The organism is Streptomyces lienomycini (genome assembly GCF_027947595.1).
Lineage (GTDB): Bacteria > Actinomycetota > Actinomycetes > Streptomycetales > Streptomycetaceae > Streptomyces > Streptomyces lienomycini.
The window spans coordinates 4383215-4609742 of sequence record NZ_CP116257.1 but is presented as its reverse complement, the minus strand read 5'-3'; the positions used below and the strand labels follow the sequence as shown (position 1 = coordinate 4609742).

General features: G+C 73.3%; 207 protein-coding genes and 4 pseudogenes (2 of these 211 cut by a window edge). 96 read left to right on the top strand and 115 right to left on the bottom strand.

The window, feature by feature from the left end:
* Nucleotides 1-100: the final stretch of an ATP-binding protein gene (locus BJ961_RS20870; protein ID WP_271414312.1), read on the top strand. Its footprint begins 365 nt before the window's first position; only the last 100 of its 465 coding nucleotides appear in the window; its start codon lies off the left edge, out of view; the stop codon is at nt 98-100.
* 9 nt (nt 101-109) lie between these two features.
* Here BJ961_RS20870 and BJ961_RS20865 read toward each other — a convergent pair whose 3' ends face one another.
* Complete coding sequence (locus BJ961_RS20865) at nt 110-544, bottom strand: ATP-binding protein (protein ID WP_271414311.1); 435 nt, start codon at nt 542-544, stop codon at nt 110-112.
* Between the two features lie 129 nt (nt 545-673).
* Nucleotides 674-2584, bottom strand: coding sequence for an AMP-dependent synthetase/ligase (locus tag BJ961_RS20860; protein ID WP_271414310.1), 1911 nt, complete (start codon nt 2582-2584; stop codon nt 674-676).
* A 156-nt stretch (nt 2585-2740) separates the two neighbouring features.
* Between BJ961_RS20860 and BJ961_RS20855 the strand changes: the two genes are divergently transcribed.
* Entirely contained in the window at nt 2741-2977 is a 237-nt protein-coding gene (locus BJ961_RS20855) for a DUF6480 family protein (protein WP_271414309.1), read from the top strand.
* An 8-nt stretch (nt 2978-2985) separates the two neighbouring features.
* On the opposite strand, the gene BJ961_RS20850 is transcribed toward BJ961_RS20855, so the two are convergent.
* The 6 genes from BJ961_RS20850 to BJ961_RS20825 all read right to left on the bottom strand — a co-directional run bounded on the left by BJ961_RS20850 (nt 2986) and on the right by BJ961_RS20825 (nt 11838).
* On the bottom strand, nt 2986-4077 hold the full coding sequence (locus BJ961_RS20850; protein WP_271414308.1) for a glutamate--cysteine ligase: 1092 nt from the start codon (nt 4075-4077) through the stop codon (nt 2986-2988).
* A 72-nt stretch (nt 4078-4149) separates the two neighbouring features.
* Nucleotides 4150-6375 carry a 1,4-alpha-glucan branching enzyme gene (gene glgB / locus BJ961_RS20845; RefSeq protein ID WP_271414307.1) on the bottom strand — a complete coding sequence of 742 codons (2226 nt, stop codon included), beginning with the start codon at nt 6373-6375 and terminating at the stop codon, nt 4150-4152.
* A gap of 3 nt (nt 6376-6378) precedes the next feature.
* Nucleotides 6379-7740 carry a maltokinase N-terminal cap-like domain-containing protein gene (locus BJ961_RS20840; protein WP_271414306.1) on the bottom strand — a complete coding sequence of 454 codons (1362 nt, stop codon included), beginning with the start codon at nt 7738-7740 and terminating at the stop codon, nt 6379-6381.
* Nucleotides 7741-7768: 28 nt separating this feature from the next.
* Nucleotides 7769-9505 (bottom strand): maltose alpha-D-glucosyltransferase, encoded by a 1737-nt coding sequence (gene treS / locus BJ961_RS20835; protein ID WP_271414305.1) that lies wholly within the window; start codon nt 9503-9505, stop codon nt 7769-7771.
* Nucleotides 9502-11508, bottom strand: coding sequence for an alpha-1,4-glucan--maltose-1-phosphate maltosyltransferase (locus tag BJ961_RS20830; RefSeq protein WP_271414304.1), 2007 nt, complete (start codon nt 11506-11508; stop codon nt 9502-9504). The genes treS and BJ961_RS20830 overlap by 4 nt, the downstream gene beginning before the upstream one ends.
* A 48-nt stretch (nt 11509-11556) precedes the next feature.
* Nucleotides 11557-11838, bottom strand: a complete 282-nt coding sequence (locus BJ961_RS20825; protein ID WP_271414303.1) for a DUF5133 domain-containing protein — start codon at nt 11836-11838, stop codon at nt 11557-11559.
* 277 nt (nt 11839-12115) lie between these two features.
* Between BJ961_RS20825 and BJ961_RS20820 the strand changes: the two genes are divergently transcribed.
* Complete coding sequence (locus BJ961_RS20820; RefSeq protein ID WP_271414302.1) at nt 12116-12631, top strand: pep a2; 516 nt, start codon at nt 12116-12118, stop codon at nt 12629-12631.
* Nucleotides 12628-14775: a glycogen debranching protein GlgX gene (gene glgX, locus BJ961_RS20815; RefSeq protein WP_271414301.1), complete on the top strand. Its 2148-nt coding sequence runs from the start codon at nt 12628-12630 to the stop codon at nt 14773-14775. The genes BJ961_RS20820 and glgX overlap by 4 nt, the downstream gene beginning before the upstream one ends.
* 10 nt (nt 14776-14785) lie before the next feature.
* Here glgX and BJ961_RS20810 read toward each other — a convergent pair whose 3' ends face one another.
* A complete protein-coding gene (locus BJ961_RS20810) occupies nt 14786-15589 on the bottom strand; it encodes a VOC family protein (protein WP_271414300.1) in 804 nt (267 codons plus the stop codon).
* 182 nt (nt 15590-15771) lie between these two features.
* Here BJ961_RS20810 and BJ961_RS20805 point away from each other — a divergent pair, with 182 nt between their 5' ends.
* A complete protein-coding gene (locus BJ961_RS20805) occupies nt 15772-16188 on the top strand; it encodes an ANTAR domain-containing protein (protein ID WP_271417118.1) in 417 nt (138 codons plus the stop codon).
* Here the strand turns inward: BJ961_RS20805 and BJ961_RS20800 are convergent.
* The gene (locus BJ961_RS20800) at nt 16136-16927 is read right to left on the bottom strand and encodes a SigB/SigF/SigG family RNA polymerase sigma factor (protein WP_271417117.1); all 792 of its coding nucleotides are present in this window, start codon (nt 16925-16927) and stop codon (nt 16136-16138) included. The genes BJ961_RS20805 and BJ961_RS20800 overlap by 53 nt on opposite strands.
* Before the next feature lie 300 nt (nt 16928-17227).
* Between BJ961_RS20800 and BJ961_RS20795 the strand changes: the two genes are divergently transcribed.
* A complete protein-coding gene (locus BJ961_RS20795; protein ID WP_271414299.1) occupies nt 17228-17752 on the top strand; it encodes a hypothetical protein in 525 nt (174 codons plus the stop codon).
* Nucleotides 17753-17770: 18 nt separating this feature from the next.
* Here the strand turns inward: BJ961_RS20795 and hemC are convergent, their stop codons facing one another.
* From hemC to BJ961_RS20775, 4 genes are all read right to left on the bottom strand, one after another.
* Nucleotides 17771-18706 carry a hydroxymethylbilane synthase gene (hemC, locus tag BJ961_RS20790; RefSeq protein ID WP_271414298.1) on the bottom strand — a complete coding sequence of 312 codons (936 nt, stop codon included), beginning with the start codon at nt 18704-18706 and terminating at the stop codon, nt 17771-17773.
* A 76-nt stretch (nt 18707-18782) separates the two neighbouring features.
* Entirely contained in the window at nt 18783-19559 is a 777-nt protein-coding gene (locus BJ961_RS20785) for an NPP1 family protein (protein ID WP_271414297.1), read from the bottom strand.
* Nucleotides 19560-19692: 133 nt separating this feature from the next.
* Nucleotides 19693-20673 (bottom strand): ATP-dependent DNA ligase, encoded by a 981-nt coding sequence (locus tag BJ961_RS20780; RefSeq protein WP_271414296.1) that lies wholly within the window; start codon nt 20671-20673, stop codon nt 19693-19695.
* A gap of 99 nt (nt 20674-20772) precedes the next feature.
* Nucleotides 20773-22227, bottom strand: coding sequence for an MFS transporter (locus tag BJ961_RS20775; RefSeq protein ID WP_271414295.1), 1455 nt, complete (start codon nt 22225-22227; stop codon nt 20773-20775).
* A 233-nt stretch (nt 22228-22460) separates the two neighbouring features.
* Between BJ961_RS20775 and BJ961_RS20770 the strand changes: the two genes are divergently transcribed.
* From BJ961_RS20770 to BJ961_RS20755, 4 genes are all read left to right on the top strand, one after another.
* On the top strand, nt 22461-23117 hold the full coding sequence (locus BJ961_RS20770; protein WP_271414294.1) for a TetR/AcrR family transcriptional regulator: 657 nt from the start codon (nt 22461-22463) through the stop codon (nt 23115-23117).
* A 154-nt stretch (nt 23118-23271) separates the two neighbouring features.
* Complete coding sequence (locus tag BJ961_RS20765) at nt 23272-23652, top strand: DoxX family protein (RefSeq protein WP_271414293.1); 381 nt, start codon at nt 23272-23274, stop codon at nt 23650-23652.
* Nucleotides 23649-24119, top strand: a complete 471-nt coding sequence (locus BJ961_RS20760; RefSeq protein WP_271414292.1) for a peroxiredoxin — start codon at nt 23649-23651, stop codon at nt 24117-24119. The genes BJ961_RS20765 and BJ961_RS20760 overlap by 4 nt, the downstream gene beginning before the upstream one ends.
* A gap of 61 nt (nt 24120-24180) precedes the next feature.
* The gene (locus tag BJ961_RS20755) at nt 24181-26532 is read left to right on the top strand and encodes a SpoIIE family protein phosphatase (protein ID WP_271417116.1); all 2352 of its coding nucleotides are present in this window, start codon (nt 24181-24183) and stop codon (nt 26530-26532) included.
* A 30-nt stretch (nt 26533-26562) separates the two neighbouring features.
* Here the strand turns inward: BJ961_RS20755 and BJ961_RS20750 are convergent, their stop codons facing one another.
* Both BJ961_RS20750 and BJ961_RS20745 read right to left on the bottom strand, forming a co-directional pair.
* A complete protein-coding gene (locus tag BJ961_RS20750; RefSeq protein WP_271414291.1) occupies nt 26563-27186 on the bottom strand; it encodes a DNA polymerase ligase N-terminal domain-containing protein in 624 nt (207 codons plus the stop codon).
* A gap of 55 nt (nt 27187-27241) precedes the next feature.
* Entirely contained in the window at nt 27242-28072 is an 831-nt protein-coding gene (locus BJ961_RS20745; protein ID WP_271414290.1) for an aldo/keto reductase, read from the bottom strand.
* A 112-nt stretch (nt 28073-28184) separates the two neighbouring features.
* Between BJ961_RS20745 and BJ961_RS20740 the strand changes: the two genes are divergently transcribed.
* Nucleotides 28185-29171 (top strand): TauD/TfdA dioxygenase family protein, encoded by a 987-nt coding sequence (locus BJ961_RS20740; protein ID WP_271414289.1) that lies wholly within the window; start codon nt 28185-28187, stop codon nt 29169-29171.
* Between the two features lie 25 nt (nt 29172-29196).
* Here BJ961_RS20740 and BJ961_RS20735 read toward each other — a convergent pair whose 3' ends face one another.
* The 3 genes from BJ961_RS20735 to BJ961_RS20725 all read right to left on the bottom strand — a co-directional run bounded on the left by BJ961_RS20735 (nt 29197) and on the right by BJ961_RS20725 (nt 32219).
* Entirely contained in the window at nt 29197-30699 is a 1503-nt protein-coding gene (locus BJ961_RS20735; RefSeq protein WP_271414288.1) for a metallophosphoesterase family protein, read from the bottom strand.
* Nucleotides 30700-30796: 97 nt separating this feature from the next.
* On the bottom strand, nt 30797-31552 hold the full coding sequence (locus BJ961_RS20730; RefSeq protein ID WP_271414287.1) for a dienelactone hydrolase family protein: 756 nt from the start codon (nt 31550-31552) through the stop codon (nt 30797-30799).
* A 46-nt stretch (nt 31553-31598) separates the two neighbouring features.
* Nucleotides 31599-32219, bottom strand: a complete 621-nt coding sequence (locus BJ961_RS20725; RefSeq protein WP_271414286.1) for an L-threonylcarbamoyladenylate synthase — start codon at nt 32217-32219, stop codon at nt 31599-31601.
* A gap of 114 nt (nt 32220-32333) precedes the next feature.
* Between BJ961_RS20725 and BJ961_RS20720 the strand changes: the two genes are divergently transcribed.
* The gene (locus BJ961_RS20720) at nt 32334-33860 is read left to right on the top strand and encodes a helix-turn-helix domain-containing protein (RefSeq protein WP_271414285.1); all 1527 of its coding nucleotides are present in this window, start codon (nt 32334-32336) and stop codon (nt 33858-33860) included.
* 118 nt (nt 33861-33978) lie between these two features.
* On the opposite strand, the gene BJ961_RS20715 is transcribed toward BJ961_RS20720, so the two are convergent.
* The 4 genes from BJ961_RS20715 to BJ961_RS20700 form a co-directional block, all read right to left on the bottom strand.
* The gene (locus BJ961_RS20715; protein ID WP_271414284.1) at nt 33979-35019 is read right to left on the bottom strand and encodes an NAD(P)-dependent alcohol dehydrogenase; all 1041 of its coding nucleotides are present in this window, start codon (nt 35017-35019) and stop codon (nt 33979-33981) included.
* Between the two features lie 46 nt (nt 35020-35065).
* Nucleotides 35066-35851, bottom strand: coding sequence for an SDR family NAD(P)-dependent oxidoreductase (locus BJ961_RS20710; protein ID WP_271414283.1), 786 nt, complete (start codon nt 35849-35851; stop codon nt 35066-35068).
* A 10-nt stretch (nt 35852-35861) separates the two neighbouring features.
* Nucleotides 35862-36527 carry a TetR/AcrR family transcriptional regulator gene (locus BJ961_RS20705; RefSeq protein ID WP_271414282.1) on the bottom strand — a complete coding sequence of 222 codons (666 nt, stop codon included), beginning with the start codon at nt 36525-36527 and terminating at the stop codon, nt 35862-35864.
* Between the two features lie 87 nt (nt 36528-36614).
* Nucleotides 36615-37484, bottom strand: a complete 870-nt coding sequence (locus BJ961_RS20700; protein ID WP_271414281.1) for a fructosamine kinase family protein — start codon at nt 37482-37484, stop codon at nt 36615-36617.
* 744 nt (nt 37485-38228) lie between these two features.
* Here BJ961_RS20700 and BJ961_RS20695 point away from each other — a divergent pair.
* Both BJ961_RS20695 and BJ961_RS20690 read left to right on the top strand, forming a co-directional pair.
* Nucleotides 38229-38552 carry a hypothetical protein gene (locus tag BJ961_RS20695; protein WP_271414280.1) on the top strand — a complete coding sequence of 108 codons (324 nt, stop codon included), beginning with the start codon at nt 38229-38231 and terminating at the stop codon, nt 38550-38552.
* Nucleotides 38553-38615: 63 nt separating this feature from the next.
* Nucleotides 38616-39383: a maleylpyruvate isomerase family mycothiol-dependent enzyme gene (locus BJ961_RS20690; RefSeq protein WP_271414279.1), complete on the top strand. Its 768-nt coding sequence runs from the start codon at nt 38616-38618 to the stop codon at nt 39381-39383.
* A 21-nt stretch (nt 39384-39404) separates the two neighbouring features.
* On the opposite strand, the gene BJ961_RS20685 is transcribed toward BJ961_RS20690, so the two are convergent.
* On the bottom strand, nt 39405-40673 hold the full coding sequence (locus BJ961_RS20685) for an SLC13 family permease (protein WP_271417115.1): 1269 nt from the start codon (nt 40671-40673) through the stop codon (nt 39405-39407).
* A 250-nt stretch (nt 40674-40923) separates the two neighbouring features.
* On the opposite strand from BJ961_RS20685, the gene BJ961_RS20680 reads away from it, so the two are divergent.
* Nucleotides 40924-41451: a hypothetical protein gene (locus tag BJ961_RS20680; protein WP_271414278.1), complete on the top strand. Its 528-nt coding sequence runs from the start codon at nt 40924-40926 to the stop codon at nt 41449-41451.
* A gap of 41 nt (nt 41452-41492) precedes the next feature.
* Here BJ961_RS20680 and BJ961_RS20675 read toward each other — a convergent pair whose 3' ends face one another.
* Nucleotides 41493-42713 carry an MFS transporter gene (locus tag BJ961_RS20675; RefSeq protein ID WP_381161378.1) on the bottom strand — a complete coding sequence of 407 codons (1221 nt, stop codon included), beginning with the start codon at nt 42711-42713 and terminating at the stop codon, nt 41493-41495.
* 509 nt (nt 42714-43222) lie between these two features.
* Here BJ961_RS20675 and BJ961_RS20670 point away from each other — a divergent pair.
* Nucleotides 43223-44260, top strand: a complete 1038-nt coding sequence (locus tag BJ961_RS20670) for an NAD-dependent epimerase/dehydratase family protein (RefSeq protein ID WP_271414276.1) — start codon at nt 43223-43225, stop codon at nt 44258-44260.
* Nucleotides 44261-44349: 89 nt separating this feature from the next.
* Here BJ961_RS20670 and BJ961_RS20665 read toward each other — a convergent pair whose 3' ends face one another.
* From BJ961_RS20665 to BJ961_RS20650, 4 genes are all read right to left on the bottom strand, one after another.
* Nucleotides 44350-44913: a hemerythrin domain-containing protein gene (locus tag BJ961_RS20665; protein ID WP_271414275.1), complete on the bottom strand. Its 564-nt coding sequence runs from the start codon at nt 44911-44913 to the stop codon at nt 44350-44352.
* A 97-nt stretch (nt 44914-45010) separates the two neighbouring features.
* Nucleotides 45011-45544, bottom strand: a complete 534-nt coding sequence (locus BJ961_RS20660; protein ID WP_271414274.1) for a DoxX family protein — start codon at nt 45542-45544, stop codon at nt 45011-45013.
* Between the two features lie 143 nt (nt 45545-45687).
* On the bottom strand, nt 45688-46179 hold the full coding sequence (locus tag BJ961_RS20655) for a hypothetical protein (RefSeq protein WP_271414273.1): 492 nt from the start codon (nt 46177-46179) through the stop codon (nt 45688-45690).
* A complete protein-coding gene (locus BJ961_RS20650) occupies nt 46176-48668 on the bottom strand; it encodes a molybdopterin-dependent oxidoreductase (RefSeq protein ID WP_271414272.1) in 2493 nt (830 codons plus the stop codon). The genes BJ961_RS20655 and BJ961_RS20650 overlap by 4 nt, the downstream gene beginning before the upstream one ends.
* A 141-nt stretch (nt 48669-48809) precedes the next feature.
* On the opposite strand from BJ961_RS20650, the gene BJ961_RS20645 reads away from it, so the two are divergent.
* Nucleotides 48810-49454, top strand: coding sequence for a GNAT family N-acetyltransferase (locus tag BJ961_RS20645; protein ID WP_271414271.1), 645 nt, complete (start codon nt 48810-48812; stop codon nt 49452-49454).
* Nucleotides 49455-49493: 39 nt separating this feature from the next.
* On the opposite strand, the gene BJ961_RS20640 is transcribed toward BJ961_RS20645, so the two are convergent.
* From BJ961_RS20640 to BJ961_RS20630, 3 genes are read right to left on the bottom strand one after another with little or no spacing between them, the layout of a single operon-like run.
* Nucleotides 49494-50216: a metallophosphoesterase family protein gene (locus tag BJ961_RS20640; RefSeq protein WP_271414270.1), complete on the bottom strand. Its 723-nt coding sequence runs from the start codon at nt 50214-50216 to the stop codon at nt 49494-49496.
* A 2-nt stretch (nt 50217-50218) separates the two neighbouring features.
* Nucleotides 50219-50524 carry a BON domain-containing protein gene (locus tag BJ961_RS20635; protein ID WP_271414269.1) on the bottom strand — a complete coding sequence of 102 codons (306 nt, stop codon included), beginning with the start codon at nt 50522-50524 and terminating at the stop codon, nt 50219-50221.
* Nucleotides 50521-51231 (bottom strand): nucleotidyltransferase domain-containing protein, encoded by a 711-nt coding sequence (locus tag BJ961_RS20630; protein ID WP_271414268.1) that lies wholly within the window; start codon nt 51229-51231, stop codon nt 50521-50523. The genes BJ961_RS20635 and BJ961_RS20630 overlap by 4 nt, the downstream gene beginning before the upstream one ends.
* A 148-nt stretch (nt 51232-51379) precedes the next feature.
* On the opposite strand from BJ961_RS20630, the gene BJ961_RS20625 reads away from it, so the two are divergent.
* The gene (locus BJ961_RS20625; protein WP_271414267.1) at nt 51380-51691 is read left to right on the top strand and encodes a hypothetical protein; all 312 of its coding nucleotides are present in this window, start codon (nt 51380-51382) and stop codon (nt 51689-51691) included.
* A 70-nt stretch (nt 51692-51761) separates the two neighbouring features.
* Here the strand turns inward: BJ961_RS20625 and BJ961_RS20620 are convergent, their stop codons facing one another.
* Nucleotides 51762-52943 carry a PP2C family protein-serine/threonine phosphatase gene (locus BJ961_RS20620; protein WP_271414266.1) on the bottom strand — a complete coding sequence of 394 codons (1182 nt, stop codon included), beginning with the start codon at nt 52941-52943 and terminating at the stop codon, nt 51762-51764.
* Between the two features lie 166 nt (nt 52944-53109).
* On the opposite strand from BJ961_RS20620, the gene BJ961_RS20615 reads away from it, so the two are divergent.
* From BJ961_RS20615 to BJ961_RS20600, 4 genes are all read left to right on the top strand, one after another.
* The gene (locus tag BJ961_RS20615; protein WP_271414265.1) at nt 53110-53523 is read left to right on the top strand and encodes an SRPBCC family protein; all 414 of its coding nucleotides are present in this window, start codon (nt 53110-53112) and stop codon (nt 53521-53523) included.
* 117 nt (nt 53524-53640) lie between these two features.
* A complete protein-coding gene (locus tag BJ961_RS20610; RefSeq protein ID WP_271414264.1) occupies nt 53641-54882 on the top strand; it encodes a cytochrome P450 in 1242 nt (413 codons plus the stop codon).
* Between the two features lie 1151 nt (nt 54883-56033).
* Entirely contained in the window at nt 56034-57368 is a 1335-nt protein-coding gene (locus tag BJ961_RS20605; protein WP_271414263.1) for a cation:proton antiporter, read from the top strand.
* Between the two features lie 164 nt (nt 57369-57532).
* Nucleotides 57533-57970: a hypothetical protein gene (locus BJ961_RS20600; protein WP_271414262.1), complete on the top strand. Its 438-nt coding sequence runs from the start codon at nt 57533-57535 to the stop codon at nt 57968-57970.
* Between the two features lie 96 nt (nt 57971-58066).
* Here BJ961_RS20600 and BJ961_RS20595 read toward each other — a convergent pair whose 3' ends face one another.
* Nucleotides 58067-59236, bottom strand: a complete 1170-nt coding sequence (locus BJ961_RS20595) for a S1 family peptidase (protein ID WP_271414261.1) — start codon at nt 59234-59236, stop codon at nt 58067-58069.
* Nucleotides 59237-59498: 262 nt separating this feature from the next.
* Here BJ961_RS20595 and BJ961_RS20590 point away from each other — a divergent pair, with 262 nt between their 5' ends.
* Genes BJ961_RS20590 through BJ961_RS20580 form a run of 3 tightly spaced genes read left to right on the top strand, consistent with a single transcriptional unit; the run spans nt 59499 to nt 62548 of the window.
* A complete protein-coding gene (locus BJ961_RS20590; protein WP_271414260.1) occupies nt 59499-60005 on the top strand; it encodes an SRPBCC family protein in 507 nt (168 codons plus the stop codon).
* Nucleotides 59998-61617, top strand: a complete 1620-nt coding sequence (locus BJ961_RS20585) for a phytoene desaturase family protein (RefSeq protein ID WP_271414259.1) — start codon at nt 59998-60000, stop codon at nt 61615-61617. Before BJ961_RS20590 ends, BJ961_RS20585 begins: the two co-directional genes overlap by 8 nt.
* Nucleotides 61618-61669: 52 nt before the next feature.
* Entirely contained in the window at nt 61670-62548 is an 879-nt protein-coding gene (locus BJ961_RS20580) for an SDR family oxidoreductase (RefSeq protein WP_271414258.1), read from the top strand.
* A gap of 220 nt (nt 62549-62768) precedes the next feature.
* Here the strand turns inward: BJ961_RS20580 and BJ961_RS20575 are convergent, their stop codons facing one another.
* The 3 genes and pseudogenes from BJ961_RS20575 to BJ961_RS20570 all read right to left on the bottom strand — a co-directional run.
* The gene (locus tag BJ961_RS20575) at nt 62769-64271 is read right to left on the bottom strand and encodes an NAD(P)/FAD-dependent oxidoreductase (protein ID WP_271414257.1); all 1503 of its coding nucleotides are present in this window, start codon (nt 64269-64271) and stop codon (nt 62769-62771) included.
* A 271-nt stretch (nt 64272-64542) separates the two neighbouring features.
* Nucleotides 64543-64770, bottom strand: a complete 228-nt coding sequence (locus BJ961_RS36190; protein ID WP_408648756.1) for a lycopene cyclase family protein — start codon at nt 64768-64770, stop codon at nt 64543-64545.
* Nucleotides 64771-64877: 107 nt separating this feature from the next.
* Nucleotides 64878-65726: pseudogene (locus tag BJ961_RS20570) on the bottom strand (lycopene cyclase family protein); the annotation flags it as partial.
* Between the two features lie 466 nt (nt 65727-66192).
* On the opposite strand from BJ961_RS20570, the gene crtI reads away from it, so the two are divergent.
* Genes crtI through BJ961_RS20550 form a run of 4 tightly spaced genes read left to right on the top strand, consistent with a single transcriptional unit; the run spans nt 66193 to nt 70213 of the window.
* On the top strand, nt 66193-67710 hold the full coding sequence (gene crtI, locus BJ961_RS20565) for a phytoene desaturase family protein (protein WP_271414256.1): 1518 nt from the start codon (nt 66193-66195) through the stop codon (nt 67708-67710).
* On the top strand, nt 67707-68702 hold the full coding sequence (locus tag BJ961_RS20560; RefSeq protein WP_271414255.1) for a phytoene/squalene synthase family protein: 996 nt from the start codon (nt 67707-67709) through the stop codon (nt 68700-68702). The genes crtI and BJ961_RS20560 overlap by 4 nt, the downstream gene beginning before the upstream one ends.
* A gap of 34 nt (nt 68703-68736) precedes the next feature.
* Nucleotides 68737-69720 carry a DUF5914 domain-containing protein gene (locus BJ961_RS20555; protein WP_271417114.1) on the top strand — a complete coding sequence of 328 codons (984 nt, stop codon included), beginning with the start codon at nt 68737-68739 and terminating at the stop codon, nt 69718-69720.
* A 16-nt stretch (nt 69721-69736) separates the two neighbouring features.
* Nucleotides 69737-70213: an MSMEG_6728 family protein gene (locus BJ961_RS20550; protein WP_271414254.1), complete on the top strand. Its 477-nt coding sequence runs from the start codon at nt 69737-69739 to the stop codon at nt 70211-70213.
* Nucleotides 70214-70232: 19 nt separating this feature from the next.
* Here BJ961_RS20550 and BJ961_RS20545 read toward each other — a convergent pair whose 3' ends face one another.
* On the bottom strand, nt 70233-70955 hold the full coding sequence (locus BJ961_RS20545; RefSeq protein ID WP_271414253.1) for a hypothetical protein: 723 nt from the start codon (nt 70953-70955) through the stop codon (nt 70233-70235).
* Nucleotides 70956-71197: 242 nt separating this feature from the next.
* Between BJ961_RS20545 and BJ961_RS20540 the strand changes: the two genes are divergently transcribed.
* On the top strand, nt 71198-72139 hold the full coding sequence (locus tag BJ961_RS20540) for a DMT family transporter (protein ID WP_271414252.1): 942 nt from the start codon (nt 71198-71200) through the stop codon (nt 72137-72139).
* Here the strand turns inward: BJ961_RS20540 and proP are convergent.
* The 8 genes from proP to BJ961_RS20500 form a co-directional block, all read right to left on the bottom strand.
* Nucleotides 72103-73590: a glycine betaine/L-proline transporter ProP gene (proP, locus tag BJ961_RS20535; protein WP_271417113.1), complete on the bottom strand. Its 1488-nt coding sequence runs from the start codon at nt 73588-73590 to the stop codon at nt 72103-72105. The two genes, BJ961_RS20540 and proP, sit on opposite strands and share 37 nt — an antisense overlap.
* Nucleotides 73591-73771: 181 nt before the next feature.
* Nucleotides 73772-75109: a lipase family protein gene (locus tag BJ961_RS20530; RefSeq protein ID WP_271414251.1), complete on the bottom strand. Its 1338-nt coding sequence runs from the start codon at nt 75107-75109 to the stop codon at nt 73772-73774.
* Between the two features lie 157 nt (nt 75110-75266).
* Nucleotides 75267-75863: a 3'-5' exonuclease gene (locus BJ961_RS20525; protein ID WP_271414250.1), complete on the bottom strand. Its 597-nt coding sequence runs from the start codon at nt 75861-75863 to the stop codon at nt 75267-75269.
* A 59-nt stretch (nt 75864-75922) separates the two neighbouring features.
* Entirely contained in the window at nt 75923-78004 is a 2082-nt protein-coding gene (locus tag BJ961_RS20520; protein WP_271414249.1) for an iron ABC transporter permease, read from the bottom strand.
* 7 nt (nt 78005-78011) lie between these two features.
* Nucleotides 78012-78995, bottom strand: coding sequence for an iron-siderophore ABC transporter substrate-binding protein (locus BJ961_RS20515; protein ID WP_271414248.1), 984 nt, complete (start codon nt 78993-78995; stop codon nt 78012-78014).
* Nucleotides 78992-79855, bottom strand: a complete 864-nt coding sequence (locus BJ961_RS20510) for an ABC transporter ATP-binding protein (protein ID WP_271414247.1) — start codon at nt 79853-79855, stop codon at nt 78992-78994. Before BJ961_RS20510 ends, BJ961_RS20515 begins: the two co-directional genes overlap by 4 nt.
* Nucleotides 79856-79957: 102 nt before the next feature.
* Nucleotides 79958-80521, bottom strand: coding sequence for an MSMEG_1061 family FMN-dependent PPOX-type flavoprotein (locus BJ961_RS20505; RefSeq protein WP_271414246.1), 564 nt, complete (start codon nt 80519-80521; stop codon nt 79958-79960).
* 119 nt (nt 80522-80640) lie between these two features.
* Entirely contained in the window at nt 80641-81822 is a 1182-nt protein-coding gene (locus tag BJ961_RS20500; protein WP_271414245.1) for a spore photoproduct lyase family protein, read from the bottom strand.
* A 157-nt stretch (nt 81823-81979) separates the two neighbouring features.
* On the opposite strand from BJ961_RS20500, the gene BJ961_RS20495 reads away from it, so the two are divergent.
* Nucleotides 81980-82165, top strand: a complete 186-nt coding sequence (locus BJ961_RS20495) for a hypothetical protein (protein ID WP_271414244.1) — start codon at nt 81980-81982, stop codon at nt 82163-82165.
* Between the two features lie 18 nt (nt 82166-82183).
* On the opposite strand, the gene BJ961_RS20490 is transcribed toward BJ961_RS20495, so the two are convergent.
* From BJ961_RS20490 to BJ961_RS20470, 5 genes are all read right to left on the bottom strand, one after another.
* A complete protein-coding gene (locus BJ961_RS20490) occupies nt 82184-82975 on the bottom strand; it encodes an SAM-dependent methyltransferase (protein ID WP_271414243.1) in 792 nt (263 codons plus the stop codon).
* A 162-nt stretch (nt 82976-83137) separates the two neighbouring features.
* The gene (locus BJ961_RS20485) at nt 83138-85183 is read right to left on the bottom strand and encodes a beta-galactosidase (protein ID WP_271414242.1); all 2046 of its coding nucleotides are present in this window, start codon (nt 85181-85183) and stop codon (nt 83138-83140) included.
* 26 nt (nt 85184-85209) lie between these two features.
* Entirely contained in the window at nt 85210-86565 is a 1356-nt protein-coding gene (locus BJ961_RS20480; protein ID WP_271414241.1) for an ABC transporter substrate-binding protein, read from the bottom strand.
* A 76-nt stretch (nt 86566-86641) separates the two neighbouring features.
* Nucleotides 86642-87592 (bottom strand): carbohydrate ABC transporter permease, encoded by a 951-nt coding sequence (locus BJ961_RS20475; RefSeq protein ID WP_271414240.1) that lies wholly within the window; start codon nt 87590-87592, stop codon nt 86642-86644.
* Nucleotides 87593-87599: 7 nt separating this feature from the next.
* Entirely contained in the window at nt 87600-88526 is a 927-nt protein-coding gene (locus tag BJ961_RS20470) for a carbohydrate ABC transporter permease (RefSeq protein ID WP_271414239.1), read from the bottom strand.
* A 210-nt stretch (nt 88527-88736) separates the two neighbouring features.
* Between BJ961_RS20470 and BJ961_RS20465 the strand changes: the two genes are divergently transcribed.
* The 3 genes from BJ961_RS20465 (at nt 88737) to BJ961_RS20455 (ending at nt 92752) form a co-directional block, all read left to right on the top strand.
* On the top strand, nt 88737-89804 hold the full coding sequence (locus BJ961_RS20465; RefSeq protein ID WP_381160749.1) for a LacI family DNA-binding transcriptional regulator: 1068 nt from the start codon (nt 88737-88739) through the stop codon (nt 89802-89804).
* Nucleotides 89805-89921: 117 nt separating this feature from the next.
* Complete coding sequence (locus BJ961_RS20460) at nt 89922-91724, top strand: thiamine pyrophosphate-requiring protein (RefSeq protein WP_271414238.1); 1803 nt, start codon at nt 89922-89924, stop codon at nt 91722-91724.
* Nucleotides 91721-92752: an SDR family oxidoreductase gene (locus tag BJ961_RS20455; RefSeq protein ID WP_271414237.1), complete on the top strand. Its 1032-nt coding sequence runs from the start codon at nt 91721-91723 to the stop codon at nt 92750-92752. Before BJ961_RS20460 ends, BJ961_RS20455 begins: the two co-directional genes overlap by 4 nt.
* A gap of 15 nt (nt 92753-92767) precedes the next feature.
* Here the strand turns inward: BJ961_RS20455 and BJ961_RS20450 are convergent, their stop codons facing one another.
* The 9 genes from BJ961_RS20450 to BJ961_RS20410 all read right to left on the bottom strand — a co-directional run bounded on the left by BJ961_RS20450 (nt 92768) and on the right by BJ961_RS20410 (nt 100557).
* Nucleotides 92768-93571 carry a ribonuclease BN gene (locus BJ961_RS20450; RefSeq protein WP_271414236.1) on the bottom strand — a complete coding sequence of 268 codons (804 nt, stop codon included), beginning with the start codon at nt 93569-93571 and terminating at the stop codon, nt 92768-92770.
* A gap of 110 nt (nt 93572-93681) precedes the next feature.
* Entirely contained in the window at nt 93682-94083 is a 402-nt protein-coding gene (locus BJ961_RS20445) for a hypothetical protein (RefSeq protein WP_271414235.1), read from the bottom strand.
* 98 nt (nt 94084-94181) lie between these two features.
* Nucleotides 94182-95405 (bottom strand): cytochrome P450 family protein, encoded by a 1224-nt coding sequence (locus BJ961_RS20440; protein ID WP_271414234.1) that lies wholly within the window; start codon nt 95403-95405, stop codon nt 94182-94184.
* The gene (locus BJ961_RS20435) at nt 95402-96643 is read right to left on the bottom strand and encodes a cytochrome P450 (RefSeq protein WP_271414233.1); all 1242 of its coding nucleotides are present in this window, start codon (nt 96641-96643) and stop codon (nt 95402-95404) included. The genes BJ961_RS20440 and BJ961_RS20435 overlap by 4 nt, the downstream gene beginning before the upstream one ends.
* Nucleotides 96640-97281, bottom strand: coding sequence for a GTP-binding protein (locus BJ961_RS20430; RefSeq protein ID WP_381160757.1), 642 nt, complete (start codon nt 97279-97281; stop codon nt 96640-96642). The genes BJ961_RS20435 and BJ961_RS20430 overlap by 4 nt, the downstream gene beginning before the upstream one ends.
* The gene (locus BJ961_RS20425) at nt 97262-97609 is read right to left on the bottom strand and encodes a DUF742 domain-containing protein (RefSeq protein WP_271414232.1); all 348 of its coding nucleotides are present in this window, start codon (nt 97607-97609) and stop codon (nt 97262-97264) included. Before BJ961_RS20425 ends, BJ961_RS20430 begins: the two co-directional genes overlap by 20 nt.
* Nucleotides 97606-98013: a roadblock/LC7 domain-containing protein gene (locus tag BJ961_RS20420; RefSeq protein ID WP_271414231.1), complete on the bottom strand. Its 408-nt coding sequence runs from the start codon at nt 98011-98013 to the stop codon at nt 97606-97608. The genes BJ961_RS20425 and BJ961_RS20420 overlap by 4 nt, the downstream gene beginning before the upstream one ends.
* A complete protein-coding gene (locus BJ961_RS20415) occupies nt 98010-99707 on the bottom strand; it encodes an ATP-binding protein (protein WP_271414230.1) in 1698 nt (565 codons plus the stop codon). Before BJ961_RS20415 ends, BJ961_RS20420 begins: the two co-directional genes overlap by 4 nt.
* Before the next feature lie 145 nt (nt 99708-99852).
* The gene (locus tag BJ961_RS20410) at nt 99853-100557 is read right to left on the bottom strand and encodes a GAF and ANTAR domain-containing protein (protein ID WP_271414229.1); all 705 of its coding nucleotides are present in this window, start codon (nt 100555-100557) and stop codon (nt 99853-99855) included.
* Nucleotides 100558-100652: 95 nt separating this feature from the next.
* Between BJ961_RS20410 and BJ961_RS20405 the strand changes: the two genes are divergently transcribed.
* Both BJ961_RS20405 and BJ961_RS20400 read left to right on the top strand, forming a co-directional pair.
* Nucleotides 100653-101126, top strand: coding sequence for a MarR family winged helix-turn-helix transcriptional regulator (locus tag BJ961_RS20405; RefSeq protein WP_271414228.1), 474 nt, complete (start codon nt 100653-100655; stop codon nt 101124-101126).
* On the top strand, nt 101123-102904 hold the full coding sequence (locus BJ961_RS20400; RefSeq protein ID WP_271414227.1) for an MFS transporter: 1782 nt from the start codon (nt 101123-101125) through the stop codon (nt 102902-102904). The genes BJ961_RS20405 and BJ961_RS20400 overlap by 4 nt, the downstream gene beginning before the upstream one ends.
* Before the next feature lie 8 nt (nt 102905-102912).
* On the opposite strand, the gene BJ961_RS20395 is transcribed toward BJ961_RS20400, so the two are convergent.
* Nucleotides 102913-103557: a response regulator gene (locus BJ961_RS20395; RefSeq protein ID WP_271414226.1), complete on the bottom strand. Its 645-nt coding sequence runs from the start codon at nt 103555-103557 to the stop codon at nt 102913-102915.
* A complete protein-coding gene (locus tag BJ961_RS20390; protein ID WP_271414225.1) occupies nt 103554-104759 on the bottom strand; it encodes a sensor histidine kinase in 1206 nt (401 codons plus the stop codon). The genes BJ961_RS20395 and BJ961_RS20390 overlap by 4 nt, the downstream gene beginning before the upstream one ends.
* 202 nt (nt 104760-104961) lie before the next feature.
* Here BJ961_RS20390 and BJ961_RS20385 point away from each other — a divergent pair, with 202 nt between their 5' ends.
* Together BJ961_RS20385 and BJ961_RS20380 are read left to right on the top strand one after the other, a co-directional pair.
* Entirely contained in the window at nt 104962-106050 is a 1089-nt protein-coding gene (locus BJ961_RS20385; RefSeq protein WP_271414224.1) for an ABC transporter permease, read from the top strand.
* On the top strand, nt 106047-106748 hold the full coding sequence (locus BJ961_RS20380) for an ABC transporter ATP-binding protein (RefSeq protein WP_271414223.1): 702 nt from the start codon (nt 106047-106049) through the stop codon (nt 106746-106748). Before BJ961_RS20385 ends, BJ961_RS20380 begins: the two co-directional genes overlap by 4 nt.
* A 56-nt stretch (nt 106749-106804) precedes the next feature.
* Here the strand turns inward: BJ961_RS20380 and BJ961_RS20375 are convergent, their stop codons facing one another.
* Nucleotides 106805-107248: a hypothetical protein gene (locus BJ961_RS20375; protein ID WP_271414222.1), complete on the bottom strand. Its 444-nt coding sequence runs from the start codon at nt 107246-107248 to the stop codon at nt 106805-106807.
* 162 nt (nt 107249-107410) lie between these two features.
* On the opposite strand from BJ961_RS20375, the gene nsrR reads away from it, so the two are divergent.
* A complete protein-coding gene (gene nsrR, locus BJ961_RS20370; protein ID WP_271414221.1) occupies nt 107411-107857 on the top strand; it encodes a nitric oxide-sensing transcriptional repressor NsrR in 447 nt (148 codons plus the stop codon).
* A gap of 72 nt (nt 107858-107929) precedes the next feature.
* On the top strand, nt 107930-109126 hold the full coding sequence (locus BJ961_RS20365) for a globin domain-containing protein (RefSeq protein WP_271414220.1): 1197 nt from the start codon (nt 107930-107932) through the stop codon (nt 109124-109126).
* 61 nt (nt 109127-109187) lie between these two features.
* On the opposite strand, the gene BJ961_RS20360 is transcribed toward BJ961_RS20365, so the two are convergent.
* Complete coding sequence (locus tag BJ961_RS20360) at nt 109188-109538, bottom strand: hypothetical protein (protein WP_271414219.1); 351 nt, start codon at nt 109536-109538, stop codon at nt 109188-109190.
* A gap of 172 nt (nt 109539-109710) precedes the next feature.
* On the opposite strand from BJ961_RS20360, the gene BJ961_RS20355 reads away from it, so the two are divergent.
* Nucleotides 109711-110397 (top strand): adenosylcobinamide amidohydrolase, encoded by a 687-nt coding sequence (locus BJ961_RS20355; protein WP_271414218.1) that lies wholly within the window; start codon nt 109711-109713, stop codon nt 110395-110397.
* 12 nt (nt 110398-110409) lie between these two features.
* Here BJ961_RS20355 and BJ961_RS20350 read toward each other — a convergent pair whose 3' ends face one another.
* Nucleotides 110410-110670 (bottom strand): hypothetical protein, encoded by a 261-nt coding sequence (locus BJ961_RS20350; RefSeq protein ID WP_271414217.1) that lies wholly within the window; start codon nt 110668-110670, stop codon nt 110410-110412.
* A 136-nt stretch (nt 110671-110806) separates the two neighbouring features.
* On the bottom strand, nt 110807-111493 hold the full coding sequence (snpA, locus tag BJ961_RS20345) for a snapalysin (RefSeq protein ID WP_271414216.1): 687 nt from the start codon (nt 111491-111493) through the stop codon (nt 110807-110809).
* A 215-nt stretch (nt 111494-111708) separates the two neighbouring features.
* On the opposite strand from snpA, the gene BJ961_RS20340 reads away from it, so the two are divergent.
* Entirely contained in the window at nt 111709-112695 is a 987-nt protein-coding gene (locus tag BJ961_RS20340; RefSeq protein WP_271414215.1) for a LysR family transcriptional regulator, read from the top strand.
* 85 nt (nt 112696-112780) lie between these two features.
* The gene (locus BJ961_RS20335) at nt 112781-113545 is read left to right on the top strand and encodes a PepSY domain-containing protein (RefSeq protein WP_271414214.1); all 765 of its coding nucleotides are present in this window, start codon (nt 112781-112783) and stop codon (nt 113543-113545) included.
* Nucleotides 113546-113636: 91 nt separating this feature from the next.
* Here BJ961_RS20335 and BJ961_RS20330 read toward each other — a convergent pair whose 3' ends face one another.
* From BJ961_RS20330 to mdlC, 3 genes are all read right to left on the bottom strand, one after another.
* Nucleotides 113637-114899 (bottom strand): MFS transporter, encoded by a 1263-nt coding sequence (locus tag BJ961_RS20330; protein ID WP_271414213.1) that lies wholly within the window; start codon nt 114897-114899, stop codon nt 113637-113639.
* Nucleotides 114900-114989: 90 nt separating this feature from the next.
* On the bottom strand, nt 114990-116444 hold the full coding sequence (locus BJ961_RS20325; protein WP_271414212.1) for a benzaldehyde dehydrogenase: 1455 nt from the start codon (nt 116442-116444) through the stop codon (nt 114990-114992).
* Nucleotides 116445-116527: 83 nt separating this feature from the next.
* Entirely contained in the window at nt 116528-118108 is a 1581-nt protein-coding gene (gene mdlC, locus BJ961_RS20320; protein ID WP_333782091.1) for a benzoylformate decarboxylase, read from the bottom strand.
* Between the two features lie 94 nt (nt 118109-118202).
* On the opposite strand from mdlC, the gene BJ961_RS20315 reads away from it, so the two are divergent.
* The 3 genes from BJ961_RS20315 to pgm all read left to right on the top strand — a co-directional run bounded on the left by BJ961_RS20315 (nt 118203) and on the right by pgm (nt 121655).
* Nucleotides 118203-119138 carry a LysR family transcriptional regulator gene (locus tag BJ961_RS20315; RefSeq protein ID WP_271414210.1) on the top strand — a complete coding sequence of 312 codons (936 nt, stop codon included), beginning with the start codon at nt 118203-118205 and terminating at the stop codon, nt 119136-119138.
* 289 nt (nt 119139-119427) lie between these two features.
* A complete protein-coding gene (locus tag BJ961_RS20310) occupies nt 119428-119856 on the top strand; it encodes a hypothetical protein (protein ID WP_271414209.1) in 429 nt (142 codons plus the stop codon).
* A gap of 158 nt (nt 119857-120014) precedes the next feature.
* Nucleotides 120015-121655: a phosphoglucomutase (alpha-D-glucose-1,6-bisphosphate-dependent) gene (pgm, locus tag BJ961_RS20305; RefSeq protein ID WP_271414208.1), complete on the top strand. Its 1641-nt coding sequence runs from the start codon at nt 120015-120017 to the stop codon at nt 121653-121655.
* A gap of 39 nt (nt 121656-121694) precedes the next feature.
* Here the strand turns inward: pgm and BJ961_RS20300 are convergent, their stop codons facing one another.
* Nucleotides 121695-122891: a cytochrome P450 gene (locus tag BJ961_RS20300; protein ID WP_271414207.1), complete on the bottom strand. Its 1197-nt coding sequence runs from the start codon at nt 122889-122891 to the stop codon at nt 121695-121697.
* Between the two features lie 180 nt (nt 122892-123071).
* Here BJ961_RS20300 and BJ961_RS20295 point away from each other — a divergent pair, with 180 nt between their 5' ends.
* From BJ961_RS20295 to BJ961_RS20270, 6 genes are all read left to right on the top strand, one after another.
* Nucleotides 123072-123809, top strand: a complete 738-nt coding sequence (locus tag BJ961_RS20295; protein ID WP_271414206.1) for an SAM-dependent methyltransferase — start codon at nt 123072-123074, stop codon at nt 123807-123809.
* Between the two features lie 102 nt (nt 123810-123911).
* Complete coding sequence (locus BJ961_RS20290; RefSeq protein WP_271414205.1) at nt 123912-124385, top strand: ATP-binding protein; 474 nt, start codon at nt 123912-123914, stop codon at nt 124383-124385.
* A gap of 227 nt (nt 124386-124612) precedes the next feature.
* Nucleotides 124613-126517: a SpoIIE family protein phosphatase gene (locus BJ961_RS20285; protein WP_271414204.1), complete on the top strand. Its 1905-nt coding sequence runs from the start codon at nt 124613-124615 to the stop codon at nt 126515-126517.
* Nucleotides 126518-126760: 243 nt separating this feature from the next.
* A complete protein-coding gene (locus BJ961_RS20280) occupies nt 126761-127318 on the top strand; it encodes a hypothetical protein (RefSeq protein WP_271414203.1) in 558 nt (185 codons plus the stop codon).
* 113 nt (nt 127319-127431) lie between these two features.
* A complete protein-coding gene (locus BJ961_RS20275; protein ID WP_271414202.1) occupies nt 127432-128115 on the top strand; it encodes a class F sortase in 684 nt (227 codons plus the stop codon).
* Nucleotides 128116-128262: 147 nt separating this feature from the next.
* Entirely contained in the window at nt 128263-129429 is a 1167-nt protein-coding gene (locus BJ961_RS20270; protein WP_271414201.1) for a SchA/CurD-like domain-containing protein, read from the top strand.
* 77 nt (nt 129430-129506) lie between these two features.
* Here BJ961_RS20270 and BJ961_RS20265 read toward each other — a convergent pair whose 3' ends face one another.
* Nucleotides 129507-130535, bottom strand: coding sequence for a methyltransferase (locus BJ961_RS20265; protein ID WP_271414200.1), 1029 nt, complete (start codon nt 130533-130535; stop codon nt 129507-129509).
* Nucleotides 130536-130599: 64 nt separating this feature from the next.
* Entirely contained in the window at nt 130600-131673 is a 1074-nt protein-coding gene (locus tag BJ961_RS20260) for a right-handed parallel beta-helix repeat-containing protein (protein ID WP_271414199.1), read from the bottom strand.
* A gap of 143 nt (nt 131674-131816) precedes the next feature.
* Here BJ961_RS20260 and BJ961_RS20255 point away from each other — a divergent pair, with 143 nt between their 5' ends.
* The gene (locus BJ961_RS20255) at nt 131817-132611 is read left to right on the top strand and encodes a restriction endonuclease (protein WP_271414198.1); all 795 of its coding nucleotides are present in this window, start codon (nt 131817-131819) and stop codon (nt 132609-132611) included.
* Between the two features lie 74 nt (nt 132612-132685).
* Complete coding sequence (locus BJ961_RS20250; RefSeq protein WP_271414197.1) at nt 132686-133222, top strand: cysteine hydrolase family protein; 537 nt, start codon at nt 132686-132688, stop codon at nt 133220-133222.
* Between the two features lie 39 nt (nt 133223-133261).
* On the opposite strand, the gene BJ961_RS20245 is transcribed toward BJ961_RS20250, so the two are convergent.
* Nucleotides 133262-133753 carry a DUF5949 family protein gene (locus tag BJ961_RS20245; protein WP_271414196.1) on the bottom strand — a complete coding sequence of 164 codons (492 nt, stop codon included), beginning with the start codon at nt 133751-133753 and terminating at the stop codon, nt 133262-133264.
* Between the two features lie 292 nt (nt 133754-134045).
* Between BJ961_RS20245 and BJ961_RS20240 the strand changes: the two genes are divergently transcribed.
* Together BJ961_RS20240 and BJ961_RS20235 are read left to right on the top strand one after the other, a co-directional pair.
* Nucleotides 134046-135518, top strand: a complete 1473-nt coding sequence (locus tag BJ961_RS20240) for a sialate:H+ symport family MFS transporter (protein ID WP_271414195.1) — start codon at nt 134046-134048, stop codon at nt 135516-135518.
* A gap of 98 nt (nt 135519-135616) precedes the next feature.
* Nucleotides 135617-135982, top strand: coding sequence for a transglycosylase family protein (locus BJ961_RS20235; protein ID WP_271414194.1), 366 nt, complete (start codon nt 135617-135619; stop codon nt 135980-135982).
* A 198-nt stretch (nt 135983-136180) separates the two neighbouring features.
* Here BJ961_RS20235 and BJ961_RS20230 read toward each other — a convergent pair whose 3' ends face one another.
* The 9 genes from BJ961_RS20230 to BJ961_RS20195 all read right to left on the bottom strand — a co-directional run bounded on the left by BJ961_RS20230 (nt 136181) and on the right by BJ961_RS20195 (nt 144610).
* A complete protein-coding gene (locus tag BJ961_RS20230) occupies nt 136181-137503 on the bottom strand; it encodes an LLM class flavin-dependent oxidoreductase (protein WP_271414193.1) in 1323 nt (440 codons plus the stop codon).
* A complete protein-coding gene (locus BJ961_RS20225) occupies nt 137500-138285 on the bottom strand; it encodes an ABC transporter ATP-binding protein (RefSeq protein ID WP_271414192.1) in 786 nt (261 codons plus the stop codon). Before BJ961_RS20225 ends, BJ961_RS20230 begins: the two co-directional genes overlap by 4 nt.
* Nucleotides 138261-139115: an ABC transporter permease gene (locus BJ961_RS20220; protein WP_271414191.1), complete on the bottom strand. Its 855-nt coding sequence runs from the start codon at nt 139113-139115 to the stop codon at nt 138261-138263. Before BJ961_RS20220 ends, BJ961_RS20225 begins: the two co-directional genes overlap by 25 nt.
* Nucleotides 139112-140188: an ABC transporter substrate-binding protein gene (locus BJ961_RS20215; protein WP_271414190.1), complete on the bottom strand. Its 1077-nt coding sequence runs from the start codon at nt 140186-140188 to the stop codon at nt 139112-139114. The genes BJ961_RS20220 and BJ961_RS20215 overlap by 4 nt, the downstream gene beginning before the upstream one ends.
* Before the next feature lie 49 nt (nt 140189-140237).
* Nucleotides 140238-140312, bottom strand: a complete 75-nt coding sequence (locus BJ961_RS36185; RefSeq protein WP_356626429.1) for a putative leader peptide — start codon at nt 140310-140312, stop codon at nt 140238-140240.
* 86 nt (nt 140313-140398) lie between these two features.
* A complete protein-coding gene (locus tag BJ961_RS20210; RefSeq protein ID WP_271414189.1) occupies nt 140399-141238 on the bottom strand; it encodes an ABC transporter ATP-binding protein in 840 nt (279 codons plus the stop codon).
* Between the two features lie 154 nt (nt 141239-141392).
* Nucleotides 141393-142121: a S1 family peptidase gene (locus BJ961_RS20205; RefSeq protein ID WP_271414188.1), complete on the bottom strand. Its 729-nt coding sequence runs from the start codon at nt 142119-142121 to the stop codon at nt 141393-141395.
* Nucleotides 142122-142286: 165 nt separating this feature from the next.
* Complete coding sequence (locus BJ961_RS20200) at nt 142287-143684, bottom strand: cytochrome P450 (protein ID WP_271414187.1); 1398 nt, start codon at nt 143682-143684, stop codon at nt 142287-142289.
* A 173-nt stretch (nt 143685-143857) separates the two neighbouring features.
* Nucleotides 143858-144610 (bottom strand): sulfite exporter TauE/SafE family protein, encoded by a 753-nt coding sequence (locus BJ961_RS20195; RefSeq protein ID WP_271417110.1) that lies wholly within the window; start codon nt 144608-144610, stop codon nt 143858-143860.
* A 340-nt stretch (nt 144611-144950) separates the two neighbouring features.
* Here BJ961_RS20195 and BJ961_RS20190 point away from each other — a divergent pair, with 340 nt between their 5' ends.
* From BJ961_RS20190 to BJ961_RS20165, 6 genes are all read left to right on the top strand, one after another.
* Nucleotides 144951-146141 carry a sensor histidine kinase gene (locus tag BJ961_RS20190; protein WP_271414186.1) on the top strand — a complete coding sequence of 397 codons (1191 nt, stop codon included), beginning with the start codon at nt 144951-144953 and terminating at the stop codon, nt 146139-146141.
* Nucleotides 146138-146539 carry a roadblock/LC7 domain-containing protein gene (locus BJ961_RS20185; RefSeq protein ID WP_271414185.1) on the top strand — a complete coding sequence of 134 codons (402 nt, stop codon included), beginning with the start codon at nt 146138-146140 and terminating at the stop codon, nt 146537-146539. Before BJ961_RS20190 ends, BJ961_RS20185 begins: the two co-directional genes overlap by 4 nt.
* Nucleotides 146536-146913 carry a DUF742 domain-containing protein gene (locus BJ961_RS20180; protein WP_271414184.1) on the top strand — a complete coding sequence of 126 codons (378 nt, stop codon included), beginning with the start codon at nt 146536-146538 and terminating at the stop codon, nt 146911-146913. The genes BJ961_RS20185 and BJ961_RS20180 overlap by 4 nt, the downstream gene beginning before the upstream one ends.
* On the top strand, nt 146888-147481 hold the full coding sequence (locus tag BJ961_RS20175) for a GTP-binding protein (protein WP_271414183.1): 594 nt from the start codon (nt 146888-146890) through the stop codon (nt 147479-147481). The genes BJ961_RS20180 and BJ961_RS20175 overlap by 26 nt, the downstream gene beginning before the upstream one ends.
* 15 nt (nt 147482-147496) lie before the next feature.
* Entirely contained in the window at nt 147497-148846 is a 1350-nt protein-coding gene (locus tag BJ961_RS20170) for a cytochrome P450 (RefSeq protein ID WP_271414182.1), read from the top strand.
* 207 nt (nt 148847-149053) lie between these two features.
* Entirely contained in the window at nt 149054-150181 is a 1128-nt protein-coding gene (locus tag BJ961_RS20165; RefSeq protein ID WP_271414181.1) for a tryptophan dimethylallyltransferase family protein, read from the top strand.
* A gap of 107 nt (nt 150182-150288) precedes the next feature.
* On the opposite strand, the gene BJ961_RS20160 is transcribed toward BJ961_RS20165, so the two are convergent.
* From BJ961_RS20160 to paaI, 3 genes are all read right to left on the bottom strand, one after another.
* Nucleotides 150289-151587: a flavin-containing monooxygenase gene (locus BJ961_RS20160; RefSeq protein WP_271414180.1), complete on the bottom strand. Its 1299-nt coding sequence runs from the start codon at nt 151585-151587 to the stop codon at nt 150289-150291.
* A 111-nt stretch (nt 151588-151698) separates the two neighbouring features.
* Nucleotides 151699-153045, bottom strand: a complete 1347-nt coding sequence (paaK, locus tag BJ961_RS20155; RefSeq protein WP_271414179.1) for a phenylacetate--CoA ligase PaaK — start codon at nt 153043-153045, stop codon at nt 151699-151701.
* The gene (gene paaI, locus BJ961_RS20150) at nt 153042-153491 is read right to left on the bottom strand and encodes a hydroxyphenylacetyl-CoA thioesterase PaaI (RefSeq protein ID WP_271414178.1); all 450 of its coding nucleotides are present in this window, start codon (nt 153489-153491) and stop codon (nt 153042-153044) included. The genes paaK and paaI overlap by 4 nt, the downstream gene beginning before the upstream one ends.
* A gap of 176 nt (nt 153492-153667) precedes the next feature.
* Here paaI and paaA point away from each other — a divergent pair, with 176 nt between their 5' ends.
* From paaA to BJ961_RS20120, 6 genes are all read left to right on the top strand, one after another.
* Nucleotides 153668-154654 carry a 1,2-phenylacetyl-CoA epoxidase subunit PaaA gene (gene paaA, locus BJ961_RS20145; protein ID WP_164386001.1) on the top strand — a complete coding sequence of 329 codons (987 nt, stop codon included), beginning with the start codon at nt 153668-153670 and terminating at the stop codon, nt 154652-154654.
* Nucleotides 154651-154962: a 1,2-phenylacetyl-CoA epoxidase subunit PaaB gene (gene paaB, locus BJ961_RS20140; protein ID WP_271414177.1), complete on the top strand. Its 312-nt coding sequence runs from the start codon at nt 154651-154653 to the stop codon at nt 154960-154962. The genes paaA and paaB overlap by 4 nt, the downstream gene beginning before the upstream one ends.
* A 9-nt stretch (nt 154963-154971) precedes the next feature.
* Nucleotides 154972-155799, top strand: coding sequence for a 1,2-phenylacetyl-CoA epoxidase subunit PaaC (paaC, locus tag BJ961_RS20135; RefSeq protein WP_271414176.1), 828 nt, complete (start codon nt 154972-154974; stop codon nt 155797-155799).
* Nucleotides 155793-156308, top strand: coding sequence for a 1,2-phenylacetyl-CoA epoxidase subunit PaaD (gene paaD, locus BJ961_RS20130; RefSeq protein WP_271414175.1), 516 nt, complete (start codon nt 155793-155795; stop codon nt 156306-156308). The genes paaC and paaD overlap by 7 nt, the downstream gene beginning before the upstream one ends.
* A complete protein-coding gene (paaE, locus tag BJ961_RS20125) occupies nt 156308-157414 on the top strand; it encodes a 1,2-phenylacetyl-CoA epoxidase subunit PaaE (protein WP_271414174.1) in 1107 nt (368 codons plus the stop codon). Before paaD ends, paaE begins: the two co-directional genes overlap by 1 nt.
* Nucleotides 157415-157593: 179 nt before the next feature.
* Nucleotides 157594-159057, top strand: a complete 1464-nt coding sequence (locus BJ961_RS20120) for an alpha/beta hydrolase family protein (protein WP_381160805.1) — start codon at nt 157594-157596, stop codon at nt 159055-159057.
* Here BJ961_RS20120 and BJ961_RS20115 read toward each other — a convergent pair.
* Nucleotides 159054-159182, bottom strand: coding sequence for a hypothetical protein (locus BJ961_RS20115; RefSeq protein ID WP_271414173.1), 129 nt, complete (start codon nt 159180-159182; stop codon nt 159054-159056). The two genes, BJ961_RS20120 and BJ961_RS20115, sit on opposite strands and share 4 nt — an antisense overlap.
* A 5-nt stretch (nt 159183-159187) precedes the next feature.
* A pseudogene (locus BJ961_RS36180) lies at nt 159188-160386 on the bottom strand (MFS transporter).
* Nucleotides 160387-160424: 38 nt separating this feature from the next.
* Between BJ961_RS36180 and BJ961_RS20105 the strand changes: the two are divergent.
* Nucleotides 160425-161033, top strand: coding sequence for a CGNR zinc finger domain-containing protein (locus BJ961_RS20105; RefSeq protein ID WP_271414172.1), 609 nt, complete (start codon nt 160425-160427; stop codon nt 161031-161033).
* 7 nt (nt 161034-161040) lie between these two features.
* Here BJ961_RS20105 and BJ961_RS20100 read toward each other — a convergent pair whose 3' ends face one another.
* Nucleotides 161041-161616, bottom strand: coding sequence for a tellurite resistance TerB family protein (locus BJ961_RS20100; RefSeq protein WP_271417108.1), 576 nt, complete (start codon nt 161614-161616; stop codon nt 161041-161043).
* A gap of 191 nt (nt 161617-161807) precedes the next feature.
* On the opposite strand from BJ961_RS20100, the gene BJ961_RS20095 reads away from it, so the two are divergent.
* Nucleotides 161808-162287, top strand: coding sequence for a GtrA family protein (locus BJ961_RS20095; protein WP_271414171.1), 480 nt, complete (start codon nt 161808-161810; stop codon nt 162285-162287).
* 232 nt (nt 162288-162519) lie between these two features.
* Nucleotides 162520-162927, top strand: a complete 408-nt coding sequence (locus tag BJ961_RS20090) for a RidA family protein (protein WP_271414170.1) — start codon at nt 162520-162522, stop codon at nt 162925-162927.
* 23 nt (nt 162928-162950) lie between these two features.
* Here the strand turns inward: BJ961_RS20090 and BJ961_RS20085 are convergent, their stop codons facing one another.
* From BJ961_RS20085 to BJ961_RS20055, 6 genes are all read right to left on the bottom strand, one after another.
* A complete protein-coding gene (locus BJ961_RS20085; RefSeq protein ID WP_271414169.1) occupies nt 162951-164012 on the bottom strand; it encodes a LacI family DNA-binding transcriptional regulator in 1062 nt (353 codons plus the stop codon).
* Nucleotides 164013-164118: 106 nt separating this feature from the next.
* Nucleotides 164119-164559 carry a hypothetical protein gene (locus BJ961_RS20080; RefSeq protein ID WP_271414168.1) on the bottom strand — a complete coding sequence of 147 codons (441 nt, stop codon included), beginning with the start codon at nt 164557-164559 and terminating at the stop codon, nt 164119-164121.
* 524 nt (nt 164560-165083) lie between these two features.
* Complete coding sequence (locus tag BJ961_RS20070; RefSeq protein ID WP_271414167.1) at nt 165084-165734, bottom strand: GntR family transcriptional regulator; 651 nt, start codon at nt 165732-165734, stop codon at nt 165084-165086.
* A 126-nt stretch (nt 165735-165860) separates the two neighbouring features.
* Complete coding sequence (locus BJ961_RS20065; RefSeq protein WP_271414166.1) at nt 165861-166586, bottom strand: aspartate/glutamate racemase family protein; 726 nt, start codon at nt 166584-166586, stop codon at nt 165861-165863.
* Nucleotides 166587-166656: 70 nt separating this feature from the next.
* A complete protein-coding gene (locus BJ961_RS20060) occupies nt 166657-168144 on the bottom strand; it encodes an NCS1 family nucleobase:cation symporter-1 (protein WP_271414165.1) in 1488 nt (495 codons plus the stop codon).
* 604 nt (nt 168145-168748) lie between these two features.
* Complete coding sequence (locus tag BJ961_RS20055) at nt 168749-169846, bottom strand: LacI family DNA-binding transcriptional regulator (protein ID WP_271414164.1); 1098 nt, start codon at nt 169844-169846, stop codon at nt 168749-168751.
* A 166-nt stretch (nt 169847-170012) separates the two neighbouring features.
* On the opposite strand from BJ961_RS20055, the gene BJ961_RS20050 reads away from it, so the two are divergent.
* The 4 genes from BJ961_RS20050 to BJ961_RS20035 all read left to right on the top strand — a co-directional run bounded on the left by BJ961_RS20050 (nt 170013) and on the right by BJ961_RS20035 (nt 175138).
* Nucleotides 170013-171386 (top strand): extracellular solute-binding protein, encoded by a 1374-nt coding sequence (locus tag BJ961_RS20050; RefSeq protein ID WP_271414163.1) that lies wholly within the window; start codon nt 170013-170015, stop codon nt 171384-171386.
* 21 nt (nt 171387-171407) lie between these two features.
* A complete protein-coding gene (locus BJ961_RS20045; RefSeq protein ID WP_271414162.1) occupies nt 171408-172349 on the top strand; it encodes a carbohydrate ABC transporter permease in 942 nt (313 codons plus the stop codon).
* A gap of 2 nt (nt 172350-172351) precedes the next feature.
* Nucleotides 172352-173251 carry a carbohydrate ABC transporter permease gene (locus BJ961_RS20040; protein WP_271414161.1) on the top strand — a complete coding sequence of 300 codons (900 nt, stop codon included), beginning with the start codon at nt 172352-172354 and terminating at the stop codon, nt 173249-173251.
* A 66-nt stretch (nt 173252-173317) separates the two neighbouring features.
* Complete coding sequence (locus BJ961_RS20035) at nt 173318-175138, top strand: glycoside hydrolase family 2 protein (RefSeq protein WP_271414160.1); 1821 nt, start codon at nt 173318-173320, stop codon at nt 175136-175138.
* Nucleotides 175139-175190: 52 nt separating this feature from the next.
* On the opposite strand, the gene BJ961_RS20030 is transcribed toward BJ961_RS20035, so the two are convergent.
* The 7 genes from BJ961_RS20030 to BJ961_RS20000 form a co-directional block, all read right to left on the bottom strand.
* The gene (locus BJ961_RS20030) at nt 175191-176129 is read right to left on the bottom strand and encodes a TauD/TfdA dioxygenase family protein (RefSeq protein WP_271414159.1); all 939 of its coding nucleotides are present in this window, start codon (nt 176127-176129) and stop codon (nt 175191-175193) included.
* Between the two features lie 299 nt (nt 176130-176428).
* Nucleotides 176429-177262: a class II glutamine amidotransferase gene (locus tag BJ961_RS20025; RefSeq protein WP_271414158.1), complete on the bottom strand. Its 834-nt coding sequence runs from the start codon at nt 177260-177262 to the stop codon at nt 176429-176431.
* Nucleotides 177263-177301: 39 nt separating this feature from the next.
* Nucleotides 177302-178780 (bottom strand): glutamate-cysteine ligase family protein, encoded by a 1479-nt coding sequence (locus BJ961_RS20020; protein WP_271414157.1) that lies wholly within the window; start codon nt 178778-178780, stop codon nt 177302-177304.
* Nucleotides 178781-178928: 148 nt separating this feature from the next.
* Nucleotides 178929-179426 (bottom strand): peptidylprolyl isomerase, encoded by a 498-nt coding sequence (locus tag BJ961_RS20015; protein ID WP_271414156.1) that lies wholly within the window; start codon nt 179424-179426, stop codon nt 178929-178931.
* 49 nt (nt 179427-179475) lie between these two features.
* Nucleotides 179476-180474: a type I glyceraldehyde-3-phosphate dehydrogenase gene (gene gap, locus BJ961_RS20010; protein ID WP_271414155.1), complete on the bottom strand. Its 999-nt coding sequence runs from the start codon at nt 180472-180474 to the stop codon at nt 179476-179478.
* Between the two features lie 132 nt (nt 180475-180606).
* On the bottom strand, nt 180607-181563 hold the full coding sequence (locus BJ961_RS20005) for a GlxA family transcriptional regulator (RefSeq protein ID WP_271414154.1): 957 nt from the start codon (nt 181561-181563) through the stop codon (nt 180607-180609).
* Between the two features lie 29 nt (nt 181564-181592).
* On the bottom strand, nt 181593-182465 hold the full coding sequence (locus BJ961_RS20000) for an SGNH/GDSL hydrolase family protein (protein ID WP_271414153.1): 873 nt from the start codon (nt 182463-182465) through the stop codon (nt 181593-181595).
* A 191-nt stretch (nt 182466-182656) separates the two neighbouring features.
* Here BJ961_RS20000 and BJ961_RS19995 point away from each other — a divergent pair, with 191 nt between their 5' ends.
* Nucleotides 182657-183154: a DUF2975 domain-containing protein gene (locus BJ961_RS19995; RefSeq protein ID WP_271414152.1), complete on the top strand. Its 498-nt coding sequence runs from the start codon at nt 182657-182659 to the stop codon at nt 183152-183154.
* Between the two features lie 7 nt (nt 183155-183161).
* On the opposite strand, the gene BJ961_RS19990 is transcribed toward BJ961_RS19995, so the two are convergent.
* The 3 genes from BJ961_RS19990 to BJ961_RS19980 all read right to left on the bottom strand — a co-directional run bounded on the left by BJ961_RS19990 (nt 183162) and on the right by BJ961_RS19980 (nt 186535).
* Nucleotides 183162-184523, bottom strand: a complete 1362-nt coding sequence (locus BJ961_RS19990) for an MFS transporter (protein ID WP_271414151.1) — start codon at nt 184521-184523, stop codon at nt 183162-183164.
* A 67-nt stretch (nt 184524-184590) separates the two neighbouring features.
* Complete coding sequence (locus BJ961_RS19985) at nt 184591-185508, bottom strand: amidohydrolase family protein (protein ID WP_271414150.1); 918 nt, start codon at nt 185506-185508, stop codon at nt 184591-184593.
* 1 nt (nt 185509) lies between these two features.
* Entirely contained in the window at nt 185510-186535 is a 1026-nt protein-coding gene (locus tag BJ961_RS19980; RefSeq protein WP_271414149.1) for an amidohydrolase family protein, read from the bottom strand.
* Between the two features lie 263 nt (nt 186536-186798).
* Between BJ961_RS19980 and BJ961_RS19975 the strand changes: the two genes are divergently transcribed.
* The 5 genes and pseudogenes from BJ961_RS19975 (at nt 186799) to BJ961_RS19955 (ending at nt 193646) form a co-directional block, all read left to right on the top strand.
* Nucleotides 186799-187458, top strand: a complete 660-nt coding sequence (locus BJ961_RS19975) for a response regulator transcription factor (protein ID WP_271414148.1) — start codon at nt 186799-186801, stop codon at nt 187456-187458.
* 717 nt (nt 187459-188175) lie between these two features.
* Nucleotides 188176-188901: a sensor histidine kinase gene (locus BJ961_RS36035; RefSeq protein WP_333782105.1), complete on the top strand. Its 726-nt coding sequence runs from the start codon at nt 188176-188178 to the stop codon at nt 188899-188901.
* Nucleotides 188902-189039: 138 nt separating this feature from the next.
* Nucleotides 189040-190023, top strand: a complete 984-nt coding sequence (locus BJ961_RS19965) for a TAXI family TRAP transporter solute-binding subunit (RefSeq protein WP_271414147.1) — start codon at nt 189040-189042, stop codon at nt 190021-190023.
* Between the two features lie 115 nt (nt 190024-190138).
* Complete coding sequence (gene htpG / locus BJ961_RS19960) at nt 190139-192043, top strand: molecular chaperone HtpG (protein ID WP_271414146.1); 1905 nt, start codon at nt 190139-190141, stop codon at nt 192041-192043.
* Nucleotides 192044-192348: 305 nt separating this feature from the next.
* A pseudogene (locus tag BJ961_RS19955) lies at nt 192349-193646 on the top strand (YeeE/YedE family protein).
* A 49-nt stretch (nt 193647-193695) separates the two neighbouring features.
* Here BJ961_RS19955 and BJ961_RS19950 read toward each other — a convergent pair.
* The 4 genes from BJ961_RS19950 to BJ961_RS19935 form a co-directional block, all read right to left on the bottom strand.
* A complete protein-coding gene (locus BJ961_RS19950; RefSeq protein ID WP_271414145.1) occupies nt 193696-194271 on the bottom strand; it encodes a TetR/AcrR family transcriptional regulator in 576 nt (191 codons plus the stop codon).
* Between the two features lie 10 nt (nt 194272-194281).
* Nucleotides 194282-194863, bottom strand: a complete 582-nt coding sequence (locus BJ961_RS19945) for a sugar O-acetyltransferase (protein ID WP_271414144.1) — start codon at nt 194861-194863, stop codon at nt 194282-194284.
* Nucleotides 194864-194929: 66 nt separating this feature from the next.
* Nucleotides 194930-196150, bottom strand: a complete 1221-nt coding sequence (locus BJ961_RS19940; RefSeq protein WP_271414143.1) for an MFS transporter — start codon at nt 196148-196150, stop codon at nt 194930-194932.
* Between the two features lie 55 nt (nt 196151-196205).
* A complete protein-coding gene (locus BJ961_RS19935) occupies nt 196206-197318 on the bottom strand; it encodes a serine hydrolase domain-containing protein (RefSeq protein WP_271414142.1) in 1113 nt (370 codons plus the stop codon).
* Nucleotides 197319-197601: 283 nt separating this feature from the next.
* Between BJ961_RS19935 and BJ961_RS19930 the strand changes: the two are divergent.
* Nucleotides 197602-197882 (top strand): annotated as a pseudogene (locus BJ961_RS19930) (antibiotic acetyltransferase); the annotation flags it as partial.
* 19 nt (nt 197883-197901) lie between these two features.
* On the opposite strand, the gene ligA reads toward BJ961_RS19930, so the two are convergent.
* On the bottom strand, nt 197902-199989 hold the full coding sequence (gene ligA, locus BJ961_RS19925) for an NAD-dependent DNA ligase LigA (RefSeq protein WP_271414141.1): 2088 nt from the start codon (nt 199987-199989) through the stop codon (nt 197902-197904).
* 123 nt (nt 199990-200112) lie between these two features.
* Between ligA and BJ961_RS19920 the strand changes: the two genes are divergently transcribed.
* The 4 genes from BJ961_RS19920 (at nt 200113) to BJ961_RS19905 (ending at nt 206790) form a co-directional block, all read left to right on the top strand.
* Nucleotides 200113-202623 (top strand): ATP-dependent Clp protease ATP-binding subunit, encoded by a 2511-nt coding sequence (locus BJ961_RS19920; protein ID WP_271414140.1) that lies wholly within the window; start codon nt 200113-200115, stop codon nt 202621-202623.
* Entirely contained in the window at nt 202620-203138 is a 519-nt protein-coding gene (locus tag BJ961_RS19915) for an SRPBCC family protein (RefSeq protein WP_271414139.1), read from the top strand. The genes BJ961_RS19920 and BJ961_RS19915 overlap by 4 nt, the downstream gene beginning before the upstream one ends.
* Nucleotides 203139-203178: 40 nt before the next feature.
* Complete coding sequence (locus BJ961_RS19910; RefSeq protein WP_271414138.1) at nt 203179-205482, top strand: FdhF/YdeP family oxidoreductase; 2304 nt, start codon at nt 203179-203181, stop codon at nt 205480-205482.
* Nucleotides 205483-205581: 99 nt separating this feature from the next.
* A complete protein-coding gene (locus tag BJ961_RS19905) occupies nt 205582-206790 on the top strand; it encodes a Cmx/CmrA family chloramphenicol efflux MFS transporter (RefSeq protein ID WP_271417107.1) in 1209 nt (402 codons plus the stop codon).
* Nucleotides 206791-206860: 70 nt separating this feature from the next.
* Here the strand turns inward: BJ961_RS19905 and BJ961_RS19900 are convergent, their stop codons facing one another.
* Nucleotides 206861-207856 (bottom strand): helix-turn-helix transcriptional regulator, encoded by a 996-nt coding sequence (locus tag BJ961_RS19900; RefSeq protein ID WP_271414137.1) that lies wholly within the window; start codon nt 207854-207856, stop codon nt 206861-206863.
* 142 nt (nt 207857-207998) lie between these two features.
* On the opposite strand from BJ961_RS19900, the gene BJ961_RS19895 reads away from it, so the two are divergent.
* The 3 genes from BJ961_RS19895 to BJ961_RS19885 all read left to right on the top strand — a co-directional run bounded on the left by BJ961_RS19895 (nt 207999) and on the right by BJ961_RS19885 (nt 212064).
* Entirely contained in the window at nt 207999-208421 is a 423-nt protein-coding gene (locus BJ961_RS19895) for a VOC family protein (protein WP_271414136.1), read from the top strand.
* On the top strand, nt 208418-209518 hold the full coding sequence (locus BJ961_RS19890) for a winged helix DNA-binding domain-containing protein (protein ID WP_271414135.1): 1101 nt from the start codon (nt 208418-208420) through the stop codon (nt 209516-209518). Before BJ961_RS19895 ends, BJ961_RS19890 begins: the two co-directional genes overlap by 4 nt.
* A 326-nt stretch (nt 209519-209844) precedes the next feature.
* The gene (locus tag BJ961_RS19885) at nt 209845-212064 is read left to right on the top strand and encodes an MMPL family transporter (protein ID WP_271414134.1); all 2220 of its coding nucleotides are present in this window, start codon (nt 209845-209847) and stop codon (nt 212062-212064) included.
* 56 nt (nt 212065-212120) lie between these two features.
* On the opposite strand, the gene BJ961_RS19880 is transcribed toward BJ961_RS19885, so the two are convergent.
* Nucleotides 212121-213434, bottom strand: coding sequence for an aspartate aminotransferase family protein (locus BJ961_RS19880; protein WP_271414133.1), 1314 nt, complete (start codon nt 213432-213434; stop codon nt 212121-212123).
* Between the two features lie 95 nt (nt 213435-213529).
* On the opposite strand from BJ961_RS19880, the gene BJ961_RS19875 reads away from it, so the two are divergent.
* Entirely contained in the window at nt 213530-214477 is a 948-nt protein-coding gene (locus BJ961_RS19875) for a LysR family transcriptional regulator (protein WP_271414132.1), read from the top strand.
* 13 nt (nt 214478-214490) lie between these two features.
* On the opposite strand, the gene BJ961_RS19870 is transcribed toward BJ961_RS19875, so the two are convergent.
* The 4 genes from BJ961_RS19870 to BJ961_RS19855 all read right to left on the bottom strand — a co-directional run bounded on the left by BJ961_RS19870 (nt 214491) and on the right by BJ961_RS19855 (nt 219990).
* Nucleotides 214491-215231: a TetR/AcrR family transcriptional regulator gene (locus tag BJ961_RS19870; protein ID WP_271414131.1), complete on the bottom strand. Its 741-nt coding sequence runs from the start codon at nt 215229-215231 to the stop codon at nt 214491-214493.
* Between the two features lie 374 nt (nt 215232-215605).
* On the bottom strand, nt 215606-216277 hold the full coding sequence (locus BJ961_RS19865; RefSeq protein ID WP_271414130.1) for a CBS domain-containing protein: 672 nt from the start codon (nt 216275-216277) through the stop codon (nt 215606-215608).
* Nucleotides 216277-218436 (bottom strand): SpoIIE family protein phosphatase, encoded by a 2160-nt coding sequence (locus BJ961_RS19860; protein ID WP_271417106.1) that lies wholly within the window; start codon nt 218434-218436, stop codon nt 216277-216279. The genes BJ961_RS19865 and BJ961_RS19860 overlap by 1 nt, the downstream gene beginning before the upstream one ends.
* A gap of 204 nt (nt 218437-218640) precedes the next feature.
* The gene (locus BJ961_RS19855; RefSeq protein ID WP_271414129.1) at nt 218641-219990 is read right to left on the bottom strand and encodes a family 43 glycosylhydrolase; all 1350 of its coding nucleotides are present in this window, start codon (nt 219988-219990) and stop codon (nt 218641-218643) included.
* 236 nt (nt 219991-220226) lie between these two features.
* Between BJ961_RS19855 and BJ961_RS19850 the strand changes: the two genes are divergently transcribed.
* The 6 genes from BJ961_RS19850 to BJ961_RS19825 form a co-directional block, all read left to right on the top strand.
* Nucleotides 220227-221492 (top strand): ROK family transcriptional regulator, encoded by a 1266-nt coding sequence (locus tag BJ961_RS19850; protein WP_271414128.1) that lies wholly within the window; start codon nt 220227-220229, stop codon nt 221490-221492.
* Entirely contained in the window at nt 221479-222345 is an 867-nt protein-coding gene (locus tag BJ961_RS19845) for an ABC transporter permease (RefSeq protein WP_271414127.1), read from the top strand. The genes BJ961_RS19850 and BJ961_RS19845 overlap by 14 nt, the downstream gene beginning before the upstream one ends.
* Nucleotides 222342-223154, top strand: a complete 813-nt coding sequence (locus BJ961_RS19840; RefSeq protein ID WP_271414126.1) for an ABC transporter ATP-binding protein — start codon at nt 222342-222344, stop codon at nt 223152-223154. The genes BJ961_RS19845 and BJ961_RS19840 overlap by 4 nt, the downstream gene beginning before the upstream one ends.
* A 122-nt stretch (nt 223155-223276) precedes the next feature.
* Entirely contained in the window at nt 223277-224221 is a 945-nt protein-coding gene (locus BJ961_RS19835; RefSeq protein ID WP_271417105.1) for an aliphatic sulfonate ABC transporter substrate-binding protein, read from the top strand.
* Between the two features lie 77 nt (nt 224222-224298).
* Complete coding sequence (locus tag BJ961_RS19830) at nt 224299-225777, top strand: sulfatase-like hydrolase/transferase (RefSeq protein WP_271417104.1); 1479 nt, start codon at nt 224299-224301, stop codon at nt 225775-225777.
* A gap of 33 nt (nt 225778-225810) precedes the next feature.
* Nucleotides 225811-226528: the 5' portion of a formylglycine-generating enzyme family protein gene (locus BJ961_RS19825; protein WP_271414125.1), read on the top strand. Its footprint extends 266 nt past the window's final position; only the first 718 of its 984 coding nucleotides appear in the window; it begins with the start codon at nt 225811-225813; its stop codon lies off the right edge, out of view.

Below are 226528 nucleotides of genomic sequence, written 5' to 3'. Positions count from 1 at the left end.
CGTCTCCCGCCTCGCCCGCGACATCGCCGTCGAGCGGCACCCGGGAGGCGGCAAGACGATCAGCGCGCTCGTACCCCTGCGCCCCGTGGACGCCCCCTGACCGCGCCGGTCACCAGGGCAGGAAGACGTGGATGTCCTTGCCCCGCTCACCGGTGACGACGCTCACCTGGTCGGACAGGGTGTGGATCAGATGCCAGCCGATGCCGCCGCCGCCGCTGCTCGGATGGAAGGGGCGCGGTGCGGGCTCCGTGGTGCTGGTGTCGTGCATCACCACGTGCACGCCGTCGAAGGTACGCCGCAACCGCAGTTGGAACGGTCCCGGAGCGTACTGCACGGCGTTCGCCGCCAACTCGGTGACGACGAGGAGGATGTCGTCCCAGTGCTCGGGCGCCGAGGGGGGCGCCGCACGCGCCAGGTCGTAGAGGAACTCCTCCGCGACCAGTCGTGCACCGGTCACATTGTGCAACTCCCCGGTGAAGCTGGCGGTGCGGTTCGTGATCTCCTCGGAAGCCAGTGTCCTGTCCCAACGCGACTCGGCTGCCATTGCGCCTTCCCGGCCCGGCACGTCACGTCCGGGCGTCGTCCTTCTTCGCATTCCCTTCGTTTGTTAGTTCCCGCGCCGGGCGACCCTAGTCGCGCCGGTGTACGGGCCGGGGGGCGCGACGGGCGCGGATCACCCGAGGAACACGTTGTCCGCGTCCTCCCAGGCGGCCGGAACCTCCGGCCGGGCCTGCACGGGCCGGCGGTGCGACCGGGCCTCGTACATCGCGTCGATCTCCAGGGCGTGGGTCCGTACGATCTCGTCCCGCCGCAGCTTCATCGACGGGGTGAGCAGCCCGCCCGCCACGTCGAAGGGGGCGGGCAGGACCCGGAAGACCCTGATCGACTCCGAGCGCGACACGGCGCTGTTGGCCGCGGCCACGGCCCGCGCGACCTCCTCCCGCAGCGCGTTCTCCTCGCGCGCCTCCCGGGCGGGGGCGTCGCCCGGCAGGGCCAGGGCCGCCCGCCAGTGGGTCAGGAACTCCGGGTCGAGCGTGATCAGCGCGCCGACACAGGGCCGGTTGTCGCCCACCACCACCGCCTGGTGGACGAGCGGATGCATCCGCAGCCGCTGCTCCAGGGCGGCCGGGGCCACGCTTGTGCCGCCGCTGGTGATGATGACGTCCTTCTTGCGGCCGGTGATCGCCAGGTAGTTCTCGTCGTCCAGGTGGCCGAGGTCGCCGGTGGCCAGCCAGCCGCCGCGCATCACCGCGCGGGTGGCGGCCTCGTCACCGATGTATCCCTGGAACAGCGACGGCCCGCGCACCAGGATCTCCCCGTCGTCCGCCACCCGGACCTCCATGCCGGGCAGCGGCTGCCCGACGGTGCCCGACTTCTCCCGGCCCAGCGGCTGCATCGTCAGCCCGCCGCTGGTCTCCGTCAGACCGTAGCCGTCGTGCACGTAGACGCCGATGCCCTCGTAGAAGAGGGAGAGCTCCCGGCTGAGCGGCGAACCACCGGACGTCGCCCGGGTCACCCGGCCGCCCAGCGCGGTGCGCAGCCGCCGGTACACCGTCCGCTCGTACAGCGCGTGCTGGAGGCGCAGGTCGAGGCCGGGCCCCGGCCCCCGGCCGAGGCGCCGGCGCTCCAGCGCGGCAGCGAAGTCCCGCGCGGTGCCCGCCGCCCGCTCGAACAGGGCACCGTGCCCCGCCTGCTGGGCCGTGCGCAGGAAATTCTTGTAGAGCTTCTCCAGGACCGACGGCACGGCGTACAGATACGTCGGACGGAAGGAGCCGAGGGCCGAGGAGAGCGCCTGCGTGGTCATCGCCGGCTCGTGCGCCATCAGGAGCCCGCCCCGCACGCACAGGCTCTGGATCATCAGCCCGTACACGTGAGAGAAGGGGAGGAACGCGAGGACCGCACCCTGCTCTCCGGGCGGAGCCACCGTGTGGCCCCAACCCGCCAGCAGCGTGTCGCAGGGTCCGGCCAGGCCGCGGTGGCTCAGCGCGCAGCCCAGGGCACGGCCGGACGTGCCCGAGGTGTAGGCGATCACCGCCGTGGAGTCCGGCAGCACGATGCGGCGCATCGAGTCGACCGTGGCGGACGGGAGGAACGCGCCGCGCGCCACGAGCGCGTCCAGCGCGCCCGCGTCCAGTTGCCACACGTGCCGCAGCGACGGCAGCGACGCGCACACCGAGCCGACGGTCATCACGCTCTGCTCGTCCTCGACCAGCACGCCCACGCAGCCCGCGTCCCGCAGGATCCACTCCACCTGGTCGCGCGAGGAGGTCGGGTAGACCGGCACGACCTCCGCCCCCACCGTCCACAGGGCGTAGCTGAAGACCGTCCACTCGAAGCGGGTACGGGCCAGGATCGCCACCCGGTCGCCCGGCGCCACCCCGCTCGCGATCAGACCCTTCGCCAGGTCGACCACCTCGTCGCGGAACTCCGCCGCCGTCACCGCGTCCCACTCCGCGGAACCGGGAGCGCGGCGGCGGGCCAGCATCGGCAGGTCCGGAGTGCGGGCGGCCGTCTCGAAGAGACTGTCGGCCAGTCCGCCGGTCAGCGGCGGGACGGCCGGGGGACCGAGAGCGGGGTCGCGCATGTACGCCGGCTCCTGACGTGTACGGACGGTGACGCCACCGACGGGCACCGTGGTCGGCGGTGCTCGGAATCTAGCCCAGCCGCAGGCGGCGGGGGGCCCGGACGGCAGAAGTGTTCCCGCCCGGTGATCCGGGCCCGATCGGGGGACTCGGGGGTCATGACCTACGTGAATCCGGATCCCGAGCCCCGACTCAGCACCGGCCTGGAGCCGGGCGGCGGCGTGCCGCCCGGCGAGACCCCGCCGGCGGAGAGCAGCATGCCCGAGGCGGGCCCCCAGGATCTGCTCAGCAACCCGGCCAAGGGCTGGGCCAAGGGGCCGCTGGCTCTGATCATCGCGGTCGTGGTGGTCTTCGCGGCGGGTCTCCTGGGCTACGCCCTGGCCCTGATCTACTGACCGAGGGCTCAGGCCGCCCGAGTGCGGCGCACGCACGCGGCGACGACCTCCCGCAGACTGCCGGTGCGCTCCAGCAGGTCGCGCTGCACCCGGGCGCCGTTGCCGTGCCGCAGCAGGTCGTCGACCCCCTCCCGCACCCGGTCGAGGTCGCCCGCCGCCGCGAGTGCCTCCGCGGTGTGGTCCAGGAGGGCCCGGACGACCGTCTCGGCGGGCATCCGCCGCATGGTGGCGGGGTGCAGCAGCTCCTGCGTCAGTCCGGACCGGGCGGCCCGCCAGGCGGCGAGGCGGAGCAGGCTCACGCTGTCCTCGGCCGGCTCGGCGCCCCGGCGCCACTCCCGCGCCGCGGTGTCGACCAGCGCGCGGGCGAGCGCGGCGAGGACGACGGCCGTCGAGGCGTCCAGGCAGACGTCCGCGACCCGGAACTCGACCGTCGGATACCGCTGGGAGAGCCGGACGTCGAAGTAGACCATCCCGTCGTCCAGGATCGTCCCGGTGGCGAGCATGTCCGCGACCCGGCGGTGGTAGCGCTCCGCCGAGCCGAACAGCTCGGTCGGACCGGCCGACGGCCAGCGCTGCCAGACCCGGCTGCGGTAGCTGCTGTACGAGGAGTCCCGGCCCTGCCAGAACGGCGAGTTCGCGCTCAGCGCGGCCAGCACCGGCAGCCAGGGCCGCACCCGGTCGATCACCGCGACGCCCTCCTCGTCCGAGTCGACCGACACGTGCACGTGGCAGCCCAGGACCAGCTGCTCGTGCACCACGACGCCGTACTGCTCGGCCATCCACTCGTAGCGCCGGTTCACACCGATGGACGGAGTGACCGGCAGCGGTGACGTGGCGAGCGCGGCGACGGCGCACCCGATCCCCCCGGCGTGCCGCGCGGCCTCCTGGCGGCAGCGGACGATCTCCGTGTGCAGCCGGTCCATGTCCGCCTGCGGATGGGTGGCGAACTCGAGCATCTGCTCGTGCAGTTCCTTCTCGAACACGTCCTGCCCGCAGCCGGCCAGGAAGGCCCGGGCGAGCACGGCGGCGGACAGCGCCCGCGGCTCACCCGTCGCGGGATCGACCAGGAGGAGCTCCTCCTCCACTCCGACGGTGCGCACGTGGTGCCGCCTTTCCGAGGGCCGGTGACACCGACCGACTGCCCCGGGCAGCCGGTCGGACACCTGGTCGCCTCAGTGGGCGTACGGCGCCAGCCACACCGTGGCCAGCGGAGGCAGCGTGACCCGGATGATCCCGTCCTCCGGCTTGACCGGGTCCGGGTCGGTCACGCCGCTGCCCCCGTACCGCTCGGCGTCGGTGTTGAGCACCTCCTGCCAGGCGACCGCCTCGTCGCCGACGGCGAGCCCGTACCCGTGCCGGACGACGGGGGAGAAGTTCGACACCGCCAGCAGCGGGGTGCCGTCCGCGGCGTACCGCAGGAACGCGAAGACGTTGTCCTCGGCCGCGTCCACCGACACCCAGCGGAAGCCGGCCGGGTCGGTGTCGCGCTGCCACAGGGCCGGGGTGCGCGCGTAGCGGGTGTTGAGGTCGCGGACCAGGTCCCGCATCCCGCGGTGGTCGCCCGCCGAGTGGTACCCCTCGTCCAGGAGCCACCACTCCGGGCCCTGCTGCTCCGACCACTCGGCGCCCTGCGCGAACTCCTGCCCCATGAAGAGCAGTTGCTTGCCGGGATGAGCCCACATGAAGCCCAGGTAGGCGCGCGCGTTCGCGCGCCGCTGCCACCAGTCGCCCGGCATCTTCGACACCAGCGCCTGCTTGCCGTGCACCACCTCGTCGTGGGAGATCGGCAGCACGTAGTTCTCGCTGTACGCGTACACCATCGAGAACGTCATCTCGTGGTGGTGGTACTTGCGGTGCACCGGCTCGTGGGCGGCGTACTCCAGCGAGTCGTGCATCCAGCCCATGTTCCACTTCAGGCCGAAGCCGAGCCCGCCGGTGTCGGTCGGCCGGGTCACCCCGCCCCACGCGGTCGACTCCTCGGCGATGGTGACCACGCCCGGGCAGCGCCGGTAGACGGTCGCGTTCATCTCCTGGAGGAACCCCATCGCCGCCAGGTCCTCCCGGCCGCCGTACTGGTTGGGTTCCCACTGGCCGGAGTCGCGCGAGTAGTCCAGGTAGAGCATGGAGGCGACCGCGTCGACACGCAGCCCGTCGATGTGGAATTCCTCGCACCAGTACACGGCGTTCGCCACGAGGAAGTTGCGCACCTCGGTCCGCGCGAAGTCGAAGGTGTACGTCCCCCAGTCCGGGTGGGTCGCCCGCCGGTCGTCCCCGGGCTCGTACAGCGGGTCGCCGTCGAAGCGGCCCAGCGCCCAGTCGTCCTTCGGGAAGTGCGCCGGCACCCAGTCCATGATCACGCCGATCCCGGCCCGGTGCAGCGCGTCGACCAGGTGACGGAAGTCGTCCGGCGAGCCCAGACGCGCGGTCGGCGCGTAGAACCCGGTGACCTGGTAGCCCCAGGACGGCCCGTAGGGGTGCTCGGCGACCGGCATCAGCTCGACGTGCGTGAAGCCGAGGTCCTTGACGTAGGCGGGCAGTTCCTCGGCCAGCTCGCGGTAGGTCAGCCCCGGCCGCCAGGACGGCAGGTGCACCTCGTACACCGAGAACGGCGCCTCGTGCACGGGCGTGTCGGCGCGGGTCCGCATCCACCGGGCGTCGCCCCACTCGTAGCGCGAGGCGGTCACCACGGACGCGGTGTTCGGCGGCTCCTCGGCCGCGCGGGCCATCGGGTCGGCCTTCAGGAACCGGTGCCCGTACCGCGAGTGGATCTCGAACTTGTACCGGGTGCCCTCGCCGACGCCCGGCAGGAACAGCTCCCACACCCCGGACGAACCCAGCGAACGCATCGGGAACGCGGTGCCGTCCCAGTGGGTGAAGTCGGTCGCGACCCGCACCCCCTGGGCGTTCGGCGCCCACACCGTGAACCGGGTGCCGGTGACGCCCTCGTGGGTCATCGGCTCCGCGCCGAGCGCCTGCCACAGCTGCTCGTGCCGGCCCTCGGCGATCAGATGCAGGTCCAGCTCGCCGAGGGCGGGCAGGAAGCGGTACGGGTCGTGCGTCTCCCGCGGCTCGCCCTGCTCGTAGGCCACCGACAGCGTGTACGCCGGGATCCCGGCGAGCGGCAGCACGCCGGAGAACAGGCCGTCCCCGTCCGACGCGAGGGCGTGGTGCTCGCCGTCGACGACCACGCTCACCTCGCGGGCGAAGGGGCGCAGCGCCCGGAAGGCGATGCCGCCGGGCACCGGGTGGGCGCCCAGCAGGGCGTGCGGGTCGTGGTGGGCGCCCGCCAGCAGGCGCCCCCGGTCGGTGGGGTCCAGGGGCGGCGCGGTCGCGCACGCACCGGGTGCGGGCGCGACGGGACCGGACGGCTCGGGGATCGAGGTGTCGCGGAGGGCCACGGGTCAGTCTCCTCTCACGGCGAGTCGTTCGATCGCCGCCATGGGTACGGGAAGCCAGTCGGGGCGGTGCCGGGCCTCGTACAGCACCTCGTACACCGCGCGGTCCGTCTCGTAGGCGCGCAGCAGGCCGTGCTTCTTGCGGGGGTCCCACCCCGCGCGGGCGGCGTAGCCCGCGCAGAACGCCTCCCGGCAGCGGCGTGCCCACTCGGGGCGCCACGGCCGGCGCTGCCGGGCGGCGTAGTCGAAGGAGCGCAGCATCCCCGCGATGTCGCGGACGGGGGAGTGGGCGCTGCGCCGTTCGGCCAGCGGGCGCGAGGGTTCGCCCTCGAAGTCGATGACGAACCAGTCCCGGCCGGCCCGCAGCACCTGACCCAGGTGCAGGTCGCCGTGGACGCGCTGGGCGGGCGGCCCGGAGTCGCAGGTGGACAGCGCCGCGAAGGCCGCCCGCAGACCCGGTACGAAGGGCTGCAGCGCCGGTACGCAGTGCGCGGCCGCGGTCAGCCGCTCGGTCATCGCCGCCGCCGTGCGGCCGTTCTCACCGGGAGCGCCGGACGGGAAGGCGGAGGCCAGCGCGAGGTGCACGTCGCCCATCGCCTGCCCCAGTTCGTGGGCCTGTACGGTGAAGTCGTCCCCGGCGGCCAGGGCGTTCAGCGACAGGGTCCACCCGTCGGAGGCGCCGTGCAGGAACGGCTGGAGCACGCCGAGTGTCGCCCCGTACGGATGGGTCGTCCGCATCCACGCGACCGGCGCCGGAACCCGGCCGCAGCCCTGCCGGGCCAGCGCGTCCGGCACCTCCAGGTCGGGGTTGACACCGGGCTGGATGCGCCGGAAGAGCTTCAGGATGAACTCGTCGCCGTAGATCAGCGAGGAGTTCGACTGCTCCGCGTCCAGCAGCCGCGGTACCAGTCCGCCCGGCACCGGCCGCGCGGGGTCGGCCTCGAAACGCAGCGGGCCCGCCTTGCCCGGGTGCCGCAGCCGTTCCAGGAGCAACTGGGCGGTGCGCGGGTCGTGCAGCGCGTCGTAGACCGTCCGCCCGGCCAGCGGACCGTCCTGGACCTGCCCGATGATCGCCCGGCCCAGACGAGGCGAGGGCTGTTCGCGTACGCCGAGCAGCAGTTGGTAGCAGTCCCCGGCGGGGGGAGTGCCGCCCGGCGGGGGCGCGGAGCCCTGCCCGGTCTGCACCAGGAGGTGCAGACAGCCCGGAAACAGCTCGGTCATCGACAGCAGGCCCAGCTCGGCCACGGGCCGGTCCTTGCCCGCGAACCAGCGCTGGCGCGGCAGCCACTGGCGCAGCAACTCGCCGAGCGACGCCATCGGCTCGGCGAGCTGCCTGCGTCTGGGGCGCAGGGGTGCGGTCTTCGGCATGGTGACGCGTCCTTTCCTCGGCCCACGCTCAAGCGCGGCGACCGATGCGGGATGCGACTCGGGTGAGCCGGAACCAGTAGAAGCCGTGGCCCCCGAGGGTCAGCAGGTACGGCAGCTCGCCGATGGCGGGGAACCGGACCCCGCCGAACAGCTCGACCGGATGGCGGCCGGCGAACTCGCGCAGGTCCAGCTCCGTGGGCTGGGCGAACCGGGCGAAGTTGTTCACGCACAGCACCAGGTCGTCCCCTTCTTCCCCATTCGGGGGGGCCTCCCGCAGGAAGGCCAGCACCGCCGGGTTGGAGGAGGGCAGCTCGGTGTAGGTGCCGAGGCCGAAGGCGGGGTTCTGCTTGCGGATCTCGATCATGCGGCGCGTCCAGTGCAGCAGCGAGGACGGCGAGGCCATCGCCGCCTCGACGTTCGTCACCTGGTAGCCGTGGACCGGGTCCATGATCGTGGGCAGGAACAGCCGCCCCGGGTCGGACGAGGAGAAGCCCGCGTTGCGGTCGGGCGTCCACTGCATGGGGGTGCGCACGGCGTCGCGGTCGCCGAGCCAGATGTTGTCGCCCATGCCGATCTCGTCGCCGTAGTAGAGGATCGGCGAGCCGGGCAGGGACAGCAGCAGGGCCGTGAACAGTTCGATCTGGTCGCGGTCGTTGTCCAGGAGCGGGGCCAGGCGCCGGCGGATGCCGATGTTGGCGCGCATCCGCGGGTCCTTGGCGTACTCCGCGTACATGTAGTCGCGCTCTTCGTCGGTGACCATTTCCAGGGTCAGCTCGTCGTGGTTGCGCAGGAAGATGCCCCACTGGCAGCCCGACGGGATGGCCGGCGTCTTGGCGAGGATTTCCGAGACCGGGTAGCGCGACTCCCTTCTGACCGCCATGAAGATCCGCGGCATGACCGGGAAGTGGAAGGCCATGTGGCACTCGTCGCCGCCCGTGGAGTAGTCGCCGAAGTAGTCGACGACGTCCTCCGGCCACTGGTTGGCCTCGGCCAGCAGCACGGTGTCCGGGTACTGCGCGTCGATCTCGCGGCGCACCCGCTTGAGGAACGCGTGCGAGGCGGGCAGGTTCTCGCAGTTGGTGCCCTCCTCGGCGTACAGGTAGGGCACGGCGTCGAGGCGGTAGCCGTCCACGCCCAGGTCCAGCCAGAACTTGAGGGCGGCCAGCATCTCCTCCTGCACGGCCGGGTTCTCGTAGTTGAGGTCCGGCTGGTGGGAGAAGAACCGGTGCCAGTAGTACTGGCCGCGGACCGGGTCGTGGGTCCAGTTCGACGCCTCGGTGTCGACGAAGATGATGCGGGCGTCCGCGTACCGGGTGTCGTCGTCGGCCCAGACGTAGTAGTCGCCGTAGGGGCCGTCCGGGTTCTTGCGGGACTCCTGGAACCACGGGTGCTGGTCGCTGGTGTGGTTCATGACGAAGTCGATGATCACGCGGATGCCGCGCTGGTGCGCCGCGTCGATGAAGGCGACGAAGTCGGCGAGGTCGCCGAACTCGGGCAGGACGGCGGTGTAGTCGGAGACGTCGTAACCGCCGTCGCGCAGCGGCGACTTGAAGAAGGGCGGGAGCCACAGGCAGTCCACGCCCAGCCATTGCAGGTAGTCCAGTTTGGCGGTGAGGCCCTTGAGGTCGCCGACGCCGTCGCCGTTGCTGTCCTGGAAGGAGCGGACGAGGACCTCGTAGAAGACGGCTCGTTTGAACCAGTCCGGATGCCGGTCCCCCGCGGGGGTGTCCTCGAAGGTGTCAGGCACGGGCTCGTTGACGGTCATGAGGCTCCTGACCCTCCGTTCTGCGGCGTGGCGGCGGACGGTCGCCGGACGTGGAAGACATGGGCGGGAGCCCGGCCGGGCTCGAGCCGCACGTAGTTCGTCCGGCCCCAGTGGTAGGTCCGATCCGTGAGTTCGTCGTGGACCGGCACGGACGCGTGCCAGTCCAGGCCGAGCTGCGGCATGTCGAGCGAGATCGTGGCCTCCTGGGTGCGATGCGGATCGAGGTTGGCGACCACCAGCACGACGTCGGACCCGACCCGCTTGCTGTACGCGATCAACGCGTCGTTGTCGGTGTGGTGGAAGCGGAGGTTCCTGAGCCGGTGCAGCGCGGGGTGGGCGTGCCGGATGGTGTTGAGGCGGGTGACGAGGGGGGCGATGGTGGTGCCCTCGCGGTTGGCGGCGGCCCAGTCGCGGGGTGTGAGCTGGTATTTCTCGCTGTCGAGGTATTCCTCGCCGCCTTCGCGCAGGGGGGTGTTCTCGCAGAGTTCGTAGCCGCTGTAGATGCCCCAGGTGGGGGAGAGGGTGGCGGCGAGGACGGCGCGGACCTCGAAGGCGGGGCGGCCTCCGTGCTGGAGGTAGGCGTGCAGGATGTCGGGGGTGTTGGCGAAGAGGTTGGGCCGCATGTAGGAGGCGGCGTCCCCCGTCAGTTCGGTGAGGTACTGGGTCAGTTCCTGTTTGGTGTTGCGCCAGGTGAAGTAGGTGTAGGACTGCTGGAAGCCGATCTGGGCGAGGGTGTGCATCATCGCGGGGCGGGTGAAGGCCTCGGCGAGGAAGACGACGTCGGGGTCGGCGCCGTTGATGTCGGCGATGACGCGTTCCCAGAAGGCGACGGGTTTGGTGTGGGGGTTGTCGACGCGGAAGATCCGTACGCCGTGGTCCATCCAGTGCCGCAGGATCCGTACCGTTTCGGCGTGGAGGCCGTCGGGGTCGGTGTCGAAGGCGAGGGGGTAGATGTCCTGGTACTTCTTGGGCGGGTTCTCGGCGTGGGCGATGGTGCCGTCGGGGCGGTGGTGGAACCAGTCGGGGTGTTTGTGGACCCAGGGGTGGTCGGGGGAGCACTGGAGGGCGAAGTCGAGGGCGACTTCGAGGCCGAGTGCGGTGGCTTCGGTGACGAAGTGGTCGAAGTCGTCGAGGGTGCCCAGGGCGGGGTGGATCGCGTCGTGGCCGCCTTCGGGGGAGCCGATGGCCCAGGGGACGCCGACGTCGTCGGGGGTGGCGGAGAGGGTGTTGTTGCGGCCCTTGCGGTGGGTGGTGCCGATGGGGTGGACCGGGGGGAGGTAGACGACGTCGAAGCCCATGGCGGCGATGGCGGGCAGGCGTCGGGCGGCGGTGCGGAAGGTGCCGTGGGGCCGGTCGGGGGTGCCCTCGGAGCGGGGGAAGAACTCGTACCAGGCGCCGTAGAGGGCGCGTTCGCGTTCCACGAGCAGGGGCAGTGGGTCGGAGGAGGTGACCAGGTCCCGCAGGGGGTGCCGGGCCAGGACCGCGTCCACCTCCGGCGTCGACGCCGCCGCCAACCGGGTGGCCACGGGCAGCGAGTCGTCGTGCAGGGCCCGCGCCGCCGCCAGCACCACCGCGCGACCCGAGTCCGCCGGCACGCCCGCGGCGGCCCGCCGGTACAGCTCGGCCCCCTCCTCGAGCACGAGGCCGGTGTCGATGCCCGCCGGGACCTTGATCCGCGCGGCGTGCCGCCAGGTGGCGACGGGGTCGCTCCACGCCTCCACCCGGTACGTCCACTCGCCCGGCGCGTCCGGGGTGACCTCGGCGCCCCAGCGGTCACTGCCCGGGGCCAGCTCCCGCATCGGCGTCCAGGGCCCCGGCCGGCCCTCGGGATCCTTCAGCACGACGTTGGCGGCCACCGCGTCGTGTCCCTCCCGGAACACGGACGCGGTGACCTCGAACGTCTCGCCCGTCACCGCCTTCGCCGGCCGCCTGCCGTACTCCACCACCGGGTGGACGTCCCGGATCGGGATACGTCCGATCCCCACGGTCGCGCTCATCCGCATCTCACCTCCGCCGTGCTACGGGGCCGGGCGCCGGCCCGGCCGATTGGGTCAGGCCGCGCCCGAGGGAGCCCCGTGGCCCGACGGGGCGAGCCGCTGCTCCGCCGGGTCCTGCGCATGCCCGTGGGTGACCAGATCCGTCCGCAGATATCTTTCGGCGGCGTCCGCGGCCTCGCGGGCGCACCGCTTCCCCATCAGCACGCAGAGGGTGTAGCCGGAGTCCTCGAAGGTGGTCCGGACCCGCACGTTCGCGGGGGACACGAGCATCGAGCGTTCCCAGGCGCGGTAATGCCGCAGCTGCCGGGCGACTTCGCTTTTCGCGGGAAGCAGCATGGCCGGTCACCTTCCGGACGGTCCGGTGGTACGGACGATCGAGTTCTTGACACATGGTGCACGGGTGGTGACGTTCCGTCTTGTTGGATCTTCAACCGCTTTCCGTGGCCATTCCCCGCCCGGATCCCGGCCCTGTGCGGCTCGTGTTGCACGAATGGACTACTGCTCCCACTCTGGAGTGACTCAGAAGCGATCAGCGCTCACGCTTCGTGATCGGGGAGCCCGTCCCCCAAGGGACGAGGAGGAGCGGGAGCCTTCGCGGTGAGGAGCCACGACGATGAAGACCGCAGTGCCCTGCTACTACCACCTCGACGTGGAAGTGAGCCCGGAACGGGTCGGACAGGTCAGGCGCATCCTGGCCGCTCACCTCCGGTTCTGGAACCTGGAGAACCTCGTCGAACCCGTCTGCTCGGGCGCCGAGATGCTGCTGCGAGCGATCGACGAGCACGCGAGCGACAAGAACACGTCGATCGAGATGTGGTGGAACCGCCAGCACCTCATCACGGCCGTAGGGGGCAACGACCAGGCGCTCCGTCCCGACCAGGACCTGCGCACCTGTCTGCAGCACCTCGCCGCGAACAGCGACGGCTGGGGATGCTGCGCCGCCGACACCGGGGCGAAGGTCATCTGGTTCTCGCGCCGCGCCCGGTCCGGCGAACGCGTCCCGCTGGTGGCGACGCCGCCCGAGCCGATCACCCAGGAGGGGCTGGAAGTGCCACGAGAGATCATGCCGGTGGCCCGCGTGGCCGGCTGGGCACGTACCCGCGAAGGCGTTCTGGAGGAGGCCCGGTGACCCGCGCCAGGCCGAACTGGAAGGGGTCGCCCGTGTGGAGCGGGCACCCCTATCCGCTGGGAGCCGCGTACGACGGACAGGGCACCAACTTCGCCCTGTTCAGCGAGGTCGCCGAACGCGTCGACCTCGTCCTCGTCGACGACGACGGCAACCACAGCAGCATCCCGCTGCCCGACGTCGACGGCTTCGTCTGGCACTGCTACCTGCCCGGCGTCGGCCCGGGGCAGCGCTACGGCTACCGGGTCCACGGCCCGTGGGCCCCGGCCGTCGGCCACCGCTGCAACCCGGCGAAGCTGCTCCTCGACCCGTACACCCGGGCCGTGGACGGGCTGGTGGACAACCACGCCTCCCTCTTCGAGCGGGCCAAGGGCAGGGCCGACCCGGGCGACAGCGCCGGGCACACCATGCTCGGCGTGGTCACCGACCCCTTCTTCGACTGGGGCGACGACCGCCCGCCGCGCCGCCCGTACTCCGAGAGCGTCATCTACGAGGCCCACGTCCGCGGACTCAGCCGCACCCACCCCGACGTGCCCGAGGAACTGCGCGGCACCTACGCGGGCCTCGCGCACCCGGCGGTCGTGGAGCACCTCACCTCCCTGGGCGCGACCGCCGTGGAGCTGATGCCCGTGCACCAGTTCGTGCACGACGGGGTGCTCCAGGACAGGGGCCTGTCCAACTACTGGGGCTACAACACCATCGGCTTCTTCGCGCCCCACAACGGCTACGCCGCCCTCGGTACCCGCGGCCAGCAGGTCAGCGAGTTCAAGTCGATGGTCAAGACCCTGCACGAGGCCGGCCTCGAAGTGATCCTCGACGTGGTCTACAACCACACCGCCGAGGGCAACGAGAGGGGCCCCACCCTCTCCTTCCGCGGCATCGACAACGCCTCGTACTACCGCCTCGTTGACGGAGACTGGCAGCACTACTACGACACCACCGGCACCGGCAACAGCCTGCTGATGCGCCACCCCTACGTGCTCCAGCTCATCATGGACTCGCTGCGGTACTGGGTGACCGAGATGCACGTCGACGGCTTCCGCTTCGACCTCGCCGCCACCCTCGCCCGGCAGTTCCACGAGGTGGACCGGCTCTCCGCGTTCTTCGACCTCATCCAGCAGGACCCCGTGATCAGCCGCGTCAAGCTGATCGCCGAGCCCTGGGACGTGGGCGAGGGCGGCTACCAGGTGGGCAACTTCCCGCAGCTGTGGTCGGAGTGGAACGGCAAGTACCGCGACGCCGTACGGGACTTCTGGCGCGCGGAGGACAACACCCTCGGTGAGTTCGCCTCCCGGCTGACCGGCTCCTCCGACCTCTACCAGCACAGCCGGCGCCGCCCCCGCGCCAGCGTCAACTTCGTCACCGCGCACGACGGGTTCACGCTGCGCGACCTGGTCTCGTACAACGACAAGCACAACGAGGCCAACGGCGAGGACAACCAGGACGGCGAGAGCCACAACCGGTCCTGGAACTGCGGTGCGGAGGGAGGCACGAAGGACCCGGCCGTCCGGGAACTGCGCGGACGCCAGCAGCGCAACTTCCTGGCCACCCTCCTGCTCTCGCAGGGCATCCCGATGCTCTGCCACGGCGACGAACTGGGCCGCACCCAGCGCGGCAACAACAACGCCTACTGCCAGGACAACGAGATCTCCTGGATCGACTGGCGGCTGAACGAGGAGCAGCGCGCGCTGCTGGACTTCGCCCGGCGTCTCATCGCCCTGCGCGCCGACCACCCCGTGCTGCGCCGGCGCCGCTACTTCCGCGGCGAGACGGTCACCCGCGCGGAGCAACCGCTGCCCGACCTGGTGTGGCTGCGGCCGGACGCCCGGGAGATGACCGACGACGACTGGCAGCGCCCCGACGCCCACACCGTCGGCGTCTTCCTCAACGGCGACGCCATCGCCGAGCCCGATCCCCGCGGCCGGCGCGTGGTCGACGACTCCTTCCTGCTGCTGCTCAACAGCCACTGGGAGCCGGCCGACTTCCGGCTGCCCGGCGCCGGCTACGGCGAACGCTGGACGACCCTGGTCGACACCGCCGACCCGGAGGGCGTCCCCGACGAGGCCGAACACAAGGCGGGCACCCGGCTGACCGTCGAGCAGCGCAGCCTGGTGCTGCTCTCCCGGCCGTCCCGCACCGGCCGGTGAGCCGGTGAGGTCAGCTGCCGAGGCGGCGCGCGGTCACCGTGAACTGCGCGCCGTCGGCGTCCCGGAGGACCGCCTCGTTGGCGCCGAGGGACAGGACGCTGCCGCCGTGCCGCTCCGCGGCGCGCGCGCAGGCCACGACGTCCTCGACGGCGAAGTGGATCTGCCAGTGCGGCCGCACGGCCGGGTCGGGCGCGGCGCCGAGGGCTCCCGACTCGATACGGGCCACCACCTCGCCCTCCTGGCGCAGGACCACCTCGTCGCCCTCGTACCGGACCTCGCAGCAGCCCTTCCCCGACGCCCAGTCGAAGATCTCGCCGTAGAAGATGGCGGCGTCGAAGGCGTCACGGGTGTGCAGCCGGATGAAGGCGGGACGCTTGGTGCGCCAGGTCTCCCAGTCCGAGAACAGCTCGCCCTCCCAGATCCCGAACGTCGCACCGTCCCGGTCGGCGAGCAGGGCCGCCCGGCCCGGAGGCAGGGAGATCGGCCCCACCGCGGCGGTGCCACCGCGCTCCTGCGCCCGCGACACCGCCTCGTCCGCGCTGCGCACGGCGAAGTACGCCGTCCACGCCACCGCCATCTGCCACATCGCGGCGACGGCGGCGATCCCGGCGACCGGCACCCCGTCGGCCAGGGCGATGCGGAACGGCTCGCCCAGTTTGGCGGGCCGCCACTGCCAGCCCAGCACGGCGGAGTAGAACTCCTCGGTGGCCTTCAGATCACGGCTGGTGAGACTCACCCAGCAGGGCGCCCCGTACACCGATTGCGTGGACAGGGGGCTCTCCTCGCGGGCAGGGGAGGGCATGTCGTGGTTCATGGCAGTCGTGTCCTGATCTCGTCCACCGGCAGCCACCGGCTCCACACCAGTGTCCGGCCGGGAGTGCGGCGGGCGCCTGCCGAGTACCCCGGCGGCGGCGCCGAAACGGGGAGGCGGGAGCCCCGGACGGCCCGGTGGCGCGGCACGGCGCCCCTGGCCAGGATGGAGACCCGGAGGTGACCATGCCCCCCACGGACTTCACGGACCCGGACAGGGTCCCGGCCTCGTGCGCTGACCCGGACTCGGACTCGGACCAGATCTTCCGGCTGCAGGAGGAGGTCCGGCAGCTCAAGGAGGCGGTCGTCTCGCACGCCGTCGTCGACCAGGCGATCGGTGTGGTCGTCGCCCTCGGCGGGGTGACGCCGGACGAGGGGTGGATCGTCCTCAAGGAGGTTTCCCAGCATACGAACATCAAACTCCGCAGCGTGGCGGAAACGATGCTCATCTGGGGGCGCACGGGAGTGATGCCACCGGAGATCCGCACCGCCCTGGAGGACCGCCTGGGGCGGCCCGCGACCGCCGGGCCCGCGCTCGGCGGGCCCGCGCTCAGCGGGCCTCCGCCAGGATCTCCTCGCGTATCCGGTCGAAACAGCCGGTGAGCAGCCGGGAGACGTGCATCTGGGAGATGCCGAGCTGCCGGGCGATGCCGCTCTGTGTCATCCCTCCGAAGAAGCGCAGGTAGAGGATGGTGCGCTCGCGTTCGGGCAGCGCCTCCAGGCAGGGCCGGACCGCCACCCGGTCCACGACCGCGTCGAAGGCGGGGTCGGGGCCGCCCAGCGCGTCGCCGAGCGCGTATCCGTCGGTGCCGGGCATCTCCGCCTCCAGCGACAGCGCGGAGAAGCACTCCAGGGCCTCCATGCCGGTACGCACCTCGTCCTCGGTCAGCTGCGCGTGCTCGGCGATCTCCGCGACGGTCGGCGCGCGCCCGGGGGTGACCTGCGCCAGCTCCTTCGCGGATCGGCGGACCCGGTTGCGCAGGTCCTGGATCCGGCGCGGCACGTGCAGGGTCCACATGTGGTCGCGGAAGTGCCGTTTGATCTCGCCGGTCACGGTCGGTACGGCGTACGCCTCGAAGGCGTGGCCGCGCTCCGGGTCGTAGTGGTCGACGGCCTTGACCAGGCCGAGGGCCGCCACCTGATACAGATCCTCCAGGTTCTCGCCGCGGCCCCGGAAGCGGACGGCGATCCGCTCCGCCATGGGCAGCCAGACCCGGATCAGATCGTCCCGCAGCGCTTTGCGCTCGGGTCCCTCGGGCAGCCCGGCGAGCCGGTCGAACGCCGCGGCCGTGTCGGGGGCGTCGTCGTGCGGGTGGGGTTTGGTTCTGCCGGCGACACGCATCACGCGCACCTCCCTCAGCAGGGGTGCTGGCAAGTCCTCGTACATATGGATACTGAGCGCGAATGGCCCGAACGGCCACTCGAACGGGTGCGGACCGGTGAACGGCGCCGTCCTGTCGCCGGACGTGATGTGCGGCACGCTCCCTGTGATCGCTCCCGCGGGGGCCGGCGGATCGTCCCTGCGCAGCGCTTGATCACCGATCAAATGGGGCGAAGCCCCTGGCCACAGCGCATTCCGCGCATTTGACAGCCCACTCGGCGCACGGATAGGAAGCAGCGTCGAGAGGTCGAGAGGGGCACCGTGTACGAGCCGAACGTGGTCGGGGACTGGCAGGAGTACGACGAGCACGCCGGCCTGCGGGTCCGTGTGCACCGCCTTGAGCCGGCCGAGCCACCGCGCGGGCGCGACGACGCGGCCGAGGGCCTGACGTACTTCCGTGTCCGGGTGACCGTCGAGAACCGGGGCGGGCGGCACCTCGGCATCCACCTGGAGGACGGCCAGGCCGACGTGCGGATCGGCCCCGACGGGGAGAGCGCCTTCCTCGACTGGCGCAACTCCCAGTTCATCGAGGGCTTCGACGTCTACCCGCTGCGCCGCGCCACCGCCGTGCTCTACGCGGCCGGCCCGGAGGCGAGCCTTCGCCAGGTGGACGTCCAGGTGCAGCTGCGGGTGGACGAGGAGTGGGCCGACCGCCGGCTGTGGAGCGGCGCCCTCGGACTGGTCGACGGGGCCGCCGGCACCCCCTGCGGCACGGTGCGCGACGAGGGCCTCGCCCACCAGGTCAGCGCGTTCCTGCGAGGCCAGTCGGAGGAGGGCTCCGCCTGACCCCGGGGCCGCGGCGCCTCAGTGCGCGATGCCGTCGATGATCTCCCGGGCGCCCTGCCGCAGCAGGGCCACGGCGACCGAGGTGCCCAGCGTCGCCGGGTCGAGACGGCCGGCCCACTCGTGGGCGTTCAGCCGGATCTTGCCGTCCGGGGTGAAGACGCAGCCCCGCAGCGAGAGTTCCCCGCTCCGGTCCACGTGCGCGTGCCCCGCGATCGGGCTGTTGCAGTGCCCCTGCAGGACGTGCAGGAACATGCGTTCCGCCGTCGCCTCCCGGTGCGTCGTCGGGTCGCCGAGAGCGCCCACCGCCTCGATGAGCGCGCTGTCGCCCTCGCGGCACTGCAGGGCGAGGATGCCCGCGCCGATCGGCGGCATCATCGTCTCGGGGGAGAGGACCTCGCTGATCACGTCCTCGCGGCCGATGCGCTCCAGGCCGGACACCGCGAGCAGCAGCGCGTCCGCCTCACCCGCGGCGAGCTTCGCCAGGCGCCGGTTGGCGTTGCCGCGGAACGGCACGCACCGCAGGTGCGGATGGGTGGCGGCCAGCTGGGCGACCCGGCGCACCGACGACGTGCCGACGCGCGTCCCGGCGGGCAGCTCGTCCAGGGTCAGGCCGCCCGGGTGGACGAGCGCGTCCCGGACGTCGTCCCGCTTCAGGAACGCGGCGAAGACCGTACCGGCGGGCAGCGGCCGGTCGGCGGGCACGTCCTTGACGCAGTGCACCGCGAGATCGGCCTCGCCCGACAGCAGCGCGGCGTCGACCTCCTTGGTGAACGCGCCCTTGCCCTCCACCTGCGACAGATCGCCGAGCCACTTGTCGCCGGTGGTCCTCACCGGCACCACCTCGGTGCGCACGCCGGGGTGGAGGGACGCCAACTCGGCCCGGACACGCTCGACCTGGGCCAGGGCCATGGGGGAGTCGCGGGAGACGACGCGGATCAGTTCGGGGGCGGACATGCGGACACGATAGTGGGTGTCGCGCCGTCCGTGGCGCACCGCCAGCCCGTCCGGCCCGCAGCCGTCCCGCTCCGCCTCAGGCATGCGGGTCGAAGGCGATGCCGGAGGGCTTGGCCGCGGCCAGGTGGGAGGCGAAGCTGCCGTCCCCGAGGCCGAAGTCCGCACTGCCGAAGTCGTAGGCGCTCAGCTTGTCGCGCAGGCCCGCCGGGTAGCCGTTCCAGCCCACCAGGGCCGGGTACTGCCAGGTGCCCCTGTGGTTCTCGGGCGGTTCGTCGTTCGAGGTCGCCAGGCGGAAGCAGTGGGTGCTGATGCCGTCCTTGTGGTAGACGACCTTCGGATGGGTGCCGTCGAAGCGGACGGCCGACCGCTCGTGCACGCTGAACGAGCCGTGCTGGGACGTCGAGACGTACCGTACGTCGCCGTCGCGCACCCACACCACGACGTGCTCCCAGTCGTGCCGGTGCCCGCCGAGGCTGCTGCCGGGCAGCGCCTGGTCCTTCTCGAAGTAGAGGCCGTACATGTAGGCGCACCAGTCGCCGTCGCACGTGGCGCGCGCGTAGCCGTTGGTGTGGTCCAGGTCGGAGGCGTCGCGGCAGTCGCCGTTGAGGGCGCCGGTCGGTTTCAGCCCGCCGTTGACCGTTCCGTCGGCGCCGATGGCCGGTGTGGGATAGCAGCCGTCGGTGTCGTAGTCGTAGGCGGGCTGGTACGTGCGCTCCAGGTTGTCCGCGTCGCCGGGCAGTCCGGGCGGCGGAGCGGCGAAGGCGGTCGCGGGAAGGGCGACGACGAGGGCGAGGGCACCGAGCGGTGCGGTGAGCCATCTCCTGCGGGGCGTTGCGGCGGTACGCGACAGCATCGCGTTCTCCTCGGGGTGACGCAGCCCAACGGCTGTGGGGGGAAGGGGAGTTCAGGGTCCCGCCTTTTCACTCCCGCGCCAAGGGCGCACCGCCGCCCCGGTGGTGAGGGGCAGGCCGGCGACCGGCCCCGCGTCACACCGGGTCGTCCGGAACGTCCGCGGCCGAGTCCTCGGGCGCCAGGTCCGGGCGGAGCCTGAGCCAGGACGGCTGGCGCAGCATGCCCTCCCGCGTGCGGGTGCTGTAGCGGACCTCGCCGACCAGCCGGGGGAGGACCCAGCGGGCCCCCGGCACCGGCGGTACCGGGTCGAAGGGGCAGACGTCCGTGGCGGCGGCCCCCAGCAGCGCGGCCAGCTCGGTGCGCTCGCCCTCGCTCCAGCCGGTGCCGACCCCGCCGACGTAGCGCAGCCGGCCCGCGGCGCGCTGGCCGACCAGAACGGCGCCGGGGAGGCCGCCGAGCCGTCCCCTGCCGGGCAGCCAGCCGCCGACCACGACGTCCTCGCTGCGCATGTTGCGGATCTTGATCCAGGCGCGGGAGCGGACCCCGGGCTCGTACACCGAGTCGAGCCGCTTGCACACCAGCCCCTCCAGGCCGTGCTCGCGGGTGGCCCGCAGGGCCTGTTCGCCGTGCCCGACCAGCGCGGCCGGGGTCGACCACGACGGCCCGTTCAGGCCGAGGCCGGTGAGCCGCTCGCGGCGGCCGGTGTAGGGCAGGCGCAGCAGGGAGCGGCCCGCCAGGTGCAGGGCGTCGAACAGCACCAGGTGGACGGGAACCCGCGCCGCCCGGTGCGCGGCGCGGGCCGGGGCGTGCGCGAGGCCCATGCGGGACTGCAGCAACTGGAAGTCGGCGCGGCCCTGTTCGTCCAGGGCCAGCACCTCGCCGTCCAGTACGGCGGGGGTGTCGCCGAGCGCGGTGGCGAGCGGCGCCAGCTCGGGGTAGGCGGCGGTGATGTCCTGGCCGGAACGGGCGCGCAGCAGGACGCTTCCGTCGCCGGGCAGATAGACCACCACGCGCTGGCCGTCCTGCTTGGTCTCGTAGGCCCAGCGCGCGTCCCGTCCGGACGACGGCAGGGCGCCGGGGGTGGCGAGCATCGGAGGGATCAGCGGCAGCTCCACGGGTCAGTTCTCGACGGGCCCGGGTGCCCTCACGCGCGTCTCCCGCCAGGTTCGCCTGAACGGCGCCGGTCCCGGGGGAGGGGGACCGGCGCCGTGGGGTCAGCGCGCGGAGGCGGGCTCCGCCGCGACGCCGTCGGCGGGCGCCGGGCCCGCCACCGAGCCGGCGGGACGGTGCCGGGGGATGAAGGACGCGATGGCGAAGGCCAGCAGGGCCGCGCCGGCGCCGATGGCCATGACCACCTTGAACGCGTCCTCGGACGGCAGGGCGAAGCCGCCCAGGTCGATGGTCATCTGGGCCAGGATCACTCCGGCGATGGCACTGGCGACCGACGTGCCCAGGGACCGCATGAGGGTGTTGAGGCTGTTCGCGGCGGCCGTCTCACTCGCCGGCACCGCGCCCATGATCAGCGACGGCATGGCGCCGTAGGCGAAGCCGATGCCCGCGCTGATGACGCAGGAGACCAGGACCAGGTGCCAGACCTCGGACATCAGGACGATGTTCAGGCCGTAGCCGGCCGCGACGATCAGGGCGCCGATCATCAGCGTCACCTTCGGGCCCCGGGACTTGGAGACCTTCGCGGAGACCGGGGCGAACGCCATCATCACCAGACCGGACGGCGCCATCACCAGGCCCGTGGTCAGCAGGGAGCGGCCGAGCCCGTAACCGGTGGCCTCGGGCAGCTGCAGCAGCTGCGGAAGCACCAGGGACATCGCGAACATCGAGAAGCCGATGGCGATGGACGCCAGGTTGGTGAACAGCACCTGGCGGCGGGCGGTGGTGCGCAGGTCCACCAGCGGCTCGGGCGTGTGCAGCTCCCACCAGCCCCAGACCAGCAGGATCACCACGGCGGCCGCGAACAGCCCGAGGGTGGTGCCCGCGGTCCAGCCCCAGTCACCGCCCTTGGAGATCGCCAGCAGCAGGCACGCGAGGCCGGCGGCCATGCCGATGCCGCCGAGCAGGTCGAAGCGGCCGCCGGTGCGCACCGCCGACTCGGGCACCAGCGAGAGCACCAGCACCAGGGAGACGACGCCGAGCGCGCCGGAGAGCCAGAACAGCATGTGCCAGTCGAGCTTGTCCGCGATCAGCGCGGCGGCGGGCAGACCGAGCGCGCCGCCGACGCCGAGGGAGGCGCTCATCACCGCGGTGGCGCCGGCCAGCCGCTCGGCCGGCAGCTCGTCGCGCATGATGCTGATGCCGAGCGGGATCACCGCGGCGGACAGGCCCTGCAGGGCGCGGCCGGCGACCATCGGGACCAGCGCGTCGCTCAGTGCGCAGACCGCGGAACCGGCGATCAGCAGCACCAGACTGAACAGCAGCATCCGCCGCTTGCCGAACATGTCGCCCAGCCGGCCGACGACCGGAGTGGCCACCGCGGAGGCCAGCAGCGTGGCGGTCACCGCCCAGGCCGCGTCCGAGGCCGACGCGTCCAGGAGCTTCGGCAGCTCCGGGATGATCGGGATGACCAGGGTCTGCATCAGCGCGACGACGATCCCGGCGAGGGCCAGTACCGCCACCACGGCGTTCGGCCGTGGTGCGGCGGTTGAAGCGGGCATGGAAGAGCCTTTCGGGCGATGAGGGGCGAGAACCGGAGTGCGAACCTTTAAGTCAGTCGCTTGAAGTATTCTACGGGGTGTGGAGAGGGCACGCCCGCCGGGGCCGCGAGGCGGCCCGCGGCCGCGGCCCCGTAGGCTTCCGTGACAGCGCGCCGTACGACGGCGGACCTGCGACGACTCGAGGGACTGGTCGCCGCGGGCCGTAAGGAAAGAGTCCCGGCGCGGTGGTGATCATGGCGGGCAGGGCGGTCCGGACGGAACAGGTCAGCGCGACCCGGCAGCTGATCCTGATCACCGCTGAGCGGCTGTACGCCGAGCACGGGGTCTACGCGGTCTCCAACCGCCAGGTCAGCGAGGCCGCCGGGCAGGGCAACAACGCCGCCGTCGGCTACCACTTCGGTACGAAGGCGGACCTCGTCCGGGCCATCGCCCAGCGCCACTCGGAGCGCGTCGAGGAACTGCGCGCCCGGCAGCTCGCCGCCCTCGGCGACTCGCCCGACCTGCGGGACTGGGTGGACTGCCTGGTCCGCCCCCAGTTCGACCACCTGGCGGCGCTGGGCAGCCCCACCTGGTACGCGCGGTTCTGCGCCCAGGTCATGACCGACCCGGCGCTGCGGGAGATCATGACCGAGGAGTCCCGGGCCTCCGTCTCCCTGCGGGAGATCATCGTGGGCCGCAACCGGTGCATGCCCGCGCTGCCGGACGAGGTCCGCGCGGAGCGCGGCGACATGGCCCGCCACCTCATCGTGCACACGGCGGAGGAGCGGGAGCGGGCCCTGGCCGAGAACCGGCCCACCCCGCGCGCCAGCTGGCAGGACGCAGCCGACGGCCTGGTCGACGCGATCGTCGGCATGTGGCTGGCCCCCGTCACCCCCCGGGGCGGGGAGTGACGCCCGAGGCCCGGCCGGCGGTGTGCGGGCGCTCCCGCCGCTCCACCCGGCGCCGCAGGTGGGCCAGGGCCGACGACCGCCGTGGGTGAGCCGGTCTCCGGCCATTCCTTACTGTCGAGTAATATCGCGCGCCAGGCCCCCCGGAGGAGGAACCGTGTCACGGTCCGAACGCTCACCCCTGCTGCTCGCCGGCCTGCTGGCCACCGCGGGCGTCGCCCATTTCGCCCAGCCCCGCCCCTTCGACGCGACCGTGCCGCGCTCCCTGCCCGGCACGCCCCGGACGTGGACGTACGCCAGCGGCGTCGCCGAACTCGCGCTGGCCGCCGGACTCGCCCTGCCGCGCACCCGCAAGGCCGCCGCGCTGACCGCGGCCGCCTTCTTCGTCGGGGTGTTCCCCGCCAACGTCAAGATGGCCTGGGACTGGCGCCACCGCCCCACCCCGCAGAAGGCCGCCGCCCTCGGCCGGCTGCCGGTGCAGGTGCCGCTCGTGCTGTGGGCCCGCGCCGTCGCCCGGGGCAGCGAGGGCCGGTCATGAGCGCGATCCCGGCCGTGGGCGACACCGTCGAGGACTTCACGCTGCCGGACGAGACCGGCACCCCGCGCCGCCTGTCCGAGCTGCTCGCCGACGGCCCCGTCGTCCTCTTCTTCTACCCGGCCGCCCTGACCACCGGCTGCACCGCGGAGGCCTGCCACTTCCGCGACCTCGCCGCCGAGTTCGCCGCGGTCGGTGCCCGGCCCGTCGGGGTCAGCGGCGACCCCGTGGAACGGCAGCAGGAGTTCGCCGGACGCCACAGCCTGGGCATGCCGCTGCTGTCCGACGCCGACGGCGCGGTCCGCGAGCGGTTCGGGGTGAAGCGGGGTCTCAGCATGGCCCCCACCAAGCGGGTCACCTTCGTCGTCGGGCGGGACCGCACCCTGCTGGAGGTCGTCCGCAGCGAACTGAGGATGAACACGCACGCCGACCGCGCGCTCGCCGCCCTCCGCGCCCACCGGGGGGAGTGAGGAGGCCACCCGCACCCCGTCCCGGTTGATACCGCATCGTCCTGGGATGATCCTGGACGACATGGAGCACTCCTCCGCCGCGATGATCGTCGACGCCCGCGGAACGGTGACGGGATGGAGCGACGGCGCGCGGCGGCTCACCGGATACGCGGCCGAGGAGGTCGTGGGACGTCCCGCGCGGGACCTGCTCGCGCGGGACCTGCTCGCGCGGGACGCGCCCTGCGGCCTCCTGTCCGGCGCCGGACAGGAGGCCACCGCGGTGGTCCGGCACCGGGACGGCCGCCCGGTCGGCCTGCGGCTGCGGGTCTGTCCGCTGCTGGACGCCGACGGCGCACCGGACGGACACGCGGTGACCTGCGGCCCGTCGACCGACCTGATCGACGACGCCGTACGACAGGCCTCCGTGTCGATGTCCGTCCTCGACGCCGACCTGCGCTTCGCACACGTCAACGACACCACGTGCCGGATGCTGGGCAGGCCCGCCGACGAACTCCTCGGCCGCAGGCTGTCCGACACGCTGGCGGACTTCGAGGGCGACGCGCGGTCCTTCCTGCACCACCTGCGGGTCGTCGCCGACACGGGGCGGCGCGTCCAGTACGAGAGCTTCTCGCCCGCGCCCGCCGGCACCCGGGTGCACGCCTGGACCGTGGAGATCTGGCCGGTCCACGACTCCTCCGGCGCGGTCACCGCCGTCGCCATGGCCGCCGTCGAGAGCACCGAACAGCACCGGGCACGGGAGCGGCTGGGCCTGCTGAACGCGGCCGGTGCGCTCGGTGGCACCCTCGACGTCGTGCGCACCGCCGAGGAACTGGTCGGGCTCCTCGTCCCGCGGTTCGCCGGCTTCGCCAGCGTCGACCTGCTCGACTGGGTCCTCGGCACCCACGAACCCGTCGCGACGCCGCCCGAGGACTCCAGGCTCCTGCGGGTGGCCCACGCCTCCGCCACCGAGGGCTTCCCCACCCCGGCCGTCCACCTCGGCGGCAACGAGGTCCACCCGTCCGACTCCCCGCCCGTCCGGGCGCTGCGGGAGGGGCGCGTCGTGCTCAGCGGCCCCGGCGACCCGGAGTTCGACCGGTGGATGCGGAGCCGCGACGTGCGGACCCCGCACAACCGCGCGTTCCGCGAGGCCGTCTGCTCGATCCTGGCCGTGCCGCTGCGGGCCCGCGGCACCACCCTGGGCGTCGCGCTGGCCGCCCGGACCGCGCCCCGTGAGCCGTACGCCGTGGAGGACGCCGTACTGGCCGAGGAACTGGCCGGCCGGGCCGCCGTCTCCGTGGACAACGCCCGCCGCTTCGCCCGCGAGCGCTCCACCGCCCTGGCGATCCAGCGCAGCCTCCTCCCCCGGGACCTGCCCGGACAGGCCGCGGTCGAGGTGGCCCACCGGTACCTCCCCTCGGTGTCCGCGGCGGGCATCGGCGGCGACTGGTTCGACGTCATCCCGCTCTCCGGCACCCGCGTCGGCCTCGTCGTCGGCGACGTCGTGGGCCACGGCATCCCGTCCACGGCGACCATGGGCCGCCTGTGCACGGCCGTGCGCACCCTCGCCGACGTCGATCTGCCCCCCGACGAACTCCTCACCCACCTCGACGACCTCGTCACCCATCTCGCGGCCGGCGACACGGGCGACGGCGAGATCGCGGAACTGGGCGCCACCTGCCTGTACGCCGTGTACGACCCCGCCTCCCGCCGGCTGTCCCTGGCCGCCGCCGGCCACCCCGCGCCCGCCCTCCTCCTGCCCGACGGCACCACCCGGATCGTCACCATGACCGCGGGCCCGCCGCTCGGCGTGGGCGGCCTGCCCTTCGAGGCGACCGAGCTGGAACTGCCCGAGGGCTCGGTCGTCGCCCTCTACACCGACGGCCTCGTGGAGGACCGCGACCGCGACATCGACCACGCCACCGCCGAACTGTGCCGCGCGCTGACGTCGCCCGCCAACTCCCTCGACGCCCTGTGCGACAGCGTGCTCAAGGCCGTGATGCCGGAGGAACCCAGCGACGACGTGGCGCTGCTGCTGGCCCGCACCCGGGTGCTGGGCACGGAGCAGATACGCACCTGGGACGTCCTCGCGGACCCGGTGCACGTGGCCGCCGTACGGCGCTCCGTCGCCGAGCAGCTGGACCGGTGGGGTCTGGGCGAGACCGCGTTCGTCACCGAACTCGTCGTCAGCGAACTCGTCACCAACGCCATCCGCTACGGCGAGCCGCCCATCCAGCTCCGCCTCATCCGGGACACCGCCCTCATCTGCGAGGTCTCCGACGCCAGTTCCACCTCACCGCACCTGCGCCGCGCCCACGCCTTCGACGAGGGCGGCCGGGGACTGCTCCTGGTCGCCCAGCTCACCCGGCGCTGGGGGAGCCGGCAGACGGGCAGCGGCAAGACCATCTGGGCCGAACAGCCCCTGCCCGCGGAGTGAACCGCCCGCGGGCAGGGGCACCGCCCACCCTCACTCCGCGCCGTCCTCCGCGGCGACCCGCGCCAGCGTGCGGCCGGTGCGCGCGGACCGGGCCCGCCGCGGGTCGGGGGTGCCGTGCCCGCGCCCGCCGCCGGCCGTCTTCACCAGCAGCCACGCCGCGTCCTCGTCGGTGCCGCCGTCCCGGCCACCGCGGAACCGGGTCAGCGCGTACTCGCCGCGCAGCTTCGCGCCGTGCAGCCGGAAGCGGGCGTGCCCGTGCGCGAGCGACTCGGCGAAGTCGACCGGGCGTCCCCGGCGGTCGTGGCTCAGCGGCTCGTAGGTGCCGCGGTCCCAGACGATGACCGTGCCGCCGCCGTACTCGCCGGCCGGGATGACGCCCTCGAACTCCTCGTACTCCAGCGGATGGTCCTCCGTCGGCACCGCCAGCCGCTTGTCGCTCGGGTCCGCCGACGGCCCCTTCGGCACCGACCAGGACCTCAGCACGTCACCCACCTGCAACCGGAAGTCGAAGTGCAGGGTGCTCGCGTCGTGGATCTGCACGACGAAACGCGGCTCGCCGCCCTCGCCGGGAGCAGGGCGGCCCGCGGGCTCACCGGTGCGGCCGAAGTCCCGTTTGCCGTGGTAGTCCCGCAGTCCGTCGCCTTCGCCGCCCACCTGACGCTCCTTCCCGGGGGATGCTCGGTCCTCGCCGCCGGACCGGGTACCCCGCTCAGAACTCCTCGTGCACCTCCGGGTCGCCGCCGAGCCGCCGGTGCGCGCGGTCCGCCACCGCACGCATCTGCCCGGCGTCCAGCTCGAAGCCGAAGACGTCCAGGTTCGCCCGCTGCCGAGCGGGATCCGCGGACTTGGGGATCGGCACCGCACCCAGCTGGGTGTGCCAGCGCAGGACCGCCTGCGCGGGTGTCACCCCGTGCGCGTCGGCGACCGCGGCGACGGCGGGATCGCCCAGCACGTCGCTGCCCCGGCCCAGCGGGCTCCAGCTCTCGGTCCGGATGCCCTTGCGCTCGTGGAAGGCGCGCAGCTCGGCCTGCGGGAGGAGCGGGTGCAGCTCGATCTGGTTGACGGACGGCAGGACACCCGTCTCCTTCTCCAGCCGCTCGATGTGCGCCGCCGTGAAGTTGGAGACGCCGATCGACCGCACCAGGCCGTCCTCGCGCAGCTTGACCATGGCCTTCCACGAGTCCACGTACCTGTCGACGCGCGGCAGCGGCCAGTGGATCAGGTACAGGTCGACGTACCCCAGACCGAGCCGGGCTCGGGACTCCTCGAACGAGGCGAGCGTCTCCTCGTAGCCGTGGTGCCGGCCGGGCAGCTTGGTCGTCACCACGACCTCCTCGCGCGGGACCCCGCCGGTCGCCACGCCGCGGCCGACGCCGGTCTCGTTGCGGTAGTTCGTCGCCGTGTCGATCAGGCGGTACCCCGTGCCCAGGGCCTCGCGGACCGCCCGCTCGGCCTCGTCGTCCTTCATCGGCCAGGTGCCCAGGCCCAGGGCGGGGAGCGTGGTGGTGTCGTTGAGCGTGTACGCCGGGATGCTGATCACCGTGGGACCTTTCCTCGACTGTGCGCGGCGGTGTGCCGTCCGTCCAGCCTCGCCCACGCAAGGACCGGCGATCAACCGGACGGCGCGCGGCAGGGTCTGCCACGATCTGCGCATGACGACGCAGAGTGCGAACGACAGCGCGAACGGCACCGCGGGGCACGGGGCGGCGGGGATCGACGTGCGACCCGTCGCCGGGCACATCGGCGCCGAGATCGGCGGCGTCGACCTGGCGGCGGGCCTCGACGCGGCGCAGGTCGCGGCCGTCCGGGCGGCGGTGCTGCGTTGGAAGGTGGTGTTCTTCCGCGACCAGCGCCTCGACCACGCCGGGCACGTCGCGTTCGCCCGCCTCTTCGGCGACCCGGTCGTCCTGCCCCGCCGCGGCAAGGCGTCGCCCGCCGGATTCCCCGAGATCGAGACGACCGCCGACCGGCTGGAACTGGGCGGCCGGTACGGCATGGAGCACGAGGAGTGGCTGCGGCGCCGGCGCCACACACTGCTGCGCGGCTGGCACTGCGACCACGGTGCCCGCGTCGACCCGCCGGCCGCCACGATCCTGCGCGCCGAGACGGTACCGCCCTACGGCGGCGACACCACCTGGGCGAACCTCGCCGCCGCCTACGCCGGACTGTCCGCCCCGATGCGGGCCTTCGCCGACACGCTGCGCGCCGAACACCGCCTCGGCGTCGGCTACCAGCCCCGGCCCGGCGACGACGCCTACGTCCGCCACCTCCTGGACCACCAGACCGCGACCGTCCACCCGTTGGTCCGCGTCCACCCGGAGACGGCGGAACGGCTGCTGTTCGTCAACGGCTACTACGTCGAGCAGATCGCCGGGCTCTCCCGCCCGGAGAGCGCGGCGATCCTGGAACTGCTCCTGGAGCAGGCCACCCGCCCCGAGTACACCGTCCGCTTCCGCTGGGAGCCGGGCAGCGTCGCCTTCTGGGACAACCGGGCCACCATCCACCTCGCCCCCGGCGACAACGCCCACCTCGGCCACCCGCGCACCATGCACCGCGTGATGCTCGCCGGGGACGTACCGGCCGGCGTCGACGGCGCCCCCTCCGAGCCGCTCGTCGGCAGCGAACCGGGCCGCTGGTGAGGGGGCACCGACCGGGCACCCCGCGTCAGACCAGCGGGATCGTCACCTCGTCCTCGACCGGCGGGTCCACCTCCTGCGCCCGGTTGCCGGTGGCCGCGTAGCAGCGCAGCCGGATCGCCTCCGGCGTCACGTCCAGACGCAGGAAGCACTTGAAGAAGGGCGGGCTGTACGTCGCCGAACCCGGCGAGAACACCTGCGTGTAGAGCTTGCGCACCGGCAGCCGGAACCGCTTGCGGCGCTCGGGCCGCCGCGCCGTGCCGAGCAGCCCGGCGACCAGCCGGGTCCGCCGGGTGACCCGGGCGCCGGTGCCCGGCGCACGGCCGGTGCGGATGCCGAGGCGCTCGGCGATCACGGCCGTCGCCTCGGCCTCGGTGAGGGAGAACAACCGCCCGAGGCGCAGCCGGCGGCCGTACAGCGCGCTGTAGAAGGCGAGCGAGTCGCCGCGCAGGGGATAGGAGCGGAAGTCGTCCTCGGTGACGCCGGCCACCGAGACGCGCGGGATGGTGTGCGTGGCGTGCGTGAACGCGCCACCGCCGCCCGCGACGACGTACTGGACGGTGCGGCCGTCCACGTCGACCGGATAGCGCTGGTAGTTGTGGATGTCGCCGCCGATCGCCGCGACGTAGTGGTGGGCCGGGTCGCGCACGATGTCGTCGACCGTGCCGCCGCCGTCGATGGGGCACGGATGGTGCTCGCCGTCCACGTACAGCGGCGAACCGGTGACGAGGATCTTCGGCCGGTCTCCCGCGGACACCTCGCGCAGCCAGGCGCCCTGCTCGGCGTCGACCGTGCCGAGCAGCCCCGTGTCGATGCCGACGATCCGCACCGGGCCCGCGTCGACGGCCCAGTACGGTCCCGGCTGGCCGGCCTGCTGGGCGGGGGCGGAGCGCAGCTTGCGGGCCTCGTCCAGGTGCCGGCCGTCGTCCGGGCGCGGCCGGTGCCACAGCAGGGACCGCAGCCGGGCCCGGGTGAAGGGGCGCGGCGCGGGCTCCGGGGGCAGCGGCGGGGCGTCGTCGCAGAAGACCCGCATGAAGCCGCCGAGGTCCTCGTACCAGTCGTGGTTCCCCGGTATCGCGTATATGGGTGCCCGGTAGTCGCGGTAGGGACGGAAGAACTTCGTGCCGTAGTCGTCGGCGCTGCCCACGGGGTAGATCACGTCGCTGGCGAGGACGGCGAACCGGGTGTCCCCGCCCGCCCTCAGCAGACCGGGTACCACGGCGTACTGGGGATCGTCGCCCTCCCCGGTGTCGCCGATGACGAGGAAGGAGAACCGGTCCGGGTCCGCACGCCGGATCACCTTGTCGGCCGGGGCCCCGGCCGCCGCCCGCTGCGCCACCCAGCGGGAGCGGGTGCGGCCCGTGGGGTCCCCGAACCAGGAGGCGAGTACGCCGTTGCGGGCGGCCCAGAGTGTTCTGGGGCTCAGCCAGGACAGCTTCTCGGTGCGCTGCGGCATGAGGTCGCGGTAGGCGCCGCGCTCGGCGGCACCCCAGCCGGCGCCTTCGGGGGTATCACGTGAGGAGTTGGACACCCCGGCACGGTAACAACGAGGCCCCGCCCGCCCGACGCGGCGGTCCCGCCAAGTGCCCGCCGGGGCGGACCCGTTGGCGGGCGACAGGGCCGCAGACTCACATCGTGCGCCCCAGGAGAGCGAGCAGCGCCTCCCAGTGCCGTTCGGTCGCCTTCTCGTCGTACGCGGAGGTGTCGGCCTGGGTGTAGCCGTGCCGCGCTCCCGCGTAGACCTCGCAGTGGTGGGTCACGCCCGCCGCGGTCAGCGCCGCCTCCAGACGCTCCTGCTGCGCGGCGGGCATCCCCGGGTCGTGGTCCGCGTGGCCGAAGTACGCCTCGGCGGTGATGCCCTCGGCCACCAGGTGCGGGCTCTGCGGGCCCTCCGTCGCCAGGTTCCCGCCGTGGAACCCGGCGACCGCGGCGACCCGGTCCGGATAGGCGCCGGCGGTGCGCAGGGCGAGCGCGGCACCCATGCAGTAGCCGGTCACCGCGACGGGGCCGTCGGCCGCCGCCGGAGTCCGGGCCAGCCACTCCAGGTAGGCGCCCGCGTCCCGCACCGCCCGGCCGGGGGTCAGCGACTTCATGATCGGGCCCAGGCGCTGGAAGATCTCCGGCCGCGCCTCCGGGTCGATGAACCCGGGCAGCTCCACCACGGGCGCCCGTCCGCTGCGGTAGAAGACGTTCGGCACCAGGACGGTGTACCCGGCGCCGGCCAGCCGGTCGGCCATCTCCCGCAGCCGCGGGCGCAGGCCGAAGGCGTCCATGTAGAACAGGACCGCGGGGTGCGGCTTCCCGTCGTCCGGGTGCGTCAGATAGGCGTCGGCGGTGCCGTCCTCGGTGGGAACGTCGACGGCGGTCGCGCGTACTGCGGTCATCGCGGGGTCGTGCCTCTCTCTTGGTCGGTCGGTCGTCGGCGGTCCGCTACTCGAACCGTGCCGTGTCGCCCGCGCCCCGCCGCACGATCTCCGCCTCGCCACCGGAGAAGTCGACGACCGTGGTCGGCTCGGTACCGCAGTCCCCGGAGTCGATGACCGCGTCCACCACGTGGTCGAGCCGGTCCTTGATCTCCCAGCCCTGGGTCATCGGCTCCTCCTCGTCGGGCAGCAGCAGCGTGCTGGACAGCAGCGGTTCACCGAGTTCGGCGAGGAGGGCCTGGGTGACCACGTGGTCGGGGATGCGCACGCCCACCGTCTTCTTCTTCGGGTGCTGAAGCGCGCGCGGCACCTCCCTCGTCGCGGGCAGGATGAAGGTGTAACTGCCGGGGGTCGACGCCTTGATCGCCCGGAACACGTCGTTGTCGATCTGCACGAGCTGCCCGAGCTGCGCGAAGTCCTGGCAGACCAGGGTGAAGTGGTGCCGGCTGTCCAGGTGCCGGATCGACCGGATGCGGTCGATCCCGTCGCGGCTGCCCAGCCGGCAGCCCAGCGCGTAACAGGAGTCCGTGGGATACGCGATCAGCGCGCCGGAGCGGACGCTGTCGGCGACCTGGGCGATGCTGCGCGGCTGGGGGTTGTCGGGGTGCACGTCGAAGTACTTCGCCATTCACCGAGCTTATGCCCGCCCGCCCGCCCCGGCCGACAGGCCCCGTGCACAGGGCCATGCGGTAACGTCCCCGGCCTGGGCCGAGGCCGGAGCGAGGACGAGGAGAAGGCCGACGTGGCGGGCCGAGAGGACGGAAGACGGCAGCGGGCATCCGGAGCCGCCGAGCACGCGGGATGGGCGGAGGAACTGCTCGAACACCTGCGGCCGGCCGGCCGTGACCCGAACCGGGTCGTGGCCTGGCTCGCGGGCACCGCGCACGCGGCCGTCTCACTGCAGGACGGCACCGGCAGGCTGCTGGCCGGCGCCCGCGTCCGGCTGGACGAGGGCCTGGTCGCCGGTATCACCTCCGGCCGCATCGCCTCCGCCGCACTCGAGGACCGGGGCCGCCATCTCCGGCTCGTCCGCGTCGACCGGCCCCACCCGGCGCCGGCCGCCGTTCTCGCGGTGGCGCGCGAGGAACCCTTCGACCGGCGCGTCTTCGACATCGTCACGCACACCGCGCAGGTGCTGGAGCTGCTGCTGGCCGGCCACGAGTCGACCGCCGCCGGGCTGCGGCTGCGCCGGGCCACCTCCGACCTGCGGCTGGCCATCCTGCAACTGCTGATGGTGGAGGACACCGTCTCCGCCCGCCGCGTGGCCGCCGGACTCTGGCCCGGCCTCCTGGACACCGACACGGCCTGCGTGTACGTCGTCGAGGGCAGCCCCGCCGAACGGGACCGCCTCGCCGAGGAGTGCCTGTCGGCGACGGGGGAGGGGGCGCTGGTCGTGCGGTGCCCGGCGCGGGACGCGCACGTGATCGTCCTCGCCCCGCGCGACACGGCCGGGCGGGAGCTGCGCTCACTGGTGGGCAGCCGCCCCGGCGTGTTCGTCGGCGGCAGCACCCGGCAGGGCCTCGCCCGCACCGCGGCCGCCTACGGACAGGCCGTCAGCGCCCTCGCGGTGGCCCGGTTCCGCCCCGGGAAGGCCGCCCTGTACGCCGAGCGGCCGCACCCCGAGCGGCTGATGGACCCGGCGGCGCTGCACGACTGGACGGCCGCCGTACTCGGGCCGCTGGACACCCTCGCGCACCACACCCGCGCCGAACTGCTCGCCACCGCCCGGCTCGGCCTGGAGTTCACCGCCGTCGACACGGCGAAGGTCCTCGGCGTCAGCCGCAACACCGTCCGCGCCCGCATGGACCGGGTCGAGTCGCTGCTGCGCACGGACTTCGCCGACCTGACCGTCCGGGCCGCGGTCCATCTCGCCCTGAACGCCCAGGTGGGGCTCGCCGAACCTCCGTCCGGTGCCGACGGACGCGGGGGCGCGCGGCTCACCGATCTGCTGGCCGGGCCCGCGCTGCGCACCTGGGCCGTCGACCTGCTCGGCCGCCTCGACCCGGACGGCCGGCCCCTGCGCCGCACCCTGCGCACCTGGATCGCCGCGGGCGGCAACGCCGAGCGCGCCGCCCAGAAGCTCGGCATGCACGCGCAGACCGTACGCGAGCACGTCCGCAGCGCCGAGCCCGTCCTCGAACGCCAGCTGCTCGCCTCCGGCAGCGACCTGTACGAGGTGGTGCTGGCCCATCTGGTGACCGGGGACCTGGACCAGCCCCTCCTGCGCGGGACGAAACCGGGCCATCCGGACGCACCTGTGCACGGGTGAGTCCTTCGGGCCCGGCAGCGGGCACCGGCACGATTCACAACGGCGGAACCGTCCACGTAGGTTCGACGGCACGGGGGCACGACCGGAACGGGGGACCGGTCGCGCCCCCTGTGTCGCGTCAGCCGTGGGGCAGGATCACCGCGCGGCCGTCGACCTTGCCCTCGTGCAGCCGCTCGTAGGCGAGCGGGGCGTCGTCCAGCGAGTACGTCTCGGTGTGCACCGACACCGCGCCGGAGCGCGCCAGGTCGAGGACCTCGATCAGTTCGCTGCGGCTGCCCCAGTACGGGGCGTTGACCGACACCTCGAAGGGCAGCACGCCGAAGCCGACGGGCAGCGACCCGCCGCCGATGCCGACCAGCGTGACATCGCCCTCGACGGCGGCGACGGCCCCGGCGGTCTTCACGGTGGGCACCGCGCCGACGAAGTCGAAGACGGCCTCCGCGCCGAGACCGCCGGTGAGTTCGCGCACCGCGTCCGCGGCCTTCGCGTCCGACAGCACCGCCTCGTGCGCGCCCACCTCACGGGCGAGTCGCAGCTTGTCCTCGCTGACGTCCAGGGCGACGACCCGGGCGGACGTCAGGGCGCGCAGCAGCTGGATGGCGACGTGGCCGAGACCGCCGGTGCCGATGACCACCGCCGTCGAACCGGGGACCAGCTTGGGCAGCGACCGCTTGATCGCGTGGTACGGCGTCAGCCCGGCGTCGGTCAGCGGCACCGCCGCGACCGGGTCGAGCCCGGCCAGCGGGACCAGGTGCCGGGGGTCGTCGACGAGCAGGTACTCGGCCATGGAGCCCGGCCGCCCGAGGCCCGGCGGGTGGATGCCCAGTTCGTCGGCGCGCAGGCAGTAGTTCTCCTTGCCCTGAGCGCACTTGGCACAGGTGCCGCAGCCCCAGGGCCCGTACACGGCGACCGCGTCGCCCTCGGCGACCCCGGTCACCCCGGCGCCCAGCGCGGCCACGGTGCCGACGCCCTCGTGGCCGAGGGTGAGCGGCAGCGCGTACGGGAAGCCCTCGGCGGGCCAGCTCATCACCGCGATGTCCGAGTGGCAGACGCCGGCCGCGGTCACCTTCAACAGCACCTGGCCGGGGCCCGGCTCCGGATCGGGGACGGTGACGACCTCGGGCGGTGCCCCGATGGTGCGGTACTGCAGTGCCTTCATGACCGAACTCCTTTGTTCTCGTCCCCCCGGGGTGGATGACCGGTGCTCAGACGGCGGTGTAGGCGCCGTCGACCAGGTGGTAGCTGCCGGCGACGAAGGACGCCCGGTCCGACAGCAGGAAGGCGATCAGCTCGGCGACCTCCTCGGACCGTCCGAGGCGACCGGCCGGGTGCAGGGCGACCAGGCCCTGGTAGGCGGCCTCGTCCATGGTCTTCAGCAGCGGGGTGTCGATGAAGCCCGGGCCGACCGCGTTGATCCGGACGCCCTGGGCGGCGTACTCGGCGGCGGCCGCCTTGGTCAGCCCGACCACGCCGTGCTTGGCGGCGACGTAGGCGGGGGAGCCAGCGAAGCCGACCGAGCCGAGGATGGAGGCGACGTTGACGATCGAGCCGCCCCGGCCGCCGGCCAGGACGGCGGGCAGCTCGTAGCGCATCGAGTAGAAGACGCCGTCGAGGTTGGTGTGCACGACGCGCTGGTAGGCCTCCACGTCGTACTCGCCGGTCGGGGCGCTGGGGCCGCCGATGCCGGCGTTGTTCACGGCGAGGTCCAGGCCGCCGTACGTGTCGACGGTGAACCTCACGGCCGCCTCGACGGACTCCGGGCGGGTCACGTCCAGCTCGACGGCGGCGGCCTCGACGCCCGCGGCCCTCAGCTCGGCGGCGGCCTTCTCGGCGCCCTCGGCGTTGTAGTCGGCGACGACGACCCGCGCGCCGCCGGCGCCGAGCCGGCGGGCGGTGGCCAGGCCGATGCCGGAGGCGGCGCCGGTGACGAGGGCGGTGCGACCGGTGAACTCGGCGGCGTACTCGGTGGGGGTGGTTGCGGTGGTGCTCATGGTGCTGTTCTCACTCTTCGGTGGTGCTGTCGGGGGTCGCGGCCGCGGCCTCCGAGGTCAGGGCGTCGTAGGCCCGCTCCACGAGGGCGGCGAGGTCTGCGGCTCCCGAGTCCCGCTCGGCGCCGCGCGCCCACAGGCGCAGGGCGGCGATCAGGACTCCGGCGGCGGCGTCGACGACGGCGGCCGGGCGCACGTCCCGGGCGTCGTCGCCGCCGAGCCGGCCGGCGACGATGCGGATCGACTCCTCCTGGGCGTCGACCCGGATGCGCTGGTAGGCGGCGAACAGCTCGGGCTCGGTGTCGGCCAGCGCCATCAGGCGGCGCATCCGGGGACGCACGTGCCAGGCCGGGTCCTCGCGGTCGGTCAGCCAGTCCCGCACGGCCCTGCGGTAGGCGAGCAGGGGCGGCTCCGCGGCGGGGCGGGCCCGCAGCAGCGCGTTGATCCGGTCGCCGTCGCGGCGGACGAAGTCGAGCGCCGCGTCCTCCTTGCCGGCGAAGTGCCGGCTGAACGTCCGGCGCGTGACGTCCGCGCGCTCGGCGATCGCCTCCACCGTGGTCGCCGCCGACCCGCGCTCCAGGATCAGGTCGCAGGCGGCGGTGGCCAGCGCGTCGCGGGTCTGCCGCGCCTTGCGCTGCCGCCGGTCCTCGGTGGCGGGGGAGGGCTTCGTTGCCGTCATGCTGCCGAGCGTACACCCGTTGATGTCCCGATGGGACATGTGACCCACTGGGACATGACCGTCGGGTGGCGGTCCGGCGTACGGCGCTCACTCCAGGCGCCGCAGGGCCGTCCGGGCCGCCATGAGGGCCTGCTCGGCGTAGCCGCGCCCGAACAGTACGGCGTGCACCAGCAGTGGGAAGAGCTGGTGCACGCCGACCCGGTCCGTCCAGCCGTCGGCGAGCGGCGCCGCCTCCTGGTAGCCCGCCAGAATCCGGTCCAGGTGGGGGCAGCCGAAGAGGGCCAGCATCGCCAGATCGGTCTCCCGGTGCCCGCCGTGCGCGGCCGGGTCGATCAGGTGGACGTGCCCGTCGGCGCCCCACAGCACGTTGCCGTTCCACAGGTCCCCGTGCAGCCGTGCGGGTGGCTCCGCCGGCCCCGCCAGCTCGGGCAGCCGCTCGCAGAGCCGCTCGACGACGTCCGCCTCGGCCGCCCGGACGGTGCCGGCGTCGACCGCGCGGCGCAGATACGGCAGTACCCGGTGCGCGGCGTACCAGCGCGGCCAGTCCTGCCCGGTGACGTTGCGCATCGGGGCGAGCCCGATGTACGCCTCCTCGGGCCCACCGGGCGGCGCGGCACCGAACGCCGGTGCCCCGGCGGCGTGCAGCGCTGCCAGGTCCCGGCCGAACCGTTGCGCCGCACGGGCGTCCGCGGGCCCCTGCGCCACCCGCCCGGACACCAGCCGCCGCCCGTCCACGCCGTGCACCGCCGGAATCCGCACCGTGCCCGCGTCGGCCAGCCAGCGCAGCCCCGCGGCCTCGGCCCGCGCCGCATCGGGCCCGTCCGCGACCTTGACCACCACCGTGCGGCCGTCGTCCAGGCCGACCTCGGTGAGCGCCCCGGACAGCGGGCGCTCACCGGTCGCCGCCCGACCGGTGGACCGGGCCGCGACGGCCGAGGGCGAGGCGTCGGAACGCATGGCCACGAGCCTAGGACCACACCACCGCCGCGTCAGGTCCACACCCCGGCCGCCAGGACGCCTGCCGAGGCCGACCCGGCCACCCGCGGTGCGCGACCCCGGCCGCCCCCTGCCCCTCGGGCCGGGCGGGCGTCGCCGACGTCGGGGCGAAGCACGCCGCGGCCGACTGGGCCGTCCGTGTCGTGGGCGGGCGGGGCCTCGCCGACCCCGGCCGGGCACGTACCGCGGGTGACCGGGGGCGGGCCACCTCGCGGCGAGAAGGTCCCGTGTCGCGGTCGACGTGCGCGGGCGGGGGCTGGGGCGTGCACGTGCGGGGTCGGGGGCCGTTGCGGCCGTTCGGGGCCGTGCCGTGCCACTGGCCGGGCATGCGGCGCGGCCGTTTCGGGAGCTGGCTGTGGCCGTTGGGGGCGTGTCCCGCAACCGGTCAGGGGTGCCGTCGTGGCCATGCGGGGCCGTGCCGTGCCACCGGTCGAGGCCCGTGCCGTGCCACCGGCCGAAGGCGTGCCGTGCCCGGTCGGGGAGGCGCGTGGCGCGGTCGGACCGGCCCGGGGGCGCCGCCCGCTTCCCGCGCGGGCCTACCGCCCTGCCGCTCCGCCCGGGCTTGCCGCCCTGCCCGGGCCTGCCGCCTTGGCCGGGCTTGCCGCCTTGGCCGGGCCTGCCGTTCCGCCGGGGCCTGCCGCCGACCCGGTGAAAAACGGCCGGTGCGCCGATCGAAGACCCCGGGGGCGGGGGAGCAGTGGGACTATGACCAGTTCAGCTTTCCATCGCACGATCACCCTGCCCGCCCCCGTGTGCCGGCAGGCCGCCCAGCACCTCGAGCAGGCGGTGCACAAGGCCATCGACGGTGCCGCCACACCCTGGCGTGCCTTCCGGGGGGCCGACGGCGACGACTTCGCGTTCTCCGTCCCGGTCGTCGAGCAGGCCGCGGGGTGCCTGCTGGTGCTGGCGGCCGAGAGTGCCCAGAGCCTGCGGCCCTCCGCGCTGCGCGCCCTGATCACCGTCGCCCTGCACCTGCGGGACGCGGCCGAAGCGGTCCGCCGTCCCGCGATCCCCACCGGAGCCTGGTGACGGGACACGGAGGCCACGGAAAACACCGCGCCCCGGCCTCGAACCTGTGTTTGTCTCGTCGGTATGGAGTACAAACGCTTCCTCGACTGCCTCGCCGCCGACCACGACCGTCTGCGGGCCGCCGTCGAGACCGACGCCGACACCCCGGTGCCGACCTGCCCCGGCTGGACCGTCGCCGATCTGACCCGCCACGTCGGCGAGGTCTACCTGCACAAGACCGCCGCCATGCGGGACGGGGCCGAGCCCGAGCCCTGGCCGCCGAAGGAGTTCGCCGACGAGGCACCGACGGCGCTCCTGGACCGGGGGTACACCGCACTGCGCGCCGAGTTCGCCGTCCGCGCCCCCGAGGACCCGGCGGGCACCTGGTACGGCCCCGACCAGAGCGTCGGCTTCTGGATCCGGCGGATGGCGCAGGAGACCGTCGTCCACCGCATCGACGCCGAACTCGCCACCGGCCGCGCCGTCTCCCCCGTACCGGACGACCTCGCCGTGGACGGGGTCGACGAACTGCTGAAGATCTTCGCCGAGTACGCCGTGGCCGAGTGGGGCGACTACTTCACCGGGATCCTGGAGGGCTCGCCGGGACGTACGTTCCTGGTGCGGGCCGGCGACCACAGGGCGTGGCGGGTGCGGACCGGCCCGGGAGAGTTCGCCGTCGGGGACGGCGCGGGCGACGGCACGGCCGACGTCACGCTGAGCGGCTCCCCGGAGGGTGTCCTGCGGTGGCTCTGGAACCGGTCGGGCGCCGACGGCGACGGAGGTGTGATGGTCGAGGGCCCCGCGGAAGCCGTGGCGGAACTGAGGCGCTGCCTCGCCGTGGCGACCGAGTGACCCCGGGCGGCGTCGCGGGCCTCAGGTGCCGACGAGGCCCAGCGCCCCCCACAGCGCCAGCGTCGACACGGCCACCGTGGCGGGCACGGTGAGCAGTCCCAGGAGGGTGAACCGGCCGAGCTCCACCTCGATGCCGTGCCGGTGCAGGATGCGCCGCCACAGCAGTGTCGCCAGCGAACCCACGTAGGTCAGGTTCGGGCCCAGGTTCACGCCGATCAGCACGGCGAGGACCTGGCCCGGTCCGGCGGGCGCGACCAGGGGGAGCAGGGCGAGTACCGCCGGCAGGTTGTTGACGACGTTGGCCAGCACCGCCGCCACCGCCGCCACCGCGAGCAGCGCCGGCAGCGAGTCCCCGTCCGGCAGCAGCCGCCCGAGCCCGGCGGCCGGGCCGCCCGCCACCACGCCCTGCACCACGACGCCCAGGGCCAGTACGAACAGGCAGAACAGCGGCGAGGCGGCGCCCACCAGCTCCCGGGGCCCGACATGGCGCCGGGCCAGGGCCCGAGTCCCGAGCACCAGGACGCCGCCCAGCGCCGCCCACGCCGGGTCGAGCCCGGCCGGCGAGGACACGGCGAACCCGGCCAGGGTCAGGGCCACGACGACCACGGTGAAACGGGGCACGGGCGGCGCGGCCGCAACGGTCGGCGCCGGACCGGCGGAGACCGGCTCGGCCAGGTCGGCGCGGAAGAAGCGGCGGAACACCACGTACTCGACGGCGATCGCGGCCAGCCACGGCAGTGCCATCAGCGCGGCGAACCGGGTGAAGCTCAGCCCGCTGGCCGCGAACGCCAGCAGGTTCGTCAGGTTGGAGACCGGCAGGAGCAGCGAGGCGGAGTTCGCCAGATGCGCCGTGGCGTACACGTGCGGGCGGGCCCGGGCGCCCGCACGGGAGGCGGTGGCGAGGACCACGGGAGTGAGCAGGACCGCGGTGGCGTCCAGACTGAGCACCGCCGTGACCGCGCAGGCGACGGCGAACACCCCGGCCAGCAGCCGCCGCGGGCTGCCCCCGCACCGACGGGCCACGGCCGCGCCGACGGCCTCGAACAGACCCTCCTTCGCGCACAGGTACGCCAGCATCAGCACCAGCGCGAGGAAGACGACGACGGGCAGCAGCGTGCGCGTCTCCTCCCACGCCCGGTGCGGGGTGACCATGCCGAGCGCCACGAGGAGCACGGCGGCGGGCACGGCGGCCACCGCCTCCGGCAGCCCCCGGGGGCGCAGCACGGCGAAGGCCAGGACCCCCAGCAGCAGGACGACGGGGACGGCCTCGGAGAGGACGGTGCTACTCAGGACTGCTCCTCCACACCGGTGGTGCCGGGCGGGAGCCCGGTGATCATCGAACGAGGGTCAGGGTCGCACCCCCGGGTAAGGACGGGGTTCATACGACGGTCCGACGGCGCCGTCGGACGGAGTCCGGGCCCGCGGTGTGGCCGAGGCCACGCCGGTCGGGAGAGCCGGGCCATGTTCCGGGCGGCATGCCGCGGGCTACCGTTCTCACGGACCCGTGCTCCCCAAGACCAGCAGTTCGGACGGACCGGCAGTGCACGAAGATCTCTCCCCCGTCGTCGCGGCGACCGCCCAGTGGCTCACCCGCGCCTACCCGGCCTCAGGTGGCGCGCTGGCCGGCGCCCTGTGCGAGGCGCAGGCCCGGCAGGCCGTGACGGTCGCGGCCCGGCTGCGCCACCCCACCCCGATGGATGTGGCGCTGCTGGGCGTCGTGGGCCCCGGGGGCTCCGACCGGCTCGACCGGATCACCGGCGCGGACGGCGCGGCCCGTGCCGATCCGGCCGGGGAAGCCTGGCGGACCTGGGTGGACGAGGTCGTCGCCAGCTGGGCGGCCTGTCTGCTGACCGACCCGGACCTCGCCGCGACGGCCGTGGCCGCGCCGGCCGGGGGCGGCTCGCCGACCGGCACGCCCGCGGAGTTCCGTCGCCTGCTCGCCCCCGACGCGGCCGATCTCCGGGCCGCCGCCCTGTTGCGCCACCCGGACCTCGCCGAGCCGGTCGCCGCACTGCACCGCGCCCAACTCGTCACGCTGCTGGGTCCCGGCCGGGCCCTCGCCGCCTGAGATCCCCCGCCCGGCCCGCCCCGGCCCGGGTAGCGGAGCGTTCAGGCGGCCGTCTCCAGGTTCGCCACCGGCGACACCCCCGGCACCGTCGCCCGGCGCTCGCGCAGGAGATGCCCCGCGCCGATGGTGCCCGCGATGATCAGCCCGCCCGCGATCAGGGCGCCGCGCGCGCCGGCCAGCTCCATCAGGAGGCCCAGCGCGGGTGGTCCGCCCAGGCTCCACACCGTGCCGATGCTGCCCCACACCCCGAGGACCCGGCCCCGCAGGTGCGCGGGCGGGTCGGTCTGCAGCACCGCCGTACCGGCCGTGTCGGAGACGGACTCCACGACGGCCATCGGCAGCACCATCACCAGCAGGACGGCCAGCGACGGCGACATGCCCGCCACCACCTGCAGCAGCCCGCCCGCCGCCGCCAGCGCGCCCACCACCCGCACGGAGGGGCGGCGCAGCCGCGCGCCCAGGACGGCACCGACGATGCCACCGGCCGCCAGCACCGTGGAGACGGTGCCGAACGACCCGGCGCCGCCCGCCAGCGGCCCGGTGACGAGCACCGCCAGGGTCAGCTGGTAGTTGCGACCGAACACCGCGCTCACCCCGGTGACACCGGCCAGCGCCAGCAGCCGGGGGCGGCGCGCGAAGAAGGCCAGCCCCTCGCGCACGCTCATGGCGTCCTTCGTGCCGCGGTCCTTCGCGGCCCCCGCCTGCCGGACCGCGCCGCGCGCCGGGCGCAGGAAGGGGATGACCGACGCCACGAACAGGAACGACAGCCCGTTGGCGGCGTACGCGGCGGCCGTGCCGAGGAAGCCGACCGTCACCCCGGCCAGCGCGGCGCCCGTCAGCCGGCCCGCCTGGTGCACCAGCGCGCCCACCCCGATCGCGGAGGGCACGTCCTCGGGCGGGACGAGGTCGTTGCCCAGCAGGGAGCAGGCCGGGCCGTCGACGGTGGCGATGACGCCGGTGACGGCGGCCAGCACCATCAGGGAGGTCACGTCGAGCCGGTCCAGCGCCACCATGAGCGCGGTCACGAACGCGACCGTGCCGAGCAGCGCCTGGCTGACCGCCGCGGTCAGTCTGCGCGGCCAGCGGTCGACCGCGGCACCGCCGAACACGCTGATCAGCAGCGCGGGCGCGGCCTGGACGGACATGGACAGGCCCGTCGCCGCGGCCGACCCGGTGATCTGCAGCACCAGCAGGTTCTGCACGGTGAGCTGCATCCACGTACCGGCGTTCGACACGAAGTTCGCGACCGACCACCAGCGCATGCTGCGGTGTCGCAGGGACCGCCACGGCGAGCGGTCGGCCGGCGCGGCGGCGGGGGGCGGGGCGGAGACGGAGGAAGAAGACACAGGGCGCCACTCGACGGCGGGTCGCGGGACCCGGAGGGAAACGGGAGGGAACGAGGAGGCCGGCTGCGCTGCGCGGTCGTTCCACTGAGCCGTACACGGCGCCGACCATCGTGGCAGAAGGGACTGGCGAGTCGTCGCCGTTCCGTGCCCCGGCCGACCGTCGGGAGGAGCCAAACGCCGTCCAGTTCGGCGTACTTGGCGCACCGAGTGTGCTTGATCACAGGCCCCGGGGTCGGCGTGCGGGGCCCGCCGGCCGTGACGACGGCCACAGAGGGTGACCTCGCGCGGGCTCCGGACGGCGGCCGGACGGCGGGCCACGGCGGGCGGCCGGAGCATGTGCACGACCCGGTGGGGCACTCGGGGCACGCTCGTCAGCGTTGCGTCGGTGCTCGTCAGCGCCTCGCCGAGGGAGAAAGGGCGTCCTCATGATGCCGATGGCGGCGTTCAGCCCGCGGGGGGAGTCCCGCGGGCCCTGGGACCGGGTCCTGGTGACCGGCGGTGCCGGGTTCCTCGGCTCCCACCTGTGCACCCGGCTGCTCGACGCGGGTGCCGGGGTCGACTGCCTGGACAACCTGTCCACGGGGCGGGCCGAGAGGGTGGCCCACCTGTCCGGCCGTCCCGGCTTCCGCTTCCTGGAGCGGGACATCTCCGAACCCGGGTGCGCGGACGCGCTCACCGGCCCCTACGACCTGGTCCTGCACCTGGCGGGCCCGGCGTCCCCGGCCGCCCGGCCGGACCGGCCCGTGGAGGTCCTCGACACCGGCAGCCTCGGCACCCGGGCCGCGCTGGCCGTCGCCGGCCGGGACGGCGCCCGCTTCCTGCTCGCCTCCTCGCCGCCGGTGCGACCCGCCCCCGACGGTGACGCTCCGGACGACGCCGACCCGGTCCGCCCCCACAGCGCCCGGGCCGAGGCCGCCCGGTTCGCCGAGGCCCTGGTCGCCGCGCACGCGGGCGCCCACGGCTCGAACGCGGGGATCGTCCGGCTCTTCACCGCCTACGGACCCGGCATGCGGACGGACTGCGGGGGGCCGCCGGCCGCCGCCATCGAGCAGGCCCTGGCCGGCCGACCGGTCACCGTCACCGGCGACGGCGGCCGCAGGCATCCCCTGTGCTACGTCTCCGACATGGTCGACGGTGTGCTGCTGGTCGCGGCCGGCCGTTCGGTACGCCCCGTGGACCTCGGCGGCGACGAGGCACCCACGGCCCTGGACATCGCCCGCCTGGTGATCGCCCTGACCGGTTCCGACTCGCCGCTGGAGTTCGTCGAGGACACGGCGGACGGGGCCGTCGAGCCCCGGCCGGTCACCGGCTTCGCCCGCGAGATCTTCGGCTGGCTGCCGTGCGTGACCTGGCAGGACGGCCTGGAACGCACCGTCGCCGCCTTCCGGGGCGGGTCCGACCCGTTCCCGGCGGCGCCGACGGGGCGGACGACGGCCGAACGGACGGGGGAGTGGTGGGCGTGAGCGCGCTCCTCGCCCGGTACGGCGTGCGAGTGCGGCGTGTGAGGGGCCCGCCGCGGCGGGCCCCTCACACGCCGCACCGGCGGCGGCGTTCAGCCGGACTTGCCCCGCCCCGACAACGCGTCCCGCACCCGGTCGACCATGCCCGCCCCGGGGGCGAGGAGTTTGTTCATCGGGGGCTTGTCCGGGGTGGACGGGTGCGGCCGCGTCGGCGCCGTCTTCTTCGCCTGACGCACCTTGTCGCCCAGTTCGTCCAGGGCCTTGGCCGGACACGCGTCGCGAAGCCTGGGGAAGAGGTTGCCCTCCTCGTCGGCGACGTGCTCCCGGATCTCGCTCATCAGCTTGCCGATCAACCGGTCGAACTCCGCGTCGTCCGCCGCGCAGCCCTCCAGGTCCTTCATGATCTGCTCGGCCCCGGCGTGGTCCTCCAGCTCCTTGTCCGCGAGGGCCTCCCCGCCGTCCACGTGCTCACGGACGGCCGGGTACAGGTACGCCTCCTCCGCCACCGAGTGCCGGACCAGTTCGATCGTGGCCTGGTCGGCGTACGTCTTGCGGTCCTTGTGACCGGACGGCAGCGCCTCGATCCTGCCGAAGAGCTCCTCGACCTCACGATGATCGGTCGTCAGCTCGTCGATGACGTTTCCTCCGTGTCCCATGCCCACCTCCAGCTCGTTCGTGGCGGTCGCGGGACCGACCCGCCACGGGTGCGTCGAAGCGATCGGGTCCCCCAGCACGCGGCGGGCTAACGCCGGTTCAGACGCAGAGCCTGGCCCGGATGCCGCCCGCCCGTACCGCGGGACGCGCCGCGGCCCGGACGGAGCGCTGCACCAGATGGGCGTCGTGCCTGAGGTCCTGGGCGGCGTGCCGGCCGCGCCACAGCAACGACGGCGCGCTGCCCGTGTCGTCGGCCGCGATGAGCAGACCGCCCATCATCGACAGGTTCTTCAGGAAGTGGATGCGCTGCTGGGCACGGTCGGACGGGTCCTTCGCGTCCCAGTACCGGTGCGCCGCCAGTGTGGTCGGGACCAGCGTCGCCGCGAGGGCCACCGCGGCCAGCCGGGGACAGCGGCCGAGCCCGAGCATGACCCCGCCCACCACGTGAACGGCGCCGTTGAGCCGTACGAGTTGCTCGGTGCGGTCCGGCAGCACCGGCACGCGGTCGGCCACCGGCCGCACGATCGGCTCGGCCACGGGGGCCACGTCCTCGGGCCTGCGCAGCGACTGCAGGCCGCCCGCGACGAACATCGAGGCAAGCATCGGGCGGCCGGCCAAACGCAGAAGACTCATGACGCTGTCTCGCTCTCTCCATGGGGTGTCGAAGGGTGGTGGATCCCACTGGGATCATCAGGTGCCCGGACCGGCGGGCGCCATTCGGCGGCCGGTGCCGCACCGGACCCGGCCGGCATCGCACCCGGCCGGGAAAGCGCAGGTCACAGGCTGGTGAGAAGCTGTGGCGAGAGGTTCTTGATCATGGTGTTGGTCCAGCGCATCTGGCGCAGTGTCCGCGGGTGACAGGAGGAGGCGAGCGCCAGCAGCGCGCTGTCCCTCGACGCCTGGGCGGCCTGCGCCAGCATCTCCCAGTAGAGGGAGTTCTCCGCCGCGGCGACGTGCAGGTCCCGCAGGTCGCGCAGGAGGAGCAGGCCCGGCTCCGGCCGGTGCACGACCGCCTCGGACGCCTTCTCGCGCAGCGTCGCGGAGATCCCGTCCGAGGAGTGCTCCGGCGGGTCGCCCAGCTTTGCGCCGCGCTCCGCGGCGGCCTCGGCGAGCCGCCGCACGTGCTCGCGCGACCAGCGGGCCAGATCGGTGGCGACGTGGTGCACCTCGTGCTCGGTGCGGTGCCGCTCCGCGGCGGTCAACAGGTCGTGCGCCAGGCGCCGTTCGCCGCGGTGCAGGGTGCGCAGGGTCAGGGTGATGCCGTTCACTGGGCGCCTTCCTCGTGGGCGTGCGGGAACTCGCTGGGTTCCTGCTCCGTCGTGCGCGCCGCCGGTCCGCCCGAGGTGGGCCGGACGGTCCCGGTGGTGGCGGGTGCCGACGCGGTGGTGGTCGGTGCCGGGGACGGCCGGCCGTCCCCGCGCTCCACGAGGGTGAGCGCGGCCGTGGCCGTCTTGAACAGCGGCTGCTTGGAGGCAGGGTCCCAGTCGGTGACGATCGTCTCGTTGGCGGCCCGGCCGGGGGTGTCCGGGCCCGGCCCGGACCCGCCCTCGGTGTCCCAGTAGCCGTAGTGGAAGGGCACGAACAGCAGCCCCGCCCGGATGCCCGTCACCCGCAGCCGCCCGCGCAGGGCGCCGCGCCTGCCGGTCACCTCCACCAGGTCGCCCTCGCCGAGGCCGAGCCGCTCCGCGTCCCGGGTCGAGATCTCCACCCACACGTCCGGGGCGGCGTCGTTGAGCTGGGGCGCCCGACCGGTCTTCGTGCGGGTGTGGAAGTGGTAGATCGTGCGCCCCGTGGTGAGTTGGAACGGGTACTCCTCGTCCGGTTCCTCGTGCGGCGGCAGGTAGGCGGCGGCCTTCAGCATCGCTCTGCCGTCCGGATTGAGGGAGCGGTACTCCACGACCTCCTGCGACGCCCCGGTCTCCAAATCCTTGCCGTAGCTCTCGCACACGTCCGGGCCGGCCCAGGCGATGCCGTCCGTGTACAGCCGCGCGGTGCCCTCGGGGGCCCGCTCGTCGCAGGGCCACTGGATGCCGCTGGTGTCGCGCAGCTTGGCGTAGGACAGGCCCGTGTAGTCGCAGGGTCGGCCCGCGCTGCACCGCTTCCACGCCTCGAACGCCGGCTCGGGGCCGTCCCAGGTGATCAGCGGGCCGCCGTCCTTGTCCCGGAAGTCCATCCGGCGCGCGTAGTCCAGGAAGATGTCCAGGTCCGGCCTGGCCTCGCCGGGCGGTTCCACCGCCTTCTGGGACAGGTGCACCGTGCGGTCGGCGTTGGTGAGCGCGCCGGTCTTCTCGCCCCAGGTTGCGGCGGGCAGCACCACGTCGGCGAGCCGCGCCGTCTCCGTCAGGTACAGGTCCTGCACGACCGTGAACAGCCTCTCCTGCGAGAGGACCGAGCGGATGCGGGACAGCTCGGGCATCGAGACGGCCGGGTTGGTGCCGCTGATCCACAGCATCCGCAGCGACCCCTGCTCGGCGTACCGGAAGATCTGCATCGCGTGCGTCGGCGGCGCGAAGTGCGGGATGGTCTCCGGCTCGACGTTCCACACCCGGGCCAGGTCGGCGACATGGGCGTCGTTCTGCCAGTTGCGGAACCCGGGCAGGTCGCCGTTGGCGCCGCACTCGCGGGTGTTCTGGGCGGTGGGCTGGCCGTTCATCTGGAGGAGCCCGGCGCCGGGGCGGCCCAGCATGCCGCGGATCAGGTGCAGGTTGTTGACCTGGACGGCGGCGGCGGTGGCCTGGTGGGACTGGTAGACGCCCTGGAGGACCGTGGAGACCAACGCGTCGGCGGTACCGACGAGTTCGGCCGCCTCCTCGATCCGGGCGGCGGGGACGTCGCAGATCTCCGCCGCCCACTTCGGCGTGCAGTCGGCGACCCGGGCGGCCAGTTCCCCGAAGCCGACGGTGTGCGCGGCGATGAAGTCGCGGTCGATCCGCTCGTGCCGGATCGTCTCGTGCAGCAGCGCGTTGAGCAGGGCGACGTTGGTGCCGCCGCGCGGCGCGAGGTGCACGGCGGCGTGTGCGGCGACGCGGGTGGGACGCGGGTCCACGCACAGCAGGCGCGGCGGATCGGCCCCCTCCAAGCGGTCGAGGAGCCGCATCCACTGCACGGGCTGGGTCTCGGCGATGTTGTGGCCGAACAGCGCGATCACGTCGGCGTGGTCGAAGTCGTCGTAGCTGCCGGGCTGCCCGTCGCAGCCGAACGTCTCCTTCAACGCCTCCGCGGCCGTGGACGTGCACAGCCGGGTGTTGCCGTCGAGGTGGTTGGTACCGATGCCGGCCCGGGCCAGGACCGCGAGCGTGTAGTACTCCTCCAGGAACAGCTGACCGGAGGTGTAGAAGCCGATCGAGCCCGGCCCGCGCTCGTCCAGCAACTCGCGCGAGCGGGTGGCCACCAGGTCCATCGCCGTGTCCCAGTCCGTCTCCACCAGCCGCCCGTCGCGCCGTACCAGCGGGCGGGTCAACCGGTCCGGGGAGGCGTTGGCCTGCCAGCCGAACAGGTCCTTGGGGCCCAGCCGGCCCCGGTTGACCCGGTCCACGTCCCGGCCCCGTACGCCCACCATCCGGCCGTCGGCCACCGCGATGTCCATGGCGTCGCCGTCCGAGTGCAGGATCGACGCGGCCTGCACCCATCGCTGCACCGCCCCGGGGTCCACCCCGTCCGCGAGGAACGTGTCCACCCGGGCGGGCCAGGTCTCGCCCCGTCCGTAGGGCGTCCGGTCGCCCCACGGCCTCGCGATCCGGTCCGTCGTGTCCTCCATCACCGGCCTCCCAGCCACATCCGTCGCACCGCGTACGCGTCGCACCATGTCTCCGCCACACTGAGGGGCGCCGGGTACCCGGGCGTCGGGTGTCGAAGCGGGACACTTGTGGGAGCGCTCCCAGCCGGGCAGGATGCTGCGGTGACAGCGACCGCGTTCGTACGCCCCTACCGCCCCGCCGACGCCCCGGCCCTCGACGACATCTGCGTCCGGACCGCGCACAACGGCCGGGACAGCCGTCCCGTGTACGCCGACCCCACCGTCCTGCCCGCCGTCTTCGCCGCACCCTACGTCCACCTGGACCCCGGACTGGCCTTCGTGCTGGACGACGGCGAGGGCCGCGCGGTCGGCTACGTCCTCGGCACGGCGGACACCGCGCGCTTCGCCGAGGAGTTCCGGGCGAAGTGGCTGCCGCGGGTCGCGGACCGGTACCCGGCGCCACCGGGCCCGCCCACCACCCCGGACGAGGTCATGGCCGGGCTGCTGCACGACCCGGAACGCATGATCGTGACCGAGTTGGCCGCCTACCCGGCCCACCTCCACATCGACCTGCTGCCCGACCACCAGGGACAGGGCCACGGCCGGGCCCTGATGCGGACCTTCTGGCGTGCCCTGCGCGAACGCGGCGTACCCGCCGTCCACCTGGTCATGGCGACGGCCAACACGCCCGCCCGGGCCTTCTACGACCGGCTGGGCTTCCACGAGGTCGCCGCGGCGGGCCTCGACCCGGCGGACGTCACCTGCCTGGGGCGCACGACGCGGGAGACGGGACAGGGGCAGACCTGACGGGCGGCCGAGGGGCGCACCCGGCGGGCGGAGCGAGAGTCAGGCGGCGCCCAGTTCGTAGACGTTGAAGGCCCGGCGGATGACCGGCTGCGCCACATTGCGCACCCGGACGCCGCCGGCCGTCATCCCGTGCTCCGAACCCAGGTGGGCGTGGCCGTGGACGGCCAGGTCGGCGCCGGCCGTGTCGATCGCCTCCGCCAGCAGATAGCTGCCGAGGAACGGATGGATCTCCGGCGGCTCCCCGGCGAGCGTGTCGGCGACCGGGGAGAAGTGGGTCAACGCCACCCGCGCCGCGCAGCCCTCCTCGTCCAGCTCCTTCAGCGCGGCGTGCAGACTGTCCGCCGAGCGGCGCGTGGTGCGCACGAACTCCTTCATCACCGGCTCACCGAACTCGCCCGCGCTGCGCCCGACGAACCCGCCGCCGAACCCCTTGGTGCCCGCGATGCCCAGCCGTTGCCCGGCACAGTCCACGACGGTTCCCTCGCCCTCCAGAACCGTCACCCCGGCGTCCCGGAGGATGGCGGTGACCTTCTCGGGCTGTTCGTCGTGGTGGTCGTGGTTGCCGAGCACCGCCACCACCGGCACCGGCAGGCCGCCCACCTCACGGGCGACCACCCGCGCCTCCTCGGGGGTGCCGTGGCGGGTGAGGTCCCCGGCCAGGAGCAGCAGGTCGGCACAGTCGGGCAGGGTCTCGAACGCGGGCCGCAGCAACCCTTCGCCGTCGGGCCCCATGTGGATGTCCCCGACGGCGGCGACGCGCATCGTCACAGCTCCTCCGCATGGTCGGGCCGGGTGGTCTGCGCCACCACGACGTCGGTGTGCACGGTCAGCCCGGCCAGTTCCTCGCGCGCGACGCGCAGCACGGTCTCGCGGCACCGGGCCGAGGGCACCGTGCCGGTGACCGCGACCGTCCCGGCCCTGATCTCGGCCCGTACGCCGAGTTCACCGAGTTCCTCGGCGGCCAGCCGCTCCTGCAGGTGGGCCACGCGGTATTCCGCGTTCTCCGGGTCCCCGGCCGCGGGGGCGGGGCCGCTCGCCGCGGGGCCCTGGTGTCCGACGGGGTCGCTCATCGCCGCTCCTCCTGAGGGACGGTGGCCGGCGCACCGGCCGGGGGGATGATCTCCAGCCGTTCGAGAATGAAGAAGAACGCGGCGGGCATCGGGGCGTCGCCGCAGTCGCGGCGCAGCGCGGCCCAGTCGATCTTCTCGCGCAGGGTGCGGGCGATCGGCAGCACGGCACCGAAGTCGCAGTGGTGCTCCGAGAAGGCCGCCAGCAGACCGCGCAGCAGATCGGTCGGCGACAGGACCGGCATCAGCACCGAGTCGACCGACAGGTCCCGGGCCCGCCCCAGCAGCTCCGCCGTGACGGGCTCGTGCGCCAACTCGAAGATGAGGTCGACCTGCTGCCCCAGGCAGTCCGCCTTCAGCAGCCAGTCCTCGGGCGGCGTGTACACCGTCAGCCCCGCTCCCCGCAGGGTCGCGGCGACGGCGTCCGCGTCCTCGGGCCGGATGCAGAAGTCGACGTCGTGCTGGAGGTTCTGGGTGCCGCCGTGCGCGTACACCGCGACACTGCCGGCCAGCGCGAACGGATGCTCCGCCCTCTTGAGCGTCGAGCCCACCTGCTTGGCCGCCTGGAGGATCGCCTGGTTGCGGTCGAGCGGGAGGTCCTCGTGCGGGGCCCGGCTCCGCGGGGCGTTCGCGCGGTCCCCCGCGGCGGGGCGCAGCTCGGACACGCCGCCACGCCGGTCGCCGGCGTGATCGTCGGCGGGCTGCCTCATCGGTCTCCCCTTCCCGGGCTGTCGCCTTCGGCTTCGGCGGACCGGAACGGACCGGCCCTCCCCGCCGTGTCCGGGTACCCGGGGCCGAACGGCCGACACCGCGGCCCGTGGCGAGGTGGCGCGCGGGGATCGCGGGCACTCGGGCGGCATGAGCGACAAGCGGATGCGACAGGGGACCGGCCCCGAGGACCGCCGGACCGTGGAACGGCTGGTGGCGGCGTGGCTGGCGGAGACCGGACGGCACGACCCGGCGGCCGCCGACGAGGCGCGTGCCGGGTGGGAGCGGGACGCGTTGTCCGGACAGGCCGCCCAGAACCTGGCCACCTGGGTCACCGCACGGGTCACGGACACCGGCTTCACCGAGGACGAGGGCCCGTACGTGGCGGGCCCCGTCCGGATCACACCGTCGGACAAGGACACCGTGCACGCCTGGCTGCGGGCGCGGGGGCACCCCGTGTGACACGCCCGGGGCGCGGGACCGGGGCGGGGACGGCCGAACGGCGCATAGGCCGTCAGGCGTCGGGCGGCCGTCAGCCGGCGGGCGGCCGCCACTCGAACATCAGCAGCGTCGCGTCGTCCCGCAGCCGGCCCTCCTGCGCGGCCAGGATCGAGTGGATCAGCCGGCGCAGCGACTCGGGCGCCAGCTCCCCGCCGGCCGTGGCCCGGATGACGTAGTCGGCGAAGCGCTCCAATCCCAGCAGCTTCGCCTCCCGGGTCCGCGCCTCCACGACACCGTCGGTGTACATCAGCACCCGGTCGCCCGGCTGCAGTGGGATCTCGTGCGTCCGGCGCGGTCGCGAGGTGAGCAGGGACGGCATGCCCATGGGCGGGTCGGCGTCGCGCTCCATGGCGTAGATGATCAGCCGCTCGTCGCGGATCAGGATCGGCGCGGGATGCCCGCAGTTGGCCCAGTGCAGCACCCCGGTGACCAGGTCGAGCCGTGCGACGACCGCCGTGCAGAACTGCTCCGGCAGCCAGCGGGACAGCGCCTCGTCCACACTCCGCACCAGCTCGGGCAGGTCGTAGCCGTTGCGGCGGGCGTTGCGGCAGGCCGCCAGGGAGACGGTGCTGGTCAGGCCGGAGGCCAGGTCGTGCCCCATGGCGTCCAGGACCGCCACGTGCAGGGTCGTGTCGGTGAGCGAGTGGTCGAAGGCGTCGCCGCCGATCTCGTACGCCGGTTCCAGCACGGCCGTCGACACGACGTGGCCGTTGCCGATCGTGCGCGGCGGCAGCAGGGCACGGAGCATCTCGGCGGGCAGCCGCATCTGCTCCGTGCGGGTGCGCAGGACGAAGGAGTCCTCGTAGAGCCGCTTGGACGTGATCACCATGGCGAGCAGCGAGGCGAGCGCCCGGCCCCGGGTCAGCGTGGAAGCGGTCAGGGCGGTATCGGTCACGGCCAGCACGCCGAGCCGCTCCGCACCGTCCAGCAGCGGGAACCAGGCGGTGACGGAGCCCGTCCCGGACTCCTCCACCCGCAGCGACTGGGTGCGGTACGCCCATCCCGCCAGCGACCCGTCGACCGCGACCGGCGGTGCGACGGCCGTCTGGGGGACGAGGCGGCGCTGCTGGAGGTCGACGAGGTAGACGACGGCGTGCCGCAGCCCCAGCGCCCTGGCGGCGTGGGCGGCGGCGGTGCGCAGGTCCATGGTGAGGTGGGCCGGGTCGGCGAGGAACCGCCACAGCGCCGCGCCGTCCGGGTCCGACGTGGACACCTCGTCTCCTCTCGTCGGGACCCCGCCGCGGCGGGGGGAGGTGCCCAGCAGTCTGGCACCGGGCCCCGTGCCCCGCCCGTCGGGCCGCTCACCCGCGGGCGCTTCGGTCCCGGCAGAAGGGGCACGCGTCACACGTACGACCCCGAGCGCCGAGGAGTGGTGCCGCATGACCGAGTACGAGCGTTCCCGCACCATGCCCGCCCACCCCGAGCAGGTCTTCGACCAGGCCGCCAACGTGGGGCAACTGGACACCTGGCTGCCCCGCGACCTGCACGTCGAGCCGGAGGAACCGCCCGCCGTCACCGTGCACGAGGACCGCACCGACCAGGACACCTCGGCCCTGCTGAGCGCCCGCCCCGAGCAGATGCGGCTCGAATGGGGCACCCGAGAGCAGGGCAGCTACGCCGGCTGGCTGCAGGTCGCCGGACTCGACAGCGGGGCCAGCGAGGTCACGGTGCACCTGTCGTTCCTCGACGACAGCCACGACCCCGGCCGCCGGACGGTGGACGACGCCCTCGACGGCAGCCTGCGACGCCTGGAGGAACAGGTGAGGATGCGCACCGACAACGCGGCCGGCTGACGAGGCCGACGGGCCACCCCCCGCGCACCCGCACCGAACCGACGGGGGCGGGGCCCGCGGGAGCCCACGTGGTCCCGGCCCGGGTGTCCGCCCGCCGCGCCGGGGCACCCACCCGCCATGGACGCTCACCGCCGCCCGTTGACGGACCGCACCCCCGCACTGCTCGCCGAGGGATACGCCTGGCTGCCCAACCGCATGCGCGACAGCACCGGCTCCGTGGTGCGCACCCGGCTGCTCGGCAGGCCCGCGCTGGCCGTGCGGGGCCCGCAGGCCGTGCGGCTCTTCTACGACGAGGGACACGTCCAGCGCCACGGCGCCGTACCCGCACCGGTGCTGGACACCCTGTTCGGGCAGGGCGCGGTCCACACCCTCGACGGCGACGCCCACCGCGTCCGCAAGGAACTGTTCCTGCCGCTGCTGAACCCCGACCGTGTCGCCGGCCTCACCGAGCACGTCGCCGCGGCCTGGGACGAGGCCGTGCGCACCTGGAGCGAGCGGCCCCGGATCGTGCTGTTCGACGAGGCGGGCCTCGTGCTCACCCGAGGGGTCTGCGCCTGGGCGGGGATCCCGCCGGACGCCGTCGACGCCCGGTCCCTGGCGCGGGACCTCGTCGCGATGGTCGACGGCTTCGCCACCCCGGGGCCGCGCCACCTGCGGGCCCGCCGCGCCCGCACCCGGCAGGAGACCCGGACGGCCCGCCTGATCGAGGAGGTCAGGACCGGCGCCCGCACCGCGCCCGCGGACTCCGTGCTGGAGGCGGTGGCCCGGCACCGCGACACCCCGGAGCACCCGCTGGACACCCGGACGGCCGCGGTGGAACTGCTGAACGTCCTGCGCCCCACCGCCGCCGTGAGCTGGTTCGTGGCCTTCGCCGCCCACGCCCTGCACCGGTGGCCGGCCCACCGCGAGCGGCTGCGTGCCGGCGACGGCGCCTTCGCCACGGCGTTCGCACACGAGGTGCGCCGCTTCTACCCGTTCGCCCCGTTCCTCGGCGGACGGACCGTCACGGAGGTGACCTGGCACGGCGAGTCCGTCCCGGCCGGCGGGCTCCTGCTGCTCGACGTCTACGGACACCACCACGACGAGGAACTCTGGGGCGACCCGTACACCTTCCGGCCCGAGCGCTTCCTCGACCGCAGCCCCGGCGCCGACGAACTGATCCCGCAGGGCGGCGGCGACCCCGCCCACGGCCACCGCTGCCCCGGCGAGCGCATCACCGTCGGCCTGCTGGAGACCCTGGCGGTGCGGTTGGCACGCCTCGAGTACACAGTCCCCGAGCAGGACCTGCGCATTCCGCTGCGCCGTGTGCCGACCCGCCCGCGCAGCGGCTTCGTCGTCACCGGCGTACGCGCGCCCTGACGGCGCGTCACGCGCACCCGCACACGGCCGGTTGGCTGATCGTTTGCAGCCCTGCGGGTGTGCGGCCGCCACGGGCGGCCGAAGTGGCCGTCACCCGAATGGACCCCGCGCACTACTGGTCACGGTCCAACCGGTGTCTCCTTGAGGGTGTCAGCGGCGTCCAGGCTGGGAGGCCGATCATGTACGAAATGTGCGTGGGCCCGGAGAAGGCGGGCGGAGCGTTGGTGTGGCACGTGCTGGCCAAACAGGCGGCGGCCACACTCTGCGGACAGCAGCTCCGCGAACGTATGGAGGCATCCGACGGTGAACGGGCGCGGCACTGCCCGGACTGCATGGCTTCTTTCGAGAAGCTGATGGCAACCACACCGTGCTGACGGACCGTCCGCGAATCGTCCGCCCCGCCGCGCCCGCGGCGGGGCGGACGGCGTTCTGCCGCACGGCGGCGCCGGCCCTCACTCCCGGCCCCGGGTGAGGGGCCGGGAACCCGGGAGCGGGAGGGCGGCTCCCTGACGGTCACTCGGTTGGCGCAGTATCAGGACGTGGAGCGGGGGAAGACGCCGGGCATGCCCCGCCGCGCGCAGTCCTCCCGCGCCCGGGGCGGCAGGGCGCGCCGCGGCCGGGATCCCCGAGTCGGCCGCGGCGCATCCTCCTCGGACCGGCCGACCGGCCGACCGGCCGACCGGCCCCGCGCCCCGGCCGCTCGATGGGTGTCGGCCACCGGATCATTTGGGTGTCGTCCCCGATGGCCGCCGGGCCGCCCGGCGTGTGACCGTGGACCGACGCCGCGCCCCGGGGGCCTTTTCGGGGGCCGGGGGACGTTTCAGGGAGGCCCTGTCCCGCCCGTTCGCGGGCGTTGCCGCATGGTTCGGTCCGGGTGTGCGCGGTGCGCACGCCGAGCGCCGGGGCGGTCGATGGTCATGGTGGTGCACCGCCGCGGCGGCCCGGTCTCCGGGCGCTCACGGCCCGGGCGCGCTGCCGACCCGCGGTGTCCCCCGTCCCGCCCCGCGGCGGTGTCACGGCACGGCGTCATGGGCGGTCCCCGACCGTCCGGCTGTCCGACCCGACGACGTACGACCGACGAAGGAGAATGCGCATCCATCCCCGTCAAGTGAAGCCCTCCCGACCCTCCGCGCGGTCGCAGGGGGTGACCCGTGGGACACGCTGACACCCTGCTCGCCATGGGCGGTGCCTTCGTGGCCGCCGCGTTCCTCGCCCGCCTCGGCGGCAGGATCGGACTTCCGACGATCCCCCTGTTCATGCTCGCGGGCATCCTGCTCGGCCCCCACACACCGGGCTTCGTCCTGGTGGAGGACGCGCACGACTTCGAGATGCTCTCCGCGCTCGGACTGGTGCTGCTCCTCTTCTACCTGGGCCTGGAGTTCCACCTCGACGACCTCAGGAGCGGCGGCAAACGGCTGCTCACCGCGGGGGGCGTCTATCTGCTCCTGAACGTCGGTGCCGGGCTCGGTTTCGGGTTCGTCCTCGGGTGGGGTGTGCGCGAGGCGCTGGTGCTGGCGGGTGTGCTCGGCATCTCCTCGTCCGCGATCGTCACCAAGATCCTCATCGACCTGGGCCGGATCGGCCGCCCGGAGACCCGGCTGATCCTCGGTGTCATCGTCGTGGAGGACATCTTCCTCGCGCTGTACCTGGCCGCCCTGCAGCCGGTCATCGCGGGCGCGCACGGCGTCGCCGACACGGTCCTGCAGGCCGGCAAGGCCTTCGGCTTCCTGCTGGTGCTGGCCGCCGCGGCCCGCTACGGCACCCGGCTCGTGGGCCGCCTGATCCACACGCGGGACAACGAACTGCTCGTCATCAGCTTCCTCGGCGCCGCGGTGCTCGTCGCCGGTGTCTCCGAAGTGCTCGGCGTCGCCGACGCGATCGGCGCGTTCATGGTCGGCCTGATCCTCGCCGGCACCCCGTCGGGGCCCCGCATCCGCGAACTGGTGCACCCGCTGCGCGACGCCTTCGCGGCCATCTTCTTCTTCGCCTTCGGACTCGCCATCGACCCCGGCGACCTCGCCTCCGTCGCCGGTCCGGTCGCCGCGGCGGCGGCGCTGACCGTCGTCATGAACGTCGTCGCCGGGCTGTGCGTCGCCCGGGTGTACCACTACGGCTCCGAACCGGCCGCGGAGATCGCCACCACCCTGGTGGCCCGCGGGGAGTTCGCGCTGATCCTGGCCGCCATGGCCGCGGGCGCCGGGCTCGACGCGCGCCTCGCTCCCTTCATCGCCGGTTACGTGCTCGTCCTCGCCGTCCTCGGACCCATCGTCGCGGGACGGGCCCATGTCCTCGCCGCCGGGTTGCGGGCCGCGGGCCGGCTGCTGCCCGGGACGACACCCGGACCGGAGGTGCCGGGCGGCGGGGCCGGCAAGGACGCGCAGACGCACGGTCCGTCGGCGTCGCCGTCGGACACGGAGCCGGAGCCGTTGCCCGCCTCCTCCTCGTGCTCGGCCCCGTCCTCGGGGCGTGCGGAGGCCGAGCGCTAGACGGACGGACGGGCAGAGCGGGCGCGGTCCGGGCGCGGTCGCCCGGGGTGGCCTGGTGCCGACCCGGACGGCACCGCACCCTGCCTTCCGGTGGGACAATCTGCCCAGAGGGCGGCCGTCCGACGACGTGGCCGGACACGTCCGGACCGGAAGGAGCCGTCAGCATGATCGAGTGGGTGCCCCTGGGCAGCGGTGCCAGACCCGTGCCCCGGCCGGTCGCGGCCCCCCTGGTGTGGGCGGGAGCGTTCGGCGGCGCCCTCCTCGCGGTGGCGCTCCTCAACGGCACCGTGGGCTCGGGCCGTCCGGGGCTCGCCCTCGTGGTGCTCTCCCTGCTGGCGGCCGTGCTCGGGCTCTGCGCCCGGTTCACGGCCGCGCCGGGGACGGCCGTCCTGTGCTGGCTGTCCCTCAACGGGTTCGCCATACCGCCGGCCGGCACCCTCACGTGGACCGGCCGGCGGGACGCGGTCTGGCTGGCGTGTCTGCTCGGTGCGGCCCTCGTCGGCACCGCCCTGGCCCGCCTGGTCCACGCACGGGCCGCGTACCGCCGGCTGACGACGGCGACGGGCCTGGAGGCGCCGGAGCCGGGCCCCGGAGACCTCTGAGCCGCGCGGGTCACGCGGTCGTACCAGCACCTGCGGACACCGACAACGGGGAGGACCGGGCCGGAGACCGGCGCGGACCTCCCCTCCGTCGCCGGGTCAGGCCGTGTGCAGGGTGAGGCCGTAGCGGTTCAGGATCTCGTTGACGGGCTGGAACCAGGTCTCCCCGCCGCTGGAGCAGTTGCCCCAGCCGCCCGAGGTGACGCCCTGCGCCTGGTCACCGCTGATGAAGGAGCCGCCGGAGTCGCCGCCCTCGGCGCACACGCTGGTCTTGGTCAGCTGGTGCACCACGGAGCCGTCGCTGTAGTTGACCGTCTCGTTGTGGGCGAGGACGGTGCCGCAGTGCCAGTGCGTGGTGGAGCCGGAGCGGCAGATCGAGGCGCCCACCGGCGCCACGTTCGAGCCGCGCACGAGCTGGTCGGAGACCGTGCCCCAGCCGAGCACGACCGGCACCGTCCACCAGCCGCTGCCCACGCTGACCCACGCGTAGTCGTTGTCGGGGAAGGACGAGCCCTGGAACGTGCCGATGTACGAGCGGTCCCAGCCGCTGACCCCCGCGCCGGCCCGTCCGCAGTGCCCGGCGGTGACGAAGCCGCCGTACACCGAGAAACCGATGGAGCAGCGGACGTTGCCGGTGTAGTAGGGGTCGCCGCCGACGGTGCCCGCCGCGAAGGTCTGCGGGGCCGACGGCACCGAACGCACCGTGACCGGTCCGGCCTCGCGGGCCCGCTTCACGAAGCTCTGGACATCGTTGTCAGCGCGCTTGCCCTCGACCACGTCGACGACCACGGCGCCGGCGCGCTGGTCGACGTGCCAACCGCTGACGCCAACGGGGGCGTCGAGCCGGTCGACGCGCGCCTTGGCCGCGTCCAGCTGCCGCGCGCTGTGCTCGACGGTGCGCACCTGCGCGCCGGTGGCGCGGACCGCGCGCAGGGTCTCGGGTGCCGCGTCCGAGGTGACGGCCACGGTCAGCTCTCCGGCCTCCGCGTCGAACCACGAGCCGCCGAAGGCCGTTCCGGCGGCCCGGCGTGCCACGGGTTCCAGGCCGGTGGCGTCGCGTTCGGCCGCCAGCCGGTCCGCGGCCTCGGCCCGGGTGAGGCCGAAGTCCCGCTGCATGGCGTCCAGGAGACCGGCGGAGGCCGGCTGCTCCGCGGAGGGGGAGGCGGTGGGGGCGTCGGCCGCCGAGGCCGGCAGCGCGCCGACCGCGCCGAGGGTGCCGAGCACGAGGAGCCCGGACAGGGCGAGGTGCCTGAGTCTGCTGCGTCTCACGGGAGTTGCCCTTCGTCGTTCCAGCAAGGTGGGGGCGGAACAGATGGCATGGAACAACCGCGGTTTGAGAGCGCTCTCATCGGGTCGCTTCGAGCTTAGCCAGCAACCCGTTATCAGGTCCATGCCAATGCACGGCCTTTCCGTGCAGCCGCCCCCGGGCCCCTGCGGTCCGTCTCCCCGGTTGGCCGGTCGCGGACGGGGCACTCAGGCTGCGGTCACGCGAAAACGGCCACATGACGGCCACTGGACCTTGGAGGCACACGTGGCGGTTCGGCACAGGCTCATCCAGGCGACGACGGAGGCCGTCTGGGACGTCCTCGCGGACGGCGACCAGTACGTGGAATGGGTGGTCGGGCCCTCGGAGGTCACCCCCACGTCGGGACAGTGGCCGCAGGTCGGCGCGACGATCGCGTACGAGGTACGGCTCGGACCGCTGCGGCTGGACAACGAATCGGTGGTCAGACGCTGCGTGACGGGCTCGGAACTGGAGCTGGAGGCCAAGGCGGGCCGACTCGGCACGGCCCGCATCGCCGTCGAACTGCGCCCCTGGGGCGAGCAGTGCCTGGTGATCGTGGACGAGCACCCGCTGCGCGGCCCGGGAGGACTGCTGCACAACGTCGGCGTCGAGGCGCTGATCCAGATCCGGCACCGCGCCATGCTCGCCAGGCTCGCCAAGCTCTGCGAGTCCCAGGCCGGCGAGCGGTGCCGGCCCGACCCGTCGGACACGATGGGATCCGTGTCGTACCGGCCGGGAACCGGCCGTGCCTGACGCCGTCGTGGTCGGAGCCGGACCCAACGGACTGGTGGCGGCGAACCTGCTGGTGGACGCCGGCTGGAGCGTGACGGTCCTGGAGGAGCAGCCCGAGCCGGGCGGCGCGGTCCGCCACGACGGCGAGGTCGCCCCCGGCTTCGTCAACGACCTGTTCAGCTCCTTCTACCCGCTCGCCGCCGCCTCCCCGGTCCTCGGCGGCCTGCGCCTGCAGGACCACGGGCTGCGCTGGGCCCACGCGCCCCACGTACTGGCCCACCCCCTGACCGACGGCACCTGCGCCGTCCTCGACCGCGACGTCGCCACCACCGCCGCCTCCCTCGACGCCTTCGCCCCCGGCGACGGCGCCTCCTGGGAGCGGCTGCACGAGGTGTGGGACCGCTACCGCGCCGACATCCTGGACGCCCTCTTCACCCCCTTCCCGCCCCTGCGCGCCGGCGCCCGGCTGGCCCTGCGGCTGCGCGGCGCGGGCGGACTCAGGCTCGCCCGCACCCTGGTCCTGCCGGTGCGCCGCCTGGGCGAGGAGGAGTTCCGGGGCGAGGGCGGCAAGCTGCTCCTGGCCGGCAACGCCCTGCACGCCGACCTCGCGCCGGAGGCGGCGGGCAGCGGCGGCTTCGGCTGGCTGATGTCGATGCTCGGCCAGACCTACGGCTTCCCCGTACCGGTCGGCGGATCCGGCGCCCTCACCGACGCCCTGGTCCACCGGCTGCGCGCCCGCGGCGGCACCCTGCGCTGCGGGCGGCGCGTGGAGCGCGTCCTGGTCCGCGACCGGCGCGCGGTCGCAGTGCGCACCGCCGGTGGCGAGACCGTCGCCGCCCGGCGGGCCGTCCTCGCCGACGTCTCCGTACCCGCCCTCTACGGCGGGCTCGTCGACCCGGTGGACCTGCCGGACCAGGTCCTCACCGACCTGCGGCACTTTCAGTGGGACTTCGCCACCTTCAAGGTGGACTGGGCACTGGACGGACCCGTGCCCTGGCGGTGCGAGGACGCGGCGCGGGCCGGCACCGTGCACCTCGCCGACGGCCTCGACGAACTGACCCGGTTCGCCGCCCAGATCGCCATGCGGCAGGTCCCCGACCGCCCCTTCTCGCTGTTCGGCCAGATGACCACCACCGACCCCACCCGCTCACCGAGCGGCACCGAGTCCGCCTGGGCCTACACCCACGTCCCCCACGACATCCGCGCCGACGCGGGCGAGGAGGGCATCACCGGCAGCTGGGACACCCGGGAACAGGAACTCATGGCCGACCGCGTCGAACGCCAGGTGGAACGCTTCGCGCCCGGCTTCCGCGCCCTGGTGCGGGCCCGCCGCGTACTGGCCCCGCCCACGCTCCAGGCCATGAACGCCAACCTGGAGGGCGGCGCCATCAACGGCGGCACCACCGCCATGCACCAGCAACTCGTCTTCCGGCCCGTGCCCGGTACCGGACGGCCGGAGACACCGGTGGCCGGTCTCTTCCTCGCCTCCGCGGGCGCCCACCCGGGAGGCGGGGTGCACGGAGCGCCCGGCGCCAACGCCGCGCGCGCCGCACTGCGCCAGCACCGGTTCGCGGGCCTCACCCGGGTCCAGCGGGCCCTCACCCGCCGCGACCGGGCCGGCGACCGCCGGTGAACGCCGACGACCGTCCGCGCGGACGCGGACGACTCCCAGGGAGGGCCGACCGGTGACAGACAGTCCCCTGCGAAACCGCACCGTCGTCGTGACCGGTGCCGCGCGCGGACTCGGCGCCGCCCTGGCCCGCGCCTGCGCCCACCGCGGCGCCCGACTCGCCCTGCTCGGCTTGGAGAAGCCGCTGCTGGACGCGCTGGCGGCGGATCTGCCGACCCCCGCGCTCGCCGTCGAGACCGACGTCACCGATCCCGCCGCGCTGGCCGACGCGGCCGACGAGACACGCCGGCGGCTGGGCAAACCGTCGGTCGTGGTCGCCAACGCCGGTGTCGCGCACGGCGGACCGTTCGCCACCTCGGACCCCGCCGAGTGGCGCCGCGTCGTCGACGTGAACCTCACCGGCAGCGCCCACACGGCCCGCGCCTTCCTGCCGGACCTGCTCGACACCGCGGGCTACCACCTCCAGATCGCCTCGCTGGCCTCGCTCGGCGCCGCCCCCATGATGAGCGCGTACTGCGCCTCCAAGGCGGGCGTGGAGGCCTTCAACCACTCGCTGCGCGCCGAGGTGGCCCACCACGGGGTCGCCGTGGGCATCGCCTACCTCAACTGGATCGACACCGACATGATCCGCGACGCCGACCGGTACCCGGTCCTGCGCGAACTGCGCGCCCACATGCCGCCCCCGGCCCGCCGCACCTTCCCGGCGGACCACGTGGCCGCCCGGCTGGTCCGCGCCGTGGAGCGCCGCCGTACCGCCGTGTACGTGCCGGGCTGGCTGCGCCTGGCACAGGTGGGGCGGGCGACCCTGCCGCCCGTGGTCCTGCGGCTGTCCCGCCACGAACTGCCCCCGATGGAGGCCGAGGGCTCCCTGGGCCGCACCGGCCCACTCGGCGCGGGCGGACTGGCCGACCGCGCGGCCGACCCGGGGGAGTAGCGAACCGAGCAGCGCGCTTCGTGAGGCCGGGCCCGGAGCGGTGCGCGCTGTGAGGCGGGCCCGATGCGGTGCGCTCTGGGAGGCCGGGCCCGGCACGGTGCGCGCTCCGTGAGCACGGGCCCGGCGTCGCGCGCTTCGTGAAGCCGGCCCCGGCGTCGGGCGCTCCGTCAGGACGGATCCGGCGTCGGGCCCCCGTCAGGACGGGTCCGGCGCGCGCTCCTCAGTACTGCCCGAACCGCCGGGCCAGGGCCCGCAGCGGTGCGGACCGGCCCTCGTCGGGCACCGTCCACAGCGTCTCGCCCCGTACGCCCCACCGCTCCAGCAGGACGTTGGCGGCGAGGAAGCCGGAGGTGGCGGCGCGCTCCATCAGCGCCACGGGCAGGTCCGTGCGGACCAGGTCCCCGGCGACGACGACGGCCGGGTCGGGGGTGCGGACCGTGGGGCGGTCGCGGTAGCCGCCGACGGCGAACAGCGGGCAGTCCGCCCGCCACTCGTGCCGCACGGCGACCACCCGGGCCCGACGGGTCTCCGGGTACACGCGGTGCAACTGGTCGACCAGCCGCTTCTCCTCCACCTCCCGGACGGCGGCCGACGGCACGGCGTAGGCGTGGAGTTCGACGACGGACCCGCCGGTGCGCGCGGCCCAGCGCGCCGCCTCGCCCTCCCAGTGGGACAGCACACTGACGTTGTCCAGCGAGCCGTACCCGCTCGTGCCGAGGAATCCGGGCCGGCCGGGGGCGACCGGGCGGTCCAGCCACAGCCGGGAGACCAGGAACGGCGGAGCGTTCCGCAGCCGCGCCACCCGCCCGCGCCAGCCGTCGTCCCCGAGGTGCGGCGAACGGCGCACCACACCCCGCAGCCCTCCGACGTCCATCGCGAGCACCACGGCGTCGTACGGCCGCGCGCCGGCGGCGTCGACCACCAACCGCCCGCCGGACGGACCCGGCCGGACGGCCTCGACGGACGTACTCGTGCGGACCTCGACACCGTGCCGCGTCAGATACCCGGCGAGGGGATCCCACAGCGCCCGCGGGAACGGCTCACGCGGTACGTCGAACAGCAGTCCCTCGCTGGAGCCGAGGAAGTAGATGTGGAACATCAGGGCCATCTCCGCGGCCGACAGCTCGCGCGGGTCGGCGAAGAAGCTGCGGGAGAACACCTCGAAGGCCAGGTGCCGCGCGGCGGCGGGAAAGCGCAGGGTGTCGAGGAAGTCGTGGGCGCTGACGCCGTCCAGGCGCTCGTGGACGCGGCGGGTGCGGACGTCCAGGAGCGGCAGCGCGGCCGAGGGCCGCAGGGCCGCCAGGTCGCGCGGCCCGAAGCTGGGGCTCAGCGCGACGAAGGCGAGGGCGCTGAACGGGGGAGTGCGGGGGATCCGGCGGAAGCTGTCGTGCAGCCCGCTGCTGTGCCGCAGGGGATAGTCCGGCAGACCGGTCAGCATGCCCAGACCGGGATCGGCGCGACGCAACAGGCTCCGCAGGTTGTAGTACTGGCGGAAGAAGGCGTGGAAACCCCGGCTCATCGTGGCGGGCGTACCGTCCGGCAGGGCGAACGTCCGGCCCGCGACCCGGCCGCCGAGCACGGGTTCGCGTTCGTGCAGCACGACGCGCACCCCGCGCTCCGCCAGGACCGTCGCCGCCGCGAGGCCCGCGATGCCGCCGCCGATCACCGCCACCGACGGAGGATCGCCCTCGACCCGCTCACGCCCGGGTCCCGGACGCAGCACCCGTGCCCGCCGGTCCCGCCCGGGCGGTCGCCCTTCACCACCCCGGCCACCCGCGTCGCTCCGTCCACCCCCACCGCCACGGCTGCCCGCACCCCGCCGGATCACCGCGCGTCTCCGGTGCCGGGGCACTGCGTGTGGTGGCCCGGAGGGAGCGTGACGGACCGGTGGCGGTGGCCCGCCCCGAGCTCGGGGGCGGCGGTCGGCGCGGCGTCGGGCGGCAGGGGCATCGGGCGCATCGGGGGCTCCGGGGTGGTGGGTCGGCGGACGGCGTTCAGCGGACGGTGAGGTGGCGGCGCGGCAGCCGCGGCAGTTCGGCCGCCGTGCGCAGCATGGGCAGGACGGGGACGCGCAGGCCGACCGCGAGGTCCTCGTACAGTCGCGACCGGCCGTCGAGGAAGCGCAGCAGCCGCCCGGCGGGTACGCGGTCGAAGAGCCGGAAGAAGAGGTCGGGGCCGTCGACGCGGCCGGTGTCCAGCGCGCGCAGCAGCACCGCGTCCATCCACCGGGCCCGTGCCGGATGCGGGGTGGCGGCACCGGGCGGCGGCCCGCGCGCACCGCGCGGGCGACGGCCGCGGACTGCCGTTGCACGGCGGCGAACGTGTAGCCGGTGGACGCCCGGGTCGCGCCGCCCGCGACGCCGATCCGGAAGACCCGGTCGCAGCCCTCGGCCCGCCGCCCGAAGACGGCGTCGGTCATCGGGATGACCCCCTGCTCGGTCGACAGGACCTCCGTGGCGCCGGTGCGCAGGACGCGGCGCGTGTAGTCCTCCAGCGCGCTGTCGTACGCCTCGGTCGTCAGCGGCTCGGGGCCGAACTCGGTGTACTCGACCAGCGCGGTGTGCCGTCCGGTCGGCAGCACGTAGCCGAAGGACAGGCCCCGCGCCGGCTGTGCGGTGCGGAAGTCCATCAGGTCGACCACCTCGGGGTCGAAGACCGGCCGCTCGGTGCGGACGAACCAGCCCCTGAAGTGCTGGAGCAGGCGGGTGCGGGCGGCCGGCAGCCGGTCCGGCGGACGGGAGTCGAAGACCCAGCGGGCGCGCAGGTCGACCGGTGTCCCCGCGGCGTCCGTGGCCGCCACCCGTACGGTGGCGTCCGGCAGACCGGTCACCGCGCCCACGGTGGCCTCCAGGCGCCGCAGCCCCGGACGGTCCTTCAGGTCCCGCTCCACCAGCGCCTCGAAGTCGTCCGAGCGGACCATCTTGTAGCGGGCGGGCGCGATGTGCCGCCGGACGACCGCCCCGTCGCGGCCGCGCACCCGCAGCCACTCCCAGGACGCCGTCGTCGCCCGGTCGAAGCGGCCGGGGCCGGACTCCCAGAAGCACCAGGTGCGACGCGGCGGCCGCAGCGGTCCCGGCGGCGGGTCGATCAGGACGACGGAGGGCACCGCACCGTGCGGCGCCCGTGCCGGGAGCCGGTGCGCCAGGGAGAGACCCGCGGCGCCTGCGCCGACGACCACGATGTCCGTGTCGACCACACCCGCCTCCTTCCCGTTCGCCCGTTCGGAGCGGCCCGTTCGGAGCGGTCCGGTCCGCCTCGGTCCCTTCCGGCCCGCTCCGGTCCGCGCCGGTCCGCTCCGGTCCGCGCCGGTCCGCGCCGGTCCGCGCCGGTCCGCGCCGGTCCGGGGAGTATTCCGCCCCGGCGGCGTCCGCGGTCGCACGGCGCGCTGGGCGGCGCGGCACGGGTGCCCGCCGGGGGCCGGGGTACCCGCCGAACGGGTGACTGCCGGGTGGGTACGGGCCTTGCGGCGGCGTGGCACGGGCGAAGAGGGAAAGCATGGCGCGGACCGCGCCTTCGGCCCGCGGCCGGGACACCCGGCACGGCTCACCGCCGCGGCCGGCGACGAGAGGAACCGCGATGCGCCCCAGCACGGCCGGCGACGGCAGCCCGCAGCCGAGTGAGACCCGCGCGGTCGGAGGCGCCCGATGACGCGGACGGTGACCGGCCGCACCGACCACGTCGTCGTCGTCGGTGCGGGGCTCGCCGGCCTGTCCGCCGCCCTGCATCTGCTGGGTGCCGGACGGCGGGTGACGGTCGTCGAACGCGACCCGCTGCCCGGCGGCCGGGCCGGGCGGCGCGAAGTCGGCGGCTACCACCTCGACACGGGCCCGACCGTGCTCACCATGCCCGACCTGGCCGACGAGGCCTTCGCGGCCGTCGGCGAGCGGCTGCGCGACCACGTCGAACTCCTGCCGCTGCACCCCGCCTACCGGGCGTGCTTCGCCGACGGCGGCACCCTGGACGTGCACACCGGGGCCGACGCGATGCAGGCGGAGGTCGAACGCTTCGCCGGGGCCCGGGAGGCGGCCGGGTACCAGCGGCTGCGCGACTGGCTCGGGCGGCTGTACGCCGTGCAGATGCGCCGCTTCATCGACGCCAACTTCGACTCACCCCTCGGCCTGCTCACCCCCGACCTGGCCCGGCTCGCCGCCCTCGGCGGCTTCGGCCGCCTGGACGCCCGCATCGGACGGTTCCTGACGGACGAACGCCTCCAACGCGTCTTCTCCTTCCAGGCCCTGTACGCCGGTGTCGCGCCCTCCCGGGCGCTGGCCGCCTACGCCGTCATCGCCTACATGGACACCGTCGCCGGGGTCTACTTCCCGCGCGGCGGCATGCACGCCCTGCCCCGCGCCATGGCCGCGGCCGCCACCCGCGCCGGGGCCGACCTGCGCCTCGGCCGGGACGTCACCCGCCTGGAACGGTCCGGCGCCCGCGTCACCGCCGTCGTCACCGACCACGAGCGCATCCCGTGCGACGCCGTCGTCCTCACCCCCGACCTGCCCGTCGCCCACCGGCTGCTCGGCCGACGCCCGCGGCGCCCCGTCGCCCTGCGGCACGCGCCCTCCGCCGTCGTCCTGCACGCCGGCACCACCCGCACCTGGCCGCACCTCGCCCACCACACGCTCTCCTTCGGCGCCGAGTGGCGGCGGACCTTCGACGAGCTGACCAGGACCGGCACCCTCATGACCGACCCGTCCCTGCTGATCACCCGGCCCACCGCCCACGACCCGTCCCTCGCCCCCGAGGGCCGCCACCTCCACTACGTCCTCGCGCCCTGCCCCAACACCGACATCGGCCCCGGCGCCCGCGCCTGGAGCGACCTCGCGCCCCGCTACCGCGACCGCCTGCTCGCCACCCTGGAACGCCGGGGACTGACCGGCATCGCCGCCGCCGTGGAGGAGGAGTGCCTGGTGACCCCCGCCGACTGGACCGCGCAGGGGCATGCCGCGGGCACCCCGTTCTCCGTCGCCCACACCTTCGCCCAGACCGGGCCCTTCCGGCCCCGCAACCTGGTGCGCGGCACCGACAACGCGGTCCTCGCGGGCTGCGGGACCACCCCGGGCGTCGGCGTACCGACCGTACTGATCTCCGGGAAACTGGCCGCCGCGCGCATCACCGGCACACCGGCCCGCACCGGCACGGCACGAAGCGGGCGCCGATGACCGGACGCGAACTCGACGCCGCCGGCATCACCGACCCGGCACTGCGCGCCGCCTACACCCGGTGCCGGCTCCTCAACGCCCGCCACGGCCGCACCTACTTCCTGGCCACCCGCCTCCTGCCCGCCGACCGCAGGCCCGCCGTGCACGCCCTGTACGGATTCGCCCGGTGGGCGGACGACATCGTCGACGACACGGCAGCCGACGCCACGCCCGCCGAGCGTGCCGCCGCCCTCACCCGCCTCGACCGGCTGCTGCGGCGGTCGCTCACCGGCGGCGGACCGACCGACGAGCCCGTGGTGCTCGCCCTGGCCGACACCGCCGACCGGTACGCCATCGAACCGGCGCACTTCACCGACTTCATGGCCTCCATGCGCGCCGACCTCACCGTCACCGACTACGCCACCTACGCCGACCTGCGCGCCTACATGCACGGCTCGGCCGCCGTCATCGGCCTCCAGATGCTCCCCGTCCTCGGCACCGTGACCGCCCGCGCCCTGGCCGCCCCGCACGCCGCCGCCCTGGGCGTCGCCTTCCAGCTGACCAACTTCCTGCGCGACGTCGGCGAGGACCTCGACCGCGGCCGGATCTACCTCCCGGCCGACCTGCTGGCCGCACACGGCGTCCAGCGGGACCTGCTGCTCTGGAGCAGGCGCACCGGCCGCCACGACGCGCGCGTCACCGCCGCGCTGCGGGCCGCCGAGGACCTCACCCGGGGCGTCTACCGCGAGGCCGAGCCCGGACTGGCCATGCTCGACCCCGTCGCCCGTCCCTGCATCCGCACCGCGTTCCTGCTCTACCGGAGGATCCTCGACACCATCGCCGACGGCGGGTACGCGGTACTGCACCACCGTGCGGTGGTGCCCCGCCGACGCCGCGCGGCCGTCGCCGCCGACGGGCTCGTACGCGTACTGGCGGCCCGGCTGCGCGCACGGCGCACGCCGACGCCCGTGCCGTGCGGCGGCGAAGCCCTCGACGTGAAGGAGCCCCGATGAGCCCGGACCCCCGCCCCCGCCGAGGACGCCTCCCCTGCGGCTGCGCCGCCGCGCCGTCCCCTGGGAACGGCAGCGGCCGACGTGGCGCGAGGCGCGCCCCGCCGTCATCGCCGCCGCCCTCAAGCGGGCCGAGGCCCGCCCCTCGGGCAACTGGTACGTCCTCGGCGCGAGCACCGACGTACGTCCCACACGCCCGCTGTCCGGCACCGTCGAGGGCGTCGAGGTCGTCGTCTGGCGGGACGCGCGGGGGCGACTGGTGGGCGGCCCCGGCGCCTGCCCCCACCTCGGGGCGCCGCTGGCCGACAGCCCGGTGCGGTGCGGCACGCTCGTGTGCCACTGGCACGGACTCGCCCTGGACGGCGCCCCGTTCGCCGGCTGGGAACCCCTGCCGGTCCACGACGACGGCGTACTGGTGTGGGCACGGCTGGACACCGTGGGGGAGGAGCCGCCGACCCCGGCCCCCCTCGTGCCCGACCGGCCGCCCCGGGCGACGGCCCTGACGTCCGTGTGGCGGGGAGCGGGGACCTGCGAGCCCGAGGACGTGGTCGCCAACCGGCTCGACCCGTGGCACGGCGCCTGGTTCCACCCGTACTCCTTCGTGGACCTCACCGTCGTCGGGACACCCGGCGAGACCCCGCACGACGACGGGAACGGCGACCGCTTCGTCGTGGACGTCTCCTTCCGGCTCACCGGCCGCCTGGTCGTGCCCGTACGGGCCGAGTTCACCGCCCCCGGACCCCGCACCGTCGTCATGCGCATCACCGAGGGCGAGGGCGCGGGGTCGGTCGTGGAGAGCCACGCCACGCCGCTCGGACCGGACGCGAGCGGGCGGCCGCGCACGGCGGTCGTCGAGGCGGTGCTCGCCACCTCGGACCGGCCCGGCTTCCCCCTGGCCCGCCGCCTCGCACCGGCCCTGCGCCTGCTGATGCGGGCCGCCGCGGGCCGCCTGTGGCGCGACGACCTCGCCTACGCCGAACGCCGCGGACACCTGCGTGCCCGCGGCCGGTTCCCCGGCTGAACGGAGCGGCATCGCGATGCAGACCTTCCTCCCCCACCCCGGCTTCCGGGAGTCGGCCCTGGCCCTGGACCGGCGCCGCCTCGGCAAACAGCGCGTCGAGGCGCTCCAGGTGCTGCGCGGACTCACCGTCCCCGGCTACGGCTGGCGCCGGCACCCGGCGGTGCGGATGTGGACGGGCTACGAGGAGGCACTGGTCCGCTACGGCCTCGACGTCTGCCGGGTCTGGCGCGAGCAGGGCCACCAGGACAGCTGCGCGGCGTCACTGGTCGCGGGGCTCGCCGAGAGCCGGCCGGGGGAGCCGGTGCGGGACCAGCCGGAGCTGGCGGCCGCCGGAGAACTGCCTCCCTGGCTCGGCGACGAGGCCTTCCACCGCAGCCACCGCTCGGCCCTGGTGCGCAAGGAACCCGAGGTGTACGCCGAGCTGTTCCCGGGGGTCCCGGACGACCTGCCCTACGTGTGGCCGAGTTCGGACCGGGAGCGCGGGGACGCCTAGGACGGTGGGCCCGAGGCCGTCAGGCCCGCTGCCCGCCCGCGAGGTCCTTCATGTCGACCGTCTCGGCGGCCGGCGGCTGTTCGGGATCCACCGTCTCGCCGTACTCGCCGAACGTGACGCTGCCGGGGTTCTTGCCGCCCTCGGTCGTGGTCTTGAGGAGGTACGGCTCGCCCTCCGTCGCGACGTACAGCGTGAGCTTCTCGCCGCCGGAGGCGTCCTTGGTCAGCTCCAGGGCCTTCGCGCCGTTCACGTCCGTCGTGGAGCCGCGCTTCATGCCCCGGCGCTCCGACTCGTCCTCGTCCATGGCGGCGACGAAACCCTGCTTGTCGCAGACCCCGGCGGTCGTGGCGTCGTTCGCCGGCATCTTCACCCACTTGTCCCGGAGCTCGGGCACCATCTTGCGGGCCGCGTCGGGCTGCTGCTTCAGCGCGGTCCGCCAGTACCGCTCGTCACCGCGCAGGTAGAGGGTCGCGTCGGTGTGGCGTACGTCCGCCTCGGTCCCGCCGGCGCCGATGGTGCCCTCGCAGTTCTTCTCCTGGTCGACCGAGACGTCAATGGTGACGGTGCTCCCGTCCTCCAGACGCGTGTCGCCCTTCACGTGCATGGACTTCGCCTGCCGGGTGGCCTCGACGGCCTTCGCGGCGATGTCGTCGGCGCTCTGCCCCTCGAACGCCTCGCCCTCGTCGCCCGAATCACCGCCGCAGCCGGCCAGTAGGGCGACACAGACGCTCGCGGTCGCCACAGCGGTTGCCCCTTTGCCGGTGCGCACTGGAAGTACCTCCCATATCGTTTCATCTCCGTCAAATCCCTTGCTGTCCCGATGTGTTGGCATCGGGACTCTCCGACTACCCGCGATTTCCGTGGCATGCACGTGATGAAGAAGTCGTGACGGGCGTGTGAGCGGCCCTCGTCGCCGATTGGTCCCCGACAGCGCACCCGAAGTGGACCCCGTGGTGGACCGCCGCGCTCTCTAGCGTCGTGGTCATGAACGCCACCACCACGCGCGGGACCCTGCTCGCCGCGCTCGCCTGTGTCCTCGTCGGCGGCTCCTTCACCGCCAACAGCCTGCTCGGCGACTACCCCTACGCGGGCGGCCAGTTCCTGCGCTACGGGCTGGCCTTCCTGCTCCTCGTCCCGTTGGCCGGGCCCGGTGCGACGGCCCGGTTGCGGGCGCTCGGCACGGGCCGGTGGCTGCGCCTGGCCCTGCTGGCGGCCGTGGGCATGGTCGGCTTCAACCTGGCCGTCCTCGCCGCCGAACGCACGGCGGAACCCGCGGTGCCCGGCGTCTTCGTGGGCTGCGCGCCCGTGGTGGTCGCCGTCCTCGTCCCCCTCCTGGAGGGACGCGGGCCGCAACGGATCGTCCTGTACGGGGCGTTGTTCGTGGCCGTAGGGGCCTTCACGGTCCAGGGCTGGGGGCGCACCGACGGCGTCGGCATCGCCTTCTCCGTGTGCGCGCTGGCCGGCGAGGTCGGTTTCGCCGTCCTCGCCGTGCCCGTACTGCGTCCCCTGGGCCCGCGACTGCTGTCCACCGTGGTGTGCGGCGTCGCCGCGGCCGAGTCGGCGGTCGTGGGTGTGCTGGCCGACGGTGCCGGGTGGCTGCGGCGGCCCGACGCCGTCGAGGCGGGCGCGCTGCTGTGGCAGGCGGTGGTGGTCACCGTCGTCGGGTTCGTGTGCTGGTACATGGGCATGCAGCGGATCGGCGCCGAGCGCGCCACCCTGTTCTCCGGACTGATCCCGGTCGCCGCCGCCTGCACGGCGCCGCTCGTCGGCACGGGTTCCTACGGCGCCGCCCAGGCCGTGGGCAGCGCCCTGGTCTTCGCCGGGGTCGCCGTCGGCTCGGGCGTGTCCCTTCCGTTCACCCGCGGACGACGACGGCCCGCGGCGGGGCGTCAGGAGGCCTTCGAGCGGTCCTTGGAGAAGCTGTAGAGGTCCTTCGAGGTGGTGATCAGCTCACGCTGCTCCTGCCGGGATCCGACCATGGGCTGCGAGCCGTGCAGCGGCACCTGGGCGCTCTCCGGCAGGAACCTCACGGTCACCAGGCCGATGGCACCGGCCACCATCAGGTAGTAGGCGGGCATCAGTTCGTCGCCGCTGATGCTCACCAGCGCCTCGGCGACCAGCGGCGTGGTGCCGCCGAAGGCCGCGACGGCGAAGTTGAAGCCGATGGCCATGGCCGCGTAGCGCACCGCGGTCGGGAACAGCGCCGGCAGCGTGGCGGCACTGGGCGCGGCGAAGCAGGCCAGCAGGGTGGACAGCAGCAGCACCCCGAGGACCGGCACCCAGACGCCGTCCGCCCTCAGCAGCAGGAACGCCGGGATCGCGAGGACGATCATCGCCGCGGCGCCGACCGCGTACAGCGGACGTCTGCCGACGTGGTCGCTGAGCCGGCCGAGGAAGGTGATCAGCAGCACGATCCACACCATGCCGATCAGCACGAGCACGTCCGCGAAGCCGCTGGAGCGGTCCAGGGTCTCCGTCTGGTAGGTCGGCAGATAGCCGGTGACCATGTAGTTGGTGACGTTGTAGAGCAGCACCAGGCCCATGCAGACGAGCAGCGGGCGCCAGTGCTCGCGCACGATCGTCTTGAACTCGCTGCCCGCCGACTCCTGGGCGAGGCCCTTCTCGTGCTCGTCCAGCTGCTGCTGGAAGGCCGGGGACTCCTCCAGCTTGAGCCGCATGTACAGGCCGATGATGCCGAGCGGACCGGCGATCAGGAACGGCAGCCGCCAGCCCCAGTGCAGCATCTGGGCGTCGGTCAGCGACAGGTTCAGCACGGTGACCAGGGCCGAGCCCAGGGCGTAGCCGACGAAGGTGCCGAAGTCGAGCCAACTGGACAGGAAGCCGCGCCGCCGGTCGGGTGAGTACTCGGCGACGAACGTGGTCGCGCCGCCGTACTCGCCGCCGGTGGAGAAGCCCTGGACCATCCGGGCGAGCAGCAGCAGGATCGGGGCGGCGACGCCGATGGTGGCGTAGCTGGGGATGAGACCGATGGAGAAGGTGCCGAGCGCCATCATGATCATGGTGGTGGCGAGTACCTTCTGCCGGCCGACGCGGTCCCCGAGCGGGCCGAAGAACAGGCCGCCGAGCGGGCGTACGACGAAGGCCGCGGCGAAGGTGGCGAAGGAGGAGATGACCTGGGCGGCCGGGGAGGCGCCGGGGAAGAACACCTTGCCGATGGTGGCGGCCAGATAGCTGTAGACCCCGAAGTCGAACCACTCCATGCAGTTGCCCAGCGCCGACGCCCCGACCGCGCGCTTGAGGAGGGGTTTCTCGACGACCTGGACGTCCTCCTCGCGAAAGGCCCGCTTGGTGCGGCGGAGCCGGCGGGCCAGCTCCTCGCGCACCTGCCGCGGCAGGTGCGCGACCGAGCTCGGCATCTTCTTCCCGCTCCGGGGACCGGACCCGCCGTCGGGCTTCGCGTCGACCACGCCGCTGCCTTCCTGTCGCTCCGCCACAGTTCGCCTGAGCGAATTCTGTGCCGCAACACGGGAGGGGCGCATGCCGGAGCCGCTGCCCGGGGCGGCGCGGATGCCCCGGGCGGCGGCGGTGCGGTACGGCTCAGGGCTGTACCGGCATGCTCCAGCAGTTGGAGCCGGCCGCCTCGCCCTCGAGCCGGTCGGTCAGCCAGGAGATGGCGTTGCCCTGGTCGGTGAGCAGCGGGGCGAAGTGGTTGAGCAGGCCGCTGCCCACGCCCGGCAGCAGCACGGGGACGTAGGTGACCTTCGCGCCCTTGTCGCACCAGTCGACGGCCAGCCGTCGGGCCTGCCCGTGGGGGACCAGATCGTCGCTGGTGCCGGTGGCCACACGGACCGGTCCCGCGGGCTTGAGCGCGCCGATGCGCTGCTCGGCCAGGAAGTCCTGGAGCGCGGGCTCGGCCCGGATGATGTCGCCGAGGGACTGCCCGGTCTTCGTCCAGTCCGTGCTGCTGTCGCCGCCGTAGCCGAAGAGGGCGTCGCCCACGCACATGGTCGACAGGTCCTTCAGCGCCTCCCGGCCCGCCTCGTTGACGTACCGGTCGGCGATGGGCCGCAGGGCCGGCTCGGTCTGCAGGAAGCCGTTGAGCGACCAGCCGAGCGCGCCCGCCAGGTCGCTGCCGTCGATCGCCTCCGTCACCTTCGTCAGGTCGGCGGGCGGGGCGCCGGCGTAGGTACCGGCCAGCTCGACGTCGGGGGCGTAGGAGGGCTGGAGCTCGGCCGCGGCCGCCGTGGCGCCGCCGCCCTGGCTGTACCCGAACAGCCCCACCCGGGACTCGGCGGTGACGGACGCCGAGTCGAGGGAGCGGGCGGCGCGTACGGCGTCCAGCACCGCGTGGGCCCCGTCGACGCGGTTGACGTAGGTGTGCAGGCGGTCGGTGGTGCCGAGGCCCACGTAGTCGGTGACGACGACCGCGACGCCGCGCAGCAGGAGCCGGTAGACGGACAGGTCCTCGTAACCGACCGAGACCGTCTGCCCGTTGAGCTGCAGCGGGTGCTCCAGGGCCATCGAGGCGGCGCACTGGTCGCCCTGCCCCATGGTGCCGGGCGCGACGGCGACCAGAGGCCGCGGGCCCTCGCCGCGCCACTTCGCGGCCGGCTCGATGTAGGCGCCGGTGACGGCGACCGCCTCGCCGTTCGCGTCGGTGGACTTGTACATCAGCCGGGTCGCCCGGCCGGGAAGCGGGCCGTCGACGCCGGGCAGGCTGAGCGCCAGGGGGAGCGGCTCGCTGCGGACCAGCGCGCCGTCGGCGCCGGGGAGTTCGGACGGCGGGGTGTAGAAGGCGGGTATCTCGACACCGCGGGACGTCGTGGTCGTCGAGTCGCCGGCCGGTCCGTCGGCCGCGACGGCGGGGACGGCCTGCGCGCCGAGGGCGAGTGCGGCGGCGATCGCCGCGGCGAGCATGCGTGGACGTGGGGGCATGGCGAACCTCCTGGGGAAGGGCCGGATCCGGTCGTCCGCGGCCTCGTGGGGCCGGACCGCGGTCGCGCTGCTCCTGTGGGGTTACCGGACCGTAACCGGGCAGGGGTTACCAGGGGTAGCACCTTGTTCATTACGGTTCAGTAACTTGACGTCGCGTCTAACAAGAGCCCGGCCAGGCGTCCTGGGCGGCCAGCCGCAGCACCAGCGCCGCGATGTTCCAGGCGTCGTCCACGCCCCGGTGATGCCGCCCCTCCAGCGGCAGCCCCGCGATCTCCAGCGCCCGCGCCATGCCGGGGCGCCGACGCAGCCCGTGGGCCTCGGTGAAGACCGCCTTGGCGTTGGTGTGCGCGCGCTCGGCCGGGCGGCCGAAGGGGAAGGGCACCCCGTCGGCCGCGCACTGGCGGACCAACTGCTCGCGGTCGTAGTCGCCCCAGCTCGCCCAGGGCCGCGCGCCCGCGCCGTGTTCGCGCGTCAGCGTGTCGCAGGCCCGGGCGAGGCTCACGCCCCGGTCGGCCTCGGCCTGGGTGATACCGGTCAGCTCCGTGCAGAACGCGCCGACCCGGGAGCGGACCGGCCGCACCAGGATCCGGTGCCGGGCCACCCGCTCCCGGGCGTCGAGGTCGACCACGGCGAGACCGATCTCGATGATCTCGCTCACCGCGCCGGGCGGCGGCTGCCCGTCCCAGCAGGTGGCCTCCAGATCGATGACGTTCAGCAGGCCCGCGTGGCCCCCGTCCGCGCCGCGCCGGTCCATACCGGCACCGTACGGGGGCCGCGGTCCCGGGAGCACCCGGTTTTCCTTCCCGGCGTCGTCTAGCGACGGCTCCGCACCAGCAGGTACAGGAAGTACGGCGTGCCGATCACCGCCGTCATGAGGCCCGCGCCGAGCTGGGCCGGGGCGATCACCGTACGGCCCAGCAGGTCGGCGGCGCACACCAGCGTGGCGCCGAGCAGGACCGCGACCGGCACCACCCGCACGTGCCGCCGGCCCACCAGGGCGCGTGCCGCGTGCGGGGCGACCAGGCCGACGAAGCCGATCGTGCCCGCGCAGGCCACGGCGGTCGAACTGAGGACGACGCTCAGCACCAGGAACCCGAGGCGGCCCCGAGCCGGCCGCAGGCCGAGCAGCCGCGGCGTGTCCTCGTCCAGCGAGAGCAGGTCCAGCTCGGTGCGCCGGGCGACGGCCACGCCGATGCCGACGACCAGGGCCAGCGCCACCGGCACGACGTCCGGCATGGTCCGCCCGTAGGTCGAACCCGACAGCCAGGTCAGCGCCTTGTTGGCGTTGAACGGGTCGGTGAGCACGATCAGCAGGCTGATCAGCGCCGCCGTCCCGGACGCCACGCCGATGCCGACGAGGACCAGCCGGTTCTGCCGGAAACCGCCCCGGGCGGCGAGGCCGAAGACGACGACCGCGGTGACCGCGGACCCCGCGAACGCGGCACCGGCGACGCCCCACGTCCCGGCGGCCGGCACGGTGGTCACCAGGATCACCGCGCCCAGCGCGCCACCGCCGGTCACGCCGAGGACGTTCGGTTCGGCGAGCGGGTTGCGGGTGACGGCCTGCACGAGGGTGCCCGCCAGGGCGAGCGCCGCCCCCGCCGAGAGCGCGGCGAGCACCCGGGGCACCCGCGTGTCCAGTACGAAGGAGACGGTCCGCCCGGCCTGGCCCTGGGCCCAGTTGACCACGTCACCCAGCAGCAGCTTGCTGTCGCCCACCAGCACGGCGGCGATCACGAGCCCCACCAGGACCACGGCCAGGGCGGTGAGCGTGGCCAGGAAGACTCCCCGGCCGGGGGTCCGCAGCCGGTCCGGCGCCCCGGCCCCGGCGGTGTCCCGCACCCGCAGTGCCATGGCGACCAGGAACACGGCGCCGACCAGGCTGGTGACCACACCCGTGGGCACGGACACCGCGCGCGGGTCCGCGATCAGGGCCCGCAGCAGCACGTCCGAACCGAGCACCAGCGCCGCGCCGGTGAGCGCCGCCGCGGGCACGGCCGTACGGGAGCGGGTGAGGCCGCGAAACCGTCGGGCGAGCGGACGCACCAGGGCGGGGGCGCACAGGCCGACGAAGCCGATGGGCCCGGCGAGGGTGACCGCGGCGGCGGACAGCAGCGCCGCGAGCACGACGACCGTGACGCGGGTGGCCCGCACCGGGACGCCGACACCGCGCGCGGTGTCGTCGCCGAGAGCCAGCGCGTCCACCCGGCGAGCCGTCAGCATCAGCCCGGCCAGGCCGGCCAGGGCGATCGGCAGCATCTGCAGGACGCCGTCGAAGCCGTTCTGGGCGATGCTGCCCTGGTTCCACTCGTAGAGGCCCTTCGTCTGCTCCGGGAAGAGCAGCAGCAACGCCTGCGTCATGGAGTTCAGGCCCAGCATCAGCGCGGTGCCGGCCAGCACGAGGCGGACGGTGCCCGTGCCGAGGCCGGACAGTCCGAGCACGACGGCCGCCGCCGCCAGACCGCCCGCGAAGGCGACGCCGGAGGAGGCGATCATCGGCAGTGAGACGCCGGTGGCGCCCACCAGTCCCAGCGCCAGGTAGGAACCCGCGTTCACCGCGAGGGTGTCCGGGGAGGCGAGTACGTTGCGGCTGACCGCCTGGAGCACGGCGCCGGCCGCCCCCAGGACGGCGCCGACCAGGAGCCCGGCGGTCATGCGGGGCAGCCGGGAGGCGACGACGACGGACGCGTCGTCCGCGGCGGCCTGCCCGGTCAGGGCCTTGAGGACCTCGGACGGTCCGACGGCGGCGGTGCCCTGGGTGATGTCGACGACGGCGAGTACGGCGACCAGCAGGACGATCCCGGCCGTCACCGCGGCCGCGCCCGACCGGGACGTGGGGGCCGCCGGCGGACGGGCCGCCGGATCGGTCGTGGGTTCGGTTGCGGTGACGGCCATGGCCTCGCTACTTCGTCAGCGCGCCGACGACGGCGTCGATGTACGCCTCCATCGACCCGGGACCGCCGAACATCCAGATGCCGTCGTCGAGGCGGTGCACTTCCCCGGCCTTCACGAACGGCAGCGACTTCCACACCGCGTTCTCGGCCAGCGGGCCGGTGAACGGGGTGGCGCTCGCGTCCTCGTCGTTGCCGATGTAGGCGAACCGGGTGTCCTTCGGCAGCTTGGTCAGGCCCTCGACATCGGTGGCACCGAGGCCGTAGGCCTCGTCGCCCTCGACCGTCCAGGCGTTCTCCAGACCGATCGCCTCGTTGACCTCGCCGATGAGCGAGTTGGCGGTGTACGGGCGGATCGAGATCTGGTTGGAGGCGACGTAGCCGTCGGCGAAGGCGATGGGCTTGCCGGCCGCCCCGGCGTCGGTGAGGGCCTTCCTGCCCTCCGCGACCTTGGCCTCGAAGTCCTCGCGCAGCGCCTCGGCCTTGTCCGTGGTGCCGGTGGCCTGGGCGATGAGGTCGACGTTGTCCAGCATCCGGTCGATCTGGCCGGTGCCGTCGGCGGACGTCACCTCGATCACCGGGGCGACCTCGCGCAGCTGCTTCACCGCGGCCGGCGGGAGGTCGGTGGTGGCGACGATGAGGTCCGGGGCGAGGGAGGCGACGGTGTCCATGCTCGGCTCGCCGCGGGTGCCGATGTCCTTCGGCTCGTTCTTCAGCGGGACGGCGCTGTCCCAGGTCTTGTAGCCCTTGACGTCGGCGACGCCGACCGGGTCGACACCGAGCGAGACGAGGCTCTCGACGACGTTCCACTCGGTGGCCACGACCTTGGTGGCCGGTCCGTCGAGCTTGACCTCGGTGCCCTTGCCGTCCTTGAGCGTGATCGCCTCGGAGGCCTTCTTCTCCGTCTTGTCGGCGGCGGGTTCGGTGGTGCCGCAGGCGGCGAGGGTGAGCGCCGCGGCGGTGGTGGCGGCCGCGGTGAGCAGGAGGCGTCTCATGAGGTGGTGCCGAGCCTTTCGGGGGTGCGTATGTGGTGGCGGCCGATCGGGCGGGTGCGCAGCCGGCCGGTGAGGGGGTCGGTGTCGACGTCGATGCGGATGCCGTAGACGGCGGTGAGCCGTTCCGGCGTCAGCACGTCCTCGGGCGGGCCGTCGGCGACGATCCGGCCCGCTTCGAGGAGCGTGATCCGGTCCGCGACGGCCGCCGCCTGGTCGAGGTCGTGCAGGACGACGCCGACGGCGATGCCGTGGTCGTCCGCCAGGTCCCGGATGAGGTCGAGGAGTTCGACCTGGTAGCGCAGGTCGAGGTAGGTGGTCGGTTCGTCCAGCAGCAGGACGCCGGTCTCCTGGGCGAGGCAGCTCGCGAGCCACACCCGTTGCAACTGCCCGCCGGAGAGGTGGTCGGCGCCGCGGTCGGCGAGAGCGTCGACGCCGGTGAGCGCGAGCGCCCGGTCGACGGCGGCCGGGCCGCCCGGGTCGGGCCGCCCCCAGCGGCCCCGGTAGGGGTAGCGGCCGAACTCGACGACGTCCCGTACGGTCAGCCCGCCCGGCGTCGGGCGTCCCTGGGTCAGCAGGGCGACGTACCGCGAGAAATCACGGGGCGTCAGTGCCAGCGCGTCGGTGGTGCCGTCGAGGCCGATCGTGGCGCTGCGGGCCCGCTGCAGCCGCGCGACGGTCCGCAGCAGCGTCGACTTCCCGCTGCCGTTGGGGCCCACCAGGACGGTCACTTCGCCGGGCCTGAGGCGGACCGCCGCGTCGTGCAGGACGTCGACCCCGTCGTAGGCGACGGTCACGCCCGTCGCGAGCAGTTCATGACCGCGCAGGCGCGGGATACCGGCTGCGTCTTCACCTGATCTCACGCAGTGAAGGTTAGCCTAACCTAAGCAGTGCTGGTGAGGGCGGGGCTCACCCGGCGACCGGGGCGATCGCTCCGTCGCTCGCCGCCCGGCCGGCCGGACCGCTCAGCTCGCCTGCCACGACTGGGGTTTCCACAGACCCGCCCGGTTCAGGGACTGCGGGCAGTGGAGGTAGATCTCGTCGATCTCCAGGAGCAGCGCGAGGTCCGGCCGCCTTCCGTCCCGCGCCATCGCGTCGAAGAACGGCGCGTCGGTGAGGATGCGGACCCGCCCGTTGACCCGCAGTACGTCCTTGCCGCCCGGGACGAGGTAGAGCAGGGCGGCGTGCGGATTGTCGAGGATGTTGTGGAAGCTGTCCCCGCGCCGGTTCCCCGGCCGGTCCGGCAGGGCGAGGGTGCGGGAGTCGAGCACGTGGGTGAATCCGGGGGCGTCGCCGCGCGGGGAGACGTCGCAGTCGCCGCCCGCGTCGGCGGTGGCCAGGAGGCAGAAGGGGGAGCGGGCCAGGATGTCCCGGTCCAGGTCGGTGAGCCGGTCGTGGACCTTGTCGATGACGACGGGCCAGGGCTCGCCCAGCAGCTCGCGCAGTTGTCCGTGCGACGCGAGTTCGACCCAGCCCTCCTCGGAGGCGGTGCCCGGCCGGTCGGTGGTCGCGTCGATCGTGTGTGCCAAGGCCGGCTCCCGGGTGTGCTCTCGAAGGCGTGCGCTTCGAATGGTGATTGCACGCGAAACATTATCCGATCTTAGGTTCGCCTTACCTAAGACCCGGTGGCTGTACCCGGTGGGCCGCCTCAGAAGGCGTAACGGATCCGCAGCCACGGCGTGTGGTCGGCGACCAGCGCGCGGAGCCGGGCGACCGCCTCCGCCTTGACGTCCACCCGGTAGCGCACGTTGAGCCCGCCGCTCTCGGAGCGCTTGGCCTGCTGGATCTCCGGCCGCCACAGCGCCTCCTCGGCGCGCGGGTGCCAGCCGAGGTTGACCTGGTGGAGGTCCCGGTTGTGCGTCAGCATGATCACCTCGGCGGCGGCCTGCCGCTTGACCCGGTCCGGCAGGACGTCGTCGAGGTGCCGCAGCAGCTCCGTCCAGGCATCCTCCCAGCCGGGCCGTACGACCACGGGGGAGAGGTTGAAGTGCACCTCGTAGCCGGCGTCCAGGAAGTCGCCCGCGGCGGCGATGCGCTCGGCGACCGGCGAGGTGCGCACGTCCAGCAGCCGGGAGTCGTCCGGCGGCATCAGGGAGAAGCGGATCCGGGTCCGGCCGCGCGGGTCGAGGGCGAGCAGGTCGGGGTTGACGAACTTCGTCGCGAAGGACGCCTTGGCCGTCGGCCACTGCCTGAAGGCGTGCACCAGGTCCGCGGTGTTGTCGCAGATCAGGGCGTCCACCGAGCAGTCGCCGTTCTCACCGACGTCGTAGACCCAGGCGTCGGCGTCGCACTGGTTCGGCTCGCGCTTGGGACCCTGCCGGGCGATGTGCCGGCCGAGGTGGGCGATGATCCGGTCGATGTTGGTGAAGACGGTGACGGGATTGGCGTACCCCTTGCGACGCGGCACGTAGCAGTAGGCGCACGCCATCGCGCAGCCGTTGGAGGCGCCCGGCGCGATCCAGTCCGCGGAGCGGCCGTTGGGGCGGGTGGTCAGCGTCTTGCGCTCGCCCAGCACGAGCGTCTCGCCCTTCACGCGCACCCAGCGCTCGACGTTGCCCTCGTTGCCGTGCAGCCCGGGGATGCCCCAGTGGGAGTCCACCTCGACCACCCGGGCGTCGGGGAACCGGGCGAGGACCTGCCGGCCGCGCGGGGAGGCGGCGGCCGCCGGCTCGGCGTGGATCTCCCGCACCGGCAGCAGCCGGCGGGCGGCGGCCGAGTCCCGCAGGAGCGGTCCGGCGGCGGGCGCGGCGGCCGCCGGACCGGACGCCAGGGCGTCGAGGCCGAACAGCGTGCCGGAGCCGTCGTCCGGCGCGGTGGACGGGTCGTGCATGAGGGCTCCGGGACGAGAGTGCGGGAGGGACCGGGCGGCTCGGCCGCGGTCCGCTCCCCCCACTGTACGAAGCGCCGGGCACCTTCCGCCGTGTCACGCACCGCGTCGGGGGCATACGCGTGACACGGCACCGGCCCGGTGCCGCCGATCCGAAGGGATGTACACCGTGCTCGCCATCATCGCGGCGGTTCTGTTCCTCATCGCCTGGCTGATCAACGCGGCGGAGGTCTCGACCAACGACATCTTCACCTCCACCAACGTCATGCTCATCGGCCTCGCCCTGCTGGCCCTGCACGTCGCCGGCGTCGGCAGCGGCTGGGCGACGCGCGGGCGCCGCCGCTGAGCCGCGCCCACGGCCCCGTCAGGGGATGCGCGCCACGCCCGCGTAGATACCGCTCTCCTCCGGCGCGGGCGGCTCCAGGCCCTCGCCGGACCACTCGGTCGCCGTGACCAGCCCCGGCGGCACCATTTCCAGCCCGTCGAAGAACCGGGCCACCTCCGCCCGGGTGCGGAACCCGAGGCGGATGCCGCCCTTGGCGTACTGCGCGATCACCTGCTCGGCCAGCTCGGGGAAGAGGTCGATCGCCGCGTGCGAGAGGACCAGGTGGCTGCCCGGGGGAAGGGTCTCGACCAGTCCCCGGACGATGCCGTGGGCGTCCTGGTCGTCCGGGACGAAGTGCATCAGGGCGATCAGCGACAGCGCGATCGGCCGGTCGAAGTCCAGGATCCCCCGGGCGTGCCGTACGATCTCGGCCGGCTCGCGGACATCGGCCTGGATGTAGTCGGTGGCCCCCTCCGGGCTGCTGACCAGCAGCGCCTCCGCGTGCCGCAGCACGATCGGGTCGTTGTCGGCGTACACCACCCGCGCCGTGGGCACCGCCCGCTGCACGATCTGGTGCAGGTTCGGCTCGGTCGGGATGCCCGTGCCGATGTCCAGGAACTGGTCGATGCCCCGAGCGGCGAGGTGCGCCACCGCGCGGTTCATGAACGCGCGGTTCTGCCGCGCCGCGTCCCGCGCCTCGGGCGGCAGGGTCTCGCCCACCGCCTCGTCGACCGGGTAGTTGTCCTTGCCGCCCAGCAGCCAGTCGTAGACACGCGCGGGGTGGGCCCGGCCGGTGTCGATGTGGGGAGGCTGGGTGTGTTCCGTCGTCATGGCAGGCTCCGTGCTCCGGGAGGTGACGCTCCGCCGCAGTTTTCGATCATCGTACTGCGGTGTCACCGCGCCACGCCCCCTTCGGCCGAGGGGAGTTGCCGATCATGCCGGGAAGGGCCCCCGGAGCGGTGTGCGCCGCTCCGGGGAGTCGGTGGCGGGCGCTCAGCCGGTGGGCCCGCGCAGGACGGCGACACCCCGGCCCGCGAGCACGACCGCGCCCTCGTCATCGGTGGCCCCCACCAGGACCTCGCCGGTGATCCCCGGGACGGTGACGGTCTCGTCGGTCCGGTTGACCAGGAACAGGAACCGGCCGCCGGGACCCCGGCGCACGGTCGCCTCGACCGAACCGCGAACCCCGGCGGGCAGCTCGCTCCTCACCCCGGCGGGTTCCAGCAGCCGCGGCAGCAGCGCGGCGAGCCCCTCGGCGCCGAGCCGGGTGGAGACGTACGCGGCCGAACCGCCGCCCGCGCCGCGCCGGGTGACCGCGGGGCGGCCCGCGTACGCACCGGTGCGGTAGCGGACGAGGACCTCGGTCTCGGGCGCGGTGACGGTCACGTGGTCGGTCCACAGCCCGCCGGTGCTGTCGTCGTCCAGCTCCACGCCCTGCCCGGCGGGCAGCGGGCCGAACTCCTCGACGCGGATGCCCAGCAGGTCCCGCAGGGCGCCCGGATAGCCGCCGAGCCACACGTGGTCGTTCTCGTCGACGACACCGGAGAAGTACGTGGTGACCAGGTGCCCGCCCTGCTCGGCGTAGCGCGTGAGGTCCTTGGCCAGCTCGGCCGGGACCAGGTGCAGCACCGGCGCGATCAGCACCCGGTGGCGGCTCAGGTCGGCGCCGGTGGTGACGACGTCGGCGCGGACGCCGAGGGACAGCAGCGCCGAGTACCAGTCGAGCGCCTCCTGGTGGTAGTCGAGCAGGGAGGTGGGGTGCGAGTCCTGCTCGCTCGCCCACCGCGACTCCCAGTCGAAGAGGATGCCGACCTCGGCGGGCTCCCGCTCGCTCCCGGCGACCGGCGCGAGCGCCTTCAGGGTGTCGCCGAGCGCGGTGACCGCGCGGAACAGGTCGCTGTCCGCGCCGGCGTGCGGGACCATCGCCGAGTGGTACTTCTCCGCGCCGGCCGCCGACTGGCGCCACTGGAAGAAGCAGACCGCGTCCGCGCCGTGCGCGACGTGCGTGAGCGAGTCACGGGCCAGGTCACCGGGCCGCTTGGCCAGGTTGACGGGCTGCCAGTTCACGGCGCTCGTGGAGTGCTCCATCAGGAACCAGGGGCGGCCGCCCGCGATGCCGCTGGTGAGGTTCGCCGAGAACGACAGCTCGTCGCGGGCCTGCGGGCCCGGCACGACGTAGTGGTCGTTGGCGACGAAGTCCACCTCGCCGGCCCAGTCCGCGTAGTTCATGCCCTTGGTGCCGGGCATCACCATGAAGTTGGTGGTGACGGGGACGTCGGGGGTCAGCTCCCGCAGCAGGTCCCGCTCCGCGCGCAGGTGGTCCTTGAGCGCGTCCGAGGAGAACCGCTTGAAGTCCAGCTGCTGGGTCGGGTTCGGGTGCGAGGCCGCCAGCCGGGGCGGCAGGACCTGTTCCCAGTCGCTGTAGCGCTGCGACCAGAACGCCGTGCCCCAGGCGTGGTTGAGGGCGTCCGTAGTGCCGTACCGGGCGCGCAGCCAGCCACGGAACGCGCGGGCCGCGTCGTCGGAGTAGTCGTGGACGTTGTGGCAGCCCAGCTCGTTGTTGACGTGCCAGGCGACCAGCGCCGGGTGACCGGCGTAGCGGGTCGCCAACTCGCGGACCAGGCGCAGGGCGTGCTCCCGGAAGACGGGCGACGTCGGGCGCCAGTGCTGGCGCGCTCCCGGCCACAGCGTCTCGCCCCGGTCGGTGACCGGGAGGATCTCCGGGTGCGCGGTGGTCAGCCAGGGTGGCGGGGAGGCGGTCGCGGTGGCCAGGTCGACGCCGACGCCGTGCGCGTGCAGCAGGTCCATGACCTCGTCGAGCCAGGCGAAGTCCCAGGTGTCGGGGCCCGGTTGGATCCGGGCCCAGGAGAAGATGCCGAGCGACACGATGGTGACGCCGGCCTCGCGCATCAGCCGGACGTCCTCCTCCCACACCTCCCGCGGCCACTGCTCGGGGTTGTAGTCGGCTCCGAAGGCGAGACGGGCGGCGGGCACGCCGTCCGCCCCGCGGTGGAGGCGGGAGTGGAGGGTGGAGATCATGGCGGTCCTTCCGGTGGGGGCGTGCGCTACTTCTCGACGGTGAAGCCCTGCTCCTCGCCGTACTTCACCGATGCCTCCTGCCACGACCTCAGGCCCTCGGCCAGCGTGGTGCCCGAGACGTAGGCCTTGCCGACGGTGTCGTTGAAGACCGAGTTCGCGTAGACCTGGTAGGGCAGGTACGACCAGTCGTCGGGGACGTCCGCGGCCGACTCGGCGAAGATCTTGTTGGCCTTCTGGCCGCCGAAGTACGGGAACGCGGTGTCCTGGAACCTGGTGGACTGCAGGTCGGCGGTGGTGGCCGGGAAGGCGCCGTTCTTCAGGCGGGTCTGCACGCCGTCACCCGCGTTCGCGTACTCGACGAAGGCGTACGCCAGCGCCTCGTTCCCGCCCAGCTCCGGCAGCGCGAGCGCGCTGCCGCCGTTCTCGGCGCTGACCTTGCCGCCCGCGGTCCACTGCGGCAGCGGGGCGACGCGCCAGTCGCCGGACGCCGCCTTCGCGCCGGACTCCAGGTTGGCGGGCATCCACGCGCCGGTCGCCAGCGTCGCGATGCTGCCGTCGGCCAGGCCCTTGTACCACTCGTCGGTCCAGGCGGGGACGGTGGCGAGCAGCTTCTCGTCGATGAGCTGCTGCCAGGTGTCGGTGAACGTCTTGGCACCCTGGTCGGAGAAGTCGATGTTCACTTTGGTGCCGTTCACCGTGTAGGGCCGCGAACCGGCCTGCCAGAGCATGCTGGTGGCGAACCCGGCGTCGCCGTTGTCGGCGGTGATGTACGCCTTCGGGTCGGCCTTGTGCAGGTCGCGGGCGGCCTCCAGGTACTCGGCCCAGGTGGTGGGCACCTCGATGTCGTACGTGTCGAAGACCTTCTTGTTGTAGAACAGCGCCATCGGACCGGAGTCCATCGGCAGCGCGTAGACGCCGTCCGAACCGGCCTTCACCCCGTTCCACGGACCCGGGGAGAACTGGGCGGACAGCTTGTCGGCGCCGAAGGACTTCAGGTCGGTGAGCTGCTTGGTCAGGGCGTACTGGCCCATCGCGTAGTACTCGATCTGGGCGACGTCCGGGACGCCCTTCTTCGCCGAGACCGCGTTCTGCAGGGCCGTGTACTCGTCCTTGTTGGTGCCTGCGTTGACCAGGTCGACCTTGACGCCCGGGTGCGCCTTCTCGAAGTCCGCGGCGACCTGCTCGAGCGTGGGCTCCCACGCCCACACCGTGATGGTGCCGCCCTCCTTGAGGGCCGCCTGTATGTCCGCCTCGGAGACGGCCTTCCCGCTCGACCCCCCGTCGTCGGAGTCGCCGCAGGCGGTCGCCCCGAGGGCGAGGGCGCAGACGAGGGCCGTGCCGCGCAGGAGGCGGCGCGCGTGCTGGGGCAGGTGTGTGGGCATGGGCGTGCTTCCACTTCTTCGTGGCCGGAACCGGCACCGGTCGGGGATGGGCGGGGTTGTGAGGGGCGGGGGAGCGCTACTCCTTGACGCTTCCGGCGGCGAGACCGGACTGCCAGTACTTCTGGAGCAGCAGGAACGCGGCGATCAGCGGCAGGATGGTGAGGAGCGACCCGGTGACGACCAGGTTGAAGACGGCCTCGCCGCCCGCGGTCGCGGCCTGGGCGTTCCAGCTGTTCAGGCCCAGGGTCAGCGGATACCAGTCGGGATCCTTGATCATGATCAGCGGCAGGAAGTAGTTGTTCCAGGTGGCGACCATGGTGAACAGCAGGACGGTGACGATGCCGGGCGCCAGCAGCGGCAGGGCCACCCGGAAGAACGTGCGCACCTCGCCCGCCCCGTCGATGCGGGCGGCCTCCATCAGCTCGGTCGGGATGGCCTCGGTGGCGAACACCCACATCAGATAGAGACCGAACGGCGAGATCAGGGACGGGACGACCACCGCCCACGGGGTGTTGGTCAGCCCCATCTCGCTGAACATCAGGAAGGTCGGTACCGCCAGTGCCGTGCCCGGTACGGCCACCGCGCCGATGACGACGGCGAAGACGGCACGCCGGCCGGGGAAGTCGAACTTGGCGAGCGCGTAGCCGCCGAGCACGGCGAGGAAGGTGGCCCCGCCCGCCCCCAGCCCCACGTACAGCAGGGTGTTCAGCAGCCAGCGGGTGAAGACGCCGTCGTCGTAGGTGAACGTCTCGGCGATGTTGTCCCACAGCGCGAAGTCGCCGTCGAACCAGAGGCCGAAGGAACGGGACAGCCCCTCCTGCGTCTTGGTGGCGCTGATGGCCAGCCAGACGAGCGGCACCAGGCTGTACAGCAGTACGAGGGAGGTCAGCACGGTCAGCAGCACGCTGCGCCGCGGCCTGTCGGCCGAGTGCCGGCGCCGGGACGTACGCAGCCGGGGGACGGGGCCCGGGGTGCCGGACCGCTCGGGCGCGGACCGGTCGGAGACGGTGGCGACGGGACTGGGCATCGCTGCCTCACACTCCCTTGCGCATGCCGCGCAGCTGCACGACGTAGGCGATGACCATGGTGATCAGCCCCATGACGATGGCGACCGTCGCGGAGTAGTTGTGCTGCTGTCCGTTGAAGGACAGCGAGTACGTGTAGTAGTTCGGCGTGTAGTCCGTCGTGATGGCGTTGCGCGCCAGCGGCTGCAGGATGCTGGGCTCGTTGAAGAGCTGGAAGCTGCCGATGATCGAGAAGATCGTGGCGATCACCAGGGCCCCGCGGATGGCCGGGAGCTTGATGGCCGTGATCACGCGGATCTGGCCGGCGCCGTCGATCTGGGCCGCCTCGTACAGCGAGTGCGGGACGACGCGCAGCGCCGAGTAGAAGATCAGCATGTTGTAGCCGACGAACTCCCACGTCACGATGTTGCCGATGGAGGCCAGCACCAGGCCGGGGGAGAGCGGGTCGGGCAGCGAGACACCGAGCGCGCCGTTGATGTCGCCGACCAGGCCGAAGCGGGTGCCGTACAGGAAGCCCCACATCAGGGTGGCCACCACGGCGGGCACGGCGTACGGCAGGAAGATCGAGATGCGGAAGAAGTCCCGGCCGTAGAGGCGCCCGCTGTCCAGCGCGAGGGCCACCAGGAGCGCGATGCCCAGCATGATCGGCACTTGCACCGCGAGGAAGAGGGAGACCCGGCCCAGCGAGGCCCAGAACCGGTCGTCCCGCAGCGCCTCGGCGTAGTTGTCCAGGCCGACGAAGGTGGTCCCGCCGATGAGCTGGTCGCGGAAGAGGCTCAGGTAGACCGAGTACGCGATCGGTGCGAGGAACACCAGGGCGAAGACGGCCACGAAGGGTCCGAGGAAGCCCCACCCCGCCCAGGAGCGGCGGTCCCGCCGCACCGGGGGTGGGGCCGGATGCGGCCCTGCGGCGGCCGGCGGTTGCAGCGTCGTCATCGTCGTCCTCGCTCGTCCCGTCCCGGAGCTTCGGGAGCCGCCCTGTTTACGTAAACATCGCGCACCGCGGCAAGCGCCCAGGGCGGGTTTCGGGGCTGGTATGTTTACGTAAACATTTGATGGCGGCATGTCTACACTGCCCCGAGGACGACGGTCAAGGGTCCTTCGTGGGCCGGGAATCGGGCAGTGGCGGAGAGGTGGCTGAGGGCAGTGGAGACGGCTGAGGGAGTCGCGGGCGCGCGGGACGCGGGCACGCGCCGCCGACGCGCCGGCCGGGTGCCCACGGCGTCCATGGCGGACGTGGCCCGGCTCGCGGGGGTCTCCTCGCAGACCGTCTCCCGTGTCTCCAACGGCTACGCGGGCGTGACCGAGGAGACCCGGCGGCAGGTGCTGGCGGCCATGAAGGAACTGGGCTACCGGCCCAACAGCGCGGCCCGGGCCCTCAAGCGCGGCGAGTTCCGCACCATCGGCGTCATCACCTTCACGCTGGGCACCACGGGCAACGTGCGCACCCTGGAGGCCATCGCCACCTCCGCGGCGAGCGAGGGGTACGCGGTGACCCTCCTCCCGGTCGCCGTCCCCACCCAGGACGAGGTGCGCGGCGCGTTCTCGCGGCTGGAGGAGCTGGCCGTCGACGCGGTCGTCGTCATCATGGAGGTCCACCTCCTGGACGCGGCCTCCCTCACCCTGCCGCCCCACGTCCAGGTCGTCGTGGTCGACTCCGACGCCGGCGACCACTACACGGTCGTCGACACCGACCAGGCCGGCGGCAGCCGCGCCGCCGTGCGCCATCTGCTGGACCTCGGGCACGACACGGTGTGGCACCTGGGCGGCCCCGAGGGCTCCTTCGCCGCCCAGCGCCGCACCGACGCCTGGCGGCACACGCTCACCGAGGCCGGCCGGACCCCGCCGCCGCTGGTCCGGGGCGACTGGTCGGCGGAGTCCGGCTACCGGGCCGGCCTCGAACTCGCCGCTCGCGACGAGTGCACCGCCGTCTTCGCGGCCAACGACCAGATGGCCCTCGGCCTGCTGCGCGCCCTGCACGAACGCGGCCGGCGCGTGCCCGAGGACGTCAGCGTGATCGGCTTCGACGACATCGCCGAGGCCGGTTCCTTCCTGCCTCCGCTGACCACCGTCCACCAGGACTTCGCCGAGGTCGGGCGGCTGTGCGTGCGGGCCGTACTGCGCCAGATGCGCGAGGGCGGCCCGGAGCGGGGCACGACCCTGGTGCCGACCCGGCTGGTGACCCGGGCGAGCACGGCGCCGCCGCGGACGTGAGGGGCGCGGGGGCGGCGGGCGCGGGGCGGCCGAAGGGGACGGAGCGCCGGTTTGGGGGCGGCCGGGCGGGAAACCCCACAAGCCGACCGTTGTCCTCCACATGCCCGGGAGAGCCCCATGAGCCAAGTCGCCGACTACGTCCTCCAGCGCCTGTCCGAGTGGGGCGTCCAGCGGGTGTACGGCTATCCCGGTGACGGCATCAACGGTCTGCTCGGCGCCTTCGACCGCGCCGACGGGGACCCGGAGTTCATCCAGGCCCGGCACGAGGAGATGGCCGCGTTCATGGCCTGCGCGCACGCCAAGTTCACCGGCGAGGTGGGCTGCTGCATCGCCACCTCGGGACCCGGCGCGGTGCACCTGCTCAACGGCCTGTACGACGCGAAGCTCGACCACCAGCCCGTGGTGGCCGTGGTGGGCCAGCAGAAGCGGCTGTCGCTGGGCACCCACTACCAGCAGGAGATCGCCCTCGACCAACTGTTCGCGGACGTCTCCGAGTTCTGCCAGATGGTGGTCCATCCCGGCCAGGCCCGGCACGTGATCGACCGGGCCTTCAAGACCGCGCTCACCACACGCGGGGTCGCCACGATCATCATCCCCAACGACATCCAGGAGGAGGAGGCCCAGCCCTCCCCGCCCAGGGAGCACGGCTCGGTCTTCTCCAGCGTCGGCTGGAGCCGGCCGAGGGTCCTGCCCGACCTCGACGAACTGCGCAAGGCCGCCGACATCCTCAACGCGGGCGGCAAGGTCGCCATGCTGGTCGGCCAGGGCGCGGCGAAGGCGGAGGCCGAGGTGAAGGAGGTCGCCGAACTGCTCGGCGCCGGTGTCGCCAAGGCCCTGCTCGGCCGCGAGGTCCTGCCCGACGACCTGCCCTACGTCACCGGCCCCATCGGGCTGCTCGGCAGCAAGGCCAGCGACAACATGATCCAGGGCTGCGACACCCTGCTCATGGTCGGCAGCAGCTTCCCCTACTCGGAGTGGCTGCCGGAGGAGGGACAGGCCAAGGGCGTCGAGATCGACATCGACGGCCGCATGATTGGCATCCGCTACCCCATGGACGCCCACCTCGTCGGCGACTCCAGGGAGACGCTGCGCGCCCTGATCCCGATGCTCGAACGCAAGAAGGACCGCGGCTGGCGGGAGAAGATCGAGAAGGACGTCCGGGAGTGGAACGACCTGTGCGACCGCTGGGCCGGCGAGCACTTCGGCAAGACGATCAACCCCCAGTCGGTCGCCGCCGAACTGTCCTCCAGGCTGCCGGACGGCGCCATCCTGTCGGCCGACTCCGGCTCGGGCACCAACTGGTGGGCCCGCCACCTCAAGCTCCGCGAGGGCATGCGCGCCTCGCTGTCCGGCACGCTGGCCACGATGGGTCCGGGCACGCCGTACGCCATCGCCGCGCGGTTCGCCTACCCGGACCGGCCGGTCATCGCCTTCGTCGGGGACGGCGCGTTCCAGATGAACGGCATGAACGAGATGATCACCGTCAAGCGCTACCTGGACCGCCTGTCCGGACCCGCGCCGCTCATCTTCTGCGTGTTCAACAACCAGGACCTCAACCAGGTCACCTGGGAACAGCGCGCCATGGCCGGCGACCCCAAGTACCCCGGCTCCCAGGACATCCCCGACGTCCCCTACGCCGCCTACGCCGAACTCCTCGGCCTCAAGGGCATCGTCTGCGACGACCCCAAGAAGGTCGGCGCCGCCTGGGACGAGGCACTCGCCGCCGACCGGCCCGTGGTCCTGGAGTTCAAGGTGGACGCGGAGATCGCGCCGATCCCGCCGCACATCATGAAGGAGCAGGGCAAGAAGGCCGTCAAGGCCGCCCTGCACGACCCCGAGGCCACCGGCATCGCCACCAAGGGCGTACGCCAGAAGCTCACCGAGTACGCCGAGCACCTCTCCGGCCGGGGCAAGAAGTGAGCGGCGCGCGGCACAGCCGCCGGGTCGTCGTCGTCACCGGCGCGACCGGCGGCGTTGGCCGGGCCACCGTCCGCGCCTTCGGCGCCCGCGGGGCCGCGGTGGCCCTGCTCGCGCGGGGCGAGCACGCCCTGGAACGGGCGGCCCAGGAGGTCCGCGACGCCGGCGGGAGCGCGCTGCCCCTGGTCGTGGACGTCGCCGACCCGGAGGCCGTGGACGCGGCGGCCGGACGGATCGAGGAAGAGCTGGGCCCCATCGACGTATGGGTGAACGCCGCCTTCTCGACCGTCTTCGCCCCCGTGGCGGAGATCCGGCCCGAGGAGCTGAAACGGGCCACCGAGGTCACCTACTTCGGCTTCGTCCACGGCACCCAGGCCGCCCTGCGGCGCATGACGCCGCGCGACCGCGGCACCATCGTCCAGGTCGGGTCCGCCCTGGCCGAACGCAGCGTCCCGCTCCAGGCCGTCTACTGCGGGGCCAAGCACGCCATCCAGGGGTTCACCGAGTCGCTGCGCTGCGAACTGCTGCACGACCGCAGCGGGGTACGGGTGACCATGGTCCAGATGCCGGGGCTCAACACGCCCCAGTTCAGCTGGGTCCTCAGCCGACTGCCCCGCCACCCGCGCCCGGTGGCCCCCGTCTACCAGCCGGAGATCGCCGCCGACGCGGTGCTCTACGCCGCCGACCATCCCGAGCGGCGCATGTACTGGGTCGGCGGCTCCACCGTCGCCACGCTGCTGGGCCAGAAGCTCGCACCGGGGCTCCTCGACCGCTATCTGGCCCGCACCGGCTACGACGGCCAGCAGACCGGCGACCCCGTCGACCCGTCACGGCCGGTCAACCTCTGGAAGCCGCCGGACGACACCGCCCCGGACGACTACGGCGCCCACGGCGTCTTCGACGACGAGGCCCACCCGCACAGCCTGCAGTTCTGGCTCTCCCGGCACCGCCGGCCGCTGGCCCTGGCCACCGCCGTGACCGGGGCGGCCGCCGCGGCGCTCACGGTCGGCCTGCGCCGGAGCGCCGGCTGACCGGGGTACCCCGGGTCAGTCCGGCTCCCGGTCGACGTTCCTGGTCCACCAGTGGTGCTCGCAGAACCAGTGCCCGACCATGGCGCCGCCGAAGACGACGAACCCGACCCCGATCAGCCAGGACTCCACCACCAGCACGATGCCGACCGTGCCGTAGCTGAACGCGTTGTCGAGGATGAGCGGCGTGAAGAAGAGGTACGAGAAGCCGCGCAGGCCGATCAGGCCCACCATCGTGGCGAACGCCCCCGGCAGCAGGTCGCGCCAGCGGACCTGGCCGCCCAGCAGGAAGTGCTGGCCCCACCAGAAGAACAGCATGCCGCTGGCGGTGGACAGCACGATCCTGGCCGACCCGTGCAGCGCGGTCCGCGTCTGCACCTCCTGGTAGAGGTAGACGGTCAGCAGGGCCACCCAGGTCATCTGGCGCCAGATGCGGTGCCACGGGCCGGACGGCAGTTCCCAGATGCGCTCGTAGCCGTTCTGGACGCTGGCCGCGAAGGACACGCCGAACACGGCGAGCAGGATGCCGCCCCACACGCTCGTCGTGCCGACGACCTTGGTCGGGGGACTGACGATGTCCGTCAGCACGCGGGCCGACCGGCCGGACAGCCCCATGCCGTCGGCCAGCCAGGACGCGAAGCCGCCGCGTCCCAGCGGGTCGGCGGCGGCCACCACGATCAGCAGCGGTGCGAGCGTGACCAGGGCGAGTGTGGCGAATCCCATGGCCCGGTGCATCAGCTCCAGGTCCCGGCCGCGCCGGACGAGGGCGGACGCCGCCAACCGGTCCCACACACGGTGGAACGGCCGCCACAACCGGTTCACGAGTGCTCCTCGGGCGTCCCTTCGATGGCTCGCCGACGGGAGACTGAGTGACCCGGCCGGCGCCCGGACAAACGTCGGTCCACCCGGACGGCCCGCTCACGGGCCGGGACTCAGGGGTCCGAGCGCTGCTGCTCTCGCATCCGCTCGTTGTGCCAGGCGATGGCGGCGCGGATCTGGGCGTCCTGGAGGCCCGTCCGGCAGCCGAGCTGGTCCATGGAGAGGGCCGGCGGGCCGGTGGTCAGCGCGCGGGTCAGCTTCGCCGCCCACAGCTCCTCGTCCACGAAGGGCCGGTCGGCGTACCCCGCCTTGATCACGTCGAAGTGGTCGTCCGAGCACGTGGTGATGAGCCGCAGCCCGTCGAACCACTCGTTGCTGGTGTGCACCGCGGAGGAGTCCGGCACGTAGCCGCTCACGGACTCGTCCTCGGGAAAGACCCTGGCGCACAGGTCGCACAGCTCCACGGGGACCGGCTTGGCGGTCCGACGGCCCTTTCTGCCTTTGCGCTTCCACATGGCGACTCCCGGGGATCGGCGTCCGGAATGCCGGAGTTACCCGCGGGGCGGGAAGCAAACGCCCCGCGGGTGAGGGGCCCGGCCGAGGCCGGACCGGGTCAGGCCAGCCTGACCGGCAGCTCGAACAGGTCGTTCTGCGTGACCACCGGCTTGTTGCGCAGCTCAGCGGCCGGCACCGCCAGGTCCAGGTGCGGGAAACGGGCGTACAGGGCCGGGAGCGCCACGCCGGCCTCCATCCGCGACAGGGCCGCGCCGGGGCAGACGTGCGGACCGTGGCCGAAGGAGATGTGCCGGTTCCCGGAGGCGCGGGTGATGTCGAACCCGTCCGCCGTCGGACCGTGCGCCCGCTCGTCGCGGCCCAGCGCGCCGTACGACACGATCAGCGCGTCCCCGGCCGGTATCACCCGGTCGCCGACCGGGACGTCCTCGGTCGCGAACCGGATCAGCACGTGCGAGGTGGGCGTCGAGAAGCGCAGCGTCTCCTCGACCACCGCGGACCACTCGGCCTTGCCTGCCAGCACCAGGTCCCGCTGCTCGGGATGGGCGGACAGGTTGACGACGGCGTTGACGATGAGCGAGATCGTCGTCTCGTGACCGGCGGCCACCATCAGCTGGAGGGTCGAGACGATCTCCGCGTCGGTGAGGTGGTCGCCGTTCTCGGACGCCTGGATCAGCGCGCTCGTCAGGTCGTCGCCCGGCGCGGCGCGTTTCGCGGCGACCGTGTCGCCCATGATCGAGGCCAGCTCGGTGAGGGTCGCCACGACCTCCTCGGGCGGTGTCTGCGTCGAGAAGAACTTCTCGAACAGCACCTTCAGCCGCGGCAGCCGCACCTCCTCGATGCCCATCAGGTCGGCGATGACGTACATCGGCAGCGGATACGCGAAGGCCGCCTTGAGGTCGACGACGCCGCCGTCCGCGGGCAACTCGTCGAGCAGCCGGTCGGTCAGCTCGGTGATGCGCCCGCGCATGTGCTCCACCCGGCGCACCGTGAGCGCCTGCGCCACGAGGGTGCGCAGCCTGCGGTGCTCGGCGCCGTCCACGGTGAGCATCGAGCGGCCGGGGTTGGCCAGCCCGATCAGCGGCCAGTCCGCGGGAATCTCACCGCGCCGCCAGGCGCCCCACACGTTGATGTCCTTGACCAGCCGGGGGTCCGTGAGCAGGGCCTTGGCCTCCGCGTGGTGCGTGACCGCCCAGACGGGCACGCCGCCCGGCAGTTCCACGGCGGCGAGCGGTCCGGCCGCGCGCAGCCGGGCGCCCTCGCCGTCCAGGTCGGTGACGAACGGGTCCAGCGGGATCCGGGCTTCTTCGGTGCCGGTCGTCATGCTGACGTGCCTCCCAGGGCAGTGGTCGGGGTGAACCGCACGGGCAACTCGGTCAGCCCCCGCAGCCAGGGCGAGGGGCGACGGGTGAGGGACCCGGCGGGCACCGCCAGGTCGATGTCCGGCAGCCGGTCCAGGACGACCTCGATGCCGGTGCGCGCGATCACCTCGGCGACCTCCTGCGCGGGGAACGGGCAGCGGTGCTCGCCGTGGCCGAAGGAGAAGTGCGCGTTGTTGCCGCCGGTCAGCGCGGAACCGTCGGTGCGCACCTGCGGGTCGGAGTTGGCGCCCTGCAGTCCGAGCAGCACCAGGTCGCCGGCGCGGATGCGGCGCCCGCCGAGCTGGGTGTCGCGCGAGGCCCAGCGGCCGGCCACGTTCTGTGTCGGCGTGTCCTCCCACAGCACCTCGTTCATGGCCTCGGCGACACTGTTGCGGCCACCGAAGAGCGAGGCGGCGAAGCGGTCGTCGGTCAGCATCAGGCGCAGCGAGTTGCCGATCCAGTCCGCCGTCGGCTGGTGGCCCGCGGCCAGCATCACCATCAGGTCCTGGGCGACCTCCTCCTCGGTGAAGCCGCTCTCGTCCGCCAGCATCCGGGAGGCGACGTCGTCGGCGGGCACCGCCTTCCGGTCGGCCAGCAGCCGCGCCATCGACGTGCCGAGGTGCGCCTGGCCGGCGATGGCCCGCTCCCTGCCGTCGATCATGTCGTTCAGCGCGGTGACCAGGGCCGGACCCTGCTCGTCGGAGAAGCCGTACAGGCGGGCCAGCACCCGCACCGGCAGCAGCATCGCGTAGTCGCCGACGAGGTCGGCCTCGCCCTTCGCGCACAGCCGGTCCACGAGTTCGTCGGCGAAGCGTTCGGCGTGGCCGCGCAGGGTGTGCGGGTCGACGGCCTCCAGCGCGTCACTGATCATGGCGGCGCGCTCGCGGTGCCGCTCGCCGACCGTGTACAGGATCGACGGCTGCCCGCGGCCGATCATCGGCAGCAGCGGCCAGTCGTCGGGGATGTTCTCCCACTGGTTCCACAGGTCCGAGTCCCGGCTGAAGAGCACCGGGTCGCCGGTCACCTGGTGCAGCTCGCGGTACCCGAGCACCAGCCAGGCCGGTACGTCGCCGTCCAGCACCACCGGGGTGACGGCGCCGTGCTCGCGCCGCATCTGCCGGTAGAGCAGGGCGGGTTCGGTCTGGAAGCGGGGGCCGCCGAGCGGGACGGCGTCCTGGACGTCGCGGGCGTCGGTGCTCACACGAACTCCTGTCGGGGCGTGGCGGCGTGGTCGGCCCAGCGGGTGCGCAGGTGTTCGACCAGTGCGATCAGTACCTGCTTGCTGGACTCGCGGGACCTGGCGTCGCAGGACACCAGCGGCACCCGCGGATCCAGGTCGAGGGCCTCGCGGACCGCCTCGGGCGGGTGCCCGGGGCCGCCGAAGTCGTTGCAGGCCACGATGAACGGCGTGCCGTGGTGTTCCAGGCGGTCGATGGCGTACCAGGAGTCGTCGATGCGCCGGGTGTCGACCAGGACCACCGCGCCGAGCGTGCCCGAGAACAGCCGGTCCCACAGGAACCAGAACCGCTCCTGGCCGGGTGCGCCGAACAGGTACAGCACATTGCGCGCGTCGAGGCTGATGCGGCCGAAGTCGAAGGCGACGGTCGTCGCGGTCTTGCCGCGCACCTCGCTGATGTCGTCGACCGCCTCACCGGCCTGCGTCATCGTCTCCTCGGTGTTGAGGGGGCGGATCTCGCTGACCGAGCGGACCAGGGTCGTCTTGCCGACGCCGAACCCGCCCACGACCACGATCTTCAGACCGTTTTCGGCGGACGCGCCCAGCGGGGTGCGCGCCGGGGCGCGCTGCGGGGTACCGGCGTCAGAGATTGCGGAGTCCAACGAGCACCTGCTCCAGGATGTCGGGATCGGGAACGGCCGCGGTGTACGGGTGGCGTGCGCTCACCCGTCCGGCGGCGTGCAGATCGGCGAGCAGGATCTTGGTGATGCTCACCGGAAGCCGCAGTTCGGCGGCGATCTCCACCACGGCCGTGGGGGCCTCGGTCAGCCTCAGGATCGCCGTGTGCTCCGACTGCATGCCGGGCGTCGGCTCGCACTCGGCGACCACGAGGGTGACCAGGTCGAAGGGGTTGTCGGGGCCCGAACCGCTGCGTCCCTGGGTGACGGTGTACAGACGGTCGGGCGCGTCGTCCCTGCCGGGGCGGCTCATGACGTGCGCGGCCGCGCGGTGAGGTGCTCGCCGAGTTGCTCGATGAGTTCGCTCATGTTGTGCCCGACGAGCCCGGCGTCCGCGTCCTCCGAGGTGACCACGGCCAGGTGGGCGCCGTCACCGGCCTCCACGATGAACAGGATCCCGCCGTAGAACTCCGTCATCGCCGAGCGCACCCCGCCACTGCCGTCGCCGAACTCCGCGGAGGCGCCGTGGGACAGCGACTGGATGCCGGCGGAGATGGCGGCCAGTTGGTCGGCCTGGTCGACGGAGAGTTCGGGGGTGCGGCACAGCTTGAGTCCGTCACGGGAGAGGACGAGCGCGTGCCGCGCGCCCGGAGTGCGCTCCAGGAGGCCCTGGATGAGCCAGGTGAGCTTCTCGTCGGCGGTGGTCGAGCCGGTCATGAGGTGGTGTCGCCTTCCGGGTGCGCGGATGAGTGGGACGGGTGGTCGGCGGCCGTCTCGGCCGGTTCGGGGGCGGCGGGTTCCGTCCGCGGGGCACCGTCCGGGGCGGGACCGGCGCCCGGGGTGGTGCCGGTACCCGTGGTGGTCCGCACGGCCTGGCGGAAGCTGCTGAAGCGGGCCGCGCGCGCCTTCGCGTCGTCGGCGGGCGACGTGGTGCGCGGCTCGGCGTCCGCCCGGGTGGCGGCACGGGCGCGTTCGGCGGCGGCGAGGGTGCGGCCGCGACGGCGCTTGGGCAGCTCCGTGGACGGCTCGTCCGGCGCGGCGGGCCGGTCCGGATCCCCGGTCCGCTCCCGGTCCGCGAGGTCGTGGACGGGCAGCGGCTCGAAGTCCGCGGGGACGGGGGCGGGTGCAGGTTCGGCGGCCGGCGCCGCCGGGGTGCGGGGCGGTCCGTCCGGGGCCGCGGAGAGCGCGGGAACCGATGCCCGGGGGGCGGCGGGGCCGCTCAGGAGGTCCTGGGGGACGAGCATCAGTACGCCCGTGCCACCGCGCGCGGACGGCCGGAAGGACACCTTCAACCCGTACTTGGCCGACAGCCGCCCCACCACCGCGAGACCGAGCCGCGTGCCGGTGAGGCCGCCGAGGCCGGCCGTCTCACCGGCCACCGCCTGCTGGGCCCGGCGCAACTGCACCTCGCCCATCACCAGCCCGCTGTCCTCCACGGACACGATGACCCCGGCCGGCACCTCCTCCACGTACACGTGGACCTCGGCGGTCGGCGGGGAGAAGTTCGCCGCGTTGTCGAGGAGTTCGGCCAGAGCGTGCATGACGCCCTCGGCGGCGTGCCCGGCGACCGCGGTGTCGCTGGCGGAGTGCACCCGCACCCGTTGGTAGCCCGCGATCCGTCCCATGGCGCCGCGCAGGATGGACTCCATGCCGATGGGACGTGCCCAACGTCGGCCGGACCGGGCACCGGTGAGGACGGCGACGGAGTCGGCGAGCCGGCCAGCCTGCGCGGTGCGGTGGTCGAGGTGGAGCAGGTCGGCGAGGACGTCCTCGTCGTTGTGCCGTTCCTCCATGGCGCGCAGGTCGGCGAGCATACCGGTGGCCAGCGCCTGCATCCGCCCGGCAGCGTTGGCGGTCGCGGAGACGGCGGCGGCACGCTCGGCGGTGGCCTTCTCGAGCCGGACGCGCAGCCGGGCGGTCTCGTCGGTGAGCCGCGCGGCCTCCTCGGCCCGCGACTCGGCGGCCCGGGCCCGCTCCTGCTCGAGACCTGCGGCGAGTTGCTCCCGTTCGCGTGCGAACGCGGCGACGGCCGCGGCCACTTCGCGCTCCGCCTCCGCCGCGACCCGGGACCGTTCGGCGTCCGCCTCCGCCTGGAGGCGCTGCTGCTCCTGCCGGGCCCGCTCGGCGAGCCGTCCCCGTTCCCTGGCGAGACCGTCCGCGTCCGTGCGGGCCGCCTCCAGCAGCCTGCGGGTGGCCCGCACGGTACGGACGGAGTGCACGGCCACCGTCACGGCCGCGCAGAGCAGGATCGCCGCGGCACTCGCGCACAGCCCGAGCGGCAGGCGCACCGAGGACGGCGCGGCGGCGACGGCGCCGCCGACGGCGAGCGCCGCCACGACGGCGCACGGAAGGGCCACTGCTGCGAGGGAGCGGGGGGCGGATCGGTCGCCGGGGCGGGCGGGGGCGGTCATCAATCGGGTCCTCGCCAGGCCGCCGGGGCGGCCCTCGTGTCGTCCAACGGGGCGCGTGCGAGCAGAGGGCGTCACACGGCACTCAACTGGCGATCACTATACGAGAGTTCGTGATCGAAACGAGAGGAACTCGTTCAAATCTTGTTCACTCGCCCGCTCGGGGCAGGCCGCCCCGTGCGCAGACCTGTGCCGCCACCTCGCGGAGCTTGACGTTGTGGTCCTGCGAGTACCGGCGCAGTGCGGCGAAGGCCTGGTCCTCGGTGAGGCGGTGCCTGCCCATGAGGATGCCCATGGCCTCCCCGATGGTGTGCCGGGTGCCGATGGCCTCCTGCATCTGGGCGTGCGTACGGGCACTGGAGAAGGCGACCGCCGCGTGGGAGGCCAGCAGCCAGCCGGCCGTCTCGTCGGTGTCCGTGAACGCGCCGGGACGATAGGAGTAGAGGTTCAGCGCGCCGAGATCCTCGTCCTCGGTGAACAGCAGGAAACCCATCATGCTGCCGAGGTGCAGCTTGCGTGCCTCGGGGACGTACTTCGGCCAGCGCTCGGCCTCGTCGGTGAAGTCGGCGATCCGGAACTGCCGCTCCCCCGCGGAGGTGCGGGCGGCGTCGAAGCACGGGCCCTCACCGACGCGCCCCTGGAGTTCGTCGCTGTCGACGACCACCTGGTGGGTGGGGGCGAGGGACTGCACGCGGTTGCCGCGCAGGACGAGGATTCCGGCGGCGTCGCAGTCCGCCACCAGTTCCGTGGCCGCCGTGGTGATCCGTTCGAGAGTGTCGTTCAGCGATTCCTGGGCCAGCAGATCGCGGGCCAACGAAGCCATCTGCTGTGCGAACCCGCGCCAGTCGTCCATTGCGTCTCCTCCCTCGCTCCCGGGAGGAGTTCCCAGGGACGGCCGGACGGAACGGGGGACGGCTGACGGACCATCTTGTTTCACGCTACACCTAAATGCATCATGCGCTTATGGACACACCGGCTCGGAACCCGGCCCCGGACGACCTGATCATCGCCGTGGAGCAGATGATCCGGTACGTGCGCCACAGCGCCCGGACCGGCGGACTGAGCACCGCCGCCTCCTCGGCGCTGGCCAGGCTGAGCCGCGAGGGCCCCCAGCGGCTGACCGAACTGGCCAGGGCCGAGGGCGTCTCCCAGCCGAACATGACCCAGCTCGTCACCCGCCTGGAGCGCGCGGACCTGGCCCGGCGCACCGCCGACGCCAGCGACGGCCGCGGCGTACTCGTGGCGGTGACCACGACCGGACTGGAGGTCCTCGCCCGGCGACGCGCCGAGCGGGCCGGGGCCCTCCAGCAGCTCATGGAGGACATGACCGGACCGGAGCGGCAGGCCACCACCACCGCGCTGCTGGCCCTGGCCCGGGTCATCGACAACCGCCAGGACACCTCGGAGGAACACCGCGCATGAGTGCATCGCAAGGACAGGACCAGGCCCCGGCAAGCGGTCCGGCGCAGGCGAAGGGCACACCGGACGGCAAGGCCGCCGGCCCGTTCCGGCAGCCCAAGGCGGTCTGGGCGGTCGCCTTCGCCTGCGTCATCTCGTTCATGGGCATCGGCCTGGTCGACCCGATCCTGCCGGCGCTGGCCGACAGCCTCCACGCCACCCCCAGCCAGGTATCCCTGCTGTTCAGCAGCTACCTGATCGTCACCGCCGTCGCCATGCTGATCGTCGGCTGGGTCTCCAGCCGCATCGGCGCCAAGCGCACCCTGGTCACCGGCCTGGCGATCATCGTGGTCTTCGCCGCGCTGGCCGGCACCACCGACTCGATCAACGGCATCGTCGGCTTCCGCGCCGGCTGGGGACTGGGCAACGCCCTGTTCATCGCCACCTCCCTCGCGGTCATCGTGGCCTCCGCGAGCGGCGGCTTCGGCGGCGCGATCATCCTCTACGAGACCGCCCTCGGCCTCGGCATCGCCGTCGGCCCCCTGCTCGGCGGCGAACTCGGCGCCATCAGCTGGCGCGGCCCCTTCTTCGGCGTCGCCGTCCTGATGGCCGTCGCCCTCATCGCCACCATCGCCCTCGTCCCCGACCTGCCCAGGCCCGCTCGGGTCACCTCGCCGCTGGCCCCGCTCAAGGCACTGCGCCACCGCGGCCTGCTCACCATGGGCATCATGGCCCTGCTGTACAACTGGGGCTTCTTCACCATGCTCGGCTACGCCCCCTACCCCATGGAGCTGGACGCCCACCGGCTCGGCCTGGTCTTCACCGCCTGGGGGCTGCTGGTGGCCGCCTTCAGCGTCTTCTTCGCCCCGCGCCTCCAGGCCCGCTTCGGCACCGCGCCCGTCCTGTACGCCAACCTGCTCGGACTCGGCATCGTCATGGCCGTCATAGCCGCCGGCGTGGACAGTCCCACGACCGTCGTGGTCGCGGTCATCGTCAGCGGCGCCTTCATCGGCATCAACAACACCCTCACCACCCAGGCCGTCATGCTGGTCTCGCCGGTCGAGCGCCCCGTGGCCTCCTCCGCGTACGGCTTCCTGCGCTTCATCGGCGGCGGACTCGCCCCCTACGTCGCCGGGAAGCTCGCCGACGCCACCGACCTGAGCGTCCCGTTCTACCTCGGCGCGGCCACCTTCGTCCTGGCCGTCCCGGTGCTGGCCGGCGGACACCGGCTGCTCCGCGAGGCGGAGACCGGCACCGGGGAGGCCGCACCCGTGTCCCCGTCGCTGACACCGGTCGGCACCGCCGGTCCGGCCCCGGCCGGCCCGCGGCCCGTCGTCGTCGCCGTCGGCGCCCATGACGAGGCGGCCGCCGTGGTCGACGGCGCGGCCCGACTCGCCCGCGACACCGGCAGCCCGCTCGAGGTCGTCCATGTGCGGCAGACCGCCGTCGTCGAGGAACAGGCCGTCGACACCGAGACCGGCGCGGAGGCCGAGGCCGCCGTCACCGCGCACCTCGACCGGCTCGCGGCCCTCGGCGTCACCGCCACCGGCCAGATCCTCACCGGCGTCGGCGACCACGCCGCGGCGGGCCGCGCCCTGGCCCGGCACGCCGCCGAGGTGGGGGCCCGCACGGTCGCCGTGGGCCGCTCGCCCCGCGGCCCGCTGATCCAGTTCGCCGACGGCAGCTTCACCAGCGCCCTCACCCACGCCGCCACCTGCACCGTCGTCCTCGTCGACCCCGGTGAGGAGCCGCGCCCCCTCACCGCGCGGGCCCTGGCCGAACTGCGCGCCGAGGCCGGCTGAGGGCAGGTTCAGCGCCGGATGAGACCGAGGGCGGTGGCGGTGGCGACCGCGGCGGTGCGCGAGTCCACGTCCAGCTTGGCGTAGACACGGGCCAGGTGGGACTTGACCGTGCCCTCGGTCAGGTGCAGCCGCTCGCCGATGTGCTGGTTGGACAGGCCCTCGGCGACCAGCGCGAGCACCTCCGTCTCGCGGCGGGTCAGCGAGGTGCGCGGCTCACGCAGGCGCGTCATCAGCCGGTCCGCGACCGTCGGCGCGAGGGCGGTCCGGCCCGCCGCGGCGGTGCGCACGGCGGCGGCCAGGTCCTCGGGCGGGGCGTCCTTGAGGAGGTAGCCGGTGGCACCCGCCTCGATCGCGGGCAGCGTGTCGGCGTCGGTGTCGTACGTCGTGACGATCAGCACGCGCGGCGCACCCGGCCGTGCGGTGATCGCGGCCGTGGCCTGGGCGCCGTTCATGCCCCGGCCGAACTGCAGGTCCATCAGGACGACGTCGATGTCGCCGCGCACCGCACGCTCGACGGCCTCCTCGGCGGTCGCGGCCTCGGCGGCCACGGTGATGCCCTCCTCGGTCTCCAGCACCGCGCGCAGCCCCGCGCGGACCACGGGGTGGTCGTCGGCGAGCAGCAGGCGGATCGGCGTGGGATCGGACTCGGTCACGGCTGGGCCTCGGGATCGTCGGTGGCGGGCGGCAGCGGGACGCGCGCGACGAGCGCGGTGCCGCGACCGGGGGCGGACTCGACGGCGAGCGAACCGTCCAGGTCGTGCACGCGGGCCCGCATCGCGGTCAGCCCGAAGCCCCCGCCCCCCGGCCCCGGCGAGGACACCGCGTCGGGGTCGAAGCCCGTCCCGTCGTCGATGACGTCCAGCACGACGGCGTCGTCCTCGTAGGCCAGGGCCACCTCGGCGTGCCCGGCGCGGGCGTGGGCGACCGTGTTGGCCAGCGCGGACTGGGCGACGCGCAGCAGGGCGACCTCCCGCGCGGTGGACAGGGGGCGGGGCCGCCCGGCGAGGCGGAAGCGGACGTCGATCCCGTGCCGCTCGCCGGTGGTGGCGCACAGCCTCTCCAGCGCGTTGGCGAGGGAGGTGTCGTCCAGCGCCGGCGGGGACAGGGCGGCGACGAACCGGCGGGCCTCGGCGAGATTGTCCATCGCCGTCTGCCGGGCCTGGCCCACGTACGTGGTCGCGGGCCCCGGCCGGTCGGGCAGCGCCCGCTCGGCGGCCCGCAGCAGCAACTGGATGCTGGACAGCCCCTGGGCCAGCGTGTCGTGGATCTCCCGGGCGAGCCGCTGGCGCTCCTGAAGCACCCCGGCGGTCCGCTGCGCGTCGGCCAGGTCGGCGCGGGTGGCGGTCAGCTCCTCGATGAGCCGGCGCCGCCGCTCGCTCTCCCGGTACAGCGCCTGGTAGCCCCACACCACCGCCACGGCGACGGCCGCACCCAGCGCCGGACCGATCGCGGTCGCCACCGTGAACGTCCCCTGGTGGACGGAGAACGCCGCGATGGCCGCGACCGCCGTACCGGCCACCGCGAACAGCCCGGCGCGGCGGGAGAGCAGATGGAGCTGGACGAAGTAGAGCGGGAACGCCAGCCAGACCCCCTCGGCCGACAGCGCGAGCAGCACGAGCCACACCGCGCCGACCGCGCCCAGCCACAGCGCGGCGGCGCGGCGGGAGGCGCGGACGGCGGGAAGCGCGGGACCCACGGCGTACACCGCGCCCACCGCCGCGGCCACGGCGAACACGGCGGGCGCCTGCGGCCGGTCGTCCGTCACCGCACGCACCGCGGCCAGTGCGAGCAGCCCGGCCACGAGCAGGTGCAGGCTCCAGGTCAGGGCCCGGGTGGTGGGAGTCAGAGCGTTCACGATCGTCCCAGCCTACGGACCGCGCCGGGGCCGGGCATCTGTCGAAAGGTGCAAGCGGGACCGTACCCTGCGGCCCGCGAAGTCCCCGCCCAGGAGCGATGCCGACCGGGCCGGGGGGCGGGGAGGGTGGAGCACACGGCGATCGCCGTGACCACCGGTGCCGCGGCACCCTCCCACCGTTGTCGAAAGGCCGGGCGAAGACGTGTTTGTCGCCTTGAGAGACCTGACGTTCGCCAAGGGGCGGTTCGCCCTGATGGGCGGCGTCGTCGTACTGATCACCCTGCTGGTCGGGCTGTTGTCCGGGCTGACCGCGGGCCTGGCCCGGGAGAACGTCTCCGCCGTCACGTCCCTGCCCGCGGGTCGCATCGCCTTCGCCGCGCCGAGCGGCGGCCAGGACCTGTCGTACGCGGACTCCACCGTCACCGAGGCCCAGTGGCGCCAGTGGGAGCGAGCGCCCGGCGTCCGCGGCGCCGAGCCCCTGGGCATCACCACCACCAGGGCCGGTGCCGGCGAGCGCGCCACCGGGGTGTCCGTCTTCGGAGTCCGGCCCGGCTCGCACCTCGCACCGGACGGGGTGCGGCTCGACGACCGTACGGCGGTGCTGCCGCGCCCCGTGGCCGACGAGCTCGGCGTCGGCGCGGGGGACACCGTCACCCTCGCCGGCCGGCCGCTGACCGTCGCCACCACCGACCGGGACGTCTCCTACAGCCACACCCCGGTGGTCTGGACGAGCCTGCGCACCTGGCAGGCGGTCGCCCCGCCCACCGCCGGAGCCGAACGCCCCGTCGCCACCGTGATCGCCCTGGACACCGGCTCGGGCGCCGACATCGCGGCGACGGACCGGGCGGCCGGCACCGAGACCGTGACGAAGGACGCGTCGCTCTCCGCGATCGGCTCCTACACCTCCGAGAACGGCTCGCTGCAACTGATGCGCGGCTTCCTGTTCGCCATCTCCGCCCTGGTCGTCGGCGCCTTCTTCACCGTGTGGACGATCCAGCGCGGCGGCGACATCGCCGTGCTCAAGGCGCTGGGCGCCACCACCGGCGCCCTGCTGCGCGACGCGCTCGGGCAGGCCGTCGTCCTGCTGGTGGGCGGCACCCTCCTCGGCACCGCCCTCGCCGCCGCGATCGGCGCCGCGGTCTCCGGCTCGGCCGTCCCCTTCGTCCTCACGCCCGCCACCGTCCTCGTCCCCGCCGCCGTGATGGTGGTCCTCGGCGGGCTCGGGGCGGGCCTCGCCGTACGCCGCATCACCTCCGTGGACCCGCTGACCGCCCTGGGGAGCGCCCGATGAGCCTGAACCTGACCGACGTCACCCTGACCTACCCCGACGGCGACGGTCGTCTGACCGCCCTCGACCGCGTCACCCTGGACGTCCCCGAGGGCGGCCTGACCGCGGTCGTCGGCCCCTCCGGCTCGGGCAAGTCCAGCCTGCTGGCCGTCGCCGCCACCCTGATCACCCCCGACTCCGGCACGGTCACCGTCGACGGCACCGACACCACCGGGATGAGCCGCGGGGAGCTGGCCGACCTGCGCCGGCACCGGATCGGGATCGTCTTCCAGCAGCCCAACCTGCTGCCGTCGCTCACCGCGGCCGAGCAGCTCCAGGTGATGGCCCACCTCGACGGCCGCAGGCCGCGCGCCGCCCGGGGCCGGGCCCTCGACCTCCTCGCCGCGGTCGGCCTCGCGGACCGCGCCGACCGGCGGCCCCACCAGCTCTCCGGGGGCCAGCGCCAGCGGGTCAACATCGCCCGCGCCCTGATGAACGACCCCGGTGTGCTGCTCGTCGACGAGCCCACCAGCGCCCTCGACCACGAGCGGGGAGCCGCCGTCGTCGCCCTGATCACCCGCCTCACCCGGGAGCGGGGCACCGCCACGGTGCTGGTCACCCACGACCGCGCCCAACTGGCCGCGGCCGACCGGGTCACCGAAGTGATCGACGGCCGCCTGAGCGCGCACGCGCCCACCACGCACGCGCCCACCACGCACTGACCGCCGCGCCGGCGTCGTCCCGGCCCGCGGTCCCGGCCGCCGCCTCGGCCGTCGTCTCAGCCGTCGTCCCGGCCGATGTCCGGCCGCAGCCGGTCGGCGGCCTCCGGCGGCTGGACGCGCATACCGGGGCGGCGCCGGTGCACGGTCAGATACGTGACTCCCTCCGGCCCGGCGAGCACGGCCCGGGCCGAGCCGTGCGGCAGCCAGGTCAGGAGCCCCGCGCGCAGGGGATGCTCGCCGTCGGCGCAGTCGAGGCGGGCCGCGCCCTCGAGCACGAGCAGCAGGACGTCGAGGTCCGGCTCGGTGTGCGTGCCCACCCGCCCCCCGGCGGGGAGCCGGACGACGTTGGCGTCGAGCTGCCGCCCGGCCTCCGCCAGCTTCCACAGGGCACCGGCCGCCCCGTCGCCGCCCGGCGACGCGAGCGCCGCGGTGTCGCACAGGACCCGGGGCAGGGGAGGTCCCGCCGCCGTGCCGGAGGAGCCGCTGCCTCGCGCTGCCATCAGATGCCGCCGTTCCGCGTGTCCCGCCGTGTCCAACCGTCCCCGGGCCCCGCCCTGTCGAGCGGCCCGCCCCCCGGAGCCTCCGGCCGGGTGACCCACTCCACAGGGCCGGTACCGGGGGTAAAGACGAACCTAGCATGCGTATTTGATAGCGTCCTGGATGTGCGGCTGACGAAGTTCACCGACCTGGCGCTGCGTTCCGTCATGCGCCTGGCGGTCGTGAGAGACGGCGACGAACCACTGGCCACCCGCGAGGTGGCCGAGGTCGTCGGGGTGCCGTACACGCACGCGGCGAAGGCCATCACCCGGCTGCGCCACCTCGGCGTGGTGGAGGCGCGGCGCGGTCGCGGCGGCGGACTGATCCTGACCGACCTGGGGCGCAGTGCCTCGGTGGGCTGGCTGGTGCGCGAACTCGAGGGCGACGCGGAAGTGGTCGACTGCGAGGGCGACAACCCCTGCCCACTGCGCGGCGCCTGCCGGTTGCGCGGTGCGCTCCGCGGCGCCCAGGAGGCGTTCTACGCCGCACTCGACCCGCTGACCGTCACCGACCTGGTGGCCTCACCGACCGGCCCGGTCCTGATCGGCCTGACGGACCGCCCCTCCGGATGAGGGGTGGCGGTCCGGGAGGCCGTCGAGCCGTGACCTAAAACACGAATATCACTTACCAATTAAGGAGTCGCTGTGCTCTCCGAACAGTCCGTTCCCGTGGTCCGAGCCACCCTCCCCGCCGTCGGAGCGGCCATCGGCGACATCGCCGACCTGTTCTACCGCAAGCTGTTCGAGGCCCACCCCGAGCTGCTGCGCGACCTGTTCAACCGCGGGAACCAGGCCAACGGCGAGCAGCAGCGGGCCCTGGCGGGCTCCATAGCCGCGTTCGCCGGCATGCTGCTGGAGCACCCCGACGCCCGCGCCGACGTGATGCTGTCCCGGATCGCGCACAAGCACGCCTCCCTCGGCATCACCTCCGACCAGTACAAGATCGTCCATCGGCATCTCTTCGCCGCCATCGCTGAGGTGCTCGGCGACGCCGTCACCCCCGAGGTCGCCGAGGCCTGGGACGAGGTCTACTGGCTGATGGCCAACGCGCTCATGGCCGTCGAGGCCCGCCTCTACGCGCAGACGGGCGTCGCGGAGGGCGACGTGTGGCGCCCCATGAAGGTCGTCGAACGGCGCGAGGAGGGCGCCGACGCGGTCTCCCTCGTACTGCGCCCGGCCGACGACCGCCCCGCGGCACCGTTCCGTCCCGGCCAGTACGTCAGCGTCCGGTCCGAACTGCCCGACGGCTCCCGGCAGATCCGCCAGTACAGCCTGTCCGCCGCGCCCGGCCGCTCCGACCGGCGCATCACCGTCAAGCGCGTCCAGGGCGAGGGCCGGCCGGACGGCGAGGTCTCGTCCTGGGTGCACTCCGGGACCCGTGAGGGCGACGTGCTCACCGTGTCCGCGCCCTTCGGCGACCTGACCCTCGCGGAGGGCGACGGCCCGCTGCTGCTGGCCTCCGCCGGGATCGGCGTCACCCCCATGATGGCCATGCTCGACCACCTGGCCGCCGCCGGCGCGACCCGCCCGGTGACCGTCGTCCACGCCGACCGCACCCCCGCCCACCACGCCCACCGCCAGGAGCACCTCGACCTGATACGCGCGCTGCCCGACGCCCGGCTCCACCTGTGGTACGAGGAGCCCGGCGACCAGGCGCCCGAGGCGTCGACCGGCCGGGCGGACCTCGGCGGCCTCGACCTGCCCGAGGACCTCACGGTCTACCTGTGCGGCCCGGTGCCCTTCATGCGCGCCCTGCGCGGCGACCTGCTGCGCCGCGGAGTGTCCGCCGAGGCCATCCACTACGAGGTCTTCGGCCCCGACCTCTGGCTCGGACAGCAGTGACCGCCCGCGGCCGAGCGCCCGGGGGAGGGCACCCGGCCGCCGCGGAACTCCCGTACCGGCGTTAGGCCGCCGCGGTGAACGCGGTGCTGATGGCGGTGTCGACGCGGGCGTGCACGACCAGGCGCGTGCCCGAGGTGTCGGCGTTGTTCTCCAGCAGCCGCCTGACCGGCGCGCTGTGGGTCACGACGCACATCAGGACGCCGAGCCGCCCGCACCACTGATGCGCCCGGAGCACGGCACTGACCGCGGCGTGGCCGTTCGCCCGCTCGGCCAGGACGATGACGACGGGGGTCGGCTGATGGGCGTCGACCAGGTTGGTGATGTGCGTGGTCAGCGTGGCCCGCCCGTCGATTCCCGGGTCCTGGTCCACCGTGATGACCAGGACACCATGCTCCAGGGTGTGGGACAGCATCGCGGCCTCCGATCCGTCGCCTGGTGGCGAAGTTGTGTTCAGTAGAGGTGCCCGGTCCCGGGTGCGCAATGCGCTCCGCGACCGACCGGGCGGCCCGCCGGCGGGCCGCGGCCGGTGAGTACGATCGTCCGGTCCGCCTCCGTCTCCGTCGATCGCCCGGGAGCCCCGACCCGTGTCCGCCCTCCTGCCGCCGCCCCGCACCGACGCCGCCCCCCTGCTGGACCTGGAGCGTCTGACGCGGACGGAGGACGGTGAACGGCTGCACGCCCTGCTGTGGCGGCCGGGGCCCGGCTGGCGGATGGTCAGCAGCGCCGTCCTGGGCGGCGGGCTCGCCGAACGCGCCTGGGTGCTCAACGCCCAGGTCGCCCACGGCTACCGGCGCACCGACCCCGCGCGGCACCTGGCCGACCTGGCCCGCGCGGCCGGAGCGCGCGGGCCGGGGGTGGGCCTGATGACGGCCGCCGACGTGTCCGCCTTCGGCCGGGCACGGGACGGCGGGGCGGAGGCCGTGGTCACCGCCGGCATCTCGGTACGCGGCTGGGCGGCCGTGCCCGCGGAGGGTGCGGCCGGGGCCGCCCCGCCCGGCACCATCAACGTCGTCGCCGCGCTGCCCGTCGCACTGAGCGACGCCGCCCTGGTCAACGCGGTGATGACGGCGACCGAGGCCAAGGTCCAGGCGCTCCTCGACGCCGGTCTCGACTGCTCCGGCACCCCCACCGACGCGGTGTGCGTCGCCGCCCGCACCACCGGTGACGGCGTCGGCGAGCACGCCTTCGCCGACCCGCGTTCCGAGTGGGGCGCCCGGCTCGCGCGGGCCGTCCACCGGGCCGTGGGAGCCGCGCTGCCCGCCGCCCGGTGAGCCCGCGGCCCGCTACAAGGAGGTCCGGCGCCGGGCCGCCCGCCACCGCAGGGTCAGCGCCACGGCGAGCAGCACCCAGGCCACGGCGCAGTACGCCCACGCCGTCGCGCCCCGCGCGAGATCGACGGCGCTCCACACGGCCCACAGTGCGAGCACCACGCACAACGCGGTCCACGCGATGTCGGCGACGCGGCCGCGCAACAGGGCGCGCTGCCGCGTGCCCGGCTCCAGATCACCGAGACCGCTGTCGGCGACTGCCTTCCGATCCTCCACGTCGCGCTCCTTCGGGACGTCACCTGAAAGTGAACTCCGGGTACCCGCCAGGAGGTTGGACAAGCAGGGGACGAGGACCGCAGGTGCGTGCGGGCGGCCCGCACGGGCCGCCCACACGGGTGTCGGGTTCGGGACGTCAGCGCTGCGAGGTCTTCTCCAGCGCCTTGTCGAGGGCGGCCTGGAAGCCGTAGGCCCACAGCTGGTTGACCCGGCCGCGCTCGTTGGAGTTGGGGTAGGGGTTGGTGCAGGACGGGCCGGGGCCGCCGCCCGACATCAGCTCGCTGCACGGTCCGGAGTAGTGGTCGGGCAGGCCCAGCACGTGCCCGGTCTCGTGGGCGGTCACACGGGTCGAGTCGTACTGCTGGTTCTGCCGGTAGTCGAGGAAGACGTAGCCTCTGCCGTGCCCGTCCGTGGAGGCGTACGAACCACGCGAGTCGTTGCCCTCGTAGTAGGAGAAGTCCGCGCCGGAACCCGACTCGGCGAGCCGTACGTTGGCCACCGAGCTGTTCCAGATCTGGGCGGAGCGGGATATCTGCGACCGGAAGCTGGGCGCGTTGGCGGCGCTGTAGTAGACGGTGACGGCCGCGGCGGCCGACGCCGACGGGTTGGCGGCGCGCTTCTCGGCGACCGACTTGACGACCGCCTCGAAGAACGCCCGGTTGGCCGCGGCGTCCTCGCCGGCGCCGGCCGAGGGCTCGTAGCCCACGTGGGCGACCTGGGCCGGGGCCTGGGGCGCGGCGACCGTCGCGGCCGGGGCGGCGAGCACGGCGGCCGTCAGGCCCAGACCGACCGCGGTGGACAGCAGGGGCAGGCTGATACGCATCGATGACTCCTTGAGTGGGGGAGTGGGGAGAAGTCGTCACCGGTGAGTGTGGAGCGCTTGTGAGCCCGCTGTGATGATGGCAACAGGTGATAGGACCGGGCTATCACCCGCTCCCCGGACACCCGGTGCGGCTTCGACCGGAGTGCAGAACTCGCCCTGATCCGCCGTGTTTTGTTCACCTGGCGCAACCAACTGTTCGGCCCTACGCTCCCTGCATGGAGCTCGAGGTGAGGCACCTACGCGCACTGTGCGCCATCGCCGACGCCGGCAGCCTGCACCGGGCGGCACGCCAACTGGGGGTCGCCCAGCCTACGTTGAGCACCCAGTTGGTTCGCATCGAACAGGCCCTGGGCGGCCCGCTGTTCGTCCGGGAGCGTACCGGCTGCCGCCCCACCCCGCTCGGCCGCACCGTGCTCGGCCGGGCCCGGCCGCTGCTGGCCGACATGAGCACCCTGGTCCGCGAGGCCCGCGCCGCAGCGGCGGGCGGCGACAGCAGGCTGCGGGTCGGCTCCACGGCCAGCCGCGCCCTGGCCGGCTGGCTGCGCCGGCTGCGACGGCCGGGCCTGGAGCCGACCCTGCAGATGGACGTCTCCGCCAACGCGCTGCTGCGCCGGGTCGCCGACGGCCAGCTCGACGTCGCCTTCGTGCACGAGGTCGAGGGCAGTGCGCTGCACCTCCCCGACGGGCTGCGGCTGACGGTTCTGGTGGAGCGCGAACCGCAGTTCGTCATGCTGCCCGCCGACCACCCCGCGGCCGGTCGGCCCGTCGTCCGGCTCGCCGACCTGGCCGACGACCGCTGGATGGTCGACCCCACCGTCGACGGCGAGTGGGACGGTGTGCACCGCATGCTGCGCGCCGTCGGCCTCAACCCCCGGGTGCTGCACGGCGACTACCACACGGCCGCGTCCCTCGTCGCCACCGGCGAGGTCGTCACCGTCTGCCAGCCCAGCTCCCAGTCCCGCCCCGACATGGCGGTACGGCGGCTGTCCGGCGACCCCCTCGGCGTACGCCTGCTGCTGGCCGCCCGCACCCGGGCCGAGCTGGACGCCGTCTTCCCGGCGCTGGAGGAGGCTTACTGGGAGGTGGCCCGCCAGTCCACCGCCTACCGGGAGTGGCTGGAAGGCGTCGGGAAGACGGCGCCGCTCCGCTGCCCGCCGGCCGCCGCGGGGGCCGAACGGGTGGGGTTCGTACGGGCCCACTGAGTGGTCCGGACCAGCCCCCGGCCATTGGAGTGATTTTCATACTGGGTCGGTGTGTCTGCGTGACGGAACGGTTACGGACAGCATCATGAGCTCTGCACGACGACTCCCTTCGGTGCGTTCGCTTGCCGTGATGGCTGCCCTGGGCGCCTCCGCGCTGCTGCTGACGGCCTGCACGAACGCCGACACGACCCGTTCCAGCGTCGCGGAGGCGGCTCAGACCGAGTCCCCCTCCGCGTCCGCCTCCGATTCCATGTCCGCGTCCCCCTCCAACTCCTCCGGCTCTCCGTCGGCCTCGATGAACGAGGACAAGACCGAGCGCAAGGACCTCGTCACGGCGACGAAGGTCACCTGGGACAAGGCGGTCGACACCGCCGTCAAGGAGGTCCCCGACAGCAAGCTCGTGGACCTCGAACTCAAGCGCACCGACGCCGACGCCACGGCGTCGCCGACCGGCTCGCCGAGCCCGAGCATGCCGAACCCGGCCCCGAGCCAGGGCGCCCCCATGTGGGAGGCGAAGGTCGCCGTGTCCGACGGCACCCTGCACCGGGTCGACATCGACGCGGCGAACGGCAAGGTCTTCCGCACCCAGGTCGACCCGGACCAGAGCGCCGACGACAAGACGCAGGTCGCCGACTGGCTGGGCAAGGCCAAGCAGACGCCGCAGCAGGCGGTCAAGGCGGCCACCGCCAAGGCCAAGGGCACGGTCACCAAGGTCGAACTCGACGAGAACGACAGCCAGCAGGTCGTCTGGGACGTCGACGTCGTCAACAAGGACAACTGGGACAAGACCTCCGTCGTCGTCGACGCGGCCAACGGCAAGGTGCTGAGCCAGAAGGTCGACAAGGACTGAGACACCCAGGACTGAGACACCCATCCACGGACAGCGACGGGAGCAGCGGGCCGCCCGGCCCACTGCTCCCGTTCTTCGTGCCCTCAGGACCTCACCCGGCGGGCGCGGCCGGCGTCGCGGTCGGAGCGGGATCGCTGCCGGTGCCGCGCGGCAGCGTCAGTACGGCCAGGAAGCCGAGGACCGCCACCGCGGCGAAGAAGTAGAAGCCCCAGGGGTGGCCTACCCCCGAGGCGACCAGCGCGCCGGTGATCGACGGGCCCACGATCGAGCCGATCCGGCCGATCCCGGACGCCGAACCGAGCGCGGTGCTCCGCACGGACGCCGGGTAGAAGTGCGTCACGTACGCGTAGACCAGCACCATGGCCGAGAAGACGAACACGCCGGTGAAGAACACGACCACGTTGAGCAGCAGGTCGCTCTCCATCCTGATGCTCAGACACCCCAGCATCAGCACCGAGACCGCGAACCAGACCATGGTGGTGCCCTTGATGCCGCGCCGGTCGGCGACCCAGCCGCCGAGGACCAGGCCGACGACGCCGCCGATGTTCAGCACGAGGAGCTGGGTGACCGCCGTCGGCACGGGGTAGCCGGCGTCGTTCATCAGCTTCGGCAGCCAGGTGTTGAGGCCGTAGACCAGCAGCAGGCCCATGAACGACGCGACCCAGATGCCGATGCCCGCACGCAGGTACGCCGGCTTCAGCAGCTCGGTGAACGGCACCCGCCGCGCCCCGTCCTGCCTGGCCCGCTCGAAGGCCTCCGACTCCGGCAGCTTGAACCACTGGATCGCGGCGATCCCCAGGCCGACGACGCCGAGCAGGTAGAAGAGGACCTCCCAGTTGTCGCTCACCCGGAGGGCCAGCAGCGACGTGATCACCGCACCCGTGTGGTAGCCGGTCATGGTCAGGGTGCTGGCCCGCGCCCGGCGGCCGGCCGGCATGTGCTCGGCCATCATCGTGAGCGAGACCGGCATGCAGGCACCCAGGCCCAGGCCGGCGAGCAGGCGCAGCGCGGCGAACATCGCGACGGAGTTCGCCAGCGGCACCACGATCGTGAGGACCGAGAAGAGCACGACCGAGCCGATGAGCAGGCGGCGCCGGCCCAGCCGGTCGGCCAGCGGGCCGACGCAGACCGCGCCGATGGCGACGCCCACGAGCGAGAGCGTCGCGATGGTGGTCGCGTCGCCCGCGGTCATGCCGAGATGGTGGGTCTTGAGCAGGGTGGGGATGATGGCGCCGAGGACGACGAGGTCGTAGCCCTCGAGCAGGACGGTGATCCAGCACAGGATCACCGTCCAGGTGCCGCCGGCGGCGCGGCCGGTCCGCGCGGGCGTGCCGGACGTGGTGGTGGAAGCCATGATGATCTCCCCCCGGGGGACGGGTGTGAGCGAGCGGAGCCGGGAACGGCCGGGGCGGCCGGAAGGGGCCGGTGCGAGTGACCGGGGGGATCAGAACGGGTAGTCGGCGATGTCCGGGCGGACCGTGAGCCACTGCGTCTCGGTGAACGCCTCGAGGTTGGCCGCGGCCCCGCCGAACCGGGAGCCGGTGCCGGACGCCTTGACCCCGCCGAAGGGGGCGTTGGGCTCGTCGCTGACCGTCTGCTCGTTGATGTGCACCTTGCCGGAGTCGATCCGGTCGGCGAGCTTCATCGCCGTACCGACGTCGCCGAGGATGCCGACCGACAGCCCGTACTCGCAGTCGTTGACGATCCGTGCGGCCTCCTCCGTGGTGGAGAAGGAGATCACGGGCGCGACCGGGCCGAAGATCTCCTCGCGCCAGGCCGGCATCTCCGTCGTCAGGCCGGTCAGCACGGTGGCGCGGTAACCGGCGCCGTCGATCTCGCCGCCCGCGGCGACCTTGGCGCCCGCCGCGACGCTGTCGGTGACGATGCCGTGCACCCGCTCCAGCTGCCGCCGGTCGATGATCGGCCCCAGCGCCACGTCCTCCCGCGCGGGGTCGCCCACCGGCAGCGCCTCGGCCTTCGCGGCGAGCGCGGCGGTGTACTCCTCCACCAGCGACTCGTGCACGATGTGCCGGCCGGTCGTCATGCAGATCTGCCCCTGGTGCAGGTACGAGCCGAACGCGCCCGCCGAGGCCGCCTTCGCCACGTCCGCGCCGGGCAGTACGACGAGCGCGTTGTTGCCGCCCAGCTCCAGGTGCGCCCGCTTCAGCAGCCGCCCGGCCTGCTCGCCGATCGCCCGCCCGACCGGCGTGGAACCGGTGAACGAGATCACCCGGACCTCGGGCGCCTCCACGACCGCCCGGCCGACCTCGCCGTCGCCGGGCAGCAGGTGCAGGACACCGGCCGGGAGCCCGGCCTCCTCGAAGATCCGGGCGATGACGACACCGCCGCTCACCGCGGTGCGCGGGTCCGGCTTCAGCAGCACGGCGTTGCCGAGCGCCAGCGCGGGGGCCACGGAGCGCAGGCCGAGGACGAGCGGGAAGTTGAAGGGCGCGATCACGCTGACGACCCCGGCGGGGCGGCGCCGGGCGAGCGACCAGCGCGCGTCCTGAGAGGTGAGCACCTCGCCCTGCGGGTGCGTCGGCAGCCCGGCGCACTCGAAGCACTCGCCGATCGCCAGCCCCGCCTCGAAGCCCGCCTTGGACCGCACCGAACCGGCCTCGCGCACCAGCCAGTCCTCGATCTCGGCGGCGTGCTCGGTGAACAGCTCACCCGCGCGTCGCAGCACGGCGGCCCGCTGCTGCGGCGAGGTGGCCGCCCACCCGCGCTGGGCCTCGGCGGCCCGGGCGGCGGCGCGGTTCACGTCCTCGGCGGTGGCCAGGCCCACCGTGCCGAGCCGGTCGCCGGTGGCGGGCTCGGTCACCGGCTGCCCGGCGGGGGAGTCCTGCCAGCCGTCGCTGTGGAACTTCCCGCCCCAGACGGCGCTGTCCAGGAGTGTCATCGTCTTCCCTCTCGTCGGGATCTTCGGTTCGGGATCTTCGGTCGGGATCTTCGGTCGGAGTCTTCGGTCGGGTGCGAGCCGGTTCAGGAAGGGGTGGTGAGAGCCGTGTCCACCTGGATCAGCCGCGGGTGGTCCGGCCGCTCGGCGAGCGCGGCGCGCAGCTCCGCCACCCCGCCGACGTGCTGGGCCCGGACGCCGTAGCCCTCCGCGATGCGGGTGAAGTCGAGCCCCGGGATGTCCAGGCCGGGCGCGTCCGGCACCCCGAGCAGCCCGCCGAACCAGCGCAGCGCCCCGTACGTGCCGTTGCGCAGCAGGACGACGGTCAGCGGGACCCGGTGCTGCGCGGCCGTCCACAGCGCGGTGATGCCGTAGTTGGCCGAGCCGTCCCCGATCACGCCGACCACCGGGCGGCCGGGCTGCGCCATCGCCACCCCGACCGCGCCGGGCAGGCCGAAACCGAGCCCCCCGGCCGCCGGGAAGTAGTAGGAGCCCTGGCGGCGCAGGTCTGTCTGGCGCCACCACGCCGCGTTGGTCGACGTCGACTCCACGACGTACGCGGTGTCCTCGGGCATCTCGTCGCGCAGCGCGGCGAAGACCTGCTCTGGGTGCAGACCCGGCCCCTCGGCGGTCAGCGGCTCGGGCACCGGCCGGTAGGCCCCCGCGGGCGCACCGGCTGCGTCGAGCGAGCCGAGGAGTACGTCGATGACGGCACCCGGATCCGCGACCAGCGCCTCACCCATCGGCGCCCGCGCCGCGGCCGAGGCGTCCTCGGTCACCTGGATCAGCCGGGCGCCCTCGGGCAGGTACCGGCCGGGCAGGTGCTCGTGGTAGCGGAAGACCGGCGCACCCAGCACGAGCACCAGGTCATGGCCCTCGAAGGCCGCGGAGACCGGCGCGATCCCGGCGGGCAGCACGCCCCGGAACAGCGGATGCCGGTTGGGGAACGGCAGCCGGAACTGCGAGGGCGCCGCCCACACCGGCCCGCCCAGCCGCTCGGCCAGCCGCACGGCGTCGTCGAAGCGGCCGGCCGAATCGATGTCGCCGCCCAGCACCAGCACGGGCCGCTCCGCCGAGGCGACCCGCTCCACGAGCCACCGGCTCTGCTCACCGCTCGGCACCGACGCCCGCAGCACCCGCCGGTCGAGCACGGCCAGGGCGTTGTCGCCGACCTCGGCCGACCAGTCGTCGTACGGCACCGACAGATACGTCGGCCGTCGCTGGAGCCGCGCCTCGAAGACGGCCTGGGCGAGCGCCCGCGGCACGTCCGCGGCACACGCCGGTTCCGCCGCCCAGCCGACCAGCGGCTTCATCAGGGACGGCGCGTCGACGCTGGCCAGGTTGGCCTCGGGCCCGATGGCGGGGCGCACCTGCTGCCCGGCCACCACGACCAGCGGCGTACGGGACGCGACGGCGTTCGTCAGCGCGCCCATCGCGTTGCCGGAACCGGAGGCGGCGTGCAGGTTGACCAGCACCGGGCGGCCGGTCGCCTGGGCGTACCCGTCGGCCATGCCGACGACGGCGCCCTCATGCAGACCGAGCACGTAGCGGAAGCCGTCGGGCAGCTCGGCGAGGAAGGGCAGCTCGTTGGAGCCCGGATTGCCGAAGACGGTGGTGAGTCCCTGGCGCTCCAGGAAATCGTGGGAGACACGACGCACGGATGGCACGGACATTCCTTTCGAAGTGACGCGGCACACGCTAGGCACCCCGCGACATGGGCACCAATAGATGTTTCGCCGCCGCGATATAGAGTTCCTCGATATGGGCACCTTCGATCTCAACCTGGCCCGCGTCTTCGTCCTCCTCTACGAGACCGGCAGTGTGACGGCCACCGCCGAGACGCTCCACGTCACCCAGCCCACCGTCAGCTACAGCCTGGGCAAACTGCGACGGCACTTCGACGACGAGCTGTTCCGCCGCAACGGACGCGGGCTGACCCCCACCGCCGGCGCCCGGCGGCTGTACCTGCCGCTCCAGCGCGCGCTGGCCGAGATCGACGGCACGGTCCGCCAGGGCGACCTCTTCGACGCCGCGACCATGTCGGGCCGCTTCACCATCGCGCTGTCCGACCTCGGCGAGGCGACGCTGCTGCCGAGGCTGGTGGCGGCGGCGCGCGAACGGGCGCCGGGGGTGTCGTTCACCGTCCGCCCGTTCGACGTGGAGGACGCCGAGGGCCAGTTGCGCCGGGGCGACCTCGACGCGTTCGTGGCCACCCCGGTGATCACCTCGCACCTGACCGTGCGCATCCCGCTCTTCCGCGAGCGCTACGTCCTGATGGTCGCCGCGGACCATCCGCGGGTACGGGGCGACGCGGTCACCGCGGGGGACCTCGCGGCCGAGCACCACGCCACGGTGTTCGGCCCCAGCGGACACGTCACGCCCAGGGCCCTGCTGGGCGCACACGGCCTCCTGGAACGGGTCGCCGTGGACGCCACCCGCTTCTCGATGCTGCCCTACCTGCTGGAGCAGACCGACCTGGTGGCCATCGTCCCCGAGTACGTCGGGGAGGTCTTCACCGCCTCCCACCGGGTGCGCCTGGTGCGCCTGCCGTTCGAGACCGAGCCCATCGAGATCGCCCTGTACGCCCGGCACGAGTCCTCGCGCAGCCCGGCGCAGCGCTGGCTGGTGCAGTTCATGGCGGAGGTGCTGGGCGAGCAGGTGAGCCCGGCCCAGCTGCCGCCGACCGCGGCCCGCTGACGGTCCGCCGCCAGGACCACCGTCACGACGGCCCCGGAACCGACCCTCCACGCCACCTCCGGCGGACACCGCGCGGGCGGCCGGACCATGGTGGTCATGGGCGGCTCGGTGGCCGACCTGCCGGCCGTGCGGCGCGTGCACGGGTTGGACCGGATCATGCGCGGGGCCTGGGTCGGACCGTGCGCGCCGCCCGCCCCACGGCGCGTCAAAGCCCTGACACCGGAGACCCGTTGACCGTCCGCGGGGGCCGTTCGTGTTTGCCGCCGCGGGGAGGGGCAAGGCGGTGTCCATGAGCGATCCGAACAAGGACACGAACAAGAAGCCCACCAGCACCCGGACCGCCGAGTCCAAGGCGCGCGGCGCCGCCGAGAAGGCGACCGCACCCGCCGCACGGGCCGGACAGGCCACCGCGGACAAGGCCGGTGACGCCGCGTCGGCGGCCAAGGCCGGCGCCCAGCGTTCGGCCGACGCCGCGAACGGCGCCATGCAGACGGCGGCCAAGGGCGTCGCGGCCGGCCGCCAGGCCGTCGTCACCACCTCGGGCCAGGTCGCCGCCACCGCGAAGACGGCGTGGACGGTCATCGCCCACCGCAAGCTCGTCGCGGCCGGCGTGGGCGCCGGCATCACCGCCGTGAGCGCCGCCTCGTACGCGGTGGGCCGCCGCGCCGGACGGCACACGCACGGTCCCCTCACCCGCCTGACCGGCGGCCGGATCTGACACCGCGCCGCCCGGCCGCACCGGCGGGACCGTCGCTCCCGGCCCCTCCCCGTACCCGGCACTTCGCCCGGCCACGGCCGGAACGTACGGCACCACTGCCCGAACAGGGGAAGATGGGACCGCGAGCGAAGTCCCGACCGACGCGGAGGAGTGGGCGCATGCAGCACGACCGAGCCGGGAAGCCGGCCGGCCCCGATGACCTGATCGACGTCGCCAGGCTGGTGACGGCCTACTACGCCCTGCGCCCGGACACCGCCGAGCCCGCCCAGCGCGTGGCCTTCGGCACGTCCGGGCACCGGGGTTCGTCGCTGGCGGCGGCGTTCAACGACGACCACATCGCCGCCACCAGCCAGGCCATCTGCGAGTACCGCTCGGCACAGGGCACCGACGGCCCGCTCTTCCTGGGCGCCGACACCCACGCCCTGTCCGAGCCCGCACGCGTCACCGCACTGGAGGTGTTCGCCGCCAACGACGTGACCGTCCTCATCGACGGCGCGGACGGCTACACCCCCACCCCGGCGGTCTCCCACGCCATCCTCACCCACAACCGGGGCCGCACCTCGGGCCTCGCCGACGGCGTGGTCGTCACCCCCTCGCACAACCCGCCCGCCGACGGCGGCTTCAAGTACAACCCGCCGAACGGGGGCCCGGCCGGTTCCGACGCCACCTCCTGGATCCAGGACCGGGCCAACGAAATCATCACGGCCGGACTGAAGGACGTACGGCGCATCCCCTACACGCGGGCGCTCGCCGCCCCCGGCACCGGACGGTACGACTTCCTCGACACCTACGTCCGCGACCTGCCGAGCGTCCTCGACCTCGACGCGATCCGCTCGGCCGGGGTGCGCATCGGCGCCGACCCGCTGGGCGGCGCCTCCGTCGCGTACTGGGGCCGCATCGCCGAGCAGCACCGCCTCGACCTGACGGTGGTCAACCCGCTCGCCGACCCGACCTGGCGGTTCATGACGCTCGACTGGGACGGCAAGATCCGCATGGACTGCTCGTCGCCGCACGCGATGGCCTCCCTCATCGAGCGGCGCGACCGCTTCGACATCTCCACGGGCAACGACGCCGACGCCGACCGGCACGGCATCGTCACCCCCGACGGCGGCCTGATGAACCCCAACCACTACCTGGCCACCGCCATCGCCTACCTCTACGCCCACCGCACCGACTGGCCGGCCGTCGCGGGCGTCGGCAAGACGCTGGTGTCCTCCGGCATGATCGACCGGGTCGCCGCCGACCTCGGCCGACGGCTGGTCGAAGTCCCCGTGGGCTTCAAGTGGTTCGTCGACGGACTGGTCGACGGCTCCCTCGGCTTCGGCGGCGAGGAGTCCGCCGGGGCGTCGTTCCTGCGCCGGGACGGCTCCGTGTGGACCACCGACAAGGACGGCATCATCCTCGCCCTGCTCGCCTCCGAGATCACCGCCGTCACCGGCAAGACGCCCTCCGAGCACTACGCGGCGCTCACCGCCCGCTTCGGCGAACCCGCCTACGCGCGCATCGACGCGCCCGCCACCCGCGAGGAGAAGGCCCGCCTGGCCAAGCTGTCACCGGCCCAGGTCACCGCCGACACCCTCGCCGGGGAGCCGGTCACCGCCGTCCTCACCGAGGCGCCGGGCAACGGCGCCCCCATCGGCGGCATCAAGGTGACCACCGAGAACGCCTGGTTCGCGGCCCGGCCCTCCGGCACCGAGGACGTCTACAAGATCTACGGCGAGTCCTTCCTCGGCGCGGACCACCTCCGGCAGGTGCAGGACGAGGCCAAAACCGTCGTCCTCGCCGCCCTGGCCGGCTGACGCCGTACCGCGGACACCGTACGTCCTCCCCCGGGCCGGTCAGCCACGGCCGGCCCGGGGGAGCGCCACGGTCAGCCCCCTGATCTCGTAGCCGTCGATCGCCTCCTGGAACGCGACACGCGGTGCCCCGTTCATCCGGACGCCGTCGAGGGCGAACAGGCGGCTGAGGAACACATCGGTCTCCAGCAGGGCGATGTGCGCCCCGGGGCACCGGTGCGGCCCGTCGCAGAAGGAGAGCCCCGCCCCGACCGCCTCGGCGCGCTCGGGGCGCACGAGCAGCGGATCGTCGCCCACGGCCTCCGCGTCGGTGTTGACGTCGTCCAGGTGGACCTCGACGTACTCACCGGGGCGCACGGTCACCGGCCCGTCGGGACAGGGCAGTTCCACGGGCCCGGTGGCCCGCCTGCGCAACCGGCCGATGACCGGCTCCAGCCGCAGCAGCTCCTGGAGCACGGCGAGCCGTCCCGGCTCGTCCGCCGACCGGTAGCGGTCGAGCAGCTCGGGATCCGAGAACAGGTGCCAGGCGGCCAGGCAGACGAACTCGCGCGTCGTGACCATGCCCGCCGCCGCGAACGTCAGGCACTCGCCGAGGATCTCGACGTCCGAGCAGCCCTCCGCGACCAGGTGGGAGATCAGGTCGTCGTGCTCACGGCCGCGGTGCGCGCGGATCGCGGGGCGCACGTCGGCCAGGTGGATGCGGAGCCAGTTGGTGTTCTGCCGCACCAGCCAGTACAGGCCCCGGACACTCGTCAGTCCCGGCTCGCCGAACTCCTCCGGGAAGAACCGCTCCAGCCTGCGGCGGATGCCGGGCCTGCTGTACCGCAGCCCGACGACCTCGCTCACCACTCCGATCGCCAGACCGAAGGCCAGATCGGAGAGCGGTGCCTCACCCGCCTCGCACAGGTGCGCCACCTGCTCCTCGGCGATCCGGACCATCAGCTCCCGGTAGTGCTCGTCCACCCGGCGCGGGGTGAAGAAGCGGGCGGTCTGCCTGCGGTGCTCCCGGTGCTCCGGTCCGTCCCGGTAGAGCACGGGCCGTCGCACGCGCGGCGGGAGCTTCTCCACCGTCTCGACGCCGAGACCGGCCTGCACGGTACCGGGGCCGCGCAGCAGCGCCCGCGCGACGGCGAAATCGTGCACCTGCCACGTTCCGTCCGCCGCCCGGTCGACCGGGCACGCCGGCCGCGGCCGGCCCCGGTCGGCCTTCCGCGCGCAGACCTGTCCGTCCTGCCCCACCGGGCCACCTCCCACTGCGGCCGCGGGGCCCCACCGGCCCCCGGCCCGACGACGTGGTCACAGCATCGGACACCCGCCTGACGCCGACCAGCCCCGGAATCCGCCGTTCTCGGACGCCGCCGGGTCGGGCCGGTCCGAAAACCGGGTGCGCCGCCCGGGCCGCCGTGCGAGGCTCCGCCGGTGGATCGTCAACAGATCTCCCGACTCGCCCACGCCGACCACCCGATCGCGGCCCCGCTCGACGACGGCTCGGTACACCGACTCCTCACCCGCGCGGTCCCCGGCGACGGCGCGCACGTCCTCGACCTCGGCTGCGGGGGCGGGGAGTGGCTCCTGCGCGCCCTTCGCGCGTACCCGGGCCTCACGGCCGAGGGCGTGGACACCTCCGGGAGCGCCCTCGACCGGGCCCGTGCCCAGGCCACCCGGCTCGCGGTGGGGGACCGGCTGACCCTGCACCACCGGGACGCCGCCCGCTTCACCGCCGCGCACCGCTTCGACCTGGTCCTCTGCGTCGGTTCGACGCATGCCTTCGGCGGCCTGTCCGCCACCCTCGCCGCCGCACGTGCGCACCTGGCTCCCCAGGGGCGGGTCCTGGTCGGCGACGGATACTGGGAACGACCACCGTCCTCCGAGGCCGTCGACATGCTCGGCGACCTCGCCGATCTGCCGACGACACTGGACCGGGTCGTCGCCGACGGCTGGACACCCGTCGGCGGGCACATCAGCACCCGGCAGGAACTCGACGACTACGAGTGGTCCTGGACCGGTGCACTGGCCGACTGGGCCCTGCGCCATCCCGACGACCCGGACCGTGCACAGGTACTCGAGACGGCCGGCGCCCACCGCGAGTCGTGGCTCCGCGGCTACCGGGACACGCTGGGCTTCCTGTGCCTGGTCCTGCGCCCGACACACGCCTGACACCGCTGTACCGGAGGCGGGCACCGGGGCGGGTGATGTTTCCCGGATTCGGGGGTAGACGGGCTGGCGTAACGGTCAAGGCTCAGGAAGAGGGCGGATCGGATGAACGGGGCTGCCCGCAAGGGGGATCGGCCGAGAGAAGAGCCGGTCAAGGTTTCGGCGCAGTACGAGGGCATGCCCGGCGACATCGCCCGGGGCCGCGAGCTGGCCCGGATGTTTCTGGCACGGGTGCGGGCGGCACAGGGACCCCCGGTGTCCGACCGCGCGGTGGAACTGGTGCAACTGGTGGTCAGCGAGCTGCTGACGAACGCCTGCAAATACGCGCCGGGCCCCTCACTGGTCGACCTGGAGCTGGCCGAGGACCGGGTGGAGGTCACCGTGTGGGACAGCGAACCGGTGCTGCCGGTCGCCGAGACGGCCGACCCCGCCCGCGTCGGCCGGCACGGGCTGGAGATAGTCATGGCCGTCTGCGAGAGCTTCGAGGTGCACCGGGAACCGGTCGGCAAACGCATGAGGGCCGCGGTGGGGCTCGCCGACCACCTGACCGGCACGGCCGCCCTCGGCCGCCCGGCCTGACCGCCGGCACCTCGCCCCCGGCCCCGCACCGCCGCCGCACGGGCGGCCGCCCCTGGCCCGCAGCCGGTGCGCGACGGACCGAGCGGCCGCGACGCACGGGGCCCGGGACCGGCGGAGCGGGTGAATTGCGCGACCGCTCCCCGCCCCCTCCGGCCCTGCGGAGCGGTTCGGCGCCGCCCGCCGGGGGAACCTGGCGGGATGGACGCCATCGGAAGGCTGTGAGGGTCGTGACGTCACGCTGGGCGGGCCACCGGGACGGCGGGGAACCAGGGCACGACGGGGCGGACGAGACGCCCGGCGCACCGGAGCCCGACTTCCCCCGCGCCGTCCTGCGCGCCCTCGGCGCGGGCGTCCTCACCCTCGGCCCCACCGCCCGGATCACCTCGGTGAACCCCTGGGCCGAGCACCTGCTGGGACGGTCGGAGCGGGAGATGCTCGGCCACGACGCGCACGACCTCCTGCACCGGCACGCCGACGGCAGCCCCGTGCCGCGCGACCGGTGCGCGCTGCGCAGCCCCCTGCACGGGGTGCCCGCCGAGGAGGGCAGCGACGAGTACTTCCAGCGCGCCGACGGCACCACGGTCCCCATCATCTGGGCGACGACCCCCCTCGTACGCGGCGGACGCCAGGAAGGGCTGGTGCTGGTCTTCCACGACTTCAGCCTGCACCGCAGCGCCGCCGAGGAGACCGAGGCGCGGACCGCCGCCCTGGAGACCCTCACCGCCCAGCTGCACCTGGTCGCCGAGATCTCCACGGTGCTGGTCCCCACCGAGGGCGCCTCCACCACGCTCCGCCGCCTCGTACGGCTGCTGGTGCCGGAACTGGGGCAGTGGGCGGCGGTCGACGTCTACCCGGGGCAGTCGGACGTACTGGAACGCGTCGCCGTCCGCAGCAGCACCCGGCCGGACCGGGCCAGACCACTGCGCGGCCCCATGGCCTCGTTGCCGGACCAGGCCCGCGCCGCGCTGACCCTGCTCGTCAAGGGCGACCGGCCCGTCCCCCTGAAGGCCGAGGAGCTGTTCCAGGACCCGGAGAACCCGCTCGCCACCACCCACCGGGTGCTGTTCGAACGGCTCGGCGGACACGCGGCCGTCGTCGTCCCCCTCCGCACCCGGCACCGGTCCTACGGCATCCTGACCGTGGCCCGCGCCGACGAGCGCCCCGCGCACACCGAGGCCGAGATCGCGCTGCTGGCCGACATCGGCCGCCGCGTCGGACTGGTCCTGGACAACGCCCGGCTCTACCACGAGCAGCAGAACGTCGCCGAGACCATGCAGCGCCAGCTCCTCACCCCCCTCCCGCAGGTGGACCACCTCCGGATGGCCGCCCGCTACTGGCCCGCCGAGAGCGCCATGGAGGTCGGCGGCGACTGGTACGACGCCTTCCTCCTCGGCGACGGCGTCCTGGCCCTGGTCATCGGGGACGTCGTCGGACACGACCTGCAGGCCGCCGCGCACATGGCCGAGGTCCGCAACATGCTGCGCGCCCTCGCCTGGGACCACCAGGAGCCGCCCAGCGTGATCATGCGCCGCCTGGACGAAGCGGTGACCAACACCAGCGACGCCCCCATGGCCACCCTCGTCTTCGCCCGCGTCGAGGGCGCCGAGGGCGGCCCCTGGCGCCTCCACTGGGTCAACGCGGGTCACCCGCCGCCCCTGCTGGTCGCGCGGGACGGCGAGACACGCTTCCTGGAGGGCGGCCACGGCCCGCTCATCGGCATGAGTGCCACCCTGCGCCTCGGCCTGGACTGGCCCGACACCCGTGCGGAACTCCCGCCGGAGAGCATCCTCCTGCTCTACACCGACGGCCTGGTGGAGAGCCGCGACCGCCCCATCGACACCGGAATGGACCAGCTCCGCCACCACGCCGGAGTCCTCGCCCGGCGGCTGGAGAAGTGGAGCGTCGACGACTTCTGCGACGAACTGCTCGCCCGCATCGCGCCCCGCGGCGACGACGTGGCCCTGCTCGCCCTGCGCCTGCCCGCCACCGGAGCCGGCGGCCCCGCCGACACCTCGCCGCCCCCACCGCCCCAGTCCGGGCACAGCGAGGCCACCCCCGACCGGGCCGCGCCCGGCTCCCGGCGCCAGGAGGCCGAGGTGAAGGACCCGACCCACGCCGCCCCGGAGGAGTAGAGCCGCGGACGACGGAACACCGCGGATGACGCCCCGTCCGCACCGGCCAACCACCGTGCCGCACCGGTGTGTTCGGCCCTCGGCCCGGAGGCCGCCCGGGCACCCGGACGGGCGGCTCGTTCACCCGGCTGAGCGCCTTGAGTGGTGCGAGCGGGACGGCTGGCTGACGGTGATTCACGTCGAGACCGGGTCACCTCAGCTGACGAAGCACCAGCTGCCCGGTCGTGACGGAAGGAACCTCAGATGCGTTCTGCTCGGATGCTCCTGACCACGGCGGCGGCCTCGGCCGTCATCGTCCTCGGCGCACCCGGCGCCTACGCGGCGGCCGGCGGCGACTGGGACCACGACGACTCCTCCTACAGCAAGGAGCACGACAACGGAGGCAAGCACGAGGAGCCGCGCGGCGGCATGCACACCGGTGGCGGCGCGCTGGCCGCGGTGAGCGAGGGCGACTGGAACCACGACGACACCTCCTCCGGCAAGGAGCACGACAACGGGGGCAAGCACGAGGAGCCGCGCGGCGGCATGCACACCGGTGGCGGCGCGCTGGCCGCGGTGAGCGAGGGCGACTGGGACGGCGGCGGCAAGGAGTCCAAGCAGGGCTCCGAGACGTACCAGCAGGACGAGGGCGAGAAGTCCTGGGGCGGCGGCGAGAACGAGAAGCCGCGCGGTGGCATGCACACCGGCGGTGGCGCACTGGACGCGCCGACCACGACCGCGGGCGGGCTGGCCGTCCTGGCCGTCGCCGCGACCGGTCTGTACGCCGTCCGACGCAAGAAGTCGGCCCACGGAATGGCGTAAGCCGTGCCGGGCGCGATAGCAGCCGGGCCGCCACCCAGGAACCGCGGGGCGGCCCGGCTCGCTTCCACCCACCGTGTCCGCCGTGCTGCCGTGTCCTAGTGAGGTGCTCCCCGATGGCAGTCCCCCCTTCCGCCCCAGCCCCCGCCGACGACGAGACGGCGACGACCGGTCAGGGTTCCCGCTCGGGCCTGATGACGCTGTGCGCCGTGGCCCTGCTGATCCTGGCGGTCAGCCTGGTCGGCGGCAACGACACCTCGGCCGACTCCTCCCGCCCCCCGCTGCCCGCACGGCCCGGCACGACCGCGTCGTCCGCCCCGCCCGCCACCGCCGCGGCGGGCTCCGCCCTGCCCCGCTCGAAGCCGGTGCGCCTGCTGGTCCCGGAGATCTCCGTCGACGCCCCCTTCACCGACCTCGCCATCGGTGCCAACGGGCAGCTGCAGCCCCCGCCGGCCGCCGACACCAACCTCGTCGGCTGGTACGCCAAGGGCGCCTCCCCCGGCGAGAAGGGGACCTCGATCATCGCCGGGCACGTGGACACGAAGACGTCCGCCGCCGTCTTCGCCCGCCTGGACCAGCTCGACAAGGGCGACAAGTTCCAGGTCGAGCGCGCCGACGGACGCAGCGCGACGTTCGTGGTCGACAGCACGGAGACCTTCGCCAAGGACGAGTTCCCCAGCGAACGCGTCTACGGCGACACCGACCGCCCCGAGGTGCGCCTCATCACCTGTGCGGGCGACTACGACCACAAGGTCAAGGACTACACGGACAACCTGGTCGTCTTCGCGCACCTCACCTGAGGCTCCCGGGCCGTCCCCGGTACCGGTCACCCGCGCAGTGCACACGAGTCGCGCGCCGTCGGGGCCCGACACAGGATCGAGGCAAGCCGGCGTCGCATCACCGCGGCCGACGTTCAGTCCCACCCCCGCGAAGGAGATGTGCGCGCGATGACCACCACGCCCACCCCCGCTGCCGAACCGCTCGCCTCCGAGGAGCTGACGCGACAGCTGTCGCACCAGGTCTCGCAGTCCGTGTTCGACGGCTCCCGCCTGCGGGTCGTCCTGCTGGTGGAGGTCTACGACGGAGCCCAGCAGCAGTTCCTCGAGACGTACGAGAACCTGCGCAGCCACGTCGAGTCCGTCCCCGGGCACATCGGCGAGCAGCTGTGCCAGTCCATCGAGAACCCCTCCCAGTGGCTCATCACCAGCGAGTGGGAGAGCGCACCGCCGTTCCTGAACTGGGTGAGCAGCGAGGAGCACGTGCGGATGGTCAAGCCGCTGCACAGCTGCGTGCGGGACACCAGGTCGCTGCGGTTCCACGTGGTCCGCGAGACCGGCCGCTCGGAGACGGGCGCCGGACCCGGCCGGGGCGGGCTGCAGTCGGCGCCCCGCGTCGGCGACGGTGTCATCCGGCACGCGCTCACCTTCACGGTGAAGCCGGGCAGCGAGGACGCGGTCGGCAAGATCCTCGCCGACTACGCCTCGCCCGAGCCGCGGGTCGACGACACCACGCGGCTGTGCCGCACCTCCCTGTTCCTGCACGGCAACCGGGTGGTGCGGGCCATCGAGGTGCGCGGCGACCTGCTCGCGGCCCTGCGGCACGTGGCCGAGCAGCCCGAGGTGCGGGCCGTCGAGGAGGCCATCAACCCGTACCTGGAGCAGGAGCGGGACCTCGGCGACCCGGAGTCGGCCCGGGTGTTCTACACGCGCGCGGCGCTGCCCGCGGTCCACCACGTGACGGCGGGGGAGCAGGACCCTCGGGCGACGCGGCACGCGCTGTCCTACCCGGCCCGGCCGGGGTGCGGGATGCGCCTGGCCCAGCTCCTCGCCGAGCGCGACGAGGCGGCGGCGAACGAGCCGGGCGGCCCCGTCCTGTGCAGCACCATCTTCCAGCGCGACGACGTCGTGGTGCGGCTGGTCGACGTACGGGGCGACCTCCACGGGGGCGACCCGGCGGTGACCCTCGGTCTTCCGGACCCGGAGCGGGCGGCCGAACTGACGACCCTGCTGGACGGCTTCACCGACGCCGGTTCCCCCGGGGACGGCGGACTCGTCCGCGCTCTGGAGGGCGCCCGCATGGAACTGGTCACCGACCGGCGTGCGCCGGACGCCTGAACGGCCCGCGCACACGTCGGCCGCCGGACCGCTGGGTGGCGGTCCGGCGGCCGACGCGTGTGCGTCCGCGGGTCAGCTCACTTCGGCACGGTGCAGTCGAAGGCGTGCAGGTACGGGTTGACCGGGCGGATGTCGCCGATGACGAGGCCCGCGTCGGTCAGCCGGCCGACCATGCTGTCGGTGGTGTGCTTGGCGCCGCCGACGTTGAGGAGGAGCAGCAGGTCCATGGCGGTGCTGAACCGCATCGAGGGGCTGTCGTCGACGAGGTTCTCGATGACGACGACCCGCGCCCCGGGCCCGCCGGCCGCCATGACGTTGCGCAGGGCGCGAGCGGTGCTCTCGTCGTCCCACTCCAGGATGTTCTTGATGACGTACACGTCGGCCCGCACGGGGATGGCCTCGCGGCAGTCGCCCGGCACGATCCGGACGCGGTCCGCGAGCGAGCCGCCCTCGCGCAGCCGGGGGTCGGCGTTCTCCACCACCCGCGGCAGGTCGAGCAGGGTGCCCTGCATGGCGGGGTACTTCTCCAGCAGGCTCGCCACCACGTGCCCCTGGCCGCCGCCGATGTCGGCGACCGACGCGCTGCCCGACAGGTCGAGCAGCGCGGCGACGTCCTGGGCCGACTGCCGGCTGGACGTCGTCATGGCACGGTTGAACACCTCGGCCGACTGGGGGGCGTCCTCGTTGAGGTAGGTGAAGAACTCCTTGCCGTACAGGCCCTCGACGACGTTGGAGCCGGTGCGTACCGCCTCGTCGAGCAGGGGCCAGGCGTCCCAGGTCCACGGCTCGGTGCACCACAGGGTGATGTTGCGCAGGCTGTGCGGGTCGTCCTCGCGCAGCAGGCGGGACATGTCGGTGTGCGCGAAGGCGCCGTCCTTGTGCTCGGTGAAGACGCCGTAGCAGGTCAGGGCGCGCAGCAGCCGGCGCAGCGGCTTGGGCTCGGTCTTCACCGCGGCCGCGAGGTCCTCCACGGCCGTGGGGGTCTCGCCGAGGGCGTCGGCGACACCGAGCCGGGCGGCCGCGCGGAGGGCGGCGGCACACGCCGCCCCGAACACGAGCTCCCTCAGCCGCATGGGCGGGGGCGGGGCAGTCTGTGCGGTCGTCATGTGCCGCTTTCCTTCCTTCTTCGGTCCATGGGCCCTCTTCGGTCCACGGGTGGCTGCGGCCGGCTCAGCACAGGCCCGCGGGCTTGGAGGCGCCGCAGGCGTTGCCGGTGAAGGTGTTGCTCCTGGCGGTGTCGCCGGTCCCGGCGTTCACCAGGTCGGCGGGGGAGTTCCCGCTCAGCCGGTTGCCGTTGACCTCGTTCTTCGCGTTGGCGGTGCCCACCATGCTCGCGGCCAGGACGATGCCGCCCGACATCGACGACGTGCCCGAGTTGCCCTCGACGGTGTTGTCGGCGACCAGGACCTTCTCGACGCCGGTCAGGACGATGCCGGAGCCCTGGAGCGCCTCCAGCCGGTCGGTCTTCGGGCACGACTTGTTGTTGCGCACCACGTGGTTGTCGCGCACGACCAGGTCGCCGGCCTTGGGCTTGTTCTCGTCGCCGACGACGAACACGCCCGCGCAGTTGCCGGTGATGTGGTTGTCCGCGACGGCGAGGTTGCGCAGCCGCCGGACGGTGACGCCGATGCGGTTGCCCTCGAGCCGGTTGTGCGCGACGAGGGTGCCCTCGGTGTCGGCGGCGCCCTCCTCGGCCTTGATGTTGTTGGCGAGGAAGATGCCCGCGTCGCCGTTGTCGCGGGCGGTGTTGCCGCGGAAGGTGCCGTGGACCGAGCGCTCCTGGGCGATGCCCCAGACACCGTTCTTCACCGCGTTCACGTTCCGGACCGTCAGCCCGTCGGTGGCCATGGAGAACACGCCGGTGCGGGTGAAGCCGGTGACCGTGAGGTCGGCGACGGTGATGCCCTTGACGTTCTTGTCCTTCGTCCCGATCACGCAGATGCCGTTGCCGCCCTCGGCGCAGGTGTTGCCGTCGGCCGCCTTCTTCGTGCTCGGCCTGACGACCGTGCCGCGGCCCACGCCGCGCAGGGTGAGTCCCGGAGTGCTCACCTTGACGCTCTCGTAGTAGGTGCCGGGGGCGACCAGGACGGTGTCGCCCGAGTGGGCGGCGTCCACCGCCTTCTGGATCGACTCTCCGGGGTGGACCACGTGGGTCATGGGGACGGAGGACGCGGGAGCCGCGCCGAGCGCCGTCCCGATCATCGCTGCGGTGCACACCAGGTACACGACATGGCATTTCTTCATATTCGGAAAGGTATGCCTGAAATATTCCCCGACGGTGGTGATGAGCCATCCGACGGCGTGTCATGAACGGGCGCTGAAGCGGTGGTTCTTGGGCACAAGGCGTACATGATCTTCATGTCGGCCATCCGTGGAGGAGCGACAACGTGACCGTGCCCGAACGCCGTGCCCCAGACAGACGTGCGAGGCGTCGCTTCGACCTCCGGGCGACGACCGTGACGTTCGGCCTCGCCGCCATCGCCCTGGTCCTGGCCGGGTGGGTCGTGCGCATGGCGTTCGACGTCGCGGAACGGCGCCCGGCGTGGGTGCTCGTCCTGCTGCTCGGGACGGTCACGGCCGTCCTTCTGCGCCGGCGGGTGCGCGGCCGCGACCCCGCGGCACGGGCGGCCCTGCGCACCACGGACGCCCTGGCGGTGGCCACGGCGACGACCCTGGACGAACTGGAGGAGGACCGCGCGGCGCGACCGGCGGAGCACGCGCCCGGCGAGGAGACCACCCTGCTCGTCCCCACCGAGCACCTGGAGCTCAGCCCCGACGAGTTCGAGGAGGCGATAGCCGACCTGTGCCGGCGGGACGGCTGCGCCGAGGTCGAGGTCGTGGGCGGGGCGGGCGACCTCGGCGCCGACGTGCTGGCGGTGGCGCCCGACGGCCGGCGGATCGTCATCCAGTGCAAGCGCTACAGCGACGACAACAAGGTCGGCTCCCAGGACCTCCAGCGTTTCGGCGGCACCTGCTTCACCGTCCACGAGGCCGATGTGGCGGTCCTCGTCACCAGCACCGACTTCACCGCACCGGCCGCGGACTACGCCGAGCGGTCCGGCATAGTCTGCGTGAACGAGGAGCGGCTGCGCGACTGGTGCGAGGGCGGGGGACCGGCCCCCTGGGAGCCGCTCCCGCCCGAGGCGGAGGGGACGGGGCCCGCCGGCCGGACCCAGGGATGAGCGGGGCCACCCGCCCACCCGCGGTCGGCGGGTGGAGAGGCGTTTTCCCGCCGCCGGGTGGCAACCTGGGCGGCATGGGCAAGACCGCGCTGATCGTCATCGACATGATCAACACCTACGACCACCAGGACGCCGAGCACCTGATCCCGGCCGTGGAGGCCGTGCTGCCGAAGGTCACCGGCCTGCTCGAGCGGGCGAGGCGGCAGGGCGTCCCGGTGATCTACGTCAACGACAACTTCGGGGAGTGGCGCTCGCACCACGGCGAGATCCTCGACAAGGCCCTCTCCGGACCCCACTCCCGGCTCGTCGAGCCACTGAAGCCCGACGAGTCCTCCCTCTTCGTGGTCAAGGCACGTCACTCGGTCTTCTTCGAGACCCCGCTGACCTACCTGCTCCACCAGCAGGGAATCGACCGGCTCGTGCTGTGCGGGCAGGTGACCGAGCAGTGCGTGCTGTACTCGGCGCTCGACGCGCACATCCGCCACCTCCAGGTCATCGTGCCGCGCGACGCGGTGGCCCACATCCACGCCGACCTGGCGGACGCGGCGCTGCGCATGATGGAGCGGAACATGGGCGCCCTGGTGTGCGACAGCGGCGAGCTGTGGACGTGAGGGGACCCGCCGCCCCGTGAGAGGGGCGGGTGCCCGGTGTCAGCTCCGCAGGCTGCGTACGGGCAGGACGACCTGAGCCGCCGAGGAGAGGGTGTCCTCGTCGTTGGCGAAGGCGGCGACCGCCTCGCCGTCACCGGGCTCGCCGCCGGGCCAGGGACGGGTGGCGAAGATGAGACAGGCGTAGCCTCGCTGGTCCACCGCCGCCCGCCACCGCTGGGTGGGAACGAACTGGGCGTTGACGCCCGGCATGGTGAGGGCCGCCGCGCCCGGCACGACGAGCAGCCCGACCGGCAGCGCGGGCAGGACGGTCGCGTCCAGGACGGTGTCGCCGCCCACGGCGAGTCCGGCACGGCTCAGCAGCCCTTCCACGGCGGCCGGGGCCGCCTCCGGGCCGCCCGCCCCGTCGCCGAGGGAGCAGGCGAGGAGGAAGGGGACGTCGCCGGCGGGCGTCTCACGGCTCCAGCACATGATGACGAGCGTGCCGAGGTCGGCGGTTCGCAGGGGGCGCGGGTCAGTGGAGATCGAGGTCACCGCGAAACCGTAAGCGGGCGCGCGGACGCACCCGCCCGGCTGTCACCCGACTGGACGACACCTCCGCGTTTCTTCACACGAACGAGGGGTGCCCGCCCGGCGCCGGTGCCGACCCGACCGTGACCGGGCGCAGGCGACGTGCGACGTCGACCCTTGACAGCCGGTGCTCCGCCATGTGTGACTTCCCCAGGACGTCGGACCTCCTGCGTTCTCGGTCACCGGGGCCCCGTCCCGCCCGCCCGCTCGTCCCCGACGCGTGTCTCCCCCTCGCACGGGCCCGCACAGGATCGCCATGTCATCTGCCCGCACCATCCCGACCTCCCCGCCCTGGTACCGCGAGGTCACCCGGCAGAAGTGGAAGTCCTTCTTCGCCGCCTGGATCGGCTACCTCCTCGACGGTTTCGACTTCGTCCTCATCACCCTGGTGCTGACCGAGATCGCCGACGACTTCGCACTGACGACCGTCGAATCCGCCAGCCTGGTCTCCGGGGCCTTCATCACCCGCTGGCTGGGCGGCGCCGTGCTCGGCGCGCTCGGCGACCGGTTCGGCCGCAAGAGCGCCATGGTGGCCAGCATCCTGCTGTACTCGGTCGGCACCTTCGCCTGCGGCTTCGCCTGGGACTACACCAGCCTGTTCACCGCCCGCCTGCTGATCGGCATGGGCATGGCCGGCGAGTACAGCGCCGGCGCCACCTACGTCCTGGAGAGCTGGCCCGCCCGGCTGCGCAACCGCGCCTCCGGATTCCTCATCTCCGGCTTCTCGCTGGGCGGCGTACTGGCTGCCGAGGTGTACGAGCACGTGGTGCCCGGACACGGCTGGCGCTGGCTGTTCTACATCGGCCTGTTCCCGGTCGTCGTCGCGCTGTGGGTACGCCGGGCGCTGCCCGAGGCCGACGACTGGCAGGCGCGGGTGGCGGCCACCGGGGAACGGCCCCACCCCTTGCGGCCGCTGTTCGCGGACCGCCGCCGGGCGACGGTGAACACCGTGCTCGCGGCCGTCGCCACAGGGTCGCTCTTCGCGGTGTTCACGCCGCTCGGAGCGGGCGCGGTGCCCGTCCTCTCCGTCCTGTCGGCGGCCTGCCTCGTCGCCTTCGCGGTGCAACTGGGCGGCCGCAAACGGTGGGTGCTCCTCGTCGCGCTCTGCGTCACCGTCTTCTGCGCCTTCCTCTACAGCTGGCCCGTCCAGGCGCTGCTGCCCACCTACCTCAAGACGGAACTGGGCTTCACTCCGGCGCAGGTCAGCGACGCGCTGTACTACGCCGGATTCGGCACGACGACGGGCTGCGTCGTCGCCGGGTTCACGGGCGACCGGTTCGGCACCCGCAGGGCGTACGCCTGCACCCTGGCGGTCGGCGTGGTCTTCGTGTTCCCCGTCTTCGCCATCCGGGACAGCCAACTGCAACTGGGCGTCCTGCTGTTCCTGATGCTCGCCTGCGGTCAGGGCATCTCCGGGCTGCTGCCCAAGTACATCGCCGGGCACTTCCCGACCGAGACGCGGGCCGCGTTCCTGGGCTTCACCTACAACGTCGGCGCGCTGGGCGGGGCCGTGGCGCCGGTGCTCGGGGCGAGGCTGGCGTCGAGCATGTCCCTGGGCCAGTCGCTGGCGGTGCTGACCTTCTCGCTGACCCTCGTGGTGATCCTGCTGATCGGCTTCGACGTCCCGCGCCGGCTCAACCGGCTCGTCGACGCGGAGGCCGTCCCCGACCACCTCGCCGCCGAGGCGGCGGTGCCGGACAGCCCGGAACGCGCGCCGTCGGTGCCGTGAGGCATGCGGGGGCCGGGGGGGGAGGGGCGTGCTCCGACTGGCCCAAGCCACGGTGACCCACGCGGCGATCGGCGGTCACGTGATGTAACAGTCTTCTTATGATCTGTAGACGACATGCTCATAAGAGCGACGTGCGCAGTTCGCGTGGCCACCGGATCCGCGCCGCCGTGATGACCCTGGTCGCCGCCACGGCACTGGGCGCGGCCGGTGAAGCGGCGGCCTTGCCGTCGGTGCCCCTGCGCACCGACTGGGACGCCATCGCCGCCTGCGAGTCCAGCGGCAACTGGCAGGCGAACACCGGCAACGGCTACTACGGCGGCCTCCAGTTCGCCCGGTCGAGCTGGATCGCGGCCGGCGGCCTCGAGTACGCCCCGCGCGCCGACCTCGCCAGCCGCGCCGAGCAGATCGCCGTGGCGGAACGCCTGGCGCGCATCCAGGGCATGTCCGCCTGGGGCTGCTCCTGACCACGGCCGTCCGCTCCCACGCCGGCGCCGCGGACGGTCCGCCGGGTTGACCGGGGTAACCCGTGGGGGTGCACTGGCGCCGATCACCGCCGCCTCCCGTTTCCCGCGGCCGCAGGACGGGCAGTCCCCGGCGGGGGAGCCGGGCGGCGGCCCCGGACGCCGCGTACGCCGATACGTCCGGGGCCGCCCTCGCCCCCCTCAGCGAACGGGTTCCGCGGCGGGCCTCGGCAGACCGTAGTGGTCGCGCAGTGTGGCGCCGTCGTACGCGGCGCGGAACAGGCCCCGTTCCCGCAGCAGCGGTACCACCTGGTCGGCGAAGAGGTCGAAGCCACCGGTCAGCCAGGGCGGCATGATGTTGAAACCGTCGGCCGCCCCCTGCTCGAACCACTCCTGGATCCGGTCGGCGACCTGCTCCGGGGTACCCGCCACCACGCGGTGGCCGCGGGCGCCCGCGAGCCGGTGCAGCAGCTCGCGCACGGTGGGCCGTTCGCGGTCGATGATGTCCAGGACCAGCCGGAAGCGGCTGCCGTTGCCGCGCTCTCCCCGGGTCTCGATGAGCCGCCGGGGCACGGGCCCGTCCAGCTCGGCGGTGCTCAGCTCCAGACCCAGCAGGCGCTGGAGCAGGTGGAGCGAGTACTCGGGCTGGGTGAGTTCGTCGAACTCCTGGTGCAGCGCGTGCGCCTCCGCCTCGGTCGAGCCGATGAAGGGACTGATGCCGGGCAGCACGATCAGCCGGGCCGGGTCACGGCCCAGTGCCGCGGCCCGCGCCTTGAGGTCGGCGTAGAACTCCTGACCGCTGCGCAGCGTCTGGTGCGCCGTGAACACGGCCTCGGCGTACGCGGCGGCGAAGGCACGGCCGTCCTCGGACGAACCGGCCTGGACGTACACCGGGCGGCCCTGGGGGGAGCGGGGGAGGTTCAGGGGTCCGCGCACCTTGAGGTGACGGCCGGTGTGGTTGATCTCGTGGATGCGCTCGGTGTCGGCGAACACGCCGGACTTCTGGTCGACGACGAGTGCCTCGTCCTCCCAGCTGTCCCAGAGCTTCGTCACCACCTCCACGAACTCCCGTGCGCGGTCGTACCGTTCGGCGTGTACCGGGTGGGCGTCGAGGCCGAAGTTCCCGGCGGCCTGCGGGGCGCCGGTGGTGACGATGTTCCAGCCGGCCCGGCCCCCGCTGAGGTGGTCGAGTGAGGAGAAGAGGCGGGCCAGGTTGTACGGCTCGGTGTACGTGGTCGAGGCGGTGGCGATCAGGCCGATGCGTTCGGTGGCCGCCGCGACCGCGGACAGCCAGGTGAAGGGTTCGAGCCGGAAGCGGCTGGCATAGCGGACGTTGTCCGCCAGGGACGGGCCGTCGGCGAAGAACACGGCGTCGAACGCGGCCGCCTCGGCCCGGCGGGCCAGGTCCTGGTAGAAGCGGATGTCCAGGAGGTCCTCGGGGTCGGTGCCGTGGTGCCGCCAAGCGGCCTCGTGATGCCCGCCCGGGTAGACGAACAGGTTCAGGTGCAGCTTCCGGGCGCTCATGCCGTCTTCTCCTGTCCGTCGCTGTCGATGTCCTCGGCCCGCCCCGCGGCGTCCACTCCCAGCCGGGCGAGCAGCCGGCCGCGCAGGGCCTCGTACGCGGCGCCGCCGTGCCGGTGCGGTGCCGGGAGCCGCACCGGAAGGTCGGCCGAGATCCGGCCCCGGTCCAGCACCACGACGCGGTCCGCGAGCGCGACGGCCTCGTCGACGTCGTGGGTGACGAGCAGTACGGCGGGCCGGTGCCGCTCGCAGAGCCGCCGCAGCAGGGCGTGCATCCTGGACCGGGTCAGCGCGTCCAGCGCGCCGAACGGCTCGTCGGCGAGCAGCAGTCGGGGCTCGCGCACGAGGGACCGGGCGAGCGCGACACGCTGCTGTTCGCCGCCCGACAGCTCCACGGGCCAGGCGCGTTCGCGCCCGGCGAGGCCGACCTCGGCGAGGGCGTCCCGGCCCCGGTCCGCGGCCAGCGGCCCGGACAGGCCCAGGACGACGTTGTCCAGCAGCCGCTTCCAGGGCAGCAGCCGTGCGTCCTGGAAGACCACGGACACATGGTCCGGGGCGCTCAGGCCGCCGCTGCCCGCCACCTCGTGGTCGAGCCCCGCCAGGGCCCGCAGCAGTGTGCTCTTGCCGGAACCGCTGCGGCCGAGGAGCGCCACGAACTCACCGGGCGCGATGGACAGGTCGAGCCCGTCCAGCACCCTGCGGTCGCCGAAGGAACGCACCAGGTTCTCGACGCGGACCGCCGTGCGGTCCCCGGTCGCCGTCAGCCCGCCAGCGTGCGCCGCCATGACAGGGCCCTCCTCTCCACCAGCCGTACGAGTGCGTCGGAGACCAGGCCGAGCAGGCCGTACACGACGAGGCCGACGATGATGACGTCGGTCTGCCCGTACGTCCGCGCCAGCTCCATCATGTAGCCGATGCCGCTGGTGGCGTTGACCTGCTCCACCACCACCAGGGCCAGCCAGGCCGAGGTCACCGCGAAGCGCATGCCGAGCAGGAAGCCGGGCAGGGCGCCGGGAAGGACGACGTGCCGGACGAAGGCGAACCGGCCCAGCCGTACCGTCGCGGCGAGTTCCGCGTAGCGGCTGTCGATGGTGCGCAGCCCGTTGTGCGTGTGGATGTAGACCGGCACGAGGACACCGAGGGCGATCGTGACCACCTTCATCGTCTCGCCGATGCCGAACCAGAGGATCAGCAGCGGGATCAGGGCCAGGGAGGGGATGGACCGCTTGATCTGCACCGGGCCGTCGATCAGCGCCTCGCCGATCCGGCTGAGACCGGAGACCAGCGCGAGCACCAGCCCCGCCGCGACGCCGAACAGGAGCCCCAGCAGGGCGCGTTGGGCGGAGGTGGTGAGGTGGGACTGGAGTCTGCCGCCGGCGAGGAGATCCCCCGCGGTACCGGCGACGGTCCACGGTGCGGGCAGGCTGCGGACGTCGAAGAAGCCGAGGCCCGAGCCCGCCGCCCAGAGCACGAGCAGCAGCACCGGGCCGAGCGCCCAGCCGTACGGCACGGGCCGGCCCGGACCCGGGCGCCCGCGTGTGCGGCGGGCGCCGGCCGCGTCCGGTGCGGGCGGCGCCGCCGGGGGCGCCTGCTGGTCGAAGGTCGTGGCGCTCATGACGGCGTCCCCTCACCGGCGAGTGCCTGTGCGGCCACCGCCTCGTAGCGGCGGTCGAAGAGCTGGTCCGCGTCGAACGGTTCGCGGTTCTGCTCCTCGGCCAGCAGGTCGATGGTCTGCTGCTGCCGGCGGATGGCGTCGGTCCAGTCCGCCGGAAGGTCCGGGTGACCGACTCGCCGTACCAGGTATGCGCCGTCCTCGCGGTCGAGTCCCTGGTCCTTCACGTAGTAGCCCGCGACCCACTCGCGGGGGTGCTGGTCGATCCAGGTCTGCGCCCGTGCCCAGAACCTCACCAGTTCCCGGACGGCGGCCGACTTCTGTGCGTCGGCGACGGATTCGGTGAGCGCCCACAGGTGTGCCGGGTCGTCCCGGAGGCCGTGCCTGATCGTCGCGCCGCCCTCCTCGCCGTAATGGGCGAGGTAGCGCTTGATGTTGACGTCGGCGATGGGGGCGGCGTCCACCTGGCGGTTGCCCAGCGCCGTCGGATACACGTCGCCGGTGCTGGCGAGTTCGACGAGTTCGACGTCCTGCTGGGTGAGTCCGGCCTTCGCGAGGATGCGCAGCACCAGGGCGCCCTGGGCCTGTCCCGGGCTGTAGGCGATCTTCTTCCCGCGCAGGTCCGCGAGGGTCCTGATGCCGGAGCCGGGGGCGGTTCCCAGTTCGTAGACGGGGTGGGCGACGGGATCCGTGCGGAACTTCACCGCCACGAGCTTGGTGTCGAGGCCGGTCCAGTGCGCGTTGATCGACGGGATGTCCGCGGCCGAGCAGATGTCGAGGGCGTCGGCCCGGAAGGCCTCGGAGCACTGGGGGCCACCGCTGATGTTGGCCCACTTCACCTTGAAGGGCAGCCGGTCGGCCTGGCCCGACAGTTCGAGGGCGACCCTGAGGTCGGGCGCCCCGACCGTGAGCGTCGTGCCGGGGTCGACCGCGGCCGGGATCCGCTCCCGCGAGAGGTCCCGGCCGCCCGTCGTGGACTGTGCCGGGGTCACGCAGGAGGCGAGGGTCAGGGGGAGGGCCAGTGCGGCCAGGACGGAAAGGCGCCGGAATCCGGGCATGCGTGTGCGAGAGGTCATCGCGGCCTTCACGGGATGCGGGAGGAAGAGGACAGTCGGGCGGTGGGGCTCAGCAACACACCGCGGTGGCGACGCGCATCAGATCGATGGCGCGTCGCTTCGTGAACTGCCGGAATCTCCGCATGCCGGGGACGCTAACCAGGGCGCGAAGGGGGGTCAAGGCCTACCGGTCGGCCGCGCCAGGACCGCAACGACACCTTCGTGGGCGTGTCATGTCCCGGAAACGCGCCGGCCGGAATAGGCCGACCAGCGGCCGTCGCGCCGGGCCACCGTGATGTCCCGGCCGAAGCAGGCGGTCAGCCGGGAGTCGGTCAGGACCTCGTCCACCGCGCCCCGCGACATGATCCGGCCCTCGCGCAGCAGCAGGGCGTGGCTCACCGCCGGGGACAGCTCCTCCAGGTGGTGGGTGACCGTCACGGTGGCCAACTGCGTCCGCCCCTCGGCCAGTTGGTGCATGGCCTCCACGAGATCCTCGCGGGAAGGCAGGTCCAGGGCGTTGAACGGCTCGTCCAGGAGCAGCAGGGCCGGATCGGCCATCAACGCCCTGGCGATCAGGACCCGCGCGCGCTGCCCGCCCGAGCAGACCCCGTACGGCCGGTCGGCCAGCTCCTTGACGCCCAGCTCGGTCAGCAGGTCGCGGGCCCGCAGGCGGACCTCGTCGTCATACGTCCGCCACAGGGGCTGCACGGTGCCGCTGTGGCCGGTGAGCACGACCGCGTGGGCGGTGAGGTCCTGCGGCACCCGCTGCGCGGAGTTCACGTGGCCGATGCGGGCCCGCAGCTCCCGCACGTCCACCCGGCCGAGCCGGCTGCCGAGCACCTCGACGGTGCCCGTGGTGGGGTGCATGAGCGCGCCGAGCAGCCGCAGCAGCGTGGTCTTCCCGGCGCCGTTGGCCCCCAGCAGCGCCCAGTGCTCACCCGGCCGGACCGTCCAGTCGACGCCGTCGAGGATCAGCTGGTCCGTCGTGAAGCGGCGCACGCCCACGTCCCGGAGCCGGAGAACGGCCGCCTCGTACTCGTCCACCTGGGAGTTGGCTGTCTGGGCGGTCATGCCGTGGCTCCTTCGCGCGCGGGACTCTCCTCGGTCACCGTGAACAGTAGATGTACGGACCACGCGCCTGCCGGGCCGTCCGGTTCCTGGACGGCCCGACGACGACGTCCGACAGGCCCGGGCCGGGCGGGCGGACCTTGGTGAGCGGAGGCGGTCAGACGCCCGCCACCGACTGGATCCACGAGCGGTAGGCGGTCACGTTGGTGTACGCCGTGGTGGACTGGCGGTCGCTGGTCGAGGCGACGCCCACCTGGACGCCGCCGGACATCATCGGACCGCCGGAGTCGCCGCCCGCGGTGATGCCGTCGACGGGACGGGCGCATATCGCCTGACCGTAGTAGGCGTCGTAACAGCCCTGGGTGACGCTCACGTTGGCCACCTTGAGGTACTGGGACTGGCAGTTGATCTCCGAGCCGCACCGGGAGGTCGCTCCCCAGCCGTAGACCTGGACGGTCTGGCCGACCCGCACCGTGCCCGGCTGCCCGAGCCGTGCGTAGGAGGCGGAGACGGAGCGGTCGAGCCGGACCAGCGCGAGGTCGGCCGAGGGGCTGGTGACGGTCTGGACGCCGTTCGCCACCGTGCCGCCGGAGCCCTGGTCGAGGCTGCCGATGCGGAAGGCGAGGTTGCCGCCGCTGACGCAGTGCTTGGCGGTGAGGATCCAGGTGGGGGAGATGATGGTCGAGGTGCAGGTCTGCTGGCCGCCCGAGAACAGCCGTGCCGCCCAGGGGGCGTTCTGCGCGTAGCCGCCGCCGATGATCGGCCGGGGGCCGCCGTCACCGGGCCGGGGCTCCACCGCCGAGGCGGTCGGGGCGAGTGCGAGCGCGGACAGCAGCGCGGCCAGGAGAGCGGCCAGCACGGTGGGGACGAGTCTCGTGGTTCGCAAGGCTCCTCGTTTCCGACGGCACGCGCTGGACGCGTGCTGATGTGTGGGGGCGCCCAGCATGTCCGGCCCGGCCGCGGCGCGAACAATCCCGACTTGGCATAACACGGCGTTATGCCCCGGCAGTCCGGGCCGGCCGGGGGAGGGGCCCGGCCGGGCCCGGTGTCCTCAGCCGGCGGCCGGGGCGGCGGCGTCCGCTCTCGGGCGCACGGTCATCAGCAGGGTCCGGGGCCGGACCGTGGCCGCGGCGACCGGCCGGACCGTCTGGCCGGGGGCGAGCTCCAGCCGTACGCGCCGCACGATCGTGGCGGTGGCGGTGAGGAGCTCGGTGAGGGCGAACCGGTCACCGATGCACTTGTGCTTGCCCGCGCCGAAGGGCAGGAACGCCTGCGTGGGCCGGGGCCCGGAGTCGTCCAGCCAGCGGTCGGGATCGAACCTCAGCGGGTCGGGGAACAGCACCGGGTCGCGGTGCAGGGCGTGCTGGCAGTAGGCCAGTTCGGTCCCGGCGGGCACCGTCCAGGGGCCGAGCCTGGTCTCGGTGACGGTGCGGCGGGTGACGAGCCACCCGGTGTGGTGCAGCCGCAGCGTCTCCTCGACCACCCGCCTCAGGTACGGCAGCCGACCGAGGTCGTCGAAGGCCACCGGACGGTCGCCGAGCACCTCGCCGAGTTCCGCCAGGACCCGCGCCTCGATCCCGGGATCGCGGGCGAGTTCGTACAGCACCCAGGAGAGCACCGAGGCGGTGGTCTCGGTGCCGGCCACGGCCAGCGTGAGGATCTCGGAGGAGATCTCGTGCCCGGACAGCGGCCGGCCGGTCTCCTCGTCGGTGGTGCGCAACAGCAGGGAGAGCATGTCGCCGGTGTCGTGACCGGAGTCCTGGAGTTCGGTCACCGCCCGGTCGACGGTGGCCCGTACGGCGTCGCGCGCGGCCAAGAAGCGGCGGTTGGCGGGCAGCGGCAGCCGCTCCACCCAGTCGGGCAGCATGACGCGGGCGCCGACGCCGTTCATCACGACCGACAGGTCGGCGCGCAGCCGGCGGAAGGTGGCGTCGTCCAGGCTGCCCGAGAAGACGGTCTTGGCCAGCATGTCCAGGCTGAGACCGACCATCGCCTCGCGCACGTCCAGCCCGCGGCCGGGGACCCAGCCGTCGACGGCGGCGTCCGTCTCGCCGCGCATGGTGTCGACGTAGCGGGCGATGCGCTCACGGGCGAACGCGGGCTGGAGGTGGCGCCGTTTGCGGACGTGGACCTGGCCGGCCGCGGTGACCACGGAGTCGCCCAGCAGCTGTCCCATCTTCTCGAAGAACCGGCCCTTGTCGAGGCTCGGTCCCAGGTCGGTGAGCATGGTGCGGATGAGGCCGGGGTCCTGGACCACGAGGGTGCGGGTGCCGGGCTGGAGGGTGATCTCGACGAGTGGGCCGTAGGTGGTGCGCAGCGCGGCGATGAAGCCGAGGTTGTCGCGCATGAGCTGTGTCGCGTGACCCAGAAACGGCAGCGAGCCCGCTGCCCTGGGTATGGGGGGAGGCGCTACGAGCGTCACGAGGGCGTGTCCCTTCGAGTCGATCATGGGCGCCTCCATGGCTTCCCCGATCGCTCCCGGTGGCAATCCGCGCGACGGCGTGGTCCACGCCACGTCCGCCGGGTGGGCGGAAGAGGTGTGCGAGGGCAAGCGGCGGGGCAGGTTCCACTCTTGTCCTGAGTCTCGTGGGCCGCCGCCCCGTCACCCTGCCGCCGCGCGGACTAGCGGAGCACCAGTTGCACGAGGGCCACGGTGCCGACCGTCACGACCAGCGTCCGCAGGACGACCGGACTGAACCTGCGGCCCACCTTGGCGCCCACGTACCCGCCGAGCCCCGAACCGGCCGCGATGAGCGCGACGGCGGTCCAGTCGAAGTCCGCGGCGAAGAGGAAGAAGACCGCGGCGACCGTGTTCACGAGGGCGGACAGGACGTTCTTGACGGCGTTGAGGCGTTGCATCGGCTCGTCGAGGAGCATGCCCATCACGGACAGGTAGATGATGCCCTGCGCCGCGGAGAAGTAGCCGCCGTAGACGCTGGCCAGCGTCAGCCCGGCGAACAGCGCCGGGCCGCCGTCGCGACGGGGCCGCGCGCCGGAGCGCTCGCGGCGGCGCTGCACCAGCTTGGCGAGCCGGGGCTGCAGCGCCACGAGGACCAGGGCCAGGCCCACCAGGACCGGCACGATCGTCTCGAACGCGTCGGCCGGCAGGGACAGCAGCAGCGTGGCGCCCGTCAGCGCGCCCAGCAGGCAGCCGACGCCCAGCTTCAGGACGCGCCGCCGCTGCCCGCGCAGCTCCCTGCGGTAGCCGATGGCCCCGCTGACGGAACCGGGGACGAGACCGAGGGCGTTGGAGACGGTCGCCGTGACCGGCGACAGCCCCGTGGCCAGCAGCACGGGAAAGGTGATCAGCGTGCCGGAACCGACGACGCTGTTGATGGCGCCGGCGCCGACACCCGCGGCGAACACACCCGCCATGGCCTCAGGCGTCACGCCGTGCCGTTCCGCGCCCGGCCCGTACTCGGCCGGAAGGTGTCTTGTGCATCTTTCACGGGGCCGACTGTACCCACTGTCGGAGAGGGCATCCGAACCGGTCTCCAACCCGTCCTGAGTGCGCACTTCTTGACGTAAATTCACCTGATCACGCGGTGATACGATCACCGCGTTTGCGGAGCGGGCGGATGGGTGAAAGACGGCATCCCCGACGTAAGGGACAGCCCGGGCAGTCACCCCCGGTGCGGGCAGTCCACCGGGCCGCCCGCGTGGACGGGAATTCAGCAAGCCGCAAGCCGGCTGTCAGTCGCCTGAAGAGAGTCTTATGACGGAATACACAGGGAACCCCTTGCTCTGGGTCGCCCTTGTCGCCCTCGTCGCCGCCGCCGTGCTCGTCAGCCGCCAGCGCAGGGCGGCGCGAGCGTTGCGACAGCAGGTCCAGGGGCTCAGGGACCACTACACCGAGCTGGAGAACGATTACGGGAAGTCGGTGCTGGCCGCCCAGGAGCGGGCCGAGGACGAGACCAAGACGGTGCTGAAATCCGCCATGCGGACCCTTCAGGGCCTCGCCGCCGAACAGCAACTGGTGCTCTCCCGGCTGCAGAACAAGTACGGCGACTCGGCCCTCCTCCAGGACCTGCTGGAGATCGACCACACCAACTCGCAGTTCGGCCGGCGGGCCCAGTCCATCGCCGTACTGTGCGACGGCTGGCTGGGCGGGCGGCGCGACACCGCCTCGGTGTACGACGTGGTGCGCAGCGCCCAGGGCCGGGTCCGGCACTTCCGCCGGGTGGAGATCCTCTCCCAGGTCGACTTCGGCATCACCAGCCGGGCGGTGGAGCCCGTCGCCCTGGCCCTCGCCGAGCTGCTCGACAACGCCACCAGCTACTCCAGCCCGGACACCGTCGTCGAGATCAACATCCGGACCGTGCCCAAGGGCATCTGCGTCGTCGTCGACGACGCCGGTGTCGGCATGAGCGACGAGGAGCGGACCCGGGCCGACAAGCTGCTCGCCACCGAGCGTGCCTCGGGAGTGGCGGGGCTCGGCAACCCGCCGCAGTTCGGCTTCGCGGTCATCGGCCTGCTCTGCGAGCGATTCGGCTTCGAGGTGTCGGTGGACTCCTCCTCCCCCTACGGAGGTGTACGGGCGGTGGTCCTGCTCCCGCACGAACTGCTCACCGCCATGCCGGAGAAGAAGGCGCCCGCCCCGGCCGCCCGCGGCACCGCCCGGCCGGTCCAGGACGCCGGCGGACCGGAGTCCGCCTCGCTCGCCTCCTCCTCCGAGACCGGCGACGGCCTGCCCCGGCGCCGCCGCAAGCGGCCGATGGCCATCGTCCCCGGCAGCGCGTCCACCCCGCGCCCGGCGGGCCGCTCCGACTCCGAGCAGGCACAGGTCATGGGTGCCTTCCAGCGCGGAACGCAGTCCGGCCGGGTCACCGAGCAGGGGCCCGGGGACAACACCGGCCGGACGAGCAGAACACCTGGTGCAAGCAGCGAAGGACATGAGGTCTCGTGAACGACGATCTGTCATGGATGCTCGACAGCGCCCTGGAGATTCCAGGCGCCCTGCACGCGGTCCTGATATCCGCCGACGGCCTGTTGATGGCCCGGACGCAGGACTTCGGCAAGGACGACGCCGACCGGGTCGCCGCCGCCATGAGCGGCGTGCAGTCGCTCAGCCGCACCCTCGCGTTCTTCTGTGAGGACCCCAGCCAGACGTGGCGGCAGACCCTCGTCGAGTTCGACGGCGGCTGGGTGTTCCTGATCTCCGCCGGCGAGGGTGCCTACCTCGGCGTGTCCGCCTCCCCGGAGGTCGACATGGCCGACATCACCTTCCGGATGCAGCAGCTCGTCGGCCAGCTCGGCAAGCGGCTGACGACACCGCCGCGCGAGAACCTCGGCGCCCACTCATGACCGGCCACGACGGCTGGCAGCCCGAGGCGCCCGAATTAGTCCGGCAGTACGTCATCACCAAGGGGCGCGGCCTGCCCGACGAGGACGACCTCTCCCTCGTCACCCTGGTCACCGCGTCGGCCGAGGACACACGGCGTCCCGCCCGGCTCTCCCCGGAGGAGCAGAGCCTGCTCGACCTCTGCTCCGCCGGCTACCTCTCGGTCGCCGAGATCGCCGGACACAGCCATTTCCCGCTGGGCGTGGTGCGGATCCTGCTGGCCTCCCTGATGGAGGGCGGACACCTCACGACCCGCCCGCCGGTGGCCCGCGCCCGTCTCGCGGACCGAGAGATCCTGGAGGAGGTGCTCAATGGGCTCCGCGCCAAGTTTGGGTGAACGGGACTACGTACGCGAGGGAGCGACCCAGACGGCGGTGAAGATCCTCGTCGTCGGGCACTTCGCGGTGGGCAAGACCACCCTCATCGGCTCCATCTCCGAGATCGAGCCGCTGTCCACCGAGGAGACGATGACGCAGGCCGCCGAGTCGGTCGACGACCTCAAGGGGGTCCGGAGCAAGACCACCACCACGGTCGCCATGGACTTCGGCCGCCTCACCATCAGCGACCGCGTCGTGCTCTACCTCTTCGGCACCCCGGGGCAGCAGCGCTTCGTGCAGATGTGGGAGGACATGGCCCGCGGCGCGCTCGGCGCCCTGGTGCTGGTCGACCCGGAGCGGCTGGCGGACTCCTTCCCCGTGATCGACCTCATCGAGCACTACGGACTCGACTACGCCATCGCCGTCAACCACTTCGCCGGCACGCCCCCGCGCGACGAGCCGGCGCTGCGCGAGGCACTCGACCTGCTCGACGACACCCCCGTCGTCACCTGCGACGCCCGTGACGAGAAGTCGTCGGCCGCCGCACTGACCACCCTCGTCCGCTACTTGCTGGACCGCACCCGCTAGGAGCTGGGAGCAGACATGAACGCCCACGACACCGCCCCGGTGCCGCCTCCCGGCTGCCCGGCCCACGGCTCCGGCGCCCGGGTGCCGCTGCACGGGCCGGAGTTCGCCGCCGACCCGCAGGCGTACTACGAGTACCTGCGCCACTACGGGGCCGCGGCCCCCGTCGAACTCGCCCCGGGCGTCGAGGCGACGCTGGTCACGGACTACGCGGCGGCGCTCCAACTGCTGCAGGACTCCGGGTCCTTCCGCAAGGACGCCCGCCGCTGGCGTGCCTTCAACGAGGGCAAGGTCGGCCCGGACAGCCCGGTCGCGCCCCTGCTGGCCTACCGGCCCAACTGCATGTTCGCCGACGGCGCCGACCACATCAGGTTGCGTCAGGCGGTCACCGACAGCATGGCGCGGGTGGACACCCGACGGCTGAGCCGCAGCACCGAGCAGATCTCGGGCTACCTCATCTCCCAGTTCGCCGCCCGGGGTTCGGCCGACCTGCTCGGGGACTACGCCAAGCAGCTGCCGCTGTTCGTGTTCAACGAACTCTTCGGCTGCCCCGCCGACATCGGCGACCGGGTGCTGTTCGGCATCTCCGGCATGTTCGACGGCGTCAACGCCGAGAAGGCCACCGCGGTGCTCTTCCAGGCGGTGGGCGAACTCGTCGCGCTCAAGCGGCGCAAGCCCGGCGACGACGTCACCTCCTGGCTGATGCGGCACGAGGCCGGTCTCGACGACGAGGAGATGGTCCACCAGCTCGCGCTGCTCCTCGGCGCCGGCGCCGAACCCCTGCGCAACCTCCTCGGCAACACCCTGCACCGGCTCCTCACCCACGAGCGGTACGCACGCGAGGGCGGTCTGATCGACGAGGCGATCGACGACACGCTGTGGGAGAACCCGCCCATGGCCAACTACGCCCCGCACTACCCGGCCGCCGACACCGAACTGGCCGGACAGCACCTCGAGGCCGGCGACCTCGTCCTGGTCAGTTTCGCCGCGGCCAACACCGGCCCGACCCTCAAGGCCTCCCGCCAGGCCGGCAGCAACCGCGCGCACCTCGCCTGGAGCGCGGGCCCGCACGCCTGCCCGTCCAAGGAACCGGCCCGGCACATCACCGTCACGGCCATCGAGCACCTCCTCAACGAGCTGCCCGACGTCCAACTCGCCGTACCCGAGGACAGTCTGACGTGGCGTCCGGGCCCCTTCAACCGGGCCCTGGCCACACTTCCGGCCCGCTTCACCCCGGCACGGTCCTCGCGGCGTGCCGAGCCGCTGTCGGCCGGGGCCCCGGCCGAGCGGGACAAGGCGACGGGCGCGGCCCGGCCGACCGAACGCAACGGCATGTGGAGCCAGTTCCTCAACTGGCTCACACGGTGATGTGCGCAACACCTGTCCGACCCGCCCCTCCCGCATGAAGATCCAACGGCACGGGTAGTGAGCAACGCGGCATTCAAGTTGCTTACGAGTAAAAGGAGGTGTCGTGGACCACATATCCACGTACGCCGCTTTCCCGGCGCCGAACCCCCCGATACCCGCCTCCCGAGGCGGGTATCGCTCTGTGCGGCTCCGACACGGGACGGGCCGGTGAGCGCGGCACCGACGGGCGCGGGCCCGCGGGGCACCCCGACGCTCGGTTCCTTCACCAGCGGTCAGCTGCGAAGACTCGGCGCGGTCGCCGGCCTGTCCGGGGCCGACGCCGAGACCTACGCACAGGTCCTGACCGACACCCTGGGCCCGGAGGCCGAACGGCCGCTGAACCTGCCGCCGCCCCACCGCACCTTCCTGTCCGACGACCACACCCCCGTGGAGTTCTCCCTCTCCTTCCGGCCCGACGCCGCACCCTCCATGCGGGTGCTCCTGGAACCTGGCTGCGGCGCAGACAGCCTGGCTCTCGGCGGGCGTGCCGGACTCCGGGCGGTCCGTGACATGGCGCGGCGCTGGAACTTCACCACCGACGCCCTCGACGACGTCCGGGACCTGTTCCTGCCCGACGCACCGCAGGGCCCCCTCGCCCTGTGGTGCGCCCTGGAGCTGACGCCCGGCGGCGTACCCAGGGTGAAGGTGTACCTGAACCCGGCGGCGAACGGGGAGGAACGTTCCGCCGCGACGGTGCGCGAGGCCCTGCACAGGCTCGGCCACCGCCGTGCCTACGACAGCCTGCCCAAGGGCAGCGGACACCCGTTCCTCGCCCTGGACCTGGGTGACTGGGCGGAGCCCCGGGTGAAGGTCTACGTACGGCACGAGAACCTCACCGCCGGCCAGGCCGGGCGCCTGTCCCGGACGGACTCGGGTCCGGGGCCCGCGGCCGTCGAGGGGTTCTTCCGCACGGCCGCCGGACTCGGCCCCGACACGGCGGGGCTCGGCAGGAGGCCCGGCCTGACCTGCCACTCCTTCACCGACACCACCACCGCGCGGCCGAGCGGATTCACCCTGCACATCCCGGTCAGGGACTACGCCCGGCACGACGGGGAAGTGCTGGCCAGGGCATCCAGGGTGCTGCGCCATCACGGCATGGACTCCGACGTGCTCGACCGCGCCCTGGCCGCCCTCACCGAGCGGCGGCCCGAGGACGGGGTGGGGCTGATCGCCTACCTGGCCCTCGCCCATCAGCGGGGCAGCGCGCCGCGGGTGACGGCGTACCTCTCCTCGGAGGCGTACGCGGTGCGGCCGCCGGTGGTGGAGGCCGTCCGCCGACCGCTGCCGGTGTCCTGACCGGACCGTGCGCACACGACGGGGCTCCCGGCGCGATCCACCGGGAGCCCCGGGCGCGGACGCGGCCGGGTGCCGCCGCCGACCGCGCGGGGCGCCCGGCGGGACGGTCACACGGGCAGCGCCTCCCGGAACTCGGCCAGGTACGGGCCCACGTCGACCTGGATCGAGGCGCCCTCGGTCCGGCCGTAGCGCTGGACGATGCCGGTGAGGTACGTACCGATCTCCTCGCGCATCTCCTCGGCCGGGGGCAGCGGGGCGGCGCCGTCGATGATCCGCGCCACCCACTCCGCCTGGGCCTCCACCAGCCGGGTGATCGCGCCCACGGGCCGCACCAGCCCGACGAAGTACAGACCGGGCCGGTCCGCCGGCACGACCCGCCGGTACAGCTCGACCGAGCCGTCCGCCGAGACGGGGCAGCCGGCGGGCAGGAAGGGGAAGGTCATGCGGAAGCCGGTGCAGTAGACGACCGCGTCGGCCGCCTCGGAACTGCCGTCCGTGAACACGACCCGGTCGCCGTCGAACGAGGCGATCGCGGGCTTCGGGGTCACCGCGCCGTGCCGGATGCGGCTGAGGATCTCGTCCGAGAGGGTCGTGGCGGAGGAGAAGACCGGGTGGTCGGGCTCGGGCAGGCCGTAGTCCGACAGCCTGCCGCGCGCCACCAGCAGAGCCTGCTCCACCCACTGGCGCCGCTCGGCGAAGGACATCTCGTTCCACCAGGGGGCCTCGGCGATCTCGTCGACCGACATCCCGAAGAGCTGCTTGGGTACGACGTGCAGCCCCCGGCGCACCGACAGCAGGGTCCGCTCCGCGTGCCGGGAGAGGTCCGCCGCGATGTCCACCGCGGAGGCGCCGAGGCCCACCACGACCACGCGCCGGCCGGCGAAGTCGCCGCCGTCGCGGTAGTCGAGGGAGTGCAGAATCGTTCCGGTGAAGGAGTCGGCGCCGGCCGGCAGGGGATCGGGCAGGGCGGGGTCGGTGTGGTGCCCCGAGGCGACGACCACCTGCTCGAACCGCCGCGAGGTCTCGGCGCCGTCCGCACCCCGGCTGACGACGGTCCACATGCCGTCCGCGTCCCGGCGGACGGACACCACCTCGGTCCGCAGCTCGACGTGACCGAGCAGACCCGCCCACTCGGCGAAGGACCGCAGGTAGGCGGCGAACTGGCTGTGCCGCGGGTAGAGCGGGTACGAGGACGGCATGGGGAAGTCCGCGTAACCCGTCAGCTGCTTGGCGGTGTTCAGGTGCAGGGTCTGGTAGCCCGGGCCCTGCTCGCCGGCTCCCGGCTGACGCCAGATCCCGCCGACGTCGGGTGCCTTCTCCAGGCAGACGAAGGAGATGCCGCGCTCCTTCAGGGCATGGGCCGCCGCCAGCCCCGACAGGCCTGCACCGATCACACACACACGCACGGGATGTCCCCCCAGGATGTACTCAACCTCCCCCGATCATGCACTTACTGCCCATCCGTATCTCCTCGCACACCAGCACGGCTGATGAACGGGCGTGTCCGTGATCACGTTTCACGTGCTCCGCATGTCCCACACCCTGCGGATCTTGCCGAGCGAGCGCTCCAGGGTCTCCGGCTCGACGACCTCCACCTCCACGGTGACGCCCACGCCGTCCTTGACGCCCTGTCCGATCGCCCTCGCGGCGGCCTCGCGCTGCTCTGGGCCGGCGTCGGTGCGGGCCTCGACCCGTACGGTCATGTGGTCCATGCGGCCGCGGGCGGTGAGCCGGATCTGGAAGTGCGGGGCGACGCCGGGCGTGCGCAGCACGATCTCCTCGACCTGGGTGGGGAAGACGTTCACCCCGCGCAGGATGATCATGTCGTCGCAGCGGCCGGTGACCTTCCGCATCCGGCGGAAGGCGGGCCGCGCCGTGCCGGGCAGCAGGCGGGACAGGTCGCGCGTGCGGTAGCGGATCACCGGGAGCGCCTCCTTGGTGAGGGAGGTGAAGACGACCTCCCCCTCCTCGCCCTCGGGCAGCACGGCGTCCGTGAGCGGGTCCACCACCTCGGGGTAGAAGTGGTCCTCCCAGATGTGCAGTCCGTCCTTGGTCTCGACGCACTCCTGCGCCACGCCCGGGCCGATCACCTCGGACAGGCCGTAGATGTCGACGGCGTGGATGTCCATGCGCTCCTCGATCTCGCGCCGCATCTCCTCGGTCCACGGCTCGGCGCCGAAGATGCCGACCTTCAGGGAGCTGCCGCGCGGGTCGATGCCCTGCCGCTCGAACTCGTCGAGCAGGGTGAGCAGGTAGGACGGGGTGACCATGATGATCTCGGGCCGGAAGTCCTGGATGATCTGCACCTGACGTGCCGTCTGGCCGCCGGACGCCGGGATCACCGTGCACCCGGCGCGCTCGGCGCCGTAGTGCGCGCCGAGACCTCCGGTGAACAGGCCGTAGCCGTAGGAGATGTGCACCTTGTGGCCGGGGCGGCCGCCGGCGGCGCGAATGGAACGGGCGATGACGTCGGCCCACATGGACAGGTCGTTGTCGGTGTACCCGACGACGGTGGCGCGGCCGGTGGTGCCGCTGGAGGCGTGCAGGCGCCGTACGTCCGCCATCGGGACGGCGAACATGCCGAAGGGGTAGGTCTCCCGCAGGTCGGCCTTGGTGGTGAAGGGGAACCGGGACAGGTCCGCCAGGCTGCGGCAGTCCTCGGGCGTCACCCCGGCGGCGTCGAACTTCTTGCGGTACAGCTCCACGTGGTCGTAGGCGTGCCGCAGGGTCGCGCGCAGGCGGTCGAGCTGGAGCTCACGGAGCTGCTCGCGGGTGAGCCGCTCGGCGTCGTCGAGCAGGTCGTGGGGGAGGGGCTCGCCCGGTCGGGGCGCCGGGGCCGCCCCGGTCGTCGGCTCGCTGCTCATCGCGACTCCTTCGTCGTCGTGCCCGGCGTCTCGCGCGCCGTGTCGTCCCGGGCGCTGCGGCTGCGGCCGCGGAACTCCGCGATCAGCTCGTCGCCGCGCCACACGCTCACGTCGTAGATGCCGCTGCGCCCGAACCGGGCGCGCTCCTCGGCGCGGGCGACCAGCACGTCGCCCTCGCGGGCCGGGGCGACGAAGACGATGTCGGCGCCGGCCGCGACCGTCACCGGTCCGTGGCTGTTGCAGGCGCAGGCGAAGGCGGTGTCGGCGAGCAGGAAGAGGAAGCCGCCGTGGGCGATCCGGTGCCCGTTGACCATCGCCGGGGTCACGGTCATCCTGGCCACCGCGGTCCCTTCGCCGTGCTCGACCAGCTCGATGCCCAGCCCCCGTGAGGCCTCGTCCGCGGCGAACATCACCTCCGCGGGCGTCTGCTCAGTGGCCTGCGACACCGTACCCACCACCTTGTCTCCCGACCGACCATTCGGTTAGCTCGCGGCACGGCCAAGTAATCCAGCCACGCGGCGGCGCTGTCAAGAGTGCGACGGCGGGGCCCCGGCTCTTGCCCGGCGAACGGAAACGCGACACACTGATACCGAACGAATGGTCGGTTGGGAAGCTGGTGACGATGACCACGACACACGCCGCCGAGGCACCGCCCCCGGACGCGCCGGACGGGCTCCAGGAGCACTTCGACGCGACGATCGCGCGCGACCAGCGCGTGGAGCCGCGGGACTGGATGCCCGACGGCTACCGCAAGACGCTGATCCGGCAGATCGCGCAGCACGCGCACTCGGAGATCATCGGCATGCAGCCCGAGGGCGAGTGGATCACCAGGGCGCCGTCGCTGCGCCGCAAGGCGATCCTGTTCGCCAAGGTCCAGGACGAGGCCGGGCACGGGCTCTACCTGTACTCGGCGGCCGAGACCCTCGGAGCCGACCGCGACGACCTCACCGAGCGGCTGATCGAGGGACGGCAGAAGTACTCGTCGATCTTCAACTACCCGACCCTGAGCTTCGCCGACGTCGGTGTGATCGGCTGGTTCGTGGACGGCGCCGCGATCTGCAACCAGGTGCCGCTGTGCCGCAGCTCCTACGGGCCCTACGCGCGCGCGATGGTGCGCATCTGCAAGGAGGAGTCCTTCCACCAGCGGCAGGGTTACGAGCTGCTGATGACGATGATGCGCGGCACCGACGCCCAGCGCGAGATGGTCCAGGACGCGGTGGACCGCTGGTGGTGGCCGTCCCTGATGATGTTCGGCCCGCCCGACGACGCCTCGCCCAACTCGGCGCGGTCGATGGCCTGGAAGATCAAGCGGCACAGCAACGACGAACTGCGCCGGCGCTTCGTCGACATGACCGTCCCGCAGGCCGAGAAGCTCGGCGTCACCCTGCCCGACCCGGAGCTGCGCTGGAACGAGGAGAGCGGACACCACGACTTCGGCACCCCCGACTGGGACGAGCTGATGCGCGTCATCAAGGGCGACGGCCCCTGCAACGACCGGCGGATGGAGCGGAGGCGCACCGCTCACGAGGAGGGCGCCTGGGTGCGCGAGGCGGCCACCGCCCACGCCGCCAAGCAGGCCGCCCGCGCGGAGAAGGGAGCGGCGGCATGAGCGCCGACAAGCCCCAGACGTACGAGAAGCAGGGCTGGCCGCTGTACGAGGTGTTCGTGCGGGGCAAGCGCGGACTCAACCACGTCCACGTCGGCTCGCTGCACGCCGCCGACGACGCCATGGCGCTCACCCACGCCCGCGACCTCTACACCCGGCGCAACGAGGGCGTGAGCATCTGGGTGGTGCGCTCCGAGCACATCGCCGCCTCCACCCGCGACGAGAAGGACCCCTTCTTCGCCCCCAGCGCCGACAAGGTCTACCGCCATCCGACCTTCTACGACATCCCCGACGACGTCCCCCACATCTAGGAGCAGGGCATGAGTGACGACCACGTCTACCTCACCCTGGCCGAGGGGCACGAGGACGACACCCGCTGGGCCTACGGCACCGGCTTCGAGGACCCGCTGCACGGCGTCGACACCACCGTGCCCGAGGGCGTCGACGCCGGTGAACTGGCCGCCGAGTGCGTGGCGCTCGCCGACGACGCCCTGGTGAGCGCCCAGCGGCTCGCCGAGTGGGTCACCCGCGCCCCGGAGCTGGAGGAGGAGGTGGCGCTGGCCAACATCGGCCTCGACCTCCTCGGCCAGGCCCGCCTGCTGTACTCCCGCGCCGGGCAGGTGGACGGCACCGGCCGCGGCGAGGACGCGTACGCCTACTTCCGCGATGCCGACGACTTCCGCAACATCCGCCTGGCGGAACTCCCGGGCGGCGACTTCGCGTTCGCGGTCGTGCGACTGCTGGTCCTCTCCAGCTGGCGCCTGGCCCACTTCCGGCGCCTCGAGACCCACCCCGACCCGGTGCTCGCGGCGGTCGCCGCCAAGGGCGTCAAGGAGCTGACGTACCACCGGCAGTACGCCGCCGAGTGGTGCGTGCGCCTGGGCGACGGCACCGAAGAGTCGCACCGCCGCACGCGCGCCGCGCTGGACGAGGTCGCCCCCTACCTCGGCGAACTGCACACGGCGTACGACGTACGGGACGAGGTCGCCGACGATCTGCGCCAGGTCACGGAGGCCGCCGGACTGACCCTCCCCGTCCACCGTCCGCTGCCGGGGTCCGGCCGCGCGGGCGAGCACACCGAACACCTGGCGCCGCTCCTCACCGAGCTGCAGGGCGTCGCCCGCGCCCACCCGGAGGCGACATGGTGACCGGCGGCCCCGCACTCCTGGACGCCCACCGCGCCCGGCACGTCGCCGAGCAGGTGCCCGACCCCGAGCTGCCCATGCTGACCCTCGCCGACCTCGGCGTCTTGCGCGACGTCGAGGTCGGCGAGGACGGCACCGTGGTCGCGAGCCTGACCCCCACCTACTCGGGCTGCCCGGCGATGGCCGAGATGCGGGCGGACGTCGCCGCGCGGCTGCGGCGGGCGGGATACGCGCGCGTCGAGATCCGCACCGTCCTGGACCCGCCCTGGACCAGCGACTGGATCACCGGGTCGGGCCGCCTGAAGCTCGCCGAGCACGGCATCGCCCCGCCGGGGGCCGCACCCCGAGGCCCCGTCTCCCTGGTCCTGTCGCCCACCCGGCCCGCGGTGCCCTGCCCGCGCTGCGGGTCGGCGGACACCGAGGAGACCTCCCGCTTCGCCGCCACGTCCTGCAAGGCGCTGTGGCGCTGCCGGGCCTGCCGCGAGCCGTTCGAGTACGTCAAGGAGATCTGATGGCCCCGACCGCCCCCGTCCCGGCGGCCCCGGTGCGCACCCGCCGCCGGCCCGCCTTCCACCGTCTGCGCGTCGCGGCCGTCGAGCGGCTGTGCGCGGACGCGGCGGCCGTGAGCTTCGAGATCCCGCGCGAACTGGCCGGCGAGTTCGCCTTCGCGCCCGGTCAGTCGCTCACCCTGCGGCGCGAGGTGGACGGCCGGGACGAGCGCCGCTCCTACTCGATCTGCGCACCGGCCGGCTCGGCGCCGCGCATCGGGGTGCGGGTGGTGCCGGGCGGACTGTTCTCGGCGTGGCTGGTCGAGGACGTGCGGCCGGGCGACACCGTGGAAGTGATGGCGCCCACCGGCCTCTTCACCCCCGACCTGACCGCCCCCGGCCACCACGTCCTGATCGCGGCCGGATCGGGCATCACCCCGATGGTGTCCATCGCCGAGTCGGTGCTCGCCGCCGACGACCGCTCCACCGTCACCCTCTTCTACGGCAACCGCCGCACCGACACGGTGATGTTCGCCGACGAGCTGGCCGACCTGAAGGACCTCCACCCGACCCGCTTCCACCTCGCCCACGTGCTCTCCCGCGAACCCCGCGAGGCCGAGGTGCTCTCCGGCCGCCTGGACGCCGGACGACTCTCCGCGCTGGTCGACTCCCTGGTGGACGTGCCGGCCGCCGACCACTGGTGGCTGTGCGGCCCGCAGGGCATGGTCGCCGACGCCCAGCAGGTCCTGACCGGCCTCGGCGTCCCGGCGGAGCGCGTCCACCGGGAGCTGTTCTTCGCCGACGACGAGCCCGTGCGGGAGGTCCGTCACGAGGACAGCGGTCCGCAGGGGCCCGTCAGCGAGGTCACCGTCACCCTGGACGGCCGCTCCACGACCTCCCCCCTCTCCCGGGAGCGCTCCGTCCTCGACGGCGCCCAGCAGACCCGCCCCGACCTGCCCTTCGCCTGCAAGGGCGGGGTCTGCGGAACCTGCCGGGCCCTGGTCACCGACGGGAGCGTCGACATGCGCCGCAACTACGCGCTCGAGGCGGCCGAGGTCGACGCGGGCTATGTCCTGACCTGCCAGTCGTACCCGGTCTCCGAGAAGGTGACCGTGGACTACGACAGCTGACCGGGCGTCGGTTCCCGCCCGTTCAGGCGGGGTTGCCGCCGTGGGCGAGGGTTTCCGGGCGAACACTATGAACGCAACGGCGGAAGGGGTGGCTCCGGCTCCGCCGTGTTCCTAACATCCCTGCTCGCAGCGCGACTCGCGCCGGACCGCAGCAGCAGAGCACGTACAGGAGCCGCACCTTGTCCACACCCGAAGCAGCCACGCACGACGCCCGGGTCATGCACCGCAGAAGCCGTCCGGCGGTCGTGGCCGCCGCGCTCGCCGCCGTCTTCCTCGGCACCCTCGGCAACGTCTCCGCCGCCCCCGCACGGGCGGCCGAGCGGCCGGTGACCGCCGACTGCCCGCCCGCCCTCGCCGGGAAGGCCACCTGCTACACCGGCCAGGACGCGAACGGGGCCCACTACACGATGGCCGTGCCCCACCGCTGGAACGGCTCGCTCGTCGTGCACGCCCACGGCGGCCCCGACCTCGGCGACACCTCCGACCCCGCCCGCAGCACCGAGGACCTGGAACGCTGGGCGGTGATGGTCGACCAGGGATACGCCTGGGCCGGCTCCTCCTACCGGCGCGGCGGCTACGGGGCCCGCATGGCCGCCGCCGACACCGAGAACGTGCGCCGCGTGTTCACCGACCGCTTCGGCCGCCCGGACCGCACCTACCTGCACGGCCAGTCCTGGGGCGGCAACGTCGCCGCCAAGGCCGCCGAGACCTACGGCCGGCGCCCCGGTGCCTACGACGGGGTGCTGCTGACCAACGGCGTCCTCGGCGGCGGTTCGCGCGGCTACGACTACCGCGTGGACCTGCGGGTGGTCTACCAGTACTACTGCCACAACCACCCGCGGCCGAGCGAGCCGCAGTACCCGTTGTGGCAGGGCCTGCGCGCCGGTTCCACGATGACGACCGCCGGGCTGCGCGCCCGCCTCCAGGAGTGCACGGGCTACGCCTCCGAAGCGGCGGACCGGACCGCACCGCAGCAGCGCAACCTGGACGACATCCTCGCCGTCACGGGCATCCCCGAGCGCACCCTGGAATCACATCTGAGGTTCGCCACCTTCACCTTCCGGGACATCGTGACCGACCGGCTCGGCGGGCGGAACCCCTGGAGCAACCGGGGTGTGCGCTACACCGGCTCGCACGACGACAAGGCGCTCAACGCGGGCGTCGCACGCTTCTCGGCGGACCCCACCGCACGCCGTGACCTGTCCTGGGACAGCGACCTCACCGGCAGGGTCTCCCTCCCCGTCCTCACCCTGCACGCCATCGACGACCCGACGGCGTTCGTGGAGCACGAGGCGGCCTACCGCGCCACACTCCGGGGGGCCGGACGGGACGGGAACCTCGTCCAGACCTTCACGAACGAGCACGAGCACAGCTCGCTGAGTGACTCCGAGTACGCCAACTCCCTCTCCGCGCTGGACAGCTGGGTGCGCACGGGGCACAGGCCGAGCCCGCGGGCGATCGCCGCCTCCTGCAGCGCCTTCGACGCGACGTACGGTGAGGGCTGCTTCTACGACCCCGGCTTCCAGCCCTCCGCGTACGCCTCGCGGGTGCGGCCCCGGCCGGGCGGCCTCGCCTGGCCCGCCATGACCGCCGCTCAGGAGCGGGCGTGGAGCAGGATCGAGGGCGTGGGCATCGCGCCCTAGCCCGGTTCGGCGAGTACCGCCCGGGCGGGCAGCCCCGCCCACCGCGGGAACTGTTCGGCGATCAGCCGCCGCACGAGTCGGTCGTCGAGGTCGCGTGGGGCCGGCTGCGTCCACCCTGAACCCATGGGCCTCATCCGACCCCCGGACGCGGAGGGCCGTCAAACGGTTTGCGGCCGACGAACGCCGCACCCGCCGCCGCGCCCACCGCCGTGCCCGCCGCCACCGTCAGGGTGCCCGGCAGGGACCACGTGGCCAACGGGCCGGCGACGGCCGCGCCCAGCGCGAACGCGGTGACCTTGAGGCTCGCCCCGGTGGTGAAGATCTGGCCGCGCAGCCGATCGGGGGCCTCCCGGTGCCGTACCGCGAACAGCGCGGTGAGCTGGGGGCCTTCGCCGACGCCCAGGACGAGTGCGGCCACCAGGAGGATCGCGGGCCGACCGGTGGCCGCCAGGGCCAACGCCGCCGCCTGGACCAGGGCCGAGGCCCGGACGACCGTGTCCGGGGCGAGGGCGCGCGGATGGCGGGCGAGTACGGCGTTGGCCGCGAGGGCGGAGACGGCCGCGCAGGAGAGCAGCAGGGCGCCGCGCCCGGCCGCGCCCAGAACCCGTGCGCCCAGGAGCGGGACACAGGCCGCCAGCATGCCCTGGGCGACGCAGCAGACGACCGAGGTGTACGTCGCCCGGGCGAGAAGCGGGCGCCGGACGATGACCCGGAACCCGGCGGCGAGCGCGCCGGTCACGGCGGCCGGCCGTCCCCCGGGGCCGGCCGCGGACGCGTCGGCAGGCGCCACGCGGCGGGCGCCGCCGCGGCCACCAGTGCCGCGGCGACCACGACCGCCGTGGAGGCCCCCAGGGTCACCGCCACGCCGCCGGCCAGGGCGGGACCGGCCAGGCTCGCCGCGCTGAAGGTCATCGCGTCCAGCGCGTTGGCCCGGGGCAGGTGGCCGCCCGCCGCCACCCGGGGCAACTGCGCGGTCCAGCCGCCGGAGAGCGCGGGACCCAGCAGCCCCGTGAACACCGCGAGCAGGACGGCGCAGGCCGTCGGAACGCGGCCCAGGCCGAGGAGGATCGCGATCAGTCCCGTGGCGTACAGCGCGAGCGCGCAGGCCAGGAGGCGGCCGGGCCGTGACGCCCGGTCGAGGAGGGCGCCGAGTACCGGGCCGCCGATCGCGGCGGAGACCGTGATGCCCGCGAGCAGCGACGACGCCTCCGTCGCCGATCCGGTCAGGGCGAGGCCCGCCAGCAGCAGCGCCGGCCCCGACATCTCGTCCCCGGCGCGCGCTGCCGTCGCCCCGGCCAGATACGCCCGTATCGAATAACCCTTCGGCACCGGCGAGACGGTACGGGAGTAACTCAAAACTCAGCAACATGCGTTACATTCGGCCGGTGGCCTCTCCTCTGCCCCCTCCCTCCCCTCTCTCTTCTCTCTCTCCTCTCCATGACGACTGGTCCACCAGGCACTCCGTCCTGACCACGGCCCGGCGCACCGCCGCCCTCGTCAACGCCCTCGCCGGGGACTCGCCCGACCCGGGCCAAGTCGCCGACGTGCTGCGCGCCTACGGCGAGAACGATCCCGTCGACCTCACCCCGCGCGACCTCGCCGGGATGCGCGAGGCCGCCGCCCTGCTGCGGGAGGTGTTCGCTGCGGAATCCGCCGACGCGGCCGCGCACGCGCTGAACCGCCTCCTCGGCGCGCACACGGGACCGCTCCGCCTGACGTCCCACCGGGGCGCCGCCCCCTGGCACCCCCACCTCGACCACGACGACGACGCGCCGTGGCCGCAATGGTTCCTGGCCTCGTCCTGCATGGCGCTGACGGTCCTGGTCTGGGACCGTCAGCGCCCGCCCGGCCGGGTGTGCGCGTCCGGCGGCTGCCGCAACGTCTTCATCGCCCGGGGCAGCGGTCCCGAGCGCCGTTACTGCTCGCGTCGCTGCGCGACCCGGGAGCGAGTCGCGGCGCACCGGCGCCGGGGCTGACGGGCGATCAGACGCCGAACTCCGAGGGCGGGATGTTGAGCGCCGTGCAGGCCTCGCGGATCGCGTACTGCTCGGACGGCTCGAAGGTCCCGTCGGCGCCGGCGACGACCATGCCGGTCTGGACGACGGCGCGGGCCTCCTCGGGCTTCTTGGCGGCCTTCGCGATCACCTGGAGTGCCTCGCTCCTGCCCTGCTCGAAGTTGGCGAGGAGCCGGTCCACATGCTGGTTGAACCGCTGACGGAGCTGGTCCGCCGGGAAGTTCTGCAGCACCTCGTTGGAGACGATCAGCTCCTCCACGCGCTGCCGCTCCGCCGGTTCCACCTGCCCGTCCGCCGCGGCCACCAGGGCGCACAGTGCCATGCTGGCGTCCCGGTAGGCGCCGCTCTTGAGTTCGTTCTTGGCCGAGGCGAGCTGGGACTTGAACATCCCGAGCAGCTGGGCCTTGGAACCGCCGGAGGACGAACCCGGCCTGCCGCCGGCGGTGGGGCCGTGGGATCCCTGCCCGGATCCGCTCGCTCCCCGAGTGCCCTGGGACTGCTGGAAGGTCTTGGCCTGGTCCTTGATCTTGTCCCACATCGCCACTCGTGCCACCTCGGCTTCTGTCGCTGTGCATCGGTCTGTTCCCAACCGCGGTTTCCCGCGGTCACCAGAATGAACGCGCCCGGGGGCCACACGGTTCCCCGCAGGCAAAGAAGAGGCAAAGTGCCTGGTGGTGCCGTAGTAGGCTGCGGCGGCCAGGGAGTTGTCGGTGCTCGACCGGGTGGAGGCGCAGGGTGGCTCGGCTGAAGGCGTCGTGGGCCGCCGGGACCCGGACGCCGCGTACTCGCCGTGCCTGCGCCGCGCTGCGCGCGGTGTGGTCGAGGGAGGTCGGCTGGTTCGTCGCGATCGGCGTCGTGTCGACCGGGGGACAGGCCCTGCTGTACTGGGTGCTGCGCCTGTGGTGGCCACCGGCCGTCGCCAACCTGCTCTCCCTCCTCGTGCTGACCGTCCTCAACACCGAGGCGAACCGGCGCCTGACATTCCGGCACGCCGCCACCAAACCGACCCGCGCCCACCTGGGCGCCGGCGGCCTCTTCCTGCTCGGCTACCTGCTGACCTCCGGCGCCGTGCTGTGGTTCACGCACCGGCATCCCGACGCCTCGCCCGCCGCCGAGACCGCCGTCCTCGCCGCCACGTCCCTCGCCGTCACCGTCGTACGCTTCGTCGTGCTGCGGCTGGCCGTCTTCCGCGGACCCGAGGGCCGGCGCGGCTGACGTCCGCCCGCGCCTCAGGCGCCGAAGCGGTCGCGGGACGCCTCGACGTGTCCCAGGTACTGGTGGGTCCAGTCGTACACGTACCGCGTCGTCTTCCGCAGCCCCCGTCCCGGCTCCGTGGTCACCATCGGGTTCCTCAGTCACTGAAAAGTGCGTTCTTCCATGTCAGCGGTCGCTCTCCTACGGTTCCCGAGTAACCACGAGAGAGCACATGGGCAAGGAGACAGAAGACATGGCCATCACCCTGGTGAACCCCGACGGGCTGCCGGAGGTCGACGTCTATCGGCAGGTGTCGATCGCGTCCGGATCGAAGCTGGTCTTCGTCGCCGGGCAGGTCGCCTGGAACGCCGACGGAGCCACCGTCGGCGAAGGGGACCTGACCGCGCAGGCCGAGCAGTGCTACCGCAACGTCGCCACCGCCCTGGCGGCGGCCGGCGCCTCCTTCGACGACGTGGTGAAACTCAACGTCCACGTCGTGGACTGGACGCCCGACAAGATGCCCCAGCTGCTGGAGGGCATCGCCCGGGCCGCCGACGGGCTGGGCGTGAACCCGGCCGCGCCGGCCACCCTGCTGGGTGTCGCGGCGCTGGACGTGCCCGAGCACCTGATCGAGGTGGAGGCCACCGCGGTCGTCGACTGAACGGGCCGCCACTCAGCCGCCGCTCAGCCGTCGACGGCCGTCGTGCTCGAAGCCGCCGCCGTCCCCGGCGCCGCCGCCGTGCTCGCGCGGACGACCAGGCGCGGTTCCACCGACGCCGGTTCGGGCACGGTCTCCGGCGCGGCGATGAAGCGCAGCAGATGGGCGACGGCGAGTTCGCCCATCTGCGCGAACGGCTGGGCGACGGTGGTCAGGGGCGGCGCGCAGTACTCGGCCAGCTCGATGTCGTCGACGCCGACCACGGAGATGTCCTCGGGGACGCGCCGTCCCAGTTCCCGCAGGGCCCGGACGGCGCCGAACGCCATCTCGTCGCTCGCCACGAACACCGCGGTCACGTCCGGGATCCGGCCCAGGACGAGCCCCGCCCGGTATCCCGAGGCGGGCGACCAGTCGCCCTCCAGAGGAGGCGGCGCCGTCCGCCCCGCCTCCTCGAGCGCGGCCCGCCAGCCGTCCCGCCGGCTCGCGGCCTCCAGCCACTCGGCGGGGCCCGCGAGGTGCCAGACCGTCTCGTGCCCCAGGTCCAGCAGATGCCGGACGGCCAGGCGGGCCGCCAGGGACTGGTCCACGGCCACCACCTCGGTGGCGCCGGTACGCGAACCGTCGATGGTGAGGGTCGGCGTGGCACGGGTCAGCTCTTCGAGCCGCGTGCTGCCGTTGATCAGCGGCACCGACAGGATGATGCCCTCGACGCCCTGGTCGGTGAGCCGCGACAGGGCGGTCTCGATGGCGAAGGTGTCGAGGGAGGCGGTGGTCGCGGTGCTCACCGCGTACCCGGCGCCCTGGGCGGCGCGTTCGATGCCCGAAGTGACCGCGGCGCGCGAGTAGAACGTGGACCGGAGGGTCACCACGCCGATGGTGCGGCTGCGCCCGGAGGAGAGCATGCGGGCCGCGTTGTTGCGCCGGTAGCCGAGCCGGGCCACCGCGGCCAGCACCTCGGCGCGCGTCTGCTCCCGCACGTTCGGGTGCCCGGAGAGCACCCGCGACACCGTCTGTGCGGACACCCCGGCGGCCCGGGCCACGTCCGTCATCCCCGGCGGGCGTTTCCCGCCGCCGCCCTGCTTCGTCATGCGGACCTTCCTCGATGTCGTCCCGGGATGGTATCGCCGACACCGGTCGCACCCCGTGGCTCCCACCGGCTCCGCAGTCGCGCGGCTCCCCGCGGGTGTCCTCCCGCTACTGCGGGGCCGGGCGGGCGCGGTCCTGGCCCCAGGCGCCGGCGTGACGACGGCAGTCCGCGTCGTGCCGTGCGCCGAGAGAGGTCCACCACCGTTCGCAGCAGTCGTCGGGGAGGGGAGGCCGGGCGGCCGCGGAGCGGGTGCACTCCGGGCCGTGCCCGGCGCCGTAGGAGTGCCGCCAGAACGCGCAGCACGGCTGCGGACCCGCCCCGGGCGGCCACGGCGCGCGGGGCCGGGCCAGGCGCTCGGCCCGCTGCGCGAGTACGACCTCGCGCCGGTACCGCGCGCCCTCACGCGCTGCGCACCAGGCGAACACGGCGGCGGCGTACAGACCGGGCAGGGCGAGCCAGAGGCGGTGGGTGGCCGCGTAGCCGGCGGCGGCGAGGAGGAGCACGGCGGCGGCACGGCACGCGCGGGCGGTGCGCAGGCTCGGCGTCACGGGAGACTCCCGGGGGTCGGCGGCTTCGGCGGGGGAGAGGCCTCGGGCCTCCCGTATGCCCCCGGTTCGGCGTCCTACGTCCTCGCGCCACGGCTTTCGTGCCCCCGCGGGGTGGAAAATCCGTTGCGGGCACCGGCCGCCGCCCCGGACCCTGCTCCTCATGCCCCCTGCCGACCCGCGTTCGGCCACCCTCGCCGACGCCCCCGCCATCACCGAACTCCTCAACGCGATAGACCGGATCGAGATCGGGAGCCCCGAGACCGACCAGCACACCGTCGAAGCCGACCTGAAGCATCCGCGGACCGATCCGGCCCAGGACTCGTGGCTCGCCTTCGACGACGGGCGGGCGGTGGCGTACGGACTGCTGTGGGACGAGTCCGGAGGGGAGCGCGTCGACATCGACCACTACGTGCTCCCCGACCACCAGCGGACGGGGCTGCGCATGCTGGTGGCCATGGAGGCCCGCGCCCTGGCCAAGGCCGCAGGACCCGGCAGGGCACACACGACCTACGACCGCTCCTGCCCTACGACCGCTCCTGCGCGTGGCGCCCCAGGGCCGCGCTGCGGCTCGTCGCCAGATGATGGAGGACCAGCTCCTGGACGTGGTCCACGTCGCGTGCCGCGATGGCCCGGTAGAGGGCGTCGTGTTCCAGGGCGACGGCCAGCAGGTCGTCGTGCTGGCCGAGGAGCCAGCGCAGCCGGCTGCGCAGCACGCGCTCCAGCTCGTTGAGCAGCTCGTTGGCGGCCAGGGAGACGACCGTCTCGTGGAAGGCGGCGGCCGCCCGCCGGGCCCGGACCGCGTCGTCGGCGCGGGCCGCGTCGAGTTCGGCGTCCACCGTCGCGCGCAGCCGTTCCAGCCCCTCCCGTGTGTGCCGTTGGGCGGCGAGCCGGAACCCCAGGGTCTCCAGACCCGAGCGGACCTCGTCCAGGTCGGCGATGTCGCTCGTGGTGAACTCCCGTACCACCGCCCAGGTCCGCGGCCGCGGTGTCACCAGACCCTCCGACACCAGGGTCCTGAGAGCCTCGCGCACGGGGAGCCGGCTCACCCCGAGGGACTCGGCCAGCTCCCGTTCGACCAGGCGGCTGCCGGGGCCCCGCACACCGTCGACGATCTCGTCGCGCAACCGCCGCGTGATCCGCTCGGACTCGGGCGTGAAGCCCTCTGACGCAGCCATCGCCGTCCCTCGTCTGTCTTCCCGTTCCCCGGCACGCCGACCGCGCCGTGCGGAGCGGCGGTCGGGCGGCCCGTCAGAATACCCCGGGGCGTGCGGGCGGGACGGGCGGGACGGCGCGACGAGCGGTCAGCCGGCCTGCGGGGGCCAGTTGACGATCCGCTTGGGACGCGGACGCGCGTAGGTGCGCACCTTGGACGTGGACAGGCCGAGCCGGACCAGGGACTCGGCCACCGTCACGGCGGCGGCGACGCCGTCGACCACGGGGACACCGGTACGTTCCACCACGCGTTCGGCGAGGCCCGCCATGCCCCCGCAGCCCAGGCAGATCACCTCGGCCCGGTCGTCCTCGACCGCGCGGGCGGCCTGCTCGGTGATGGCGTCCACGGCGGCCCGCTCGTCCCGCTCCAGCTCCAGGACGGCGAGCCCGCTGGCCCGCACCGAGGCGCACCTGGCGCTCAGGCCCGCCACCTCCAGCCGCTCCTCGATGAGGGGGACCGTGCGGTCGAGGGTGGTGACGACGGAGTAGCGGCGGCCGAGGTACTGCGCGGTACTCGCCGCCGCCTCGGTGATGTCGACGACGGGCACGTCGAGCAACTCCTGGAGCCCCTCCCGCCCGTGTTCGCCGTAACCGGCCTGGATCACCGCGTCGAAGGGCCCCGGGTGGGCGCGGACGGCCTCCATCACGGCGACGGCGGCGAGGTAGCTCTCGTAGTTGCCCTCGACGGACTCCGCGCCGAAGGCCGGTGTGAGCGGGACGATCTCGGTGCCCGGGGAGGCCGCGCAGGCCGCCTGCCTGCCGATCGCGTCGGTGATGGACTGCGTGGTGTTGACGTTGACCACGAGAATGCGCATGGATGGGCCTGGGCCTTCTGCTCGGACGGGGGCGTGCGGCGACGACGGCACGGTCGGCGGTGGGAGGGGGCTACTCCGCGGCGACGGCGATGGACTCGCCGTCCACGTCGCGGATCGGCGCGGCCCGGTCGGCGACGAGCGCGTAGAGCGCGGCGGCGATGATCGCGCCGACGAACCAGGAGAACCCGGCCGCGGCCTGGAAGAAGGGCACCAGGGCGACGACCACCGCGATCGCGGCGCCGGGCACGAAGGCGGCGACGGCCCGCGGGTTGTAGCCCCGCCGGTAGTGGTACTCGGCGCCCGCGTCCTCGGTGTAGAGGGCCGGCACGTTGACGCGGGACTTCCGCAGCAGCCAGTAGTCCGCCATGATCACGCCGAACAGGGGGCCGAGCGGCGCGCCGAGCCCGCCGAGGAAGTAGTTCACGACGACCGGACTGTTGTAGAGGTTCCAGGGGGTGATGACCAGGCCCAGGACCGCGCTCACCAGACCCGCGCGGCGGAAGTCGAGCCGGTGCGGGAACAGGTTGACCAGCGCGTAGATCGGCGCGACGAAGTTGGCCAGCAGGTTCACCGCGACCGTGAGAGCGATGAGGCAGAGCGAGGCGACGGCCAGCAGGAACATGTTGGGGATGGTCCGGACGATGTCCGTCGGGCTGGTGATCACGTGCCCGTCGAGGGTGAACTGGGCCCCGCTGAGGACCGCCACGATGACGGCGAAGAAGAGCATGTTCACCGGGATGCCGATCACGTTCCCCCGGACGATGGAGCCGCGGCTGCGCGCGGACCGGGTGAAGTCGCAGAAGTTGAGCACGAACGTCCCGTAGACGACCACCCACAGGGCGGCGGCCTGGAAGACCTGGAGCCACATCGCGCCGCCGGTGAGCGGATCGCCGACGGACACCGAGACCGAGCCGTCGGCCCGGACGAACATCCACACCGCGAGGGCGCACATCGTGAGCAGAGTGGTGGGCGCCGCGAAGGCCATGTACCGGCGGATCATCCGCATCCCGTAGCTGACGATGAGCACCTGGAGGGCCCACAGCGCCAGGAAGGTGATCCAGCCGAGCGTCGACTGGCCGAGCAGGGAGTTCGTGTCCAGGGAGGCCAGGGAGGGGAACATGGCCACCAGCAGGGCGCTCAGTACCGCGGACGCCAGATAAGTCTGGATACCAAACCAGGCGATGGCCACGGCGCCGCGCACGGCCGCCGGAATCTTCGCTCCCCTGACGCCGAACGCGATCCGGCTCATGACGGGGAACGGAACGCCCGTCTTGTGACCCATGAACCCGGACAGCGTGAGCAGGAGGAAGAGCAGGACCGAGGCGAGCGCGAAGGCGGCGAGGATGCCCCACACGTTCAGCCCGAGGGCGAACAGGCCGATGGCGAAGGCGTAATTGCCCAGGCTGTGCACGTCGTTGGCCCACAGGGTGAAGACGTTGTAGGCGCCCCAGCGGCGTCCTTCCCGCTTCGTCGGGGCCAGGTCGTACGTGTAGAGGCCGGGGCTGGTGGCGGTGTCGCTGGTCTCCGCGGACGAGCGGCGGTCTTCCAGGGCAGTCATACGGGACTCCTGGGATCAGGGTGCGGGGCGTCGGAGAGTTTCACAAAGCGGAAGCGGCTTTCCGGTGAACAGAACGTAGTTTTCGCCAAACCGCACCGTCAAGAGGTCTGCGGCAAATGGAATACCATTTTTGGTCCTGTTGGCAGCCTCAGGGGCCGGTGTTCTCCCGGGTCGACGACCGGGGCGTGTTCGGGCCCGGCCACCACGCCAAGGCCACGTCGGTGAACACCCACGGGTCCGCACCACCCGGGCGCGGAAGTTCACCTGGCGGGCCGACGGCGCCCCCGGCTTCGGCCGCCCGCTCGCGAGGGGCGCCACCCACGGCCTGCCCGCCGGCGACCCCGGTTCCGGCAACTACTGGATCAACGACGACGGCCGCTCCGGCGGCGCGGGGAGCGTCACCTGCCACTCGATCCGCGTCGGTGAAGCGGTGCGGTACGTCCGTCCGCGGCTCGCCGAGGGGCGCCACACCCCGCGCGTCCGGGGCACGGGCGAGCGCAACTCCCAGTCGGGGGCGTCCTTCGGCGGCGTCGACCGCGCCGAGATCGGCACGAACCGGCCCCGCCGCATCCGCGCCCGCGTCCGCCCCCGGCGGAACGGCCCCTCAGCGCGGCTCGTGGCCCTCCGTGCTCTCCCGAAGGACGAGCCGGTGGGCCACGATGCGGTCCTGGGGCGCCTGCACGCCGGCCTGCGCACTCGCCGACGCACTCGCCGACGCCCCCGGCCCCGGCCCGGCGCCGTCCCGCCCGCCGTCCGGTGCCGTCGCCTCCTCGATGCGGTGCTGGAGCAGTTGCACGGCGACCTTGGCCACCGCCGCCTTGTCCGGAGCCACCGTGCTCAGGGTCGGGACGCTGAACCGCCCGCCCTCCACGTCGTCGAAGCCGATCACCGCGACGTCCTCGGGCACCCTGGCCCCGTGCTCGTGCAGGGCCCGCAACGCGCCCAGGGCCAACTGGTCGTTGAGGCAGAGCAGCGCGTCCGGCCGCGCGCCCTCCCGCAGCGCCCGCGCCACGGCCCGCGCCCCGTCGGGCATCCGGAAGGAGTCGACCGGCAGCAGAGCGGCCGGATCGAAGGCGATGCCCGCCTCCGCCAGGGCGGCACGGTAGCCCCGCGTGCGGGCCTGCGCCGTCCCCAGACCCGCGTCGTCGCGCCCCCCGACGGCCAGGACGGCACGGCGGCCGAGCCCGATCAGATGGCGGGTCGCCTCGCGCGCGGCGCTCTCGTTGTCGATGGCCACATGGTCGGCACCCTCCTCCAGCAGCTCCCCGAGCAGCACCGTGGGAGGAAAACCCGTGCGGTCCCGCAGGTCGTCGGCGGTCAGAGCGAGCGGACTGAGGATGATCCCGTCCACGAAGGTGGAGCCGAACCCGGCCAGCGCCGCCAGCTCGTGGGCGCGGTCCGCCCCCGACTGATGGATCAGCACCGTCAGGGACCGCTCCTCGGCCTCGCGGATGACATGCCGGGCCAGCTCCGCGAAGTACGGTATGTCCAGTTCCGGGACGACGAGCGCGATGATGCCGGTTCTGCCCTTGCGCAGGTGACGGCCCGCCAGGTTCACCCGGTAACCGAGGTGTTCGATGGCCTCCCGCACCACCTGCCTGGTCCGGTCGGAGACATGGGCGTAGTCGTTGATGACATTGGACACCGTCTTCTCCGAAACGCCCGCATGACGTGCGACGTCCTTGATCCTGGGCCGTGCCACCGAGACCTCCCTGCCTCTTCCGCGCTGCCCGAGTCTATGTCCCGGTGCGGGGGAGGACTTCGGTACGGCCCCACTTCCACTCGGCTTCCACGCAGCTCTTTACAGCCAATGTACATCGATGTAAAAACTAGCCACCGCATGAGCTCCGGCCGTCGAAAGGTCCGCGATGAGTTCCCGTTTGCCTGCCCAGGGGGTGCCGGCCGTGTCCGACCCGGTCCGCCGCCCCAGTCGCCGCCGGTTGCTGCGCCACGCCGTGGCCGGGGCGGGGGCCCTGCTCGCCGCGGGCCCGCTGTCCGGCTGCGCCTCACCGGCCTCCGCCTCCGGAGCGTCCTCGCTGAGCGTCTGGGACCTGTTCCAGGGCGGCGACGGCATGCTCATGGACGACATGATCGAGGCCGTGTCCAAGGGGGCCCGGGGAGCCAAGGGCTTCGACATCGACCGGACGATCCTGGACTGGGGCCCGTCGTACTACACCAAGCTCGCCATGTCCGCGGCCGGCGGCCGGGCCTCCGACGTGGCCGCCATGCACCTGTCCCGGCTGGCGGGCTACGCGCCCGGCGGCCTGGTGGACGCCTTCGACCTGGACCTGCTCGCCGAGTACGGCGTCACGGCCGAGGACTTCACCCCGGCCGTGTGGTCGCGCACCCAGTACGAGGGGACCGTCTACGCCATCCCGCTGGACGTCCACCCCTTCATCGTGTTCTACGACAAGAAGGCCGCGGACGAGGCCGGGCTGCTGGACGCCTCCGGCGAACTGGCACCCATGGGCTCGCCCGAGGCCCTGCTGGACGCGGGCAAGGCCCTCGCCGAGGCGACCGGGGAGGCGGGCATCCTGTTCGGCCACGTCACCGACACGGCACAGACCTGGCGCCTGTTCGCCGGCCTCTACGCCCAGACCGGCGCCGCGTTCGACCTGCCCGACGGCGGCCCCCCGAAGATCGACGTCGACGCCGCCGTACGCGTCGTCACCCTCATGACGCGGCTCTTCGACGGGAAGACCAACCCCAACAACCTGGACTACAACGGCGCGCTGGCCGCCTTCTCCAGCGGCCGCGGCGGCATGGCGATGCTCGGCGAGTGGGAGCTGCCGACGCTGAGGAAGTCCGGCATGGAGCTGGGCGCCGCGCCCTTCCCGCAGGTCTTCGAGAAGCCCGCCGTCTACACCGACAGCCACAGCTTCGTCCTCCCGCACCAGAACAGCCCCGACCCGGCCCGGCGCCGCGAGGCCCACCGCTACGTCGCGCAGATACTCAAGCAGAGCCTCACCTGGGCGAGCGCCGGCCACATCCCCGCGTACCAGCCCGTCCTCGCCGAGCCCGAGTACGCGGCGCTCGACCCGCAGTCCTCCTACGCCGACGCCGCGAAGGTCGCGGTGCTCGACCCGCCCAACTGGTTCGCCGGCGCCGGTTCGAACTTCCAGAACCGGATGTGCCAGCCGCTCCAGTCGGCGCTCCTGGGCAACACCACCCCCGAGAAGGCGGTGCGGCAGATGGTCCACGAGGCGGACACGCTGCTGCGGCAGCCCAACCCGGTGGCCTGACCAGCGAAAGGAGTGACCGACATGACCACCACCGCACCCCTCGGCACCGAGGAGCGGACCGGCTCGCCCGCTGCTCCGGCGGACGGCCGCCGCACCGCCCTCGGCCGCATACGCTCCGGCAACGGGCTCGTGTTCGTCCTGCCGTTCTTGCTCGTGTTCGGCCTCTTCATGGTGTGGCCGATCGTGCAGGGCCTGTGGATGAGCTTCACCGACAGCTCGCTCGCCCTGCGCGACACGAACTTCGTCGGCTTCGACAACTACACCGAGGCCTTCGGCGACGCCGACGTGTGGAGCAGCCTCGGCAACACCGTCTTCTTCACCGTCATCTCGAGCGTCCCCCTCGTACTGGCCGCGCTCGCGATGGCCCTGCTGGTGCACAGCGGACTCGCCGGGCAGTGGGCGTGGCGACTGTCGTTCTTCGCCCCCTACCTGCTGCCCGTGACCGTCGTGACCATGATCTGGACCTGGCTGTACCAGCCCGAACTGGGCATGGCCAACCAACTCCTCGACACCCTCGGCATGGAACCGGTGGGCTGGCTGTCCGACGAGTCCGTCGCCATGTGGTCCGTCGCCGCCCTCACCGTCTGGTGGACGGTCGGCTTCAACTTCCTGCTCTACCTGGCCGCGCTCCAGTCCCTGCCGACGACCTTCGACGAGGCCGCCGCCCTCGACGGGGCCGGTGCCTGGCGCCGCCTGTGGTCCATCACCCTGCCGCAACTGCGCAGGACCACAGGGCTGGTGGCCATGCTGCAGGTCCTGGCCTCCCTCAAGGTGTTCGACCAGATCTACATCCTCACCAAGGGCGGCCCCAACGGGTCCACCCGGCCCGTCCTCGAGTACGTCTACGACATCGGCTTCACCGGCTACCGCCTCGGCTACGCCTCCGCCGTCTCGTACCTGTTCTTCGCCCTGATCGTCGTCGTCTCGCTCGTGCAGCTCCGCCTCTTCCGCCGGGAGGACTGACCGTGTCCGCAACCGCCACCCCCCTCCGTCCCCGGCGCCGTCCACCCCGCGAAGCGGCCGGCTCCCCCCTGCTCCTCGGCCACGGACGGCTGCCCCGCGTCCTGGCCGCAACAGCACTCGTCGTCCTGGCCGTCCTGTGGCTGCTGCCGTTCCTGTGGGCGGTCATCACCTCCGTGCAGAGCGAGGAGGACATCAACACCAGCGGGCTGTCCCCGTTCAAGGGCGCCTTCACCCTGGACGCCTACCAGCAGATACTGGAACGCGGCAACGTCACCGTCTGGGCGTTCAACAGCTTCCTGATCGCCGGACTGGTCACGCTGATCACCGTGGTCGTCTCCACCCTCGCGGCGTACGGATTCTCACGCGGCACCTTCCGCGGCCGCCGGGCACTGCTCGGCGTCACCGTCGCCGCCATCATGGTCCCGCCGCAACTGCTCGTCGTGCCGCTGTTCGACCAGATGACCCTGTTCCACATGGTCGACACCTACGCGGCGGTCATCCTGCCCCAGGTGGTCGCCCCGATGATGGTGTTCATCCTCAAGCGGTTCTTCGACGCCATCCCCAAGGAGCTGGAGGAGGCGGCCCGGATCGACGGCGCCTCCGAGTTCCGGGTCTTCCGGTCGATCGTCCTGCCGCTCTCGCGGCCGATCGTGGCCGCCGTGGCGATCTTCGTCTTCATCGGTGCCTGGAACAACTTCATGTGGCCGTTCATCGTCACCAACGACTCCGACCTGATGACCCTCCCGGTGGGCCTGGCCACCGTGAAGGACGCCTACGGCATCCAGTACGCGCAGTCCATGGCCTCCGCCCTGCTGGCCGCGCTGCCGCTGATCGTGGTCTTCCTCCTCTTCCAGCGCCGCATCGTCAACTCCGTGGCCACCACCGGCCTCGGCGGTTCCTGACCCTTCACCGCCGTACCCACAAGCTCGGCGCCCGCGCGCCCGGCCCACCGATCGACTGGAGCATGTGTGCCCACTCACTCCGTACCGCGCCCGGAGTACCCGCGACCGCAGTTCGTGCGCCGCGACTGGCTCAACCTGAACGGCGCCTGGCAGTTCGAGACCGACCGGGGGGACAGCGGGCTCGAACGCGGTCTGCTCGACCGCGAGCTGCGTGACGAGATCCTCGTCCCCTTCCCGCCCGAGTCCGAGCTGTCCGGCATCGGCGACACCGACTTCCTCGAGGCCGTCTGGTACCGGCGGGTCCTGACCCTGCCCGCCGCCTGGGCCGGACGCCGGGTACTGCTGCACTTCGGCGCCGTCGACCACGACACCACCGTGTGGGCCGACGGCAGGGAGGTCGCCCGCCACCGCGGCGGCTTCACCCCCTTCACCGCCGACCTCGGCGACATCGCCGGGGCGGGGGAGGAGGTCGTGATCACCGTCCGGGCCCGCGACCCCAAGTCCGGCCCCCAGGCGCGCGGCAAGCAGGCGGTCAAGTACGCCAACCACGACTGCAACTACACCCGGGTCACCGGCATCTGGCAGACCGTCTGGCTCGAACCGGTCCCCGAAGCGCACCTGCGCCGCCCCCGGATCACCCCCGACCTGGCCGGCTCCGCCTTCCACCTCGAACTGCCCCTGTCCACCAACCGCCCCGGGCACCGGGTTCGCGCGGTCCTCGGAGACGTGGACGGCGAGGTGAGCCGCGCCGAGGCACGCGCCGACCTGGACCTCGCCCCGCGCCTGCACCTGCCGGTGCCCGACGACCGGCGGCGCGAGTGGGGGCCCGAGGACCCGCACCTGTACGACCTGCGCCTCGAACTCCTCGACGCCGCGGGGCAGGTGGTCGACAGTGTCGAGAGCTACGCCGGACTGCGCGCCGTCGGGCTGCGGGGCAAGGCCGTCCTGCTCAACGGGCGCCCGCTCTTCCAGCGCCTCGTCCTCGACCAGGGCTGGTACCCGGACGGCCTGATGACCGCCCCGACCGACGAGGCACTGGTCAGGGACATCGAACTGGCCATGGCGGCCGGCTTCAACGGGGCCCGGCTGCACCAGAAGGTCTTCGAGGAGCGCTTCCTCCACCACGCCGACCGCCTCGGCTACCTGGTCTGGGGCGAGTTCGGCGACTGGGGCTGCGAGGTCGGAGGCTCCTCGGGCGACAACCAGAAACCCGACGCCTCCTACGTCGCCCAGTGGCTGGAGGCGGTGGAACGCGACTACTCGCACCCCTCGATCGTCGGCTGGTGCCCGCTCAACGAGACCTACCAGAAGCTGCACGACCGCGTCACGCAGCTCGACGACGTGACCCGCGCCATGTTCCTGGCCACCAAGGCCATGGACACCACCCGCCCCGTCGTCGACGCGTCCGGCTACGCCCACCGGGTCGCCGAGACCGACATCTACGACTCCCACCACTACGAGCAGGACCCCGCCGCCTTCCGGCAGTTGATGTCCGGCCTCGCCAAGGACACGCCGTTCGTCAACACCCACGAGAGCGGCGCCCCCTACTCCCAGCCCTACCGGGGGCAGCCGTACTTCGTCAGCGAGTTCGGCGGCATCTGGTGGGACCCGGAGGCGGCCGCCGCGCAGTCCGGTGAGGACCGCACCGTCTCCTGGGGCTACGGGGAGCGGGTCCGGGGCGAGGACGAGTTCCACGAGCGGTTCAGCGGCCTCACCGACGTGCTGCTGGGCGACCGGAACATGTTCGGCTACTGCTACACCCAGTTGACCGACGTCTTCCAGGAGCAGAACGGCATCTACCGCTTCGACCGGGGCGAGAAGCTCGACATCGCCCGGGTCCGCGCCGCCCAACTGCGCCCGGCGGCGATCGAGGAGCCGGAGGCCTAGCCTCTCCCGGGCCGGGGGCGGCGCGTCCCGCCTCCGGCCCGGGCACCCGCGATCAGACGGGACGGTCGCCCTCGATGGCGACGCGTTCGGCGACGCGGCGCTCGGAGCCGTAGTCGCCCACCGCGTAGTGCTGGGTGGCGCGGTTGTCCCAGAAGGCGACGTCGCCGGGCTGCCAGCGCCAGCGCACCTGGTACTCCGGCACGTGCGCCTGCTGGAAGAGGAACCGCAGCAGCCGGTCGCTCTCGTCGCGGTCCACGCCGGTGATGCGGGTGGTGAACGAGGCGTTGACGAAGAGCATGCGCCGCCCCGTCTCGGGGTGGGTGCGCACGACGGGATGCTCCACGGGCGGGAAGAGGTCCTGGTGCGGCAGCAGCCGCTCGGGTCCGTAGAACCGCGCGAAGCCGGGGATGAAGTCGTGGACGGCGCGGGCGCCGTCGACGCGTTCCCTCACCTCCGGGGGCAGGTTGTCGTAGGCCGCCGCCATGTCCGCCCACATCGTGTCCCCGCCGAACGGCGGCACCTCGCGCAGTTGGAGCACCGCCCCGAGCGCGGGCCGTTCCCGGAAGGTGACGTCGGTGTGCCACACGTTCTCGTACGTCGGCGCGGCCCCCGCGCCCTTGTCGAACCGGACGACGTCGTCACTGGAACCGGCGGCGAGCAGCGGGTTGGTCTCCAGGGCGCCCCAGTTGCGTGCGAAGTCCCGCTGCCGGCCGGAGGTGAGGTGCGCGCCGCGGAAGAACAGCACCTTCCACTCCAGCAGCGCGCGGTTCAACTCCTCGCGCAGCGCGAGAGTGAGCGGGCGGGAGAGGTCGGCCCCCCGGATCTCCGCGCCGATGGTGCGAGCCTGCGGGACGACCTCGAAGAGTTCGTAGGGCCGTTCCTCCCAGCCCTCGGGCAGTCGGCGCAGCGTGCGCCGGCCCTCGTACATTCCGTCCCCCGGGATGCGTGCTTCGCGCAGGACGGTGTTCGGGCCGACGGCCGTGACGGACATGGGAGTCCTCCCCTTGGTGTGACGGGACGCGTGGAATCCGGCCGGAGGGCGGCGCGAGGCCACCGGCGAACGGCCGGGGTGAACGAAGGTGCTACGGGTGCTCCGGACCGTGGGCCGGAGGGAATGCCGACGGGCTACGACGCGACGGGCGTCGGGCGGTCGGTGCGGAGAAGGCCGCTAGAGGCCGGAACGCTCACAGCCGGTTCGCTCGGGCACGCGGCAACACTCCGCCGTGGTGCCGAACCGGTATGTGGTCATGGCACCGATTGTGTGATCTTTCCCCGTCCGTGTCAATGGGGTCACTCGGGGTGCGGAACGAAGGGGAGCAGGACGTCGCCCTCGGGCTGGACGACTCCGTAGCTGCCCTCGGGCACCCTGTTCCAGACGCCGGGCAGGTCTCCCAGCGGTTCCGACACGATGAGGCGGCTGTTGTCGGACGCCTCCTTGAGGAAGGGCAGGTCGGGGTGGAGCGCGCGCAGGCTCTCCACCCGGCTGCTGTAGTAGAGCGAACGCGACCGGCCCTGGCTGGAGTAGCGGAAGGCCCACAGCCGTCGTCCGTCGGTCACGGCGACCGTCATCTGCAGCGGGAACTCCACACCGTGTTCGTGGCCGATCTCCTCCACCAGCCCCGCCATCCGGGCCACGGCCGCGGGAGGGTCGTCCTCCAGGCCGAGCGTGAGCGCCAGGTAGAACATCATCTCGGAGTCCGTCGACCCCTCGATGTCGAGGAAGAGCCGCGGATCGACGGCCAGCGCGAGGTCCCGCCGCAGCCGGTGGAAGTCGGCGATCGCCCCGTTGTGCATCCACATCCAGCGGCCGTGGCGGAACGGATGGCAGTTGGTCTGCTGCACCGCGCTGCCCGTCGAGGCCCGGATGTGCGCGAAGAACAGGGGCGAGCGGACGTGGCTCGCGATCTCCCGCAGATTGCGGTTGCTCCAGGCCGGCCCGATCTCCCTGACGATCGCGGGTGTCGTCATCTCCGGCCCGAACCAGCCGATGCCGAACCCGTCCCCGTTCGTCGTCTCCACGCCCATGCGGGCGTGCAGGCTCTGGTCGATGAGCGAGTGCTCGGGCTGGTAGAGGAAGGACTCCAGGAGTACGGGCGTTCCCGAGTAGGCGAGCCATCGGCACATCGCTGTGTCGCCTCCCTGGTGGCTGGTGCGTCCCGGACGTCAGTCGACCGGCCAGGTGTGGACCGGTGCGTTGAGGTGCATGTAGTCCATGTACTGCCGGGTCATCCGGCGCAGGGCCTCGTGGCGGCCCGGCCGGGCGGTGGCGTCGATGTGGTGGAACATCTCCTTCTGCCAGACCGCGCCGTTGCGGCCGGTGACGCACCGCTGCTCGATGATGCCGAGCAGCGGCTCCCGCCAGGCGGAGTCCATGCCCGACAGCTCCAGGCCCCGGTGCGCGAGCGGCAGCAGTCGGCGCAGGACCAGTTCGGGCACGGTCACCTCGCCCACCCCGGGCCAGTACAGGTGTGCCTCGATGCCGTGCCGGGCGGCGGTGTGCAGGTTGTCCTCGGCGACCGAGAAGGACATCCGCGACCACACCGGCCGCTCCTCCTCCACGAGGGCGCGGGTGAGGCCGTAGTAGAAGGCGCCGTTGGCGAGGGTGTCGGCGACGGTCGGACCCGCCGGCAGCACCCGGTTCTCGACGCGGACGTGCGGCTTGTCGTGGGAGACGGCGTACACGGGCCGGTTCCAGCGGTAGATGGTGCCGTTGTGCAGGGTGAGTTCCCCCAGCTCGGGGATGTCGCCGCGGTCGAGGGTCTCGGCCGGGTCCTGCTCGTCGCACAGGGGCAGCAGCGCCGGGAAGTAGCGGAGGTTCTCCTCGAACAGGTCGAAGACGCTGTTGATCCACCGCTCCCCGAACCAGACCCGGGGCCGTACGCCCTGTGCCTTGATCTCCTGCGGCCGGGTGTCGGTGGCCTGCTCGAACAGGGGGATGCGGCTCTCGTGCCACAGCTCCTTGCCCAGCAGGAACGGCGAGTTGGCCGCGAGGGCGACCTGGACGCCGGCGACGGCCTGGGCCGCGTTCCAGTAGTCGGGGAACTCCTCCGGGGCGACCTGGAGGTGGAACTGCGTGCTGGTGCAGGCGGCCTCCGGGGTGATGGTGTCCGCGTAGGTCCGCAGGCGGTCGACGCCGTCCACCTCGATGTGCAGGTCCTCGCCCCGGGCCGCGAACACCTGATCGTTGAGCAGCCGGTAGCGCGGGTTCTCCGACAGGGCCGCCTCGCCCACGTCCGACTGGCGCAGCGTGGGCAGGATCCCGACCATGATCAGATGGGCGCCGACCGACTCGGCGCGGTCCTCGGCGTGGTTCAGGGCGGCGCGGATCTCGGTCTCCCAGGCGTCGGGACCGCCCGCCGTCAGGCGCCGGGGCGGGATGTTGATCTCCAGGTTGAACCGGCCCAGCTCGGTGGACCAGGCGGGGTCCGCGATCGCCTCCAGCGCGTCGCTGTTGCGCATCGCCGGCTCGGCCGCGTCGTCCACCAGGTTCAGTTCGATCTCCAGGCCCACCTGGGGCCGCTCGGTCTCGAACCGCGACTCGCGCAGCATCTGCGCGAAGGCATCGAGGCACTCCTGCATCTTGATCCGGTAGCGGCGGCGGTCCTCGCGGGTGAAGACCAGCGCCGGGACGTCCCGTCCCATCGGTCCTCCCGGGGTTGCCTTCCTCGGACGCTCCTCCACCCCAGCGTCGCACCCCGCAGCGCACCCCACCAGACGAGACCGGACGGGGGCCCACCGCAGCGTGTGCGGTGGACCCCCGTCGGTGTTCAGGTCCTGGTGCCTATCGGCCTCAGAGCTTGCCGGACGCGCGCACCTTGATCTCCTTGGAGGTCTTGCCCGCCGGCGAGGAGCCGTAGCCCTCGATCTTGTCGACCACGTCCGTGCCCTCGACGACCTTGCCGAAGACGACGTGCTTGCCGTCCAGCCACGAGGTGACGACGGTGGTGATGAAGAACTGCGAGCCGTTGGTGTTCGGGCCCGCGTTCGCCATGGACAGCAGGTACGGCTCGGTGTGCTTCAGCTTGAAGTTCTCGTCCGCGAACTTCTCGCCGTAGATGCTCTTGCCCCCGGTGCCGTTGCCCGCGGTGAAGTCACCGCCCTGGAGCATGAACTGCGGGATCACGCGGTGGAACGAGGAACCCGCGTAGCCGAAGCCGTGCTCGCCGGTGGCCAGCTCGATGAAGTTCTTGGCGGTCTTGGGGGTGACGTCCTCGAAGAGTTCGAAGACGATGCGGCCCGCATCCTGGCCGTTGATGTCGATGTCGAAGTAAACCTTGGAATTGCTCATCCCACCATTGTGACGTGTGACCCCTGCCGATGCCGAACCGGCTGCCCCCTCAGCGCGTGGCGAGCAGTCCGAGAGTGTCGATCACACGGTTCGAAAAGCCCCATTCGTTGTCGTACCAGGCAACCACCTTGACGTGCCGGCCGTCGACGCGGGTCAGGGCCGAGTCGAAGATCGACGAGGCCGGGTTGCCCGTGATGTCGGAGGAGACCAGCGGGTCGTCCGAGTACTCCAGCACGCCGGAGAGCGGACCGTCGGCGGCGGCGCGGTAGGCGGCCAGCACGTCCTCGCGCGTCACCTCGCGGGCGACGGTGGTGTTCAGCTCGACGATCGAACCCACCGGGACGGGCACGCGGATCGAGTCGCCCGACAGCTTGCCGTCGAGACCCGGCAGGACCAGGCCGATCGCCTTGGCGGCGCCGGTGGTGGTCGGCACGATGTTCACCCCGGCGGCCCGGGCCCGGCGCGGGTCGCGGTGCGGGCCGTCCTGGAGGTTCTGCTCCTGCGTGTAGGCGTGCACCGTGGTCATGAACCCGTGCTCGATGCCGGCCAGCTCGTCGAGGACCGCGGCGAGCGGCGCGAGAGCGTTGGTGGTGCAGGACGCGTTGGAGACGATCGTGTGCGCGGCCGGGTCGTAGGCGTCGGTGTTGACACCGTAGGCGAGCGTCACGTCGGCGCCGCTCGACGGGGCGCTGACCAGGACCTTCCGGGCGCCCGCGGCGAGGTGGGCGCGGGCGGCGTCGGCCGAGGTGAAGCGGCCGGTCGCCTCCAGTACGAGGTCCACGCCCAGCTCGGCCCAGGGCAGCCGGGCCGGCTCGCGCTCGGCGAGCACCTTGATGCGGTGACCGTCGACGACGAGGGTGTCCCCGTCGACGGTCACCGGGCGGCCGAGCCGGCCGGCCGTCGAGTCGAAGGCGAGCAGCCGCGCCAGGGTGGCGGGCTCCGTGAGGTCGTTGACGGCGACGACCTCGAGCTTGGTGTCGCGCTCCAGCAGCGCCCGCAGCACGTTGCGCCCGATGCGGCCGAAGCCGTTGATGCCGATGCGAGTCATGAGTGGTGTGTCCCTTCGTTCGCCACCAGGTCCTTCGCCACCAGGCTCGCGCGCGCGGTCCGCGGGCGGCAGCGGCGTGAGTGCCACGGTTCGCAAGGATCACGCCAGGCGAGGCGAGGCGAGGGCGCGGGGCTACTCGCCCCGGGCGAAGGTGCGCCGGTACTCGCTGGGGGTGGTGCCCAGAATGCGCTGGAAGTGCAGCCGCAGGTTGGCGCCGGTGCCCAGGCCGACGTCCGCGGCGATCTGCTCGACGCCGCGCTCCGAGCGTTCGAGCAGCTCACGGGCCATGTCGATCCGGGCCCGCATGATCCACTGCATCGGCGTGTACCCGGTGTCCTCCACGAAGCGCCGGGAGAGGGTGCGCGGCGACACCGCCGCGTGCCGGGCCAGCGTCTCCAGACCGAGGGGCTCGCCGAGCCGGCGCAGTGCCCATTCCCGGGTGGCGGCGAACCGCTCGCCCAGGGGTTCGGGCACGCTGCGCGGCACGTACTGGGCCTGACCGCCGCTGCGGTAGGGGGCCGCGACGAGGCGGCGGGCGGCGTGGTTCGACGCGGCCACCCCGAGGTCGCCGCGCAGGATGTGCAGGCACAGGTCGATGCCCGAGGCGGCGCCCGCGGACGTCAGGACGCTGCCCTCGTCCACGAACAGCACGTTCTCGTCGACCCGTACGCGTGGATGCTTCGCGGCGAGGGCCCGCGTGTAGTGCCAGTGCGTGGTGGCCCTCCTGCCGTCGAGCAGGCCGGTGGCGGCCAGCGCGAACGCGCCCGTGGAGATCGCGGCGAGTCGCGCGCCCCGGTCGTGGGCCGCCGTCAGCGCGTCGACGACGTCGCGCGGCGGGTCGTCGACGTCGGGGGACCGGTACCCGGGGAGGAAGACCACGTCGGCCCACGCCAGGGCCTCGACGCCGTGGGCGACGTGGTACGACAGGCCGTCGCCGCCGGTCACCAGCCCGGGGGCCGCCCCGCACACCCGTACCTCGTAGGGCATGCTCGCGCGCGTCGTGAAGACCTGCGCCGGAATGCCGACGTCGAGGGGTTTCGCGCCTTCGAGCACGAGGACGGCGACGCGGCGCAGGCGGGGGGACGGCACGGGGAAAGCCTACGTGGACGGTACGGGGGTCAGTCCAGGCCGAGGACGCTCATCGTGTGCTCGGCCATGCGCCGCTCACCGAGGGCGTTGGGGTGGACGGGGACGAGGCTGTGCCCGAACAGGAGGGGCTCGATCCAGCGGGTGCCGGTGGCCCGGCAGGCGTCGTGGCCGTCGGAGACCTCGGAGAAGTCGACGTACGCGGCTCCGGTCTCGGCGGCGGCCCGCTCGACGACGGCGTTGAGGTGCGCCTGGATGCCGCGCAGGTAGGGCACGTCACCGGCGGCCAACGGCAGTTTCGCGAAGCACGACGGGTCGGCGGCGGCCGGGGTGATCCACGGATACCCGAGGGCCGCCACCCGGGCACCGGGGGCCTCGGCGCGCACCGCCCGCAGGGCGGCCTTGAGCGCCGGGTAGGTGTTGGCCTCGATCTCGTCGTCGAAGGACGTGCCGTGCTTGTCCTTGCAGGGGCTGCCCTTGCCGCCGCTGAGGACGCCCGCCGTGCCGCAGGCCGTGATGGCGTTGATGAACGTGCCGTTGTCGTTGCCGCCGATGGTGAGCGTGACCAGGTCCGTGCCGGCGCCGAGCGCGTCCACCTGCGGGGCGACGCCCGGGTACTGCGCCTGTGTGAAGTGGGCGGTCTCGGCGGCGCCGCAGGTGACGTCCTTGAGGCGGGCGCCCGTCGAAGCGGCGATGACGTGGGGGTAGTTGGCTGTCGAGCGCAGGCACAGGAGGTTGGTGGGGTCGACGGGCAGGACGCCCGAGCCGGCGCTGTAGCTGTCGCCGAGGGCGACGTAGTCCAGGGTGGGGGCGGTGTGGGCGGTGGCGTCGGTGAGGCCGAGGGCGAGTGTGCCGACGGCGGCGGCTGTCGCGGTCATGACACGGCGAAGGGTGCGCTTCGGCATGCTCTCTCTTCTCGGGAGGGGGCGGCGGCGGGGTTACCGGGCGGTTCTACTTTTAAGTAATGTGCAGGGCCGTTGACTCCAAGTCAACGTCCTTGACCGAACTTCTCGCTGCGGGAGCGACCGCCCCCGGGCCGGCTCCCGTCTCGACGAAGTCGATTGATTTTCGATTGATTCCCATTGACAATCGATGCATGCACCGACTTCTCATCGCCGCGCTCCGGGCAGGTGTCGCCGCCGCGATCCTGATCGGCCTCTTCGGGCAGATCGTCGTCGTCCCCGCGACGGCGTCCGACGAGGTGGACCGCTTCCCTCCCTACGAACCCTTCGCGGTGCCCTACGCGACGGTGGCGATCCTCGGCGTCGCCTGCGTGCAGGTCGTGCTCGGCGCGGTGTGGGTGCTGCTCGGCATGGTCGAGCGCGACGCCGTCTTCACCCGCCGCGCCCTGCGTCCGGTCGACACCGTCATCGGGGCCGCCCTCGTGGCGACACTCCTGGCGTTCGGCGTCGCGGTCCATCTGGCTGTGGCGGAGATCCCCTCGCCCGCCGACGGCATGGAGCTGATCGGCGCGCTGGGCGCCGCGGTCACGTGCGTCGGCGTCGGAGCCGCGTTCACCCTGCTCGTCGTCGTCATGCGCGGCCTCCTGCGCAAGGCGACGCGGCTGCGGACCGAGATGGCCGGCGTCGTCTGACGCCGCCTCAGCCGGGCACGGATTCCCGCTCCGGACGGGGCGCGGCGGCGGTGCGGGCCGCCCGGGTCCGCGGTCCGAAGACGCTCAGCGCGATCGCGCCGACCAGCCAGGTCCCGGCGATGAAGTAGAAGACGCTCCGATAGCCGTGGGCGTTGTAGAGCGCCGCCACGATCAGCGGACCCGCGGCGTTCGACAGCCGGCCCAGACCGTACGACACGCTGGTGCCCAGCGAACGCCCGCGCGTGTCGAAGAGCTCGGGCGAGTAGGCGTAGCCGAGGGCCGTGTAACCGCGCTCGAAGAGGTTGACCAGGAAGCCGAACACGATGATGAGCACCGGGTTGAACGTGAGGCCGTACAGGAGCCCGCACAGGGCGATCAGCGTGCCGAACGCGGCCAGGCACCACTTGCGTTCGAACCGGTCGGTCACCAGGGCCGCCAGGTACGAGCCCAGCGGGGCGCCGACGGTGGTCAGCGCCACGTAGAAGACGGACTTCTCGACGCTGAAGCCCTCCTTGGCCAGCAGCGTCGGCGCCCAACTGGAGTAGCCGAAGAAGCCGATGGTCTGGGTCACCCACAGCACGGTGAGCAGCAGCGTCGGAAACAGGTACCTGCGCTGGAGCAGCAGCCGCAGCGGAGCCTTGGTCACCGGCTCCTCCTCGATCGGGGGCGCCGGCTCGGGCAGCGCGCCGTGCTCGGCGGCGACGGACGCCTCGATGTCGCGCAGCACGGCGTCCGCGCTCGCGTGGTCCCCGCGGCTCTCGTGCCACCGCGGCGACTCCTTCAGATGCCGGGTGAACAGGACGAGCAGGATGCCGAGCGAACCCCACAGGTACACCAGGCGCCAGGTCCAGTCGGCCAGCGGCACCACCCCGCTGGCGACGAGGTTGGTGACCGGGGTGCCGCAGATGCCGATGACGATGGCGTACGCCTGGTACTTGCCGCGGACGGCCGACGGGTACATCTCGTTGACGTAGATGACCGCGACCACGGTCATCGCCGCCAGCCCCGCCGAGGTCAGCACCCGGAAGACGGTCAGCGACACCAGGTCCCAGGAGAACGCCGAGGCGAACGAGAAGACGCCGAAGAACAGCGTCGTCAGCAGCAGCGTCCGTTTGCGGCCCAGGCGGTCGGCCACGGCTCCCGCGACGACCGAGCCGAGGAACATCCCGACGAACGACAGCGAGGTGACGTAGGCGATCTGGTCGACCGAGATGCCCCACAGGTCGACGAGCTTGGGGGCGGTGGTCGCGAAGGTGTTGATGTCCGCGAACTCGAAGAAGTACGCGAACGACACGGCGAGCAGGGTGACTTTGTGGAACCGGGAGACCGGCAGCCGGTCCAGCCGGTTCAGCGCGTTGGCGTGCTGCATGACGGGGTCCTTGTCGCGGGGGTCGGGGACGGCGACGGGCCGAGCGGGGGCCGGGCGGCGGTACGGCTCACCGCTCGCCGGGCCAGTACAGGCGCGTCGGGTTGTCGACCAGCAGCCGGTGCCGCTGCTCCTCGGTGACGGCGATCCGCCGCACGTGGTCGACGAGGAGCCCGTCGTCGGGCATGTGGTCGGTCAGGTTGGGATGCGGCCAGTCGGTGCCCCACAGCACCCGGTCGCCGAACTCCTCGACGACGCGGCGGGAGAAGGGCAGGACGTCGGCGTACGGCTCCCGCTCCCCGTCCAGCGCGGCCGGGCCGGTGACGGTCAGCCGCTCGGGGCAGGACACCTTGACCCACACGTCACCCCGGTCGGTGAAGCGCAGGAAACGCGAGAACTCGGGACCGTCCACCGGCTTGGTGACGTCCGGCCGCCCCATGTGGTCCACGACCAGCGGCGTGGGCAACGAGGCGAAGAAGTCCTCCAGTTCGGCGAGGTCGGCGCTCTCGAAGTACAGGACGACGTGCCAGCCGAGCGGGGCGATCCGCCGCGCGATCGTGCGCAGCGCGTCCCTGGGCGACGCGTCGACCAGCCGGCGCACGAAGTTGAACCGCACCCCGCGCACCCCCGCCGCGTCCAGCGCCCGCAGTTCGGCGTCGGTGACGTCCGGCCGGACGGTCGCGACACCGCGCGCCCGGCCGCCGCTCGCGCGGACCGCGTCGAGCAGGGCGGTGTTGTCGGCGCCGTGACAGGTGGCCTGCACGATCACCTGGCGGTCGACGCCCAGATGGTCCCGGAGGGCGAAGAGCCGGTCCTTGCCGGCGTCGCACGGCGTGTACTTGCGCTCGGGGGCGAACGGGAACCCGGCCTGCGGGCCGAAGACGTGGCAGTGCGCGTCGACGGTGCCGGGCGGCAGCCGGAAGGAGGGCGTGGCCGGGGCCGGGTGCCAGTCGAGCCAGCCGGGGGTCTTGGGGGCGGGGGTCGTCATGTCAGCGCCCCTGTCGCTTCAGCAGGGCGTCCAGCCGCGGGTACACGGCACGCGCGTGGTGCTCCTGGACGGCCGCGACCTGGTCCGCCGACAGGGCGGACGCCTCGACGTAGCGCCGGGTGTCGTCGAAGTGGTGTCCCGTACGGGGGTCGACGCCCCGCACCGCGCCGATCATCTCCGAGGCGAAGAGCACGTTGCGGGTGGGGACCACGCCGAGGAGCAGGTCCATGCCCGGCTGGTGGTACACGCAGGTGTCGAAGAAGACGTTGCCCAGGACATGCTCCTCCAGCGGCGGCTTCCCCAGTGCCATGGCCAGGCCGCGGAAGCGCCCCCAGTGGTAGGGCACGGCCCCGCCGCCGTGCGGGATCACCAGGCGCAGGGTGGGGAAGTCCGCGAACAGGTCTCCTCGCACCAGCTGCATGAAGGCCGTGGTGTCGGCGTTCAGGTAGTGCGCGCCGGTGGTGTGGAAGGCCGGGTTCACGCTGGTGCTGACGTGGACCATCGCCGGGACGTCGTACTCGACCAGCTTCTCGTACAGCGGGTACCAGGAGCGGTCGGTGAGCGGGGGAGCGGACCAGTGGCCGCCCGAGGGGTCCGGGTTGAGGTTCACCGCGACCGCGCCGTACTCCTCGACGCAGCGCGTCAGTTCCGGGACGCAGGTGGCCGGATCGACACCCGGGGACTGGGGCAGCATCGCGGCGGGGGCGAACCGCTCGGGGTAGAGCCCGGCGACGCGGTGGCACAGCTCGTTGCACAGGGCCGCCCACGCGGCGGAGGTGCGGAAGTCGCCCACGTGGTGCGCCATGAACGACGCCCTGGGGGAGAACACGGTCAGGTCGATGCCGCGCTCGTCCATCAGCCGCACCTGGTTCGGCTCGACGCTCTCGCGCAGTTCGTCGTCCCCGATCCTCAGGTCGGCCGGCGAGGGCGCCGCCGCCGGGTCGGCGAGCGACGCGGTCTGCCGCTCCCGCCAGGCGGCCAGGGCCGGCGGGGCCGTGGTGTAGTGACCGTGACAGTCGATGATCATGCGCTGTGTCCTTCGGGGTCGGGTCGTCGTCGACCGCGGCAGCCTCCCCCCGGCGGCCGCAGGGCCGGGAGACGGCCGGACACAGAACTAACCTCGCCTTAACAAAGCGGCCCCCGGCCACCGTCCACCCTGCGGACCAGGCGAAACACGCGGCCGACCGTGGTCTACATTCGGACGGACACATTCCGGCCCGGTTGGCGCGCAACCGGGCCGGGGACACGGGCGGCGCCGACACGGACGCCGCCCCGGAGGGAGGCGGCAGGATGCAGATACTGCTGGCCGAGGACGACGACGGGGTCGCCGGAGCGCTCGTGGAGGTCCTCTACGACCACGGTCACGTCACCCGGCGGGTCACCCGGGGCAAGGACGTGCTGACCTACCACCGCAGCTCGGACCTGCTGCTCCTCGACCTCGGCGTGCCCGACGTGGACGGCCTGGACGTCCTGCGCAGGCTGCGGGCGGTCAGCGACCTGCCCGCGGTGGTGCTGACCGCGCGCGGCGACGAGCGCTCGGTGGTGCGCGGACTGCGGCTCGGCGCCGACGACTACCTCGTCAAGCCGGTGCGCCTGACCGAGCTGCTCGCCCGCATCGAGGCCGTCACCCGGCGCACCGCCGCACAGGCGCCGCGCGCCGCGCGGACCGTACGCGTCGGGGACGTCGAGATCGCGCTCGACGCCCGGCAGGTCCGGGTCGCCGGGGCGGGGGTGGAGCTGACCACCAAGGAGTTCGACGTCCTCGCCGTCCTCGCCCGCCGGGCCGGGACCGCGGTCGGCCGGGAGCAGGTGCTGGACGAGGTGTGGGGCGACGCCGACCACGCCGTCTCCCGCTCCCTGGACGTCCACCTCACCCAGCTGCGGGCCAAGCTCGGCCGGCCGGAGCTGCTCACCACGATCCGGGGCTTCGGCTTCCGACTCGGCGGCTGAGGACCGGCGCGTGCGTACCCGGGTACAGACGGTGCTGCTGCTGTTCGGCGTCCTGGCGGTGGCCGGCTTCGCCGTCCCGCTGCTGCTGTTCACCGCCTCCGACCGCACCCAGCAACTCGTCCTCGCCCGCAGCGCCGACCTCGACCGCTTCGCGTCCCTCATGGACCGGGCGGCCGGCACCGGCGACACCTCCGCGCTCTCCGCCGAGGCCCGCCGCTACGGCGAACCCCTGGTCATCACCGACATCCGCGGGCACCCCGTCGTGCAGACCGGCGGCATGCGGGCCGCCGACCCCGCCGTCGCCCGGCTGGTCGACACGGCCCTGCGCAACCAGACCGCCCACCCCCGCGCCGCCCTGCGCCCCTGGTCCCGGGGCCACCGCACGTTCGCGACACCGGCGGGCACCGGAACCCAGGTCTCCGGCGCCGTGGTGCTGCGCGCCGACGTGGACACGGCCGCCGGGGACATCGCCCGGCGCTGGGCCGCCGTCCTGGCCGGCACCGCACTGGTCGCCCTCGCCTGCACCGTCCTGGCCCGCGCGGCGACCCGGTGGGTGGTCAGCCCGCTGCGCCGGCTCGACCGGGCCGTCGGAGAGCTGGCGGCGGGGCTCCCGCCCGAGCACCCCTCCCCGGCGCACCGGTGCGCCGGCGCGGTCCCGCCTCCGCCCCCGTCGGCGGCCCGCCCGAACTGCGTCAACTGGCCACCGGCTTCAACCGCATGGCCCGCACCGTCACCGCCGCCCTCGAACAGCAGCGCCGGCTGGTCGCCGACACCTCGCACCAGATGCGCAACCCCATGGCCGCCCTCCGACTTCGGGTGGACGCCCTCCACACCCACCTGCGGCCCACGGCCGACCGCACCTACGCCGGGGTCAACACCGAACTCGACCGGCTGGAAACCCTGCTCGACGACATCCTGGCCCTCGCCGCGGCCGAGCACCGGGCCGGTGAACTCACCGTCACCGACGACCCGGACGCCCGCTGCGACGCCACCGGGGTAGTCCTCACCCAGCACCGCCTGTGGGAGCCGGTCGCGCACCGCGCCGGGATCCGCCTCACCGCCGAGGTGACCGAGGCGGCCACGGCGGCCTGCACGGACCGCGAACTGGCCCAGGTGACGGACATCCTCCTGGACAACGCGATCAAGTACGCCGGCGAGGGCGCCCACGTCCGGCTGCGCTGCGCCGCGCAGGGCCCGTACGCCGTCGTCGGCGTCACCGACGACGGCCCCGGACTGCGGGCGGAGGAGATCAAGCGGGCGACCACCCGGTTCTGGCGCTCGGCCCGCCAGGCCGGCACCTCCGGCACGGGGCTGGGCCTCGCCATCGCCGAACAACTCCTCGCGGGCCGCGACGGCCGCCTGGAACTCACCCCCGCCCACCCCCGGGGCCTGCACGCCCGCGCCCTCGTACCCCGCGCGGGAGACCGGGGAGGCGTCCGGTGAACCGGCGTACGGCAGCCCGTGCGGCCGCCGCGGAAGCGACCCGCTCCGCACGCGGGGAGCGGGACGGGCGCCGGTGCGCGCACGGGAGGCTCGCTCCGGCGCCGGCGTGCGCGGCGCTCCGACCGCGGGAGGCCCCCGGTGAACCGGCGTACCGCCCTGCGTGCCGTGTTCGGCACCGCCGCCGCGGGTGCCCTCGGCGGGGTGCTCGCGGGCGACCTCGCGCGCGGCCGCTCCGGGCCGAGCGGGCTGCTGCGGCTGGCCACCGGCGAACCGACCGCCTTCTACGCCGCCTTCGGCCGGCTCCTCGCCGCGCAGTTGGAAGCGGCCCACCCCGGGATCACCTGCCGGGTGCGCACCACCGCCGGAAGCATCACCAACATCGAACTGCTCCGCGACGGCGAGGCCGACCTGGGACTCGTCCTCACCGACACCGCGCGGGCCGCCGCCCGGGGCACCGCCCTGTTCCCCCGGCCCGTGCCGCTGAGGGCGATCGGCCGGGTCTACGAGACCTACCTCCAGTTCGCCGTGCGCGCCGACGCCCCGGTGCACAGCGTGGCCGACCTGGCCGGGCACCCCGTCTCGCTCGGCGCCGTCGGCTCCGGCGCGGCCCACCTCGGCGACCGCCTGCTGGGCGCCGCCGGCCTGACGCCCGGCACCGTCCCGGTACGTCACCTGCGCCTGGCCGACGCGGCGGCGGCCCTGCGTACCGGCTCCGTCGTCGGACTGCTGGTCGCGGGCGGCGTGCCCCTGCCCACCCTCTCCGACCTCGACCGCGACCCCGGCCTGCGCTTCCTGCCACTCGCCGGACTCCTGCGCGGCCTCGCGGGCGGCCGGGACGGCATGGCCGCCGCGGGACTGGAGGAGGTGACCCTGCCGCAGAGCGCCTACCGGGCCTCGGCCGGCGTCGCCACCGTCGGCGTCTCCAACCTGCTGGTGTGCCGCCCCGACCTGGACCCCGCCGTGGCCGGAGCCCTGACCCGCCTGCTGGTCCGACGCGCCCCCGCGTTCGTGCCCGACCACGCCGTCGGCGCCCAGTTCCTCGACGTCCGCAGCCTCATCGGCACGGGCGGCGTGCCACTCCACCCGGGCGCGGCCGCGGCGTACCGCGCACTGCACGGCTAGCGCCGGCGACCGGCGCCGTGCGGCCCCTGTGTGAACAGCACCCGGGGCGAGCCGGGGCTGTTCTAGAGTGGCTCCCGCCAGAGCGCACGACACACCTGCGAGGTACTCACCAGCCATGACGACCGAAACGTTTGAGTTCCAGGTAGAGGCACGTCAGCTTCTCCAGCTGATGATTCACTCCGTCTACTCGAACAAGGATGTCTTCCTGCGCGAACTCGTCTCCAACGCCTCCGACGCGCTGGACAAGCTGCGCCTCGCCGCCCTGCGCGACGACGCGCCGGGCGCCGACGTGAGCGACCTGCACATCGAGTTGGAGACCGACAAGGACGCCCGCACCCTGACCGTGCGGGACAACGGCATCGGCATGACGTACGACGAGGTCACCCGGCTCATCGGCACGATCGCCAACTCCGGTACCGCCCAGTTCCTCGAGGAGCTGCGCGAGGCCAAGGACGCGGCCGGGGCCGACGGGCTCATCGGCCAGTTCGGCGTCGGCTTCTACTCCGGCTTCATGGTCGCGGACGAGGTCACCCTGGTCACCCGGCACGCCGGCGAGACCGAGGGCACCCGCTGGACCTCGAAGGGCGAGGGCACCTACACCCTGGAGCGGGTCGGCGAGGCCCCGCAGGGCACCGCGGTCACCCTGCACCTCAAGTCGGCCGACTCCGAGAACCAGCTCCACGACTACACCTCCGCGTGGAAGATCAAGGAGATCGTCAAGCGGTACTCGGACTTCATCACCTGGCCGGTCCGCCTGCTGCCGGAACCGGGCGAGGACGACGCCGCCGAGACCCGCGAGGCCGAGACCCTCAACTCGATGAAGGCCCTGTGGGCACGCCCGCGCGACGAGGTGTCCGACGACGAGTACCACGAGCTGTACAAGCACATCGGCCACGACTGGCGCGACCCGCTGGAGACGATCCGGCTCCAGGCGGAGGGCACCTTCGAGTACCAGGCCCTGCTCTTCGTGCCCGCGCACGCCCCGCACGACCTGTTCACCCAGGGCTACCAGCGCGGCGTCCAGCTCTACGTGAAGCGCGTCTTCATCATGGACGACTGCGAGGAACTGCTCCCGCCCTACCTGCGGTTCGTCAAGGGCGTCGTCGACGCGCAGGACCTCTCGCTCAACGTCTCGCGCGAGATCCTCCAGCAGGACCGCCACATCCGCATGATCCAGCGGCGGCTGACGAAGAAGGTCCTCTCCACGGTCAAGGGCCTCGCGACGTCCGCGCCGGAGCGCTACGCCACCTTCTGGCGGGAGTTCGGCGCCGTCCTGAAGGAGGGGCTGGTGACCGACGCCGACAACCGCGACGCCATCCTCGCCGCCTCCTCCTTCGCGACCACGCACGACGCCGACGAGCCGACCACCCTGGCGGCCTACGTGGAGCGGATGAAGGACGGCCAGGACGACATCTACTACATGACGGGCGAGTCCCGGCAGGCCATCGAGAACTCCCCGCACATGGAGGCGTTCCGCGCCAAGGGCGTCGAGGTGCTGCTGCTCACCGACGCCGTCGACGAGGTCTGGGTCGACGCGGTCGGCGAGTACGAGGGCAGGGCGCTGCGGTCGGTGGCCAAGGGCGAGATCGACCTCGCCGGCTCCGAGGACGAGAAGAGCGACGCCGAGAAGGAGAAGCAGGGCGAGGAGTACGCCGGGCTGCTCGGCTGGATGACGGAGCACCTGGGCGAGGACGTCAAGGAGGTCCGCCTCTCCTCCCGCCTCACCGTCTCCCCGGCCTGCGTCGTCTCCGACGCGGGCGAGCTGACGCCCGCGCTGGAGAACATGTACCGCGCGATGGGCCAGGAGGTGCCCGGCGCCAAGCGGATCCTCGAACTGAACCCGGAGCACCAGCTGGTGAAGACCCTGAACCGGGCGTACACCGATCAGCGGGACCGGGCGGAACTCACCGAGAGCGCCGAACTGCTGCACGCCCTCGCGGTCCTCGCCGAGGGCGGCCGGCCCAAGGACCCGGCCCGGTTCGTGAAGCTGGTGGCGGACCGCCTGGAGCGCACCGTGTAGCCGTACCCGGGCAGAAGGCGAGAGGCCCCCGCGGCGGCAGCGCCCGGGGGCCTCACGCGTCGGTGCCGTCTCGCCGCAGCATCCGCATGGCGAGACGACCTGGCATACGGAGCATCCTCGTCCGTATATTCGCGGGCATGTATGCATCGGCTCCGCTGCTGTGCCTCGCGCTCTTCGCGAACTCGGCGTGGTGCGTCGACGACGGGCTCTGTCGCCGTTGAGTGACGTACCGGCCGCGTGACCCACGCCGCCGGTCCCTCCCGCGACCTCGCCCACGTCCCCGTGCACCACCCCGGAGATCTTCCGTGACCACCGCACCCCCGGCCGGGCCCGCCCCGGCCGCGCCGCCGCGCCCTCCCGTCACCCTGTTCGCCCCCTCGCCGACCTCCTCGGCCCGCCCCGAGGCGCCGCCCCTGCCGCCGGTACGGCGGACGCCGCTCGCGGTGTCCGGGCTGCTCGCCGCCGCCCTCACGGCGTACGTGTGGTCCGCGCACGGCGCCAAACCGGGCGTGCTGCTCCTGCTCGGCCTCGGCCTCGGCACCGCCCTCTTCCACTCCCGCTTCGGCTTCACCTCCGCCTGGCGGCAACTGGTCGCCGTCGGCAACGGGACCGGGCTGCGGGCGCACGCGCTGCTCCTGGGCACCACGGCCACCCTGTTCGCGCTCCTCATCGGCACGGGTACCGGTCTGTTCGGCTCCCAGCCCGCGCCGTCCGCCGGACCGATCGGCGTCGGCCTGTTCGCCGGTTCGGCGCTCTTCGCGATCGGCATGCAGCTCGGCGGCGCCTGCGCCTCCGGCACCCTCTTCGCGGTCGGTTCGGGTCAGACCTCGATCGTGCTGACCCTGGGCGGGTTCATCGCGGGCGCCACGCTGGCCGCCTGGCAGTTCGACCTGTGGAAGGACCTCCCGGCGTGGGAGCCCGTCGTGCTGTCCGACCACATCGGCTGGTTCGGCTCCTGGGGTGTGACCATCGCCGCGCTGCTCCTCGTGGTGCTGGTCAGCCGACGTGTCCAGGCCCGCCGCAACCCGCCGCCGCTCGGCGCCGTGCCCTCGGCCCGCGGCGCGCCGTCCGCGCCTTCCGCGGCTCCTGGCCGCTGGCCGTCGGCGCCCTCGCGCTGGCCGTGCTCGGCGCGGGCGTCCTGCTGGTCTCCGGCGGTGCCTGGGGCGTCACCAGCGCCTTCAGCCTGTGGGGCTCGGAGCTGGTGGGCGCGCTCGGCGGACACCCGGAGAACTGGACCTGGTGGCAGCGGCCCGGCAACGCGGAGATGCTGGCGGGCCCGGTGCTCGCCGACAAGACCAGCCTCACCGACATCGGCATCATGATCGGCGCGGCCGTCGCCGCCGCGCTCGGCGGCACCTGGGCGCTGCACCGGGGCATCCCCTGGCGGACCGCGCTCGCGGCGGTGCTCGGCGGCGTACTGATGGGCATCGGCGCCCGCCTGGCCGGCGGCTGCAACATCGGCGCCTACCTGGCCGGCATCGCCTCGGGCAGCCTCAGCGGCTGGCTGTGGGGCGCCTTCGCCCTGGCCGGCACCTGGGTGGGCCTCAGACTGCGCCCGCTGTTCGGCCTGGGCAACCCCAAGCCGGGCGACGGCGTCTGCTGATGGGGGATGCCCGTGCGGCACAGGGGTCAGGCCTGCGCCGCACGGGCCGCTAGGGGGTGTCGCTTCCCCGGGGTCCGCGCCGGTCCGTGGTGGTGACCCGGGAGATCGCCTCCAGGGTGAGGGCACGTCCGTGCGGCTCACGGGCCAGGGCGCGGTGCAGGGTGAGGCCCTCGATGAGGGCGTCGAGCTGGCGGGCCGTGTCCGGGTCGAAGTGCTGCTCCAGATGGACCCGGCTGCGGCGCATCCACTCGTGGGTCAGCTCCCGGTAGGCGGGCTGCCGCGCGGCGAGCGTGTACAGCTCCTGGGTGAGGACCAGGTCCCGCTGGCTGTCCTCGGACAGCTCGTGCACGAGGTCGGCCACCGCCGCACGGGCCTGGTCGCGGTCGGCGGCGGCACCGAGGTGGGCGTCGAAGACGGCGACAATGTGGTCGGTGAACCGGCCGAACGCCTCCCGCAACAGCTGGTCGATGCCGCTGAAGTGGTACGTCATCGAGCCGAGGGGCACCCCGGCGCGCGTCGCGATCTTCCGGTGGGAGACGCGGGCCATGCCCTCCTCGGCGATCAGGTCGAGGGTGGCGTCGAGGATGCGCTCACGCCGCTGCGGGTCCGTGTGTCCGGTTGCCATGGGAGCAGACTTACACCTTCCGCACCGGCCGGGCGGGGTTGCCGACGGCGACGACGTTCGCCGGCACGTCCTTCGTGACGACCGCCCCGGCGCCGATGACGGAGTTGTCGCCGATGGTCACGCCCGGCAGCACGATCGCACCACCGCCCAGCCAGACGTTGTCGCCGATGACGATGGGCCGGGCGGCCTCCAGCTTGTCGCGCCGGGGCCCGGGCTCCAGGGGGTGCGTGGGCGTGAGCAACTGGACGTTCGGCCCGATCTGGCAGTCCTCGCCGATGGTGATGGCCGCGACGTCCAGCGCCGTCAGGTTGTAGTTGACGAAGGCGCGCGCCCCGACGCTGATGTTGCTGCCGTAGTCGACGTACAGCGGCGGCCGCACGTGGGCCTCGGCGCCCAGCGAGCCCAGCAGCTCCGCGAGCAGGGGCCGCGCCGCCTCCGCGTCCTCGGCGTACGCCGCCTGGTAGCGGGCGGCCAGCCGCACGGCCTGCTGCTGCCTGCGGGCGATCTCCGGATCGTCGGCGATGTAGAGGTCGCCCGCCTGCATGCGTTCGAGGTTCGTGCGGGAGTCTCCCGCGAAGTGGTCTGTCGGCATGCGCCCGATCGTACCCCGTGAGCGTACGAACGTACACTCCTTGGGTGTGTCGGCCGCCGGTGCGGATCAGCGCCGCCGCGGCTGGAGCGCACCGGCGCACAGGAGGACGAGGAGCCCCGCGAGCGGTACCACCAGCAGCCCCACCCGCAGACTCGTCGCGTCGGCGACCAGCCCCACGACCGGCGGGGAGAGCAGGAATCCGAGCCGCATCAGCCAGGAGACGAGGGTCAGCCCCGTCCCGGGCCTGAGGCCGGGCAGTTCGTCGGCCTCGTGCATCGCCGCCGGAACCAGCGTCGCCACGCCGAACCCGGCGGCGGCGAACCCGAGGACGGTGCCGGGCACCGTCGGCACGGCCAGTGCCAGACCCATGCCGACCCCGGCGATCAGGGCGCCGGAGCGGGCCACCGCGCGCTGGCCGAAGCGGTCCACGAGCCGGTCGCCGACGATCCGGCCGACGAACTGCGCGCCGACCAGGGCGACATAGCCGGAGGCGGCCAGCGCCACCGTCGCGTGCAGCGAGTCGGCGAGGTACAGGGTGGCCCAGGACATGCCCGCGTCCTCGACGAGGGTGCCGGCCGTGGCGATGAGGACGAGCGCGCCCAGTACCCAGCCGGTACGCACTCCCGCCACCGGGGCCCGCCCCGGCGGGAGCGCGCCGTCCTCCGCGTCGGTCGGCCCCGCCGGTTCGGTCTCGGACCCGGTCTCCGGGCCCGGCAGGCAGTAGCGCAGGGCGACGCACGCCGCGACCCCGAACACCACGGCGGAGAACAGCAGGTGCGGGCCCCGCGGGACGCCGAGCGCGATCGCGGCGGCGGCCATGGACCCGCCGGTGACGGCGCCCACCGACCAGACGGCGTGGAAGGAGTTGATGATGGAACGTCCGTACCGCCGCTGCACCCGCAGGCCGTGGGCGTTCTGCGCGACGTCGGTGAACGCGTCCATCGCTCCGGCCAGGAACAGCGCCCCCGCGAACACCGCCACGGAGTCGGCGAGTCCCGCGGCGAGGACGCCCGCCCCGGTCAGCAGCGTGCCGCCGACCGCCACCCGGGCCGAGCCGAACCGGCGCACCAGGACCCCGGCCGCGAGTCCGGCCGCGACGGCGCCCGCGGGGAACGCCGCCACGGCCAGACCGTAGGCGGCGTTCCCGAGGCCGAGGTCCGCCTTGATCTGCGGGTACCGCGGCAGGAGGTTGGCGAACAGGGCCCCGTTGGTGAAGAACAGCACGGCGACGGCGACCCGAGCCCGTCGCTCGGCCGGGGCCGGCCGGCGCAGTACGTCAACAGTCATGCGCGGGAGCCTACAGGCCGGGGCGTACGAACGTACACTCCTCGCGGTGCGGCCGTCAGCGCCTCGTGGCGCACAGGGCCGCGTCCACCGCGCCCTGCAGATGACGCAGGCTGTCGCCCTCGGCCGCCCACGTCGTGGTGTAGACGGTCACGGTGCCCCGGCCGCCCGTGGCCCGGCCGCCGCCCACCGAACCGCCGGGCAGATCGCCGCCGTGGCCCCAGTAGACGCCGCCGCAGCTGAGCGGGACCGAGGCGACGCCGTAGCCGTAGCGGCTGCCCGCCGGGTAGACGTCGCGGCCCCCGACGTCGGTGGTGTCCCGCGTCATCAGGCGCACCGCCCAGCCGGGCAGGAGGCGGCCGCCGAACAGGCCGTCCCAGAACGCGTTGAGGTCCGCGGGGGTGGAGACGAGCCCGCCGGACGCGCCGAACTCGTACCCGGGCATCTCGGTCACGTCCACCGTCCCGGCCGCCGGATCCGCCGGGTGGATCCCGTAGTTGCGGGCGTGCGGGCCGCGCAGGGCCAGCTCGCCGGACGCGGGCCAGTAGGTGTCGTCCAGGTGCAGCGGGCGCAGGATCGTGCGCTCCACGTACGTGCGGAAGCCGACCCCCGACACCTCGTCGATCACCATGCCGAGGACCAGGTAGTTCGTGTTGGAGTAGCCCCAGCCGGTGCCGGGCTCGAACACGGGGTCCTGGCCGAGCGCGAGGGCCAGGTAGTCCTCGGACGAACCCGGGCCGCCGTTCCAGTCCACCAGCGCCGAGTACTCCGGCAGCCCGCTGGTCTGCTTCAGCAACTGCCGTACGGTGATGGTGCTGTCGGCCAGCTGGGGCACGTAGGAGCCCGCGCGGTCGCCGAGCCCGAGCCTGCCGTCCGCGACCAGCCGCATCACCGCCGTCGCGGTGAACGCCTTGGTGTCGCTGGCCAGTCGGAACCGGCCCCGCTCGTCGACCATCGGCCGGCCCGAGTCCAGGTCCGCGACGCCAGAGGTACGCGTCGTCCTGCCGTCGTACGCGAGCGCGCCCGGTACGCCGTCGTGTGTGGTGAGCAGGTCCAACTGGCGCTGGACGCGGTCGGGACGGGCCGGGTGGGCCGCCGCCGCGGGCGCGAACGCCCCGGTGAGCGCGGCGGCGAGCAGGACTGCGGCGGTGAGGCGGTTGCGGCGGTGCATGGGTCCTCCCCCTGTTCGTGGCCGCCCGACTCCGGCGGGCGGGCGGTCCGTTCACCGACGACCCTGTCAGGACCGCTGCGGGAGATCACTGGGGCCCGCCCCCGCCACGGGGGTGTCGTCAACACCCCTGTCGGCGCGCGGGTGCCCCACGGGGTGCCCAGCGGCGATCATGGAACCGACACGTACCGAGCGACCGTGAGGAACCCGCGTCATGCCCGTGCCCGCAGACCCGACGGTGCGGGGGAGTACACCGACTACGACAACCCCGACGACGCCACGGTCTTTGGACGGCCCCTCGGCCTTCCCCTTCCCCACCATGGGCGGCTCCTGGGCCGAGCACTTCGACCTGCTCGGCGGCCTGCCGAACAAGGGCGACACGGTCGTCGGCCACGGCGTGATCGTCGGTGCCGGCTCGGCCGCCACAGCGACGAGGACGTCGCCCGGCTGCTCGCGGTGGCCTGGTGGGACTGGCCGGCGCAGCTCGTCACCGAGCACGTGCGGACCATCATGTCGGGGACGATCGCCGACCTCGAAGCGGTGGCCCCGCAGCGCCGGCACGGGTGAGGGGCCCGCGCGAGGAGCCTCAGCCCAGCAGGTCGGCGACCAGTGCGGCGAACTCCTCGGGGGTCGCCAGGCGGACGCCGAGCTGTTCCGCCTTGGCGCGCTTGGAGCCCGCTCCCTCGCCCGCGACGACGAGTGACGTGTTCTTGGAGACGCTGGAGGAGGAGCGTCCGCCGGCCCGCTCGACGAGTTCGTTCATCTCACCCCGGCTGAGCCGCTCCAGGCTTCCGGTCATCGCTCCGGTGACGACCACCTTCATGCCCGCCAGCGGGCCGCCCGGTGCCGGCTCGGCCCCGCTGTCGCCGTCCGCGTCCGCGTCGACGGCCGGCGGAGGGGTCGCGCCGGGCTCGGTCATGTTGACGCCGGCGGCGGTGAGCTTGTCGATGAGCGGCGCCAGTTCGGCGATCTCCGAGACGATGGAGGGCGCCTTCTCCACCCCGATGCCGTCGACCCGCTGCATCGCCTCGGCGTCGGCGGCACGGATGTGGTCCATCGTGGCGAAGTACCGGGCGATGCGCCGGGACATGGAGCGGCCGGTGCCCCGGACACCGAGCGCGCACAGCACGCGCGACAGGGGCTGCTCCCTGGCCGCGGCGAGCGCGGCGAGCAGGTTGTCGGTGCTGGTCTCACCCATCCGCTCCAGGGCGAGCAACCGCTCCCGCCGGAGCGTGAACAGGTCGGCCAGGTCGGCGACGAGGCCCGCCTCGACGAGCTGGACGACGCGGGTGGTGCCCAGGCCCTCGATGTCGAGCTGGTCGCGGCCCGCGGCGTAGGCGAGGGAGGCCACCAGGTGGCAGTTGCGGCCCTGCGCGCACCGCCACCGCTCCTCGCTCGTGTCGATCCCCGACCCGCAGCGCGGACACGCCTCGGGGAACACGATGGGCTCCTCCTCGCCCGTCCGCAGGTGCGCGACCGGAGCCTCCACGCGGGGGATGACGTCCCCGGCGCGGTGCACCATGACGTGGTCGCCCAGACGCAGGCCGCGACGAGTGATGTCGGCCGGATTGTGCAGCGTGGCGTAGGTGATCGTGGAGCCCTCGATGACCACCGGTTCCAGGACACCGCGCGGGGCGATGATGCCGGTACGGCCGACGTTCCACTCCACCTCCAGGAGCCGGGTGATCTTCTCGACGGCCGGGAGCTTGTAGGCGATCGCCCACCGCGGTGCCCGGGAGCCCGACCCGGCGGCCCGCCGGTCGTCGGCGAGGTCGGCCTTGACGACCACCCCGTCGATGCCGAACGGCAGCTCGGCACGGAGCGCGGCGATCTCCCGGACCCGGGCCACGACCCGCTCCGGCGACTCGACGACCACGTCCGGGACGGCGGTGCCGGCACTCGTGTGCACGCCGAGCCCGGCCGCCGTGGACATCAGTTCGCTGTACGGGAGGCCGTCGAGCCGGGCGGCGAGCGCGGCGTCGGTGGCGGGCAGGGCCAGCAGTCCGTAACCGAAGAACGTCATCGGCACCGTGTAGGCGCGCTCCCGTGCCCGCAGGGTGCCCGCGGCCGCGTTGCGCGGGTTGGCGAAGGGCTGCCCGCCGTGGGTCATGCGCACCTCGTTGGCGTGCTCGAACTGGGCCGTGGTCATCAGGATCTCGCCGCGCACCTCGACGGTGACCGGCTCGGCCAGCACCTCGGGCAGCCCCTGAAGGGTGCCGATGGCGTGCGAGACGTCCTCACCGGCCGTGCCGTCGCCCCGGGTGATCAGCCGGGTGAGGCGGCCCTCCCGGTAGCGGGCGGCGACCGCGAGGCCGTCCAGCTTGGGGCCCACACTGAACCGGGTGACCTCGCGGTCGACGCGCCGCGCCAGGGACGCCGTCCAGGCGGTGAACTCCTCCGGCGAGAACACGTTGTCCAGGCTGAGCATGGGCACCGTGTGCGGCACGTCCCCGTCGGCCGCGCCGCCGGCGACCTTGCCGGTGGGGGAGTCGGGCAGCACCTCGCCCGGGTGCTCGGCCTCCCACGCGGCTATCCCTCTCGCCAGCCGGTCGTAGGCGTCGTCGTCCAGCGGGGAGGAGCCGCCCGCGTAGTACGCGGCGGCGGCACGGGCGGCGTCCTCGACCGCCTGGGCGTAGGCGGTGGCGTCGACGATCACTGCTGCGGGAGTAGTCATGGACGGCATCATGCCGCCCACCACTGACAACGGGCCCGCCGCCCGAGCGGCGGCGGCTCCGCTTGCGGAGTCGCCGACATGGGGATTCCGTGGAATCGACTCGCCACCGCCCTTGGAGCCGTCATGTCGATGTCGTCGTTCGGGTTCGGCTCGGCCGACCCGTTCAGTGAACTGCTGAACCGCTTCTTCGGTACCTCGCCCGCCTCCTCGCCCCCAGCCGTGCAGCGCGTCCCGATCGGCCGGATGCTGACCGAGTCCTCGCAGGAACTCATCAATCTGGCGGCACGGCGGGCACTGGAGGACGGAACACCCGACCTGGACACGGAGCACCTGCTGTGGGCGGCCACGAAGGTGGAGCCCGCACGCGGGCTGCTCGACCGGGCGGGTGCCGACCCCGACACCCTCGCTGCCCAGGTCGCCGAGGTCCTCCCCCGCGAGGCGGGAGAGCCGTCGGCCGAACCCGGCCTCACCCCCGCCGCCAAACGCACCCTCGCCACCGCCTACGCCCGCTCCCGGGCGGCAGGCGTCTCCTACATCGGTCCCGAGCACATCCTGGGCGCCCTGCTGGACGGCGGCGACACCGGCGCGGCCCGGCTGCTGGGCGCCGAGGGCCGGGACATCGGGAAGCTGGAGGGACTGACCGAACAGGCCGGCCGTGCCAACGGCACGGCCGGCGACGACGGCGGAGGACCGGCCACGACACTCGACGAGTTCGGACGGGACCTGACCGACGAGGCGAAGGCCGGGAGACTCGACCCGGTGGTCGGCCGGGCCGAGGAGATCGAGCAGACCGTCGAGATCCTCTCGCGCCGCTCCAAGAACAACCCGGTGCTGATCGGCGAGCCAGGCGTCGGCAAGACCGCCATCGTGGAGGGACTGGCCCAGCGCATCGTGGCCGGGGAGGTCCCGAACACGCTGAAGGACAAGAGGGTGGTCGCCCTCGACCTGTCCGCGATGGTCGCGGGCGCGCAGTACCGGGGCCAGTTCGAGGAGCGGCTGAAGAAGGTCATCGAGGACGTCCAGCAGGCCCGCGGCGACATCATCCTGTTCATCGACGAACTGCACACCGTCGTCGGCGCCGGGGCCACCGGAGAGGGCTCCATGGACGCCGGCAACATGCTCAAGCCCGCCCTCGCGCGCGGCGAACTGCACGTGGTGGGCGCGACGACCATCGACGAGTACCGCAAGTACGTCGAGAAGGACGCTGCCCTCGAACGCCGCTTCCAGCCCGTCATGGTCCCCGAGCCCACGGTCGAGGAGACGGTGCAGATCCTGGAGGGCCTGCGCGACGCCTACGAGGCGCACCACCAGGTCCGCTTCGCCGACGGAGCCCTGACGGCGGCGGCCGAGCTGTCCGACCGCTACGTCAGCGACCGCTTCCTGCCCGACAAGGCGATCGACGTCATGGACCAGGCGGGCGCCCGGGTACGGCTGCGCAGCGCGAGCCGCTCCACCGAGGTCGTCAGCCGCGAGGACCGCATCGCCCGGCTCCGCCGGGAACAGGACCAGGCCGTCGACGCCGAGGACTACGACCGGGCGGGCGAGCTGAAGCGCCGGATCGCCGAGGCCGAGGGCGAACTCGCGGGCATCGAGGAGCGCCGCGAGGGCGTCGTCTCCGTCACCGCCGACGACATCGCGGACGTCGTCTCCCGCCGCACCGGCATCCCGGTGTCCCAGCTGACCGCCGGGGAGAAGGAACGGCTGCTCCGGCTGGAGGAGGAGATGCACGCCCGGATCGTCGGCCAGGACGAGGCGGTCACCGCCGTCTCGCGGGCCGTGCGCCGCAACCGGGCCGGCATGGGCGACCCGGACCGCCCCGTGGGCTCCTTCCTCTTCCTCGGCCCGACCGGCGTCGGCAAGACGGAACTGGCCAAGACCCTCGCCGAGCTGCTGTTCGGCGAGGAGAACCGCATGATCCGCTTCGACATGAGCGAGTTCCAGGAGAAGCACACGGTCGCCCGGCTCGTCGGTGCGCCCCCCGGGTACGTCGGCTACGACGAGGCCGGTCAGCTCACCGAGAAGGTCCGCCGGCAGCCCTACAGCGTGGTCCTGTTCGACGAGGTGGAGAAGGCCCACCCCGACGTCTTCAACACGCTGCTGCAGATCCTCGACGACGGGCGTCTCACCGACGGACAGGGCCGCACCGTCGACTTCCGGCACTGCGTCGTCATCATGACGTCCAACATCGGCGCCCACCGCATCCTCGACCACCGGGGCGACGTGTCCGACCTCCGGGACGTGCTCATGGAGGAACTGCGGTCCCGGTTCCTGCCCGAGTTCCTCAACCGCATCGACGACATCATCATCTTCCACGGCCTCACCGAGGACGACCTCTCGCGGATCGTGGACCACCTGCTGGCCCGGAGCGAACGGCGGGTGCACGCCCAGGGCATGGCGCTGCGGGTCACGGAGGCGGCCAAGAAGCTGCTGATCGCCCACGGTCACCAGCCGGAGTTCGGAGCCCGCCCGCTGCGGCGCACCATCCAGAGCGAACTCGACAACCGCGTCGCGGACCTGCTGCTGGGCGGCGACGCCGAGGCCGGCGACACCATCGTCGCCGACGTCGTCGACGACTCCCTGCACTGCACGGTCGACAAGGGCCCGGCCGGACCCACGGAGGCGAGCGGCACATGAACACCGTCGAGGAGACGATCGAGATCGCCGTCCCGGTCCGCACCGCGTACGACCAGTGGACCCAGTTCGAGAGCTTCCCGCGGTTCATGACCAGCGTGAAACGGGTCGAGCAGATCAGGCCCGCCCTGACGCTGTGGACCGTCGGCCTGGGCCCGGTGTGCCGGGAGTTCGCGACGGAGATCGTGGACCAGGTGCCCGACTCGCACCTGACCTGGCGCACCCTCGGACAGCGCCACGGCCACCGGGGCGAGGTGATGTTCCGGCCCACCGAAGCGGGCGGCACGGCCGTGACCGTGCGGATCTCGGCCGGACCGCGCGGACTGAACGGCGTACTCACCGCGGCCCCCGGGACGACCGGCCGCCTGGTACGGCGTGAACTGGCGAACTTCAAGACGTATGTCGAAGGCCACGGCGAGGCGAACGGAGCCTGGCGGGGGACCATCCGGCGCGGGCAGGTACGGCCGACGGAACCGGAGCCGCCGCGGAGCCGGGTGCCGGCCTGGCCCGTGGGCTGACCCGCGTGCGACGTCACAGCGAACGAGAGGCGACCCACCGATGAAGAAGCCGCCCGGGAAAGAACCCCGGGACGACCTGACCGTCACCCCGCCCGAGACCTGGGCCGCGGGCGTCCCCGCGGTGGTCCACGCACTGGAGTACTCCCTGGAGCAGACGTCCCCGAAGAAGACCGCGGTGGACCTGCTGACCATGAACCAGGTGGACGGCATCGACTGCCCCGGCTGCGCGTGGGCGGACCCCGCGCCCGGTCACCGGCACCGCAACGAGTACTGCGAGAACGGTGCCAAGCACATCAACGACGAGGCGACGACGCGGCGGATCACCGCCGACTTCTTCCGCGAGCACCCGGTGTCCGAGCTGGCCGGCCGCTCCGACATGTGGCTGAACCAGCAGGGGCGCCTCACCGAGCCGATGGTCAAGCGGCCCGGCTCCGACCACTACGAGCCCATCAGCTGGCGCGACGCCTTCGACCTGCTCGCCGGTGAACTGAAGGCGCTGGACACCCCCGACGAGGCGGTGTTCTACACCTCGGGCCGGGTCAGCAACGAAGCCGCCTTCGTCCTGCAGCTCTTCGCACGGGCCTTCGGCACCAACAACCTGCCCGACTGCAGCAACATGTGCCACGAGTCGAGCGGCTTCGCCCTGCACGAGACCCTCGGCACCGGCAAGGGCACGGTCAGTCTCCAGGACCTGCACCACGCCGACCTGATCTTCCTGGTGGGTCAGAACCCCGGCTCCAACCACCCCCGGCAGCTGTCCGCGCTGGAGCAGGCCAAGGTCAACGGCGCCCGCATCGTCGCGGTCAACCCGCTGCCCGAGGCGGGGCTGCTGCGGTTCAGGAACCCGCAGAAGCCACGCGGGGTGATCGGCCGCGGCGTCCGGATCGCCGACCGGTTCCTGCACATCCGGCCCGGCGGCGACCTGGCCCTGTTCCAGGCCCTGAACCGGCTGCTGCTGGAAGCCGAGGACGCCCGGCCCGGTGTACTGGACCAGGAGTTCATCCGCGACAGCACCAGCGGCTTCGAGGAGTTCGCCGAACACGCCCGGCAGGTCTCCTGGGACGACGTGCTCACCGCCACCGGGCTGACCCGCGAGGAGATCGAGCAGGTCCACGGCGACGTCCTGCGCAGCGAACGGGTCATCGTCTGCTGGGCGATGGGCATCACCCAGCACAAGCACGGCGTCCCCACCATCCGGGAGATCGTCAACTTCCTGCTGCTGCGCGGCAACCTCGGCAGGGCGGGAGCCGGAGCCTGCCCGGTGCGGGGCCACAGCAACGTCCAGGGCGACCGCACGATGGGCATCTGGGAGCAGATGCCGGACTCCTTCCTGGACGCCCTGCGCGACGAGTTCGGCTTCGACCCGCCGCGCGCCCACGGCCTGGACTCCGTGAACTCGATCAAGGCGATGCGCGAGGGCCGCGTCAAGGTCTTCCTCGGAGTCGCGGGCAACTTCGTGCGGGCCGCCCCCGACAGCGCGGTCACCGAGGAGGCCATGCGCGGCTGCAGTCTCACCGCCCACGTCTCCACCAAGCTCAACGGGTCCCACACCGTCTGCGGCCGGACCGCGCTGATCCTGCCCACCCTCGGCCGCACCGAACGCGACCACCAGGCGGGCGGGGAGCAGTTCGTCACGGTGGAGAACTCGATGAGCGAGGTGCACACCTCCCGGGGACGGCTCAAGCCGGCGTCGCCCCTCCTGCTCAGCGAGGTCGCCATCCTGTGCCGGCTCGCCCGCCGCACCCTTGCGGCGGGCCCGGGGAACGTGCCCTGGGAGGAGTTCGAGGCCGACTACAGCGCGATCCGCGAGCGCATCGCCCGGATCGTGCCGGGCCTGCACGACTTCAACCGGCGCGTGGTACGCCCGGGCGGCATCCGCCTGCCCAACCCCGTCAACGAGGGCGTCTACCGCACCGCCACCGGCAAGGCCGTGTTCACCCGCAACACCTGGCGGACACCGGACCTGCCCGAAGGGCACCTGCTGCTGCAGACCCTGCGCTCCCACGACCAGTGGAACACCATCCCCTACACACCCGACGACCGCTACCGGGGCATCCACGGCAGCCGCCGGGTGGTCATGGTCAACCCGGAGGACCTGAGCGCCCTGGCCCTGGCCGGGGGAGACCGAGTCGACCTGGTCACCGTCTGGCACGACGACGCCGAGCGGCGTGCCGAGGGCTTCGAGGTGGTCCCGTACCCCACCGCGCGCGGTTCCGCCGCCGCGTACTACCCGGAGACCCAGGTCCTGGTGCCGCTGGACAGCGTGGCCGACATCAGTAACCAGCCCACCTCGAAGGGCATCGTCGTCCGGCTGGAGCGGGCGGCAGCGCGCTGCCTGCCGTAGCCGCATCGTGAGACGGGGCCCCGTGCGGGAATGGCGGCACGCGGGGCCCCGTTGACACCTGTCATGCCCGAAACTTCCCCACGGTCCCCGGCCGGCCGCATGCCGCTCGCCGTCTACATCCTCGGCCTGTCCGTCTTCGCCCTCGGCACCAGCGAGTTCATGCTCTCCGGGCTGCTGCCGCCCATCGCCGACGACATGGACGTGTCCATCCCCCAAGCCGGGCTGCTGATATCGGCGTTCGCGATCGGCATGGTGGTCGGTGCGCCGCTGCTCGCGGTCGCCACCCTGCGGCTGCCGCGCAAGACCACGCTGGTCGCGCTGATCTCGGTGTTCGGCCTCGGCCAGATCGCCGGTGCGCTCGCGACGAGCTACGAGGTCCTGTTCGTCTCACGGGTCGTGAGCGCCCTCGCCTGTGCCGGCTTCTGGGCCGTGGGCGCGGCCGTGGCCATCGCCATGGTGCCGACGACCGCACGGGCCCGCGCCATGGCCGTAATGATCGGCGGACTGTCCATCGCCAACGTCCTCGGCGTCCCCGCGGGCGCCTTCCTCGGCGAGCACCTGGGCTGGCGGTCCGCGTTCTGGGCGGTGGGCGCCGCGTCCGCCGTCGCCCTCGTCGGTGTGGTGACCCTGATCCCCCGCATCCCGCTGCCCGAGCGCCGGCCCCGGCTGCGGGGCGAGCTGGCGATCTACCGGGACCGCCAGGTCTGGCTGTCCATCGTCGCGACCGCGCTCGCCGCCGGCGGTGTGTTCTGCGCCTTCTCCTACCTCGCGCCCCTGCTCACCGATGTCGCCGGGCTGGCGGACGGCTGGGTGCCGACCGTGCTGGCGCTCTTCGGTGTCGGCGCGCTGATCGGCACGACCATCGGCGGCCGGGTGGCCGACGCGCACCTGTTCGGTGTGCTCCTGTCCGGCGTCACCGCCTCCACGGTGCTGCTCGCCGCACTCGCGCTGTTCGCCTCCAGCCCCGCCGCGGTGATCGCCCTGTCGCTGCTGCTGGGCGTCTCCGCGTTCTACACGGCGCCCGCGCTGAACGCGCGCATGTTCAACGTCGCGGGCGCGGCCCCCACCCTCGCCGGGGCGACCACGACCGCCGCCTTCAACCTGGGCAACACCGGCGGCCCCTGGCTCGGGGGTACGGTGATCGACGCGGACCTCGGGTACGCCGCCACCGCCTGGGCGGGCGCGGCGATGACCCTGGTCGCGATCGCCTTCGTCGCCGTCTCCCTGCGGTTGCACAGCCGCTCGCGGATCGTGGCGGTCGGCATGGCCACCGGTCCCGCCGGCGTGGAGCAGACCCAGCGGGTGTGACGCCGGTTCGGATCCGGCCCGCCCCGCCCCCTCGCCCGGCGTGCCTCCCGCCCGGGCCCCGGCGCCCTCGTCAAGGGGCCGCGGGCCCGGCGGCGGCCCGGGCACAGCGGTCGGCCAACCGCACGAACGCCTCCCTGAGCGGGGGCGGTTCGACGTCCTCGACGTCCGTGTCGAAGAGGCAGAGGGCGGCGGCGAGAGAGGCCCACGACCAGGATCCGATGGTCAGCCGGCAGCGGTCCGGGCCGAGTTCCTCGACGACCCCGTCGGCGGCGTGCGGGGACACCGCCGAGGCGGGCGAGCGGAGTACGGCCCGGCCGCGGCAGGGCCAGTCGGGAGACTCCCCGGAGCCGCGGAACCGTCCGGTCACGAACGCGGCCACGTCCTTGCCGGGCAGCTCCCTCGGTGTGAAGCGGGGGCCGGTGGGGGTGCGCGGGGTGATCCGGTCGGCGCGGAAGACACGCCAGTCCCCGCGGTCCAGGTCCCAGGCCACCAGGTACCAGCGCCCGCCGCGGGTGACGAGATGGTGCGGTTCCACCCGGCGCGGGGACGGCACGGCGTCCGCCGGATGGGCCGGGGTGTGGTCGAAGCGCAGTACCTCGCGGGCCCGCGCGGCGGCGCTCAGCGTCATGAGGACGCCGGCGTCCGCCTGCGGCCCGGGGGAACCGGGCCCCTCGACGGAGGCGACGACGGGGGTGACGTGGAGGGCGTCGATCCGGTGCCGCAGCCTCGCGGGCATGACCTGGCGCAGGGTGGTCAGCGCGCGGGCCGCCCCGTCCTCGATCCCGGCGCCGGTTGCGGCGGCGGTCCGCAGCGCGACGGCGAGCGCGACCGCCTGCTCGTCGTCGAAGAGCAGCGGCGGCAGCCGTGTCCCGGCGTCGAGCCGGTAGCCGCCGTCGGGGCCCTTGACCGCCAGCACGGGATAGCCCAGCTCGCGGAGCCGGTCGACGTCGCGGCGCAGCGTGCGCGGGCTGATGTCCAGTCGCTCGGCCAGTGCCGGTCCGGGCCAGTCCCGGCGTGCCTGGAGCAGCGAGAGCAGTGACAGCAGCCGGGCCGAGGTTTTCCGCATGCCCACCATGCTCGCGCGAGTAGCGGCCACAACCTGACCTCTACCTGAAGCAGAGTGAGCACGGCGGGGCCGGAAACGCCCCGCGGCCGGCCCGCTGCCGTGGGCCGTTCCACCTGATCCCCCACGAGGCGAGGAGCCAGTCATGACCGCCAGAGCAGTGACCCACCTGAACTTCCGCGGAGACGCCCGCGAGGCGCTCACCTTCTACCGGTCCGCGTTCGGCGGCGACCTGACCGTGGTGACCTACAAGGACGCGGGCAACGTCCAGGATCCCGCCGAGGCCGACCAGGTGATGTTCGGCCAGGTGTCCACCGCCGACGGCCTGAGCGTGATGGCCTACGACGTGCCGTCCGACCTGCCGTGGAACCGGGGCGAGAACGCGTTCTTCGTCTCCGTCCGCGCCGAGAGCGCCGAGGAGACCACCGCGTACTGGGAGAAGCTGTCCGAGGGCGCGACCGTCCTGCGGCCCCTGGGCACCGCCCAGTGGGCGCCCCTCTACGGCATGCTGCGGGACCGGTTCGGCGTCACCTGGGTCCTGGACGTGGTGAGCGAGTACGACGCGTGACCGTGCTCGACGCCCGGTCGCTGAACCGGGCGGCCCTCGCCCGGCAGTTGCTGCTCGACCGTGCGGACCGCCCGGTGCCCGGCGCCGTCGCGCACCTCGGCGGCATGCAGGCGCAGGAGCCGCAGGAACCGTTCGTCGGGCTGTGGTCGCGGCTGCGCGACTTCGCCCCGCGGGTGCTCGACGACCTGCTGACCGGGCGTCGAGTGGTGCGCACCCACCTGATGCGCCGCACCGTCCACCTCGTCACCGCCGACGACGTACTGGCCTGGCGGTCACGCCACGACGCCATGCTCCGCGGACGCGTCCTCGGCACCTACCGCCGCGAACTGGAAGGGGTGGACCTCGACGAGCTCGCGGCGGCGGGCCGGGCGGTCCTGGCCGACGGCGAGCCCCGCTCGATGGCCGAGCTCGCGCGGGCGGTGGCCGGGCGCTGGCCGGATCCGGGACCGCGGCCGCTGGGGGAGATGCTGGTCGCCGCGCTGATCCCGATGGTGCAGCTGCCGCCGCGCGGGCTGTGGCGCACCCGGGCCGGGGTGCGCAACGCCCCGGTCGCGGCCTGGCTGGGCCGCGCGGTCGACCCGCCGGCCCCGCCGGGCACCGATCCGGTCGGTCAGGCGCTGGTACGGCGCTACCTCGCCGCGTTCGGGCCGGCCGCGTCGGCGGACCTGCGCGCCTGGTGCGGGCTCGCCGGACTGCCGGCCGCGGTCGCCGCGGTGCGCGGGGAACTGGTCTCCTTCCGCGACGAACGCGGCCGGGAACTGCTGGACCTCCCCGACGCGCCGCGGCCCGACCCCGGCACCCCGGCGCCGGTACGGTTCCTGCCGGCCTTCGACAACGCGGTCCTCGGCTACCAGGACCGCGGCCGGATCATCGACGACGCGCACCGCGGCCTGTCGGTCACCGGCGCCCGTTTCGTCCTCGTCGACGGCCGGGTCTCCGCGACCTGGACCGTCGCGGACGGCACGGTGACCGTCGCTCCGCTGCGCCGCCTCACCCGGGCGGAAGGAGCCGAGGTCGACACGGAGGGGCGGGCCCTGGCGTCCTTCCTCTCCGACGGCGACAGCGACCGGGTGCGGATCGGGGCGGCACCGTCCTGAACGAGGGCCGGCCCGCTCGGGTCCTCCCGGGGCCGGCGGGCCGGCCGTCGTGCGGCGCAGGTCGGGGTGGCGTCGACGCCACCCCCGTACGCATCGGCTGCCCGCGGCAACGGAATGCGGCGTACATCCATCTTCGTGATCTACACCCGGGGGAGAGGGGCGCGGGAACGCACTACACCCGACGCAGTACAGCGGTCCAGACCCAGGGGCGGACCGAACACCGAAAACCCCGGGCGAGCATGGATACGTACCCCGGTCAGCGCCTCCGCCTTCCCCCCATGTGCCGGGTCTTCGTCCTGCCCGTAACCCGACGGATTGGTCCCAAGGTGGCTACGTTCCTCTATCGACTCGGCCGGCGGGCGTTTCGGCGCCGCGGCCTCGTCGCCCTGCTGTGGGTGGCCATACTCGCGGGCGCCGGCGTCGCCGCGTCCACCGCGCCCGCCCCGCCCGAAGACTCCTTCTCCATGCCCGGCACCGAGTCCCAGAAGGCGTTCGACCTGCTCGACAAGCAGTTCCCGGCCGCCGGCGCCGAGGGCGCCACCGCACGCGTCGTGATCCGCGCACCCGAGGGCGGGAAGATCTCCGACCCGGCGGGCAAGGACCGGGTCGAGGAACTGGTGACTGCCCTCGGTGCGGGCCCGCAGGTCTCCTCGGTGGACGACCCGTTCGAGGCGGACGCCGTCAGCGAGGACGGCACCACCGCGTACGCCTCCGTGACCTACAAGGTCAACGCGATGGAGCTGACCGACGAGGCCCGCGACGCGCTCACCGCCGCCACCGACGACGCGCGCGAGGGCGGGTTCACCGTCGAGACCGGCGGCGACGCGGTCGTGGCCGAGCAGGAGATGGGCGGGACCGCCGAGCTGATCGGTATCGGAGTCGCCGCGGTCGTGCTCCTGCTGACCTTCGGCTCACTGGTCGCGGCCGGCATGCCGCTGCTCTCGGCGATCATCGGCGTCGGCATCGGCATCTCCGCCATCGGGGCGCTCGGCAGCACCCTGGAACTCTCCGCCACGACCTCCACGCTCGCCATGATGATCGGCCTCGCGGTCGCCATCGACTACGCCCTGTTCATCGTCTCCCGCTACCGGGCCGAGATAGCCGAGGGCCGCACACCCGAGGAGGCCGCCGGACGCGCGGTCGGCACCGCGGGCTCCGCGGTCGTCTTCGCCGGACTGACCGTCGTCGTGGCCCTGGCGGGTCTCGCGGTCGTCAACATCCCGATCCTCACCAAGATGGGCCTGGCCGCCGCCGGCACCGTCGTCATCGCCGTACTCATCGCCCTCTCCCTCACCCCGGCGCTGCTCGGCTTCGCCGGCAAGAAGGCGCTCAGCCGCAGGGACCGCAAGGCGCCCGCCGCGGCACGGGACGCCTCCGCCAGGCCGAGGCTCGGCACCCGCTGGGCCCGCTTCGTGCTGCGGCGCCCGGTGACCGTGCTGCTGACCGCCGTCCTCGGCCTCGGCATGATCGCCGTGCCGGCCGCCGGGATGGAGCTGGGCCTGCCCGACGAGGGCAGCTCCGCCCCCGACTCCACCCAGCGCAAGGCCTACGACATGCTGTCGGAGTCCTTCGGGGCCGGATTCAACGGTCCGCTGATGGTCACCGTCGACGCGCGCGGCGCCGACGACCCGAAGGCGGCCGCCGACGCCGTCGGCGACCGGATCACCGGACTGGGCGGGGCCGCGGCCGTCACCCCGGCCAACTTCAACGAGGAGGGCGACACCGCCGTCCTCACCGTGGTCCCCAAGACCGGCCCGAGCGACACCGCCACCGAGTCGCTGGTCCACGACATCCGTTCGCTGTCCGGCGGCATCAGGACCGACACGGGCGCGACCATGCTGGTCACCGGCGCGACCGCGATGACGATCGACTTCTCGCAGACCCTGGACGACGCGCTCGTCCCCTACCTGGCGCTGGTCGTCGGGCTCGCCTTCGTGCTCCTGATGCTGGTGTTCCGCTCGGTCCTCGTCCCGCTGAAGGCGGCCCTGGGCTTCCTGCTCTCGGTGGCCGCGGCGCTCGGCGCGGTGGTCGCGGTCTTCCAGTGGGGCTGGCTCGCGGACGTCTTCGGCGTCGACCAGCCGGGCCCGATCATGTCGATGATGCCCATCTTCATGATCGGCGTCGTCTTCGGTCTCGCCATGGACTACGAGGTCTTCCTCGTCACCCGCATGCGGGAGGCCTACGTCCACGGAGCGTCCGCCGCCGACTCCGTGACCACCGGCTTCACCCACGGCGGCCGGGTGGTCGCGGCGGCCGCGATCATCATGATCAGCGTCTTCTCCGGCTTCATCCTGGAGAACGACGCCATGATCAAGATGATGGGCTTCGGCCTCGCGATCGCGATCCTCTTCGACGCCTTCGTGGTCCGCATGGCCATCGTGCCCGCGGTGCTCGCCCTGCTCGGCACCAAGGCGTGGTGGCTGCCCAAGTGGCTGGACCGCCTCCTGCCGAACGTCGACGTCGAGGGCGAGAAGCTCCACAAGGAGCTCGGCGACACCGCCGCGCCCGCGGAGCCCCGCCGCGAGCCGGAGACGGCCGGAGTCTGACCACCGACGTACACGGCCCCGGTGACCTGGACCCCCAGGTCACCGGGGCCCGCGTGTCACAGGTCCCGTGCGGCGTCGCTCAGCGCCCGGTCGAGAATGGCGACACCGCGGTCGATCTCGTCGTCGCTCGCGGTCAACGGCGGAGCGATACGGAAGATGCCGCCCATCCCCGGGAGTTGGACGATGTTCATGTGCAGCCCCAGATCGAAGCAGCGCCGGGTGACGTCGGCGCCGAGACGGTCGGCGCCGCCCTCGCCCAGTACCCGGTCCCCGACCAGCTCCATGCCCAGCAGCAGCCCCCGGCCGCGGACGTCTCCGACCACGTCGTGGCGGGCGGCGAGCTTGTCCAGCCCGCCCCGCAGCGCCGTGCCGAGCCCCCGTGCGCGCTCGTCGAGCCGGTCGCGGACCAGGACGTCCAGGACGGTGTTGCCCACGGCGGCCGGCAGCGGGTCGTTGACGTGGGTGGTGAAGAACAGGAAACCGCGCTCGTGCGCCCGCCGCTCGATCTCCGCGCTGGTCAGCACGGCGGCCAGCGGCAGCCCCGCGCCGAGCGTCTTGGACAGCGTGAGGATGTCGGGGACGACACCCTCGTGTTCGAAGGCGTACCAGTCGCCGGTGCGGCACAGCCCGGTCTGCGCCTCGTCGAGGATCAGCAGCATGCCGCGCTCGCGGCACTTGTCCGCCAGGGCGGCGAGATAACCCGGCGGAAGCTCGACGACGCCGCCCGAGGAGAGGATCGGCTCGACCAGGCACGCGGCGAGGCTGCCGACCGACTGGGCGTCGATCATCTCGAAGCCCAGGTCCAGCTGGCGGCGCCAGTCCAGCCCGCCGTCCGCGCCGACGACCGAGGGACGGTAGCGGTCCGGCACCGGCAGCGCGAAGTTGCCCGGCGCCGCCGGGCCGTAGCCCTTGCGTCCGGCGCTGTAGGTGGCGTTCGCGGCGGCCTGGGTCATGCCGTGCCAGGAGCGGGCGAAGGAGACGATCTCGTGGCGGCCGGTGACGAGCTTCGCCATCCGCACCGCGGCCTCGTTCGCCTCCGCCCCGGTCGTCAGGAGCAGCGCCTTGTCGAGCGGCTCGGGCAGGGTGCCGGCGAGCCGGCGGGCCAGCTCGACGACCGGGCGGCTGAGCATGCCGCTGTGCAGGTGGTCGAGGTGCGCGACCTGCTCGCGCACCGTCGAGACGATCGCCGGATGGGAGTGCCCGAGGATGGCACTCATCTGACCGGACGTGAAGTCCAGCAGTTCGCGGCCGCTCTCGGTGAACACCGAGGTGCCCGCGGCGCGGACGACGACCTCCGGAGAGAAGGGCGCGTGGCCGGAGTAGCGGATCAGGTGGCGCCCCGGGTCGGCGCCGGAAGTCTCGGAAGGCATGCGACCGACGTTAGGGACGCTCCGCTGCGCGTGTCCATCGCACACTTTCGACGTGGCTGTGCGGCAGAACCGTACAAGCGCCGTACGCTGGCTCCGTGCTCAACTCGGGACGACTGCGACTGCTCAGCCTGCTGGACACCCTCGGCACCGTCCGCGCGGTCGCCGACACGCTGCACCTGAGCGCGTCGACGGTCTCCCAGCAACTGTCGGTGCTCGAGACCGAGACCCGGTGCCGGCTGATCGAGCGGACCGGCCGGCGGGTGCGGCTGACCCCGGCCGGACTCCTGCTGGCCCGCCGGGGCCGGGAGATCCTGGACCGGATGGCCGAGGCGGAGGCCGAACTGCGGGCCCTGAACGACGAGCCCATCGGCACCGTCCGGCTCGGTGTGTTCCAGAGCGCGATCTACAGCCTCGCCGTCCCGGCGGCGACCCGCCTCGCCACCACCCATCCGCACCTGCACCTCGAACTCATGGAGATGGAGCCGCACGAGAGCGGCCCCGCCCTGCGTTCGGGCGAGGCGGACGTCATCGTCACCACCACCGACTACTCCGGCCTGACCTGGGGCGCGGACCTGGAAGTCATGTCGCTCGGCAGCGACTCGGTGGTGCTGGTGCTGCCGCGGGGCCACCCGCTGGCGTCCCGCACCGCGGTCGACCTCGCCGCGTGCGAGGAGGAGACCTGGGCCTGCGACCGCCCGCAGTCCTACATGGCCGACCTCACCGTGCGGCTCTGCCGCGAGTCCGGCTTCGAACCCCGGGTGGCCTGCCGCTTCAGCAACTACCTGATGCTGCTGCGGCACGTGGAGACGACCGGGTCGATCGCCCTGCTGCCCGCCCTGGCGGTCACCGCGGACCACGCCGTCCTCACCCGGCGGCTGAGCCCACCGGTGCACCGCAACGTCGCCGTCGTGGTGCGGCGCGGCGCCCCCGGGCGTGCCGCGGTGAACGCGGTGATCGCCGCGCTCCGCGACCACCCGGAGATCCCGGCCCTGACCGCACCGGACGCGACCCGTGCGGGCGGGGACGACGGCCACCGCCCCTGAGAGCCGCGGCCGGTCAGACGGCGGGTGCGGCTATCCGGCGGTGGACGTCCTCGAGCATCATCCGGACCGACGACCGGAAGACCTCCGCCTGATGGTCGCCGAGGAAGGCGGTGTGACCGAACACCTCCAGCACGACCAGGCCGTGCACGTGCCCCCACGCGCTCAGGAAGAGGGAGACCGCGGCGGGCGGCAGCTCGCCCTGCGCGTGCACGGGGAGTCCTTCCAGGTGCTCCCGGAACGGAGGCGAGGGGGAGGGGGCGTCGGCGGCCGCGAGCTGGGCCGGGGTGAAGCCGGCGAACAGTTCGCGCTGGAAGATCGCCGCCATCCGGCGGACCGCCTGGGTCGTCGGGCCCTCGGCCGGCGCCGCGTAGTACCGCAGGGGCGTCCCGTACAGGAGCTGGAAGCGCTCCGGGTGGGCGACGCCCCAGCCGCGGTAGGCCTCGGCCACCGCTACCGGGCGAGGCGTGGAGGGCTTGTCGGCCGCGGTGTCGGCGGCGGCCTGCAGCGTGTCGGACAGGTCGCCGTACGCCTTGGTGATGAGGGCGGTGACGAGGGCGTCCCGGTTCGGGAAGTAGTGGTAGAGCGCCTGCACGGTCATGCCGAGGCCGCGGGCGATCGCGCGCAGGGACAGGGCCGCGGGCCCGTGCAGGCCGACGTGGTGTTCGGCGGCGTCCACGATCTCCCGGACCGCGGCGTTCCGCCGCCGTTCGCGCAGCGGGACGGGAGCCGTGGTGGTGTCTCGATCGGTGGGCATGCGGCGAGCCTACGACGCCGTGCACTGATAAGCCATCACGAAGCCGAACAGTGTCAGGTAAATCTCACACTGCCAAACACGGCATCGCCTCACTAACGTCGGTTCGCGGCGACGCCGGTCCCCGTGAGGTCAACTCCGGCCGTGCTCCGTCGCCTTCACCGCAAGGGAACAAGGGAGAACGTGCGTGGGACGCTTCGGTCTCAGCGAGGGCGGCCCCGCACCCGCGCCCGCCACGGCCGGGACCGCACCGGCCCGGCCCCCGGGGGTGAAGGACTCGACCGGAGTCTGACGCACCCGGCCCCGCACTCCGCCCGTGTCCGCGCCCCGTCCCCCCGGGAGGCGGGCACGGGCGGGCCTGCGCCGGCCTGGCGCGGTCAGGAGCCGACGGCGGCAGGGCCCTCGGCGCCGGCCTCCCCGGCCGGTCTGAACTCCACGGCGACGACGCCGTCCACGCTCCGGCAGTGCTCCTCCAGCAGCGGGGCGGACACATGGTCCGGGAGCAGGCCACTGAGGACGACATGCCCGTGCGCCACGTCCACCTGCACCGACGAGGGAGCCAGGCCCAGCGCCTTGACCAGGGCCTCCTCGATGATCTCGGTGCGGATCGCGCGGTCCGTGCGCAGGAACACCCGCAGCAGGTCGCTCCTGCTGACCACCCCGGACAGCCGCCCCTCCCCGTCGACGACCAGGAGCCGCTTGATGCGGTGCCGGGCCATCACCCTGGCGGCGTCGACGACGCTCCAGCCCTCCAGGGCGCAGACCGCGGGCGAGGTCATGAGCCCGGCCGCGTCCGTGGCGTCCGCCTTGTCACCGGCCGACCGGGACCACTCGGCGTGCTCGGGGGAGCCGTCCGGCTCCCCGCCCCACATCTTCTGCAGGAGGTCCGCCTCCGACACCACGCCCACCGGACGGTTCTCCCCGTCGACGACGGGCACCGCCGTGATGTCGTATTCCAGCAGCAGGTGGGCGATCTCCTTGAACGGTGTGCCCCGCTGCACGCGGACCACGGCGTCGCTCATCAGATCGCGCACCCTCTGGTGTTTCATCAGGGGTCTTCTCCTCCGCTGCCGGTCCGCTCCGACCGGCTTTCGTCCGTCTTGCCCGTGAAAACGATCGACCTGCCCCGGGAGTGCCCGGATTCCGGCGCGTCGGGGCTGATGAGCAGCAGGGCGATGTCGTCGCCCGGGGTCGGCGCGTGCCGGATGAGGGTGTCGGCCATGGCGTCCAGGTCGCCGGGATCGCCGTGCTCGACGAGCCCGGCGAGGGCCGCGATCGCGTCGTCGAGGTCGACTCCGGGCGCCTCCACGAGTCCGTCGGTGTACAGGGCGAGCACGCTGCCCGGCGGCAGCGGGAACTCCAGCGAGGGGTACACGGTGTCCGGCTCGATGCCCAGCAGCAGGCCGGGCGGCACCCGCAGCGCCTCCATGCGCCCGTCGGCGTGGCGCACCAGCGGCGGGGGGTGACCGGCGAGCGCCACGCAGGCGCGGTGCGTGGCCAGGTCGAGGTGGACGTAGGCGCAGCTGGTGAACAGGTCCGGGTCCAGGTCGGTGAGCACCCGGTTGGTGCGGGCCAGGACGTCGCCGGGCGGCGACCCCACGGTGGCGTGGGCGTGCACGGCGGTGCGGACCTGCCCCATGAGCGCGGCGGCGTCCACGTTGTGCCCCTGCACGTCGCCGATGGTGACGGCGGCCGTGTGCTCGTCGAGGCGGATGACGTCGTAGAAGTCGCCGCCGATGCCCAGTCCGCGGGCCGCCGGGAGGTAGCGGGCGCAGACGCTCAGGCCGGGCACGTGAGGGAGGGTGTGGGGCAGCAGCGCGGACTGCAGCCGGTGCGCGAGGTGGTGTTTGGCGTCGTAGAGCCTGGCCCGGTCCAGGGCCTGCCCGACGAGACCGGCCAGCGAGGTGAGGGCGGCCCGTTCGCCGGGCGGGAAGACGTGGGGCCGTCGGTAGGCGAGGAGGAGGGAGCCGATGGGACGGCCGGAGGCGATCAGCGGCAGCACGGCCCACGCGGCCATCCCGTCCTCGTGCGTCATGGCCGGGTAGGCCCCGTGGAGTTCGTCGAAGGTCGTCCAGAACCCCGGGACTCCGGTGACCATGACGTCGGCGCCGGGGACGGTCGAGGTGAGCGGAGCGCCGTCGAAGCGTGCGAGGAGTTCCGGGCGGTAGCCGCGCTGACCGACGATCTTCAGGTGGCCGTCCTCCGGGGCCATCACCACCATGCCCTGCGCACCCAGAGCGGGCATCAACTGGTCGGCGGTCTGCTCGACCACGTCCCGCACCCCGACCGCCTCGGTCAGGGTGGAGGCCAGGTGCATCAGGTGGTAGAGCACGGTGGCACGACTGGGCCCGGAGGGCTGCGCAGGCCGGGACGGGGGCGCGTCCGCGTCCGGGCTGCCACGGGTGATGCGCACACTCAGCCCGGTGGCGTCCGGGTACAGCTCGAAGGCCAGCCACGTGTGCGGCGGGCGCAGGACCGTGAACGCCTGCGGCCGACGGCTGACCAGCGCAGCCCGGTAGCGGTCCTCGACGTGCGGCACGTCCATCCACGGGAGTGCCTCCCACGGCAGGGCGCCCACCAGGGCGGCCCGGTCGGCACCGAGCAGCTCGGCCGCCGCCGGGGTGACGAAGGTGAGGTGTCCGTTCAGGTCCAGCGCGCAGGATCCGCCCGGCAGACGGTCGACGAAGGCGGACAGCGCGGTCGCCTCCACGGGGGAGGGCACGCTCGGCGCCGGCGGCGGCAGGGTCCGGGGCCGGTCCCGAGGCAGCACCGGTTCGCCCCGGTCGGCCGCCTGCCGGAGGCCCTCGGCCAGCCGCCGGCACCCCGCCCGGACGGCGTCCTGTTCACCGGTGCTCAGCCGCGCCGGGTGGTTCCCGGACCAGAGCAGCACCAGCCCGCCCCGGACGTCGGAGCCCGAGACGAGCGGTGCGGCGGCCAGTGCGAAGTCGTACGGCAGGACCAGAGCCAGCCGCGGATACTGGCGTGCCATCTCCTCCCGGCCGCCCGCCCACACCAGGCGCCGCTCGCGCACGGCGTCCGCCACCGGCATCGGGTCCTTCAGCCCGACCCGCCGCCACGGGGCGGCCATCTCCTGCGGAACCCCCGCGATCAGCACCTGCCACACGGCGTCCTCGCCCGGCGGCAGCACGTACAGGATCGCTCCGAACGCACCGCTCGCCCGCACCACGGCGGCCATCGCGGAGTCCATCATCCGGCCGCCCGCGGCCGAGCCGGCGGGGGGAGCCCGCCGGCAACCCGGCGGTGGGCCGAAGGACGGTGCCGGTGGCCGTGCCCCGCCGCCGGAGGCGGGACTGCCCGGCGCCGACCACACCGCACATCACCCATACATGGACACTACGCCCGTCGTGTCGTCACGGCATGCGAGGGAGCGGCGACCGGGCACACCCGGCGCTCAGTGCCGGGTGCCGCGCCCGTCGGACTCCCGTTTCACGTACAGCCGGCCGTCCGACGGACCGGTCCACTCCAGCCGTACGACACCGGGCACCGCGGAGTCCGCGACGCGCGAGGGGGCGGACCAGTATCCGGCGGCGGGGTTCAGGAAGTACGTCGCCCACAGATCGCCCCTGTGGTCGACGAAGAAGTTGTTGTGACCGGCGCCGACGCCCGCGGTGTACCGCTTCGCGTACGGGCCCTCGAACCGGTCGGACACGGCGACGACGGCGTCGTACTGGTACTGCACCCGGCCGGTCGCGGGCACGTCGTAGGCGTGGCGGACGGTGCCGTCGGCGTTGACCGACGTCCGGTCCCACGCGGCGTGGACGAGGTGGTACTTGCCCCGGTACTTGAACACGTACGCGCCCTCGAGGTACGGCTCGGGGGAGTAGGGAGTCTGCTCGAACCGGGGCAGGTCCGTCGTCGTGACGATGTCCTCCATGTCGTCCCGGAACTTCGCGTACAGGTCGTTGTGCAGCACCAGCCACGCGTCGTCGCCCTCGGAGAAGAGACCGCCGTCGATGTGGTGGTAGGCACCGGGCTCGATGAACTTCGGCCCCCCGATGAAGGAGTCGCCGAACGGCTTCTCCAGATTCCCCTCGATCAGCCGGTACGGCCCCTCGACGCCGCCCTCGCTCACCAGCATGAACGAGCCGACCTTGCGCGAGTGGTCGCCCATGCACGCCACGATGTACCAGGTGCCGCGGAAGTGGTGCAGCTCGGGCGCCCAGGCCTGGCCCCGCTTGCCGAACTGCTCGTCGTGCCAGTACTCCTGCCACGGCGCGACGACCGTGCGCCCGGGCCGGTTCTCCCCGACGAACTCGGGCGACCACACCTTGCCCCGCTCGGCCCCGGGCCGGATCCCCGTCGTGTCGGCCAGCCGCCACGGACCCTTGAGGGAGGGGGCCAGCCATACGAAGATGCCGTCGTTCCAGGGGCCGGCGGCATCCAGTCCGGGCACCCGTGACGTGCCGGTGGCGACGTACAGCGGGCGGCCGTCGACGACGAAGCAGTTCACGTAGGTGTCGCGCATCCACACCGTGCCCCGCTCCTCGTCGCGAGGGCGCAACTCCAGCGGGAGGACGAACGAGTTGTCCTCGCGCGGCCACAGATCCTCGCGGGTGTCCGCGACGCCGTACGTCTCGGCGTCGGGCCAGTTCCGCGGGTACCGCCGCGACGCCCCGGCCGGGGCGGGAGCCGCCGCGGGAGCGGCCTGCGCCGCGCTCGCGGGCAGGGCGAACGCCGCCCCCACACCGGCGGCGCCGGCCAGCAGGGAGCGTCGGTGGAGTCCGTACTCGGCATCGGTCATCAGTCGGGTTCTCCTTCGTCGTCCCCGTCCGGGAACCGAGGCGCGGCACACGAGCCGCATGACGGGGGCATGGCGCACAGCATGCGAACGACCGCACATTTACGTCAACAGGGCGGACGAATAAACCGGCCCGACCGAGTCGGGCAAGGCCCGGCCCACCAGGCTTTGTGAACGCTTCGTTGCGTCTTTCTGTCGGAGTGTTGACGGAATAATCCCGCCTCCCTACCTTGATCGGCATGCAGATGCCCAGCGGAGTGCACGCACTGGTCAGGCGGACCCACGAAGAGCGCGTGATGCGTGCGCTGCAGGAGAACGGCGCCATGAGCCGCGGCGAGATCGCCCGGGTCGTGGGCCTGTCCCGCACCACCCTGTCCGAGATCACCGGCCACCTCCTGCAGCGAGGTGCCATCGTGGTCCTGGACACCGACGCCTCCCGGCGCGAGGGCAGCGGCCGGCCGGCCGAACGGCTGGCGCTCGACCCGGCGTCGGCCCAGTTCATGGGCGTCGACTTCGGACACCGACGCGTCCACGTCGTCGTCGCCGACGCCTCGCACGAGATCATGGTCTCGGGCTCCGTCCGGTACGAGTCCACCGCGACCTGGGCGACCCGTACCGAGCTGGCCCTGGAACTGGTCGACCGGCTGAGCGGCGAGGCCGGAGTCCACTACGGGGCGCTGCAGGGCATCGGCATCGGCGTGCCCGGCCCCTACCCGGCCCCCGAGGGAGCGGCCTGGCCGCGCGCCACCGGCGGGGCCACCGTGCTGCGCCCGGCACCAGAGGGCGTCGACGTGGCCTTCGCCGAGCGCTTCGACGCACCGGTCATCGTCGACAACAACACCCGCCTCGCCGCCCTCGCCGAGGCCATCAGCGGCGCGGACAGCGTCGCCGACCTGGTGTACGTGCGCCTGTCGGACGGCGTCGGCGGCGGTCTCGTCGTCGGCGGCCAACTGGTGACGGGCTCGTCCGGGCTGGCCGGCGAGCTGGGCCACGTGACCGTCGAAGCGGCGGGCCGGCCCTGCCGGTGCGGCAAGCGGGGCTGTCTGGAGACGGTGGCCTCGGTGCCCGGCATCCTCGCCGCCTGCTGGGAGTTCGGACTGCGTCTGGAGAACCTCGACGACCTCGCCGCCGCCGTGCGCCGCGCCCACCCCGTCGTGGACCGGGTCCTGCGGGAGGCCGCGGGAGCGCTGGGCCGCGTGGTGGGCGCCGCGACCATGATGCTGAACCCGGCGAAGGTGGTCATCGGCGGCGAGATCACCCGGCTGGCGCCCGTCCTCGTGGAACAGGTCGCCGCCACCCTCGCCGCCGAGATCTTCCCGACCGCGTCGGCCGGCCCCGTCGTCGCCGCGGCCCGGCTCTCCGACGACGACGGCGCCATCGGCGCGCTCGCCGCGGTCTTCCACAGCTCTCCCCTCCTGGCGAGGTATCCCGAAACCGCCGACGTGAAGGGCCCGTCCGATGCACCCGACTCCGCCACCGAAGGAGCCGCCCATGTCCGTCCTTGACCAGCGGGGGGCCGACCCGGGGCACCCGCCGCCCCCACAGCGGTCCGGGGCCCCCTCCGACGCCGACCCGGGCACGGCGAAGACGACGCGGACGCGCGAACGCACCGGCCGGCGCGGCCTGACCCTCGTACTGAACACCGTGTCCGTCGCCCTCGGCATCGCGATCTGGTGGTTCCTGGCGTCCGCGGGACTCAAGCTGCCGACCCCGCCGGAGGTCGTCTCCCAGGCCAGGGTGCTGATCGCCGACGGCACGCTCGCCACCGACGCCGCGGCCAGCCTGACGCGGGTCCTCATCGGCTTCGCGCTCGGTACGGCCGCCGCGGTCCTGGTCGGTTTCCTGATGGGCTGGTACTCCGTCGTGCGCGGGCTGGTCGAACCCTGGATCCAGTTCTTCCGCACCATCCCGCCGCTGGCGATCCTCCCGCTGGCCGTGGTCGCCATGGGCATCGACGAGACGCCGAAGATCTTCGTCATCTTCCTCGCCGCGTTCCTGGCCTGTGTGATCTCCACCTTCCAGGGCGTGGTGAGCGTCGACCGCACCCTCATCAACGCCGCCCGGGTGCTGGGCGCCAGGGACCTCACGATCTTCGTCCGCGTCGTGGTGCCGGCGTCCACGCCCTTCATCCTCGTCGGCATGCGGGTCGGTCTTGGCTCGGCCTGGGCCACCCTCGTCGCCGCGGAACTGCTCGCGGCCCAGGAGGGCCTCGGCTACCGCATGCAGAACGCCCAGCTCTACTACGACCTGCCGACCATCTTCGTCGGACTCGTCTCGATCGGAATCCTCGGTCTGCTCATGGACCGGGTCCTCCTCCTCGCCGAACGCCGGCTCACCCGATGGCAGGAACGCCGATGACCAGCACACCCGCCAAGATCTCCGTCCAGCACGTCACCAAGACCTTCTCGCTGGGCCGGGATACCTTCACCGCCCTCGACGACGTCAGCCTCGACATCGCGGACCACGCGTTCGTCACCGTCGTCGGTCCCTCGGGCTGCGGCAAGAGCACCCTGATGAACATCCTCGCCGGACTCGACACCCCCACCTCCGGCCGCGCCCTGGTGGACGGCGTCCCGGTCTGCGGCCCCGGACCCGAACGCGGCGTCATCTTCCAGCAGTACGCCCTCTTCCCCTGGCTCACCGTGCGCCAGAACGTCGAGTTCGGGCTGCGCACCACCGGTGTGCCCAAGTACGAACGCCGCGCCCGTGCCGAGCACTTCATCGAACTGGTCGGCCTGGAGGCGTTCGCCGACGCCCTGCCCAAGACCCTGTCCGGAGGCATGCGGCAGCGCTGCGCCATCGCCCGCGCCTACGCCGTCGACCCCTCCATCCTGCTGATGGACGAACCCTTCGGCGCCCTCGACGCGCTCACCCGGGTCAAGCTCCAGGAGCAGCTGCTGGAGACCTGGAGCCAGGACAAGCGCACGGTCCTGTTCATCACCCACGACGTCGACGAGGCCGTGTTCCTGGCCAACCGGGTCGTCGTCATGGCCGCCCGCCCCGGACGCGTCTACGACGTCATCGAGGTCGACCCCGCCATCCGGCGCGACGAGGCCTTCCGGCTCAGCCCCGAGTTCGCCGCCCTGCGCAACCGGGTCTGGCACTCCGTCTACCACCAGGAAGGCCGCACCGCCGCCCTTTCCGGTTCCCACTCCTCGACGTCGTGACCCGGAAGGGGCCCACCGCCATGTCACCCGTTCTCCCCCCAAGAAGCCTCACCCGTACAAGCCTCACCCGTGGAAATCTCACCCGTAGAAGCCTCACCACCACCCTCGCCGGCGTGGCCGCCATGGCGCTGCTCGCCGCGTGCGGCGGCGGATCGTCCTCCGGCGGGTCGTCCGACAAGGTCCGCTTCGGCTACATCAACGACTTCAACGGCGCCAGCCTGATCGCCATCGCCGAGGCCAAGGGCCTCTGGAAGAAGCACGGGCTGTCGGCGGACGCCAAGGTCTTCACCAACGGACCGCTCCAGATCCAGGCCCTGGGCACGGACAACCTCGACTTCGGCTACATAGGCCCCGGCGCCATGTGGCTCCCCGCCTCCGGCCAGGCCAAGGTCGTCGCCGTCAACACCCTCGGCAACTCCGACCGCGTCCTCGCCCAGCCGGGCATCACCTCGATGCAGCAGCTCAAGGGCAAGACCGTCGCCGTGCCCGAGGGCACCTCCGGCGACATGATCCTCTCCCTCGCCCTGGAGAAGGCCGGGATGACCAAGGACGACCTGAAGGTCGTCCCCATGGATCCCTCCACCATCGTCTCCGCCTTCTCCTCCAAGCAGGTCGACGGAGCGGGCTTCTGGTACCCGGCCGCGGCGACCATCAAGAAGCAGATCCCCGACCTGGTCGAGCTGGCCAAGAACGCCGACTTCGAGAAGGAGGTCTCCTTCCCCACCGCCTTCGTCGCGGGCAACAAGGTGGTGAAGGAGCAGCCGGAGAAGACCAAGAAGGTCCTCGCCGTACTGCGCGAGGCCATGGCCTTCCGCGCCGAGCACACCGACGAGGCGATCGAACTCACCGCCGACAAGCTGAAGATCCCCGTCGAGCAGGTCGAGGCGGACGCCGCGAACAACAAGGTGCTCGGCGTCGAGGAACTCGACAGGCTGACCCGGGACGGCACCGTCGTCACCTGGCTGAAGGGCATGAACGACTACTTCGTCGACGCCGGCAAACTGAAGAAGCCCGTCGACCCGAAGACCTACTACACCGGTGACCTCTTCACGGGAGCGGGCAAGTGACGCGAGCCAACCAGACCGGCGCCGCAACCCGCTCCGACGCCCGGTCCGACGCCCGGTCCGGCGCGTCCAGGAAGAACATCCTCTTCCTCATGACCGACCAGCACCGCACGGACACGCTCGGCGCCTACGGCAACCCGCTGGCCCACACACCCGCGCTCGACGAACTGGCCGCCACGGGAACCCGCTTCGACCGCTGGTACACCCCCACCGCCATCTGCACTCCGGCCCGCGCCAGTCTCCTGACCGGCCAGGCACCCTTCCGGCACAAGCTCCTGGCCAACCACGAGCGCAACGTCGGCTACCTCGAGGACCTGGCCGAGGACCAGTTCGCCTTCTCCCGCGCCCTGCGCGAACACGGCTACAACTGCGGCCTGTTCGGCAAGTGGCACGCCGGAAACCGGCGCACGGCGGCCGACTACGGCTTCGACGGGCCCGACCTGCCCGGCTGGCACAACCCCGTGGACCACCCGGACTACCTCGCCTACCTCGCCGAACGTGGACTGCCCCCGTACGAGATCAGCGACCGCGTCCGCGGCACCCTGCCCAACGGCGGCCCCGGCAACCTGCTGGCCGCCCGGCTGCACCAGCCGGTCGAGGCCACCTTCGAGCACTACCTGGCCACCCGCGCCATCGAGCGGCTGGAGCGGTACGCCGCCGACGCCCACGACCACGACCAGCCCTTCTTCCTGGCCCTGCACTTCTTCGGACCCCACCTGCCGTACATCCTCCCGGACGAGTACTTCGACCTGGTCGACCCGGCGGACGTGGAACTGCCGCGGTCGGTGTCCGAGACCTTCGAGGGCAAACCCCCCGTCCAGCGCAACTACAGCGCGCACTGGACCTTCGACACCATGCCCATCGAGACGACCCGCAAGCTCATCGCGGTCTACTGGGGCTACGTGGCCCTCATCGACCGGCAGATCGGCCGGGTCATGGACGCCATGGAGCGGCTCGGCCTCGTGGACGACACCGCGGTGTTCTTCACCTGCGACCACGGGGAGTTCACCGGCTCGCACCGGCTGCACGACAAGGGCCCCGCCATGTACGAGGACATCTACCGCACCCCCGGCCTGCTCCGGGTCCCCGGCGGGCCCGGCGGCCAGGTGCGCGACGAGTTCGTCAGCCTCCTCGACTGCACCGCCACCATCCTCGAACTGGCGGGCCTCGACCCGAAACCCGCCGTCGACTCGCGCAGCCTGCTGCCCCTGGTGCGGGGCGAGGAGGTGGAGTGGGACCAGGACATCGTCTGCGAGTTCCACGGCCACCACTTCCCCTACCCGCAGCGCATGCTGCGCGAGGACCGGTACAAACTCGTCGTCAACCCCGACTCCGTCAACGAGCTGTACGACCTGCACACCGACCCGGACGAACTCCAGAACGTCTACGCCCATCCCGAGCGGGCGGAGGTCCGCGGCCGCATGACGCGCCGGCTGTACGACGTACTGCGCGAGCGCGGCGACAACTTCTACCACTGGATGACGTCGATGTACGACGTCGGCGAGGTGGGTCACGACCCGACCCTGAGCGGGCTCGACGAGTCCACGTACAAGGCGTAGCACCCGCACGTCCGCAGCCCGATTCGAGGAACCATGACCAGCGCCCACCGCCCGTGCTGTGCCCCCGCCGCGTCCCCGGCCGCCGTGGTCGGCACGTTCCCCCCGGCACCGGGACCCGCCGCCCGCCCGCGCTCGACCCGCGGCCAGGTGCGCCTGCCGGGCGGTGGGTTCGCGATGGGGGACGCCTTCGGGGAGGGGTATCCGGCCGACGGCGAGACGCCCGTCCACGCGGTGCGTCTCAAGCCCTTCCACATCGACGAGACCGCCGTCACCAACGCCCGGTTCGCCGCCTTCGTCAAGGAGACCGGCCACGTGACCGACGCCGAACGCCACGGCTCCTCGGCGGTGTTCCACCTGGTGGTCGCCGCCCCGGAGGCCGACGTCCTCGGCAACGCCGCCGGCGCCCCCTGGTGGATCAACGTGCGGGGCGCCCACTGGCGCCGCCCCGAGGGTGCCCGCTCCGACATCACCGGACGGCGGAACCATCCCGTCGTCCACGTCTCCTGGAGCGACGCCGCCGCCTACGCCCGGTGGGCCGGCAAGCGCCTGCCCACCGAGGCCGAGTGGGAGTACGCGGCACGCGGGGGACTGGCCGGCCGCCGCTACGCCTGGGGCGACGAGCTGACCCCCGGCGGCCGGTGGCGCTGCAACATCTGGCAGGGCCGCTTCCCGCACGTCAACACGGCCGAGGACGGTCATGTGACGACCGCACCGGTCAAGTCCTACCGGCCCAACGGCCACGGCCTGTGGA

Bases quoted from the DNA above. Each gene is read 5' to 3' on its own strand.
- BJ961_RS20705 (WP_271414282.1), bottom strand. From the start codon at position 36,527: ATGACGGCAACGAAGCCCTCCCCCGCCACCGAGGACCGGCGGCAGCGC.
- BJ961_RS20280 (WP_271414203.1), top strand. From the start codon at position 126,761: ATGCGTTCTGCTCGGATGCTCCTGACCACGGCGGCGGCCTCGGCCGTC.
- BJ961_RS20560 (WP_271414255.1), top strand. From the start codon at position 67,707: ATGACCGGACGCGAACTCGACGCCGCCGGCATCACCGACCCGGCACTG.
- BJ961_RS19870 (WP_271414131.1), bottom strand. From the start codon at position 215,231: ATGCCCACCGATCGAGACACCACCACGGCTCCCGTCCCGCTGCGCGAA.
- BJ961_RS20170 (WP_271414182.1), top strand. From the start codon at position 147,497: ATGAACGCCCACGACACCGCCCCGGTGCCGCCTCCCGGCTGCCCGGCC.
- BJ961_RS20200 (WP_271414187.1), bottom strand. From the start codon at position 143,684: ATGATCGACTCGAAGGGACACGCCCTCGTGACGCTCGTAGCGCCTCCC.
- BJ961_RS20825 (WP_271414303.1), bottom strand. From the start codon at position 11,838: ATGCTGCTTCCCGCGAAAAGCGAAGTCGCCCGGCAGCTGCGGCATTAC.
- BJ961_RS20070 (WP_271414167.1), bottom strand. From the start codon at position 165,734: ATGGCTGCGTCAGAGGGCTTCACGCCCGAGTCCGAGCGGATCACGCGG.
- BJ961_RS20660 (WP_271414274.1), bottom strand. From the start codon at position 45,544: ATGAGTCTTCTGCGTTTGGCCGGCCGCCCGATGCTTGCCTCGATGTTC.
- BJ961_RS20860 (WP_271414310.1), bottom strand. From the start codon at position 2,584: ATGCGCGACCCCGCTCTCGGTCCCCCGGCCGTCCCGCCGCTGACCGGC.
- BJ961_RS20830 (WP_271414304.1), bottom strand. From the start codon at position 11,508: ATGCGGATGAGCGCGACCGTGGGGATCGGACGTATCCCGATCCGGGAC.
- BJ961_RS20770 (WP_271414294.1), top strand. From the start codon at position 22,461: ATGGCGGGCAGGGCGGTCCGGACGGAACAGGTCAGCGCGACCCGGCAG.
- BJ961_RS20175 (WP_271414183.1), top strand. From the start codon at position 146,888: ATGGGCTCCGCGCCAAGTTTGGGTGAACGGGACTACGTACGCGAGGGA.
- BJ961_RS20115 (WP_271414173.1), bottom strand. From the start codon at position 159,182: ATGGGTTCAGGGTGGACGCAGCCGGCCCCACGCGACCTCGACGACCGA.
- paaD (WP_271414175.1), top strand. From the start codon at position 155,793: ATGGTGACCGGCGGCCCCGCACTCCTGGACGCCCACCGCGCCCGGCAC.
- paaK (WP_271414179.1), bottom strand. From the start codon at position 153,045: ATGAGCAGCGAGCCGACGACCGGGGCGGCCCCGGCGCCCCGACCGGGC.
- BJ961_RS20550 (WP_271414254.1), top strand. From the start codon at position 69,737: ATGCAGACCTTCCTCCCCCACCCCGGCTTCCGGGAGTCGGCCCTGGCC.
- BJ961_RS20440 (WP_271414234.1), bottom strand. From the start codon at position 95,405: ATGACGACCGGCACCGAAGAAGCCCGGATCCCGCTGGACCCGTTCGTC.
- BJ961_RS19945 (WP_271414144.1), bottom strand. From the start codon at position 194,863: ATGCCGACAGACCACTTCGCGGGAGACTCCCGCACGAACCTCGAACGC.
- BJ961_RS20180 (WP_271414184.1), top strand. From the start codon at position 146,536: ATGACCGGCCACGACGGCTGGCAGCCCGAGGCGCCCGAATTAGTCCGG.
- BJ961_RS19920 (WP_271414140.1), top strand. From the start codon at position 200,113: ATGTCGATGTCGTCGTTCGGGTTCGGCTCGGCCGACCCGTTCAGTGAA.
- BJ961_RS20025 (WP_271414158.1), bottom strand. From the start codon at position 177,262: ATGTGCCGATGGCTCGCCTACTCGGGAACGCCCGTACTCCTGGAGTCC.
- BJ961_RS20670 (WP_271414276.1), top strand. From the start codon at position 43,223: ATGATGCCGATGGCGGCGTTCAGCCCGCGGGGGGAGTCCCGCGGGCCC.
- BJ961_RS20220 (WP_271414191.1), bottom strand. From the start codon at position 139,115: ATGAGCGCCACGACCTTCGACCAGCAGGCGCCCCCGGCGGCGCCGCCC.
- BJ961_RS19860 (WP_271417106.1), bottom strand. From the start codon at position 218,436: ATGGACTCCGCGATGGCCGCCGTGGTGCGGGCGAGCGGTGCGTTCGGA.
- BJ961_RS20740 (WP_271414289.1), top strand. From the start codon at position 28,185: ATGACGACGCAGAGTGCGAACGACAGCGCGAACGGCACCGCGGGGCAC.
- BJ961_RS20695 (WP_271414280.1), top strand. From the start codon at position 38,229: ATGACCAGTTCAGCTTTCCATCGCACGATCACCCTGCCCGCCCCCGTG.
- BJ961_RS20045 (WP_271414162.1), top strand. From the start codon at position 171,408: ATGACCACCACCGCACCCCTCGGCACCGAGGAGCGGACCGGCTCGCCC.
- BJ961_RS20420 (WP_271414231.1), bottom strand. From the start codon at position 98,013: ATGACCGGCTCGACCACCGCCGACGAGAAGCTCACCTGGCTCATCCAG.
- BJ961_RS20470 (WP_271414239.1), bottom strand. From the start codon at position 88,526: ATGACGACGCTGCAACCGCCGGCCGCCGCAGGGCCGCATCCGGCCCCA.
- BJ961_RS20635 (WP_271414269.1), bottom strand. From the start codon at position 50,524: ATGAGCGACCCCGTCGGACACCAGGGCCCCGCGGCGAGCGGCCCCGCC.
- BJ961_RS20265 (WP_271414200.1), bottom strand. From the start codon at position 130,535: ATGACGACCGCACAGACTGCCCCGCCCCCGCCCATGCGGCTGAGGGAG.
- BJ961_RS20540 (WP_271414252.1), top strand. From the start codon at position 71,198: ATGAACGCCACCACCACGCGCGGGACCCTGCTCGCCGCGCTCGCCTGT.
- BJ961_RS19990 (WP_271414151.1), bottom strand. From the start codon at position 184,523: ATGCAGCACGCCAACGCGCTGAACCGGCTGGACCGGCTGCCGGTCTCC.
- BJ961_RS20190 (WP_271414186.1), top strand. From the start codon at position 144,951: ATGACGGAATACACAGGGAACCCCTTGCTCTGGGTCGCCCTTGTCGCC.
- BJ961_RS20225 (WP_271414192.1), bottom strand. From the start codon at position 138,285: ATGGCGGCGCACGCTGGCGGGCTGACGGCGACCGGGGACCGCACGGCG.
- BJ961_RS19840 (WP_271414126.1), top strand. From the start codon at position 222,342: ATGACCAGCACACCCGCCAAGATCTCCGTCCAGCACGTCACCAAGACC.
- pgm (WP_271414208.1), top strand. From the start codon at position 120,015: ATGCAGCACGACCGAGCCGGGAAGCCGGCCGGCCCCGATGACCTGATC.
- BJ961_RS20210 (WP_271414189.1), bottom strand. From the start codon at position 141,238: ATGACCGCCCAGACAGCCAACTCCCAGGTGGACGAGTACGAGGCGGCC.
- BJ961_RS20215 (WP_271414190.1), bottom strand. From the start codon at position 140,188: ATGACCTCTCGCACACGCATGCCCGGATTCCGGCGCCTTTCCGTCCTG.
- BJ961_RS20460 (WP_271414238.1), top strand. From the start codon at position 89,922: ATGAGCCAAGTCGCCGACTACGTCCTCCAGCGCCTGTCCGAGTGGGGC.
- BJ961_RS20485 (WP_271414242.1), bottom strand. From the start codon at position 85,183: ATGATCTCCACCCTCCACTCCCGCCTCCACCGCGGGGCGGACGGCGTG.
- BJ961_RS20000 (WP_271414153.1), bottom strand. From the start codon at position 182,465: ATGCCGAAGCGCACCCTTCGCCGTGTCATGACCGCGACAGCCGCCGCC.
- BJ961_RS19900 (WP_271414137.1), bottom strand. From the start codon at position 207,856: ATGCGGAAAACCTCGGCCCGGCTGCTGTCACTGCTCTCGCTGCTCCAG.
- BJ961_RS20380 (WP_271414223.1), top strand. From the start codon at position 106,047: ATGAGCCTGAACCTGACCGACGTCACCCTGACCTACCCCGACGGCGAC.
- BJ961_RS20020 (WP_271414157.1), bottom strand. From the start codon at position 178,780: ATGGGACGGGACGTCCCGGCGCTGGTCTTCACCCGCGAGGACCGCCGC.
- BJ961_RS20515 (WP_271414248.1), bottom strand. From the start codon at position 78,995: ATGAGACGCCTCCTGCTCACCGCGGCCGCCACCACCGCCGCGGCGCTC.
- BJ961_RS20030 (WP_271414159.1), bottom strand. From the start codon at position 176,129: ATGTCCGTCACGGCCGTCGGCCCGAACACCGTCCTGCGCGAAGCACGC.
- BJ961_RS20490 (WP_271414243.1), bottom strand. From the start codon at position 82,975: ATGACGACGGAACACACCCAGCCTCCCCACATCGACACCGGCCGGGCC.
- BJ961_RS20330 (WP_271414213.1), bottom strand. From the start codon at position 114,899: ATGGCTTCCACCACCACGTCCGGCACGCCCGCGCGGACCGGCCGCGCC.
- BJ961_RS19995 (WP_271414152.1), top strand. From the start codon at position 182,657: ATGCACCGACTTCTCATCGCCGCGCTCCGGGCAGGTGTCGCCGCCGCG.
- BJ961_RS20425 (WP_271414232.1), bottom strand. From the start codon at position 97,609: ATGAGCCGCCCCGGCAGGGACGACGCGCCCGACCGTCTGTACACCGTC.
- BJ961_RS19850 (WP_271414128.1), top strand. From the start codon at position 220,227: ATGCAGATGCCCAGCGGAGTGCACGCACTGGTCAGGCGGACCCACGAA.
- BJ961_RS19915 (WP_271414139.1), top strand. From the start codon at position 202,620: ATGAACACCGTCGAGGAGACGATCGAGATCGCCGTCCCGGTCCGCACC.
- BJ961_RS20085 (WP_271414169.1), bottom strand. From the start codon at position 164,012: ATGACGAAGCAGGGCGGCGGCGGGAAACGCCCGCCGGGGATGACGGAC.
- BJ961_RS19835 (WP_271417105.1), top strand. From the start codon at position 223,277: ATGGCGCTGCTCGCCGCGTGCGGCGGCGGATCGTCCTCCGGCGGGTCG.
- BJ961_RS20195 (WP_271417110.1), bottom strand. From the start codon at position 144,610: ATGGCGGGTGTGTTCGCCGCGGGTGTCGGCGCCGGCGCCATCAACAGC.
- paaC (WP_271414176.1), top strand. From the start codon at position 154,972: ATGAGTGACGACCACGTCTACCTCACCCTGGCCGAGGGGCACGAGGAC.
- BJ961_RS20495 (WP_271414244.1), top strand. From the start codon at position 81,980: ATGTACACCGTGCTCGCCATCATCGCGGCGGTTCTGTTCCTCATCGCC.
- BJ961_RS20480 (WP_271414241.1), bottom strand. From the start codon at position 86,565: ATGCCCACACACCTGCCCCAGCACGCGCGCCGCCTCCTGCGCGGCACG.
- BJ961_RS20250 (WP_271414197.1), top strand. From the start codon at position 132,686: ATGGGCAAGACCGCGCTGATCGTCATCGACATGATCAACACCTACGAC.
- BJ961_RS20840 (WP_271414306.1), bottom strand. From the start codon at position 7,740: ATGCCGAAGACCGCACCCCTGCGCCCCAGACGCAGGCAGCTCGCCGAG.
- BJ961_RS20700 (WP_271414281.1), bottom strand. From the start codon at position 37,484: ATGCGTTCCGACGCCTCGCCCTCGGCCGTCGCGGCCCGGTCCACCGGT.
- BJ961_RS20820 (WP_271414302.1), top strand. From the start codon at position 12,116: ATGAAGACCGCAGTGCCCTGCTACTACCACCTCGACGTGGAAGTGAGC.
- BJ961_RS20760 (WP_271414292.1), top strand. From the start codon at position 23,649: ATGAGCGCGATCCCGGCCGTGGGCGACACCGTCGAGGACTTCACGCTG.
- BJ961_RS20315 (WP_271414210.1), top strand. From the start codon at position 118,203: ATGGGCACCTTCGATCTCAACCTGGCCCGCGTCTTCGTCCTCCTCTAC.
- BJ961_RS19940 (WP_271414143.1), bottom strand. From the start codon at position 196,150: ATGACTGTTGACGTACTGCGCCGGCCGGCCCCGGCCGAGCGACGGGCT.
- BJ961_RS20065 (WP_271414166.1), bottom strand. From the start codon at position 166,586: ATGCGCATTCTCGTGGTCAACGTCAACACCACGCAGTCCATCACCGAC.
- BJ961_RS20520 (WP_271414249.1), bottom strand. From the start codon at position 78,004: ATGGCCGTCACCGCAACCGAACCCACGACCGATCCGGCGGCCCGTCCG.
- BJ961_RS19905 (WP_271417107.1), top strand. From the start codon at position 205,582: ATGCCGCTCGCCGTCTACATCCTCGGCCTGTCCGTCTTCGCCCTCGGC.
- treS (WP_271414305.1), bottom strand. From the start codon at position 9,505: ATGACCGTCAACGAGCCCGTGCCTGACACCTTCGAGGACACCCCCGCG.
- BJ961_RS20270 (WP_271414201.1), top strand. From the start codon at position 128,263: ATGACCACCACGCCCACCCCCGCTGCCGAACCGCTCGCCTCCGAGGAG.
- BJ961_RS20715 (WP_271414284.1), bottom strand. From the start codon at position 35,019: ATGAAGGCACTGCAGTACCGCACCATCGGGGCACCGCCCGAGGTCGTC.
- BJ961_RS20475 (WP_271414240.1), bottom strand. From the start codon at position 87,592: ATGCCCAGTCCCGTCGCCACCGTCTCCGACCGGTCCGCGCCCGAGCGG.
- BJ961_RS20415 (WP_271414230.1), bottom strand. From the start codon at position 99,707: ATGACCGCCCCCGCCCGCCCCGGCGACCGATCCGCCCCCCGCTCCCTC.
- BJ961_RS20785 (WP_271414297.1), bottom strand. From the start codon at position 19,559: ATGCTGTCGCGTACCGCCGCAACGCCCCGCAGGAGATGGCTCACCGCA.
- htpG (WP_271414146.1), top strand. From the start codon at position 190,139: ATGACGACCGAAACGTTTGAGTTCCAGGTAGAGGCACGTCAGCTTCTC.
- ligA (WP_271414141.1), bottom strand. From the start codon at position 199,989: ATGACTACTCCCGCAGCAGTGATCGTCGACGCCACCGCCTACGCCCAG.
- BJ961_RS20615 (WP_271414265.1), top strand. From the start codon at position 53,110: ATGACCGAGTACGAGCGTTCCCGCACCATGCCCGCCCACCCCGAGCAG.
- BJ961_RS20665 (WP_271414275.1), bottom strand. From the start codon at position 44,913: ATGGGACACGGAGGAAACGTCATCGACGAGCTGACGACCGATCATCGT.
- snpA (WP_271414216.1), bottom strand. From the start codon at position 111,493: ATGCGTATCAGCCTGCCCCTGCTGTCCACCGCGGTCGGTCTGGGCCTG.
- BJ961_RS20810 (WP_271414300.1), bottom strand. From the start codon at position 15,589: ATGAACCACGACATGCCCTCCCCTGCCCGCGAGGAGAGCCCCCTGTCC.
- hemC (WP_271414298.1), bottom strand. From the start codon at position 18,706: ATGTCCGCCCCCGAACTGATCCGCGTCGTCTCCCGCGACTCCCCCATG.
- BJ961_RS20800 (WP_271417117.1), bottom strand. From the start codon at position 16,927: ATGCGTGTCGCCGGCAGAACCAAACCCCACCCGCACGACGACGCCCCC.
- BJ961_RS19980 (WP_271414149.1), bottom strand. From the start codon at position 186,535: ATGATCATCGACTGTCACGGTCACTACACCACGGCCCCGCCGGCCCTG.
- BJ961_RS20240 (WP_271414195.1), top strand. From the start codon at position 134,046: ATGTCATCTGCCCGCACCATCCCGACCTCCCCGCCCTGGTACCGCGAG.
- BJ961_RS20775 (WP_271414295.1), bottom strand. From the start codon at position 22,227: ATGCCCGCTTCAACCGCCGCACCACGGCCGAACGCCGTGGTGGCGGTA.
- BJ961_RS20235 (WP_271414194.1), top strand. From the start codon at position 135,617: ATGATCTGTAGACGACATGCTCATAAGAGCGACGTGCGCAGTTCGCGT.
- BJ961_RS20710 (WP_271414283.1), bottom strand. From the start codon at position 35,851: ATGAGCACCACCGCAACCACCCCCACCGAGTACGCCGCCGAGTTCACC.
- BJ961_RS20260 (WP_271414199.1), bottom strand. From the start codon at position 131,673: ATGAAGAAATGCCATGTCGTGTACCTGGTGTGCACCGCAGCGATGATC.
- BJ961_RS20360 (WP_271414219.1), bottom strand. From the start codon at position 109,538: ATGCTGTCCCACACCCTGGAGCATGGTGTCCTGGTCATCACGGTGGAC.
- BJ961_RS20610 (WP_271414264.1), top strand. From the start codon at position 53,641: ATGGACGCTCACCGCCGCCCGTTGACGGACCGCACCCCCGCACTGCTC.
- BJ961_RS20865 (WP_271414311.1), bottom strand. From the start codon at position 544: ATGGCAGCCGAGTCGCGTTGGGACAGGACACTGGCTTCCGAGGAGATC.
- BJ961_RS20730 (WP_271414287.1), bottom strand. From the start codon at position 31,552: ATGACCGCAGTACGCGCGACCGCCGTCGACGTTCCCACCGAGGACGGC.
- BJ961_RS36190 (WP_408648756.1), bottom strand. From the start codon at position 64,770: ATGGACGCGGTGCTGCTGCGCGCGCTGGACACCGGCCGCGTCGACGGC.
- BJ961_RS20310 (WP_271414209.1), top strand. From the start codon at position 119,428: ATGAGCGATCCGAACAAGGACACGAACAAGAAGCCCACCAGCACCCGG.
- paaB (WP_271414177.1), top strand. From the start codon at position 154,651: ATGAGCGCCGACAAGCCCCAGACGTACGAGAAGCAGGGCTGGCCGCTG.
- BJ961_RS19935 (WP_271414142.1), bottom strand. From the start codon at position 197,318: ATGCACCGCCGCAACCGCCTCACCGCCGCAGTCCTGCTCGCCGCCGCG.
- BJ961_RS20400 (WP_271414227.1), top strand. From the start codon at position 101,123: ATGAGTGCATCGCAAGGACAGGACCAGGCCCCGGCAAGCGGTCCGGCG.
- BJ961_RS20325 (WP_271414212.1), bottom strand. From the start codon at position 116,444: ATGACACTCCTGGACAGCGCCGTCTGGGGCGGGAAGTTCCACAGCGAC.
- BJ961_RS20600 (WP_271414262.1), top strand. From the start codon at position 57,533: ATGATCGAGTGGGTGCCCCTGGGCAGCGGTGCCAGACCCGTGCCCCGG.
- BJ961_RS19865 (WP_271414130.1), bottom strand. From the start codon at position 216,277: ATGAAACACCAGAGGGTGCGCGATCTGATGAGCGACGCCGTGGTCCGC.
- BJ961_RS20530 (WP_271414251.1), bottom strand. From the start codon at position 75,109: ATGCCCCCACGTCCACGCATGCTCGCCGCGGCGATCGCCGCCGCACTC.
- BJ961_RS20650 (WP_271414272.1), bottom strand. From the start codon at position 48,668: ATGGAGGACACGACGGACCGGATCGCGAGGCCGTGGGGCGACCGGACG.
- BJ961_RS20105 (WP_271414172.1), top strand. From the start codon at position 160,425: ATGCGTTACATTCGGCCGGTGGCCTCTCCTCTGCCCCCTCCCTCCCCT.
- BJ961_RS19975 (WP_271414148.1), top strand. From the start codon at position 186,799: ATGCAGATACTGCTGGCCGAGGACGACGACGGGGTCGCCGGAGCGCTC.
- BJ961_RS20050 (WP_271414163.1), top strand. From the start codon at position 170,013: ATGAGTTCCCGTTTGCCTGCCCAGGGGGTGCCGGCCGTGTCCGACCCG.
- BJ961_RS19910 (WP_271414138.1), top strand. From the start codon at position 203,179: ATGAAGAAGCCGCCCGGGAAAGAACCCCGGGACGACCTGACCGTCACC.
- BJ961_RS20855 (WP_271414309.1), top strand. From the start codon at position 2,741: ATGACCTACGTGAATCCGGATCCCGAGCCCCGACTCAGCACCGGCCTG.
- BJ961_RS19845 (WP_271414127.1), top strand. From the start codon at position 221,479: ATGTCCGTCCTTGACCAGCGGGGGGCCGACCCGGGGCACCCGCCGCCC.
- BJ961_RS20690 (WP_271414279.1), top strand. From the start codon at position 38,616: ATGGAGTACAAACGCTTCCTCGACTGCCTCGCCGCCGACCACGACCGT.
- BJ961_RS20725 (WP_271414286.1), bottom strand. From the start codon at position 32,219: ATGGCGAAGTACTTCGACGTGCACCCCGACAACCCCCAGCCGCGCAGC.
- BJ961_RS20625 (WP_271414267.1), top strand. From the start codon at position 51,380: ATGAGCGACAAGCGGATGCGACAGGGGACCGGCCCCGAGGACCGCCGG.
- BJ961_RS20230 (WP_271414193.1), bottom strand. From the start codon at position 137,503: ATGAGCGCCCGGAAGCTGCACCTGAACCTGTTCGTCTACCCGGGCGGG.
- BJ961_RS20405 (WP_271414228.1), top strand. From the start codon at position 100,653: ATGCATCATGCGCTTATGGACACACCGGCTCGGAACCCGGCCCCGGAC.
- paaE (WP_271414174.1), top strand. From the start codon at position 156,308: ATGGCCCCGACCGCCCCCGTCCCGGCGGCCCCGGTGCGCACCCGCCGC.
- paaA (WP_164386001.1), top strand. From the start codon at position 153,668: ATGACCACGACACACGCCGCCGAGGCACCGCCCCCGGACGCGCCGGAC.
- BJ961_RS20290 (WP_271414205.1), top strand. From the start codon at position 123,912: ATGAACGGGGCTGCCCGCAAGGGGGATCGGCCGAGAGAAGAGCCGGTC.
- BJ961_RS19895 (WP_271414136.1), top strand. From the start codon at position 207,999: ATGACCGCCAGAGCAGTGACCCACCTGAACTTCCGCGGAGACGCCCGC.
- BJ961_RS19985 (WP_271414150.1), bottom strand. From the start codon at position 185,508: ATGACGACCCCCGCCCCCAAGACCCCCGGCTGGCTCGACTGGCACCCG.
- BJ961_RS20630 (WP_271414268.1), bottom strand. From the start codon at position 51,231: ATGAGGCAGCCCGCCGACGATCACGCCGGCGACCGGCGTGGCGGCGTG.
- BJ961_RS20410 (WP_271414229.1), bottom strand. From the start codon at position 100,557: ATGGACGACTGGCGCGGGTTCGCACAGCAGATGGCTTCGTTGGCCCGC.
- BJ961_RS20340 (WP_271414215.1), top strand. From the start codon at position 111,709: ATGGAGCTCGAGGTGAGGCACCTACGCGCACTGTGCGCCATCGCCGAC.
- BJ961_RS20375 (WP_271414222.1), bottom strand. From the start codon at position 107,248: ATGGCAGCGCGAGGCAGCGGCTCCTCCGGCACGGCGGCGGGACCTCCC.
- BJ961_RS20525 (WP_271414250.1), bottom strand. From the start codon at position 75,863: ATGGACCGGCGCGGCGCGGACGGGGGCCACGCGGGCCTGCTGAACGTC.
- BJ961_RS20755 (WP_271417116.1), top strand. From the start codon at position 24,181: ATGGAGCACTCCTCCGCCGCGATGATCGTCGACGCCCGCGGAACGGTG.
- BJ961_RS20640 (WP_271414270.1), bottom strand. From the start codon at position 50,216: ATGCGCGTCGCCGCCGTCGGGGACATCCACATGGGGCCCGACGGCGAA.
- crtI (WP_271414256.1), top strand. From the start codon at position 66,193: ATGACGCGGACGGTGACCGGCCGCACCGACCACGTCGTCGTCGTCGGT.
- BJ961_RS20675 (WP_381161378.1), bottom strand. From the start codon at position 42,713: ATGCGCTGGTGGTCGGTCGCGAACTTCGTGTCGAACGCCGGTACGTGG.
- BJ961_RS36035 (WP_333782105.1), top strand. From the start codon at position 188,176: ATGGCCCGCACCGTCACCGCCGCCCTCGAACAGCAGCGCCGGCTGGTC.
- BJ961_RS19855 (WP_271414129.1), bottom strand. From the start codon at position 219,990: ATGACCGATGCCGAGTACGGACTCCACCGACGCTCCCTGCTGGCCGGC.
- BJ961_RS20445 (WP_271414235.1), bottom strand. From the start codon at position 94,083: ATGTGGAAGCGCAAAGGCAGAAAGGGCCGTCGGACCGCCAAGCCGGTC.
- BJ961_RS20335 (WP_271414214.1), top strand. From the start codon at position 112,781: ATGAGCTCTGCACGACGACTCCCTTCGGTGCGTTCGCTTGCCGTGATG.
- proP (WP_271417113.1), bottom strand. From the start codon at position 73,590: ATGCCGAGCTCGGTCGCGCACCTGCCGCGGCAGGTGCGCGAGGAGCTG.
- BJ961_RS19950 (WP_271414145.1), bottom strand. From the start codon at position 194,271: ATGGCAACCGGACACACGGACCCGCAGCGGCGTGAGCGCATCCTCGAC.
- BJ961_RS20015 (WP_271414156.1), bottom strand. From the start codon at position 179,426: ATGAGCAATTCCAAGGTTTACTTCGACATCGACATCAACGGCCAGGAT.
- BJ961_RS20275 (WP_271414202.1), top strand. From the start codon at position 127,432: ATGGCAGTCCCCCCTTCCGCCCCAGCCCCCGCCGACGACGAGACGGCG.
- BJ961_RS20500 (WP_271414245.1), bottom strand. From the start codon at position 81,822: ATGCACGACCCGTCCACCGCGCCGGACGACGGCTCCGGCACGCTGTTC.
- BJ961_RS20090 (WP_271414170.1), top strand. From the start codon at position 162,520: ATGGCCATCACCCTGGTGAACCCCGACGGGCTGCCGGAGGTCGACGTC.
- gap (WP_271414155.1), bottom strand. From the start codon at position 180,474: ATGACTCGCATCGGCATCAACGGCTTCGGCCGCATCGGGCGCAACGTG.
- BJ961_RS20060 (WP_271414165.1), bottom strand. From the start codon at position 168,144: ATGACTGCCCTGGAAGACCGCCGCTCGTCCGCGGAGACCAGCGACACC.
- BJ961_RS20805 (WP_271417118.1), top strand. From the start codon at position 15,772: ATGCCCCCCACGGACTTCACGGACCCGGACAGGGTCCCGGCCTCGTGC.
- BJ961_RS19880 (WP_271414133.1), bottom strand. From the start codon at position 213,434: ATGCCTTCCGAGACTTCCGGCGCCGACCCGGGGCGCCACCTGATCCGC.